At 58.8% G+C, this 184,001-nt stretch carries 177 protein-coding genes, 5 tRNA genes, 8 pseudogenes and 1 riboswitch; of the genes and pseudogenes, 83 read left to right on the top strand and 107 right to left on the bottom strand.

Going from position 1 to position 184,001, the window contains the following annotated elements:
- From ACSAMP_RS16620 to ACSAMP_RS16610, 3 genes and pseudogenes are all read right to left on the bottom strand, one after another.
- Positions 1-88: pseudogene (locus ACSAMP_RS16620) on the bottom strand (DUF3847 domain-containing protein); the annotation flags it as partial.
- Positions 81-422, bottom strand: a complete 342-nt coding sequence (locus tag ACSAMP_RS16615) for a replication initiator protein A (protein WP_118300501.1) — start codon at positions 420-422, stop codon at positions 81-83. The gene ACSAMP_RS16615 and the pseudogene ACSAMP_RS16620, both read right to left, overlap by 8 nt.
- A complete protein-coding gene (locus ACSAMP_RS16610; protein WP_457801087.1) occupies positions 419-607 on the bottom strand; it encodes a hypothetical protein in 189 nt (62 codons plus the stop codon). The genes ACSAMP_RS16615 and ACSAMP_RS16610 overlap by 4 nt, the downstream gene beginning before the upstream one ends.
- Positions 608-1,090: 483 nt before the next feature.
- On the opposite strand from ACSAMP_RS16610, the gene ACSAMP_RS16605 reads away from it, so the two are divergent.
- Complete coding sequence (locus tag ACSAMP_RS16605; RefSeq protein WP_009296084.1) at positions 1,091-1,897, top strand: helix-turn-helix domain-containing protein; 807 nt, start codon at positions 1,091-1,093, stop codon at positions 1,895-1,897.
- A 61-nt stretch (positions 1,898-1,958) separates the two neighbouring features.
- On the opposite strand, the gene ACSAMP_RS16600 is transcribed toward ACSAMP_RS16605, so the two are convergent.
- From ACSAMP_RS16600 to ACSAMP_RS16500, 21 genes and pseudogenes are all read right to left on the bottom strand, one after another.
- Positions 1,959-2,921, bottom strand: coding sequence for a DUF3658 domain-containing protein (locus ACSAMP_RS16600; RefSeq protein WP_014078537.1), 963 nt, complete (start codon positions 2,919-2,921; stop codon positions 1,959-1,961).
- 16 nt (positions 2,922-2,937) lie between these two features.
- Positions 2,938-3,327, bottom strand: a complete 390-nt coding sequence (locus ACSAMP_RS16595) for a TnpV protein (protein WP_009296082.1) — start codon at positions 3,325-3,327, stop codon at positions 2,938-2,940.
- Positions 3,287-3,649 carry a helix-turn-helix domain-containing protein gene (locus ACSAMP_RS16590; protein ID WP_022742028.1) on the bottom strand — a complete coding sequence of 121 codons (363 nt, stop codon included), beginning with the start codon at positions 3,647-3,649 and terminating at the stop codon, positions 3,287-3,289. The genes ACSAMP_RS16595 and ACSAMP_RS16590 overlap by 41 nt, the downstream gene beginning before the upstream one ends.
- 70 nt (positions 3,650-3,719) lie before the next feature.
- A pseudogene (locus ACSAMP_RS16585) lies at positions 3,720-3,872 on the bottom strand (Maff2 family mobile element protein); the annotation flags it as partial.
- Positions 3,873-3,874: 2 nt separating this feature from the next.
- The gene (locus ACSAMP_RS16580; protein ID WP_118235786.1) at positions 3,875-5,737 is read right to left on the bottom strand and encodes a VirD4-like conjugal transfer protein, CD1115 family; all 1,863 of its coding nucleotides are present in this window, start codon (positions 5,735-5,737) and stop codon (positions 3,875-3,877) included.
- Complete coding sequence (locus tag ACSAMP_RS16575; protein WP_117515955.1) at positions 5,734-6,222, bottom strand: PcfB family protein; 489 nt, start codon at positions 6,220-6,222, stop codon at positions 5,734-5,736. Before ACSAMP_RS16575 ends, ACSAMP_RS16580 begins: the two co-directional genes overlap by 4 nt.
- 6 nt (positions 6,223-6,228) lie before the next feature.
- Positions 6,229-7,128, bottom strand: coding sequence for a DUF6017 domain-containing protein (locus tag ACSAMP_RS16570; protein WP_117515954.1), 900 nt, complete (start codon positions 7,126-7,128; stop codon positions 6,229-6,231).
- Positions 7,129-7,642: 514 nt separating this feature from the next.
- Positions 7,643-9,031, bottom strand: coding sequence for a recombinase family protein (locus ACSAMP_RS16565; protein WP_370816525.1), 1,389 nt, complete (start codon positions 9,029-9,031; stop codon positions 7,643-7,645).
- Between the two features lie 18 nt (positions 9,032-9,049).
- Positions 9,050-9,850, bottom strand: a pseudogene (locus ACSAMP_RS16560) (recombinase family protein); the annotation flags it as partial.
- Positions 9,847-10,347: a PcfB family protein gene (locus ACSAMP_RS16555; RefSeq protein WP_015527532.1), complete on the bottom strand. Its 501-nt coding sequence runs from the start codon at positions 10,345-10,347 to the stop codon at positions 9,847-9,849. The gene ACSAMP_RS16555 and the pseudogene ACSAMP_RS16560, both read right to left, overlap by 4 nt.
- 86 nt (positions 10,348-10,433) lie before the next feature.
- Positions 10,434-10,853: a DUF4313 domain-containing protein gene (locus ACSAMP_RS16550; protein WP_002576240.1), complete on the bottom strand. Its 420-nt coding sequence runs from the start codon at positions 10,851-10,853 to the stop codon at positions 10,434-10,436.
- Between the two features lie 12 nt (positions 10,854-10,865).
- Positions 10,866-11,177 carry a DUF5720 family protein gene (locus ACSAMP_RS16545; RefSeq protein ID WP_457801086.1) on the bottom strand — a complete coding sequence of 104 codons (312 nt, stop codon included), beginning with the start codon at positions 11,175-11,177 and terminating at the stop codon, positions 10,866-10,868.
- Between the two features lie 22 nt (positions 11,178-11,199).
- The gene (locus ACSAMP_RS16540) at positions 11,200-11,946 is read right to left on the bottom strand and encodes a BRO family protein (protein ID WP_009004944.1); all 747 of its coding nucleotides are present in this window, start codon (positions 11,944-11,946) and stop codon (positions 11,200-11,202) included.
- Between the two features lie 34 nt (positions 11,947-11,980).
- Complete coding sequence (locus ACSAMP_RS16535; RefSeq protein WP_117529581.1) at positions 11,981-12,844, bottom strand: DUF6017 domain-containing protein; 864 nt, start codon at positions 12,842-12,844, stop codon at positions 11,981-11,983.
- Positions 12,845-12,911: 67 nt separating this feature from the next.
- Positions 12,912-13,097 carry a hypothetical protein gene (locus tag ACSAMP_RS16530; RefSeq protein WP_015527914.1) on the bottom strand — a complete coding sequence of 62 codons (186 nt, stop codon included), beginning with the start codon at positions 13,095-13,097 and terminating at the stop codon, positions 12,912-12,914.
- 29 nt (positions 13,098-13,126) lie between these two features.
- Complete coding sequence (locus ACSAMP_RS16525) at positions 13,127-13,402, bottom strand: DUF5720 family protein (protein WP_002592134.1); 276 nt, start codon at positions 13,400-13,402, stop codon at positions 13,127-13,129.
- A gap of 12 nt (positions 13,403-13,414) precedes the next feature.
- Positions 13,415-14,341 carry a ParB/RepB/Spo0J family partition protein gene (locus ACSAMP_RS16520; RefSeq protein ID WP_055290218.1) on the bottom strand — a complete coding sequence of 309 codons (927 nt, stop codon included), beginning with the start codon at positions 14,339-14,341 and terminating at the stop codon, positions 13,415-13,417.
- Positions 14,298-15,119: a ParA family protein gene (locus ACSAMP_RS16515; RefSeq protein ID WP_055228680.1), complete on the bottom strand. Its 822-nt coding sequence runs from the start codon at positions 15,117-15,119 to the stop codon at positions 14,298-14,300. Before ACSAMP_RS16515 ends, ACSAMP_RS16520 begins: the two co-directional genes overlap by 44 nt.
- A 119-nt stretch (positions 15,120-15,238) precedes the next feature.
- Positions 15,239-16,906 carry a 23S rRNA (uracil(1939)-C(5))-methyltransferase RlmD gene (rlmD, locus tag ACSAMP_RS16510; protein WP_457801085.1) on the bottom strand — a complete coding sequence of 556 codons (1,668 nt, stop codon included), beginning with the start codon at positions 16,904-16,906 and terminating at the stop codon, positions 15,239-15,241.
- A 118-nt stretch (positions 16,907-17,024) separates the two neighbouring features.
- Positions 17,025-18,683 (bottom strand): hypothetical protein, encoded by a 1,659-nt coding sequence (locus ACSAMP_RS16505; RefSeq protein WP_457801084.1) that lies wholly within the window; start codon positions 18,681-18,683, stop codon positions 17,025-17,027.
- Positions 18,684-18,814: 131 nt separating this feature from the next.
- Positions 18,815-20,239 (bottom strand): alanine/glycine:cation symporter family protein, encoded by a 1,425-nt coding sequence (locus ACSAMP_RS16500; RefSeq protein ID WP_457801083.1) that lies wholly within the window; start codon positions 20,237-20,239, stop codon positions 18,815-18,817.
- A 150-nt stretch (positions 20,240-20,389) separates the two neighbouring features.
- A riboswitch (glycine riboswitch) is annotated at positions 20,390-20,486 on the bottom strand.
- Between the two features lie 340 nt (positions 20,487-20,826).
- On the opposite strand from ACSAMP_RS16500, the gene secA reads away from it, so the two are divergent.
- Entirely contained in the window at positions 20,827-23,589 is a 2,763-nt protein-coding gene (secA, locus tag ACSAMP_RS16495) for a preprotein translocase subunit SecA (RefSeq protein ID WP_457801082.1), read from the top strand.
- 64 nt (positions 23,590-23,653) lie between these two features.
- On the opposite strand, the gene ACSAMP_RS16490 is transcribed toward secA, so the two are convergent.
- Complete coding sequence (locus ACSAMP_RS16490; RefSeq protein ID WP_457801081.1) at positions 23,654-24,694, bottom strand: hypothetical protein; 1,041 nt, start codon at positions 24,692-24,694, stop codon at positions 23,654-23,656.
- 166 nt (positions 24,695-24,860) lie between these two features.
- Between ACSAMP_RS16490 and ACSAMP_RS16485 the strand changes: the two genes are divergently transcribed.
- From ACSAMP_RS16485 to ACSAMP_RS16450, 8 genes are all read left to right on the top strand, one after another.
- Complete coding sequence (locus tag ACSAMP_RS16485; RefSeq protein ID WP_457801080.1) at positions 24,861-27,347, top strand: winged helix-turn-helix domain-containing protein; 2,487 nt, start codon at positions 24,861-24,863, stop codon at positions 27,345-27,347.
- Positions 27,348-27,434: 87 nt separating this feature from the next.
- Positions 27,435-27,674 (top strand): hypothetical protein, encoded by a 240-nt coding sequence (locus ACSAMP_RS16480; protein ID WP_238045174.1) that lies wholly within the window; start codon positions 27,435-27,437, stop codon positions 27,672-27,674.
- A 22-nt stretch (positions 27,675-27,696) separates the two neighbouring features.
- Positions 27,697-28,323, top strand: a complete 627-nt coding sequence (locus tag ACSAMP_RS16475) for a hypothetical protein (protein WP_457801079.1) — start codon at positions 27,697-27,699, stop codon at positions 28,321-28,323.
- A 29-nt stretch (positions 28,324-28,352) separates the two neighbouring features.
- Complete coding sequence (locus ACSAMP_RS16470; RefSeq protein WP_457801078.1) at positions 28,353-29,177, top strand: hypothetical protein; 825 nt, start codon at positions 28,353-28,355, stop codon at positions 29,175-29,177.
- A 25-nt stretch (positions 29,178-29,202) separates the two neighbouring features.
- The gene (locus tag ACSAMP_RS16465; RefSeq protein ID WP_441796064.1) at positions 29,203-30,519 is read left to right on the top strand and encodes a hypothetical protein; all 1,317 of its coding nucleotides are present in this window, start codon (positions 29,203-29,205) and stop codon (positions 30,517-30,519) included.
- 20 nt (positions 30,520-30,539) lie between these two features.
- Positions 30,540-31,457, top strand: a complete 918-nt coding sequence (locus ACSAMP_RS16460; RefSeq protein ID WP_457801077.1) for a hypothetical protein — start codon at positions 30,540-30,542, stop codon at positions 31,455-31,457.
- 4 nt (positions 31,458-31,461) lie between these two features.
- Positions 31,462-32,262 carry a hypothetical protein gene (locus tag ACSAMP_RS16455; RefSeq protein WP_457801076.1) on the top strand — a complete coding sequence of 267 codons (801 nt, stop codon included), beginning with the start codon at positions 31,462-31,464 and terminating at the stop codon, positions 32,260-32,262.
- Entirely contained in the window at positions 32,259-32,459 is a 201-nt protein-coding gene (locus tag ACSAMP_RS16450; protein WP_457801075.1) for a hypothetical protein, read from the top strand. The genes ACSAMP_RS16455 and ACSAMP_RS16450 overlap by 4 nt, the downstream gene beginning before the upstream one ends.
- Positions 32,460-32,544: 85 nt before the next feature.
- Here the strand turns inward: ACSAMP_RS16450 and rpoC are convergent, their stop codons facing one another.
- The 14 genes and pseudogenes from rpoC to ACSAMP_RS16380 all read right to left on the bottom strand — a co-directional run bounded on the left by rpoC (position 32,545) and on the right by ACSAMP_RS16380 (position 52,620).
- The gene (gene rpoC, locus ACSAMP_RS16445; protein ID WP_441796068.1) at positions 32,545-36,237 is read right to left on the bottom strand and encodes a DNA-directed RNA polymerase subunit beta'; all 3,693 of its coding nucleotides are present in this window, start codon (positions 36,235-36,237) and stop codon (positions 32,545-32,547) included.
- 20 nt (positions 36,238-36,257) lie between these two features.
- A pseudogene (rpoB, locus tag ACSAMP_RS16440) lies at positions 36,258-40,150 on the bottom strand (DNA-directed RNA polymerase subunit beta).
- Between the two features lie 881 nt (positions 40,151-41,031).
- Positions 41,032-42,444, bottom strand: a complete 1,413-nt coding sequence (locus ACSAMP_RS16435) for an aminopeptidase (protein ID WP_441796070.1) — start codon at positions 42,442-42,444, stop codon at positions 41,032-41,034.
- Positions 42,445-42,490: 46 nt separating this feature from the next.
- Positions 42,491-43,099 carry a dephospho-CoA kinase gene (gene coaE, locus ACSAMP_RS16430; protein ID WP_457801074.1) on the bottom strand — a complete coding sequence of 203 codons (609 nt, stop codon included), beginning with the start codon at positions 43,097-43,099 and terminating at the stop codon, positions 42,491-42,493.
- Positions 43,100-43,153: 54 nt separating this feature from the next.
- Positions 43,154-44,179 (bottom strand): L-threonylcarbamoyladenylate synthase, encoded by a 1,026-nt coding sequence (locus tag ACSAMP_RS16425; RefSeq protein ID WP_457801073.1) that lies wholly within the window; start codon positions 44,177-44,179, stop codon positions 43,154-43,156.
- 43 nt (positions 44,180-44,222) lie between these two features.
- Entirely contained in the window at positions 44,223-44,876 is a 654-nt protein-coding gene (locus ACSAMP_RS16420; RefSeq protein ID WP_441796073.1) for an HAD family hydrolase, read from the bottom strand.
- Between the two features lie 13 nt (positions 44,877-44,889).
- The gene (locus tag ACSAMP_RS16415) at positions 44,890-45,147 is read right to left on the bottom strand and encodes a hypothetical protein (protein ID WP_441796074.1); all 258 of its coding nucleotides are present in this window, start codon (positions 45,145-45,147) and stop codon (positions 44,890-44,892) included.
- Positions 45,148-45,174: 27 nt separating this feature from the next.
- Positions 45,175-46,233, bottom strand: coding sequence for a peptide chain release factor 1 (gene prfA, locus ACSAMP_RS16410; protein ID WP_441796075.1), 1,059 nt, complete (start codon positions 46,231-46,233; stop codon positions 45,175-45,177).
- A gap of 88 nt (positions 46,234-46,321) precedes the next feature.
- Positions 46,322-46,954, bottom strand: coding sequence for a YdcF family protein (locus ACSAMP_RS16405; protein WP_457801072.1), 633 nt, complete (start codon positions 46,952-46,954; stop codon positions 46,322-46,324).
- A complete protein-coding gene (gene abc-f, locus ACSAMP_RS16400) occupies positions 46,951-48,858 on the bottom strand; it encodes a ribosomal protection-like ABC-F family protein (protein WP_441796077.1) in 1,908 nt (635 codons plus the stop codon). The genes ACSAMP_RS16405 and abc-f overlap by 4 nt, the downstream gene beginning before the upstream one ends.
- Positions 48,859-48,921: 63 nt before the next feature.
- Positions 48,922-50,319 (bottom strand): UDP-N-acetylmuramoyl-tripeptide--D-alanyl-D-alanine ligase, encoded by a 1,398-nt coding sequence (locus tag ACSAMP_RS16395; RefSeq protein WP_441796078.1) that lies wholly within the window; start codon positions 50,317-50,319, stop codon positions 48,922-48,924.
- Between the two features lie 5 nt (positions 50,320-50,324).
- Entirely contained in the window at positions 50,325-51,377 is a 1,053-nt protein-coding gene (locus ACSAMP_RS16390) for a D-alanine--D-alanine ligase (RefSeq protein ID WP_457801071.1), read from the bottom strand.
- A gap of 203 nt (positions 51,378-51,580) precedes the next feature.
- Positions 51,581-52,417: a DUF7687 domain-containing protein gene (locus tag ACSAMP_RS16385; RefSeq protein ID WP_457801070.1), complete on the bottom strand. Its 837-nt coding sequence runs from the start codon at positions 52,415-52,417 to the stop codon at positions 51,581-51,583.
- Positions 52,414-52,620 (bottom strand): helix-turn-helix domain-containing protein, encoded by a 207-nt coding sequence (locus tag ACSAMP_RS16380; protein WP_457801089.1) that lies wholly within the window; start codon positions 52,618-52,620, stop codon positions 52,414-52,416. Before ACSAMP_RS16380 ends, ACSAMP_RS16385 begins: the two co-directional genes overlap by 4 nt.
- A gap of 103 nt (positions 52,621-52,723) precedes the next feature.
- Here ACSAMP_RS16380 and ACSAMP_RS16375 point away from each other — a divergent pair, with 103 nt between their 5' ends.
- On the top strand, positions 52,724-53,581 hold the full coding sequence (locus ACSAMP_RS16375) for a Dam family site-specific DNA-(adenine-N6)-methyltransferase (RefSeq protein ID WP_457801069.1): 858 nt from the start codon (positions 52,724-52,726) through the stop codon (positions 53,579-53,581).
- Between the two features lie 156 nt (positions 53,582-53,737).
- Here the strand turns inward: ACSAMP_RS16375 and tnpA are convergent, their stop codons facing one another.
- The 18 genes from tnpA to ACSAMP_RS16285 form a co-directional block, all read right to left on the bottom strand.
- A complete protein-coding gene (gene tnpA, locus ACSAMP_RS16370) occupies positions 53,738-54,199 on the bottom strand; it encodes an IS200/IS605 family transposase (RefSeq protein WP_457801068.1) in 462 nt (153 codons plus the stop codon).
- A 214-nt stretch (positions 54,200-54,413) separates the two neighbouring features.
- Entirely contained in the window at positions 54,414-55,790 is a 1,377-nt protein-coding gene (locus tag ACSAMP_RS16365; RefSeq protein WP_457801067.1) for an MATE family efflux transporter, read from the bottom strand.
- A 179-nt stretch (positions 55,791-55,969) separates the two neighbouring features.
- Positions 55,970-56,404: a type II 3-dehydroquinate dehydratase gene (gene aroQ, locus ACSAMP_RS16360; RefSeq protein ID WP_457801066.1), complete on the bottom strand. Its 435-nt coding sequence runs from the start codon at positions 56,402-56,404 to the stop codon at positions 55,970-55,972.
- Positions 56,401-57,630, bottom strand: a complete 1,230-nt coding sequence (locus tag ACSAMP_RS16355; RefSeq protein WP_457801065.1) for a shikimate kinase — start codon at positions 57,628-57,630, stop codon at positions 56,401-56,403. Before ACSAMP_RS16355 ends, aroQ begins: the two co-directional genes overlap by 4 nt.
- Positions 57,630-58,778 (bottom strand): prephenate dehydratase, encoded by a 1,149-nt coding sequence (pheA, locus tag ACSAMP_RS16350; RefSeq protein WP_457801064.1) that lies wholly within the window; start codon positions 58,776-58,778, stop codon positions 57,630-57,632. Before pheA ends, ACSAMP_RS16355 begins: the two co-directional genes overlap by 1 nt.
- Positions 58,779-58,830: 52 nt before the next feature.
- Positions 58,831-59,925: a chorismate synthase gene (gene aroC, locus ACSAMP_RS16345; RefSeq protein WP_457801063.1), complete on the bottom strand. Its 1,095-nt coding sequence runs from the start codon at positions 59,923-59,925 to the stop codon at positions 58,831-58,833.
- The gene (aroA, locus tag ACSAMP_RS16340; RefSeq protein WP_457801062.1) at positions 59,906-61,144 is read right to left on the bottom strand and encodes a 3-phosphoshikimate 1-carboxyvinyltransferase; all 1,239 of its coding nucleotides are present in this window, start codon (positions 61,142-61,144) and stop codon (positions 59,906-59,908) included. Before aroA ends, aroC begins: the two co-directional genes overlap by 20 nt.
- The gene (aroB, locus tag ACSAMP_RS16335) at positions 61,141-62,199 is read right to left on the bottom strand and encodes a 3-dehydroquinate synthase (protein WP_441796086.1); all 1,059 of its coding nucleotides are present in this window, start codon (positions 62,197-62,199) and stop codon (positions 61,141-61,143) included. The genes aroA and aroB overlap by 4 nt, the downstream gene beginning before the upstream one ends.
- A 34-nt stretch (positions 62,200-62,233) precedes the next feature.
- Positions 62,234-63,256 (bottom strand): 3-deoxy-7-phosphoheptulonate synthase, encoded by a 1,023-nt coding sequence (gene aroF, locus ACSAMP_RS16330; RefSeq protein ID WP_457801061.1) that lies wholly within the window; start codon positions 63,254-63,256, stop codon positions 62,234-62,236.
- A gap of 428 nt (positions 63,257-63,684) precedes the next feature.
- Positions 63,685-64,845 carry a sodium ion-translocating decarboxylase subunit beta gene (locus tag ACSAMP_RS16325; RefSeq protein WP_457801060.1) on the bottom strand — a complete coding sequence of 387 codons (1,161 nt, stop codon included), beginning with the start codon at positions 64,843-64,845 and terminating at the stop codon, positions 63,685-63,687.
- 15 nt (positions 64,846-64,860) lie between these two features.
- Complete coding sequence (locus tag ACSAMP_RS16320; RefSeq protein WP_457801059.1) at positions 64,861-65,529, bottom strand: OadG family protein; 669 nt, start codon at positions 65,527-65,529, stop codon at positions 64,861-64,863.
- 15 nt (positions 65,530-65,544) lie between these two features.
- Positions 65,545-65,964 (bottom strand): biotin/lipoyl-containing protein, encoded by a 420-nt coding sequence (locus tag ACSAMP_RS16315; protein ID WP_457801058.1) that lies wholly within the window; start codon positions 65,962-65,964, stop codon positions 65,545-65,547.
- 205 nt (positions 65,965-66,169) lie between these two features.
- Positions 66,170-67,306, bottom strand: a complete 1,137-nt coding sequence (gene hgdB, locus ACSAMP_RS16310) for a (R)-2-hydroxyglutaryl-CoA dehydratase subunit beta (RefSeq protein WP_441796091.1) — start codon at positions 67,304-67,306, stop codon at positions 66,170-66,172.
- Entirely contained in the window at positions 67,303-68,766 is a 1,464-nt protein-coding gene (hgdA, locus tag ACSAMP_RS16305) for a (R)-2-hydroxyglutaryl-CoA dehydratase subunit alpha (RefSeq protein ID WP_457801057.1), read from the bottom strand. The genes hgdB and hgdA overlap by 4 nt, the downstream gene beginning before the upstream one ends.
- A gap of 49 nt (positions 68,767-68,815) precedes the next feature.
- On the bottom strand, positions 68,816-69,613 hold the full coding sequence (gene hgdC / locus ACSAMP_RS16300; protein ID WP_441796093.1) for a (R)-2-hydroxyglutaryl-CoA dehydratase activase HgdC: 798 nt from the start codon (positions 69,611-69,613) through the stop codon (positions 68,816-68,818).
- Between the two features lie 120 nt (positions 69,614-69,733).
- A complete protein-coding gene (locus tag ACSAMP_RS16295) occupies positions 69,734-71,497 on the bottom strand; it encodes an acyl-CoA carboxylase subunit beta (RefSeq protein WP_441796094.1) in 1,764 nt (587 codons plus the stop codon).
- Between the two features lie 199 nt (positions 71,498-71,696).
- Positions 71,697-72,500 carry a glutaconate CoA-transferase subunit B gene (gene gctB, locus ACSAMP_RS16290; RefSeq protein WP_441796095.1) on the bottom strand — a complete coding sequence of 268 codons (804 nt, stop codon included), beginning with the start codon at positions 72,498-72,500 and terminating at the stop codon, positions 71,697-71,699.
- A gap of 21 nt (positions 72,501-72,521) precedes the next feature.
- Positions 72,522-73,619: a CoA transferase subunit A gene (locus tag ACSAMP_RS16285; protein WP_441796096.1), complete on the bottom strand. Its 1,098-nt coding sequence runs from the start codon at positions 73,617-73,619 to the stop codon at positions 72,522-72,524.
- Between the two features lie 275 nt (positions 73,620-73,894).
- On the opposite strand from ACSAMP_RS16285, the gene ACSAMP_RS16280 reads away from it, so the two are divergent.
- Complete coding sequence (locus tag ACSAMP_RS16280; protein ID WP_441796097.1) at positions 73,895-74,731, top strand: helix-turn-helix transcriptional regulator; 837 nt, start codon at positions 73,895-73,897, stop codon at positions 74,729-74,731.
- Positions 74,732-74,938: 207 nt separating this feature from the next.
- Here the strand turns inward: ACSAMP_RS16280 and ACSAMP_RS16275 are convergent, their stop codons facing one another.
- The 17 genes from ACSAMP_RS16275 to ACSAMP_RS16195 form a co-directional block, all read right to left on the bottom strand.
- Positions 74,939-76,252: a 5-methylcytosine restriction system specificity protein McrC gene (locus ACSAMP_RS16275; protein WP_457801056.1), complete on the bottom strand. Its 1,314-nt coding sequence runs from the start codon at positions 76,250-76,252 to the stop codon at positions 74,939-74,941.
- The gene (locus tag ACSAMP_RS16270; RefSeq protein ID WP_457801055.1) at positions 76,227-78,317 is read right to left on the bottom strand and encodes an McrB family protein; all 2,091 of its coding nucleotides are present in this window, start codon (positions 78,315-78,317) and stop codon (positions 76,227-76,229) included. The genes ACSAMP_RS16275 and ACSAMP_RS16270 overlap by 26 nt, the downstream gene beginning before the upstream one ends.
- 25 nt (positions 78,318-78,342) lie before the next feature.
- Complete coding sequence (locus ACSAMP_RS16265) at positions 78,343-79,221, bottom strand: YitT family protein (protein ID WP_457801054.1); 879 nt, start codon at positions 79,219-79,221, stop codon at positions 78,343-78,345.
- Positions 79,222-79,317: 96 nt separating this feature from the next.
- Positions 79,318-79,842 (bottom strand): CDP-diacylglycerol--glycerol-3-phosphate 3-phosphatidyltransferase, encoded by a 525-nt coding sequence (pgsA, locus tag ACSAMP_RS16260; protein ID WP_441796101.1) that lies wholly within the window; start codon positions 79,840-79,842, stop codon positions 79,318-79,320.
- A 49-nt stretch (positions 79,843-79,891) separates the two neighbouring features.
- Positions 79,892-81,217 carry a 30S ribosomal protein S12 methylthiotransferase RimO gene (gene rimO, locus ACSAMP_RS16255; RefSeq protein ID WP_457801053.1) on the bottom strand — a complete coding sequence of 442 codons (1,326 nt, stop codon included), beginning with the start codon at positions 81,215-81,217 and terminating at the stop codon, positions 79,892-79,894.
- Positions 81,218-81,240: 23 nt separating this feature from the next.
- Positions 81,241-81,867: a regulatory protein RecX gene (locus ACSAMP_RS16250; RefSeq protein WP_441796103.1), complete on the bottom strand. Its 627-nt coding sequence runs from the start codon at positions 81,865-81,867 to the stop codon at positions 81,241-81,243.
- Between the two features lie 3 nt (positions 81,868-81,870).
- Positions 81,871-83,001 (bottom strand): recombinase RecA, encoded by a 1,131-nt coding sequence (recA, locus tag ACSAMP_RS16245; protein WP_441796104.1) that lies wholly within the window; start codon positions 82,999-83,001, stop codon positions 81,871-81,873.
- A 136-nt stretch (positions 83,002-83,137) separates the two neighbouring features.
- A complete protein-coding gene (gene prmC / locus ACSAMP_RS16240) occupies positions 83,138-84,001 on the bottom strand; it encodes a peptide chain release factor N(5)-glutamine methyltransferase (protein ID WP_457801052.1) in 864 nt (287 codons plus the stop codon).
- A 39-nt stretch (positions 84,002-84,040) separates the two neighbouring features.
- The gene (locus ACSAMP_RS16235; RefSeq protein WP_457801051.1) at positions 84,041-85,042 is read right to left on the bottom strand and encodes a DUF1385 domain-containing protein; all 1,002 of its coding nucleotides are present in this window, start codon (positions 85,040-85,042) and stop codon (positions 84,041-84,043) included.
- A 41-nt stretch (positions 85,043-85,083) separates the two neighbouring features.
- A complete protein-coding gene (locus ACSAMP_RS16230) occupies positions 85,084-86,511 on the bottom strand; it encodes a sensor histidine kinase (RefSeq protein WP_441796107.1) in 1,428 nt (475 codons plus the stop codon).
- 54 nt (positions 86,512-86,565) lie between these two features.
- A complete protein-coding gene (locus ACSAMP_RS16225) occupies positions 86,566-87,255 on the bottom strand; it encodes a response regulator transcription factor (protein ID WP_441796108.1) in 690 nt (229 codons plus the stop codon).
- 42 nt (positions 87,256-87,297) lie between these two features.
- Complete coding sequence (locus ACSAMP_RS16220; protein ID WP_457801050.1) at positions 87,298-88,773, bottom strand: hypothetical protein; 1,476 nt, start codon at positions 88,771-88,773, stop codon at positions 87,298-87,300.
- A 182-nt stretch (positions 88,774-88,955) separates the two neighbouring features.
- Positions 88,956-90,260, bottom strand: a complete 1,305-nt coding sequence (eno, locus tag ACSAMP_RS16215; RefSeq protein ID WP_441796110.1) for a phosphopyruvate hydratase — start codon at positions 90,258-90,260, stop codon at positions 88,956-88,958.
- Positions 90,261-90,366: 106 nt separating this feature from the next.
- Positions 90,367-91,881: a 2,3-bisphosphoglycerate-independent phosphoglycerate mutase gene (gpmI, locus tag ACSAMP_RS16210; RefSeq protein WP_457801049.1), complete on the bottom strand. Its 1,515-nt coding sequence runs from the start codon at positions 91,879-91,881 to the stop codon at positions 90,367-90,369.
- A 55-nt stretch (positions 91,882-91,936) separates the two neighbouring features.
- Positions 91,937-92,710 (bottom strand): triose-phosphate isomerase, encoded by a 774-nt coding sequence (gene tpiA / locus ACSAMP_RS16205; RefSeq protein WP_457801048.1) that lies wholly within the window; start codon positions 92,708-92,710, stop codon positions 91,937-91,939.
- Between the two features lie 109 nt (positions 92,711-92,819).
- A complete protein-coding gene (locus tag ACSAMP_RS16200; RefSeq protein WP_457801047.1) occupies positions 92,820-94,016 on the bottom strand; it encodes a phosphoglycerate kinase in 1,197 nt (398 codons plus the stop codon).
- Positions 94,017-94,087: 71 nt separating this feature from the next.
- The gene (locus ACSAMP_RS16195) at positions 94,088-94,576 is read right to left on the bottom strand and encodes a tRNA (cytidine(34)-2'-O)-methyltransferase (protein ID WP_457801046.1); all 489 of its coding nucleotides are present in this window, start codon (positions 94,574-94,576) and stop codon (positions 94,088-94,090) included.
- Positions 94,577-95,041: 465 nt separating this feature from the next.
- Between ACSAMP_RS16195 and ACSAMP_RS16190 the strand changes: the two genes are divergently transcribed.
- Entirely contained in the window at positions 95,042-96,307 is a 1,266-nt protein-coding gene (locus ACSAMP_RS16190) for a competence/damage-inducible protein A (protein WP_457801045.1), read from the top strand.
- Between the two features lie 97 nt (positions 96,308-96,404).
- Here the strand turns inward: ACSAMP_RS16190 and ACSAMP_RS16185 are convergent, their stop codons facing one another.
- Both ACSAMP_RS16185 and ACSAMP_RS16180 read right to left on the bottom strand, forming a co-directional pair.
- Complete coding sequence (locus ACSAMP_RS16185) at positions 96,405-96,959, bottom strand: biotin transporter BioY (RefSeq protein ID WP_457801044.1); 555 nt, start codon at positions 96,957-96,959, stop codon at positions 96,405-96,407.
- 111 nt (positions 96,960-97,070) lie between these two features.
- Positions 97,071-98,525 (bottom strand): PstS family phosphate ABC transporter substrate-binding protein, encoded by a 1,455-nt coding sequence (locus tag ACSAMP_RS16180; RefSeq protein WP_457801043.1) that lies wholly within the window; start codon positions 98,523-98,525, stop codon positions 97,071-97,073.
- Between the two features lie 169 nt (positions 98,526-98,694).
- On the opposite strand from ACSAMP_RS16180, the gene ACSAMP_RS16175 reads away from it, so the two are divergent.
- The gene (locus tag ACSAMP_RS16175) at positions 98,695-99,900 is read left to right on the top strand and encodes an S-layer homology domain-containing protein (RefSeq protein ID WP_457801042.1); all 1,206 of its coding nucleotides are present in this window, start codon (positions 98,695-98,697) and stop codon (positions 99,898-99,900) included.
- Between the two features lie 58 nt (positions 99,901-99,958).
- Here the strand turns inward: ACSAMP_RS16175 and ACSAMP_RS16170 are convergent, their stop codons facing one another.
- Positions 99,959-100,816, bottom strand: a complete 858-nt coding sequence (locus ACSAMP_RS16170; RefSeq protein ID WP_457801041.1) for a hypothetical protein — start codon at positions 100,814-100,816, stop codon at positions 99,959-99,961.
- 213 nt (positions 100,817-101,029) lie between these two features.
- On the opposite strand from ACSAMP_RS16170, the gene ACSAMP_RS16165 reads away from it, so the two are divergent.
- From ACSAMP_RS16165 to ACSAMP_RS16155, 3 genes are all read left to right on the top strand, one after another.
- Positions 101,030-101,605 (top strand): DUF4364 family protein, encoded by a 576-nt coding sequence (locus tag ACSAMP_RS16165; RefSeq protein WP_457801040.1) that lies wholly within the window; start codon positions 101,030-101,032, stop codon positions 101,603-101,605.
- A complete protein-coding gene (locus tag ACSAMP_RS16160) occupies positions 101,592-102,065 on the top strand; it encodes a pyridoxamine 5'-phosphate oxidase family protein (protein WP_457801039.1) in 474 nt (157 codons plus the stop codon). Before ACSAMP_RS16165 ends, ACSAMP_RS16160 begins: the two co-directional genes overlap by 14 nt.
- Before the next feature lie 364 nt (positions 102,066-102,429).
- Positions 102,430-103,074: a hypothetical protein gene (locus ACSAMP_RS16155; protein ID WP_457801038.1), complete on the top strand. Its 645-nt coding sequence runs from the start codon at positions 102,430-102,432 to the stop codon at positions 103,072-103,074.
- Positions 103,075-103,159: 85 nt separating this feature from the next.
- Here the strand turns inward: ACSAMP_RS16155 and ACSAMP_RS16150 are convergent, their stop codons facing one another.
- The 3 genes from ACSAMP_RS16150 to ACSAMP_RS16140 are packed head-to-tail and all read right to left on the bottom strand — an operon-like array spanning position 103,160 to position 105,838.
- Positions 103,160-103,915: an ABC transporter ATP-binding protein gene (locus ACSAMP_RS16150; RefSeq protein ID WP_457801037.1), complete on the bottom strand. Its 756-nt coding sequence runs from the start codon at positions 103,913-103,915 to the stop codon at positions 103,160-103,162.
- The gene (locus tag ACSAMP_RS16145) at positions 103,912-104,931 is read right to left on the bottom strand and encodes a FecCD family ABC transporter permease (RefSeq protein ID WP_457801036.1); all 1,020 of its coding nucleotides are present in this window, start codon (positions 104,929-104,931) and stop codon (positions 103,912-103,914) included. Before ACSAMP_RS16145 ends, ACSAMP_RS16150 begins: the two co-directional genes overlap by 4 nt.
- Entirely contained in the window at positions 104,885-105,838 is a 954-nt protein-coding gene (locus ACSAMP_RS16140) for an ABC transporter substrate-binding protein (RefSeq protein WP_457801035.1), read from the bottom strand. The genes ACSAMP_RS16145 and ACSAMP_RS16140 overlap by 47 nt, the downstream gene beginning before the upstream one ends.
- Before the next feature lie 168 nt (positions 105,839-106,006).
- On the opposite strand from ACSAMP_RS16140, the gene deoC reads away from it, so the two are divergent.
- Entirely contained in the window at positions 106,007-106,654 is a 648-nt protein-coding gene (gene deoC / locus ACSAMP_RS16135) for a deoxyribose-phosphate aldolase (RefSeq protein ID WP_457801034.1), read from the top strand.
- Positions 106,655-106,846: 192 nt separating this feature from the next.
- On the opposite strand, the gene ACSAMP_RS16130 is transcribed toward deoC, so the two are convergent.
- On the bottom strand, positions 106,847-107,476 hold the full coding sequence (locus tag ACSAMP_RS16130) for an HAD family hydrolase (protein WP_457801033.1): 630 nt from the start codon (positions 107,474-107,476) through the stop codon (positions 106,847-106,849).
- A 1-nt stretch (position 107,477) separates the two neighbouring features.
- Positions 107,478-108,074 carry a DNA-3-methyladenine glycosylase gene (locus ACSAMP_RS16125; protein ID WP_457801032.1) on the bottom strand — a complete coding sequence of 199 codons (597 nt, stop codon included), beginning with the start codon at positions 108,072-108,074 and terminating at the stop codon, positions 107,478-107,480.
- Positions 108,075-108,151: 77 nt separating this feature from the next.
- On the opposite strand from ACSAMP_RS16125, the gene ACSAMP_RS16120 reads away from it, so the two are divergent.
- The 5 genes from ACSAMP_RS16120 (at position 108,152) to ACSAMP_RS16100 (ending at position 113,041) form a co-directional block, all read left to right on the top strand.
- Positions 108,152-109,066, top strand: a complete 915-nt coding sequence (locus tag ACSAMP_RS16120; protein WP_457801031.1) for a DMT family transporter — start codon at positions 108,152-108,154, stop codon at positions 109,064-109,066.
- Between the two features lie 6 nt (positions 109,067-109,072).
- Positions 109,073-110,509: an MATE family efflux transporter gene (locus ACSAMP_RS16115; protein ID WP_457801030.1), complete on the top strand. Its 1,437-nt coding sequence runs from the start codon at positions 109,073-109,075 to the stop codon at positions 110,507-110,509.
- Positions 110,493-110,897, top strand: a complete 405-nt coding sequence (locus tag ACSAMP_RS16110; RefSeq protein WP_441796131.1) for a PaaI family thioesterase — start codon at positions 110,493-110,495, stop codon at positions 110,895-110,897. The genes ACSAMP_RS16115 and ACSAMP_RS16110 overlap by 17 nt, the downstream gene beginning before the upstream one ends.
- Before the next feature lie 252 nt (positions 110,898-111,149).
- On the top strand, positions 111,150-111,710 hold the full coding sequence (locus ACSAMP_RS16105; RefSeq protein WP_457801029.1) for a manganese efflux pump MntP: 561 nt from the start codon (positions 111,150-111,152) through the stop codon (positions 111,708-111,710).
- 116 nt (positions 111,711-111,826) lie between these two features.
- The gene (locus tag ACSAMP_RS16100) at positions 111,827-113,041 is read left to right on the top strand and encodes a dicarboxylate/amino acid:cation symporter (protein WP_457801028.1); all 1,215 of its coding nucleotides are present in this window, start codon (positions 111,827-111,829) and stop codon (positions 113,039-113,041) included.
- Positions 113,042-113,108: 67 nt separating this feature from the next.
- Here ACSAMP_RS16100 and ACSAMP_RS16095 read toward each other — a convergent pair whose 3' ends face one another.
- The 8 genes from ACSAMP_RS16095 to murB all read right to left on the bottom strand — a co-directional run bounded on the left by ACSAMP_RS16095 (position 113,109) and on the right by murB (position 119,910).
- Positions 113,109-113,537, bottom strand: coding sequence for a hypothetical protein (locus ACSAMP_RS16095; protein WP_457801027.1), 429 nt, complete (start codon positions 113,535-113,537; stop codon positions 113,109-113,111).
- Positions 113,538-113,550: 13 nt separating this feature from the next.
- Complete coding sequence (locus ACSAMP_RS16090; RefSeq protein WP_457801026.1) at positions 113,551-113,871, bottom strand: DUF2089 family protein; 321 nt, start codon at positions 113,869-113,871, stop codon at positions 113,551-113,553.
- Between the two features lie 122 nt (positions 113,872-113,993).
- Positions 113,994-115,463, bottom strand: coding sequence for a uroporphyrinogen-III C-methyltransferase (cobA, locus tag ACSAMP_RS16085; RefSeq protein ID WP_457801025.1), 1,470 nt, complete (start codon positions 115,461-115,463; stop codon positions 113,994-113,996).
- Positions 115,456-116,049, bottom strand: coding sequence for a precorrin-2 dehydrogenase/sirohydrochlorin ferrochelatase family protein (locus ACSAMP_RS16080; RefSeq protein ID WP_457801024.1), 594 nt, complete (start codon positions 116,047-116,049; stop codon positions 115,456-115,458). The genes cobA and ACSAMP_RS16080 overlap by 8 nt, the downstream gene beginning before the upstream one ends.
- Before the next feature lie 60 nt (positions 116,050-116,109).
- On the bottom strand, positions 116,110-117,009 hold the full coding sequence (whiA, locus tag ACSAMP_RS16075) for a DNA-binding protein WhiA (protein ID WP_441796137.1): 900 nt from the start codon (positions 117,007-117,009) through the stop codon (positions 116,110-116,112).
- Between the two features lie 3 nt (positions 117,010-117,012).
- On the bottom strand, positions 117,013-118,053 hold the full coding sequence (locus tag ACSAMP_RS16070) for a gluconeogenesis factor YvcK family protein (protein WP_457801023.1): 1,041 nt from the start codon (positions 118,051-118,053) through the stop codon (positions 117,013-117,015).
- Between the two features lie 24 nt (positions 118,054-118,077).
- Positions 118,078-118,941 carry an RNase adapter RapZ gene (gene rapZ, locus ACSAMP_RS16065; RefSeq protein ID WP_441796139.1) on the bottom strand — a complete coding sequence of 288 codons (864 nt, stop codon included), beginning with the start codon at positions 118,939-118,941 and terminating at the stop codon, positions 118,078-118,080.
- A 42-nt stretch (positions 118,942-118,983) separates the two neighbouring features.
- Positions 118,984-119,910 carry a UDP-N-acetylmuramate dehydrogenase gene (gene murB, locus ACSAMP_RS16060; protein ID WP_441796140.1) on the bottom strand — a complete coding sequence of 309 codons (927 nt, stop codon included), beginning with the start codon at positions 119,908-119,910 and terminating at the stop codon, positions 118,984-118,986.
- A 171-nt stretch (positions 119,911-120,081) separates the two neighbouring features.
- Here murB and ACSAMP_RS16055 point away from each other — a divergent pair, with 171 nt between their 5' ends.
- Both ACSAMP_RS16055 and ACSAMP_RS16050 read left to right on the top strand, forming a co-directional pair.
- Positions 120,082-120,522, top strand: a complete 441-nt coding sequence (locus ACSAMP_RS16055; RefSeq protein ID WP_441796141.1) for a hypothetical protein — start codon at positions 120,082-120,084, stop codon at positions 120,520-120,522.
- The gene (locus tag ACSAMP_RS16050) at positions 120,498-121,856 is read left to right on the top strand and encodes a hypothetical protein (RefSeq protein ID WP_457801022.1); all 1,359 of its coding nucleotides are present in this window, start codon (positions 120,498-120,500) and stop codon (positions 121,854-121,856) included. Before ACSAMP_RS16055 ends, ACSAMP_RS16050 begins: the two co-directional genes overlap by 25 nt.
- A gap of 71 nt (positions 121,857-121,927) precedes the next feature.
- On the opposite strand, the gene ACSAMP_RS16045 is transcribed toward ACSAMP_RS16050, so the two are convergent.
- The 5 genes from ACSAMP_RS16045 to ACSAMP_RS16025 form a co-directional block, all read right to left on the bottom strand.
- The gene (locus ACSAMP_RS16045) at positions 121,928-122,344 is read right to left on the bottom strand and encodes a CD1247 N-terminal domain-containing protein (RefSeq protein WP_441796143.1); all 417 of its coding nucleotides are present in this window, start codon (positions 122,342-122,344) and stop codon (positions 121,928-121,930) included.
- A gap of 70 nt (positions 122,345-122,414) precedes the next feature.
- A complete protein-coding gene (gene efp, locus ACSAMP_RS16040; RefSeq protein ID WP_147562198.1) occupies positions 122,415-122,987 on the bottom strand; it encodes an elongation factor P in 573 nt (190 codons plus the stop codon).
- Between the two features lie 158 nt (positions 122,988-123,145).
- Complete coding sequence (locus tag ACSAMP_RS16035; protein ID WP_457801021.1) at positions 123,146-124,210, bottom strand: aminopeptidase P family protein; 1,065 nt, start codon at positions 124,208-124,210, stop codon at positions 123,146-123,148.
- A complete protein-coding gene (locus ACSAMP_RS16030; protein ID WP_457801088.1) occupies positions 124,207-125,097 on the bottom strand; it encodes a TIM barrel protein in 891 nt (296 codons plus the stop codon). Before ACSAMP_RS16030 ends, ACSAMP_RS16035 begins: the two co-directional genes overlap by 4 nt.
- A 14-nt stretch (positions 125,098-125,111) precedes the next feature.
- Positions 125,112-125,618 carry a YqeG family HAD IIIA-type phosphatase gene (locus ACSAMP_RS16025; protein WP_441796145.1) on the bottom strand — a complete coding sequence of 169 codons (507 nt, stop codon included), beginning with the start codon at positions 125,616-125,618 and terminating at the stop codon, positions 125,112-125,114.
- Positions 125,619-125,782: 164 nt separating this feature from the next.
- Here ACSAMP_RS16025 and ACSAMP_RS16020 point away from each other — a divergent pair, with 164 nt between their 5' ends.
- From ACSAMP_RS16020 to ACSAMP_RS16010, 3 genes are all read left to right on the top strand, one after another.
- Entirely contained in the window at positions 125,783-126,628 is an 846-nt protein-coding gene (locus ACSAMP_RS16020; protein ID WP_457801020.1) for a hypothetical protein, read from the top strand.
- Positions 126,629-126,654: 26 nt separating this feature from the next.
- Positions 126,655-126,954 carry a Dabb family protein gene (locus ACSAMP_RS16015; protein WP_441796147.1) on the top strand — a complete coding sequence of 100 codons (300 nt, stop codon included), beginning with the start codon at positions 126,655-126,657 and terminating at the stop codon, positions 126,952-126,954.
- Between the two features lie 179 nt (positions 126,955-127,133).
- Positions 127,134-127,207: transfer RNA gene (locus tag ACSAMP_RS16010), tRNA-Gln, on the top strand.
- Positions 127,208-127,317: 110 nt separating this feature from the next.
- On the opposite strand, the gene ACSAMP_RS16005 is transcribed toward ACSAMP_RS16010, so the two are convergent.
- Positions 127,318-128,499, bottom strand: a complete 1,182-nt coding sequence (locus ACSAMP_RS16005) for a MalY/PatB family protein (RefSeq protein ID WP_457801019.1) — start codon at positions 128,497-128,499, stop codon at positions 127,318-127,320.
- 123 nt (positions 128,500-128,622) lie between these two features.
- On the opposite strand from ACSAMP_RS16005, the gene ACSAMP_RS16000 reads away from it, so the two are divergent.
- The 11 genes from ACSAMP_RS16000 to ACSAMP_RS15950 all read left to right on the top strand — a co-directional run bounded on the left by ACSAMP_RS16000 (position 128,623) and on the right by ACSAMP_RS15950 (position 140,771).
- Positions 128,623-129,174 carry a helix-turn-helix domain-containing protein gene (locus tag ACSAMP_RS16000; protein WP_457801018.1) on the top strand — a complete coding sequence of 184 codons (552 nt, stop codon included), beginning with the start codon at positions 128,623-128,625 and terminating at the stop codon, positions 129,172-129,174.
- Between the two features lie 112 nt (positions 129,175-129,286).
- Positions 129,287-130,612, top strand: coding sequence for an MATE family efflux transporter (locus ACSAMP_RS15995; RefSeq protein WP_457801017.1), 1,326 nt, complete (start codon positions 129,287-129,289; stop codon positions 130,610-130,612).
- A 155-nt stretch (positions 130,613-130,767) separates the two neighbouring features.
- Positions 130,768-132,537 carry an FtsW/RodA/SpoVE family cell cycle protein gene (locus tag ACSAMP_RS15990; protein ID WP_441796160.1) on the top strand — a complete coding sequence of 590 codons (1,770 nt, stop codon included), beginning with the start codon at positions 130,768-130,770 and terminating at the stop codon, positions 132,535-132,537.
- Entirely contained in the window at positions 132,534-133,898 is a 1,365-nt protein-coding gene (locus ACSAMP_RS15985) for a penicillin-binding transpeptidase domain-containing protein (protein ID WP_457801016.1), read from the top strand. Before ACSAMP_RS15990 ends, ACSAMP_RS15985 begins: the two co-directional genes overlap by 4 nt.
- A gap of 98 nt (positions 133,899-133,996) precedes the next feature.
- On the top strand, positions 133,997-134,815 hold the full coding sequence (pgeF, locus tag ACSAMP_RS15980; protein WP_457801015.1) for a peptidoglycan editing factor PgeF: 819 nt from the start codon (positions 133,997-133,999) through the stop codon (positions 134,813-134,815).
- A 16-nt stretch (positions 134,816-134,831) separates the two neighbouring features.
- On the top strand, positions 134,832-136,355 hold the full coding sequence (locus ACSAMP_RS15975) for an ABC transporter substrate-binding protein (RefSeq protein ID WP_457801014.1): 1,524 nt from the start codon (positions 134,832-134,834) through the stop codon (positions 136,353-136,355).
- A 65-nt stretch (positions 136,356-136,420) separates the two neighbouring features.
- Complete coding sequence (locus ACSAMP_RS15970; RefSeq protein ID WP_457801013.1) at positions 136,421-140,101, top strand: phosphoribosylformylglycinamidine synthase; 3,681 nt, start codon at positions 136,421-136,423, stop codon at positions 140,099-140,101.
- 165 nt (positions 140,102-140,266) lie between these two features.
- Positions 140,267-140,343: transfer RNA gene (locus ACSAMP_RS15965), tRNA-Met, on the top strand.
- 40 nt (positions 140,344-140,383) lie between these two features.
- Positions 140,384-140,458: transfer RNA gene (locus ACSAMP_RS15960), tRNA-Glu, on the top strand.
- A gap of 27 nt (positions 140,459-140,485) precedes the next feature.
- Positions 140,486-140,561 (top strand) — tRNA-Val (locus ACSAMP_RS15955).
- Positions 140,562-140,609: 48 nt separating this feature from the next.
- Positions 140,610-140,771 carry a GIY-YIG nuclease family protein gene (locus ACSAMP_RS15950; RefSeq protein WP_457801012.1) on the top strand — a complete coding sequence of 54 codons (162 nt, stop codon included), beginning with the start codon at positions 140,610-140,612 and terminating at the stop codon, positions 140,769-140,771.
- An 84-nt stretch (positions 140,772-140,855) separates the two neighbouring features.
- Here ACSAMP_RS15950 and ACSAMP_RS15945 read toward each other — a convergent pair whose 3' ends face one another.
- From ACSAMP_RS15945 to ACSAMP_RS15935, 3 genes are all read right to left on the bottom strand, one after another.
- Positions 140,856-142,025 carry an ISL3 family transposase gene (locus tag ACSAMP_RS15945; RefSeq protein ID WP_457799313.1) on the bottom strand — a complete coding sequence of 390 codons (1,170 nt, stop codon included), beginning with the start codon at positions 142,023-142,025 and terminating at the stop codon, positions 140,856-140,858.
- Between the two features lie 215 nt (positions 142,026-142,240).
- Positions 142,241-143,065 (bottom strand): 4Fe-4S binding protein, encoded by an 825-nt coding sequence (locus tag ACSAMP_RS15940; RefSeq protein WP_457801011.1) that lies wholly within the window; start codon positions 143,063-143,065, stop codon positions 142,241-142,243.
- A gap of 204 nt (positions 143,066-143,269) precedes the next feature.
- Positions 143,270-144,046 carry an enoyl-CoA hydratase-related protein gene (locus ACSAMP_RS15935; protein ID WP_457801010.1) on the bottom strand — a complete coding sequence of 259 codons (777 nt, stop codon included), beginning with the start codon at positions 144,044-144,046 and terminating at the stop codon, positions 143,270-143,272.
- A gap of 197 nt (positions 144,047-144,243) precedes the next feature.
- Here ACSAMP_RS15935 and ACSAMP_RS15930 point away from each other — a divergent pair, with 197 nt between their 5' ends.
- Positions 144,244-145,773 carry an oligosaccharide flippase family protein gene (locus tag ACSAMP_RS15930; RefSeq protein ID WP_457801009.1) on the top strand — a complete coding sequence of 510 codons (1,530 nt, stop codon included), beginning with the start codon at positions 144,244-144,246 and terminating at the stop codon, positions 145,771-145,773.
- Between the two features lie 3 nt (positions 145,774-145,776).
- On the opposite strand, the gene trmB is transcribed toward ACSAMP_RS15930, so the two are convergent.
- Positions 145,777-146,535: a tRNA (guanosine(46)-N7)-methyltransferase TrmB gene (gene trmB / locus ACSAMP_RS15925; protein WP_457801008.1), complete on the bottom strand. Its 759-nt coding sequence runs from the start codon at positions 146,533-146,535 to the stop codon at positions 145,777-145,779.
- 359 nt (positions 146,536-146,894) lie between these two features.
- On the opposite strand from trmB, the gene ACSAMP_RS15920 reads away from it, so the two are divergent.
- The 4 genes from ACSAMP_RS15920 (at position 146,895) to ACSAMP_RS15905 (ending at position 150,023) form a co-directional block, all read left to right on the top strand.
- A tRNA-Pro gene (locus ACSAMP_RS15920) sits at positions 146,895-146,970 on the top strand.
- A gap of 278 nt (positions 146,971-147,248) precedes the next feature.
- Positions 147,249-148,544 (top strand): AAA family ATPase, encoded by a 1,296-nt coding sequence (locus ACSAMP_RS15915; RefSeq protein WP_457801007.1) that lies wholly within the window; start codon positions 147,249-147,251, stop codon positions 148,542-148,544.
- A gap of 330 nt (positions 148,545-148,874) precedes the next feature.
- Positions 148,875-149,099 (top strand): DUF2188 domain-containing protein, encoded by a 225-nt coding sequence (locus tag ACSAMP_RS15910; protein WP_457801006.1) that lies wholly within the window; start codon positions 148,875-148,877, stop codon positions 149,097-149,099.
- Positions 149,100-149,165: 66 nt separating this feature from the next.
- On the top strand, positions 149,166-150,023 hold the full coding sequence (locus tag ACSAMP_RS15905; protein ID WP_457801005.1) for a toll/interleukin-1 receptor domain-containing protein: 858 nt from the start codon (positions 149,166-149,168) through the stop codon (positions 150,021-150,023).
- Between the two features lie 81 nt (positions 150,024-150,104).
- On the opposite strand, the pseudogene ACSAMP_RS15900 reads toward ACSAMP_RS15905, so the two are convergent.
- Positions 150,105-150,608 (bottom strand): annotated as a pseudogene (locus ACSAMP_RS15900) (tyrosine-type recombinase/integrase); the annotation flags it as partial.
- Between the two features lie 261 nt (positions 150,609-150,869).
- On the opposite strand from ACSAMP_RS15900, the gene ACSAMP_RS15895 reads away from it, so the two are divergent.
- The 16 genes and pseudogenes from ACSAMP_RS15895 (at position 150,870) to mobQ (ending at position 162,556) form a co-directional block, all read left to right on the top strand.
- Positions 150,870-151,784, top strand: a complete 915-nt coding sequence (locus tag ACSAMP_RS15895; RefSeq protein WP_457801004.1) for a ParB/RepB/Spo0J family partition protein — start codon at positions 150,870-150,872, stop codon at positions 151,782-151,784.
- Between the two features lie 51 nt (positions 151,785-151,835).
- Complete coding sequence (locus tag ACSAMP_RS15890) at positions 151,836-152,450, top strand: hypothetical protein (RefSeq protein WP_457801003.1); 615 nt, start codon at positions 151,836-151,838, stop codon at positions 152,448-152,450.
- A complete protein-coding gene (locus ACSAMP_RS15885; protein ID WP_007883217.1) occupies positions 152,440-152,703 on the top strand; it encodes a DUF5720 family protein in 264 nt (87 codons plus the stop codon). Before ACSAMP_RS15890 ends, ACSAMP_RS15885 begins: the two co-directional genes overlap by 11 nt.
- A gap of 19 nt (positions 152,704-152,722) precedes the next feature.
- Complete coding sequence (locus tag ACSAMP_RS15880) at positions 152,723-153,226, top strand: hypothetical protein (protein ID WP_457801002.1); 504 nt, start codon at positions 152,723-152,725, stop codon at positions 153,224-153,226.
- A gap of 34 nt (positions 153,227-153,260) precedes the next feature.
- Positions 153,261-154,043 carry a phosphoadenosine phosphosulfate reductase domain-containing protein gene (locus ACSAMP_RS15875; RefSeq protein ID WP_457801001.1) on the top strand — a complete coding sequence of 261 codons (783 nt, stop codon included), beginning with the start codon at positions 153,261-153,263 and terminating at the stop codon, positions 154,041-154,043.
- 27 nt (positions 154,044-154,070) lie between these two features.
- The gene (locus ACSAMP_RS15870; protein WP_457801000.1) at positions 154,071-154,907 is read left to right on the top strand and encodes a DUF6017 domain-containing protein; all 837 of its coding nucleotides are present in this window, start codon (positions 154,071-154,073) and stop codon (positions 154,905-154,907) included.
- 48 nt (positions 154,908-154,955) lie between these two features.
- Positions 154,956-155,303 (top strand): DUF7768 domain-containing protein, encoded by a 348-nt coding sequence (locus tag ACSAMP_RS15865; RefSeq protein WP_116705172.1) that lies wholly within the window; start codon positions 154,956-154,958, stop codon positions 155,301-155,303.
- 82 nt (positions 155,304-155,385) lie between these two features.
- Entirely contained in the window at positions 155,386-155,862 is a 477-nt protein-coding gene (locus ACSAMP_RS15860) for a PcfB family protein (RefSeq protein ID WP_055270781.1), read from the top strand.
- Positions 155,859-156,158 (top strand): annotated as a pseudogene (locus tag ACSAMP_RS15855) (VirD4-like conjugal transfer protein, CD1115 family); the annotation flags it as partial. The gene ACSAMP_RS15860 and the pseudogene ACSAMP_RS15855, both read left to right, overlap by 4 nt.
- Positions 156,159-156,190: 32 nt before the next feature.
- On the top strand, positions 156,191-158,065 hold the full coding sequence (locus ACSAMP_RS15850; protein WP_457800999.1) for a recombinase family protein: 1,875 nt from the start codon (positions 156,191-156,193) through the stop codon (positions 158,063-158,065).
- Positions 158,066-158,144: 79 nt separating this feature from the next.
- Positions 158,145-158,336 carry a transposon-encoded TnpW family protein gene (locus tag ACSAMP_RS15845; protein WP_457800998.1) on the top strand — a complete coding sequence of 64 codons (192 nt, stop codon included), beginning with the start codon at positions 158,145-158,147 and terminating at the stop codon, positions 158,334-158,336.
- A 133-nt stretch (positions 158,337-158,469) separates the two neighbouring features.
- Positions 158,470-158,784, top strand: coding sequence for a hypothetical protein (locus ACSAMP_RS15840; RefSeq protein ID WP_457800997.1), 315 nt, complete (start codon positions 158,470-158,472; stop codon positions 158,782-158,784).
- A gap of 83 nt (positions 158,785-158,867) precedes the next feature.
- Positions 158,868-159,428 carry an RNA polymerase sigma factor gene (locus tag ACSAMP_RS15835; RefSeq protein ID WP_457800996.1) on the top strand — a complete coding sequence of 187 codons (561 nt, stop codon included), beginning with the start codon at positions 158,868-158,870 and terminating at the stop codon, positions 159,426-159,428.
- Complete coding sequence (locus ACSAMP_RS15830; RefSeq protein ID WP_457800995.1) at positions 159,425-160,429, top strand: hypothetical protein; 1,005 nt, start codon at positions 159,425-159,427, stop codon at positions 160,427-160,429. The genes ACSAMP_RS15835 and ACSAMP_RS15830 overlap by 4 nt, the downstream gene beginning before the upstream one ends.
- A gap of 80 nt (positions 160,430-160,509) precedes the next feature.
- Positions 160,510-160,803: a DUF3847 domain-containing protein gene (locus tag ACSAMP_RS15825; RefSeq protein WP_457800994.1), complete on the top strand. Its 294-nt coding sequence runs from the start codon at positions 160,510-160,512 to the stop codon at positions 160,801-160,803.
- A 244-nt stretch (positions 160,804-161,047) separates the two neighbouring features.
- A complete protein-coding gene (gene mobQ, locus ACSAMP_RS15820) occupies positions 161,048-162,556 on the top strand; it encodes a MobQ family relaxase (protein ID WP_457800993.1) in 1,509 nt (502 codons plus the stop codon).
- A 63-nt stretch (positions 162,557-162,619) separates the two neighbouring features.
- Here the strand turns inward: mobQ and ACSAMP_RS15815 are convergent, their stop codons facing one another.
- The 3 genes from ACSAMP_RS15815 to ACSAMP_RS15805 form a co-directional block, all read right to left on the bottom strand.
- Entirely contained in the window at positions 162,620-163,465 is an 846-nt protein-coding gene (locus ACSAMP_RS15815; RefSeq protein WP_457799222.1) for an IS3 family transposase, read from the bottom strand.
- Positions 163,459-163,812: a transposase gene (locus tag ACSAMP_RS15810; RefSeq protein WP_457799214.1), complete on the bottom strand. Its 354-nt coding sequence runs from the start codon at positions 163,810-163,812 to the stop codon at positions 163,459-163,461. The genes ACSAMP_RS15815 and ACSAMP_RS15810 overlap by 7 nt, the downstream gene beginning before the upstream one ends.
- A gap of 124 nt (positions 163,813-163,936) precedes the next feature.
- Positions 163,937-164,356, bottom strand: coding sequence for a nuclear transport factor 2 family protein (locus ACSAMP_RS15805; RefSeq protein ID WP_055059684.1), 420 nt, complete (start codon positions 164,354-164,356; stop codon positions 163,937-163,939).
- Between the two features lie 89 nt (positions 164,357-164,445).
- Between ACSAMP_RS15805 and ACSAMP_RS15800 the strand changes: the two genes are divergently transcribed.
- From ACSAMP_RS15800 to ACSAMP_RS15765, 8 genes and pseudogenes are all read left to right on the top strand, one after another.
- Positions 164,446-166,347, top strand: coding sequence for an AAA family ATPase (locus tag ACSAMP_RS15800; protein ID WP_457800992.1), 1,902 nt, complete (start codon positions 164,446-164,448; stop codon positions 166,345-166,347).
- An 85-nt stretch (positions 166,348-166,432) separates the two neighbouring features.
- Positions 166,433-167,932, top strand: a pseudogene (locus ACSAMP_RS15795) (VirD4-like conjugal transfer protein, CD1115 family); the annotation flags it as partial.
- Positions 167,933-168,025: 93 nt separating this feature from the next.
- A pseudogene (locus ACSAMP_RS15790) lies at positions 168,026-168,154 on the top strand (Maff2 family mobile element protein); the annotation flags it as partial.
- Positions 168,155-168,406: 252 nt separating this feature from the next.
- Positions 168,407-168,919, top strand: a complete 513-nt coding sequence (locus ACSAMP_RS15785) for an RNA polymerase sigma factor (protein WP_055185245.1) — start codon at positions 168,407-168,409, stop codon at positions 168,917-168,919.
- The gene (locus tag ACSAMP_RS15780; protein ID WP_015537033.1) at positions 168,912-169,616 is read left to right on the top strand and encodes a zf-HC2 domain-containing protein; all 705 of its coding nucleotides are present in this window, start codon (positions 168,912-168,914) and stop codon (positions 169,614-169,616) included. The genes ACSAMP_RS15785 and ACSAMP_RS15780 overlap by 8 nt, the downstream gene beginning before the upstream one ends.
- Positions 169,617-169,774: 158 nt before the next feature.
- The gene (locus tag ACSAMP_RS15775) at positions 169,775-170,233 is read left to right on the top strand and encodes an RNA polymerase sigma factor (RefSeq protein WP_055185428.1); all 459 of its coding nucleotides are present in this window, start codon (positions 169,775-169,777) and stop codon (positions 170,231-170,233) included.
- Positions 170,211-170,408: a helix-turn-helix domain-containing protein gene (locus ACSAMP_RS15770; RefSeq protein ID WP_055185243.1), complete on the top strand. Its 198-nt coding sequence runs from the start codon at positions 170,211-170,213 to the stop codon at positions 170,406-170,408. The genes ACSAMP_RS15775 and ACSAMP_RS15770 overlap by 23 nt, the downstream gene beginning before the upstream one ends.
- 42 nt (positions 170,409-170,450) lie before the next feature.
- The gene (locus tag ACSAMP_RS15765) at positions 170,451-170,876 is read left to right on the top strand and encodes a hypothetical protein (RefSeq protein WP_117751523.1); all 426 of its coding nucleotides are present in this window, start codon (positions 170,451-170,453) and stop codon (positions 170,874-170,876) included.
- A 42-nt stretch (positions 170,877-170,918) separates the two neighbouring features.
- On the opposite strand, the gene ACSAMP_RS15760 is transcribed toward ACSAMP_RS15765, so the two are convergent.
- The gene (locus ACSAMP_RS15760; protein WP_243281675.1) at positions 170,919-171,206 is read right to left on the bottom strand and encodes a hypothetical protein; all 288 of its coding nucleotides are present in this window, start codon (positions 171,204-171,206) and stop codon (positions 170,919-170,921) included.
- A 205-nt stretch (positions 171,207-171,411) separates the two neighbouring features.
- Here ACSAMP_RS15760 and ACSAMP_RS15755 point away from each other — a divergent pair, with 205 nt between their 5' ends.
- From ACSAMP_RS15755 to ACSAMP_RS15730, 6 genes are all read left to right on the top strand, one after another.
- The gene (locus ACSAMP_RS15755) at positions 171,412-171,807 is read left to right on the top strand and encodes a plasmid mobilization protein (RefSeq protein ID WP_097786374.1); all 396 of its coding nucleotides are present in this window, start codon (positions 171,412-171,414) and stop codon (positions 171,805-171,807) included.
- Positions 171,779-173,401, top strand: coding sequence for a relaxase/mobilization nuclease domain-containing protein (locus tag ACSAMP_RS15750; protein WP_457800991.1), 1,623 nt, complete (start codon positions 171,779-171,781; stop codon positions 173,399-173,401). Before ACSAMP_RS15755 ends, ACSAMP_RS15750 begins: the two co-directional genes overlap by 29 nt.
- A gap of 187 nt (positions 173,402-173,588) precedes the next feature.
- The gene (locus ACSAMP_RS15745) at positions 173,589-173,795 is read left to right on the top strand and encodes a hypothetical protein (RefSeq protein ID WP_015544131.1); all 207 of its coding nucleotides are present in this window, start codon (positions 173,589-173,591) and stop codon (positions 173,793-173,795) included.
- Positions 173,785-174,531: a phage replisome organizer N-terminal domain-containing protein gene (locus ACSAMP_RS15740; protein WP_044929250.1), complete on the top strand. Its 747-nt coding sequence runs from the start codon at positions 173,785-173,787 to the stop codon at positions 174,529-174,531. The genes ACSAMP_RS15745 and ACSAMP_RS15740 overlap by 11 nt, the downstream gene beginning before the upstream one ends.
- On the top strand, positions 174,528-175,370 hold the full coding sequence (locus tag ACSAMP_RS15735) for an ATP-binding protein (protein ID WP_141267509.1): 843 nt from the start codon (positions 174,528-174,530) through the stop codon (positions 175,368-175,370). The genes ACSAMP_RS15740 and ACSAMP_RS15735 overlap by 4 nt, the downstream gene beginning before the upstream one ends.
- A gap of 46 nt (positions 175,371-175,416) precedes the next feature.
- Entirely contained in the window at positions 175,417-175,566 is a 150-nt protein-coding gene (locus ACSAMP_RS15730) for a transposon-encoded TnpW family protein (protein WP_347045252.1), read from the top strand.
- Between the two features lie 57 nt (positions 175,567-175,623).
- Here the strand turns inward: ACSAMP_RS15730 and ACSAMP_RS15725 are convergent, their stop codons facing one another.
- The gene (locus ACSAMP_RS15725) at positions 175,624-176,013 is read right to left on the bottom strand and encodes a DUF5301 domain-containing protein (RefSeq protein WP_006859726.1); all 390 of its coding nucleotides are present in this window, start codon (positions 176,011-176,013) and stop codon (positions 175,624-175,626) included.
- A 241-nt stretch (positions 176,014-176,254) separates the two neighbouring features.
- On the opposite strand from ACSAMP_RS15725, the gene ACSAMP_RS15720 reads away from it, so the two are divergent.
- From ACSAMP_RS15720 to ACSAMP_RS15700, 5 genes are all read left to right on the top strand, one after another.
- Positions 176,255-177,868, top strand: a complete 1,614-nt coding sequence (locus ACSAMP_RS15720; protein ID WP_003533408.1) for a recombinase family protein — start codon at positions 176,255-176,257, stop codon at positions 177,866-177,868.
- 189 nt (positions 177,869-178,057) lie between these two features.
- Positions 178,058-178,420, top strand: a complete 363-nt coding sequence (locus tag ACSAMP_RS15715; RefSeq protein ID WP_307862865.1) for a helix-turn-helix domain-containing protein — start codon at positions 178,058-178,060, stop codon at positions 178,418-178,420.
- Positions 178,380-178,757: a TnpV protein gene (locus tag ACSAMP_RS15710; protein ID WP_002595212.1), complete on the top strand. Its 378-nt coding sequence runs from the start codon at positions 178,380-178,382 to the stop codon at positions 178,755-178,757. The genes ACSAMP_RS15715 and ACSAMP_RS15710 overlap by 41 nt, the downstream gene beginning before the upstream one ends.
- 515 nt (positions 178,758-179,272) lie before the next feature.
- Positions 179,273-180,571, top strand: a complete 1,299-nt coding sequence (gene ltrA, locus ACSAMP_RS15705; RefSeq protein ID WP_173866412.1) for a group II intron reverse transcriptase/maturase — start codon at positions 179,273-179,275, stop codon at positions 180,569-180,571.
- A 108-nt stretch (positions 180,572-180,679) separates the two neighbouring features.
- Positions 180,680-181,180, top strand: a complete 501-nt coding sequence (locus ACSAMP_RS15700; RefSeq protein WP_002594812.1) for a hypothetical protein — start codon at positions 180,680-180,682, stop codon at positions 181,178-181,180.
- 94 nt (positions 181,181-181,274) lie between these two features.
- On the opposite strand, the gene ACSAMP_RS15695 is transcribed toward ACSAMP_RS15700, so the two are convergent.
- Positions 181,275-182,081: a helix-turn-helix domain-containing protein gene (locus ACSAMP_RS15695; RefSeq protein WP_002594811.1), complete on the bottom strand. Its 807-nt coding sequence runs from the start codon at positions 182,079-182,081 to the stop codon at positions 181,275-181,277.
- 482 nt (positions 182,082-182,563) lie between these two features.
- On the opposite strand from ACSAMP_RS15695, the gene ACSAMP_RS15690 reads away from it, so the two are divergent.
- The 4 genes from ACSAMP_RS15690 to ACSAMP_RS15675 form a co-directional block, all read left to right on the top strand.
- Complete coding sequence (locus ACSAMP_RS15690) at positions 182,564-182,752, top strand: hypothetical protein (RefSeq protein ID WP_002594810.1); 189 nt, start codon at positions 182,564-182,566, stop codon at positions 182,750-182,752.
- Positions 182,749-183,090: a replication initiator protein A gene (locus ACSAMP_RS15685; RefSeq protein ID WP_002594809.1), complete on the top strand. Its 342-nt coding sequence runs from the start codon at positions 182,749-182,751 to the stop codon at positions 183,088-183,090. The genes ACSAMP_RS15690 and ACSAMP_RS15685 overlap by 4 nt, the downstream gene beginning before the upstream one ends.
- A complete protein-coding gene (locus tag ACSAMP_RS15680; protein WP_002594808.1) occupies positions 183,083-183,379 on the top strand; it encodes a DUF3847 domain-containing protein in 297 nt (98 codons plus the stop codon). The genes ACSAMP_RS15685 and ACSAMP_RS15680 overlap by 8 nt, the downstream gene beginning before the upstream one ends.
- Before the next feature lie 298 nt (positions 183,380-183,677).
- The coding region (locus ACSAMP_RS15675) for a DUF6960 family protein (RefSeq protein WP_457800990.1) at positions 183,678-184,001 on the top strand (324 nt) is incomplete at its 3' end.

Below are 184,001 nucleotides of genomic sequence, written 5' to 3'. Positions count from 1 at the left end.
CCTTTTCATCATTGATGGCTTTTCGCAGCTTCTTTTCACACTTTTCCAACTCCCGGTTGAGATTTTCCAGCTTTGAGGTATCAGGCAAGGGCAGCGTCCTCCTTTCCCGGTATCAGCACATAAATCCTGTTTGGTTCTCCAACGCCCTGACGCACCCGCATGATAAGTCCGGCGGTTTCCAGTTCATTCAGAGAACGCTTGACCGTCATGGGACTGCGGGACAGGACTGCGGCAATGGCTGTGACAGGGAAGCAGACAAACAGGATTCCGTTCTCGTCCTCTTGCCCTTTGGATAGCATAGCGTCCAGCATCCGGCAGTACATGACCTTTGCGGTGCTGCTGACTGGAAATCCTGTCAACGCTCTGGGAAATGGCATACATGGCGGCAATGGTGTGTCTATCATCATAAATTCAAAATTCATTCTGTGTGTTCCTCCTTTTTCTTTGCTCGTTTGGATAAGTAACGGGGGCAGTCAACCACAACCGCCCGGAAGCTCTGCCTGCACCCATGCTGGCATTTCCGGCACAATTCGTTGTAAGTGACACGCCCCCGGCCATTGAGGTAAAAGGAAAGCTCATGCTTCCTCTTTTTGCTCATTCTCGACATATTGCGCTTCCTCCCGTTTTAGTGTATGGTTTCGGGGCGATTTTCGGCAAAATTACGGCCATAGAGCCGCTTAAAATCTCCCGAAGTATCAGCGATAGGGTAGACTATCCCCCTATCAGATTGTCGTGTTTCGGTATCATTTCGGTGTCAGTTCGCCAGTTCTCCCCGGTGTCGTTCCTCCCCTGAATCTCACAGCGGCGTATCGCTCCCTTTGGTACGCTCGTTTCGGTCAGGGTTCCTCCACATCCCTGCCAAAAGTCATGGCACTACATCGCCGGGGAAGCATATCCCACACAGGCTGGTCATTCGATTGGAATAATCCATCGATGAACTACCTGTATCATAGAACATTTTTGTGCCCTGTGCCGTATGTCCACAAAGTAGGAATTAGGGGTAAAAAGCGGAAATTTCCACGATTGCGGAAAGTATGATATAATCCAATTAAGCGGCAGCAATCAAACCGCCGGAAAGGAGCGTGCGCCCATGAAAGGAGCAACAAGCATACAGGAACGCCTTTGGGAACTCCGCAAGGACAAAGGCTTAAATCTGGAAGAACTATCAAAGCTGACAGGCATTTCCAAATCAGCTCTTGGAAGTTATGAAAAAGAGGATTTTAAGGAAATCAATCATGGCAACCTTATCACGCTGGCAGACTTCTATGGGGTCTCTGTTGATTATCTACTGTGCCGGACAGAGAACAGGGAGCAGATCAACACACCATTGACGGAGCTGCATTTGAATGATGAGATGGTGGCACTGCTGAAAAGCGGTCGGATTAACAACCGTCTGCTCTGTGAGCTTGCTACACATAAAGATTTCATCAAGTTTCTTGCAGACATTGAGATTTATGTGGACGGGATTGCTACCATGCAGATTCAAAACCTCAATGCACTTGTCGATACCGTCCGGCATGAAATCATTGAACGGTATCGCCCAGGCGAAGATGACCCGCATTTGAAAGTGCTGCAAGCCGCCCATATCAGTGATGATGAGTATTTCAGTCACATGGTTCTGGATGACCTCAACCTGATTATCCGGGATATTCGGGAAGCCCACAAAAAGGACAGTGAGAGTGCGCCCCAGACCACCGTTGCCGATGAATTGAAAGAAAATCTCGAAGCAGTCGAAAATTTCAAGGGCAGCCGGGATGAAAAGCTGGTTGTCCTTTACTGCAAGCAGCTCGGTATCAACTATAAAAATCTGTCAGACGAAGAATTTCGCTGGCTGATTCGGATTCTCAAAAAATCAAAGAAAATGGGAACGCCTATCAGCCAGAGGAAAAAACGGTAAAAAAAACCGCTGTTGCATGGTTGGGGTGCCTTCCATGTAGCAGCGGTTCTTGCTGTGGTTATTATTTCATTCGTTTTCTTAATATCCGGCGATAATTTGTTTCTCCCTTTGGTGCGTCCTGTATAATTTCCAACACACCATCTTCAAGCATTTTATCAATGCGATTAGAAATCCATACATCACTAATTCCAAGTTGATATTTTCCTAAAACATTACCTATAACAATAGCCATTTTGAATTGCTCTGGCTGTTCCGCAATTTCACGAAGAATGAAACTATCATATATATCTTCTGAAACACTTTGCAATTTACCATTTAGCATTGCACGCAAAGGTGCATTTTCATTTTGAAGTTGATTCCATTTCATAGCACAAGCTGAAAGAAATACAGGCTTAGCTTTTTCTTGTAGAGTTATATATTTTCCCCATTCGCCAGGAGAAACCTCACCCCATGCTATTTTGGATGTCATAGTATTTTCTTTTCCATATTCCCAGGCAGGTAACTTAACCAAATAAATTGTTGTCTGACAGTTTAATGGTCGAAGTTGTTTCATAAGCCAGTACATACCGCAAAGTTCATCCGGATTATAGCTATACCAAATACGAACTTCTTCCCCAGCTACATATCGTTCAATAACCGAAGACAATGTAGTTTTAATTTTCTGTATTTTTTCTTCAACCTGATAGTCTAAATCCTCTACAAACCAGACAGACAGCATTTTCTTGAGAACATTTTTCCGCTGTTCGCCAATTCCATTATCAGAAATATCTCCCACACTAAGAGCCATATCAAAACAATAAACATCACTGCTCTTGCCTCCCAATGGAATAGCATTCTCCCAAGCAATATGTTCTTGTTCCTGTGCTTGAATTTGTGCTTCTTTCATTTCATCTGAAGATGGAACACTCCCATCTTCGTGCCTCATAAAGACCGAAACTGCACTTCCTCTATACTTTCCCTTACCGTAAGTTTGGGCAATTTTCAAACTTCCACAGGCACTTTCACCAAATACAATTTCAATCATCTTATATACCTCCGATTTAATTACTCCCGTATGAATAAATTATATCATGCAAAACAATTTCTTCTGCCCGGTTGTGAATGTTATTACAACGCTGCACCCATTCCATTTGTTGAGTTCGCTTCAATTCCTCTGTCACGCCCTCGGTGGCTTTCATCTGCTCCATGATAGTGTCTAACCGTTCCTGTGCCTGTTCGTTCAGGTCTGCAAGATATGTCCACAATTCTCCGGTCAGTATCAATGTATTCAATCTGGCTGGGTGGACTTCCCTTAAATATTCCCGGTGCATCCGTCCGTACTTTCCGATAGGGCGGTGTTCCTCCGGCAGTTTCAAGTCCGGGATGTAGTAATCTCCGACAAGGATATAATCAATTCCGTTTTCCGTTATTCTTGGTTTCAATTCTCTCATGTTCCTTACCTCCTGTGGAAGCAGGCTCGTCTGGTACTAACTCAATCACATCGGTAATCTCACAATTCAGCGTTTCGCAGATACGGGCTAATGTATCCATGCTGATGTGCTTTCCCTCTTTGCTCATGTTGGCAATCATATTTGTTGTCATACCAGCAGCAAGCCTTAAATCCTCTTTCCTCATATCACGCTCTAACAGTGTGTGCCAGAGTGGTTTATAGCTGATGTGCATATTGTTTTCCTGCCTTTCTATCCATACCACCGGGGCGGCTGCCCCGGCAGGAACTTTTCTCTTATTATAGCACCAATCTTGTGAAATCACAATTTATTCTTGTATCCTGCCGCTGATACCGTCTGGATTGGTTTTCCTTTCTTTTTTGTTCCCTTTAATTAGCCATGAACTGCTTGATGCCCTGGCTTTTGGAGGCAGGGTTGTCCTGGCCGTAACCTTCCAGAAGGTTGATGCCGCCCCACACGCACAGGCCGCCGCCCAGGGCGATGACCAGAGTCTGCAAAACGTCGATAGCGTTAGTAAAAAAGCTCATATTCACATTTCCTTTCGTTCAGTTGAATTGTTGGGTTGAAGGTCGGTGGCTTTCAATTCGTACAGATCGAAAGGCTCGTCCGGCTTCACAATGGCCGGTCTGCGTTTCATGTACCGTTCAATGTCAAAGGTATTTTTCTTGTCGGCGTCGGCAAGGTACTTGTAGCGGGGATGCTTCGTTATATCAAACTTGTCGCTGAAAAACGGCCGCACCCCTCGAAGCTGCAAGATACACTTGCCTCCGTCCATCACCGCAATCTCGTCCTGGGTCATCAGCTCCTTTCCTAATTTCTGATAGTTGAGGCCGTGGGAAACCTGACTGCCCCGGTTCTCGGATTGATTGAAGCTGTCGATGGTCTCCTTGCCCAGCAGCTCCGAGATTTCTTTCAGGGTGGATTTCTCCTTGCCTCCCAAAAACAAGGTGGTGTCGCAGTTGCCCACAATGGTATCCGCGGCGTCCTTGTAGATGGTCTTTAACTGGCTTTGGGACTGCAAAATAATAGAAGCCGAGATTTCCCGGCTCCGGATGGTGGCGATCAACTTGTCGAAGTTGGGTATCTGCCCGATATTGGCGAACTCGTCCAGGAGGCACCGCACATGGACGGGCAGCCTGCCGCCGTACACGTCGTCCGCCTTGTCGCAAAGGAGATTGAATAGCTGGCTTTGCAGCATGGCGATAACGAAGTTGAAGGTGGTATCCGTATCGCTCATAATGAGAAACAGCGCCGTTTTTCGGTCGCCCAGGGTGTCCAGTTCCAGTTCGTCGTCCGACATGATCTCCCGCAGCTCCGCAATATCGAAGGGGGCAAGGCGGGCGCCGCAGCTAATCAGGATGGATTTCAAGGTCTTGCCGGCAGCCAATTTGAATTTGCGGTACTGCTTCACAGCGAAGTGGTCCGGGTGCTCCTTCTCCAGCTTGGCGAACAGAATATCCACGGGCGACTGAAATTCCTCGTCGTCCTCTCTGGCCTCCGATGCGTTGATGAGCTCCAGCAGCGTGAGGAAGTTCTTTTCTTCCGGCTCCGCCTCGTACCAGATGTACCCGATCAGGGCGCAGTACAAAAGCCGCTCGGCCTTCACCCAAAAATCTTCCGAGGATTTTTCTCCGTCGCCTTTGGTGTTGGCAATGATGACATTGACCAATTTGAGGATGTCTTTCTCCGACCGAATATAGGCGAAGGGGTTGTATTTCATGCTCTTTTTGAAGTTGATGGTGTTGAGGACTTTAATGCGGTACGGCTCATAGATGACCTTCCCGCGGGCATCCCGCAGGGGTTTTCCGTTCTCGTCCAGCTTGGGGGCGCCCCGCCGCAGCATGGTCCCCACCTCGGACAAAAGCTGTCCTTTGGGATCGGTGACCACATAGCTGCTGTGCATCTGCATGAGTGAGGGCTTGACGAAGAACCGGGTCTTGCCGCTGCCGCTGCCGCCGATGACCAGAATGTTCTTGTTTCGGGCGTACTTGGGATTTTTCGGGCGGCTGGACATGGTGAGCTTTTCCGTCTGGGTCAAAGGAATGTTCCAGTCGGGAACCGGATCGACATAGGGGGCAATATCGGCCGCCGTGCCCCATCGTGCGCTGCCGTACTCAATGCCCTTGCGATATTTCTTTGTATTCTTGCTCTTGGCATACACCGCCAGCCGAACAATGACCGCCCCGGCGATACCCGCCAGCAGGTCCAGCGGATGCAGACTTGGCAGCCCAGAAGAAAACGCCTCCGTAAAGCCCTGGCTCAAATGCAGGAACTTTTCAGAGGCGTCAAGGCCGGGCGCAAGGCGCACCGCCTGGCAGAGCTTGTCAAAGAGATACACGAACAGCAGATACGGGAGGTTGGGGATCAGCTTTTTCTTCCAGTCAACCGTCATAATTCCACACCCCGGTCTTTGGTCTTGACCTTCTCCCGCTGGCGGTGCTGGGCTTTGGACTGCTGTTTCGCCTGCTCCAGCTCCTTGCGGATGGAGGGCTTTTTCTCTTTCTCCAGGTTCTTTGCGGAGAACTCCCGAAAGGCTGCCGTGATAACGTCGGCATCCCGGCCCTTGAAGAACACCAGGTAGCGGGGTATCTCGCCGCTGGTATCCTTTTTCAGAGCAAAGTCAATGCCGTACTTCTTGGCGGTGGCGGAAAAGGCCCGGATGTTCCGGTCGGTGATCTCGATGTTGGAAACGCCGGTGTTGTGCTTCATCAGCTGCCGGAGGGTCTGCTTTCCGTGGTGCAGCTTGGTCTTATGGCCGGTCACTCCTTTCTGCATCTCGTCCAGCACTTTTTTCATGGCCTGCTGCAGCATCCCGGCGGAGAGTTTGGTGGCCTCCACACAGAGGGCAATGGTGCGCTGGGTGACTTCTTCCTGCATGACCTATCATCTCCTTTCTCCGCTGCCGTACAGGTCATGGTTCACCAGGGACGCATAGTAGCTGTCGATGGTGGCCGGGGCGTTATACAGGGCAGCCAGCAGATATTTCTTGATGTTGCGGACATAGGTGGTGTTCTCCCGCATACGGTCCAACACATACTCAATGTGAGAACTGTTCAGCTTCAGGAACCGGGATTTGACCACCTCCGCCGGATAGTCGTCCCCGGCAATGCGGATCGTTTCCCTGCGGGAACAGACGGTATCCACCATGAGTTCCACCAGTTCATTCAGCATATCCCGATCCAGCCGGTCATCCCGGCATAGATAGTCATACTCGATATTCTCCAAAATCAGTTCCCGATAGCTCTCTCGCTCCCGCATCCAGTCCCGTCCGGTTCGTTTGGTCTCTGCGGGGGTTTGGGGACTTGATTGGATAGGATTTGATCCTTCCGTACTTGATGAATCAGTATTTGATATTTGGTTACTTGATCCTTTAGTATTTAATTGTGCGGGTTTTTCCTGTTCAGGTTTTCCCAAGACAGGAGAATCCAAGACTGGTTTTACCTGAACTGGATTTTCCCGTTCAGGTTTTCCCGGTTTAGGTTCCGGCGGCCTGGGCTGCTCCAAAATCGTGTACTCGATGCTGCCGAGCCGCCCGTTGGCGTTGCGGACTCTTTCACGGATAATGTATCCCGCATCCTCCAGCTCCCGGACCGTAGCACAAATGCTGTCCACTCCATCCCGGCATATCCGCGCAAGACCTTTGGTGGTGTAGTCCCAATCCTCCGGCAAGGATAGCATGAGGGACAGCAGCCCCTTCGCTTTCAGCGACAGTGCCGTGTTCCGCAGATGATGGTTTGCCATCACCGTGTAGTCGCGGGTTTTCTCAATGCGAAATACCGCCATAATCTCACCTCCCTCCGGCGGTCTGGAAAAGTGTTCGTTTTCGGAAAAAATTCAATTCTGTGCCCACTTGCTTCTCCATGTGGGAAAACCTATGGACACTTGATTTGCATTTCCTACATGAAGAAATACCTTCGATTTCTCACCCCTTTCAATACAGTTTTCCGTGTACTTGATGGAAAGTAAAAACGCCATAGGATTCCCTATGGCGTTTGGGACAGGAAAAGGGTGCTGATATTTCACATCAGCACCCTTTATCCTGCCAGTATTTGATTTTTTGACTTCACATCGTGTTCCTTGCCTCTGAAAACATTGATTTTACTGGACTATCTCATGTTTTCTTATTAGGAGGCGGGGAATGGTCTGCCCGTTTCTCTGTGTCGTGATAACTCCGTCCGGTTTGGTCGGCGGGGTGGGTGTTCCTTTCTTTTCTGTCAATAGGTTACTCCTTTCTCCGGGCGTAAAAAAGGGACTTCCCGTAGTTCGGAAAATCCCTCTATGATGTTGCTATTCTGTTTTATGGTGCGGACAGTGCGGCGGCAGCCTGCGCCTTTTTCTTCGCCCGATATTCCCGCGCTTTGATACGGTCGTACTCCCGCCTCTTTTCAAGATTTCTCGCCCGGTATTCTCTTGAATAGTTGCGGTGGTAGGCGCGGCTCTTTTCCTTTCTTGCTTCTTCGATTTCCTCACGCATTTGCCGGATTTCCTGCTCTGTCGGCTCTGCAAGCTGTGTCAGTTCATTTTCAAATCTGCCGATATGGTTAAAATATATCCCGATATGCTGAATAGCCTGTTTCGCCCTTTTCTTGTCACGCTCATGCACTTCAATCCGGCTGATAAACTCGTTGAGGATAGTCGGGGTAAGGTCGGTAAAGTCAGCGTAACGGTCTATCAGCTTTACAAACTTCTGCGCCCGTCCTCCCGCGTTCTCAAAAGCGGATAGCTGTTCCCTAAGCTGTTCAAGCTCGGCTTTCAGTGAGTAGTATTCTTCGGAATACTTCTGCGACATCTGCTCATAGCGGTCTTGTGGGATAGTACCCAGCGCGTTGTCCTCATAAAGTTTATTCAGCACCTTGTCAATCTGTTCAAGGCGCGTCGTGATTTGCGGGATACGCTTCTGCTGTTTCTTTGTCTTGTCGGTCTGCTGCATGGCAAGGCTCTTTTTCACTAAGGCTTCAAACTCTGCCCGGTTGCTGATAGAGTATTCCGCGATTTTTTTCAGCACATCTGCGACGGTCTGCATAAGCAGATCCGCGTCCATGATGTGCGGGGAGCTGCACTTGGGATTTTTGGCTTTTCCCTTGTGGTACTCGCTGCAATAGGCAACATGGCGCTTGCCGCCGTTTCGGTAATCTATGCGAATGTGCATTTTTGCACCGCAGTCTTTACAGAAAAGCAAGCCGGACAGAGGGTGGATTTCTCCGTCCCCGTTGGGGCGTTTGACAGGTGCGTTTTCCAAAATCCGCTGCACATTTTCAAAGTCGGTGCGGTCAATAATCGGCTCATGCACATTTTCTGTGATGTGCCACTGGCTTCTGTCTACATAGTGGTTTCGCTTATCCCGGAAATGCTTTGTGGTCTTGAAGTTGACTACATCGCCGCAATACTCCTGCCGCGTGAGGATATGGGTCAGCGTGGCTTTGTTCCACTTGTAACGGTTATCCTCGTTGAGCGTCTTATTTTTACAAGTTCCCCGCCCGCGGTCTTTCATGTAGAAAGTGGGGGTTGGGATTTGCTCCTGTGTCAGATATACGGCGATTTGGTTTCGGTTTTTCCCGTCCAAAAACAGACGGAAAATAAGGCGTACAACCTCGGCGGCTTCCTCGTCGATTATCCAAAAATCCTTGTTGTCCGGGGCTTTGATATAGCCGTAAGGGGCTTCGGTGGCAATCGGCTTTCCACTCATGCCTTTGGTCTTAATGCCCGTTTTCACTTTCTTGCTGATGTCCTTTGCGTACCACTCCGACATGATATTGATAAAGGGGGCAAACTCTAATGTGTCGGGGTTTTCGCTGTCTATACCGTTGTTGACTGCGATAAAGCGTACATTGTTCCGTCTGAAAATCTCCATAGCGTTGCCAACTTGGAGATAGTCGCGCCCCCAGCGGGTAAGGTCTTTCATAATGCAGACACCGATTTTGCCGCTTTCCACATCTTCAATCATGCGGGAATAAGCGGAACGGTCAAAGAACCTGCCGCTTTCGTCGTCGTCAATGTAGTGGCGGATATTGGTTAGGTGCTGTCCTTTGGCGTAGTTCTCTAAAAAGATTTTTTGGTTCTGTATGCTGTTGCTCTCGCCGCCGTCCCTGTCTTCGTCGCCTACGGAAAGGCGGGAGTAAAGGGCTGTGATTTTATTGTAATTGCTCATGTGCATATCCTCCTGCGTCCATAAAGTCGTTGTTTACAGTTAAGATTATGCACTCCAGCGGGCCGAACCATATTCCAAACCATGTCGATATTTCTTGGCGTTCTTGCTTTTAAGATACACCGCCAGCCTCAGACCAACACCGCAGCACAGCCCTACCAACAAGTCCAATGGATGCAGGCTTGGCCAGAAACTTTGCAACGCCCCAGGCAGAACCGCAACCAGCGAAAGAAACTTTTCTGAAGCATCTGCCCCTTGTGCCATTCGCCATGCCTCTCCAAAATTGGTAGCAAACAGCCCCAGCAGGATATACGGCATATTCAGCAAAATGAGCTTTTTGATGTCCAATGTCTTTTTCATCGTTCCAGCTCCTTTCGCTTGGTGCGATCCACCACAGCATTTTTAACCATCTCTTTGAACTGGTTAAGTTTTGCCAGTACGGACGGGCGCTCTGTTTTCGTTGCCTTTTTGACCTTTTTGTTGGTGTACTCTGTAAAAGCTGCTGTCAGAGCATCTGCATCACGGCCTTTGAAAAAAATCAGGTACTTTGGCGGAGAACTGCTGCGGTCCTTTTTCACCGCATAATCCACACCATATTTCCGGGCGATCTTCTCAAACTCCTTGATAGATGGGTCTGTGATCTCAATATTGGAGATCCCCTGATTCTGACCAATGATCTGCTTGACGGTCTGTTTGCCGTGGGGTGTCACAGGAGCGTCACGGCTTCTCTGCTTTTGCAGCTTCTTTTCCTTGCAGTGGGCCATGTACTTGCTGATGGCGGCTTTGAGCAGCCTGCCGGTGAACTTTGTTCCACTGACAACCAGTGTTAAAGTCCTGTTTTCCACTTCTTCCTGCATTTTCATCGCCTCCTTTCCACAAAATGTGCAGGGGTGGTGCACTTCTTTCTAAGGCGGGACCACCAGCCGCCGGAGAAAATATTTCTTCATCGCTCCATCCCGCGGTTCTTTTTCTTTACCGGCTTCTTATCCGGCAGATTCCACTCTTCCCGAAACTCTGCCACACCTTTGGGGTCAAATGCCTTCAACTTCTCCAGATCAAAGGCAACGGCAGAATATTTTCCATAACCGGACTGAACCTGATAGGGAAGCACCTTCCCCAATTTGTTCTCTTTGATGAATCGCAGCAAATCCTTGCTGATGTCACCGGAAATAAACGCCTCTCCGGGGTCCAGGGAATATCCTGGTAGGTTCACCGTCATATCTGCAAACGCCTCTGCTCCATCTTCTGTATGGGTAATCATGCCGATATAAAGCCGCTGATTATTCGCATACATTCCAAGTTGCAGCGATATGGTTTCTTCCCCATATTCCCACTTAAAGGGTACTTTCTTTTCCTCATTCATATCGGATTCCTCCTATCGTATCTGTTCTTTGTGGTCATAAAACAAATCTCCATTTCTGACCTTTGCATGGCTGAGAATCTTGATCTGCCCATTTGTCTGACTGTCCAGAGCTTTTTCATAGCCTATATCTGACAAAAACAGGCGGGTGCGTTCTCCTTTCCAGCCAACCGGGGAGTCATGCGTCAGTACATCAAAAATAATCATGTGCCGGGTGTTCTCCGCAAATCGCTGGAGATCCATGTAGTCATGACCGTGATAGTTCTGCGCCCCGGCTTTCTGGCGCATTTCCTCCATCAGCTGCCCGATTGTTTTGCCTTCCTGCATAAAACCCACTTCCTTTCCGTTCTTATGAGACCAGCAAGATCATCTCCCGCAGCTGAGCAAAGTAGAGCTTTCCCTTTGGCGTAACCAGCGTGTAGGAGCCGGTATGCCCGTGATTGCAGTAGTCTTTCACACAGAACAGCCCCGTATTTTTCACATTGGCATAGGGCAGCACATTGCCGGATGCTGTGCGGTACACAAACCGTCGTTCTATCAGAAACCGAACAAACCGGCGCTCCGGGACATCCAACTCTTTGGCGGTTGTCCTGAGATTGGTGCTGTGCTTTAAGTCGATGAACAGGTCATAGAAAGCGGCTTTGCCCTCCAGCTGTGCATTTTCCTTACGCAGAGAAATATTTGCTTCACGCTCAGCCAACAAGTCTGAGCAGAGCTTCATCAGAGCCTCCGGGGAAGTAGCTACCTCCCAAAGCTTCTCTCTTGTGAGATAGGCCCCGTGCTTGCGAATGGTAGGCAGAACCTCATCGAATACCCACTGTTCAAACTGTTCTGCCGATGGCAATTTGCTGTGAACAATCAGGCGGTACAAATCTCCTTCGGGGATAAAAGTCATACTGATTTTGCGGTCGGGGCTTTGTGGGTGAGGTGCGTCGCGTTTCACGACATACCTACAATGGCGGATAATTGCATCGCGGGAATTGCTGTACCCCAGCGCAGCGGCCACATCCGTTCCGCAGAACAGGTATTTGCCGTTTTCTTCGATGACCCGGATACTGCCAAACTCCGGGTTTTTGAAAATTTCCATCTGGTTCATGTCGTGCCTCCTTTGGCATGATAAAAGGCGGCCTTTACCAGCCGCCTGCGTGCATATCGTGGTTGACCAATGAAGTGAAGTGATTATTCATGGTGGTAGGCGCATTGAACAGCACCGCAAGCAGGTACTGCTTCATGTTGCGTACCTGGGTGGTGTTCTTTTGCAGACAGTCCATGACAAACTCGATGTGGGAGCTGTCCAGTTTCAAAAAACGGGAACGCACGATCTCGTGAGGAAAGTCTGCCCCAGAGATCCGGGTGGTCTTTCGTCTGGCACAGACCGTTTCTACCAACAGCTCTACGATCTCATTCAGGTCATCCAGGTAGAGAGGATAACGCTGCTTCAGACAGTCATACTCGATATTCTCCAAAATCAATTCCCGATAATTTTCTATCTCTGTGACAGACATCGCATCTCTTCCTTTCCGTTCCAGCGGTCTTGCCGCCGCTGTTTCCCGGAAGGGAATGGAATCGGTACTTGATCCATAAGTAATTGATTTTTCTGTATTTGATTTCTCTATATTTAATTCTGCGGGCTTTTCCGTATCCGGTTTATCCATATACGGGTTTTCCGTATCTGGTGAATCCGTATCCGGTTTTCTAAGCTGTGGCTGCTCGTATATGACATACTCTGTATCGCTGATGCGTCCCTGCCGGTCACGCAGCTTGTGCCGCACAATGTAACCGGCAGCCTCCAATTCCCGCAACGCAGCGCCTATGGCATCCACGCCCTCCTTACAGATCTTTGCAAGACCACGGGTGGTGTAATTCCAGTCTTCTGGCAAAGACAGCATCATGGAAAGCAGCCCCTTGGCTTTTAACGACAGGTTTGCATTTCGTAAATGATGATTGCTCATCACGGTATAATCACGGGTCCGTTCAATACGAAAAACGGCCATCGACCTCACTCCTTCCGAATTTTGGGTACAAAAAAACCGCAATCCTCATTCCAAAGAATTGCGGTGTTCAACACTTTTCAAATTTTCTTGCATAGAACCAAAACAGCGGCTTTCGAGGACGCGCCTCTGTAAATGGCTCCTCCTGGGCGAAAGGAAGTGTTTGCATCACTCGGTCAATATCCGTTGAATCCATGTCATGCTGAGATTTGCAATCTTCCCGGATTGCTTCTTGAATTTCCTTTACCGTACACATAGTCATTCCTTTCCTTTCGTTGTATGGGTTTATGAGCGGCGGCGTTTTCCCGGTTTGAAATCGAGGATATGTCCCTCAATCACACGAGCGTAACGCTTGATCTTAATCTCCCGGCGCTGCTGGCTTTGCAGGGCAGCCTGATACCCGTCCTCGGTCAAAAACAGCCGCATTTCCTCTCCGGGGCTGCCGTAAGCTGTGCTGGGACGCAGGACGGAAAACTCAATCATCCAGCGGGTGTTATCCCAAAACCTCTCTACGGCGAGAATGTTGTGTCCTTTCAGCTCACGGGCTGAAATATCCCTCATAGGCGGCTCCTTTCATCGTTCCTGATCTCTCTGACGCTTTTTCTGCCATGCCTCCAGCAGCTTGATGATGGTTTCCTGCATCCGCTGGGGCGTATAGCTTTTAGGGAAATACTTTCGCAAGGTGTCAGAGGTAAATGTCACTCGGTCCAGATCGCTTTTCTTTTCCTCACCCATGATGACACGCATCATATCGAGGGTCAGATGCCCCTCCTGACTGTATTTTTTGAGCCGCTGAGCTTGAGAAAGAGAAGGGGTAGCCTGTTCGCTGTCCATGGCATCCAGCAGGTCTACCTGTTCCTCCTTTTTGAGAAAGGACAGCTCATAGGCAGGGTTCAGGGCAATCTTCTTTTCATCCACCATATCCATCAATTCAGGAATCAGCTCTGTCAGACGGATATAGCGCTGAACTTGATTTCTGCTTGAACCAGCCTGCTGAGCCAATATTTCATCGGCTCTCAACTTCGTCCCAACTTGGGACGAAGTTAAATCAACTCGCTCTCCCTGATGTTTCATGGCATCCAGCTTCATCTTGTAGGCAAATGCTCTTTCACTGGGGAGCAGACTTTCTCGTTGCAGGTTGCTGTCAACCATAATGATCGTGGCGGCATCATCATCCAAATCCCGAACAATGACCGGCATGGTCTCCTTTTCTGCCAGCTCACTGGCTCTGTGCCGCCTGTGTCCGGCTACCAGCTCATAACCGCCCTCCGGGTCCGGTCGAGCAATCGCCGGAACCAGAACGCCATACTGCTTGATACTGTCTGCGGTCTCCATCATGGCTTCGTCATCCTTGACTTTGAATGGATGCCCTTTGAACGGGTGCAGTTCCGACAGCGGGATTTCTACTACTTTTTCTCTCTGAGCATCGGCACGGCTCTCCTCCGTAGAAAACAGATCATCTACCGATGCCAGTTCTACTTTTTTCGCGCTGCTTTTCAAGTTTCAACACCTCCTTCGTCAGATTTCGATACCCCTCTGCCACCTTACCGCCAGGGTCATGGACGAAAATGCTTTTTCCCTCTGCGCTAATTTCCTTTGCACGGACAGAGTGTGGAATCTCCGTTCCAAAGACTTTGATTTTACTTCCATAGGTGTCCCGCAGCAAAGCAGCAATCTCTTTGGCAAAGTTGGTGCGGTTATCCACCATCGTCAGCAGTATACCGTCAATCTGGAGCTTTGGATTGATCTGCCGTTTTACCTTGCTGACCGTAGATAAAAGCTGTTCCAGTCCTTTGGCGGGCAGATACTCTGCCTGAACGGGAATTATGATCCTGTTCGCAGCCGCCAGCGCATTGACCGTAAGCATCCCCAACGAGGGCTGACAGTCAATCAGGATATGGGAATATTGTCCCTTCAGTGTGTCCAGATATTGCCGTAAAACCGTTTCACGGCTCATGGCGTTTACCAGAGAAACCTCCATACCGGAAAGCTGAATATCCGCAGGCATCAGGTCAACGCCTTCTGCATGATGCAGAATACCTTCTCCGGGGCGTATAGGCTGATCCATCAGAATTTTGCCCATTGCATCCGACAGTGTAAATGGCAGCTTGTCCGGTTGCGGATTTCCCAAGCTGATTGTCAGACTTCCTTGTGGGTCCCCGTCGATCAGAAGCACTTTCTTTCCGGCCTGTGCCAGACCTATTCCCAAGTTCGCACAGGTTGTTGTTTTGCCAACGCCGCCTTTCTGGTTGGCGATGGCGATGATTTGCGTGTTCAAATAAACCTCCTCCTTCTACAAAAAATATCCCTATTCCGAAAAATAGGGATGAAAAAAGCCGCTTACTCAAATAAATGAATAAACGGCTATGTAAGAAATATTCGATTGTAAGTAAAGTTTTATATCACTGCAAAATAACGAAGTGCATCTTTGATTGCTTCTACCTTTTCTGGTGTCGGATGTTTCCTCGGCTGTTTCAATTCTTCTACCGCATTAGGAGCATCATACATCGGCAATCCCAAATTTCGCTTTACCTCTGCGATATATGCGGTATGTACCTTGAAGCCGTATTTCGCTTCTATGTACTCCTTAATCATTTTGTAGGTCACTTTTTCTTTGGGCTTATACGCTTCGGCTCTTTTAGCAATACTATCTACCGGAATCTTGCCCTCGCCCTCTCCAAACTCCACATCAATGTGGATGTAACTGTCGGCTTTTTTGTGGGATAAAAGAACTACCGTCTCCACGTGGGCAGTCCTCGGGAACAGATCCACCGCCTGGCCTTTTTTCACCTGGTAGCCCAGGTCGGACAGGCGTTTGACGTCCCGGGCCAGGGTGGCGGGGTCGCAGGAGACGTAGACGATGCGCTCCGGGGCCATGGAGGCTAGGATGGCGGGGACCTCCGGTCCCAGGCCCTTTCGGGGCGGGTCCACGCAGATGACCCTGGGGCGCACGCCCTCATCGGCCAGCTTTTGGGCCACCGCTCCGGCGTCGCCGCAGAAGAACTCCGCGTTGCGGACGCCCGCCCGGGCGGCGTTCTGTTTGGCGTCTTCAATGGCCTGGGGCACCACCTCCGCCCCGATGACCTGCCCCGCCTGCCGGGCCAGGGCCAGGGAGATGGTGCCGATGCCGCAGTACAGGTCCAGCACCGTCTCGTCCCCACGCAGTCCGGCAAAATCCAGGGCCACCTGATACAGCCGCTGGGTCTGGGCCCGGTTGATCTGGAAAAACGACGGCACCGACAGCCGGAAGGTCAGGCCGCACAGCTTCTCCTCCAGATAGTCCCGGCCCCACAGGGTGCGGTATTCCTCTCCCAGGATCACGTTGGTGTCCCGGGTGTTGAAATTCAGCACAACCCCCACCAGGCCGGGACAGGCCCGGCGGAGGGAATCAACAAGCTCCTGCTGGAAGGGCAGGCCGGTGCCGTTGACCACCAGACAGCACAGGGCCTGGTCACGGCTGTTGGTGCGCACATACAGGTGCCGGACCAGTCCGGCGCCGTCCTCCTCCCCATAGGCGGGGACCTGATATCGCTCCATCCATTCTTTCACGGCCCCCCGCAGGGCGGTGACGGTCAGGGGCTGGAGCAGGCAGTCCGGCGCATCCAGCACGTCGTGGCTGCGGGGGCGGTAATAGCCGATGGCCAGGCCCCGCTTCTCCTCCGCCACGGGGAACTGCACCTTGTTCCGATAGCGCTCGGGCCGCTCCGCCCCCAGCACCGGGGGCCAGTCCAGCTTTACGCCGCCCACCCGCTCTAACGCGTCGGCCACCCGCTGGCCTTTGGCCCGCAGCTCCTCGGCATAGGTCATGTGCCGGAACTGGCAGCCGCCGCACCGGCCCGCCAGGGGACAGTCGGGCTCCAGCCGCTCCGGGGAGGCCTCCAGCAGCTCCACCCCCCGGGCCCAGGCCACGTTCTTTGTCACCTTTTCCAGGCGGACGGTCCAGCGCTCCCCCCGGATGGTCCCGGGGACAAAGACCACCCGGCCCTCCAGCCGGGCCACCCCCATGCCCTCGGCGGTGTAGCCGGTGATCTTGGCGGTGTGGACAGCGTTTTTCTTCCAGTTCATGCGGTACATCCTCTCTCCCCCGCCCTCACCGGCCGGGGTCTCTTCTCTGTCCCCCTATCATAACACGGTCCGGAACATGGAACAAGGAAAAGATACTCCGTGGTCATGCAAAACCGGATCACGTCTGGTCCGTCTCCTCGCGCCCCTCCCCGCCGCCCCTGCCGCGCATCAAATTTTTGTCATGGCGATGGATGTACAAAAAGGCGTCCAGCAGTGAGAGGAACAGCCTGGGCTGGCGGTGATAGTAGTTCTCGTTGTCCGGTGTGCGGACCAGATTGATGTGATAGATGACATAGGGGCTGGTGCTGGTGTCAATTTTCCATCGCCCCACCGGCGTGGAGAAGCAGAAAAAGGGCCGTTTTATGTGAATCGGATACCCCTGCTCCTGGCACAGGCCGCGCAGATCGTCCACAGACTCCCCCTTTCGCTTCTGGTTGGTGATGGGGATGGGGCAGGCAATGTCCAGCTTGGCGGTGGGCTTGCAGAGTTTGCAGGGGGTGTGCCCCGTGCGCAGGGCATCTTTATAGCGGGAAAACCCGGTGATGTTGTGCATACCCTGGAGTTTCCGACAGTTTCTCCGGTGAAAATTCTGATACCCGGCGGCAGCGAAAAAGGCAAATCGCGGCTGGGTCAGGGTATAGAAATCCCTCTTTTCCGTCTCTGAGGCAAAGCGTTCTCTTTCTCCGGCCAGTCGTTCGCCCCGGGCCTGCACATAGCGCTGATAGGCCTGCCGCTCCTGGGCGGTCATCCCCCGGTCTGAATCGCTGCTTGTCTGCTGCGCCGCAGGCTTTTTCTTCCGTTCCTTCCACTTTCGCTGTGCCGCATTGCGCCATTTCCCCGGTACGGGATGACAGAGCTTGCAGGGGCGACGCCCCGTGTTGGCGCAGCCGTCATAATAGACCGATCCCAGTATCTGTCCCGTCGTACCGAGAACAACCCCGCAGTCCCGCCGGTGGAACACTTGGGAATGCTCGGTGTACACAAACTGATACTGCATACGGGAAATGATATCCCGGTTGTGCTGACGGATGGCCGCAGACAGTTCCTGTTTCATGCAGCGGGGGCAGGGGACCATCTTTCTTTTGAAAAACGACTTCATGGTGGTGTATCCCTGCAGATCGGCTCCGGCTGGGATATAGGCACACCCCGTCTTGTGGAACAGGCCGCTCTCCTTCTCCCGCTGATAGGGGGCGTCATCTGCCGGCTTCTGGACCGCCGCCGCTTTTTTTCCCCCTTCATCCGGCGGCGGACCATACAGCAGGGCCGCAGGATATTGGATAGCCAGCAGCGCCTGCCGTATGGCCGCCGCGTCGTGTTCCGACTGGTGCTTCGGGCCGGGTGCCTGCATTCCAAAATCATCGCATATGGCATAGGCGCTGCCGCTTCTTCTGCCGCGCTCCTTTAAATAGAGGAACACATATCTGCCCAGGATAACAATCCGCTGTGAGACGGTCTGTCCAAAGGTGAGGTGATACATGGATTTAAGCATGTTTTTGCCCGACTTGTGCCAGAAGCAGATGATATCCTCCTGCCGCAGCCAGCTTCTGAGTTCAGACAGCACGGCATACAGCCCCTGGGCGCATAAGAAGTCCATCGCCCCTCCGCCGGTATAGGCCATGTGCTCCCAATGGTAAAAAGAGTTGTCCCTGGGGCGAATGCGGGAATAAAACCGATCAAGACAATTCCACTGCTCGTCCACCCGCATGGCGGCCAGCTGCGTGGGATAGAGCTGATTCTCCGCATTTTTGACCCACTCAATATCCATCAGCACGAACATAAACGCGCCCCTCTCTGTCTATATTATTTTTATTATGGCAGTTTAGGTGTCCCATAGAACGGACAGCAGACCTACAGACGCAAAAAAGAGCCGACAAAAGTCGACTCTTTTCCGCGTCTGCGCCAGGCAGATCATTTCTGAACCTTTTCTTTGCCCGCCTTACCCGCCGCCTTGTGGACGGAGGACAGGACCATGCCGGTGAGGGCAAACAGGGCGATGGCGTTGGGCAGGACCATCAGGTTGTTGAACATGTCGGTCAGCTCCCACACCAAATCGTTGGACATCACGGTGCCCAGGTACAGGAAGACCAGGGCGATAACGGCATAGACCTTGGCGGCCTTTTTGCCAAAGAGATAGATGACGTTGATCTTGCCGAACAGATTCCAGCTAAGCACGGTGGAAAAGGCAAAGAAGAACAGGCACACGGCCACAAAGGCAGAGCCCACGCTGTCGCCCAGCACGCTGCCGAAGGCCAGCTGGGCCAGGTTGGTCTTGTTCACGCCCTCGGGGATAACGCCGTCAGCCAGCATACCGCCGTCGGTGTACAGGGTGCAGATGATGACCAGGGCATTCAGGGTCAGGACGATGAAGGTGTCGATGAACACGCCCACCATGGCTACCACGCCCTGATCGTGGGGATCCTTCACATTGGCCTGGGCGTGGGCGTGGGGGGTGGAGCCCATACCGGCCTCGTTGGAGAACAAGCCGCGCTTGGCGCCCTGGCTGATGGCGGTCTTGATGGCATAGCCGAAGGAACCGCCGATGATGGCCTGGGGCTGGAAGGCATACTTGAAGATGAGGGCAAAGGTGGCGGGGACATCCTGGATGCGCACCACCAGGATACCCACAGCGCCCACCAGGAAGATGACGGCCATCACAGGCACCACCTTCTCGGTGACAGCGGCCAGACGATTCACGCCGCCCAGGAAGATGAAGCCGCAGAAGATGACCAGCACCACGCCCACAAACTGAGAGGGCACGCCAAAGGCGGTCTGGAAGGCGGAGCCGATGGAGTTGGACTGGACCATGCAGCCCATAAAGCCCAGGGCCAGCGTGATGGCCACGGCGAAGAAGCTGGCCAGGAACTTGCCGAAGCCGCCCTTAAAGGCGGTGGTGATGTAGTACGCGGGGCCGCCGTGGATGGTGCCGTCCTTGTCCACCCGGCGGGTCTTGATGGCCAGGGTGGCCTCAGCATAGATGGTAGCCATGCCGAAGAAGGCGATGACCCACATCCAGAAGATGGCACCGGGACCACCGGTGAGAATGGCGCCGGAGGCGCCCACGATGTTGCCGGTGCCCACCTGGGCGGCGATGGCGGTGGCCAGGGCCTGGAAAGACGTCATGCCGCTGGACTGCTTGCCGCCGTTGAGGGACAGGTTGCCGAACACCTTGCGCATACCCTCGCCGAAGAAGCGGATCTGCACAAACTTGGTGCGGATGGTGTACCACAGACCCACGCCGATGAGCAGGATCACCAGAATGTAATTGGACAGATACTCGTTGATCTGGCAGACCACGGGATAGAGCACTGCCTCTAAGGATGCGAACATGGACATTTGCGATCTCTCCTTTTGCGCCCTTGGCGCGCACACAGATTTTCCCCCTGAAGCAAAACATGGACCGGGGAGTTTTCGCTCCACGGTCCATGAGAAAAGCAACGGTAACGACTTCCCTGTGTGCGAAAAACATGCACACCGGCCAGCCGGTCGTTTTCCTCTGTCCTTTTGCCTGAGAGATTAGCGGCTTTGCCGCATTGCACCTTCGGCACTCGTTCGTGGGGCGAGCTTCTCCAGAGTCACATCCGCGCACAGTCCTCGTCCCCCATTCGGGACACCTGAGAGTGTTACTCCTTCGGCAAGCGGGACCCCGCTGTTTTCCTGCACACTTCGTCTGTCTGATTCAGTTGTGCTGTTAAGATAGCACATGCAGGACCGTTTGTCAACCCACGAAAAACATTTATACGTCTGTGACGGATTTTCGCCGTCCTCGCCGCTGGTTTCTGTAGGAAAGTTTACAATTTGGTCTTTCTTCCACCGGGGAATTGTGATATACTAAGTCAATATTGTTAAAGTGCGGAATTATGGTCACCTGCACCGGACAAAAATAGAGACAACAAATCACGACCAAGAGGTGTTTTGCGAATATGAGTTTGTTTACCAAGATCTTCGGCACGGCCTCTCAGCGGGAGCTGAAGTCCATCTATCCCATCGCGGACAAGGTGGACGCCCTGGAGGAGGAGTATAAGGCCCTGACCGACGCCCAGCTCCAGGCCAAGACCCCCGAGTTCAAGGCCCGTCTGGCCAACGGCGAGACCCTGGACGACATCCTGCCCGAGGCCTTTGCCGCCTGCCGCGAGGCCGCGTGGCGCGTGCTGGGGCTGCGCCCCTATCGGGTCCAGGTGGTGGGCGGCATCGTGCTGCACCAGGGCCGCATCGCCGAGATGCGCACCGGCGAGGGCAAGACCCTGGTGGCCACCCTGCCCGCCTATCTGAACGCCCTGGCCGGAAAGGGCGTCCACGTCATCACCGTGAACGACTATCTGGCCAAGCGTGACTCCGAGTGGATGGGCAAGGTCTATCGCTTCATGGGCCTGACCGTGGGTCTGGTGGTCCACGGGGTCATGGGCCCGGAGAAGAAGGCCGCCTATGACGCCGACATCACCTATGGCACCAACAACGAGTTTGGCTTTGACTATCTGCGGGACAACATGGCCATCTACTCCCAGGAGCTGGTCCAGCGGGGCCACTCCTTCGCCATCGTGGACGAGGTGGACTCCATCTTGATCGACGAGGCCCGCACCCCCCTGATCATCTCCGGCCAGGGCGAGGAGTCCACCCAGCTTTATACCATCGTGGACCAGTTCGTCTCCCGCCTGAAGTGCAAGCGCATCGCCAAGGTGGACGAGAAGGAGGAGGAGGACGTCAACATCGACGCCGACTATGTGGTGGACGAGAAGGCCCGCACCGCCACCCTCACCGCCCCCGGCATCAAAAAGGCGGAGGAGTTCTTCCACCTGGACAACCTGGCCGACCCGGAGAACACCACCCTGTCCCACCACATCAACCAGGCCATCAAGGCCCGGGGCGTGATGAAGCGGGACATCGACTATGTGGTCAAGGACGGCGAGGTCATCATCGTGGACGAGTTCACGGGCCGACTGATGTTTGGCCGCCGGTATAACGAGGGCCTGCACCAGGCCATCGAGGCCAAGGAGGGCGTTCAGGTGGCCAACGAGTCCAAGACCCTGGCCACCATCACCTTCCAGAACTATTTCCGCCTGTATGACAAGCTGTCCGGCATGACGGGCACCGCCATGACCGAGCAGGAGGAGTTCGGCACCATCTACGAGCTGGACATCGTTGAAATTCCCACCAACAAGCCCATCGCCCGTATCGACCACCCCGACGTGGTGTATAAGAACACCGCCGGAAAGCTCCGGGCCATCCTCAACCAGATTGAGGAGTGCCACAAGAAGGGCCAGCCCGTTCTGGTTGGCACCGTGTCCATCGAGAAGTCCGAGGAGCTGTCTGACCTGCTCCGCCGCCGGGGCATCCCCCACAACGTTCTGAACGCCAAGAACCACGAGAAGGAAGCCGAGATCGTGGCCCAGGCCGGCAAGTTCGGGGCCGTCACCGTGGCCACCAACATGGCCGGCCGCGGTACCGATATCATGCTGGGCGGCAACGCCGAGTATCTGGCCAAGTCCGACCTGAGAAAGGCCGGTCTGTCCGACGCCCTCATCGCTGAGGCCACCGGCTTTGCCGAGACCGAGGACGAGGACATCCTCAACGCCCGGAAGATGTTCACCGAAGCCGAGGCCAAGTATAAGGAGAATATCAAGGCCGAGGCCGCCAAGGCCCGTGAGGTGGGCGGCCTGTTCATCCTGGGCACCGAGCGCCACGAGTCCCGGCGCATCGACAACCAGCTGCGCGGCCGTGCCGGCCGTCAGGGCGACCCCGGCGAGACCCGGTTCTTCCTGTCTCTGGAGGACGATATCATGCGCCTGTTCGGCTCTGAGCGGGTGATGGGCATGATGGAGAAGCTGGGCGTGGACGAGGACACCCCCATCGACGCCAAGATCCTGTCCGGCGCCATCGAGAACGCTCAGAAGAGCGTGGAGTCCCGGAACTTCCAGACCCGGAAAAACGTGCTGCAATATGACGACGTGATGAACACCCAGCGTGAGGTCATCTATAAGCAGCGCCGCCAGGTGCTGGACGGCGAGGACCTTCAGGCCTCCATCCAGACCATGCTCCACTCCATGGTGGAGAACGCCATCCACGGCCACATGGGCGAGCAGAAGCACATGGACGCCGAGGCCTTCCGGGAGGCCGTGGCCCCCTTCCGCGCCATGTTCCTTAAGCCCGGTGAGCTGGAGCTCACCGACGAGGAGCTTCAGCAGTACGACGCCGAGGGCCTGGTGGACCTGGTCAGCGGCAAGGCCCACGAGGTCTATGCCCAGAAGGAGCAGGAGATCGGCGCGCCCCTCATGCGGGAGCTGGAGCGGGTGCTCATGCTCCGGGTGGTGGACGAATACTGGATGGACCAGATCGACGCCATGAACGAGCTGAAGCAGGGCATCGGTCTGCGGGCCTATGCCCAGACCGACCCCGTAGTCGCCTATAAGAAGGAGGGCTACGAGATGTTCGAGAACATGGTGGCCGCCATCCAGGAGGAGACCCTGCGCCGCCTGTTCCTGGTCCGCCTGCGCAAGAACGAGGAGGTCAAGCGGGAGCGCGTGGCCAAGGTCACCTCCGAGTCCGGCGGCGGCGAGGACGTCATCCGCAAGGAGCCCGTGAAGCGGGTCATCAAGATCGGCCGCAACGACCCCTGCCCCTGCGGCAGCGGCCTGAAGTGGAAGAAGTGCACCTGCGCCCAGTATCACCCCCAGGGCACTCAGGAATAATTTAAACTGAAAGCGATAAAAAGCTGCGGAGAACGCCAAATTGGCAGGTTCTCCGCAGCTTTTCTTATTTTTTCATTTTCACACAGGGTATCTCATACCGCTCCGCCATCTGGAACAGCTCCGTCATAAAGCCGTCCCTCCCGCGGCTGAGCCGGGACAGGTCCAGCCGATACACCCTGCCCTGGGCATACAGCCGCAGGGTCTTCCAGCCCCTGACCTGCCCCTTGACCGGGACCATCTCCACCCGCTCTATCTCCCGCCAATAAAGCTCCCGCTTTTTTCTCAGGGGATACCGGAGGACCAGCTTCTCCCGGGAATAGCGGATGCTGGTGGTGACGCAGATGAACAGGCCCACCACACTCACCAGGCCGCACACCGGGGCAAACCAGATGGCAAACCACTGGGAGGGTTCCCGCTCCAACGTCAGCTCCATCACCTGGCCGACCCCCAGCTGGGCCAGCATGGCCACATAGACCGTCAGGATCAAAATGCCCATGCCAGCCATCAGGAAATACTCCCCGCCATAGCCCAGGGCGTGTGTCTTGGGCCTGTCCTGGGTCTGCTCCCGGTAGTAGTCCGCCACCGCCCCGGGGCACGCCTTTTTCAGCACCAGGAAGAAGACGTCATAGTTCAGCATCCCCACGTCCACCGACAGGATCTTTGTTCCGTCCAAGCGATACAGGTGAATGATGCGGTCAAAGCTGCCCGATATCCTCCGCACGTCGCTCCAGCGATAGACCTGGGTCTTTCGAAAGGCCCGGTGCAGCTGAAACTCCTCCCCGTTAAAATACACGCACTCCCGGGCCATCATGTTGCCCCCCAGGGTGGTGACGATCATGGTCAGGATGGCCACGGCGATGCACAGGGCCCACATGGGCCGCGCCTTCTCCGGCGCTCCGTCCAGGATGTACAAAACGCTGAAAAAGCCGACCACCGCCACCACCACGACCCCCAGGGCATAGAGCACATAGCGCTTTCCCGGCGGCTGGCACAGGATGCCCATCCCCTCCGGGATCTTTGCCACCTGCCGCCGTCCGCCGCCGGTAATTAGTGAGATGACCCAGGCCACCACGGCCAGGGCCAGCGTAAATAACAGTCTGTTCATCCTTCGCCCCCGCTGTCTGAAAATTTTGTCCTATCGCTACTATCCTACCACACTCCCCCGCCGGTGACAAGGATGTCGGTTTAAGGCGGTTTTCTTTTCCGGCATCTTCCAAAATCCCTTCTGATATGTTACAATATGGGCAAATCAAAAAACGGAGGACGCTGCTATGCCTAAGCGGAAGGGCGATCTGAATACCATCTACATCTCGGAGCGATTGCAGGAGTGCCTGCGGCCCATCGCCCGCTGCGGGCTGACCATAGTGGTGGCCCCCATGGGCTATGGCAAGACCACGGCGGTGAACTGGTATCTGTCCCAGCGCGCCCAGGAGGGGCCGGTCCATATCGTCCGGGTCAGCGTCTATTCCGACAACCTGGCCATCTTCTGGAAGAGCGTGCAGGACGCCTTTGTCCACGCCGGGCTGAGCTTTCTGGCCGACTGCCCCTGCCCCACCGACGACGCCGGGGCCAGTCTGCTGTCTGACGACCTGTGCCGGGCCTTTGCCGGGGAGGTCCCCTGGTACATCTTCATCGACGACTTCCATCTGCTCACCGATGGCCGAGCCGCCGCCTTTTTGTGTACCCTGGCCAACCGGCTGCCCCAGTCCGTCCACCTGATCGTGGCCAGCCGGGACCGCTTCCTCCCCCCGGAGGAGACCGTCCGCCTGGGGCGGCGGCTGTGTCTCATCGGCACGGACCAACTGCGGCTGAACCACACGGAGCTGGCCGTCTATGCCCACCGATGCGGGGCCCAGCTCTCTGAGGCGCAGATCGAGACCCTGCTCTATTCCAGCGAGGGGTGGTTCTCCGCCATCTATCTGAACCTGCGCACTCTGGCCGAGCGGGGGGCCCTGCCCGACAGCCGCTCGGACATTTATGCCATGTTCTCCGCCGCCATGATCGACCCCCTGGCCCCCCGCCAGCGGGAATTCCTGGCGGTGATGGGCCTGGCTGATGAGTTCACCGTGGATATGGCCCGAGAAATCACCGGGTACGAGGACGCAGAGGAGGTCCTGGCCGCCCTCACCGGGCAGAACGCTTTCGTCTCCCACCTGCCCGACGGCTGCGCCTATCGCTTCCACCATATGATGAAGGAGTGCGCCCAGCGTGCCTTTCTCACCCTGCCCCAAAGCCGGCAGACCGACTATCACCGCCGCTATGGCCGGTGGTACGAGACCCGGCGGCAATATCTCCACGCCATGGCCGCCTATCGCCGGGGCGGGGATGACCACGCCCTGCTGCGGGTGGTCCGGGACGACGCAGGCATTTTCCTCTCCTCCCTGAAACCGGAGACGGTGCTGAACTTTTTGGACCGCTGCCCGCCGGAGACGCTGAAGGCCCACCCCCTGGCCCTGCTGGTGCTCATGCGCAGCATGTTCAACTGGCGGCGCATCCCCAAAATGCTGGAGCTGAAGGAGCTGCTTCTGTCCGCCATAGCCGAAAACCCGGACATGGACCCAGAGGAGCGGGGGAACCTGCTGGGGGAGTGCGACCTGATCACCAGCTTTTTGATGTACAACGACATCAGCGCCATGAGCCGCCTGCACCGCAGCGCCAGCGCCCAGATGTCCCGCCCGGCCATCAGCATCCAGAACAGCGGCGGTTGGACCTTCGGCTCCCCCTCAGTGCTGATGATGTTCCACCGCCAGAACGGGGCTCTGGACCGGGAGCTGGCCGAGATGGACGAGTGTATGCCCCACTACTATAAGATCACCCGGGGCCACGGCCAGGGGGCGGAGACCATCATGGCCGGGGAGGCCGCCCTGATGCGGGGCCGCTTTGCCGACGCCCACATCGCCCTGGAGCGCTCCTATGCCCAGATCGAGGGCAACGGCCAGGAGAACATGGCCCTGTGCGCCGACTTTCTGGCCCTGCGCCTGTCCCTGTGTGCCGACACGCCCCTGCGGTATGCCCCGGAGCAGCGCCGCGCCGCCCTGCTGGGGCAGCACAACATCTCCTGGGTGAACATCTTCACCGCCGCCTGCGCCTATTACTATGCCCTGCTGGAGGACACAGCGCAGATACCGGAGCTTTTCGCCGGGCACCGGCTGGCCTCGGTGAACTTTCTGGCCCCCGGACGGCCCATGATGGACCTGATCGAAAACCAGGTCTATCTGGCCCAGGGGGCCTGGGCCAAGGTCATTGGCCGCGCCCCCGGCCTGCTGGCGGCCTGCGGCGGGCTGCACTATGCCCTGGTGGCCCTGCATATCAACTTGCAGACGGCGGCGGCCTATGCCATGCTGGGCAAAGAGACGGACGCCCTGGCGCTCCTGCACGCCGCCCTGGCGGACGCCCAGCCCGACGGGCTGGTCCTGCCCTTTGTGGAGAACTTCCGCTATCTGAAAAATCTCCTGCCCCTGTGTCCCCCCTCCCCCCTGACAGAGCAGATCGCCCAGTTAGGACCCCAGTGGCTGGCCCGGTGCCGCCGCCTGACGGAGCAGGACGCCTGCCCCGCCGCCTTCGCCCCTCTCACCCAGCGGGAGCGCGAGGTGGCCGCCCTGGCCGTCCAGCGCCTGAGCAACCGTGAAATCGCCCAGCAGCTGTTCCTGTCCGAGGGCAGCGTGAAGCAGTATGTCAATCAGATCTACTCCAAGCTGCACATCGAGGGGGACGCCCGCACCAAGCGCATCCAGCTCATCCGGCTGGCAAATTCCTAACCATTGGTTAATACCCCAATATCCGCATCCACCGTACAATAAAGCTGTACGGTGGATGTTTATTTTTTCGGGAAAGGAGGAGGGCGCTTGTACCGGAGGTATATCTCGTCAGTCGCGCCCCTGGCCGACTATATCCTTCAGGTGGACTTTGTCTCCGGCAGCCGTCTGCTGCTGGACATGAAGCCCTATCGGGACAAATTCCGCTTTCAGTCCATCTTTCAGCCCCAGGTTTGGAACAGCGCCGTGACCAACGGCATCTTTGTCCGCTTCGGCGGCGTGGAGCTCAGCCACGACGAGATTTTAGCCATGGCAGAGCGGGAGCACTGACACAATGCAAGGAGGAATACACATGAAACGACTCAGCCGATCCCTGGCGGCGGCCCTGATGCTCGCCCTGCTGGCCGGATGCGGCCAGGCCCAGCCCGGCACAGACGTGAATGGCAGCAGTTCGTCTGTCGGCCAGTCCAACCAGTCTGTGTCCGGCAGCAGCGACGGCAGCACAGGCGGCCAGACCGTCCCCGTGCTCATGGGCGGCGCCCTGCCCTTTACGGGGATGGAATCCGTTACTGCGGAGAACTATCCCGACGGCACCTACTTCTATCAGGATGTGACCCAGGACGGGCAGATGGACGTCTTCAACGTCTGCCAACCCAACCGCATCACCGACGGGGTGGACGAGGACGACTATCTCTGTGCCGCCGCCCGGGCCCTGGACCCGGAATCGTCCACTGTCTATCAGTTCGGCGATGTGGTGCAGGACCCGGACTATTCCCAGGCCCTCTCCTACCCCGTGTACCGCATCACCTTCACCACCGGAGCGAATGAGGACCAGCGGGACTGGACCGTGTTTGCCCTGAACACCGACAGCCACACCTACTTCTATGCTTTCCGCGCCACGCCCCAGGCTGCGGAGGACCTGTCTGATCTCTATGCCGACGTATTTTCCCAGCTTACGCTTGCCGACCCCGCCCAATAAGGCAACAATGCCATCAGGAGGAATAAAACATGAAAAAACAGAACTATCTTGCCCCCGCTCTGGGCCTGGGCCTGGCCCTGGCCCTGACCTTGCTGTGCTCCGGCTGCGGCAGCAGCGACACCACAGACGGAAGCCCGGACCTCACGCCCCCGGACTCCATGTCCATGGTCAAGGACTATGACATCCAGACGGATGCCGACGCCTTTGTGGGCACCTGGCTCCCCGAGGGGGACAGCGCCTATGCCTATCTGGAGATCACCTCCGGCGACGGCGAATATCTGTGGGGTCTGTACAGCCAGGAGGACCTGGCGGCCAGCGGCTATCTCCAGTATGAGGCGGACTATGACTGCATCTATGCCCACAACGACCACGACGGCGTGGGCCACCCCATCACCCTGAACGACGACGGCAGCCTGACCCTGGCCACCTTCGGCACCTTTGTCCCCGGCCATATCGACTTTGGAGACGACAGCGGCGACGGCAGCTGGATCTACATCAGCGGCACTGACCCCACAGACAGCGACACCAGCACCAACTACGACACGAATGAGAGCGGCTGGTCTGCCGCCGAGGCCGACCCCACCGCCTTCGCCGGCATCTGGTACCGCAGCGGCGATTTAGACGCGGACAGCTTTATCGTCATCGACTCCGACGGCAGCTGGCACCTCTACCAGCGGGCCCCCGGAGCGGAGAATGCCGAGATGGACTACGGCTCCATCATCCCCTCTGACACCGAGCCCTACACCTATTACGCCGTCTCCGACCCCTACGGCCTGTCCTATCGCATATTCGACTATGACACCGACGAGATCACCTGGGGCGAGGACAACGAGTACTACGATCGCCTGGAGTGACCGTCTTTCAGAAAGGAGCAGTGACATGGACATCCGCAGTAAATACCTCGCCCTGATCCTGTGCGCTGGAACGGTCCTCTCCCTGGCCGCCTGCGGCGGAGATGGGGATGTGGCCGGGGACGATTGGCGCACCACCGGCCTTGTGGCAGCCAGCGGTACCATTACCCACGACGGACAGAGCGTGGACGTGGTGGTCACGGTGGACGAGGAGAGCGCCGCCTTCTATTGGGACCGGCCGGAGCAGCTGCTGTATGACAGCGTGAAATTTCCCATGACCGTGCCCAACGCCCGGGACAACTTTGACAGTATCTCCTTCGACGATCTCAACGGCGACGGGGAGACCGACGTGACCGTGGACTTCTCCACCGCCGACGGGGGCGAGACCCATCTGGTCTGGCTGTGGGAGCCTGAGACGCGCTATGTGTTCCAGCCTGACCAGTCCTATGACACCATTGGCGGGGACGAGGACCCGGTGGCCGCCTATGTGGGCTTGTGGGAATATCAGGACGAAAACCTGTGGCTGCGCATCCACGAGGATGCCTCCTGGGAGTTTGTCAACTCGGCGGACGAGGTACTCTATGACGGCGTGGTCCTGGCTGACAGCTCCGGGGTGGAGCTCCACTTCGACGGCAACGGGGATACCCTGCGCCTGGACGCTTCCCCCGACGGGACCCTGCTGGACAACGTGAACGGCGGGGTGCTGGTCCCCACGGATACCATTCAGTCCTCCGTCCCCTTCTTTGAACAGAAGGGGCTGGAGCTCACCGCCCAGACCGACGGCGGCAGCTATCTGCTGAAAAACGGCCTGGCCTGCTACACCGCCGGCGGGAACGACTACACTCTGCGGGACTGCTATTGGTCGGTGGACATCATCCGGGATCAAATCAGCGGCGGCCAGCGGCAGCTGGAATTCAACGCCGTCTGCTATCTGCCCGACCTGCCCATCTTCAACAGCACCTTTGCCACCACCGTGACCAGCGGCCTGTACGACTATAACACCGGCACCTGGCTCACCGACACCGCCTCCTACACCCCCACTGCCTCCGGCGGCGCACCGGATACCCAGACCATCCAGTGGAGGGGCAGCAGCTATGACATCGAATTTCGCACCACGGTGAATTGGTCGGGTACCACCGGGGATGTCTACGACGTGATGACCAAGACCTATGTGGTCACCATGCCGGAGGACTATCACGGTCTGGTCCTGGCGGTGGAGGCCCAGCCGGGCACCTATGCCGAGCTGAGTAAGCGGGAAAATCTGGACAGCATCTGTCCCGGGGGCAACCTCATGGACCTGCCCACCATCGACCCCTACACCAGTCTGTATTTTGACTTAGGGTAAGCCGAAAGGAGGCCGACGAGATGAAACGCGCCAACCTGCTCCCCCTGTTTGCCCTGTCCACCCTGCTGCTGGGCCTGACCGCCTGCGGCGACGGGGCAGAGCCCTCCCCTCCCCCGTCCATGACGGCGGAGGAGCTGGCCGGGGTGTGGACCGACGGGCTGCAGAACTTCCTCCTGCTGGACCCGGACAACAGCCGCTATCTCTACCTCACCTACTATGGCCGCCTGGGCTCCGGGGACATGGACCTGGAGGACCGGCCCATGCTGTCTTATGACGATTTTCTCTATGACTTTCTGCCCCAGGATGAGGGCTTCGTCCTGGACCAGAACGGCTCCTCTGACCGGGAGAATTTAGACGGCATGGTCTTCACCCGCTATGACCAGGAGGAGACCATGTGGGACCAGCTCCTCCAGGCCGACGAGGGGCAGCTTGCCGCCCTGGACGGCGTGTGGCAGGACCCCCTGGACGAGCTGCTGGTCATCGACACGGACCGGATGGAGTACATGGCCTACAGCAGTCAGTCCAGAGGGGTGGCCACCGGCACCCTGGCCGACGCCCACGATGGCCGGGGGCCCTATCTGTTTCTCAACGGCAGGGCATACCCCAAGTTCAGCCTAGGCAACGACATTCTGATGCTCTATTTCTACCCCAGCCAGACCCAGGAGCCGGACGGCACCTTCTCCGGCGTCTTTTACCAGCAGGGCACGGCCCAGGAGATTGCCCTGTACCACCTGGATCAGGCCAAGTTCACCTATTTTGAGGGGCATCTGGTCTATTTCGACGGGCTGCGCATGTTCTATATGCCCGAAAACTATTCCGTCGGCGAGGACGGCCTGGCCTATGACCAGGACGGAAACCTCTTCGCCGCAGGCTTTGACTTTACGCCCCTGGACCCCGCGGAGCTCTGGGGCCCGGACTGGGCGGACAACTGGGGGTAACACCATGAACGAAAAATCAAACGACGAAATTTTGTCCCAAAAGCTGATGAAGCTCCAGCGAAACAGCCGCCGGGGCCTGCTCCTATTCCTGCTGGGTTTTATCGGGGTGGTCTGCACACTGGTAGGCTGGCTCTTCGGTCAGGGGGAGGAAAACAAGCTGCCCATCCTCCTCTTCACCGCGGTCCTGCTGGCGGGCATCGCCACCACCCTGCTCTGCGACAAAAAGCGCAATGTCCTCATCCAGTCTCAGATGGGGGAGGAGCTTCAAGCCATGACGGAGGGGGCCTTCGGCCCCGACTCCCCCCGCTCGGGCCTGACGCTGGAGGAGAGCTTGCTCCGCCAGGTGTGGCCCCAGGGGCAAAACTGGGAGCGCTGCAAACTGGAGCAGACCCATACCGGACGCTGGCGGGAGGTGCGCTTTTCGGCGGCCAACGGGACCCTGGAGCACGTGTACCAGGTCAAGCGGGACCAGACTTATTCCGACGCGACGGAGGAGGTCTTCGCTGGTCTGTTCCTCACCGTCCAGATCAAAAACGCCCCGGCGGCCCTCTCCCAGCGCACTGAGGAGGCCCTCACCCGGGCCGCCGGGACCCTGCCCGAGGTGGTCCATCTGGAGCCAGGGCGGCTCTTCCTGGCCATCCACACCCCGGTGCGCTTTGCCCAGGTGCCCTTCGACGCTGACCCCCGGAACATCGACAACCTGCGCTGGGGCTTTCAGCGCTCCTTGGAATATGTCCAGGGCATTCTGGACGTGCTCCTTCAGGACCGGGACCTGTTCCCCGCCGGGAAAGGCGGGCAAGCATGACCCTGGGTGGGGCGGCGGTCCTGCTCCTTCTGGCCGCCGCCGGGATACCCCTCTCCCGAGCGCTCCTCTGGGACCGGCCCCGCCTGCGGCTGGTCTGCACCCTGGTCTGTGTTCTGGTGATTTTAGCCTGCGGGGCCTATCTGGGGGCGGGACTGCTGCTCCTCTCCGCCGTTCAGAATCAGCCCCCCGCCCCATGAGACACATGAGACACAAAAAACTGCCGCACTTCCGTTTGGTTGGAAGTGCGGCAGCTTTATTTTTTGTTATGGGAAACGCTAGGCGTCAGGCCTGGGGCTGCTCGCTGTCGGCGGGCTTCTCCAGCTCCATGGAACCGACCTCGAAGAACAGGTCGTCGTCCTTGTCGGCGCCGTCAGCGCCCTCCTGGGCGGGCTCTGCCAGAGGCTCGGCCACCACAGAGGGGGAGGTGACGTTCATCCCGGGCAGGTTGCCCTCGTCGTCGATGGGGTCGTCCTTGCGGTACTGAGCCAGGCCGGAACCGGCGGGGATCAGCTTACCGATGATGACGTTCTCCTTCAGACCCAGCAGGTGGTCCACCTTGCCCTTGATGGCGGCCTCGGTCAGGACCTTGGTGGTCTCCTGGAAGGAGGCGGCGGACAGGAAGGACTCGGTGGCCAGAGAGGCCTTGGTGATACCCATGAGCAGGCGGGTGCAGGTGGGCAGACGCAGCTCCTCGCCCATCTCGTTCTTCTCCCCGGCGGCGATGCGGGCCTTCACGGCCTCCTCGGCGTCGCGGAACTCGGTGATCTCGATGGTGGAACCGGACAGCAGGTCGGAGTCCCCGGCCTCTTCCACGCGCACCTTGCGCATCATCTGGCGGACGATGACCTCGATGTGCTTGTCGTTGGTGTCAACGCCCTGCTGACGGTACACCTTCTGCACCTCGCGGATCAGATAGTTGTGGCAGTCAGACAGGCCGCGGATGCGCAGCACCTCGTGGGGAGACAGCGCGCCCTCGGTGAGCTCCAGGCCCTTGGGCACTACGTCGCCGTCCTTCACCTTGATCCCGGCGGAGTAAGGCAGGGCATAGGTCACCACCTCGCCGTCGTCGGCGGTGATGGTCAGGTTGCACATGACGTTGCGCTTGGTCTCCTCAATGGAAACTCTGCCGCCGATCTCGGCCAGCTGGGCCATCTTCTTGGGCTTGCGGGCCTCGAACAGCTCCTCCACTCGGGGCAGACCCTGGGTGATGTCGCCGCCGGCCACGCCGCCGGTGTGGAAGGTACGCATGGTCAGCTGGGTACCGGGCTCGCCGATGGACTGGGCGGCGATGATACCCACGGCCTCGCCCGCGCCAACGGGCTCGCCGATGGCCAGGTTGATGCCATAGCACTTAGAACACACGCCGCTTCTGGACCGGCAGGTCAGCACGGAGCGGATCTTCACAGAGTGGATGCCGTGGGCCTCCAGCTTCTCGGCGTCGTCCTTGCGCATCATGGTGTCCCGGGTGATGAGCACCTCGCCGGTGGCGGGGTCCACAATGTCCACAGAGGGATAACGGCCATGGATACGCTCGGCAAAGGTCTCGATGACCTGGCCATACTCCTCGATCTCGGCCACGTCGATACCGTCGGTGGTGCCGCAGTCCTCCTCGCGGATGATGACCTCCTGAGACACGTCCACCAGACGACGGGTCAGGTAACCAGAGTCGGCGGTACGCAGAGCCGTATCGGCCATGCCCTTACGGGCGCCTCTGGCGGAGATGAAGTACTCCAGCACGGACAGGCCCTCACGGAAGTTGGCCTTGATGGGGATCTCGATGGTACGTCCGGCGGTATCGGCCATCAGACCGCGCATACCGGCCAGCTGACGGATCTGAGCCATAGAACCACGGGCGCCGGAATCGGCCATCATGAAGATGGGGTTATAGCGGTCCATGTTCTCCTGCAGGGCCACGGTGACGTCGGCGGTGGTCTTCTCCCAGGCGGCCACGGACAGGCGATAGCGCTCCTCGTTGGTGATCAGACCGCGGCGATACTGGCGGTCGATCTTGATGATCTCCTTCTCGGTCTCGTGGATCAGCTCATACTTCTTGGCGGGCACGGTCATATCCGCGATGGCAACGGTCAGGGAGCCCACGGTGGAGTAGTGATAGCCCAGGTCCTTGATGGCGTCCAGCATACCGGCGGACTTGGTGAAGCCGTGCTTGTTGATGCACTTGTCGATGATCTTGCCCAGCTGCTTCTTGCCCACCACAAAGTTGATCTCCGGGTCGAACATGTGCTCGGGATCGGTACGGTCCACAAAGCCCAGGTCCTGGGGGATGGCCTCGTTATAGATCAGGCGGCCCACGGTGGTCTCCACCAGCTTGTGGCGCATCTCGCCGTCGATCTCCTTGTAAATGCGGACCTTGATGGGGGAGTGCAGGGTGACCACACCGGCGTCGTAGGCCAGCATGGCCTCGTTCTTGTCGGCAAAGACGTGGCCGGTGCCCTCCTCGTCCCGGGTGAAGGTCAGGTAATAGGCGCCCAGGATCATATCCTGAGAGGGGATGGTGACGGGGCCGCCGTCCTGGGGACGCAGCAGGTTGTTGGCGGAGAGCATCAGCACCCGGGCCTCGGTCTGGGCCTCGGCGGACAGGGGGACGTGAACGGCCATCTGGTCACCGTCGAAGTCGGCGTTAAAGGCGGTACACACCAGGGGGTGCAGCTTGATGGCGCGGCCCTCTACCAGCACGGGCTCGAACGCCTGGATGCCCAGACGGTGCAGCGTAGGCGCACGGTTGAGCATGACGGGGTGCTCCTTGATGACGAACTCCAGGGCGTCCCAAACGGCGCCCTCGCCCTTCTCCACCATCTTCTTGGCGGCCTTGATGTTGTTGGCCAGGCCGTCCTCCACCAGCTTCTTCATGACGAAGGGGCGGAACAGCTCGATGGCCATCTCCTTGGGCAGGCCGCACTGATAGATCTTCAGGCTGGGGCCAACCACGATAACGGAACGGCCGGAATAGTCCACGCGCTTGCCCAGCAGGTTCTGGCGGAAACGGCCCTGCTTGCCCTTGAGCATGTCGGACAGGGACTTCAGCGCCCGGTTGTTGGCGCCGGTGACGGCGCGGCCCCGGCGGCCGTTGTCGATCAGGGCGTCCACGGCCTCCTGCAGCATCCGCTTCTCGTTGCGGACGATGATGTCGGGGGCGTTGAGCTGGATCAGGCGCTTCAAGCGGTTGTTGCGGTTGATGACCCGGCGATACAGGTCGTTCAGGTCAGAGGAGGCGTACCGTCCGCCGTCCAGGGGGACCATGGGGCGGATCTCGGGGGGCAGCACGGGCAGCACATCGATGATCATCCACTCGGGCTTGTTGTGGGACAGCCGGAAGGCGTCCACCACCTCAAGCCGCTTGACGATGCGGGCCTTCTTCTGGCCGGAGGCGTCCTTCAGCTCGGCCCGGAGCTGCTGAGACAGCTCCTCCAGGTCAATCTGCTGAAGCAGCTTCTTCACGGCCTCGGCGCCCATGCCGGCGTCAAAGTCGTCCTCATACTTCTCCCGCATGTCCCGGTATTCCTTCTCAGACAGGATCTGATTCTTGGACAGGGGGGCAAAGCCGGGGTCGATGACGATATAGGCGGCGAAGTACAGCACCTTCTCCAGGATGCGGGGGCTGATGTCCAGCAGCAGACCCATGCGGGAGGGGATGCCCTTGAAATACCAGATGTGGGACACGGGGGCGGCCAGCTCGATGTGGCCCATGCGCTCGCGGCGGACCTTGGCCTTGGTGATCTCCACGCCGCAGCGGTCACAGATCTTGCCCTTGTAGCGGATCTTCTTATACTTGCCGCAGTTACACTCCCAGTCCTTGGTCGGCCCAAAGATCTTCTCGCAGAACAGGCCGTCCCGCTCGGGCTTCAGGGTGCGGTAGTTGATGGTCTCGGGACGCTTGACCTCGCCATAGGACCACTCGCGGATCTGCTCGGGGGAGGCGATGCCGATGCGGATGGCGTCAAACTCAGCGTAACTCATTTTTCAATCTCCTCCCGTTCTCAGATATCCTCGTCAGAGCTCAGCCCGTCGTCAGAGCTGTCTCCGCCCTGGAGCTCCAGGGTCAGGTCGTCGTCGTCGTTGTCGCCCTTGAAGGTGAAGCCACCGGCGGCGGCAAAATCGGCATCGTCCTTCTGATAGGTGAACTCCTCGTCCCGGTCATAATAGTCATCCCGGGCGGGCTTGTAATCGTCCTCGTCATCGTCCTTCAGCTCGATCTCGTTGCCGTCGGCGTCCAGAACGCGGCATGTCCAGACACAGAGACTGAAGCTCCTTCATCAGGACCTTGAAGGACTCGGGCACGCCGGGCTTGGGCACGTTCAGGCCCTTCACAATGGCCTCATAGGTCTTCACACGGCCGGTCACGTCGTCGGACTTGACGGTCAGGATCTCCTGCAGGGTATAGGCGGCACCATAGGCCTCCAGAGCCCACACCTCCATCTCGCCGAAGCGCTGGCCGCCGAACTGGGCCTTGCCGCCCAGAGGCTGCTGGGTGACCAGGGAGTAGGGGCCGGTGGCGCGGGCGTGGATCTTATCGTCCACCAGGTGGTGCAGCTTCAGGAAGTAGACATAGCCCACGGTGACGGGGTTGTCGAACCGGCGGCCCGTGCGGCCATCATACAGCCAGTTCTTGCCGTCCACCAGGCGCAGGCGGCCCTCATGCTGCCAGATGTCGATCTGCTTGGTGTCGGCCATCTCCTCCTGGCTGAGCATCTGCATCCCGTCGCCCTCTTCGTCGGCCAGATACAGCTGCTTGCCGATGAGGGGCTCGTCCCGGCCCACCTCGCGGGCCAGACCGGCCAGCTTCAGGCACTCCTGGATGTCCGCCTCGTTGGCGCCGTTGAAGATGGGGGTGGCCACCTTCCAGCCCAGGGTCTTGGCGGCATAGCCCAGGTGGACCTCCAGCACCTGACCGATGTTCATACGGGAAGGCACGCCCAGGGGGTTCAGCACGATGTCCAGGGGGGTGCCGTCGGGCAGGAAGGGCATATCCTCCTGGGGCAGGATGCGGGAGACAACGCCCTTGTTGCCGTGACGGCCGGCCATCTTGTCGCCCACAGAGATCTTACGCTTCTGGGCGATGTAGACACGGACCACCTGGTTGACGCCGGGGCCCAGCTCGTCGCCGTTCTCACGGGTGAAGATCTTCACGTCCACCACGATACCGGCCTCGCCGTGGGGCACCTTCAAAGAGGTGTCACGGACCTCACGGGCCTTCTCGCCGAAGATGGCCCGCAGCAGCTTCTCCTCGGCGGTGGCCTCGGCCTCGCCCTTGGGGGTGACCTTGCCCACCAGATAGTCACCGGCGTGAATCTCAGCGCCCACGCGGATGATGCCGTGCTCGTCCAGGTCCTTCAGGGCGTCCTCGCCCACGTTGGGGATGTCGCGGGTGATGGTCTCGGGGCCCAGCTTGGTGTCACGGGACTCGGTCTCATACTCCTCGATGTGGATGGAGGTGAACACGTCGTCCTTCACCATGCGCTCGTTGAGCAGGATGGCGTCCTCGTAGTTATAGCCTTCCCAGGTCATAAAGCCCATGAGGATATTCCGGCCCAGGGCGATCTCGCCGTGGTCGGTGGAGGGGCCGTCGGCCAGCACGTCGTGATACTCCACCCGCTGACCGGCCTCCACGATGGGGCGCTGGTTGATACAGGTGGTGTGGTTGGAGCGCAGGTACTTGGTCAGGCGATACTCCTTGGTCTCGCCGTTGTCATAGGCCACGGTGATATACCGGGCAGAGACCTTGGTGACCACGCCGGGACCCTCGGCCAGAATGACGATCTCAGAGTCAATGCAGTTCTTGTGCTCCTGGCCGGTGGCCACGATGGGGGCCTCGGGCCGCAGCAGAGGCACGGCCTGACGCTGCATGTTGGCGCCCATCAGAGCGCGGTTGGCGTCGTCGTTCTGCAGGAAGGGGATCATGGCGGTAGCCACGGACACCATCATCTTGGGGGACACGTCCACATAGTCCACCTGGTGCTTATCCACGGAGATGGTCTCGTTGCGGCGGCGGCAGGTGATACGCTCGTTGACAAAGCAGCCGTTCTCGTCCAGGGGCTCGGTGGCCTGGCCCACGGTGAACTGGTCCTCCACGTCGGCGGTCATATACTCGATCTGGTCGGTGACCCGGCCGGTCTCCTTGTCCACCTTGCAGTAGGGGGCCTCGATAAAGCCGAAGCGGTTGATGCGGGCGTAGGAGGCCAGATAGGAGATCAGGCCGATGTTGGGACCTTCGGGGGTCTCGATGGGGCACAGACGGCCATAGTGGCTGTAGTGGATATCACGCACATCGAAGGAGGCGCGGTCACGGGACAGACCGCCGGGGCCCAGGGCGGACAGACGGCGCTTGTGAGTCAGCTCGGCCAGGGGGTTGGTCTGGTCCATGAACTGGGACAGGGGGCTGGAACCGAAGAATTCCTTGATGGCGGCGGTGACGGGCCGGATGTTGATCAGGCTCTGGGGGGTGACCACATCCAGGTCCTGGGTGGTCATGCGCTCGCGGATGACGCGCTCCATGCGGGAGAAGCCGATGCGGAACTGGTTCTGGATCAGCTCACCCACGCAGCGCAGGCGGCGGTTGCCCAGGTGGTCGATGTCGTCGGGGGTGCCCACGTGATGGGCCAGGCAGTTGAGATAGTTGATGGAGGCCATGATGTCAGGCACGGTGATGTGCTTGGGGATCAGGTCGTCGATGCGGTCCCGGATGGCGTCCTTCAGCTCCTCGCCGCTGAACTCGTCCAGCAGCTGGCTGAGCACGGGGAAATAGACCATCTCGTCCACGCCCACTTCGGCGGGGTCAAAGTCCACAAAGTCCTTCAGGTGGACCATGTTGTTGGAGAAGACGCGGATGGTCTTGCCGTCCATGTCCAGCAGGGCCTCGTTCACGCCGCAGTCGTCCAGCTGGTGGGCCCGCTCGGTAGTCAGGACCTCACCGGCCTCGGCGATGATCTCGCCGGTGCGGGGGTCGGCGATGGGCATGGCCAGCTTCTGGCCACGAATGCGGGCCCACAGGCCCATCTTTTTGTTGAACTTATAGCGGCCCACGGCGGACAGGTCATAGCGCCGGGGATCGAAGAAGGTGGCCTTCAGCAGAGACTCGGCGGAGCTCCACCGTGGGGGGCTCGCCGGGGCGCAGCTTGCGGTAGATCTCCAGCAGGGCCTCCTCATAGGTCTTGCAGGCGTCCTTCTCCAGGGTGGCCACGATGCGCTCGTCCTCGCCGAACATCCCGATGATCTCGGCGTCGGTGCGGGGGCCCAGGGCACGGATCAGGCAGGTGATGGGCAGCTTGCGGTTCTTGTCGATGCGGACATAGAAGATGTCGCTCAGGTCGGTCTCATACTCCAGCCAGGCGCCGCGATAGGGGATGACGGTGGTGGCATAGGTGTGGTTGTCGGCCTTGTCCTTGTTGTCGGCATAGTACATGCCGGGGGAACGGACGATCTGAGAGACGATAACGCGCTCGGCGCCGTTGATGACGAAGGTACCGGCCTGGGTCATGATGGGGAAATCTCCCATGAAGATCTCCTGCTCATTGATCTGGCCGTTCTGCTTGTTGCGCAGCTGCACCTTCACCTTGATGGGGGCGGCATAGGTGCAGTCCCGGGCCTTGCACTCCTCCACATCGTACTTGGGCTTCTCATCCATGGAGAAATCAATGAAGGACAGCTCCAGATTACCGGCATAGTCGGTGATGGAGCCCACGTCCTTGAACACGTCGCGCAGGCCGGTGTCCAGGAACCACTGATAGGAGGTCTTCTGCACCTCCAGCAGATTGGGCATCTCCAGGATCTCCTGGTACCGGGCAAAGCTCTTGCGCAGGGTCTTGCCATAGTACACGTCCTTGGCCCGCTGTTCCACCTTCTGGCGAACTTCGTCCATGTTTACCTTGACCATTTCTAAAAATCAACTCGCTTTCTGTTTGATCCACGGTTGGTTCTGTCGGGTTTCTCTCCCGGGTGCAGGGAAAAACGTCCGTGCCGCTTGTGATTTTGCACAATTCCGGTGGGGGATCGCTTTTCCGCACACCCGGCCAAGTGGTTTGTTTCCCTGTGTTTGCTCTTGTCATTTTTCCTCTGCCATGTTAAACTACGTTCACGGTCTAAGAGAGGAAGTTTCGCCCTGTTAGGCCATAAGAGCATTTTATTGTACCATGCCCACGCACGGCTGTCAAGGCCATGCGCTTTATTTTTGCCTATTTTTCCACATTTGTGGAAAACTCCCCGCTCCCCCGCCCTGCTCCGGCGGCGGATGGGGAAATTTTTTTGCCCTGGGGGCGTTTCTCTCTTCCAGGCAAACATCAGCGGCCCCGGGATTTTTTCCTCCCGGAGCCGCTGACAAATTTTCAGTATCTGCATTTTAAAGCCTTCTCCTGGGAGAAGGTGCCCCAGTGGGCACACTGGGGCGGATGAGGGGAACGCCAAAGGGCCTTGATCTCTGACGCCAGGACGGCTATAGCCTTCGCCCCGCAGGGGAGAAGGTGGCATGGCGCAGCCATGACGGATGAGGGGGACCCCGGAGGTACATACGCTGTCGCGGGCGGACACAGAGGTCCGCCCCTACGGCAAATCACGATGGCTCCTGTAGGGGCCGACCTCTGTGTCGGCCCGTCGATGACCACCGCACCAACGACACTCACCCTCATCCGACGCTGCGCGACACCTTCCCCCTGGGAGGGGGAAGGCTATACTCGTTTTATCGGGCACGCTCACTTATCGTGACCCGTCCCCTCATCCGGTCCCTTCGGGACCACCTTCCCCCAGGGGAAGGCTATTTTTTTACTTCGCCTCGAAGACCGCCTTCATGCCCTTGAAGGTCATATAGCAGTCCAGCTTGCCCACCGTCTCGAAGGGGGCGTGCATGGACAGCACGGGCACGCCGGCGTCCAGGGTGTCGATGTTCCGCTCGGCCATATAGACGGCCACGGTGCCGCCGCCGCCGGCGTCCACCTTGCCAAGCTCGGCCATCTGCCACACCACACCGGCGTTATCCAGGGTGGCCCGGATATAGGCCACCAGCTCGGCGGAGGCGTCGCTGGCCCCGGACTTGCCCCGGGCCCCGGTGTACTTGCACAGGCCCATGCCATAGTTCACCATGGCGCTGTTGCGCTTTTCATACACCTCGGCAAAGTTGGGGTCATAGGCCGCCGTCACGTCGGCGGACAGACAGAAGGACTTCTCATAGCAGGCCCGCAGGGGCACGTTCTGCCCGGCGCACAGGTCCTCCATAAAGGTGTCGAAGGCGGCGGACTTCATGCCGGACACGCCCTCAGAGCCGATCTCCTCCTTGTCGGCCAGCATACACACGGCGGTGCGCTCCGGGGTGCCCAGCTGGAGCAGGGCAGCCAGGGCGGCATAGGCGCACACCCGGTCATCGTGGCCATAGGAGCCGATGAGGGAGCGGTCAAAGCCGATGTCCACAGCGGAGAAGGCGGGCACGGCGCACAGCTCGGCGGAGATGAAGTCCTCCTCCACGATGCCATACTTCCGGTTCAGCAGCTCCAGAACGGCGATCTTCACCCGGTCGCTGCCCTCGTCGTCGGCCAGGGGGCGGCTGCCCACCAGCAGATTCAGGCTCTCAGCGGGGATGGCCTCCCCCAGGGGCTTGCGGGACTGCTCGGCCCCCAGGTGGGGCAGCAGGTCGTCGATGGTGAACTGGGGGTCCCCCTCCCCGTTGCCGATGGACACCCGGATGGTCTGGCCGCTCTTCAGGGCCACCACGCCGTGGAGCTCCAGGGGGATGGTCACCCACTGATACTTGCGGATGCCGCCATAGTAGTGGGTCTTCAGGAACGCCAGCTCGTCGCTCTCATAGAGGGGGTTCTGCTTTAAGTCCAGGCGGGGGGAGTCGATGTGGGCCGCGCCGATGTTCACGCCCTCGGCCAAACCCCGGCGGCCAATGACCGCCAGCATGATGGCCTTGCCCCGGTTCACCTGATAGAACTTGTCCCCGGGCTTTACCGCCATGCCCCGGACAAAGGGCTTGAAGCCCGCGGCCTGGGCCATGGACACGGTGCGCTCCACGCACTCCCGCTCCGTCTTTCCGTTGTCCAAAAACTGCTTATAGCCCTCGCAATAGGCGTCCATGGCCTCCAGCTCGCCGGGGGCCAGACGGTCATAGCCGTTCTTCTTCTGATAGGCCAGGGTCTTGCGCAGGGCCTCGCCCCGGCTGGTCTCCTTGTTCTCGTCCATAATGAAACTCCTCCTTGTTCAAGTTTCGTTTCTGTTCCCGGGCCGCTTACCGGCCCTTGTGTTCCTGTAAGATGCGCTCCAGCAGGGCCCGGGCCTTGGCCCCGAACTCCTCCGCCGTGGCGCAGTCGTTGACTAAAGTATACCCGCAGGCGTCCCGATAAAATGCGTCGCTATGCTGGGCGGCCACCCGGGCACGGGCGTACTCCTCCGGGATGCCCTCCCGGGCCATGATGCGGCCCACCCGCACCTCCGCCGGAGCGGTGACAGCCAGGGTGGCGTCGCACAGGTCGGCCAGGCCGTTTTCGATCAGGCGGATGGCGTCGATGGCCGCTGCCGGGCGGCCCTCTTGCTCCGCCGCCGCCAGCCGGGTCTTCAGCGCCCGGTCAATATAGGGGGCGGCGATGGCGTTCAAATCGGCCATGGCGGCCTGGTCGTGAAAGACCACCCCGCCCAGCTTCTTCCGGTCAAAGCGCCCGTCCGCCCCGGTGAGGGGGCCGAACCGGCTCTCTAACGCATGGCGCAGGCCGTCGTCCTCCTCCAAAAGCTGATGATACACCGCGTCCGCGTCCAGCACGCAGCCCCCCAGGGCCTCCAGCTGGTTCAGCGCCGTGGTCTTTCCCGCCCCTGTGGGGCCGGTGATGCCGATGACGATCATGATAAATCCTCCGTTTTCATCCCCAATGCCTTTCCCGTCAGGGAAAGGCATTTTTCATACCCGGATGATGTGAAAGCCCGCCGCCTTGTTCAGGCGGTTGGCGATGGCCAGACCGATGCCGCCGGTGTCGGGGCACTGGGCCCAGATGGCGGTGACGGCGGTGTGGTCAAAGGCCCGCAGGGCGTCGAAGATGTGCCGGGCCTGCTCCCCCTTGTCCCCGGCGGGGCCCAGGTCCATGACGGGCCGGGTCTGGTGCCCCTTCGTGAACAGGTCCTTGAACTCGTCAAAGCAGATGACCCCGTCCTCCGGGGCGGCGTGGGCGGCGATGTACTCTGCCGCTTTTTTGGGCTCCCCGGCCACCACGGTCACGGGGGCCTTGGGGGCATAGTGGCGGTATTTCATGCCGGGGGCCTTGGGCTGCTCCCCCGCCCCCATCAACCGGGTGACGGCGGGGTCCACCTCTACTTCACCCAGGGCGTCCCGCAGCTGCTCCAGGGTCACCCCGCCGGGGCGGAGGAGGCGCGGGGGCGTGCAGGTCAGGTCGATGATGGTGGACTCCACCCCCACGGCGCAGGGGCCGCCGTCCACGATGGCGTCGATCTTCCCGTCCATGTCCTCCAGCATGTGCCCCGCCGTGGTGGGGCTGGGCCGGCCGGAGGTGTTCCCCGAGGGGGCCGCGATGGGCACGTCCGCCGCCGCGATGATCGCCCGGCACAGGGGGTGGGCCGGGCAGCGCATCCCCACCGTGTCCAGCCCCGCCGTGACCACGTCGGGCACCAGGGGTCTGCGGGGCAGGATCATGGTCATGGGGCCGGGCCAGAACCGCTCTGCCAGGGTCCAGGCCGCCGCCGGGATGTCCTGACAGCAGCGCTCCAGCCAGCCCGGCTCCGGGATGTGGAGAATGAGGGGGTTATCCTGGGGGCGGCCCTTGGCCTGGAAAATGTGGGCCACCGCCTCCGGGTCAAACCCGTTGGCCCCCAGACCGTACACCGTCTCCGTGGGGATACCCACCAGGCCGCCTTTTTGAAGGATCTCCGCCGCTCTGGGGACATCCTGTTCCGTTAAAAGCTCTGTTTTCAATGTGAGGACCTCGTTTTCTTATGGAAAGGACTACGCTTTTTGCTCATTGCCCTAAAATGACCCGCTCCAGCTCCTCCGGGGTCTGGACCAGCACGTCCGCCCCCTCGGTCTCCAGCTCCTGGCGGGAGCGGAAGCCCCACAGCACGCCGCAGCCGGTAAGACCGCCGTTTTTGGCGGTGCGGATGTCCACGTTGCTGTCCCCCACGAACAGGGTGTTCTCCCTGGTGGCGTTCATGCGCTCCATCAGCTTATGCAGCAGAGTGGGGTCGGGCTTGGTGGGCATTCCGGGCAGGGCCCCCTGCACTGTGGGGAACAGCCCCGGATAATAGGCATTTACCACCGGGCGGGCCATGGGGTCTGCTTTGTTGGTCAGCACAGCCATGTTCACCCCCGCAGCCTTCAGCCGGGCGATGAGATCCACCATACCGGGATAGGCGGCGGTCTTGTCCTCCTTATGGGCGTCGTACCGGGCAGAGAACTGGGCCAGGGCCTCTTTCAGGGTGGCCTGGTCCCGGGCCTGCTCCGGGGCAAAGCGCTCCACCAGCTTGGGGATGCCGTTGCCCACCATGCGCTTATATTCCTCCACGGTGTGCTCCGGCCAGCCCCGCTGGGCGCACACCCAGTTGCCCGCGTCGGCCAGGTCGTCAATGGTGTTCAGCAGAGTGCCGTCCAGATCAAAGATCACATTCTGATACATGCCGCGCCTCCGCTTATTCGTAGATGCCGATCTCCATGCCGCCGATCTCGATCTTGGTGGTGGGGTCAAAGGCGGCGCGCTGGAGATAGGCCTTCACGGCGATCTGGGCGAACTTGGGGTTCACCTTTTCGTCCTCCAGGTCCAGGTCGATGCGGCCCTGCTCGCCGCCGCACACGCGTCCACCCTCCTCCAGCACTTCGTTCAGTTCGCCGACGATATCGGCCAGTTCCTTGTCCTGGGGCAGCTGCGTGTAGTGAATATAGATGTCCATGGGTTCCAACTCCTTTGGTTTTTTTGCTCAAGTCTGTTCGTTCAGCCGCTGGGCCTGATCGGCGGCGGCCAGGGCATCCATCAGCTCGTTCAGGTCGCCGTTCATGATGCTGTCTATTTTATATAGCGTCAGGCCGATGCGGTGGTCCGTCACCCGGCCCTGGGGAAAGTTATAGGTGCGGATGCGCTCGTTTCGCATCCCGGAGCCGATCTGGCTGCGGCGCTGGGCGGTGTACTCCGAGGATATCTTCTCCTGCTCCGCCTCGTATAGGCGAGAGGCCAAGATGCGCATGGCCTTGTCCCGGTTCTGGAACTGGCTGCGCTCCTGCTGGCACTCCACCACCGTGCCCGTGGGCCGGTGGATCAGCCGCACGGCGGAGGAGGTCTTGTTCACGTGCTGGCCCCCCGCGCCGCTGGAGCGGAACACCTGCATCTCGATATCCGCCATGTCCAATCGCACGTCCGCCGTCTCCATCTCGGGCAGCACGGCCACGGTGACGGTGGAGGTGTGGACCCGCCCGCCGGACTCGGTCTCGGGCACCCGCTGCACCCGGTGGACGCCGCTCTCATATTTCAGCCGGGAGAAAGCCCCCTCCCCCTCGATGGTGAAGGAGATCTCTTTCACGCCCCCAAGCTCGGTCTCGCTGACGGAGTCCACCTCCGCCCGCCAGCCCCGGCGCTCGGCGTACATGGCATACATGCGATAGAGGGAGTGGGCGAACAGGGCCGCCTCCTCCCCCCCTACCCCGGCCCGGATCTCCACAATGACGTTCTTGTGGTCGTTGGGGTCCTTGGGCAGCAGCAGAATTTGAATTTCCCGCTCCAGCCGGGGGATGTCCTTCAGGGCCTGGTCATATTCCTCCTGGGCCAGCTCCCGCATCTCCGGGTCGCCCAGCAGCGCATGGGCCTGGTCCCGGGCCTCCAGCGCCTGCTGATAGGTGCGGAAGGTCTCCACCAGGGGGGCAAGCTCCGCCTGCTCCTTGTTCAGCCGGGCCACCTGGGCCGGGTCGTCATAGGTCTCCGGCGCGGCCAGCCGGGCCTCGATCTGGCTGTATTTCGCCTCGATGGCAATGAGTTTGTCCAGCATAGCTGCGCCTCCTTTAGTCAGTATGGGTCGGGCCGATGGGGACATCGGCCCCTACTAAGCCTTCTCCTGGGAGAAGGCTTTCTATCCCTCACCGGTCCACCATAAACGACTTCACCAGCGCCAACGGCTCCCGCAGGTACATTTTCAGGCGGGAGGGCAGGTGGCTCTCCGGGGCGGCCAGGGTGGACACCTCGTCAAACCCGCACCGCTGGGCCAGCATTCTGGCCCGGGTGAGGTGGAAGCCGTTGGACACCACCACCACCTGGGTCTGGGCCGGGTCCATATTCTCCTCTGAGAGCAGCTTAGCGGCGTTCTCTAAATTCTGATGGGTGTTGTGGGAGTCCTCGTCCAACAAAATATTCCGTTTGCTCACGCCGTTCTCCGTGAGATAGTCGGCGATGGCCTGGGCCTCGCTCTCCGGCTCGTCGGCCCCCTGGCCGCCGCAGGCCACCACCGTCATGTCCGGGTGGTCCTGTAAATAGGCCAGGGCCGTGTCCAGCCGGTCCTGGAGCAGCACCGACGGGCCCCAGGGCTTGACCTGGCAGCCCAGGACGATCATCACCTGGGGATCGCCGCTGACCGAAGCGTGTGCCCCGGAGAGCACCACCCCCAGCAGCGCGGCAAAGACCATCGCCCCTGCCAAGATCAAGGTCAGCAGGGCGTTCAGCCAACGGGGTCGGCGGCCCTTATAGCTGGCCACCTCGATCTTGGGTCTGCTCATCCTCTCGCCTCCTCCAGCTGGGCGGACAGGTCCTCCCACTTGCCATAGAGCTTCAGAATTTCCTCCTCCAGGGCCTCCTTCTGTTCATACAGGTCCTGGAGCTTTAGATAATCGGCGGCGGCGGCCTCCATCTCCTGGGTCAGGTCGAACATCCGCTCCTCCGCCTTGGCCACGGCCCGCTCGGCGGCGGCCACCTCCTTCTCCAGATTCTTAGTGCCGCCGGGGCGTTTTGGCTTCTCTTTCTTTTCCTTGGGAGCCTGAGCCTGGACCTGGGCGGCGGGCTGGGGCTGGTTCTTCTGCCGCTGGCGCATGGCCAGATACTCCTGATAGGTGCCCTTAAAGTCGGTAATGTGTCCGCCCTCCAGCATCCAGATGCGGGTGGCGAAGCGGTCGATGAAATAGCGGTCATGGGAGACGAAGAGCAGGTTGCCCTCATACTCCTCCACCGCCTCCTCGATCCACTCCCGGCTCTGGATGTCCAGGTGGTTGGTGGGCTCGTCCAAAATCAACAGATTGATCTTGGCGTCCATGAGCATGCACAGCCGCAGGCGGGACTGCTCCCCGCCGGACAGGGCGGACACGGGCTTGAACACGTCCTCCCCCTTGAACTGAAAGGCGGCCAGGCGGTTCCGGGCGGTCTGTGCCGTGCAGTCCAGGTCATAGATCATGGTGTCCACCAGACTGCGCTCCGGGTGGTCAAAGTGGATGATCTGGGGCAGATAGCCGATCTTCACCGTGGGACCCAGGCGCAGCTTGCCCTCATCGGGGCTCTCCTCCCCCATCAGGATCTTGATGAGGGTGGACTTGCCCGTGCCGTTGTCCCCCAGCAGGGCGATGCGCTCGCCCCCGGCCACCTCTAAATTCACGTCGTCAAACAGGGTGCGGCTGCCGAAGGATTTTTTCAGGTGCTTGATGGTCAGCACCTCGTCCCCCCGGAACTCCCGCTCCCCAAAGCGGACCTCCATCTTCCGGGCCTTCTTGGGCCGGTCGGTCACCCGCATCCGCTCGATGCGCTTTTCCATGGACTGGGCCCGTTTGAACGTCTTGTCCATGCCGGAATAGGCCCAGGTGCGCAGCTGCTCGGCGGCCTTCTCCAGCTGCTGGATCTTGGCCTGCTCCTTCTCATACTGGCGCTGGCGCTCCTCAAAGCGGCGCTCCTTCTCCACGGCGTAAAAGCTGTAGTTGCCGGAATAGAACTCCGCCTTGCCCTCCTGGATCTCGATGACCCGGTCCACCACCTTGTCCAGGAAGTAGCGGTCATGGGACACGGTGAGCACGGTGCCCTTGAACTTCTCCAGATACTCCTCCAGCCACTCGGTGGCCCGCAGGTCCAGGTGGTTCGTCGGCTCGTCCAGCAGCAGGATGTCCGTGTCCTCTAAGATCAGGCGGCCCAGGTTCACCCGGGTCTTCTCCCCGCCGGACAGCTTGTCAAAGGGCCGCTGGCGCATCTGGGCGGAGATGGACAGGCCGTTGCACACCTTGTTCTTGTTGGTGTCCATCTCATAGCCGCCCCCGGCCTGGAATGCGGCGGTGAGCTTGTCATACCGGGCCATGGCGGCCTGGTCCTCCCCCTGGCCCATGGTCTCGGCCAGCTGGGTCATCTCCCGCTCCATGGCGTGGAGATCGGCAAAGGCGTCGTCCAGCACGTCCTCCACGGTATAGCCCGCGGGATAGACGGGAATTTGAGAGATCAGGCCCACCCGCTTGCCCGGGGCGATGACCACCTCTCCCTCGTCATAGTCCATCACGCCGGTGAGAATGCGCAGCAGGGTCGTCTTGCCGCAGCCATTCGGCCCCAGCAATCCGACCCGTTCCCCTGAGTCCACCTGAAAGGTGAGCCCGTCTAAAATTTTACTGCCAACCTCGAATTCCTTCACCAGGTTGGTCACGGAAATGTCGATCATAGCGTCCTCGCATCATAACCATCGTAAGGGCCGATGCGGACATCGGCCCCTACGCGGCAGTCTTTAATTCTTGGCCGGGGTGGTGTGCTCCATCAGGAAGGCGGTCAGTTCCTCCATCTGCATCCCCCGGGAGGCCTTTACCAGGATGGTGCTGTCCGGGCGGATGATCTGCTCCAGCAGGGCCTTGGCCCCCTCCTTGTCCGGGCAGTGGTGGACCTGGGGCACGCCGGAGTCCTGGGCGCCCTGGGCGATATAGGCGGACATCTCCCCCACGGCGATGAGACAGTCGATCTTCTCCCGGCCCAGGCACTCGCCCACCTCGGTGTGCAGGGCGGGGGCGAAGGGCCCCAGCTCCAGCATGTCGCCCAGCACGGCGGCCTTCCAGGTGCTGTGACTGTCGGCCAGCACGCTGATGGCCGCCCGCATGGACTGGGGATTGGCGTTATAGGTGTCATCCAGAATGGTGATCTGCCCGTCCCGGCGGAGGATGTTCATGCGCATCCGGGTGGGGACGAACCGGGTCAGCCCCTGCTGGATCTCGTCGGCGGTCAGGCCGAAGAACTCCCCGATGGCCGAGGCGGTAAGGGCGGGATAGATCATGTGCTCCCCCAGGGCGGGAATGCGCACCTGGCGGTCCATGTTGGGGGTGGTCAGGCGGCAGAGGATGTGGCTCTCCCCGTCGCCGCCCACGGTCTGGGCGCGGTAGTCCAGGCCCTCCCCCTGGCCGCAGAACACGGTCTTCACGGGGGTGTGGCCCCGCAGAGAAGCCAGCATGGGGTCGTCCCCGTTGAGCACCAGCAGACCGTCCTTCTGAATATGGGGCAGCAGCTCGCACTTGGCCTTGAAGATGTTCTCCCGGCTGCCCAGCCGCTCGATGTGGGCGTCGCCGATGTTGGTGATCACGCCCACGTTGGGCCGAACGATGTCGGCCAGATAGTCGATCTCGCCCGGGCGGTCCATGCCCATCTCCAGCACGCACACCTGCACGGTGCGGTCCAGGCGCAGGATGGTCAGGGGCAGACCGATGTTGTTGTTGAAGTTCCCCTCGGTCTTCAGCACCCGGAACCGGGTGCCCAGCACGGCGGCGATCATGTCCTTGGCCGTGGTCTTGCCCACGCTGCCGGTGACGGCCACAAAGGGGATGTCGAACCGGGATTTATACCAGGCGGCCAGGTCCCGCAGCGCCCGCTGGGTGTTGGCCACCTTTACATAGAACTTATCCTCCCGATAGCTCTCCCGCTCCCGGGCGGTAAGACAGCCCACCGCGCCGCTCTCCAGGGCGGCGTTGATATAGGCGTGGCCGTCGAACCGGTCCCCCACCAGGGGGATGAACAGGGAGCCGGGGTGCATGTTCCGGCTATCTGTATCTACCTTTTGGATGATGGCAGATGTATTCTGAAAGGGGCCAAGCAGGGTGCCGTTCACGGCCTGAAGCAGCTGGCCCAGGGTGATCTCTTCCACAGGCTTCAGACCCCCTCTCTTCTGGCTTCCAGGGACTTCTGGATGATGATCTCGCACAGCTGGCCATAGTCGATGCCCACCACAGCGGCCTCCTGAGGCACCAGACTGGTGGGGGTCATACCGGGCAGGGTGTTGATCTCCAGGAAATAGGGGGTTCCGTCCTCCGTAACGATAAAGTCCGCCCGGGAATACACCGCCAGCCCCACCGTCTGGAACACGGTGAGAGCCGCCTGGCCCACTTTTTCCTCCCACTCCTGGGGGATATCAGCGGGGCAGACATCCAGGGCCGCACCGGGCTGATACTTGTTCTCATAGTCATAAAAGCCCTGCTTGGGGATGATCTCGATGGAGGGCAGGGCCTTGCCGTCCAGCACGGCCACCTGGATCTCCCGGCCCTGGATATACTGCTCCAGCACCGTGCGGCCGCCCAGGCGGATGCTCTCCGTCAGGGCGTGGCGCAGCTCTTGGCGGGTCTTGGCGATGAACACGCCGATGGAGGAGCCGCTGGCGATGGGCTTTACCACCACGGGCAGCTGGGTTTCAGCCGTCAGGGCGTCCACATTCTCCTCCGTCACCGTCACGGTCTGCCACTTGGGGGTGGTCACTTTTCCGGCCACCAGCTGCTTGGTCATGTCCTTGTCCATGGCGATGGCCGAGCCCAGATAGCCCGAGCCGGTGTAGGGCACGCCTAGCAGGTCCAGGGCAGCCTGGATGCGGCCATCCTCGCCGCAGGCCCCGTGGAGGGCCAGATAGACCACGTCCGCCCCGGCGCACAGGTCCAGCACCCCGGGCCCGATGGCGGAGGGGCTTTGGGTCTTGCGGCTGGCGCGCACCTGGTCCAGGTCGGGGGCCTGGCGGCTCACATGGAGAAATTCCTCCGGGATGGGAGCGCCATACAGGGCCTCCGGCTCCTTGTCCCAGTCATCCAATCCAAAAAACAGATCGACCAGCGCCACCTGGTGGCCCCGGTCCCGCAGCGCCTGGCACACCAGCGCGCCGGAGGACAGGGATACATTGCGTTCCGGGCTGAGTCCCCCGGCCAGTACCACGATCTTCATATTCAACAGCACCTCGTTTTTCCTTTTCGGCACACTTATCGCATGATACACTATATGCTAGCTGAACATTTTAGCACATCCCCCGTCAATACGCAAGCCGGGGAAGGATTTTTCCATATAACACAAAACAAATATCCCTAGCAATATATTCGCAAAATAATACCTCACGGTCATGCGCCCCGTGAGGTATCATTGCTATCGCTTTACAGCATAGATTTTAATAATTCAGGCCATCTGTCAAAAACTTCTCTGCCAACAATCACTTCGTCCACCAACCCCATATTCAGTGCGTCAATAATACGGCAGAGATACGATTTTCCTTTCGTCCACCACGTTTGATAAGCATCTACAAACAACACATGGTAAATCTTTTCTCCCGTTCTTTCATATAATTCTTTAAACTCATACCCATCGAGTTGTGTTTCATAAACTCCGTCTGCTACACGGCTTCCAAATGTCGTTGCGTAATAATATTCTTTTATCTCCCACACCATCTTCGGATTCTTGATACTAGGATATGCACCATCGAACCTACGCGAAGAAACTCCGAGTAGCGCTCCGTTATCGTTATGCATACGTGTCAAGCCTTTAGGATCATCGTCAAATCCAAGGCCAGACACATTTGGCAATGCTTCACGAATTGTTTTCTCTGCAAGTATGTTAACAGCTGCCGTAAAATAAGAAATCTGTTTTTTGTCACCTTTTTGCTTATTTTGCGGGATTTTACAGAGAAAATCTTCTCGGTCATGTAATTGCAGAAGTGGACAGCATTCGGTGCGGGCTTGTTCTGCATTCATAAGCATGGACTCTACGAAATTATTCAAAATATCTGCACGCATATTCAAATAATTGATTACGGGTTCAAGCATTTCATCTGGTATATTAATATTTTCTTTTTTGCATAGCCCTTTGATTTGCTTTTCAGAATAGTTACGAACAATACCTTTTCCTCGTTTTGTATAGCCTAGTTTCTCTGAAATAAACTTGACAAATGCCCAAAATTCTATTGACATATTTTGAAATTCAGAAAACGCCCTCATTCTCTCTCTGCCTCCTCAAACAACTCCGTTATAGAAACATTTAATGCACATGCGATTCTAGAAATGTTCTCTAATGATACGTTTCTCTTCCCTAATTCCACATCGCTAATGTATGTACGATGCAGGGTACACAGATCAGCGAGCTTCTCTTGAGAAATGTTCCGTTCTCGACGAAGTTTCCTAATCGCTCTTCCAAAACGCATTAGAATTGTCTCAGACATCACTTGACACCCCCGCATATGTAAATTATAATTAGATTGTCTATTATAAGTCTACAGACTATAAGTTACGAAACGGAGCCGTTTTATGATTCCTGCATTGCTAAAATGGATCGGAAACAAACAGCGCTTTGCTGAAACCATTGTTTCATATATGCCAGATGAATTTGTAAATTACTACGAGCCCTTTTTAGGTAGTGGTGCCGTAATGGCTGAACTACTCCATGCGGACAGCAATAAGATATATCCTCATCTGATACACGCCTACGGCAGTGATATACTCCCTTTTCTTATTGATGTATTTAATTATACAAAAGATTCCCCAAATCAATTAATCGATTACTACACCAAACAAATCGATGAATATTACCTCTCCCCAGTTGAAAAATACAACGAAATTAAAGACAGATTCAACTCTAATCATAACGGATTGGATTTCTGTGTGCTCTCTCGGACTTGCTATTCTGGAATCATCCGCTTCAGAAAAGCTGATGGATACATGAGTACCCCAAAAGGTCCTCATTCTCCAATAAAACCAACCACATTTAAAAATCGTGTTCTTCAGTGGCATGAATTGCTTGACAAGGCAAGTTTTCAAACCGAAAGTTTTATAACCGCAATGGATAAACCCACAGCAGGCGATGTTGTATATTGCGACCCTCCTTATACTCATTCTCAAAGCATTATCTATGGGGCTCAGAGTTTTAATATCAACGACTTATGGATTAAGATTGACGAATGTAAGCGTCGCGGTGCCAAAGTAATGCTTTCTATCAACGGAATGCGAGAGTCCAGAAAAAAGAACATCTCTGTTGAAATTCCACAGGGGCTTTTTGCGCGGAAGATTATAATTGATTGCGGGACATCTATGATTGATCGGCTACAGAGTTCCGGCAAAGAAATGATTGGTGAAAAAGTTGACGATCTGCTCTTACTAACCTGGTAATCATATATACCCATTCTGATTATATTTTCTTTGCAATTTTAGATATAATAAATATCCCCCGGCAAAGCCGGGGGTATTTCATATGCGGGCAAAGCCCTTTGTTCCTCGCATAACGCGTTAACGCGTAAGTACGGTCTGCCAGCCGCGTCAGGCTTGTTACTTGCGACCCGTAAACGGGCTGCTTCCGCCTATCGTCAGCTGCTCACCCATCTCGTCTTCCTTCAGCTGATTCTTAGTGTACTCTTTGATTCGGTTCGCATTCTTCCCTGCCGTGTCCACATAGTACCCACGGCACCAAAATTCACGGCTCCGATACTTGTACTTCAATTCTCCGAACTGCTCGTACAACATCGTACTGCTCTTCCCTTTCAAGTATCCCATAAAGCTCGACACCGAATACTTCGGCGGAATCTCTACCAGCATATGCACATGGTCCGGGCACACTTCTACCTCTATGATCTTCACATGCTTCCACTCACACAGCTGCCACAGAATCTTTCCCACCGCCAGCCGCTTTTCTTTATAAAATACCTTTCTCCTATATTTCGGGGCAAATACTATGTGATACTTGCAGTTCCACTTCGTATGCGATAAACTGTTTATGTCATTCAGTCCCATCCTGAATGTCCTCCTTTTGCTTTCGATTGCAGTTGGCAGACCGCAATCTTACTTTAGCAAAAGGAGTTTTTTTCGTCTACTCTCCGCTTAAGCTTTTTGGAACCACTCGCCTAGCGAGTGGTTTTCGGGCTACAAAAATGGCGTGACCGCAAAAGTCACGCCATTTTTATTGTCTTCAACCTCAAACGATTGAACCTATTACATCTTACGTCATTTACAGATGGACTGGCAGGGCTTCCCCGTCTTTCAGCCGTCCCAGGGGGCGGTAGAGGGTGAAGTACATGGTGGCGAAGCAGGCCAGGCCGCCGATGAGCTGCGAGGCCGCCTCGGCATAGAACACGCCCATGGTGTCCATCCAGATGGGCAGGATCACGGTGAGGGGGGCGTTGATGATGGCCTTGCGCAGCAGGGAGAAGAACACCGCCTGCTTGGACCGGCCCAGGGCCACGAACACCGACTGCCCCGCCGATTGCAGGGACATGGGGATGAACAGGGCGAAATAGACCCGCAGGGCGGGCACACCGGCGGCGATGACCTCCGGCTCGCTGTTGAACACCCGGATCATCAGCTCAGGCAGGAGCATGGCCGCAGCCCAGAAGGCGGCGGCATAGGCCACCGTCAGCCCGCAGCTGAACCGGATGGACTTGCGCACCCGGCTGTACAGCCCCGCGCCGTAGTTAAAGCCCATCACCGGCTGGGCGCCGTTGCTCAGACCGTGGACAGGCATGAAGAACACCTCCCGCAGGGAGTTGATGATGGTCATCACGCCCACGTACAGGTCCCCGCCATAGCTCTGGAGGGTGGCGTTGCACACGATCTGCACCAGACTGTTGGTCATGTTCATAAAGAAGCCGGACAGGCCAAGGGCCACGATGCGCTTTACCCGCCGGGCCTGGAGGGGCAGACAGCTGAGCTTCAGCGTGAGCAGGGCCCGCCGCCCGGTGAGGAATTTCAGCACCCAGGCCGCCGAGATGGCCTGGGAGATGACGGTGGCCAGGGCCGCCCCCTTCACCCCCATGTTCAGCAGGAAGATGAAGATGGGGTCCAGGACGATGTTCACCGCCGCCCCCAGCACCACCGTCATCATACCCACCGAGCCAAATCCCTGGGCGTTGACGAAGGGGTTCATGCCGAGGCTTATCATCACAAACAGGGTGCCCATGAGATAGATGGTCATGTAGTCATCGGCATAGGGGAAGGTAGCGTCGCTGGCTCCGAACAAATAGAGAATGGGCCGCTTAAAGGCCAGGAAAAAGGCGGTGCAGGCCGCCCCTAAAATGAGCAGCAGGGAGAAGGAGTTGCCCATCACCCGCTCGGCCTCCTCCTGGTCCCCCTGGCCCCGGCAGATGGAGAAGATGGGCCCGCCCCCGGTGCCGCACAGGTTGGCAAAGCCCATGATGATGGACACGATGGGGATGGTCACCCCCAGACCGGTGAGCGCCAGGTGGCTGCTCCCCGGCAGGCGGCCCAGATAGATGCGGTCCACCACGCTGTACAGCACGTTCACCAGCTGGGCCGCCGTCATGGGCAGGGCCAGGGACAAAATATTTTTGGAGATGCTCCCCTTGGAAAAATCGCTTCTGCTGCCCACCCGGGCCGCCTCCTTCGTACAATACTTGAACGCTTGGTTTAGATGGCATCTAGTTTAACACGCATTTTACAAAAAGAAAATGGCGCATTACACGATTTACGCCCCGTTATCGCTTCGTTTTTCCACAAAAAGCAGCAGAGGGTGGAAAATCTCCCGCCCTCTGCTGTGGGTTCTGTATGTTACTTCTGATATTTGTCCACCAGATACCGGATGGCCTCCACATAGCCCTGAAAGCCCAGGCCCATGATGGTCTTCTCGCAGGCCAGGCGGGCATAGGAGATCTGGCGGAAGTCGTCCCGGCTCTTCACGTCGGACAGGTGGACCTCCACCGCAGGCAAAGCCACCGCCTTCAGCGCGTCTAGAATGGCCACGCTGGTGTGGGTATAGGCGGCGGGGTTGATGACGATGGCGTCCTTGGCCCCATAGGCCGCCTGGATCTTGTCCACCAGGTCCCCCTCGTGGTTGGACTGATAGACCTCCACCTCCACGCCAAGTTGTCGGCAGGTGTCCTCCACCAGCTTCACCAGCTGGGGATAGCTCTCTTTGCCATAGATGTTCGGCTCCCGAATGCCCAGCATGTTCAGGTTGGGTCCGTTCAGCACCAGCAGCTTCATAGCTTCAGCCTCCTTATGATCTCGTCCACTGCCCGGTCCACCTGGTCGTTGTCCACCGTCAGGTCGGCGGCCTTTTCGTACAGGGGCAGGCGCTTTTCATACAACTCCTCCAGGGGATTGGCCTGGGACACGGGCCGCCCGTCCAGGGGCAGCTGGTCCAGGGGCCGCCGCAGGAAGATGACGGTGGAGTTCTCCCGCATGGGGGCCCAGTTCTCCCGCCGGGTGACGATGCCGCCCCCGGTGGCGATGACGGTGCCGGAGGCCCGGCCCGCCTGGCACAGGGCCTGGTGTTCCAGGGCGCGGAAGGCCTCCTCCCCCTCCCGGGCGAACAGCTCTGGGATGGGGCAGCCCGCCGCCTGGACCACCAGGGCGTCGGTGTCCACCAGGGTGCGGCCCAGCCGCTGGGCCAGGACCCGGCCCACGGTGGTCTTGCCGCAGCCGGGCATCCCGATCAGCAGCAGGTTCTGGGTCTCCCGCTCCATCTGGGCGGTGATCTCCTCCACCTGGCCGTCGGGGATGGGGGCGTCCAAAAAGCGCTCCGCCGCCGCCTTGGCCTGGGCCACCAGCATCCCCAGGCCGTTGGCCCGGCACAGGCCCCGCTCCTCCGCCTGGAGGAGCAGCCGGGTGCGGGCGGGGTTATAGATGAGGTCAAAGACCCCCTCTAAATTGGGCAGGCGGTCTAAGTCCACCGGCGAGACCTCCGTGTTGGGATACATGCCCACGGGGGTGGCGTTCACCAGGACCTGGGCGGCGGCGTGGCGCTCCAGATTTTCATAGTTGTCCGGGCCGGACCGGGAGATGAACACGATCTCCCCCGCCCCCAGGTCCTCCAGCACCGTCTTCACCGTGGGGGACACGCCGCCGGTGCCCAGGATCAGGGCCTTTTTGCCCCGGATCTGTGCCCCGGCGGACCGGAGCATATAGGCAAAGCCGTCGTAGTCCGTGTTGTGGCCCAAAAGAGTTCCGTCCTTCTGCCGGACGATGGTGTTCACGCTGCCGATGCGCCGGGCCTGGTCGGTGAGGGTCTGACAGAAGGGGATCACCGCCTTTTTATAGGGGATGGTCACGTTCAGCCCCTTAAAAGTCCCGTGGGTGAGGAAGTCAGCCAGCTCCTCCGGCTTCTTTTCCACCAGCCGGTAGTCATATCCGGCCAGCTTCTTGTGAATGGCGGGAGAAAAGCTGTGGCCCAGCTTCTCCCCCAGCAGGCCATATTCCAGATCGCTCATCAGCAGATGACCTCGTGATAGGTGCCCAGATAGCGCAGCTGCTCGCTCTCGGCCTCCAGATCCCGGAACAGCTTCTCCATCTCGGGGGCATAGACCGAAGCCTCCACGTCGAAATAGAACATGAACTCAAACTCCCGGCTGGGCAGGGGGCGGCTCTCCAGCTTCTGCAGGTTGATGTTCAGGGCATAGAACTTGGCCAGCACGTTATACAGGGTGCCGGGCTTGTGGGGCAGGGTCATCATCAGAGAGGTGCGGTCCGCCCCGGGATAGATCTCCGGCTTTTTGGAGATGCAGATGAACCGGGTGTAGTTGTTATCCTGGTCCTGCACGTTGTCCTGGACGATCTCCAGGTCATACTGCTCGGCGCAGAAGCGGGAGGATAGGGCGGCCACGTCGCTGCGGTCCGACTGGGCCACCATGCGGGCGGCCACGGCGGTGTTCTCCACCACGTGGACGGCCACATTCTTCAGCCCAGCCAGATAATCGGCGCACTGGTGGAGGGCCTGCTCGTGGGAATAGACGTCCCGGATGTCCTCCAGCTTGGTGCCGGGTTTGGCCAGCAGGTTGTGGCTCACCTTCAGCCGGGCGGAGCGGACGATGGAGAAGTTGTGGCGGATCATCAGGTCATACACCGCGTTCACCGAACCGGCGGTGCTGTTTTCGATTGGCAGGATGCCATACTGGCACATGCCGCTCTCCACCGCCTTGAACACGTGGTCAAAGCTCTGGAAATACATGATGGAGGGGGCCTTGAACAGGCGGTCACAGGCGATCTGAGAGTAAGCGCCCTCGATGCCCTGGCAGGCCACGGTGGGCCGCTGGGGGAACAGCTGGGGGGTCTCCTCCATGGCCTTTTTGATGCCGTCATAGACCTTGGAGCCCCGGCCCAGCTTGCCGTTCTCATAGGAGCGGCTGGCGGCCATGATGGTGCGGTACATGGACTGGACGTAGTCGGCCAGCTCCTCCCCAGCCTCCTGGCCCACCTTGCTCAGCAGGGCCCGCTCCCGGCTGGTGTCCAGCACGGGCATATTGTTGGCCTTTTTATACTCGGCCACCTGGGCCACCGTCTCCATCCGCCGCTTCATCAGGTCCACGATCTGCCGGTCAATGGCGTCGATGTCCCCCCGAAGCTGCTCTAACTCGCTCATATTGTCTCCTCCTTGTTGTATCTCTCTTTAAATATACAAATTGTTGTCGAATTTACTTTAAAATCGCCGGGGCGTCCAGCAGGGCGTCCAGCAGGACCAGGGCGGCGGCGGCCTCCACCACCGGCACGGCCCGGGGCACGATGCAGGGGTCGTGGCGGCCCACGATGGACAGCTTCTCCTCCGTCCCCCGGCTGAGGGACACGCTGTCCTGCTCCCGGGCGATGGACGGGGTGGGCTTAAAGGCCGCCCGGAAGATGAGGGGCATCCCATTGGTGATGCCGCCCAGAATGCCCCCGGCGTGGTTGCTCCTGGCGGTGACGCGGCCGTCCTTCATGGCGAAGGGGTCGTTGTGCTCCGAGCCCCGCATCCGGGCGGCCCGGAAGCCGGCGCCGAACTCCAGGCCCTTCACCGCGGGTACGCCGAACATGGCATAGGCCAGGCGGCCCTCCATGCCCCCGAACATGGGGTCCCCCAGTCCGGCGGGCAGGCCGGTGGCCATGCACTCCACGATGCCGCCCACCGAGTCCTGCTCCTCCCGGGCCAGCAGAATGACATGGCGCATCTCTTCCCCCGCCTTGGGGTCCAGGGTGGGGAAAGGGGCGGTCTTCAGCTGTTCAAAGGTCTCCCGGCGCTCCCCCATGGGGTCAAAGGGCCGGTCCTCCACCTGGGATACCGCCTGAATGTGGGCGGCGATCTCAATGCCCCGGCGGGCCAGGATCTGAAGGGCGATGCCCCCGGCGATGCACAGGGGGGCGGTCAGCCGCCCGGAGAAGTGCCCTCCCCCCGCCACATCCTGAAAGCCGCCATACCGCACCTGGGCGGTGTAGTCGGCGTGGCCGGGGCGGGGCACATCGTGGAGGGAGGAATAGTCCTTTGACCGGGTGTTGGTGTTCTCGATGACGGCGGCCAGGGGCGCGCCGCAGGTGACATTGTCCACCAGGCCGCACAAAAACCGGGGCTTGTCCGCCTCCTTCCGGGGGGTGGCGGTGGCGTCCCGGCCCGGGGCCCGGCGCTGGAGAAAGCGGTCCAGCTCCTCCAGATCCACCCGCTCCCCGGCGGGCAGGCCGTCCACCGTCACGCCGATGGCCGGGGCGTGGGACTGGCCGAAGATGGACACATGCAGATTTTTACCCAGATATGAGGACATCCAGATCCCCTCCTAACTGACGATAGTCCTCCCAAAAGCCGGGATAGGACTTGTTCACGCACTCCGCCCCCAGCAGCGTTATCGGGCGGCGGCAGGCGCAGGCCGCCACGGCGGCCATCATGGCGATGCGGTGGTCGTTGCAGCAGTCCACTGTCACGCCACCCTCTAATATAGGCAATCCGTGGAAGGTCAGGCTGTCCGGCCCCTCCTCCACCGCCGCCCCCAGGGCCCGCAGGGTCTGGGTCACGGTAGCCAGCCGGTCGCTCTCCTTCAGACGCAGCCGGGCGGCGTTGGTCAGGCGGCACTCCCCCGTCCGCACCGCCGCCATGGCGGCCAGAGGGGGCACCAGATCGGGACACTGGGACACGTCCAATTCCACGTCCCCCGGCCGGGAGAGCTGCTGAGAATAGGGCACCACCCGCATGTCCCCCTGGGCGGAGGACCGGTTCAGGTTCAGAATATCCACCTGACTGCCCAGCAGGTTAGCCCCATACCAGAAGGCGGCCTGGGACCAGTCGGTCTCCACCGCCCCGTCCGTCCCCGCATAGGTCTGGGGGCCGGACAGGCGATAGCCCTTCTCTGTCTCCTGAACGGACACGCCGAACTGGTCCAGCGCCTGGAGGGTCATGGACACATAGTCCCGGCTCTCCAGGGGGGTGGTCAGGGTGACGGCGCTCTCCCCCTCCACCAGGGGCAGGGCATACAGCAGTCCGGTGATGAACTGGCTGGACACGTCCCCGGGCAGGGCGTACTCCCCGGGGGTCAGGCGGCTCCGCACCGTGAGCACCCCGTCCTTCTGCTCATAGAAGATGCCCTTCTGGTCGAACAGGTCAAAATAGGGCTTTTGGGGCCGCTGCATCAGCCGCCCGTGGCCGGTGAACACGCCGCCCCCCGCCGCCGCCAGGGCGATGGGGATGAGAAAGCGCAGGGTGGAGCCGCTCTCCCCGCAGTCAAAGTGGGGCAGCTGGCCGTCCAGCTGCGCCTCTCCCCCAAATCCCTGGACGGTGAGGGTACGGTCCTCCAGGCTCCAATCGGCCCCCAGGGCCTCCATGCAGCCTAACGTCGCCCGGATGTCCTGGGACAGGTCCACGTTCTCCAGGCGGCTCTCTCCCTGGGCCAGGGCGGCGGCGATGATCAGCCGGTGGGCCTGGCTCTTGCTGGGGGGCGGAGTCACGGCCCCGGTCAGCTTGCCGGGCCGGATGACAACGGTGGTGCTCATAGCGGCATCCCCAGCTCCAGCACCCGCCGCAGCTCGTCATAGTTGGTGGGATAGAGGACGCAGTTGCCCAGCACCTCGGGCTGGATCAGGGTGATGGCGTCCCCACGGCGCTTCTTGTCCGCGTGGGCGGCCTCCAGCAGCTCGTCGATGGACTTGTCCGTGGTCTTGGGCAGGTGATACTTGTCCAGCAGGGTCTCCAGCACCGTCCAGCAGGCGGGGGGGCACTTCTTCTGGCGCACGCAGGCCCGGGTCATGATGGCCATGCCCATGGCCACCCCCTCCCCGTGATAGATGGAGTAGCCGCCGCAGCGCTCGATGGCATGGCCGATGGTGTGGCCAAAGTTCAGCACCTGACGCACGGCGTTGTCCTGCTCGTCCTGGGCCACCACGTCCCGCTTGATGGACACGCAGTGGGCGATGACCCACTCGATGTCCGTGCCGGGGGTGTTCTCCAGCAGGAAGTTGATCAGCTCCTGGCTGCGAATCATACCATATTTAATGATCTCCGCCCAGCCCTCGGCCTCCACCTGGGGGGACAGGGTGGCCAGCACATTGGTGTCGCACAGGACCAGATGGGGCTGGGTGAAGGTGCCCACCAGGTTCTTGCCCTCGGGCAGGTCCACGGCGGTCTTGCCGCCCACGGAGGAGTCCACCACCGACAGCAGGGAGGTGGGCAGCTGCACACAGGGGATGCCCCGCAGATACAGGGATGCCGCCAGCCCCGCCATGTCCCCGGTGACGCCGCCGCCCAGGGCGAACACCCCGTCGGACCGGGTCATGCCCTTCTGGGCCAGACAGGTCAGCAGCTGGACCAGGGTGTCGGTGTTCTTGGACTGCTCCCCGGCGGGGAATATGAAGTGGTCCACCTGAAAGCCCGCGTCCTCCAGACTGGCCTGGACCATGGACCCGTAGAGGGGCCACACGTTGCTGTCAGAGACGATCATGGCGTGCCGCCCCTTGATGAGGGGGGCGGACAGCTCGCCGGTGCGGGTCAACAGACCGGAGCCGATGCGGACCTCGTAGTCCCGGGATGCGTGTACAGAAATGGTCTCCATGGAAAAAAGCGCCTACCTTTCTAAATTCCGCTGCTTACTGCTCGTCCAGTCCGGCCACGGTGTCCCGGATGGCGTTCACCGCCTTGGCCACCTCCACAAACTGCTCCGGCCGCAGGGACTGGGCGCCGTCACACAGGGCGTGGGGCGGATCGTTGTGGACCTCGATGATCAGGCCGTCGGCCCCGCAGGCGGCGGCGGCCATGGCCATGGGCTTGACATAGCGGGCCACGCCGGTGGCGTGGCTGGGGTCCACGATGACAGGCAGATGGGTCATCTCGTGGAGGGCGGCCACGGCGGACAGGTCCAGGGTGTTCCGGGTGGCCGTCTCAAAGGTGCGGATGCCCCGCTCGCACAGGATTACATTCTCGTTGCCCCCGGCCATGATATACTCAGCACTCATCAGCAGCTCCTGCAGGGTATTGGCCAGGCCCCGCTTGAGGAGGATGGGCTTGCGGGTGTGACCCAGCTCCTTCAGCAATTCAAAGTTCTGCATGTTCCGGGCGCCCACCTGGATCACATCCACGTCCTCGAACAGGGGCAGGTGGTTGGCGTTCATGATCTCGGTGACGATGGGCAGGCCGGTGGCCTGTTTGGCCTTCACCAACAGCTCGATGCCGTCGGCCTTCAGACCCTGGAAGGCGTAGGGGGAGGTGCGGGGCTTGAATGCGCCGCCCCGGAGCATGGTGGCTCCGGCGGCCTTCACGCTCTGAGCCACAGAGATGATCTGCTCCTCGCTCTCCACGGAACAGGGGCCGGCGATCATGGCGAAGTGGCCCCCGCCCACCAGGCGCTTGTCCGCGCCCACCTGAATGACGGAGTCCTGGGGGTGAAACTTGCGGTTGGCATTTTTATAGGGCTCAGACACCCGCTTCACATTCTCCACGATATCCAGTCCACGGATGAGGTCGCTGTCCAGCTTGCTGGTGTCGCCGATGACGCCGATGATGGTGGAGTAGTCGCCGGTGGACAGGTGGGTGCGCAGATTCTGGCTCTCGATCCAGTGGATCAGATCGTTTACCCGCTCTTGCTTGACTTCCGGTTTGACAATGATGATCATAACAGTTCGTTCCTTTCTTGTGCGCTGTGCGGCGCTTCCCCCAGGCCCGAAAAAAAGCCTGCGGTGAAGTGTTTTTCACCGCAGGCCCTGTAACGTCCTTTGATTTCTTACGCAAAGGTGGTCACGCCATTGTTTGCAGCAAAAAGCACTTTTACTTTGTCGGTCCAAAAGCCGTAAAAGTAAAAGTAGCCAAAAAAGAAAGCGGCAAACAGATTCAGCATGACGGTTCTCCTTTCCGCAGATCTCAGAAATTCTGTGGGTATCATAGCACCGGGACTTTGCTCTGTCAATAGGTTTTTTTCTTGTTTGTGAACTTTTTTATCCCGGCGTTCTCCCCCCCGCCTGCGCGGCAGCCGGGAAAGACGCAAAAAAGCGCACCGGCGAAAACTCGTCGATGCGCTTTTGTTGGCATAGGATCGTAAGTTCGATCAGCCGCCGAACACCTTGATCATGAAGCCAGCGGCAACAGCGGAGCCGATAACACCGGCCACGTTGGGACCCATGGCGTGCATGAGCAGGAAGTTGGAGGGGTTCTCCTTCTGACCGACGCTCTGGGCCACACGGGCGGCCATAGGCACGGCGGACACGCCGGCAGAGCCGATCAGGGGGTTGATCTTGCCCTTGGTCACGATATACATGATATCGCCGAAGAGCAGACCACCGGCGGTGGACAGCATGAAGGCGCACAGACCCAGGACGATGATGGACAGGGTCTGACCGGTCAGGAAGGTGCTGGCAGTGGCCTTAAAGCCCACGGACAGGCCCAGGGGGATGGTGACGATGTTCATCAGACCGTTCTGGGCGATGTCGGACAGACGCTCGGTCACGCCGCACTCACGGAACAGGTTGCCCAGCATCAGCATACCCAGCAGGGGGGCGGTGTCGGGGATCAGCAGGACCACGAAAATGGTCACGGCGATGGGGAAGATGATCTTCTCCGTCTTGGACACGGTGCGCAGCTGGGTCATCTTGACCTTGCGCATCTCCTTGGTGGTCAGGGCCTTCATCAGAGGAGGCTGGATCATGGGGATCAGAGCCATGTAGGAGTAAGCCGCGATGGCGATGGCGGGCAGCAGCTCAACAGCCAGCTTAGACGAAGTCAGGATGGCGGTGGGGCCGTCAGCGCCGCCGATGACGCCGATGGCAGCGGCCTGCGCAGGGGTAAAGCCCAGGCACAGCACGGCCAGCAGGAAAGCGGTGAAGATGCCCAGCTGAGCGGCAGCGCCCAGCAGCAGGGAGATGGGGTTGGCCAGCAGAGGACCAAAGTCGGTCATGGCGCCGATGCCCATAAAGATAATGGACGGATAAATGGCGTATTGGACGCCCTGATAGAGCACCCACATGAAACCGACGGTGCCGCTGTGGGTGGCCGCGTCGTACACAGGCTCGTTAAACAGGCCGGTGACGGGCAGGTTGGCCAGCAGCATACCAAAGGCGATGGGGACCAGCAGCAGGGGCTCGAAGCCCTTGCCGATGCCCATGTACAGCAGAAGGCAGGCGATCAGCAGCATGATAACGGTGCGCCAATCCAGAGCGGCAAAGCCGGAACCCTGCATAATTTTAGTTAAAACTTCAACCAGAAAATTCATACTTTACCCCTCCTTTCAACCCAGAGTGACCAGCAGGTCATCGGTGTTGACAGCGGTGCCCACCACGGCGGACACGGACTTGACGGTGCCATCCACAGGCGCGGAGACCTCGATCTCCATCTTCATGGCCTCCAGGACCACCAGGGTGTCGCCGGCCTTGACGGTGTCGCCGACCTTGCACTCCACCTTGAAGATGTTGCCGGGCATGGGGCTGTTCACGGCAGTCTCACCGGCGGCCACAGCTGCGGGAGCAGCGGCGGGGGCGGGAGCCGCAGCGGGAGCAGCAGGGGCAGGGGCCGCCACAGGGGCGGGAGCCGCAGCGGGAGCAGCCACAGGGGCGGCGGGGGCGGCGGCAATGTTGGTGATCTGGAAGGAGCCCATGGGCATGCCGGACTCCTCGGCCACGGCGGCCATCATCACGGCCACCAGCTCACCCTCGTCCACGGCGGGCGCCGCAGGGGCGGCAGCCGGTTTGGGGGCGGCAGCGGCCTTCTTGGCGGGGGCGGGGGCAGCCTTGCCCTTGCCCTCCATAGAACCCACGACCTTGGAGATGACCATGATGACCACGGCCAGGATGGCCAGCATCATGAACACCACCAGCAGGCCGCAGACGGCGACCATCAGGGCGTCGCCCACGGAGAGCGAGGTATTGGGGTTCAGAATTGCTTTTTCAACACTAGGCATAGACTATGCTCCCCCTTAACCCAGGGTGACCAGCAGGTCGTCGGTGTTGACAGTGGTGCCAACCACAGCGGAGATGGCCTTCACGGTGCCGTCCACGGGAGCGGAGACCTCGATCTCCATCTTCATGGCCTCCAGCACCACCAGGGTGTCGCCAGCCTTCACGGCGTCGCCCACCTTGCACTCGACCTTGAAGACGTTGCCGGGCATGGGGCTGTTCACGGCAGTCTCACCGGCGGCCACAGCGGCCTTGGGGGCAGCGGGAGCAGCGGCGGGGGCGGGAGCGGCGGCAGGAGCGGGGGCGGCGGCGGGGGCAGGAGCGGCCACGGGAGCGGCAGCCACGGGGGCGGCGGCCACAGGAGCGGCAGCGGGGGCGGCGCCGGTCTTTTCCACAGTCACGCTGTAAACCTTGCCATTGACGGTAACATTGTAGTTCATAGCTTGTTTTCCCCTTTACATTTATTGATCTGACACGTCGTTTTGGGCCTGACATCCACGTCCGGCCCGTTTTTGCTTCGGACCGCATTTCTCCCGCACTGGTGTGTGCGGGAGAAATGGCTCCGAATACGAGAAATTATAACATTTTTGCCTGACGGGTGTCAAGCGGTTCGCCGCTGCTTCCAGTTACTTCTTAACGAAAGTCTTACAGCACGTCGGCGAAAGCCTGGATGGCGGTGCTGGCCTGGCCGAAGTCCCGCATCTGCTGGTCCACGCCCAGCTTGATGTGGGGGATGTCGGCGGCGTCCAGAGCCTTCTTCAGATAGGGATACTCCATCTCCTCGGGGTCGCAGAACTGCTGCATAAACAGCACCAGACCCTGCGCGCCGCTGTCCTTGACCAGCTTGGCCACGAACTCGCCGCGGCGGTTCTGGTTGGACTCCTCATCATACAGCAGGTCGTCGTAATCCTGATCGGCAAACTGCTGGGCCAGAGCCATCATGGGGTCGCCCTCCTCGCTGGCGTCCACGCGGAAGGAGCGGCTCTCCTGGGCCACGTCGTCGGCGGCGATGGCGATCTTGTTGTCGTCGAAGATCTGCAGCAGCTTGGGGTTGTCGCAGATGATGCCGGAGGTGACGATCTTCTTGCCGGTCCAGTTGGCGGCGGGCAGCTTGGCCAGCTCGGCATTCAGGGCCTCCAGCTTCTCGGCGAAGACGGCGGGCTCCATGAACCAGGCGGCGCGCAGCACGGCGGAGCGCTTCACGGCGGTGATGACATCACAGTGCTCGCTGGCCAGCTTGACAAACTCACGGCGGGCGGCGCGGCTGCGGTTCATGACCTTGATGGCCTGGCGCAGGGCGTCGTCGGTGATGGCGGCGCCGGAGATCTTCTCCAGCTCCTTCTTCACGTGCATATACTGGTCAACAGTGAACTGCAGGCCGAAGGAGGGGCGGCGATACTGGGGGTGAGCCAGGAAGATGCAGGGCAGCTTGCCCTCCATGGCCACGCGGAAGTTCTGGCTCATGGGGCGCAGGGTGTCGCAGATGGTGGGGGTGATGATGCCGTCCAACTGATCCATGGTGCCGTCCAGCAGCATCTCCAGCGCCAGCTGGGCGATGGTGCAATAGAAGGTGGCGCAATACTCCTTGGCCTGGGAGATGGTCTTCTTGTTGCTGCCCCAGATGCCCATGGGGACCATACCGGCAGCCACGACCAGCTCCACGGGAGCAAAGTAGGGCAGGATACCGATGACCTTCTTGCCCTCGTTCTTATAAGCGGTCAGCACGCGGTGGGGGTGCTCAGCCACCTCCGCAAACTCTTTCAGCATAACCTCGGTGCTCATTTCTCAGCGCCCTCCTTCGCAGCTTTGTTAGCCTCCATGGCCTCGACCAGGCCCTGGACGCGGGTCTCATACTGGGCCTCGTTGAAGTTTCTGGGATCGGCCTGGTCGCCGTCGAAGCCGGCACAGGGCACGCCCAGGTCCTTGGTGAAGCGGCGCTGCATCTCGGCCATATAGCCGGACCAGGGCTTACAGGAACGGTTGTAGTGGACCAGCACGCCGTCCACCTTGTTGTTCCGGCAGATGCCCTCACGCCAATCCACGCCCTGCTCGATACACACGGAGTTGGGGGCCTTGTAATAGGCGCGGGCCATCTCGTCGATGTTGTTGTACACGAAGCCGAAGGCGGGGGCGTACACCACGGCGGTGACGTTGACGCCGTTGGCCTTCAGGGGCTTGAACAGGTTGGGCAGCTTGGGCCAGCAGGGGATGCCCTCGAACATGACGCGGTACTGCTCGGGGAAGGGAGTGGTGGACTTGCCTTCCTTCACGGCAGCCTCCAGGTCCTTGTCCAGCAGCTCGAAAGCCTCGGCAGCCTGGACCTTGCCGCGGGCGGTGACCACGTCGGCCATGTGGTTGAACAGGTCAAAGCCGCTGTAGGGGGCGGGCTTGTACTGGAGGTAATCGCACACCTTCAGCCAGGCCTTGGCGGTGCGGTTGGCGTGGGCACAGGCGTCCTCGAACTTCTTCTGGTCGAACTTCTTGCCGGTCAGCTTCTCCAGCTGGTGGATGGCGTTGTCGAACTGAGCGCGGACATAGGCCACGTTGGTGTCGGCCACATCGACGGTGTTGTTATAGGGGATGTCGATCATGATCAGGGGGATGTTGCACATACGGGCGATGTTCTCATACCACTTGGTCATGCAGTTGCAGATGTTGTTGCAGCACAGCACGAAGTCGGGCTGGGGGATGCGCATCTGCTTATAGGGCTTGATGGCCTCACGGCGGAAGTTCTTATAGGCGATCTCCTTCTCGGTGGTCTCGGGCAGAGCCTCGATCTCGTGGATATCGTCCAGAACGGTGTAAGGCTGCATGGTCTTGGGGTCCTTCTTGGGCTTGCCGGTCTCGGGGTCGATGATGACCTTGCCGTTCTCGTCCTTCATGGGCTTGCCGCTCTTGGGGTCGATGATGAACTCCAGGGTCTCGGGGTCGAACTTGCGGGCGGCACGCTTGCCGGCGGCATAGGCCAGGCTGATGCGGGCGTAGCCGCAGATGTCGTTGTCAAAGCCCAGCTCCTCGGCGGCCTTGCACATGATCTCGCCGTCACGCTGAGCGGCGATACCGGCGGCCTGGTTCTCGGGGTACATGACGTTCAGGTCGAAAGCCTCGGCCAGCTCACAGGGGAACTTGGAGCTGGACCAGCCCACCAGCTTGCCCTCGGCCTTGGCCTTGCGGGCGTCGGCATAGACGTCATCGACGACCTTGCGCAGCGCCAGGACGCCGGGACTGACTGTTTTAGCCATAGTAAATTTCCTCCCTACTTATTCTAAGAAAAACTTGCGTCGGGCCTTTTCAGGCCTTCTGCGCCTTTTGGTACTTTTGATAAGCGAACAGAGCGGCGCCCAGCGCGCCGTTATACTGGGTCAGGGGCGAGATGTGGACCTCGTGTCCCAAAGACTCCTCCAGGGCCTTGACCACGCCGGAGTTCTGGGCCACGCCGCCGGTCATCACCACCTGGTCCCGAATGCCCACCCGGTGGGCCAGCCCGGTGACACGGGCGGCCACGGAGTGGTGGATACCGTTGATGATATCCCGCTTATCCGTGCCCATGGACAGCTGGCTGATGACCTCGCTCTCGGCGAACACGGTGCAGGTGGAGCTGATCTCCACCGTCTTGGTGGACTGGGCGCCCAGGGTGCCCAGGTCCTCCACCTTCACCTCCAGCACCCGGGCCATCACGTCCAGGAAGCGGCCGGTTCCGGCGGCGCACTTGTCGTTCATCACAAAGTTGGTCATCACACCGTTTTCCACCTGCAGGATCTTCACATCCTGGCCGCCGATGTCGATGACCGTGTGGACCTGGGGGAACAGGAACGTCGCGCCCTTGGCGTGGCAGCTCAGCTCGCTCATCTGCGTGTCTGCGATGCCCTCCAGAGAGTTGCGCCCGTAGCCGGTGGCCAGCACAAAGGCCATCTCTTCCTTGGTCTTTCCAGCCTGCTCCAGCACCTCGCTGATGGCCCGCTGGGGGCCGCTGGTGCCGGCGCCCACAGAGATCAGGGACTTTGCCACGATCTCCTTGCCGTCGGCCAGCATGATGCACTTGGAAGCCGTGGAACCGATGTCAATTCCTAAGGTATAGATATGATCCATGGTAACGCTCCAAATATTCAAAATTTCGTCCGCTGGAGAACATACAGGCCATTTCTCCGGCATTCGTGGGTGCTCCGGGGTCTTTTCTCAAGACCCCGGAGCCGGGAACTGCCCGAAAAATCACTTCTTCAGGGAGTCGTAATCCTTGATGGTTCTGGGCAGCAGCATCTGGTGGAAGGGGCAGATGGACTCGGGGTTCTGATAGCAGGAGTCGGTGAAGGCCACCAGATAGTTGCGCATCATGGGCAGATCCACGATCTCGTCCACCAGGCCGGCCTGAGCACAGAACAGAGGCTTGGACTTGCGGTCGTAATCGTCGATCATCTCGTTCATCTTGTCGATGGTGGGCTGCAGATCCTTGCCCGCCTTCTGATCCTTGGCCAGACGGCCGGTGTACATGGCGTTGGCAGCGGTCTTGCCGTTCATAACGTTGATCTCGGTGGCAGCGGTGCCCAGAGAGAAGGCGTTGTTGTCGTTGCCCTGAGGGCCGCCCAGCACGTAGTGAGCGGCGGCGGTGCCGCGGCGCAGAGTGATCTCCATCATGGGCAGCTTGCTGCTCTGGATGGAATAGATCAGGGACTGGCCCAGGCCCAGCAGCTCGGCGACCTCGGCGTCATCGCCCACGTCGATGCCGGTGGTATCCTGGATCCAGATCATGGGCAGGCGGTCACGGGCGCACAGGGTGACGAACTCGTTCATCTTGATCAGGCCCTGGCGATACAGCTTGCCGCCCACGCCCATGGACTGGCCGTACTTGGCGACTTTGTACTCGGGGTAGTTGGGGATGATGCCCTGGTTGTTGGCGACCACGCCTACCAGCAGGCCGTCCACCTTGGCGATGCCGGTGATCATCTCGGGACCATAGCCCTTCTTATACTCCATGAACTGGCTGCCGTCGAACAGGCGGGCAATGACGGAGTACATGTCATAGGCGCGGTTCTTGTTGTTCAGCACCAGGTCATACAGCTCCACGTCAGAAGCGGCGGGAGACTGGGGAGCGTCCACGCGGAAGAACTCCAGGTCATAGCTGGGCAGCATGTCCACATACTTCTTGATGGTGGCGATGACGCCCTCCTGGGTGGGGCACACCTCGCGGAAGAAGCCGGTCTGACCATAGTGGACGGACACAGATCCGGGAGGATCGGCACGCAGGCCCTTGGTGGCCTCGATCTGGGCCAGAGCGGCCTCCATGTCAACGTGGGGCTTGGGGTTCATGCCGCCCACGATACCGGCGCCGCCCACGGCCATGTTGGCCTTCTCGTGGGCGATCAGCACGGTGGGAGAAATGGAGTGATAGCCGCCGCCGGCGGGGTTGGTGCCGTGGATGCCCACGATGACGGGCACGCCCATCTGGTTCAGCTCGGAGTTGCGATAGAAGGGGGTGCCGCCGCCGCGACGGTTGGGGTACACCTTCTCCTGCTGGTCCAGCTCAACGCCGGCGCACTCCAGCAGATAGATCAGGGGGATGCGCAGCCGCTTGGCGGTGTCGCTGCCCCGCAGCAGGTTGTCGGCCTGGCCGGGGACCCAGGTACCGGCGTGCTTCTTGTTATCGGAAGCGATGATGCAGCACCACTTGCCGTTGACGCGGCCCAGGCCCTTCACGATGGAGGTGGAGCCGGTCTTGTTCTCCTGGGGGTTATACAGGCTGTTCAGGGGGCACCAGGTGCCAGCGTCCACCAGGAGGGAGACGCGCTGCATAGCGGTGAGCTGGCCCTTGGCGTTCATGGCCTCGTCGGGCTTGCCGGCCTCCAGGGCCTTCACCACGTGGGCGTGGATGTCGTCCTCGATGGCGCGCAGCTCGGTGGCGTTCTCGGCGTTGGCCTTAACGGGCTTGCCGACCACGGGCATGTTCTGGAAATAGCGGGGCATAGAATAATTACCCATGTTAATTCCTCCTTAATATTGTTCTGGCGGGCGGCCCCCGAAAAGCGGGGGCCGCGGCGGGAGCGTCAGATATCACATCTCGTCACGTTGTCCGACGGCAGCAGTATGCCGATCAGGATCAGGGCGAGGAGAAGAACGAGAAGAATGAGCATATCTCTATTGTTCTTATTCTCCATATCTTTACTCCGAAAAAGCCAAATTAGTCCTTGGGGACCTTGATGAAGGCCTGGCCGGGGTCGATCTCCTCACGGATCAGCTTAATGATCTCGGGGCCGGGACCCTCCATCAGCTGGGCGCGGGACACGTCGATGTCGAAACCGGTGTTCTCCTGGACCATCTCGGGGGTGGAGAACGGATAGTAATAAGCCAGATACATCCGCTTGGTCTGCTCATCGAACTTCATGATGCCCAGGTCGGTGACGACCATCTGGGGGCCGCGGTTGCCGGGCAGACCGGCGCGCTCACGGCCGCCGGGGCCGTCCATCCAGCCGCAGGAGGTGATGTAGTCGATCTTCTCCATGAAGCGGCGCTTCTGGTGCTGCATCATGATGATGGTGTTGCAGTAACCGGCAATGCCGTTGGCGCCGCCGGAGCCGGTGAACCGGGTCTGGGGCTTGACATAGTCGCCCTTGCCATAGATGCAGGTGGAGTTCACGTTGCCATAGGGGTCGATCTGGGCGCCGCCGATGAAGGCCACCATACGGTCCACATCGTGCAGCCACTCGTTGGCCTCAAAGCCGATGAAGCGGATGTTGGGCCACTGCACGGCGCAGTGAGCCATGAAGCGGTTGTCGCCCACGGAACGGGGCACCTCAACGGGGTCGCAGTCCATCAGGCCGCTCTCCACGATGGGGTGGCAGGAGGGGCACACGGCCCGCTTGGCCAGAGAAGCGCCGATCAGGGGCAGGCCGGTGCCCACGATGACGATCTGGTTCTCCTTGATGTTCTTAGCAATGGCATAAGCCTGCATTTCCTGCTTGGTATACTTGGTATAATCAGACATTTTCAATATCCTCCCTGCTTCTCAGTGTCTGGTGGAGTAGCCCAGGTGGGGCTCGTTCTTCAGGCGCAGCAGACGGGCGCCGCCGATCTTATCCAGCAGCTCGTCCTGGTCCTTGATGGAATAGACCCACTTGTCCAGGAAATCCTTAAAGGTCTCGGGGAAGGCCACACCGGCGGCGGCGTCATCAGCGGCCTTCTTGGCGCGGGCAGCGGCGTCGGCCAGCTTGGCGTCCTCGGGCTTGGCGGCAGCGGCCTTCTCGGCCTTGGCAGCGGCCTTGGCCAGCTGGGCCTTGGCGTCCTCGGCGTCCTGATACTTAGAGGCCTTGTCATACTCCTTCAGGGCGTGAGAGTCGTTGTCATAGTAGTTGTAGCACTGGGCGGGCCAAGCGCCATAGGGGCAGTGGACCACGGCGTCCACGCACTGGCCGAAGATGCGGGTCAGGGTGGGATCGCGGCGGATGTACTCGTCGCTGACCAGGTCCTCGCAGGTCACGATGACCTTGCGGGCGGCCACGGCGATGTCGATGTCGTGGAACTCATCGCCCTCGATGATGCAGGTGCCGTCGGGGCTGGCCTTCTGCACGTGGATGATCGCGGTGTCCAGCTTGGGCACGGGGACAGCGATGACCTGCTCGCCGGGGTTGAAGGGGTTCTCCACCCGGACCAGCTTCTTGTCGTCCACCTTGTCCAGGGTCTTGCGGACCTCCTCGCTGATGCCCCAATACTGCTCCAGACCGGAGCCCTGCATCAGGCGCACAGGCAGGAAGGGCAGGCCCAGAGAGGCGGCGTGCAGCTGGAGCATCAGGACGTCCTGAGAGTAGTCCTCATAGGTCAGCTGGCCCTTCTCGATGGCAGCACGGAACCGGCGGGACACGTTGGTGTAGCCGGAGTTGGCGGTGTAGCAGTTGATATAAGCCTTCACACGGCCCTCGCCGATCATCATGTCCCAATCGCCGCCGGCAGGACCGGCCCAGACGGTAAAGTCCTTCTGGCCCTGACGCAGGATCTCATACACCGCAGCATAGGGCTTGCGGTTGGTGGTGAACCCGCCGAAGGAGATGCAGTCGCCGCTCTCGACGAACTTCTCCACCGCGTCGTGCAAGGAATACACTTTGTTCATGGTAAAACCTCCGTTGCAAAATGTTTTTTGGTTTTTCTTGCTTGTTTGCTTCCTCTGGTTTTCAAGGTACGAAAAACTGCGCATATGCGCTATTTATCGGCTACTTATTGTAGCACAGGTCGTCCAGTGGGTCTAGCTTTAATTTAGCAAAAAGTTTGCATATCTTCTCCTTCCATGATATAATAGCAAAACAGCGGGGGCAACGCCCATTTTTTCGCCCCCTTCTCCCCGGCCAGCCGCTGCCCGCCCGCCGGACCCTTACGGAGGTTCTGTCTATGACCAATGTGGAATTCCACTTACAACTCAACCACAATGACACCTGGAACATGAGTCGGCTGCACTTTCACGACCATTTCGAGTTTCTGCTGCCCCTGACCAGTCCGGGCAACATCTTTGTGAACGACCAGGTCTATCCCCTTCAGCGGGGCACGCTGTACCTCATCGGGGAGAACACCCTCCACCGCACCATGGCCACCGGCTTTCACGCCCGGTATATCCTGCACATCAGCCGCAAGGCCCTGGACCAGCTGTCCACCCCCCAGACCGACTTCACCCAGCTGACCCACGACTCCTTCCGCCGGGCCAACCTGAACGCGGAGGAGATGACCGACCTCATCGAGCTGTTTCAGGCCCTGGAGCGCAACAAAAACGACGGCTCCTTCGGCAGCGACATCCACCAGATGACCGCCCTGCTGAACCTGCTGGTCTATGTGGCCCCCGCCCTGAACGCCGCCACCGCGGGCGAGGCCATCCGAAACAAGGACTTTCTGCGGGTGGCCCCCATCCTGGACTACATCCGGGACAACCTGGCCGACCCCCTCACCCTGGACCAGATCGCCAGCCAGTTCTATATCAGCAAGCACTATCTCTGCCGCATCTTCAAGGCGGCCACCGGCTTCTCCGTCATGGAGTATATCATCTACAGCCGGGTGCTGCGGGCCCGGCAGCTGCTTCAGGAGGGCGTCAGCGTGCAGCAGGCGGGAGAGCGCTCCGGCTTTTCCGACAACTCCCACTTCATCCGCACCTTCGGCCACCTCACCGGCATCACCCCCGGCCGCTATGCCAAGGAGTACCAGTCCAGCGACCAAATCCTGCTGCGGGAGAACATTTAAGCCGGTTTTCCACCGGGTTTTCCCCATTTTATGAAAGTCCGTTGGTCAACATCTGCAAATCCCCCTCCCCTTCACAGGGCTGCCGCTTTCGCGCGGGAGCATTCTAAAAATTTCAAGACCCAGGGAAACCGCAAGTGCGCGCGTTCCCTGGGTCATTTTGTCCTCTATGCAAGAACAGAGCGGCCAAATCGCCGCCCTGTTCTTCATTCATGCAAACACACGGACGAACCGCTCTTCCTGGTCTCTCATACGCGCGGCAAACTCTGAATAGCTCCCCGCGTCCACCGGGATCTGCAAGCCGTGCTTGGTGACGCTGACGTCATCCCGGGGGACAACATTCTTCTCATAGGTGGAGCCGCGATTCATCCACAGCTTCAGATCCTCCGCGCCTTTCGCCTCGGGATAGAGATAGTAGCCGATTTTGGCATCAAACCGGAACATATAGGCCAGCAGCTGCAAATAGTCCCGGCCATCGATGTTGCCCATGGGCTTATATTTGGCGTCGGCGACGATCCTCTGCGCCCCGTCCCTGCCGATAAAATCGGGATAGATTTTCCCCACGTTTCCGTGGAACAGTCTCTGGGCACCTTCGCCGCTCTTGTTTCTCGGATGGTAGAAGATATCCCCGACGAGCAAGGCGATGTACTCCTCCCACAGCCACGCGCCGTCAAATAAGATCCCGTATATCTGCCTGGACCCCGAACCGATCTGGTGTTTCTGGTGCTGAAGGATCAGCAGGCACAGCCGCTGTAAGGCCAGATACTCCCGGAAATAGGCGTGGCGGACGGGGCTTTGTTTATTCTGCTCTATGATCCTCTGCCGGTCACCGGGCGCATACCCCGGCGTGGCGTCGATCACCTGCGTTACCTCGTCCTTTGCTTTGGCAAGCAGACGGTTTCCATAGGGCTTTCTCTTGATAAATTCTATCGTGTGCCGCACCAGCTCCATCAGGCCGTTGTCAAAAGAAAACTCCCGCTGGTGATAGGCGATCTTCCCCACAAAGGGCGTGTTCCGCCCGATATGCCTGGCCACGTCGATGACGCCCTTCACGTTCCCGTCGTTATACCGGCGGCGGATATACTGCTTGAACGGGCCCTTCCGCATGGCGGCCTTGAGATAGTGGGGAAACAGGAACAGCAAAAACTGAAACAGCCGGTTCTCCTGTTCGGCGTCGGCCTCCAAATCGACCAGGTTGGGAAAGCCCAGAACCTTGTCCAGCAGATACTGAAAAAAGTGGTCCTCCCCGCCGCCGCAGAAGCGGGACTGGATGATGAGCCGCTCATCGCCCCAGCCGAGAAAGCCCATCACATTGCCGGAGCGATAGGCATCGTTGACGCTTTGCAGGACCATCTGCTCCCGGGTCATGTCCTCCATGTCCGTTACGGTCTCGGGAAACAGGAACACCCCCTCCCGCTCCAGCTGCTCCAGGTTCTTGTCCGCCAGCTTGCCCGTCAGCCCTTCCACGGAAGAAAAGGCGCTTTTTTTCTGCCGGGAATTATCCCGGATCTTCAGCAGCTTCATTGGTGTCACCCCGGACGGGTCTCTGATAGCCGTATGCCTTTGCAAAGCGGTCCATCAGCCTCTCCTCGTCGTACATGCCCCGAACATATTCCTGCAAAAGCGGCTGCAAATAGTCGGTCCACAGCTGGTCAAAGCTCAGGGTCTTCAGCTTCAGGAAGTAGGCCGCGCCGATCTGATAGTTCTCGTTCAGGTCCTCCACCCCGGCGATTGCTTTGTTGAGATCGCCCATCCGCCTGATTGCCTCGTTCTTCAGCTCCTCGTTTTCCAGGGACGCCAGCATCTCCAGGCGCTCGTCCGCTTTCAGCTCTACGAATCGGAACCGGCGGCGCATGGCAAAATCAAAGCTGTCCACCGAGCGGTCAATGTCGTTCATGGTGCCGATGATGTAGAGATTTTCGGGGATATAGAACTTCTCGTCCGGGTCAGAATGCAGATTGGAATACTGGGTGGAAATTTCCCCGGCCCTGCCGCGATACCCGGGGTCTATGGAAAAGAACAGCTCTCCGAAAATTTTCGATATCTCGCCCCGGTTGATCTCGTCGATGATAAAGATGTACTTTTTCAGCTTTTCCTGTTTTACCTGTGCCTTTGAAGCTGTAATTTTCTTTGCCTGAATGGCCTTATAGATGGCAAAGTCATAGGAGTATCCCTGTGTAGCGAATGTCTTTCCGAAAAAAGCTGTAACATCCTTTATCTTTTCGAACTTCTGCCCGGACTCCAGCATCTTTCTCACTTCGTCCAAATGCAAAGTGAGCTTGTTCGATGTCTCATTTCCAGGAATGGAAATATTGATAAGCCCATCATCTACGCTCGTTATAGTAAATTTGTTCCCATTGATGGTCTTAAACGTGTCAACGCCGAATTCAATGTCGGAGAAAAATTCTGTCATAGCCTCCTGGGCAGAGAGTTCTTTTTCCACCACTTCTTTGGTTTTTTTGGAATCCTCGTAATTTTTTCTGGCGCAGTCCACAAATTTTTTGAAAATGCCGTCCCGCAGCGCAAAGCCCATGCTCCCATCGGCGTTGAGCTTTGGTCTCAGCCCCTCCACAAAGTCGGAGTAGTCATAGCTGGGGTGGAACTGGACGAACTCCACCTGCTTTTTCTGCTCGTCCGTGAGGAGGGTGTAATCGTCAAAGTAGCCGTCGCTGACGATATCCGCCGCGATCTCCCTGGCCAGATAGGACTTGCCGGTGCCGGGAGCGCCCCTGAAAATCAGATTTTTGGCTTCGAGCAGCATGTGCGAGAACCCGTTCCGACACCCTTCAGGCTGGGGAGCCGCATCCGGCGCTGCTTCCGTCTTCTCCGCCGCAGTCTCCTTTTCATCCTTGTCCCGATAGGTCAAAACGAACCGGTCCCCCGGCTGGCCAAACCGCTTCAGGCACTCCTGAACGAAGCGGATCGTGGAGAAGATATTCCAGCTGTAGATCACGAACCGACGCCCGTTGTCATAACTGTAGGTCAGATATTCGATGGAATTTTTATATCTTTTGAATTCCTCTACACTGGTATAAATGCCGCAGATCATCTGGCTGCTCGGCTTGTATTTGCAAACAGGAAAGTTCTCCTTCTCCTCCACCGACAGGGCGGCAAGCTGCTTTTCGAATATCTGACAAGCAAGGCGCGGCAGGGTCATGTTGGATATCTTCTTCTCACCCTTTCTGTGGGCCCGCTTGATGATATCCCCGTTCGCCCGCTGAAAACAGACGCCCAGGGGCACATAGTTATCCCCGAGGCTCAAGTCATCCATGGTAAAGCGCTCATCCGTGGACACCACGCCCTGGGCCGTGACGGTCAGCTCAAACTTCTCCTGCCGCTTGGTCTCAATGGCAAAGCCCAGACGCTCCAGACAGTTCCTTGCATCCTCGCTGCCGAAGGACTCCGTGGAAATATCCGTCCCGTTTGCCAGATGGTCCGCCACGGCCACCACATACTTGGGCGGATAGGTCTTCCCGTTTTCAGACACAAGCACGTATTTCATGCTCACGTTGTGCTCGGGGACGCCCTTCTCGTCGATGAACTTCAGGGCGTTTACGATCTCCTGTTTGCTCAGCTTTGGTACAGCCATGCCGCGCCTCCTGTCTTTCTGCGGTTTAATCCCTCGGGTCCCGATAGAAGTTGCCCATCAGCTTCTCTGTGCGGATGACGTTTACAAAGGCCTGGGGGTCGGCCTGTTTGACCTTGCGGGTCAGGCGGCGGAGCTGGTTGCTGCCCACCACGGAATAGATCATCACGCAGGGCTCCCCGTTGTAAAGGCCAACGCCCTCGATGAGGGTGGCGGTGTGGCGGGTGTCCTGGATCTGGGCGCACACGCCCCCGGCCTTCTCCCGCCCGGTGACGATGAACAGCGTCACCCGCCGCCCGTCCGGGTCCATCATGCGGATGACCTGGGTGCTGGCAAACTGGAAGATGATGGAGTACAGCGCCCGGTCCCAGCCGAACAGGGCGCCGGCCACCATGAGCATGATCACGTTGCCGCAGAAGATATAGTTCCAGGCGTTCACGTTCTTCCGCTCGGCCAGGGCGATGGCGATAAAGTCGGTGCCGCCGCTGGTGATGCGCGCCTGAAGGCACAGGCTGATGGAAAAGCCGTTGATCAGGCCGCCGAACACGCAGATGAGCAGGATGTCCTCCGTCACCGGCACCGAGGGAACCAGGTCGGTGAAAATACTGCTGACCACAATGGCCAGGCAGGAGTACATGGTGAACCGCTTGCCGATGAGCTTAAAGCTCACCGCCGCCGGGATGGCGTTGAGCACCAGGTTGATGGGGGCAAAGGGCAGCGTCACGCCCCAGAATTCCTGGGCGCAGCGCTGGGCCAGACGGGTCAGGCCGGTAAAGCCGCCGGGGAACAGGTCGCCCGCCTGGACAAAGCTCTTATAGTTCAGGGCCATGATAATAGAATAGATGGTGATGACCAGCAGGCGTTTTCCAACCTCCCGCCAGGGGCCGATCTTTTTTGTGATGTCCATGCTCCGCTCCTTTTGTTGGTTTGTTGGTCTAAAATTGGTCCAAATGTTCTTCTCCCCGCCCTGGGATACCGGCAGGGCGGGGAAATAAGATCAGGTTTACTTTACGTCGGACAGCACGTCCAGATTCTTGGTGAAATACTCCACGCCGGAATAGATGGTGGTCAGCACGATCACCGCCACGCAGATGCTGTTCACCCAATAGGCGATGGGCAGCAGCATCAGCACGATGCACACCATGGTGCTGGCCGTTTTCACCTTGCCGGACCACCCGGCGGCGATGACCCGGCCCTTGTCCGCGGCGATCATCCGCAGGCCGGACACGGCAAACTCCCGCACGATGACGATGAGCAGGGCCCAGGCGGGCATCTGGCCGATCTCCACGAACCACAGCATAGCCGCCGTCACCAGGCACTTGTCCGCCAGGGGGTCCATAAACTTGCCGAAGTCGGTGATCTGGTTATAGTGCCGGGCGATATAGCCGTCCAGGGTGTCGGTGATGCTGGCCAGCGCAAAGATGGCCAGCGCCCAGTAGTTGGCCCCGGGCACATGCAGATACAGCACCAGCAAAAAGGCCGGGATCATCACGACCCGCAGCAAGGTCAGCTTATTGGCGGTATTCATGGGTTTGAAATCTCCTTTATGCGCTTCAATATGCGCTGTGTATTCTGATTTATTCGTCGATCTCGCCGGTCAGGTCCCCGTCCATGGTGCCGGTGATGCGCACGTTCACAAAGCTCCCGGCGGGCACCAGTCCGGCGGCGGTGAAATAGACGTGGCCGTCGATCTCCACCGAGTCGGCATAGGTCCGGCCCACATAGCACCCGGCCTGGCTGTCAAAGCCCTCGCACAGGACTTCCATCACCGTGCCCAGGCGCTGCTCGTTATATTCGTCCATCACCCGGGACTGGAGGTCCACCACCAACTCCACCCGGCGCTGGGCGGTGTCCGGGTCCACCTGGCCGTCCATGGCGGCGGCCAGGGTGCCCTCCTCCGGGGAGAACTGGAACACCCCCGCCCGCTGGAGCTTCTCCTCCCGCAGGAACTGGCACAGCTCTTCAAACTCCGCCTCGCCCTCCCCGGGCAGGCCGCAGATGAGGGAGGTGCGCAGCACCACGTCGGGCATGGCTTTCCGCAGCTTGGCAAACAGGGCCTGGATGTCCGCCTTTGTCGTGTGGCGGCGCATGGCCTTTAGAATTTTGTCGTTGCAGTGCTGGATGGGGATGTCCAGATAGTGGACGATCTTGGGGTTTTTCGCCATGGTCTCGATCAAATTGTCGGTGATGACCTCGGGATAGAGATAGTGCAGGCGGACCCAGTGGAAGTCCAGCTTGCACAGCTCCCCCAGCAGCCCGGCCAGGCTGGAGCCGTCCTTCCGGTCCATGCCATAGCGGGTGATGTCCTGGGCGATGACAATCAGCTCCTTCACCCCGGCCTGAGACAGCTCTCTGGCCTCGGCCAGCACCGCGTCCATAGACCGGCTGCGGTAGCGGCCCCGCAGCTTGGGGATGATGCAGAAGGCGCAGCCGTTGCTGCACCCCTCGGCGATCTTCAGATAGGCGGTGTAGCCCGGGGTGGTGACCATCCGCTCCCCGTCCTCATAGGTGGTGTTGATCCCGGCGAAGTGCTCGGCCTTCTCCCCGGCCATCAGCTCCTCCACGGCGGTGACCACGTCGGTATAGCTCCCCGTGCCCAGCATTCCGTCCACCTCGGGCAGTTCCTGGCGGATGTCGTCGGCATAGCGCTGGGTCAGGCAGCCGGCCACCAGCAGCTTTTTCAGCTTGCCCTCCTCTTTCAGATGGGCCAGCTGTAAAATATTATCAATGGCCTCGCTCTTGGCCGACTCGATAAAGCCACAGGTGTTCAGCACCGCCACGTCGGCCCCCTCCGGCTCGCCGGTGATGGTGTGGCCCGCCTGGCGGCACAGGGCCATCATCTGTTCGGTGTTCACCAGATTTTTGGCGCAGCCCAATGAGACAAAGGCAATTTTATAAGGCATCGTTTTTTCGCTCCTAGTTTACTTTAATCATATTCTATGTCGATCCCGGTCTCATACCGGGCCAGGGCGTCCCGGATGTCTGACCAGGAGAAGCCCCGGCGGGCCAGGGCGGCGGTGACCTTTTGCAGCTGCTTCCGGTCCCCCGTCCACCCCGCCAGCTTCTTTTGCAGAAAGGCGTCGATGGCCTCGGTGGAGTCCTCCACCTGGGCCAGGGCGTCATCCCAATAGTCCCGGGGGACACCCCGGCGATACAGCTCGTCCCGCAGCTTCTTTTCCCCAAAGCCCCGGGCGGAGTACACCCGCACGATCTGGGCGGCATAGTCCGCCTCGTTGAGATAGCCCAGCTCCTCCATGCGGTCGCACACGGCGTCCGCCTCCTCCGGCTGGGCCCCCCACTCGTTCAGCTTCCGCGTCAGCTCCCGCCGGGACTGGGGCTTGCGGGAAAGCAGCTCTAAGGCCCGCTCCCGGAGCTGGCGGCGGCGGAGCCCGGCGGTCAGGGCTTCTGTCTCCTCCTCCGTCAGCTCTCTGCCAGAGTACAGGGCGAAGTCGGCGATCTCCTGCTGGCCCACCCGCAAAATAGAGCCGTCCTCCAGCATGGCCAGCCAGCGGCCCTGCACCCGCTGAGAGGGCTTCAGCTCCTGAATGACCACGGCTTAGTCCTCGTCCACGGGGCCGTCCACAAAGTCATCGGCGGACACATCCACCGCCTGGCCCGCGGACTTCTTCTCCGGCTTGTCCGCCTTGCCGTTCTTCATGCCCATCAGCTTATAGGCGTTGGCCCGGACCTCGGCCTCCACTTTCTCGGCCACGTCGGGGTTGTCCTTTAAATACTGCCGGGCGGCGTCCCGGCCCTGGCCGATGCGCAGATCGCCCATGGAGAACCAGGAGCCGGACTTCTGGATGATGTCCAGCTTCACCGCCAGGTCCACCATCTCGCCCCACTTGGAGATGCCCTGGCCATAGAGGATCTCAAACTCCGCCTCCCGGAAGGGGGGCGCCACCTTGTTCTTCACGATCTTGGCCCGGGTGCGGTTGCCGATGATCTCGCCGCCCACTTTGATGCCCTCGATGCGGCGCACGTCGATGCGCACGGAGGCATAGAACTTCAGGGCACGTCCGCCGGTGGTCACCTCCGGGTTGCCGTACATCACGCCTACCTTTTCACGCAGCTGGTTGATGAAGATGACGATGCAGTTGGTCTTGGCGATGGAGCCGGCCAGCTTCCGCAGGGCCTGGCTCATCAGGCGGGCCAGCAGGCCCACGTGGGCGTCGCCCATGTCGCCCTCGATCTCCGCCCGGGGGGTCAGGGCGGCCACCGAGTCCACCACCACCACGTCCAGGGCGCCGGAGCGCACCAGGGCCTCGCAGATCTCCAGGCCCTGCTCGCCGGTGTCCGGCTGAGAGATGAGCATGGAGTCGATGTCCACGCCCAAGGCACGGGCATAGGATGGGTCCAGGGCGTGCTCGGCGTCGATGAAGGCCACCTCGCCCCCCCGCTTCTGGGCCTCGGCCACAATGTGCAGGGCCAGGGTGGTCTTGCCGGAGGATTCCGGCCCGTATATCTCGATGATGCGGCCCTTGGGCACGCCGCCGATGCCTAATGCGATGTCCAGCGACAGGGAACCGGTGGGGATGGACTCCACCACGATGCCCGTGTTCTCGCCCAGGCGCATGATGGAGCCCTTGCCATAATTGCGCTCGATCTGGGCCATGCAGGTCTCCAGTGCTTTCTTCTTATCCTCAGCGGGGCTGGGGGACTCTAAAGGCGGTTTTTTGGTTGCCATATCCTCTCTTCTCCTTTCTGGCCGGAATTTGATCCGGCCCGCAGAGCCGGGGCGCTTGCCGCCCCTTCTGGTGTATATATATATCTTTCGCAGCTTACTCTAATGGAAATGCTGTCCTATAAACCGGACAGTGGTCTTAATCCCGGGCGGTGCCCTCCACCACCCGCCAGATGCCCTGGGTGTCCTGGGCGCTCTGGATGTCCTGATAGCCGTTCTGGGCCAGGATCTCCTCCACCGCCGGGGCCTGGCCGATGCCGACCTCGAACAGCAGGGCGCCGCCCAGGCGCAGGGCGGCCTTCCACTTGGGGGCAATGGCCCGGTAATAGTCCAGGCCGTCCTCTCCCCCGTCCAGAGCCATCCGGGGCTCATAGTCCCGCACAGAGGCGTCCAGCCCGGCGATGTCCCCGGAGGGGATATAGGGCGGGTTGCACACGATGACGTCAAAGTCCCACAGGGCGGGGCTGGGGTTGTCCATGGCGTCCACAGAGAGACAGGTGACCCGGGCGTTCAGGCCGTTGCGCCGCACGTTCTGCTTGCAGGTACGCAGCGCCCCCTCGGACAGATCGCCCAGCACCACCCGGCAGGTGGGTACCTGGGACGCGATGGCCAGTCCCACACAGCCGCTTCCGGCGCACAGGTCCAGCACCCGTGCCCCCTCCCCGGCCTCCTGCGCCCGGGCGATGCCCCGTTCGGCCAGCAGCTCGGTGTCGGCCCGGGGGATGAGCACATCCCGGCTGATGTCCAGGGGCAGGCCATAGAACTCCCACTCCCCGATGATATAGGCCACCGGCTCCCCCGCCAGCCGCCGCTGCACCAGCTCCTCCACCCGCTTTTCCAGCTGGGCGGAGGCGTACAGGGACATGTCCCGATACAGCTGCTCCCGGCTCTTGTCGGCGGCGTAGCACACGATCTCCCGGGCCTCCAGCTGGGCGGCCTCTACCCCAGCCTTTTTCAGCCTGGCCCGGGCGTCCAGATACAGATTGTTATAGGTCGTCGCCATGACTTCCCACCTCGCCTTTCCTCTCTCGCTCCGCCTTGTTTACCACGCGTCCGCGCCCTTCTCCTCGGGCAGGACCAGCTCCAGGGCGTGGATGCCCACCTCGATCATGGAGTCATCCGGCTCGAAGGTGGTGAAATTTTGCAGCCACAGGCCGGGGGCCGTTAAAACCCGGGTAATGGGCCCGTCGTGGCGGCCCGCCCAGCGGTTGAACTCATAGCTGATGCCCACGATCACCGGCAGCATGGCCAGGTGGGCCAGAAAACGCAGAATGACGTTGTGTACGGGCCAGACGGCAAACACCGCCGTGGACACCAGAATGGAAATGGCAATGACCATGAACAAAAAGCTGGTGCCGCACCGGGGATGGTGCCGGGGCTGGATGCGCACGTTCTCCACCGTCAGGGGCAGCCCTGCCTCATAGCAGAAGATGGTCTTGTGCTCGGCCCCGTGATAGGAGAAGACCCGTTTCATCTCCTTCATCCGGGAGCACAGGGCCAGATAGCCCACAAAGATGATGATCTTCAGCAGGCTCTCCGCCAGGTTCCGGGCCAGCATAGAATCGGTAAACAGGGTGATGAAGGTGCCCAGCAGGGTGGGCAGCAGGAAGAACAGTCCGATGGACATGCCCGCCCCCAGCAGCACCGCCAGGGTGGTGATCACCGAGGTGGCCTTTTCGCTGCCCAGGTGCTTTTCCAGCCACTGCTCCAGCTTAGAGTCCTCCTCTTCCGCCCCGCTCTCCCCGTCCTCGGGGAAGAACTCCGCCGAGTACATCAGGGCGGTGACGCCGTTATACATGGAGTCGGCAAAGTTCACGATGCCCCGGATGAAGGGCAGGCCCAACACGGGGTAGCGGTCCTTGATGAAGCGCAGGTCCTTCACCTGGGTCTCCAGCTGGCCGTCGGGCTTGCGCACCACCACGGCCTGCTTCTTGGGACCGCGCATCATAATGCCCTCGATGAGGGCCTGGCCGCCGCACATGGTCTTGAACTTGGTGCTGCGGCCCTGGGTATTTGCTTTGGTTTGGGTTTGGTTTTCCAGCATGAATGGTCTCCTTCTGTGTTCCGGCGCGCCGCCGGGATGGGTCACGCCTCGATGGGCAGGCGGATGGTGACGACGCAGCCGCCGCCCTGGGCGTTGCCGATGTCCAGAACGCCCTCGTGGCGGGTGACGATCTCCTCGCACACCGCCAGGCCGATGCCGGAGCCTCGGGCCTTGGACGTTCCCTTATAGAACTTGTTTTTGATGAAGGGCAGCTCCTCCTCGGGCACGCCGGGGCCATAGTCCCGGATGCGCACCACCGCCTCCGCCCCCTCCTGGGCCACGGACACGTCGATGCGCTTGCCCGAGCCGCCGTGCTTGGCAGCGTTGTCCAGCAGATTGCAGAACACCTGGCGCAGCCGCTCCGGGTCGCCGGAGATGGGCAGCACCTCCTCCGGGCAGTCCTGATAGCTCAGCTCGATGCCCTCCCGGCGGAAGAACTTCTGATAGGTATAGACCGCGTCCTCCACCTCGGCCTTCAGGTCCAGGGGCTCCACCGACAGGGTGAAGCGCCCGTCCTCGATGCGGGAGAACTCCAGCAGCTCCTCCACCATGTTGGTCAGACGGTGGGCTTCGGACACGATGATGTCCATGCCCTTCTGCACGTCCCGGGGGTCGGTGAGCTCGCCGCTCTGCAGGGTCTCCGCCCAGCCGTTGATGGCGGTGAGGGGGGTGCGCAGCTCGTGAGAGACGGAGGAGATAAACTCCGACTGGGTCTTCTCCGACTGCTTGATCTTCATGGACATGTCGTTGATGGTGTCTGTCAGGTCGCCGATCTCGTCGTCGAATTTTTTCTCGATCTGCACCCCATAGCTGCCGTCGGCGATGAGCCGTGCCGTCTCTGTGATGCTGGCCAACGGCTCTACGATGGAGCGGACGAAGTACAGATTGGAGAAATAGACCATGGCGAAGATGGCCATGGCGATGGCGGTGATCACCGCCATGGAGAAGATGAACTGCCGGTCAATGGCAGACAGAGAGGTCACATACCGGACCACGCCCACCGTCACTCCCTGATAGACCACGGGGCTGGAGGCGGCCAGTATCCGCTCCTTGGTGGAGGGGTCCCGGCCCATCCAGTGGGTGGTGATCTGGTTTTCCAGGGCGCCCCGGATGTCCTCGGTGTCCGGGGTGGCGCCGGTGGTCAGGTCGTTGCCTGAGTAGACCACCGCTCCGGTGGCGTCCAGAAATTGCAGCTCCAGATTGTTCTTCTCCTCATAGCTGCTCACGGCCTGCTGGGCCGCCGCCCAATACTGGGTGCGGGTATAGCTGCGAAAGCTCCCCGCCGCCGAGCTGGCCCGGCCTGTCAGGTCGTTGGCCGTGCTGGAGTAGTAATAGTTCCACAGGGCGGCAAAGAAGGAACCCAGGGCCAGGGCCAAGATCAGCAGCACCACGCCGATGCTGTTGAGCAGCCACCGCTTGCGGATGCCCCGTATCTTTACCTGGTCGTTCAAATCGGTCTTTTTGGCCACCGCGCTCCCTCCTTCTCTAAAAAGTTTTCCACATTTTCAGACGAGGCTGTGGACTTATCCCCGCCACTTATAGCCATAGCCCCACACGGTGTTGATATAGATGGGCTTTTGGGTGTTGTCCTCGATCTTGATGCGCAGGCGGCGGATGTTCACGTCCACGATCTTCAGTTCGCCAAAGTAATCCTTGCCCCACACCGCGTCCAGGATCTCCTCCCGGGCCAGGGCCTTGCCGGGGTTCTCCATGAACAGCTTGATGATGGAATACTCCACCTGGGTCAGCTTCACCCGCTGGCCGTTTTTCTCCAGGGTGCGGTTGCGGGTGTTCAGCAGGAAGGGCGGGTCGCTGATCTCGTCGGCGGACAGGCTCTCTGTGTCCCCGCCGGTGCGGCGGTAGAGGGCATCCACCCGGGCGGTGAGCTCCGCCGGAGAGAAGGGCTTTGTCACATAGTCGTCCGCCCCGGTCATCAGGCCGGTCACCTTGTCCATCTCCTGGGTGCGGGCGGTGAGCATGATGATGCCGATCTTGTTGTCCATGGCCCGGATGCGGCGGCATACCTCAAAGCCGTCGATGCCGGGCAGCATGATGTCCAGCAGGGCAACTTTTACGTCCGGGTTCTCCTTCAGGGCCACCAGGGCGTCCTCCCCGGTGCCCGCCTCGATGGTGGTATAGCCCGCCCGCTTCAGGTTGATGACCACAAAGCTGCGGATATTCTCCTCGTCCTCCAGGACCAGAACCTTTCTCATTTGGAGTCTACTCCTCTCTCAACGCCACCCAGCGCTCTATGCTCAGCTGTACCAGCTGGTCTGAATGGTCTGGAAATTTTTCATCAGCAGGTCGTTTTCCGTCAGGCCGCAGTCCCAGCCGCAGTCATAGAACTGGGCGGCGTAGATCACGTCCTCCTCCTCCCGCAGGGTGATGACCCCCTCCGCCTGGGCGCGGGTGGTGCGGTTGCTGCCGGTGAGCTTATAGATGCTCAAAAAGGGCACGGGCGTCTCGTCCTCCCCCTGCCATAGGGAGAACACCACCTGCCGCTGGCCGGACACCACGTCGCTGCGAGAGACGGATATCTTGTCCTCCCAGCTGTCCGGGGTCTCCAAGAACCAGCCGTCGGTCACGTTGTAATAGGTGCCCATCACCCGGCTGCGCTGGCCGCTCTGGTCATATTGATACCAGTCCACCAGCCAGGCGCTGGCCCCGCCGGGGTCCCGGTCCTGGGGCAGCATGCGCACCTGGGGCAGTTCCAGCACCACGTCGTTGTTCACGTCGCTGGGGCCCAGTTCCGCCGTGCCCCGCAGGCGCTCCCGGCTGACCCCGTGGTCGTTCAGGGCCAGGTTCACCAGGTGCATCTCCCCCTCGTGGCCGCCGGGCTGATAGGCCACCACGTCGGTGGTGCGGCTGCCGTCGGACTGGGCGCAGGTGACATACAGGGCGGGGGGATAGTACGTCCCGGCCAGATAGCCCGCCGTCACCCGGTTCAGTCCGGTGATCCCGGCGGACAGGGCGGTGGTGCTCAGGCTCTCCATCCGCCCGTTGCGCCAGCCGTACAACTCCACCTGGCCGCTGAGGGCGGCGGCGTCCAGCCGGACCACGGCCACCTCGGTGCGGGTGTCCTGGTCGATGTCCAGCAGACGATAGCCGCTGGAATAGGCCCCGCCCTCCATGGCGGTGCTGCAGCTGGTCAGCAGCAGCTCTGTGGCCCGGAGGGAGGCCCGGTCCGCCAGCTGGTTCTGGGGGAGCGCGGCGGCGTCTGCCGCAGGCTCCAGCTCCAGCTCGTCCAGGGTATAGGCCCCCAGCTGATAGACGCCGGTGTTCACCTGCCAGTTCACCACCAGCTCTTTGCTGCCCGCGCCGTTTAAGTCCACATAGTCCACGGAATAGATGGCGGAGCCGTCCCCCTCCACCAGACCCCGGACCTGATAGTCCCCGTCGGTGGCGGTGAAGATATAAATTTTCAGCGATTTTTCCACGCCGGGCACCCGGATAAAGGCCACGGCGCTCTCCCGCTGGCCGTCCCCGTCCAGGTCCTGGAGCTGAATCGATGCGGTGTTGTCCCCGGCGACGATCACCGCGTCCTCGCAGCTGACGCCGAACTGGCCCTCCAGCCCGGTCTTCACCGAGCGGATGGCCGCCGCCAGCTGGTCATAGCCCGCCGAGCGCTCCGGGCGGCGGTATAGCTCGTCCGGCGGACGGAACAGGCAGCCCGTCAGCAGCAGCGCCATGGCCGCCCACAAAAGCAGGGCCAGTGCCCCTCTTTTTTTCACGCCGCCCACTCCTCTCATTTCAATACACGCTGTTTGCGCATTCGATAAAAATCCTGTTTATCATCATATCACAAATCCCGAAACTTGCCTACTGGTTTCACAAAAAGTTTTTATTTGGGGACAGCAAGACCCGCCGGGCCGCAAATGCGGACCGGCGGGTCAAAGAATTTATGAGGCTTGTCTTACTTCTTCAGGTTGAAGAAGGCCTTCAGGCCGGGGTACTCGGCCACGTCGCCCAGCTCCTCCTCGATGCGCAGCAGCTGGTTATACTTGGCCACGCGGTCGGTGCGGCTGGGGGCGCCGGTCTTGATCTGGCCGGCGTTCAGGGCCACGGCGATGTCGGCGATGGTGGCGTCCTCGGTCTCGCCGGAGCGGTGGGACACGATGGCGGTGTAACCGGCCCGGTTGGCCATCTGAATGGCGTCCAGGGTCTCGGTCAGGGTGCCGATCTGGTTGACCTTGATCAGAATGGCGTTGGCCACCTTCTTCTCAATGCCGGTGGACAGGCGCTGCACGTTGGTGACGAACAGGTCATCGCCCACCAGCTGCACCCGGTCACCGATAGCCTTGGTGAGCATAGCCCAGCCCTCCCAATCGGTCTCGGCCATGCCGTCCTCCAGGGAGATGATGGGATAGTTATCGGCGAACTTCTTCCACATGTTCACCAGCTGCTGCTGGGTCAGCTTCTTGCCGGACTTGGGCTGGACATAGATCTTCTGCTCCTCGTCCCACCACTCGGAGGAGGCGGCGTCGATGGCGATCATAAAGTCCTCGCCGGGCTTGTAGCCGGCCTCTTCAATGGCCTGGACAATGACCTTCAGGGCGTCCTCGTCCTTCTTCAGGTTGGGGGCATAGCCGCCCTCGTCGCCCACACCGGCGGCGGGGGTGCCGTTCTCCTTCAGCACGGTCTTCAGGGTGTGGAACACCTCGGCGCAGCGGCGCAGGGCCTCCCGGAAGGAGGGGGCGGAGACGGGCATGATCATGAACTCCTGGATCTCCACGTTGTTGGTGGCGTGGGCGCCGCCGTTGAGGATGTTCATCATGGGCACGGGCAGCTGCTTGGCGTTCACGCCGCCGATGTAGTTATACAGGCTGGTGCCCAGGCTCTCGGCAGCGGCCTTGGCGCAGGCCAGAGAAGCGCCCAGGATGGCGTTGGCGCCCAGGCGGGTCTTGTTGGGGGTGCCGTCCAGGTCGATGAGCATCTTGTCGATGGCCACCTGGTCCAGCACGTTGGTGCCGATCAGGGCCTCGGCGATCTCGGTGTTCACGTTCTTCACGGCAGTCTCAACGCCCTTGCCGTTATAGCGGCTCTTGTCGCCGTCCCGCAGCTCGCAGGCCTCGTAGATACCGGTGGAAGCGCCGGAGGGGACCGCAGCGCGGCCCATGGTGCCGTCCTCCAGATAGACCTCCACCTCAACGGTGGGGTTGCCGCGGCTGTCCAGGATCTCGCGGCCCAGAACGTCAACGATCTCGATCATCTGCTTCATGGGAATTAACTCCTTTCGTTTTTCGGCGGACTTATGCCGCCGTGCGCAAAAACTTATCCATCAGCGCGGTCTCCCGCGCAGAAACGGTGTGAAAAAATGCTTGTTTTCAGGGGACGATCAGGGTCTTGCCGTCCATCTCGGCGGGCTTTTCCAGACCCATCAGGTCCAGCATGGTGGGGGCGATGTCCGCCAGGCGGCCATCCCGCAGCTTCACGCTGGCCCCCACGATATAGAAGGGCACCAGGTTGGTGGTGTGGGCGGTGAAGGGTTCGCCCTTCTCGTCCACCATCTTCTCCGCGTTGCCGTGGTCGGCGGTGATGAGGGACACGCCGCCCATCTTGCTGGTGGCCTCTACCACCTTGCCCACGCACTCGTCCACGGTGGCCACGGCCTTGCAGGCGGCGTCGTACACGCCGGTGTGGCCCACCATGTCGCAGTTGGCAAAGTTCAGGATGATGACGTCATAGGCCCCGCTGAGGATGCGCTGAGAGGCCTCCTCCGCCACCTGATAGGCGGACATCTCGGGCTGGAGGTCGTAAGTGGCAACTTTCGGGGAGGGAATCAGGCACCGGTCCTCCCCGGGGAAGACGGTCTCCACGCCGCCGTTGAAGAAGAAGGTCACGTGGGCATACTTCTCCGTCTCGGCGATGCGCAGCTGGGTCAGACCCAGCTTGGAGATATACTCGCCGAAGATGTTCTCCAGCTTCTGCCGGGGATAGGCCACGCTCACGTTGGGCATGGTGGCGTCATACTCGGTGGTGCAGACAAAGTCCACGGGGACAAAGCCCGTCTTGCGCTCTACGTCCGTAAAGTCCTCGTCCACCAGGCAGCGGGTGATCTCACGGGCCCGGTCGGGGCGGAAGTTGAAGAAGATCACCGAGTCGTTGTCCTGGATCTGTACGTCCTTCAGGCAGACCACGGGCTTGACGAACTCGTCGGTGACGCCCGCGTCATAGGACTTCTGCACGGCCTCGGCGGCGTCGGCCTCATAGGGGGCCTGGCCGCAGACGATGGCGTCGTAGGCCTGCTGCACCCGGTCCCAGCGCTTGTCCCGGTCCATGGCGTAATAGCGGCCCATCACCGAGGCGATCTTGCCCACGCCCAGCTGCTGCATCTTGGCCTGGAGCAGCTCCACATAGTGCTTGCCGGAGCTGGGGGGCACGTCCCGCCCGTCCAGGAAGCAGTGGACATAGACCTTTTCGATGCCCTGCTCCCCCGCCATCTTCAGCAGGGCGAACAGGTGGTTGATGTGGCTGTGGACGCCGCCGTCAGACAGCAGGCCCATGAGATGCAGGGCGCTGCCCCACTCCCGGCAGTTGGACATGGCGTCTAAGAAGGCGGGGTTCTGGAAGAAGGCCCCGGTGTCGATGTCCCGGCTGATGCGGGGCAGGTCCTGGAACACCACCCGGCCCGCGCCCATGTTGGTGTGGCCCACCTCGCTGTTGCCCATCTGCCCCTCGGGCAGACCCACGTCCAGGCCGGAGGCCGCCAGGCGGCAGCCGGGGCACTGGGCGAAGATGCGGTCCAGATTGGGCTTGGGCGTGTCAGCCACGGCGTTGCCCGGACCCTTGGGGGCGATGCCAAAGCCATCCATGATGATTAAAGTAGTCGGTGTTTTCATAAAGTCCTCAATACCTCTTGATCTGGAAAAGTTTGTCCCCCCTCCGGGACGCCCCTTACTCCTGATTGGCGGAGTTGATGATTTCCACAAAGTCGGCGGGCTTCAGGGACGCACCGCCGATCAGGCCGCCATCCACGTCGGGCTGAGCCAGCAGCTCGGCGGCGTTCTTGGCGTTCATAGAGCCGCCGTACTGGATGGTGACGGAGCGGGCCACGTGAGCGCCATACAGCTTGCGGATGACGGCGCGGATGGCCTGGCAGACCTCGCCGGCCTGCTCGGCAGTGGCGGTCTTGCCGGTGCCGATGGCCCACAGGGGCTCATAGGCGATGATGACGTGGCGCATCTTGTCGGCGGGCACGTTGGCCAGGGCGCACTTGACCTGATAGGAGATGAGCTCCATGGTCACGCCCAGCTCCCGCTGCTCCAGGCTCTCGCCCACGCAGACGATGGGGATGAGGCCGGCGTTGATGGCGGCGTGGACCTTCTTGTTCACGGTGAAGTCGGTCTCGTTGTAATACTGGCGGCGCTCGGAGTGGCCGATGATGACATACTTGGCCCCGGCCTCCTTGATCATCTTGGCGGTGATCTCGCCGGTGTAAGCGCCGTGGTCCTCGTAGTGGCAGGTCTCAGCGCCGATGGCGATGTGACAGTCCTTGAACAGGCGGACGGCACTGGTGATATTCACCGCCGGGACGCAGAGCACCACATTGCACCACTTGCCCTTGGGGATGATGGGCTTGATCTGCTCGGCAAAGGCCTTCATCTGAGACAGGGTATTGTTCATCTTCCAGTTTCCAGCAATGATAGTCTTACGATAACGACGATTCATGGTGTTCTCTCCCTAACTTGTAAATTTATTTGCAAAAGAAGCTCGTCCGCCTCTCCGGGCCCCGGGTTGGAGCTGGGTGCCCGGAGAGGATGTTTTCAATATTAAGCGCTCAGGCGTCCAGCAGGCAGGCCACGCCGGGCAGCTCCTTGCCCTCCATGAACTCCAGGGAGGCGCCGCCGCCGGTGGAGATGTGGGTCATCTTGTCGGCATAGCCCAGCTGCTGCACCGCAGCCGCGCTGTCGCCGCCGCCGATGATGGTGATGGCGGAGGTCTGACTCAGGGCCTCGGCCACGGCCTGGGTGCCCTTGGCAAAGGCGGGGAACTCGAACACGCCCATAGGGCCGTTCCAGATGACGGTGCCCGCGTCGGCCACGGCGTCGCAATAGAGCTTCACGGTCTCGGGGCCGATGTCCAGGCCCTCCCAGCCGTCGGGGATCTCGCCGGACTTCACCACCTGGCTGTTGGCGTCGGGGGCAAACTTGTCGGCGCACACGGTGTCCACAGGCAGGAGGAGCTTGACGCCCTTCTCCTTGGCCTTGTCCATCATCTTCAGGGCGTACTCCTCCCAGTCGGCCTCCAGCAGGCTGTTGCCGATCTTGCCGCCCATGGCGGCGGAGAAGGTATAGGCCATGCCGCCGCCGATGATGACGGTGTCGGCGATCTCCAGCAGGTTGTTGATGACGCCGATCTTGGAGGAGACCTTAGAGCCGCCCAGGATGGCCACCAGGGGGCGCTTGGGGCTGGCCAGAGCGCCGCCGATGATCTCCAGCTCCTTCTGAATGAGGAAGCCGGACACGGCGGGCAGATACTGGGCCACTCCGGCGGTGGAGGCGTGGGCGCGGTGGACGGCGCCGAAGGCGTCGGACACATACACCTGGGCCATGTCGGCCATGGCCTTGGCCAGGGCGGGATCATTTTTCGTCTCGCCGGGCTCGAAACGGGTGTTCTCCAGCAGCATGATCTGGCCGGGCTGGAGGGCGGCGGCCTTGGCCTGGGCGTCGGGACCCACCACGTCATCGGCCATGATGACCGGCTTGCCCAGCAGCTGGCTCAGGCGGGCGGCCACGGGCTTTAAGCTCAGCTCGGGCTTTACCTCACCCTTGGGCTTGCCCATGTGGGAGCAGGCGATCACCGCGGCCCCCTGGTCCAGCAGATACTGGATGGTGGGCAGGGCGGCGCGGATGCGCTTGTCATCGGTGATGACGCCGCTGCCGTCCTTGGCCATGGGCACGTTGAAATCGCAGCGCAGCAGGACCTTTTTGCCCTTCACGTCCACGTCCTTCACGGTCTTTTTGTTGTAATTCATGTTTGGGAACCCCTTTCCGTAGTACAAGATGAAAAGTCCATATGTAATATGTAAGGAATCGAGATCGGGTGTTATTCCTCCGCCGCCATGCTGCCCACGCCGGACAGACCGGGGAACCCGTTCTGCTTCAGCGCTTCATAGGTCAGGATGGCCACAGAGTTTGCCAGGTTCAGACTTCTGGCATCCTCCCGCATGGGGATGCGGATGCAGCGGCTGCGGTATTTTTCCCGCAGCCACTCGGGCAGTCCGGCGGTCTCCTTGCCGAACATCAGCCAGCAGTCGGGGGAAAAGCGTGCCTGGGAATAGTCTCTTGGGGCTTTGGTCGTGGCCAGCCACACATCGGGCTGGGGATGCAGGGAGAAAAAGTGCTCGATGTTGTCATACACCGTCAGGTCCACCATGTGCCAGTAGTCCAGTCCCGCCCGGCGCACCGCCTTTTCGCTGATGTCAAAGCCCAGGGGGCGGATGAGATGCAGCCGGCTTCGGGTGGCGGCGCAGGTGCGGGCGATGTTGCCGCAATTCTGGGGAATTTCCGGTTCCACTAAGACGATGTTCAGCACAGGTGGCTCCTCCTCTTTCTTGCGCGTATCATTGTATTCCAAAATTCCGAGAATTTCAACTGTAAATTGGTCGAAAAATCGCAAAAAATTCAAATTTCCCGCCCAAACTGGTGCTTGGGCTTCCGTTTCGCCCGGTTTTGACCTTTAGTTGCCTTTTAAACCGCCCTCCGGCGGTCTTGCGCCGGACTTAATCAGCTTGGTTTTTCCTCTAGCGGCCATTTATTTCTCATAAAAGGTTCCCCTTTCCCGGGAAATTTGTCTCCCCGCCGCCTTTTCTTCCCGCCGGGGCCGTGTTATAATGGCGGCGGTAGAATCCCCCCGCCGCTTTGCGGCCCTCCCCCCTTTGACAAGGGGGGCTGTTTGTGCGTTTTATCAGGCCCCCTTGTGAAAGGGGGCTGGCATCGTCGCAGACGATGACTGAGGGATTCCACACCTCACCTTTAAGTTAGAAAGGTCTTGTTTATTATGTCTCATACCGTGGAGATCCTGTCGGTGGGCACCGAGCTTCTGCTGGGCAACATCGCCAACACCGACGCCCAGACCCTCTCCCAGGGGCTGAGCGCCCTGGGGCTGAACGTCTATTACCACACCGTGGTGGGGGACAACCCCCAGCGGGTCCGCCAGGCGGTGGACGTGGCCAAGGGGCGGGCGGACGTCATCATCACCACCGGCGGCCTGGGCCCCACCTGCGACGATCTGACCAAAAACGTCCTGGCTGAGGCCTTCGGCAAGCAGCTGGTGTTTGACGAGACTTCGGCCCAGCGCATCCGCACCCACTTTGCCCGCATTGGCCGGACCATGACGGAGAACAACATGCAGCAGGCCATGCTGCCCGAGGGCTGCACCATTTTCGCCAACGACTGGGGCACCGCCCCGGGCTGCGCCTTTCAGGCCGACGGGGTCCACGTCATCATGCTCCCCGGCCCCCCCAGCGAGTGCGGCCCCATGTTCCAATATCGGGCCGTGCCCTATCTCCAGCAGCTGTCTGAGGGGGTCATCACCTCCCACACCATCAAGCTCTTCGGCATCGGGGAGTCCAGCGTAGAGGCCCAGCTGCGGCAGCAGATGAACGCCATGACCAACCCCACCCTGGCCCCCTATGCCAAGGAGGGGGAGTGCGAGCTGCGGGTCACCGCCAAGGCGGCCACGGCAGAGGAGGCCCAGGCCCTGCTCCAGCCCACGGTGGACCAGATCAAAGCCCTGTTCGGCAGCAAGGTCTATGGCGTGGACGTGCCCTCGCTGGAGGTGGTGGTGGAGGACCTGCTGCGGCAGAAGGGCATGACCCTGGGCACCGCCGAGAGCTGCACCGGCGGCCTGATGGCCAAGCGGCTCACCGATGTGCCCGGGGCCTCTCAGGTATTCAAGGGCGGCGTGGTCTCCTATACCAATGAAGTGAAGCACGGCGTGCTGGGGGTGCCCCAGGACATGCTGGACCGGTTCGGCGCGGTGTCCGCCCCCGTGGCCGCCGCCATGGCTGAAGGGGCCCGCCGGGCGCTGGGCTGCGACGTGGCCCTGTCCTCCACCGGCGTGGCCGGACCGGACCGGGATGACCGGGGCAACGAGGTGGGCACCATGTTCGTGGCCATCGCCACCGCCGAGGGCACCCACGTAAAGGAGCTGCATCTGGGCGCCCGCCCGGTGCGGGCCCGTCTGCGCACCCAGACGGCCTCCCACGCCTTCGACCTGGCCCGGCGATATCTGTCCGGCCTGCCCTACGAAGAAACCGTTTGACCCCATAAACGCAAAAAGGACCGTCCGGGCTGGACGGTCCTTTTTGCTGGGGAAAATCGTATATGTGTCAGCGTGTCAGTATCAAACGAAAGAAAACTCAGCCCTGAGGATACAGCCCGGCCTTCTCCAGGCCGGTGCGGATCATGGGGCCTACGCCGGCGGCCACGATCATCTTGATGAAGTCGCCGGGGAGGAAGGGGATGACGCAGTAGCCCATGGCAACGCCCAGAGGGTTGCCGGACTGGACGCAGTACCAGGCGGTGCCCAGAGCGTACAGCACCGCCGTGCCCAGGATCATGCCGATAAACTGCCCTACCCGGTTCTTGGGGGCGGCGGCCACCGCCAGTCCGCAGATGAGGGCCAGGGGCAGATAGCCCACGATATAGCCGCCGGTGGGCCCGGCCACCACGCCCAGGCCGCCGGAGAAGCTGTTGAATACGGGCATCCCCACTGCACCCAACAGAATGTACACCAGGGTGGCCACGGTGCCCCGCTTCCAGCCCAGAATATAGGCGTTCATATAGATGACCAAGGTACACAGGGACAGGGGAATGGGGCCAATGGAGATGGAGAACGGGGCCACCACCGCCATGACAGCGGCCATCACTGCCGTCATCGCCAGAGGCACCGCCGGGTGCTTAGAGGTCTGCATTGCGTGCGCTTCCTTTCATGGCCCGGCAAAAGCCGGACTGTAAACGTATTTTTTCAAAAGTATACATTCTCACGCAGCATTTGTCAACCTGTCCCCGTTTTGGTTGTCGATTTAGCCTGCAAGACCACCATAGCCCGTCTCCCGGACCAAGGTCTGGCCGTCCGGGGATAGAAAGAAGTCGATCATCTTCCCCACGTTGGGATTCGGGTCGTCCTTCCGGGTGACCAGACACAGAGGGACGGTGAGGGGATAGCTGCCGTCCTCGATGTGGGCCAGGTCAGGGGTCACCCCGTCCACCGCCAGCAGCTTGACCCCCTTCTCCTGGCTGAGGCCCTGGATAAAATACCGGAAGGAGTAGCCCAATGCCCCCCGCTGGTTGGCATACTGGGCCACGTGGCGGATGACCCCCTCCATGGAGCCCACCGTCTCATAGGTCTGGGGTTCCTTCAGGCTGACCTCCCCCATGAAGTATTCCATCATAGTCTGGGAGCCGGAGCCCGCCGGACGCTGAAAGGCGGCGATTTCCCCAGCGCGCCCGCCCACCTGGCTCCAGTCGGTCACGTCCCCGTGATAGATGGCCCGCAGCTGGTCCTGGGTCAGGCCGTCCACCGGCTCGTCCTCCTCCACAAAGAAGACAAAGGCCTCCCGGCCAATGGGGGTGATCTCCAGCTCCACCCCCTGCTCCGCCGCATATGCCAGCTGATCTGCCGACGGTCTGGCCCCGAAGAACAGGTCCACATTTCCCTCTATCAGCCGCTCAAAGCCCACGACGGTGTTGGTAAAGGTGACGATCTTGCCGTTGGTCCAGGCGCGCTCCCCGCTGTCGGCCCAGTTGGATTCGATGTGGGCGATGTCCTGATACACCGCCTTGGCCGCCGCGGCATACAGGGGATAGCAGGCCTCCGCCCCGTCCATCACGGGCATGTCCGCCTCGTCCTGTATCTGGAACGCCGCCGGGTGGTCCAGGGCAGCCAACTTGCCGGGCTGGCTGTACACCATGTACTGGCTGAAGTCAGTGCTGGAGAAGCCGTGCATATAGGCAAAGCCGTGGCCCCCATAGCGCACCTCCGGTCTGTTGCAATACAGCCCCGTACACAGGGCAGCGCACAGGGCCAGCCCCACCCCGGGGAGGACCAGCCGCCGCCACCGGGGGCGCTCCCCCTTCCGGCAGGTGCAGAAGAGATATCCGGCGGCATAGGTCAAAAAGATGGTCAGAACCAGGATCAGCCGCTCCCCCATAAGGGACAAGATCAGCCACAGCGGGCAGAAGGGAAGGGTCAGCCACAGCAGCTGCCCCACCGCCGTGCTGTCCACACTGCCCTTTCCCAGGACCATCAGCACCGTGAAGCAGAGGGCCAGGAGCAGCAGGGAGATGCCGTTGATCCGGGCTCCCCGCCGCCGGTCCACCCGTCCACCAAGGGAGAAATATATCAGCCAGGTCAGAAGCGGGACTGTGACCAGACAGGTCCACGAGGGGGCCCCGAAGAACAGGGGCAGCGCACCCAGAAAAGACGCCCCCAGAGGGATCAGACCATAGCACGGCAAAATGTTGAAAATCCATCCCATATCGTCACCTCGTTTGTTTATTTTGCTATTATATCACAGCCGAACGGGGCCTGTCCACCGGGGAAAACGGTTTTCGTGCCGGAGAAAGCGCCCCTCTTTCTTGTCAAACCCGGCATTTTTGGTTATAATGGGCTTTGTATCCAAACCACCAAACCGAAAGGAGACCTTTATGTTCAAGTGTAAACGCTGGCTTGGCCTGGTGCTCTGCCTGGTCATGGCCGTCTCTATGATGCTGCCTGTGTCCGCTGTGGACCCCCTGTCCACCAGCTTTGCGTCTTTTCTCATCCACGCCAACACCACCGACTCCCCGGAGGTGAATCTGCACATCAAGCTCTATCGCCGGGGCAGTTCCGGCCTGTTCCTGGCCGATGACGCCGTGCGGTATGACTGCCGGGTGAACCGGGCCGCGGGGGACCCCGTCTTCTATATCCAGCCCAAGACCGACGGGGTGTGGGTAGAGGTGGACTATCTCACCGACCTGAACGGCGACGGCATCTATGAGATGCTGGACGGCGAGGACCGCCCAGTGTGCGATACCATGACTGCCACCGGCGAGCTGACGGCCTGGACGGGGACCAACGCCACCCTGAAGGCCGGGCAGACCTATCTGCTCACCGCCAAGACCCTGGCCCAGCGGGGCCAGGAGGTGCTGAAGGCCCGGAACACCGCCGGCAGCGGCCAGACCCTGCCCGAGGCAGGCGCGGCCAGCCCCAACGCCGAGGGCATCCTCTATTTCGTGTCCCTCCACTATAACTCCCCCACGGACAAGCAGGAATATGTCCTGTCCTACTATGTCCGCCTGTACGACTCGGTGATCGTCCCCTCTGACGTGCCCGCCACCGCCTGGTACTACGGCGCGGTGGAGTATGCCCTGGAGCAGGGCTTCTTCTCCGGCACGGGCAGCGACGCCTTTCTGCCCAACGGCTCCGTCACCCGGGCCCAGCTGGCCCAGATCCTGTGGCGCATGGGCGGTTCTGTCCAGGCGGACAAGTCCGCCCACTTTGCCGACGTGTCCTCCGGCGACTGGTGCTATCAGGCGGTGAACTGGTGCAGTCAGGAGGGGCTGATGAGCGGCTCGGGCAACAAGTTCCTGCCCAACACCCCCCTCACCCGGGAGCAGCTGGCCCTGGTGCTCCAGCAGTATGCCAAGCGCCAGGGGCTGGACGTGACCGAGGGCAAATCCCTGTCCACCTTTGCCGACGGGAGCAGCGTGTCCGAGTGGGGCCGGACGGCCATGGAGTGGGCCGTGTCCACCGGGCTGCTGTCCGGCTATGAGAACAACACCCTGCGGCCCATCAACGGCATCAAGCGCTGCGAGCTGGCCGCCGTGCTGCGCACCTTCTGCCAGACCATGCTGGACCCCGCCCAGGGCTAATATATCCTGAATACAGACGACAAAAAGGACCGCCGAGGCGGTCCTTTTTGCTTATGGTTTAACTGCACGAGCAGCCGCAGCCGCCGGACTTGATGTCCTGATAGCTGCTGCCCCGGGGGGCGATGGAGTTGGGCGGGAAGAACTCGCCCACGGGGAACTGCACCTTGCGGAACAGCTCGCAGGGGTCCTCCTGGCAGCTGCCGCCGTCGCAGGGGCACTCCTTCTCGGGCACGCAGTAGTCATACACGGGGGTCAGCAGCTGGGTGTCCCGCTCCAGGCGGATGATGGAGAACTGCCCCAGGGTGACGTACATCCGGTGGGCCTCGCCGGTAAAGGCCAGCTCCTCCGGGAAGGCGGCGGCCACCGCCGGGGGGACGTCGGTCCACTGGCACTCGCAGGGGCAGGGGCGGCAGTCGCACACGTCCAGCAGCTTCATCCCCAGGATCAGCGGGTCCACCGCCTCCACCACGGCCACGGGGGCGGTGGTGTTGGGCAGACGCTGGCCGTCGGGCCCGCACCCGGCCTGGGAGGAGAAGATCTTGGCGTTCCCCTCGCTGCCGAACAGGATGACCCGCTTGTCAAACACCGCCAGCCCCGTCACCTCCACCGGGCGGACCGTGCCCACAAAGGCGTCGGCGGAGATGCGGTAGTAATACCGCACGTCCACGGTGTAAAAGCCCCGGTTGAAGGTGACCGGCTCCACATCGATGTAGGCGTACAGCAGCTGGGCGCAGCCCGCCTTTACCGAGACGGCCCGGTCCACCGCCTCCTGAGAGCTCCGGGTGAGATAGACCCGCAGGTCCTCGATGCAGTCCTTATCCCGGCAGGAATCGAAGATCTTCTTCGTGTGTACGCACACCGCCTCCCGGATGCGGCGCTCCTCGGTCACGGGACCGGGCACGACCACTTCTGGCATAGGGTTCCCTCCTAACAAAAAGATGACACGGGCGGCCATTTCCTGTGCCCGCCCTGGGCCTTGAGCCGATACATCCTATGTTCCGCCCCGGGATCGGTGCTTCCGGGCAAATTTGGGGCTTGCGGCTTTCCCCGGGCCGGGCTATAATAATATTTAATAGTTTCATAAGCATCGAACGTCAGTCCGTGCCCCCAGGGGAAAGGAGCGGTCATCATGCCCATGGGATTCATCCAAAGTGAACTAGACCTGAAGCTGCTGGTGCTTTATATCATGTCCCGGGTGGCCGGGCCGGTCACCTTCCTCCAGCTGCTGGAGCTGGCCCTGTGTGACGAGGGCGTGGACTACTTCTCCCTCACCGAGGCCGTGGGCCACATGGTGGAGACGGGCCAGTTGGAACGGGACGAGGAGCAGCGCTATTCCATCACGGAAAAGGGCCGCCGGAACAGCGAGATCTGCGAGAGCAGCCTGCCCTATTCCGTGCGGATGCACTGCGACGAGAATCTGGTCCGGGTGAACGACGCCATCCGCCGCCAGGCCCAGGTCCAGGCGGACGTGAGCGACAACGAGGACGGCACCTGCACCCTCCATCTGCGCCTGGATGACGTGGGCACCCCCCTGCTCCAGCTGGAGCTGCTCACCCCCAGCCGCCCCCAGGCCGCCGCCATGGCCCACCGCTTTCAGTCTGACCCCACCGCCCTCTATTACCACATCGTCACCTTGCTGACCAAGCCCGCCGAGCCAAAGCCCGGCGACGACATGAAAAAGGAGCCTGACCATGAGAAGAAGTGACCGGGAACAGAGTTTAGAATTCGCGCTGGAACTCATCGACCGCTGCCAGCACGGCACGGTGGCCTTTGCCACGGAAGACGGTGCCCCCTACTGCATCCCCCTGTCACTGGTGCGGGTGGGCGACAAGCTCTATTTCCACTGCGCCAAAGAGGGACACAAGACCGACCTGCTCCGCCATGACAGCCGGGTATGCATCACTTTCGTGGGCGCGGACGAACCCGCTTTCGTGGCCCCCGCCATGTACACCACCTATTTTCAGTCCGCCGTGGTCATAGGCCTGGCCAGCGAAGTGACCGAGCCGGAGGAGAAGGCCGAGGCCCTGCGGGCCCTGTGCCGAAAGCTCACTCCCCACGATCTGGGGGAGAGCCTGGAGAGGGCCATCGAAAAAAGTATGTCCGCCACCGCCGTGTGGCGTGTCTCCATGGACCAGGTCACCGGAAAGGCCAAGCTGAAAAAGTAACTTTGATGTTTGAGCGCCCCGAGGCAAAAACAGCCCCGGGGCGCTTTTCGCGCCTATTCCTGGCCAAATCTGGAAAACAACTGCGTATTTGTTCAGTAAACACCCCACTTTTGCTTTCGGAATAAAACGCAAAAAGAGGGAGACGGCGATGCAAGACCGTCTCTCTCTTTTTGCGTCCGTGAGGAATATGTCTGGTCCGCCCGGCATAAAATACCAGGGGTATTTGGTGAAAACGGAAACAAATCTGTAACCATTTTGCTACCGTCTCGTAACGCTTCCGATAAGAAGGTAACACAGCTGGCGTGCTATACTGTGGTCAAGATGAAAGAATATCACCCGATCCCTTGCGGAAGGAGGTCCCCACATGAAACTGAGAAAAATGCTGCTGACCCTGACTGCCGCCGCTGTGCTGGCTCTGTCCATCCCCTTCGCGGCCCTGGCCGTAAACGGCGGGGAGACCGCCCTGCCCGCCGGGGACGTGACCGCCGAGACCGGCTTTGTGCCCGGCTCCATCCCCGCCGAGACGGGGGCTGTGGAGTCCATGACCCCCGCCCTCCACGCCGGGCTGCTCACCCTGCTCCACCTGGGGGACGATGCCCTGACCGGCGACGCGGGCCGGTGGGAGACGGTCTATAACATGCTCTCCCTCTATGGCCAGCTGGACGAGCGGGCCGACAGCGGCGACGGCCTGCTCACCGTTCCCGCCGAGACCGTGCTGGACTTCTCCGCCGCTCTCCCCGGCGGCCCGGTGTATCTGAACACCCTGCCGGAGGACCTGGCGGACCGGATGACCTATCTGGCCGACCAGGACAGCTTCCAGGTGGTGTGCGGCGACGATAACCTGGCCGAGATCCAGCTGAGCGGCTCCACCGTGGAGCAGGGCAGACTGGTCCTGTCCGGCAGACTGGTCTACTCCGTGGACGGCAGCGTTCTCACCGGCTTCCAGGCCGTCCTCCAGCCCACCGACAGCCTGTTCGGCTATCAGATCGAGACGCTGGCTTTGGCCTGACGGCAAACTAAACAGCGCAAATCCCCAGAGTTCCCAAGACGGCGGCCCCACCACAGGGCCGCCGTACATTTTTGCTCTTTTATTCCTATAAGTAATAATACCGCCAGCCCCGGTCCGTCATCACCCGGCCCAGCTCGACGCCGAACACCCGGTTTAACATGCCGCTGGCGTAGATATTTTCCGGCCCGTCCACAGCCAGCAGGCGGCCTCCATCCAGCACAGCCAGCCGGTCCGCCGTGGTCAGGGCCAGGGGCAGGTCGTGGAGGACCAGGGCCACCGCCCGGCCCTGTTGGGCCAGCCCCCGGGCCAGCTGGCCCACCTGGTGCTGATGGCCCACGTCCAGAAAGGCGGTGGGCTCGTCCAGAAAGACGGTCTGGGCGTCCTGGGCCAGGGCCATGGCCAGATAGACCCGCTGGCGCTGGCCGCCGGACAGCTCCGGCATGGGCCGCTGGGCCAATTGCGCCGCGTCCGCCCGCTCCAGGGCGTCCATGGCCGCGGCGTAGTCCTCCTGCCGGAAGCGCCGGGGGTAGGTCAGGTGGGGAAAGCGCCCGTGGAGCACCATGCGCAGGGCGGTGATGTTGGGCACGGGCCGGGTCTGGGGCAGATAGGCGGCCTTCTGCGCCCGCTGCCGGGGCGTAAGCGTCGCGGCGTCCACCCCATCAATGACCACCTGTCCTCCCGCCAGGGGGATCAGCCCCAGGGCCGCCCGGATCAGGGTGCTCTTGCCGCTGCCGTTGGGGCCGATCAGGGCCAGCACCTCCCCGGGGCGCAGGGCCAGGTCGACGCCATTCAAGACGAGCCGCTCCCCATAGCCCGCCCGCAGCTGACGCAGCTCCATCATGGGGTCCGCCCCCCTCTCTGCTTCAGCAGCAGCCACAGGAAGAAGGGCCCGCCCCCCAGGGACAGGACCACCCCCACGGGCAGCTCGTATGGGGCGAAGAGCAGCCGGGACAGCAGGTCGCAAAATGTGAGCAGGGCAGCGCCGCCCAGGGCCGAGGCCGTCAGCAGGGGGCGGCTGTCCTCGCCCACCAGACGGCGGGCCATGTGGGGGATGATAAGGCCCACAAAGCCCAGCAGACCCGCAAAGCTCACCGCCGCCCCGGCCAGGGCCGCCGCCACCGCCAGCAGGACCATCCGGCTGCGCCCGGCGTTCAGGCCGAGAGAGCGGGCCACGTCCTCCCCCAGCAGCAGCACGTCCATCTCCCCGGCCAGGGTCAGGGCTAAGATCAGGGCGATGACGATCAGCGCCCCCGCCGGGAGGATGCGGTCCAGGGTCAGATTGGCCAGACTGCCCACCCGAAAGTCGGCGTAGCTGTTCAGCGTATCCGGGACAAAGGTGACCACCGCATCTATTCCGGCGTTGAACACGCTGGACACCGCCACCCCGGCCAGGGCCACCGTCAGCCGGGAAGCCCCGGTGCGCCGGGCGATGGCCAGCACCAGCAGCACCCCCGCCATGGCTCCCAAAAAGGCCAGCACCGGGGTGAGGGCCAGGGCCGTGGGAGCCAGGGCACAGGCCAGAGCCACCATCAGCCCCGCCCCGGCATTTACCCCGATGATGTTGGGAGCGGCCAGGGGGTTGGCCAGCACACTTTGAATGATAGCTCCCGAGGCGGCCAGGGCTGCCCCCGCCAGCAGACAGGCGCAGGTGCGGGGCAGGCGAATATGGAGAAGGATGGTCCCCGCCGTTCCGCAGCTGCGTCCGATAAGGGCCGCCCACAGCTCTCCGGGGGACAGGACCACCGGCCCCGCCGCCAGACTGAGTGCCGCCGCCAGCACCGTCAGCCCCGCCAGAAGCAGCAGCGTCCGCTTATGCCTGGCCGGCATCTGGATATAGGATATCTGCCAAGTGCTCATAGGCCTCTCCCCACCGGGCGTTGGGCTTTAGGTTGTAAAGCCGGTCGTCCATCACATAATAGCGTCCCTGCTGCACCGCCGTCAGGCTCTGCCAGGCGGGGTTTGCCAGCAGCGTGTGGTCCAAAGCACGCTGGGCCTCGGACTTGTCCGCTCCCTGCATCACCACAAAAATGAAGTCCGGGTCCAGCTGCAGAATGCGCTCTAAGCTCAGCTGCTCCAGCAGGGTCTGGTCGCTGTCGGCGATGTTCACGCAGCCCAGGTCCCGGAGCATCTCCCCCAGGACGCTGTCCCGGCTGTTTTTCACCTTGCACCCCGCCCCGGTGGCCCGGATGTACAGGGCGGTGGGGGCGGAGCCGTCCGCCCGGTCCCGGGCCGCCTGAACCTGACGCTCCACCCCAAGGCCATACTGGGCAAACCGGTCCGTATCCCCGGTGAGCTGGGTGCACAGGTCCAGCATGTGGAGATAGTCCCGAAACTCCGCCACCTTGAAATAGGCCACCTTCAGCCCCAGCTGTTCCAGGGCGGGCAGCAGTTCCACCTGGGCGGCGGTGTTGCTGCTGGCCAGGACCAGGTCGGGCTGGGCGGCGGCCAGCTGCTCTAAATTGATCTGCTTTACGCCGCCCAGACGGACTACGTCCTCGCCCAAATTCAGGTCAAAGCTGGTCCAGGCGTCGTCTGCCGCGGCCACCAACGTGTCTCCCCCACCGGCTAGCTGCCAGATGTCAGCAAAGCTGCCGATGAGGGCGGCCACCCGGCGGGGCGGCTCCACGGTGACGGTGCGGTCCAAATCGTCGGTGAAGGAGATGGACTGGACCTGGGCCGGTTCGCTCTCCGCCGGAGCGGCGGGAGCGCAGGCGGACAGGGCCAGACACAGGACAGTCAAGATACAAAATACGCGTCGTTTCACGGCTGGGTACTCGTTCCTTTCCACGTTCAAATCTATCCCATCATACCACACCGGGTGGGGAATTGGTATCCCGTCTTTCGCCGGGGCTGGACAAGGGCGGGGGAACGCGATACAATGGGGTATCAAAAACCGTCTGCCCGGGCAGACGGCGCAAGGAGTGTATCAGGGATGGACAAACAAGCCATTTTGAACCGGGTGGACCACACCCTGCTGACCACCACCGCCACCTGGGAGCAGGTGAAGAGTTTGTGCGATGAGGGGCTGAAGTATCACACCGCCTCGGTGTGTATCCCGCCCCGATTTGTGAAGCGGGCGGGGGACTATGTTGGCAACGACCTGAAGATCTGTACCGTCATCGGCTTTCCCAACGGCTATAACAGCACCGAGACCAAGGTCTTTGAGACAGAGGACGCCATCCGCAGCGGCGCCGACGAGATCGACATGGTCATTTCTCTGGGCCTGGTGAAGGCCGGGGACTGGGATGGGGTACTGGCGGAGATAAAAGCCGTGAAGGCCTCCTGCCAGGGCCGCATCTTAAAGGTCATCGTGGAGGCCTGTCAGCTGACCCAGGAGGAGAAGGTGAAGGTCTGCCAGATCGTCACCCTGGCCGGGGCGGACTTTATCAAGACCTCCACCGGCTTTTCCACCGGCGGGGCCACCGTGGAGGACGTGGCCCTGTTCCGGGCCAACATCGGCCCCGACGTGCGCATCAAGGCCGCCGGGGGCATCCGCACCTTTGAACAGGCCCAGGCCATGCTGGACGCAGGCGCGGACCGGATCGGGGCCAGCGCGCTGGTGGGGTTGATGGAGGAGTAACGCAAAAGCCTTCCCCCCCTCCCAGGGGGAAGGTGGCATGGCGCAGCCATGACGGATGAGGGTGACCCACGAGGGTGCATCCGTTGTCGCGGGCGGACACAGAGGTCCGCCCCTACATTGCCTATCGGTACTCTGGCGTAGGGGCGGATGTCCCCATCCGCCCGAACGAGGGGCCGCTGAGGACAGCGGCCCCTACAATTCGCCTTCAAATTTAAACGGATACACATGACAGACTTTCCCCATTTCCGCCCCTTGATGTGCAAAGATGGGGTCGGCTACGCCGTATACCTGCCAGCCCGCTTTCCGGGCGGCGGCGCAGGCCAGGGGGGAGTCGTCGAAGAGCACACAGTCCCCGTTCGGGACCCCGCATTGCTCTGCCGCATGGCGGTAGAGGGCGGGGTCCCGTTTTTCCAGCCCAAGCTCCGCCGCCGTCAGGATGTGAGAGAAGCAGTCTGTCAGGCCGTGGTGGGCCAGGGCGGCCCGGCACAGCTCCGGCATACAGGAGGACAGCAGGGCGCACCGCTCCCCCCGCTGGACCGCCCGGCGGACATATTCCCCCGCCCCCGGCTTCAGGGGCAGCTGGTGGGAATAGGCCTCCAGGGCCATGTCCAGCCACGCCCGGCAGATCTCCTCCTCCGGCATGTCCAGGCCGAACCGCCGCCGGGTGTAGGCCGCCGCGTCGGGGAAGGAGTGGTGGGTCACATATTCCGTATAGTCCTCGGGCACGGGGGATATCCCGTGCCGGGCCAGAAAGTCCCGGTCGATGTCCAGCCAGATGCCGTTGGAATCCAGCAGGGTGCCGTCCAAGTCAAAAAAGTACATGTTATTCCTCCGTCCAGAATCGCCAGGGGAAGCGGGCCGCCTCCTGGGCGTAGTCGATGCCGATGCGCTCCCCGGTAAAAATCTGCTGGGGCGGGGGGCCGGCGCATACGGTAAGCGGGCCGGCCGGGTCGGTGAGGTCCAGGCCGTTCTGCTCCCGGGTGAGCATTAACCCCCGGCACAGCTTGCCCGGGCCGTTTAAAAAATTTTTTCGCTGATAAGCGGTAAGCCGGTCCGCCTTGCGCCCAAAGCGGTTTTCTGCTATAATGTTCTCGTTTTTCACTGCTTTCGCTCCCCGGATGAGCACCGCACAGGGGGTGCCCTCCGGCTCGGTGACGAAGTTCAGGCAGTGGTACATGCCGTAGATCAAATAGAGATAGGCCGTCCCCGGCCGGGCATACAGCGTCTGGGTGCGGGCGGTGCGCCGCCCGCCATAGGCGTGGCAGGCCTTGTCGATGGGGCCGATATAGGCCTCCGTCTCTGTGATGCGGCAGACCAGCCGCGCCCCGTCCGGCATGGTGCGGACGATGTGCTGTCCCAGCAGCGCCCGGGCCACCGTCAGGGTGTCCCGGGCGTAAAAATCCCGTGTGAGCAGTTCCAAGTGTTCCGCCTCCCCCCTGTATATTCCCTGTTATGATATCACGTCCCCCGCCTATTTTGCAATTCGGAGTTGATCTTATGTCTTCCAAGACCATGAAACTGCTGGCAAAGCCCATGCTGTTTGCCACCGCCATCATCTGGGGCACCTCCTTCTTCATTATGAAGAACGCCCTGGACATCATCCCTGTATTTCGTCTGCTGGCCGTCCGTTTTACGGTGGGGGGAATCCTGCTGGCGGCCCTATGCGGCGGACGATGGAAAAAATTCACCCCGGACTATCTGTGGCGGGGGGCCATTGTGGGCGGGATGCTGTTCATCGCCTATTCCATCCAGACTTTTGGCCTGTCCATGACCACCCCGTCGAAAAACGCCTTTCTCACGGCGGTGTACTGTGTGCTGGTGCCCTTTTTCACCTGGGCGGTGGTCCGCAAGCGTCCTGACCGATATAATATTGCCGCCGCCCTTTTGTGCGTGGCGGGGGTGGGGCTGGTATCTTTGAACGACCAGCTGTCCATCAACGCCGGGGACCTGATCACCCTGCTGTGCGCCGTGTTCTATGCCGCCCACATCGTGTCGGTGGAGAAGCTGGCCCCCGGGAAGGACATCACCCTGCTCACCGTATTTCAGTTTGCCTTTGCTGGGCTGTACAGCTGGCTGTTCAGCCTGCCCACGGAGCGCTTTGACATGGGCCTTCTTCTGCAGCGGGAGCTGCTGTGGCCCATGGTCTATCTGTGTGTGATGGCCACCACGGTGGCGCTGCTGTTCCAAAATGTGGGCCAGCGATGGTCCGACCCCGCCTCCGCCTCAGTTATCCTGTCGTTGGAGTCGGTGTTCGGCGTGCTGTCCTCCGTGCTGTTTTACGGCGATCCGGTGACTGGGCGGCTGCTGGCGGGCTTTGGTCTGATTTTTGTGGCGGTGCTCTGTTCGGAGACAAAGTTCAGTTTTTTGAGAAAAAAACCGAACCAACGTAAGACCGGTGAAGAAGGAGGATGATCTGTTGTGGCCCGGACCTTTCAAAATGAGCAGGCGCTGGCCAGCGCGCCCATCGGCCCGCTGATGCTCCGCCTGGCCGCCCCCGCTGTGGCCGCCCAGCTTATCAACGTGTTGTATAACATCGTGGACCGGATCTATATCGGCCATATCGCCGTGGTGGGAAAAACGGCCCTCACCGGCGTGGGGGTGACCTTTCCCATCCTCACCCTGATCTCCGCCTTTTCCGCCTTTGCGGGCATGGGGGGCGCCCCTCTGGCATCCATCCGCCTGGGAGCGGGGGACCGGAAGGGGGCAGAGGCCATTCTGGGCAGCGCCGTGTCCATGCTGGTGACCATGGCTCTGGTTTTGACGGTGGGGTTCTCCCTGTTCCAGCGGCCCCTGCTGCTGGCCTTCGGCGCATCGGCGGACACCATCGGCTATGCCACCGACTATCTGACCATCTATCTGCTGGGGACGATCTTTGTACAGCTTTCCCTGGGCCTGAACACCTTTATCAGCGCCCAGGGAAAGGCCATGCCGGCCATGTGCTCGGTACTCATCGGGGCGGTGCTGAATATCCTGCTGGACCCGCTGTTCATCTTTGTATTCCGCATGGGGGTGAAGGGTGCGGCCCTGGCCACCATTTTGTCCCAGGCCGTCAGCGCCGTGTGGGTGGTGGGCTTTTTGTGCTCGGACCGGTCCGGCCTGCACATCTGCCGGGAACACCTGGGTTTCCGCCCCCGTGTAATGGGCAAGATCGCCGCCCTGGGCGTGGCCCCCTTCATCATGCAGTCCACCGAGAGCTTGGTGACGGTGGTGCTGAACGTGGGGGCGCAGAAATACGGCGGGGACCTGTATGTGGCCAGCATCACCATTCTGCAGAGCGTGATGCAGATCATTGTGATGCCCAGCCACGGCATCACCACCGGGGTGCAGCCCATTATGAGCTATAACTACGGAGCCAAGAACTATGCCCGGGTGCGGGCGGTGTTCCACCGTCTGCTGGCGGTGACCATGACGGTGACCACGGCGGCCTTCCTGCTGGTGGCTCTGTTCCCCGCCGCTGTGGCGCTGATGTTCAACGACGACCCGGAGCTGGTCGCCCTGGTGGGCCGGGTAATGCCCCTGTTCTTCGGGGGCGTGTGGGCCTTTGGGGCCCAGGTGGCCTGTCAGTCCACCTTTATGGCTTTGGGCCAGGCCAAGACCAGCCTGTTTCTGGCCCTGCTGCGCAAGATCATCCTGCTGGTGCCCCTGGCCGTCCTGCTGCCCTGGCTCAGCGGCAGCGTGATGGGGCTGTATGCCGCCGAGCCGGTGGCCGACTTTTTCGGCCTCCGCCACCACATTGACCCTGTTTTTAAAGCGGCGGAAAAAGCTGCTGCCGGTATCGCCCCAGGAGCAGGCCCGCTGATTAACACCAACACGTTCAGAAGAGAAAGGAGGGCGCGCTATGCGTCCCGAAGATAGTTCCGTCGCCATCATCCAGGGGGTCAACGCCCCCCACCAGTTCTCCTATGAAAACGGCATCGTCCTCACCGACGTGGGGCCGGGCTATGCCAAGGGGGAGCTTATTATAGGCCCGGACAGCATCAATCCCCACGGCAACGTCCACGGCGGGGCCCTGTCCACCCTGGCGGACACGGTGGGCGGCTGCTGCGCCTGCTCCAAGGGGGGCAGCTGCGTCACCTCCGGCTGCTCCATCGAATACCTCCGCCCGGCCAACGGCAGCAAAATTTATTGCACCGCCACCCCCAAAAAGCTGGGCCGCACCCTGTCGGTGGTGGCCCTGGAGATGACCAACGACCAGGGGGCCGTGGTGGCCACCGCCACCTATACCTTCTTCATGATGCACTGACCCCCGCTGTCCCGGCGGAAACGAAAAATTTTCCCCGCATATTTTCTTTTCTGCCGGGATAGAGTTGACAGGGGCGGTCTGATTGTGGTAAACTGGTCAGACTTTAAGGGAGTAGTCGGCGCACTGCGTGGCCCGGTCAACATACTGGAGAAGATGCCTCTCCTGGCCGGGTCTGAAACGATGAGACTTATCTGTCCCAGGGACAGGTAGGTCTTTTTTTGTGCCCCGACCCATGTGTAGGAGGAAATGAATATGGATCTTTGGGAGTTGTTCGTCATTGCGGTGGGCCTCTCCATGGACGCCTTTGCCGTGTCCATCTGCAAGGGGCTGTCCACGCCCCGGCTCCGTCTGCGCCACAGTCTGATCTGCGGGGGCTATTTCGGCCTGTTCCAGGCCCTGATGCCCACTCTGGGCTGGCTGCTGGGCGTGCAGTTTCAGGCCATGATCGCCAGCCTGGACCACTGGATCGCCTTTATCCTGCTGGGGATCATCGGCGTGAACATGATCCGGGAGTCCCGGGAGAACGAGGAGGAGTCGGTGGACAGCTCCTTTGCTTTCCGCACCATGCTCCCCCTGGCCGTAGCCACCAGCATCGACGCCCTGGCCGTGGGCGTCACCTTCGCCTTTTTGCAGGTGGACATCGTCCCCGCCGTGCTGTTTATCGGCTGCACCACCTTTGTCATCTCCGCCGTGGGCGTAAAAGTGGGCGCGGTGTTCGGCGCCCGGTTCCAGCACCAGGCGGAGCTGCTGGGCGGCGTGGTGCTGGTGCTGATGGGCGTGAAGATCCTGGCAGAGCACCTGACGGCGGGCTAAAACCCCTATTTTCAGCCGGGTTTTTCTTGCGCTTCTCTTTTCCCTGTGATACAATGGGCAGCGTGTCCCGAAAACAGGGACCCGAGAGAAGAGAAGAAAAAAGGTTGTGTATCATTATGAAAAAGTTGCTGGGCAGTCTGCCTGCCCGCCTGGTGCTGGGCGTTTTGGCCGGTATCCTGGTGGGGCTTTGGGCGGGCAGCGAGATGGCCGGTGGCCTGGGGGAGACGGTGATGCAGGTCATCCTCACCCTCAAGAATCTGCTGGGCTCCCTCATCACCTTCTGCGTGCCCCTCATCGTCATCGGCTTCATCGCCCCCTCCATCACCCGGCTGAAGAGCAACGCCTCCCGGATGCTGGGGCTGTCCCTGGTCCTGGCCTACACCTCGTCGGTGTGCGCCGCCCTGCTGTCCGCCGGAGCGGGCTTCGTCCTCATCCCAGGCATGTCCATCCAGTCCTCTGCTGAAGGGCTGCGCACTGCGCCGGAGCTGCTGTTCCAGCTGGAGATCTCCCCCATCATGCCGGTGATCTCTGCCCTGGTGTTCTCCGTGCTCATCGGTCTGGCCGCCACCTGGACCCAGGCGGGCACCATCATCCGCCTGCTGGAGGAGTTCCAGCATATCGTGCTGGAGGTGGTCACCCGGATCATCATCCCCATCCTGCCCTTCTTCATCGCCGGCACCTTCTGCGGCCTGGCCTACGAGGGCTCCATCACCCGGCAGCTGCCCGTGTTCCTGCTGGTCATTTTGATCGTGCTGGTGGGGCACTATCTGTGGCTGGCGGTGCTGTATGGTCTGGCGGCGGTCTATTCCGGTGAAAACCCCTGGCAGGTGCTGCGCCACTATGGCCCGGCCTATCTCACCGCCGTTGGCACCATGTCCTCCGCCGCCACCCTGGCTGTGGCCCTGGACGGGGCAAGAAAATCCTCCGTCCTCCGCCGGGACCTGGTGGACTTCGGCATCCCCCTGTTCGCCAACATCCACCTGTGCGGCTCCGTCCTCACGGAGGTCTTCTTCGTCATGACCGTGTCCAAGGTGCTCTATGGCGTGCTGCCCGCCCCGGGAACCATGATCTTGTTCTGTCTGCTGCTGGGCGTGTTCGCCGTGGGCGCTCCCGGCGTGCCCGGGGGCACGGTGATGGCCTCTCTGGGCCTGATCACCAGCGTGCTGGGCTTTGACAACAACGGCACCGCCCTGATGCTGACCATCTTCGCCCTTCAGGACAGCTTTGGCACCGCCTGCAACATCACCGGCGACGGGGCCCTGACCCTGATCCTCACCGGCTACGCGAAAAAGCACAACATCCAGCAGGTGCCCGATGCCGAGATCTTATAACAGATCACAACAAAAACGCTCCCGTTTCCGGCTGCTACACCGGAAGCGGGAGCGTTTTTTACTTGATTCACTCTAAGTCCTGAATGTTCATCCGCCGCAGGCCGTCCTGAAAGTCGTGGCGGTTCTTGTAATAGAGCCAGATGCCGCCAAAGGCCGCCGTGGGGATGTTGCAGGTGAGAAACAGGGCCACCAGGGCGGCGATCTCGCCCCCGGTGGGGGGATAGAAGTCAGGCTGGGGGATGACCTCCTCCACCATCTGGCCGTTTTCGTCCACTGTGGTCATGGTGGCCGCCGCCGCCGGGGTAACGCAGTTGATCAGGGCCACGCTGGTGAGCACAAAGGACAGCACCAGGGACAGCACGGGCAGGATCAGCCCCAGCTTTCTGCTCTTTCGGCACAGGAATACCTGCAGCACCACCAACAGGGCGATGGGCAGCAGGGCCAGACACATGGTGAATACCAGCACGGGCAGGGTCACGATAGAAGCCATCATCATAATCTCGTCCTCCTCACTTGTCCCGGCCCGGGCCATGCTCCGGGGGCCGGGTCTTTTTATACTCCGCAATAAGCAGCTTGGCCGTGTCCAGGTCCAGCCGCTCGTTGATGGCCAGCCGCTTTACGGTGGCGATAAAGGGGTCGGCGGCCACATCCTCCGCCATGCGGATCTTCTGGATGACCCGGTCCAGCCGCAGCCGCACCGTGGGATAGGTCACGCCGTATTCCCCCGCCACCTCCTTTAACGAGCCGGAGGCCAGCACAAACTTTTTCAGAAAGACTGCGTCCTCCTCCTCCAGGCCGGTCATCCACTCCGGCAGCGTCTCCAACGCCATCTGTTCCCCTCCTCTCTGTGTGGCTTTAGTATAATCTTTAACATTATTAAAGTCAAGGTTTAATTTTATTTTTCTGATTTAAAATTTATCCCGCTGCGCCGCACAAGCACAGCGGGATATTGTCATTTCTCTTCCGCCCACTTCCCCACGGCCTGGGCCAGCCCCTGGGCGGAGATCTCCGGGGCCATCTGCACAGGCATCCCGGCCCGTTCCAGTGCCCGGGCGGTGACGGGGCCGATGGCTATGGCGGGGATGGCCACAGGGCCGTACTGTTCTATGAAAGCCCTCACGCCCCCGGCGCTGCCGAAGGTGAGCACGTCCAGTTCCGGCAATGGCTCCGGTCCCGGCAGGGCCTTCGCGGTGTACAGCGCCAGGTCCCGCACCTCCAGCCCCGCCTCTTCCAGCGCCTGGGCCAGCTTTGGGGAACCCTGGGCGGAGCGGAGCAGCAGTACCCGCTCCCCCGGACGGACCGTCTCCGTCAACGCCCGGGCCAACGCTTCCCCCGTGCGGCCCGCCGGGCACACTTCGGGATAGAGCCCCCGGTCCTCCAGTGCCCGGTCGGTGGCGGGGCCGATGGCGGCCAGCTTACACTTGCCCAGCCGCCGCAGGTCCAGGCGATACTGCCCCAGCAGACAGAAGAACCGTTCCACTCCCCGGGCGCTGGTGAACACCAGCCACTGGGGGCGGTCCTCCTCCAGCAGGGGGCGCAGCTCCGGCGGCTCCAGGGGTTCTAACCCCAGCCGGGTCGTCCAGACCACCTGGGCACCCAGGGGCTCCAGCAGTTCCCGCTGGGCCTGGACCAGCTCCCCCGTCCCGGCGCAGCCCACCCGCAGGCCCGCCAGGGGGCGGCGCTCCCCCTGGGTGAGGCGCAGGGCGGCCACCTCCCCCACCACAATGACGGCGGGGGCCTGCACGTCCCGTGCAAGCCGGGCGATGTCCGCCAGGGTGCCCCGCACGTCGGCGGGGTGGGCGCTGTTCCCCCCGGACACCACGGCCACGGGGGTGTCCGGGGCCCGGCCCTCCTCCATCAGGCGGCGGGCAATGACCTCCAGATGCCCCAGGCCCATGAGGAACACCAGCGTCCCCCCGCACCGGGCCAGGGCAGCAAAGTTCTCGGGTAGGCCGTCGGGGGTGTGGGCGGTATGGCCGGTGATGACATGGAAGCTGCGGCTTAAGCCCCGGTGGGTCACGGGGATGCCCGCCCCGGCGGGGATGGCCACGGCAGAGGTGATCCCCGGAACCTCCTCACAGGGGACCCCCGCCCGGTTCAGGGCCAGCAACTCCTCCCCGCCCCGGCCAAAGACGAAGGGGTCGCCCCCCTTCAGCCGGACCACCGTCTTGCCCGCCTGGGCCAGGGCGATGAGGGCGGCGGAGATATCCCCCTGGGGGGCGGAGTGCTTGCCGCACCGCTTGCCCAGATAGCGCCGCTCCGCCCCGATGGGGGCCAGGTCCAGTAGACTCGGGTCGATGAGGTCGTCATACACCACCGCGTCGCATTGTTCCAAAAGCCGCTTTCCCCGCAGGGTGATCAGGTCGGCGCTGCCGCACCCGGCCCCCACCAGATAGACCCGGCCCAACTTCTGTTCAGACATTGTCCCGCTCCTCCTCCGTCAATGGCCGCCCCCGCTCCAGGCAGGCGGCGAACAGCCGGGCAAAGCAGGCCGCCCGCGCCCGCTGATTCGGCAGGCGCTCCTTTAAAAGGGGCCGCTGCTCCTCCAGCCAGGTCAAAATTTCTTCTGTCTGCTCGGGCAGCAGCCCTTCGATCTGCTCTTTCAGCCAGATGGCGGCAGTGGGGCTGCTGCCCCCGGTGGAGACACCCACGGACAGGTTCCCTCGCCGCACCAGGGCGGGGAAGAGAAAGCTGCACGCCTCTTTATCGTCCACCACATTCACCGGAATTTTTCGTCCCTGGCACAGGGCGGAGATCCGGTGGTTCTCCTCCTCATTGTCGGTGGCGGCGATGACGAAATCGGCCCTGTCCAGGTCCTCCGGCTGGAACTCCCGGCGGGTCAATTCTACGGGCAGGGCGGCCAGCTCCGAAACAGGCTCCGGGGCCACCACCGTCAGGGCGGGGCCATAGGGCAGCAGCTTCTCCGCCTTCCGCAGGGCCACCGTCCCCCCGCCCACGATCAGCCCCCTTTGGCCTTCCAGGTCCACAAAAAAGGGAAAATAGGCCATCTATCAACACCTGCTTTCATAAAAACGGCGGCTGCCAGCCCCGGCAGCCGCCTGGTATGTTCATTTCTCCGGCTCCGCCTTGGCCAGCTCCACCAGCTTGCGCAGGCGATGGTTCAGGGCGGACTTGGTGATGGGCGGGTCATACCGCTGGGCCAGCTGGGACAGGGTGTCCTCCGGGTGGGCCAGGCGGAGGGAGGCCGTCTCCTGCAATTTCTCCGGCAGCAGGGCCAGGCGGCCCTGGTCTTCTAACCGGCGGATGGACTCCACCTGGGTCATGGCCGCCTCCACCGCCTTGTCCAGGTTGGCGGCATCACAGTTCACCCGGCGGTTCACGCTGCCCCGCAGGTCCTTCTCCAGCTTGGCATTCATCACCTCCATGGCGGACAGGGGCGCCCCGATGGAGGTGAGCAGGTCCTCGATGCGGTCGCTCTGCTTGAAATAGACCACGGAGTTGCCCTTCCGCTGGGCGGCCTTGGGTTCTAAACCCATCTCCCGCATGAGGGCCAGCATCTCCCGGCCCACGCTCAGGTGAGAGGTGGTCAGCTCCAGATGATAGCCCTTTCGCGGGTCGGTGACGGACCCCCCGGCCAGGAATGCCCCCCGGAGGAAGGCCGCCCGGCAGCAGGGCTCCTCCAGCACGCCGAAGTTGATGTGCAGGGCCGGGGCCCGGTCGTCTCCTCCCAGCAGCTGCTGCACGGCGGACAGCTTGCGCGGGTCCTCCACGGCGAAGATGTGCTTGCCCTCCCCGTCGGGCAGGCGGTCAAAGGAGAAGCGGAAGGCCCGGCGCAGCAGCTGGGGCAGGCGCTGGGCAAAGGGGTCGCTCTCGGTGATGACCCGGATCTCTCTGGGGGAGAAGGTATTGCAATAGAGCAGCACCCCATAGCACTCGGCCTGGGCGCAGCATTTTCGGCTCAGCGGGACGCGGCAAAGCTCCTGCTTCACCTCTGATGAAAAGGACATGGGTCACTCCTCCAAAATATAGCGCCGCGCCCCCCGGAAGATGCGCACCGCACGGCGGCGGTAGATCTCCAGCAGGGCCTCGGCCAGCTTGTCCGGGTCGTGGCGGGCAAAGTCACCATGATGGGCGGCCACGGGCCGCTCCACCAGCTCCAGCCCTAAGGCGGCGATGCGCTCCCGGTCAATGACCAGGGGGGCGGCCCCCTCTGCCTGATATTTCTCCACCAGACCGGGCTGCATGGGGGTGGAGTTGGCCAGACACAGGTCTACTAAACCGGGACAGCCGTGGGCCAGCAGGGCCTCCAGATGGTCGGCGGCGGTATAGCCCTCCGACTCCCCCTCCTGGGTCATGATGTTGCACACATAAATTTTCGGCGCGTCCGACTGGGCGATGGCCTGGGCCACCCCGTCCACCAGCAGATTGGGGATGACGCTGGTATAGAGGCTCCCCGGCCCCAGCAGGATCAGGTCCGCCTCCCGGATGGCCGCCAGGGCGGCGGGCAGGGGGGCGGGGTGCTTCGGGATCAGGGCCACGTGGGCGATGCGGCAGTCCTGCTCCTTTTTCACGTGGTAAATTTTCGACTCCCCCACCACCCGGACGCCGTTTTCAAACACGGCCTCCAGCTGCACGTTGGCACTGGTGACAGGGATGACCTGGCCGGTGATGGCCAGCACCTGGCTCATCTGGCTCACCGCCTCCTCAAAGGAGCCGGTGACCCCGTTCAGAGCGGCCAAGATCAGGTTGCCGAAGGACTGTCCGGCCAACGACCCCTCGGTAAAGCGATAGGTCAGCAGCTTCTGCATGATGGGCTCGGTGTTGGCCAGGGCCTCCATGCAATGGCGGATATCCCCCGGGGGCGGCATGCCCATGTCCCGGCGCAGCATCCCGGACCCGCCGCCGTCGTCGGCCACCGTCACCACGGCGGTGAGATTTTTTGTGTATTTTTTCAGGCCCCGCAGCATAGTAGACAGACCCGTGCCGCCGCCCACGGCGACGATCTTGGGCCCCCGCTCCCACTGCTGGGGGTTCACGGACAGTTCAGCCATAGCTCGGCTCCTCTCCCAGTGTGTTCAGTTCCGGCCCAGGTCCCGGTGGCTCTCCGACACAGGGAAGCCCGCCCGGCGGACCAGATCGGCCAGGGCGTGGGCCACGGCCACGGAGCGGTGGTGCCCCCCGGTACAGCCCACGGCCACCACCAGGGCGGTCTTGCCCTCCTCCTCATACCGGGGCAGCAGCCAGCCCACAAAGTCCCCCAGCCGGGACAAGAATTCGTCGGTCACCGGGCTTTGGAACACATAGTCCCGCACCGGGGCGTCCAGGCCGGTCATGGGCCGCAGCTCGGCCACGTAATAGGGGTTGGGGAGAAAGCGCACGTCAAAGACCAGGTCGGCCTCCATGGGGATGCCGTATTTAAAGCCGAAGGAGCTGACCCGCACGTCCATCCGGCCCTGGGCCGAGCCGCTCTTGGCAAACAGGCGGCGCAGCTCCCCCTTCAGCTTGGCGGTGGACAGGTTAGAGGTGTCGATGACATAGTCCGCCCGCTCCCGCAGGGGGGCGAGCATCTTCCGCTCCAGCTCGATGGCCTGCTCCAGACTGTCGCACTCCTCGGCCAGGGGGTGGCTGCGGCGGGTCTCTTTATACCGCTTGATGATGACCTCGGTGGCCGCCTCCATGAACAGGATGTGATACTCACACTGCATGTCCGTCAGGTCCTGAAGGGCCTGGAACAGACTGCCAAAGTTGGTGCCCCCCCGGATGTCCGTCACCAGCACCACCCGGTCATATTCCCCCGACCCGGCCATGCCCAGCTCGGCAAACTTGGGGATGAGGGGGGCAGGTAGATTGTCCACACAGAAGAAGTCCATGTCCTCCATAAAGGAGGCCGCCTTGCTCTTCCCCGCCCCGGACAGGCCGGAAATGATCACAAATTCCATGATTTTTCTCCCCTTTTATACGCTCTGGATAGGATTTTCCCTTTAGCGCAGCACTTTCACTTCCATCTTCAAGGTCACCCCGGTCTGCTCCAGCACCCGGGCCTGCACCTGGCGCACCAGCTCCAGCACGTCGGCGCAGGTGGCACCCCCCCGGTTGACCACAAAGCCTGCGTGCTTTTCCGACACCTGGGCCCCGCCCACTGTAAAGCCCTTCAGGCCGCACTGGTCGATGAGGGCGGCGGCAAAATAGCCCTCGGGCCGCTTGAACATGGACCCGGCGCTGGGATACTCCAGGGGCTGCTTTTCCTTCCGCTTGGCAGCCAACTCGTCCATCCGGGCGCGGATGGCGTCCGGGTCGCCGCTCTCCAGCTGAAAGCGGGCCTCCAGCACCAGGCGCTGCCCGTCGGAGAAGATGCTTTTCCGATAGCCCAGGCCGCAGTGTTCGGCGGGGATGGTCTGGATGTTCCCATCCAGATCCAGGGCGGTGACGGAGACCAGCACCTGGGCCATCTCCCCGCCATAGGCCCCGGCGTTCATCACCACCGCGCCCCCCACCGAGCCGGGGATGCCGGAGGCAAACTCCAGCCCCGTCAAATTCCGTCCCAGGGCGGCACTGGCCAGCATGGCCAGGGACACGCCGCCCCCGGCGCACAGCTGGCCGTTCTCCTCCCAAACCCGGTTCAGCGGGTCGGCGGCGTACCGCCCGGCGGGCTGGATGAGAAAACGCTCCACTCCCTCGTCGGGCACCAGCAGGTTAGAGCCGTTGCCCAGGAAGAAGGGGACGATGTCCGCCTCCCGGGCGGCCAGAACAGCGGCCTTGGCCTGGGCGGGCGACTTGGGCAGGGCCATCAGCCGGGCCGGGCCGCCGATGCGGAAGGACGTGTGCCGGGACATAGGCTCGCCTGCGCGCACCTCTAAGTCAGGGCACCGCCGGGCCAGCTCCTGTTGCAAGCATTCAAAACGATCCATAGGGACCTCCAAAATACAATTCTTGAACCATTATTATACCAGACTTGCCGGAAAATTTGAAGGGGTCGGCGGCAGAAAAACGCCGGGGCATTTTGAAGCACCGCTTCATTTACAGCCGGGGCAAAAGGGGCTATACTGGCCTCAACGAACAAAAGAATGGGGGAGTTTACCGTGGAAGACGCCCTGCGGCGCAGGGAGCGCACACTCTATTTCTATGGCGATCAGGGGGAGGACGTCCGGGTCTATTGCTCTGGGCTGATGGAAAACGGCGCAGCCATGGTCCTGTTCGTCCAAGGCGGGCGGGAGGCCCTGGCCCTTATCCCCGGCGTGTGGTGGGAGGAGTATGACGGCTTTTCCGAGCCGGAGCGCCAGGCCATGGCGGCCTATCTCAAGGAGCATCAGCGCTCCCTGTGTCACTTTGCCCTGGACCGCTTTCTGGACCACACCGTGTCCACCGACCTGGAGCTGGAGGAGGAGACCCTTCAGCTTATCCGCCAGGGCTGCGCCAAGCTGGGGATATCCCCCCAGCACTATGTGACGCGGCTCATCCGCGGCTTTATCAAATCGTATCAGGAGGATGCAAGCGCATGGGAACCTTTTCATATTTCTTAGGAGAGATGGACATCCCGGAGGAGCGCCGGGAGGAGTTTGCCCAGGGGGCCTTAAAGCTGCTGCGGGCCGGAGGGATGCTGATCGCTGAGCCCACATCTATGTTCGGGCACCAGATCTATCTGCTCCATCCCCCCGAGCTGGACGAGGAGGGCCGGGCCTACGGCTGCTATAACTACTTTGAGGACGACTGCTGGGAGAGCTGGTCCCTGGACGCCAAAAATGGCCGCTTCGCCTGCGGCAAGATCGGCTACCGGCAGTTTCATGCGGTGGCGCTGGCCATGGGGGTGTATACCTCTCTATACTGCAAGAGCTTCAGCGCCGCCACCCTGGAGAGCCGGCTGCTGTATGAGGGCCGCTTCATCGGCTGGATCAACTATGTGCTGGGCACCCAGTTCACCAACTGGCGGGACACCCAGATGTGGAAGTTTTATAAGCTGCTGATGGAGGAGGACCGTGAGTCTCTCCTGCGCGACAACAAAAACCTGACCGCTCTGATCTGGGACCAGGGGCTGGAGAAAAACGTTGACATCAACGACCTCGTCTTTTATGGCATCGTGTCCAGCGCCCCTGACATGAAAAAGCGGTTAAAGGAAAACGAGGCGCTGGCCCGTGACCCGGAGACCCGCCGGAAGATCCTCGCCTCCGGCAAGCACGACATGCAGCACTGCCTGGATCACAACTATCTCTACGACGCCCTGGTGGACTTCCGCGCCAAGGGCGGGACGCTGAAGCAGGCCGAGCGCTATCTCCTCATGCCCGAGGAGGACCTGCGCGCCTTGGCCAAAGAGACGGGGGACGAACTGCCCCTGCTGTTCGCCCTCCCCAACCGGGCCTATGCCGCCGTCTTTGTGGCCATGGTCTTCGATCTGGAGGTCTTCCCCTATCTGGACAAGCTGCATGACATTCTCCCCCTCCGCGACGTCACTGACCGCACACCCGTCCCCTGTCCCCCGGTGCCGCCCATCTCCACCCAGGAGTGGCTGAAGCTGGACCCGGACGACATGGCCTATTACTGGACGCCCGACGGCGACATCCACTTCTCCGACGAGATGAATGCCTGGATGGCCGGCCTGGCCCAGGAGCTGGATGGCATCCACGTCACCCTCTCCCCCCAGGAATTTTTGAAGACTCTGTTCCAGAACATCGCCGGATGCGACAAAAAGTCCTTCTTCCGGGAGGCCTTTTACGACTTCATCGCCCACCAGACCGACCCCCGGTTCCAGGCGGCGCTGGTCCTGCTGGGCCGCCTGGTCCAGCGGGAGGAGCCGAACCTCCGCCGGTATGTGGCCATTCTGGGCAACCCCGCCCTGCGAAAAAAAGTGTTCGATTTTTAAGCATAAAACAGCCGCGCAGACGAAAATCTGCGCGGCTGTTGACGTTATGATGTCTGTATCCGGCGGGGAAATTACTCCTCGTCGTCGGCCTCCACGGTGTCGTCGCTCAGATCCAGAGCGAACTTGTCGTGGCAGTTTGGGCACTGGATCATGCCGTCGGCCAGGGCCTTGTCGTCGATGACCAGAGGCTCCTCGCAGGTGGGGCACTCCACCTCGAACCAGTCGTCGTCATAATCCTCGTCGTCCTCGTCTTCGTCCTCATCCTCGTCAAAGACCACGTCTTCCACGTCGGACAGGTCGTCAGACAGCACGTCGATCTCCTCGCCCAGGGCCTGGGTGTTCTCCTCCAGGTCCTCGATGGACAGGCCGATCTCCTCCAGGATGCCGATCATCACGGAGATGAGCTTGCCCTCCTTGGACTTCTCGGTGTCCAGGTTCAGGCCCTCGGCCAGCCCCTTCAGGTAAGCAACTTTTTCAGAAATCGTCATAGCTATCTCCCTTTCTGAGGCTGTGCCTCACGGAATTGCATTCGCCGCTCACGCGGCTTGGACGCTTAGTTTAGCCCTTACAACGCTCCAGATACTCGCCGCCATTGCGGGTGTCGATCTTGATGCGGTCGCCGGGGTTGATGAACAGGGGCACCTTGATCTCGGCTCCGGTCTCCACGATGGCGGGCTTGGTCACGTTGGTGGCGGTGTTGCCCTTGAAGCCGGGATCGGTCTGGGTGACCTCCAGCTCCACAAAGTTGGGGGCCTCCACGCCCACGACCTTCTCCTTATAGAACATGAGCTTGCAGATGGTCTCCTCCTTGACGAAGTCGAAGCTGCTGGGCAGATCGGCCTTGGCCACGGGGATCATGTCGAAGGTCTCCTGGTCCATGAAGTAGTACAGGTCGCCGTCGTTATAGCTGTACTGGGCGTCCTTGCGCTCGATAAAGGCGGTCTCGAACTTGGCGGTGGGGTTGAAAGAGGTCTCGGTCACGCCGCCGCTGAGAACGTTCTTCATCTTGGTGCGGACAAAAGCCGCGCCCTTGCCGGGCTTAACATGCTGGAATTCCACGACCTGCATGACCTGGCCATCCATCTCGAAGGTCACGCCGTTGCGGAAATCGCCTGCGGTAATCGTTGCCATTGGAATCATCCTCCACTGTTTTTATAGATTAAGCTAATTTATTCTACCCTATTTTTTTCTCTTTGACAAGAGGGTATCCTTAGGAATCGGGGCCGTTCGGGCAAAGTTTTCTGTCTGTTTTTGACAGAATCGGCCCTCCGCCCTGCTCCGGGGACCCTTTACAGGACGATCAGGTCCTTGGGGGAGCGGGTGATGTCCTCGCAGCCGCCCTCCTTCAGCACCAGCACGTCCTCGATGCGCACGCCGAAGCGGCCCGGGATGTAGATGCCAGGCTCGGCGGAGATGACCGCCCCGGCGGGCAGGGGCCGGGTCTCGCTGGGGCTGGCGTTGGGGGACTCGTGGATGTCGATGCCAAGGGAGTGGCCAAAGCTGTGGGTGAAATACTCCCCATAGCCCGCCTCGGCGATGACCTGCCGTCCGGCGGCGTCCACCTCCCGGCCGGTGGCCCCGGCCCGGGCGGCGTTGATCCCCGCCCGCTGGGCGGCCAGAACCGTGGCATAGACCTGCTCCATCTCGTCGGTGGGCTCTCCCATGGCCACGGTGCGGGTCATGTCGGAGCAATAGCCGTCCACCTTACAGCCAAAGTCCATGGTGATGAACATGCCCGTATCCACCACCTGGTCCCCGGGGACGGCGTGGGGCCGGGAGCCGTTGGGTCCGGCGGCCACGATGGGGTCGAAGGAGACCTTCTCGCCCCCCCGGCGCATCATCTCATACACCAGACGGGCGGCGATCTCCCGCTCCGTCATGCCCGGGCGGATAAAGTCCAGCACCGCCTTAAAGGCCCCGTCGGTGATCTCCTGGGCATGGCGCATCACCGCCAGCTCCTCCTCGTCCTTGCTGGCGCGCAGGTCGTCCAGCAGCTGCTGGGCGGGGGTGAGGATGCAGGGCAGCTCCTGGCTATAGCGCCGGTGGGCGTCCACCGTCATATTCCCGCTCTCAAAGCCCACGTTGTGCAGTCCCCGCTCCTCCAGAAAGGCCCGGGCCTGGGCCAGGTGGCTGCTGTCCCGGGTGACCAGCTTTACGTCCGCCCCCTGGACCTGCTCCTGGGCGGCCTCGATATACCGCCCGTCGGTGGTGTAGTGGGTCTCCGTCCGGGTGATGAGCAGCAGCCCCTCTCCGTGGAAGCCGATGGCATAGCGCTCCCCGGCCTCGCTGGTGATGAGCATGGCGTCCAGGCCATACTCGGGCAGCTTCTCCGCGATCTGTTTCAAATGATTCATGTGGTCTCTTCCTCTCCTTGGCCGGTGTACAGGGCCCGCTGGGCCCGATAGATGTCTTTCATGGTGCGGGCGTCCTCGGCCTGGGTGCCGGCGCTCTCGCAGATAAAGGTGGGACTCCAGCCCCGGCGGGCGATCTCCGCCGCCAGCGGCTCCCAGTCCGGCCCAAAGCCCCCATGGTCGGCAAAGGTCCGGTGGCACTTCTCGCCCCCCTTGGGGGTGAACTCGATGCGGGAGAAGTGGCTGTGGAATCGCCCGGCCCGCTCAGGCCCCAGGGCCGAGGCCACCTTGTCCAGCATCCGGGCAAAGACCTCCGCCCCGTCATCCGCCCCCAGGGAGCGGGCGTATAAATGTCCGAAGTCGATGCAGGGGAGCAGCCGCCCGTCCAGCTGGCACAGCTCCAGCACCTCGTCCAGGTCGCCCAGCTGATTGATCTTGCCCATGGTCTCCGGGCACAGGGTGATGTCCCCAAAGCCCTGGTCGTCACAGGCGGCGATGGACTGGCGCAGCGTCTCCTTGGCGATGTCCAGGGCCTGCCGCCGGGTGCGCTTGAGCAGGGCCCCGGTGTGGATTACCACCCGGGTGGCCCCCATCCACCGGGCGGCCAGGCAGCTGGTGGTGATATAGCCCACCGTCTTGCGCCGCATCTCCGGGTCCGGGTTGGACAGGCTGATGAAATAGGGGGCGTGGAGGGACAGGGCTATCCCCGCCTGACGGGCCCGCTCCCCCAGCTTCTCCGCCGTGACCTGGCCCACGTGGACGCCCTTGCCGCACTGATACTCATAGCAGTCCAGGCCAAGCCCGGCGATCCAGGCCGGGGCGTCTAAAGAGGACTTATACTGCCGGGAAAAGGCGATGGCGTTGCCCGCCGGGCCGAATCTGGCCTCCATGCGATCCTCCCCGCTCATACAAAGGGCCTCCACCGGCCCAGCAGGCGGAAGGGGGTCTCCACGGCGTATCGAATGTAGCGCCCCGGGTTGCCCGCCAGCCGGATGGGCTTGACCAGCAGGGGGGTCACGCCGGAGCGGTTGGCCCCCAGCACGTCGGTAAAGATCTGGTCGCCCACCATCACCGTCTGGTCCGGGGTGACGCCCATGCGCTCCATGGCCCGGAAAAAGCCCTCCCGCTTGGGCTTGCCCGCGTGGCCGATGCAGGGGATGTCCAGCTTTTGGGCAAAGCCGTGGGGCCGCCCCGGCTTGCGGCTGTTGGACAGCAGGAACAGGGTGATGCCCTCCGCCGCCAGGGCGTCTTTCCAGGTCCTAACGGCCCGGGTGGGCTCGGTCTCTTTATAGGGGACCAGGGTGTTGTCCAGGTCGGCCAGCACCAGGCGCACGCCCTTTTCGGCCAGGGCCTTGGGGGATATTTGGGTCACGGCGGGATACACCCCCCGGGGGATGAGAGAAAAGGGCACAGGCGGTCCCTCCTTATAGAATAGAATGTCTTTCGGTTCTGGCGATTCTAATTTTGGGCGGACGGGCATAGGATACTCTTGTAAAACGCCCGGCTGCCGCAGGCCGGTTTTAACAGGTGGATAGTATATCACATCCGCCCAATTTGGACAAGGGGGAGCCGCCCATGGCAAAAGACATCTTTCTCATTCCCATCCCGCCCCAGCAGCTGCGGAGCATCCAAGGCTGGAACGCCCAGCCCGCCCACCTGGCCTATCGGGTGGGCCAGGGGCCCCATCTGTTCCGGGCCGGAGGCTCCGTCCCCCTCCGGGGCGGGGTGATGGTGGTGGACGGCCAGGGGTACGACGGCACTGGCCCCATCGGCCCCTTCTGCCAGGAGGTGGTCAGTGAGTGCTCCGTCCGGGGCTTTTCCGGGGCGGTGCTGGACTTTGACCGCCGCCTGCCCCCTCTGGAGCAGCTGGCGGGGCAGCTGGACCGGCTGTTTGCCCAGCGGGGGTTGCAGCTCTATGTGCCGGAGACCTTTGGCCACTGCGTCGCCCATGGCCGGGTGATCCTCTCCTCCGCCCTGTCCGGGGGCAGCCTGGCCCAGCGGCTGGAGGAGGCCGCCGAGCGCTTTGGCCGGGACCGCATCGTCCTGTCGTTGGAGCGCAGCGCGGAGGACTTCCCCCTCCCCTCCCCCACGGGCAGCGGCGCCCCCCTCACCCGGCAGCAGCTGCGCCAGCAGATGGACACCCTGCGCCCCGCCGTCTTCTTCTCCCGGGAGCTGTGCGCCCGGTACTATACCTATATGAACCGGGACACCGGGGCCCACTTCGTCCTCTTTGACGACGGGGACACCATGCTCCGCAAGGTGGAGGTGGCCCGCCAGGCGGGGGTGTCCGTCTTCCTGGCCCCCTATGAGGATATCCGGGACTGCGCCGGGCCCTTAGGGCTGCTGCCCCACCCGGCGCAAAAAAGAGGGCCCCGGGCGGTTGACGCTGTCTCCGCCGGGGAGTACAATAAACCCTGCTGAACATTATACTAAGGAGGGTCCCATTTATGGTCCGTCATATCGTATCCTGGAACTTCAAGCCCGAGCTCACCCCCCAGCAGCGCCAGGCCATTGGCCAGGAGGTAGTGGAGAAGCTCACCGCCCTGAAGGGCAAGGTCCCTGTGCTGAAAGACATCAGCGTCTTCTGTCCCCCCATGGACAGCAGCAGCTGTGACCTGGTCCTCTATTCCGAGGTGGAGCAGGAGTCTGATCTGCCCCTGTATCAGAACCACCCGGAGCACCAGGCCATTCTGCCCCTGATCCGGGACAACTTCTGCGACCGCCGCTGCTGCGACATCCAGGGTTAAGCCCATCTGTCCCCCTCCCCGCCGGGTCCTGTTTCCCGGTGGGGAGAGCGGGGCGTTTGGCCCCGAGTTTCACGCCGTGAAAAATTTTTTGAGAAATTTGAAAATAACGCTTGACATTTCTCAAATCCCTGCTATAATCAGTCATGTTCCTGCGGCGAACCACTTCGCCAGACGGACATAGCGGGATTGTGTAAGGGTAGCACGACAGACTCTGACTCTGTTTGTGAGGGTTCGAATCCTTCTCCCGCTGCCAGAAAATCACCACTCATCCGAGTGGTGATTTTTCTTTTCTCTCATCAAATATTTAAGCTGCCGCCCCGGTATCCGCATCAGGACGCCGGGGCGGCGGTCTGTTATTTTCTATCACAGTTGGTCCAGAGCTTGGGCGATGCGCTCCAGAGCCTGGGTCAGCTGCTGCCTGGGGCAGGCGAAGTTCAGCCGCTGGAAGCCGTCCCCCTCGCCGTTGGGGCCGAACTTGGCCCCGTCGTCCGTGGCCACCCGGGCCTTATGGCACATAAAGTCCCACAGCTGCGCCCGGTCCATGCCATAGTCCCGAAAGTCCAGCCAGGCCAGATAGGTGGCCTCCGGCGGACGATACTTCACCCGGGGCATTCTTTGGGCGATAAATTCCCCAATGTATTGGGCGTTGCCCCGGAGATAGACCAGCAGCTGCTCCAGCCAGTCCTCCCCCTGGTCATAGGCGGCGATCTGGGCCGCCGCCCCAAAGTTGCCCGGCCACAGGTAATAAGGGGCCAGCTTCTCCTGAAAGGCCGCCCGGATCTGGTCGTTGGGGATGATGATGTCAGACACCAGCAGCCCCGCCAGGTTGAACGTCTTGGAGGGGGAGGTGCAGATGATGCACCGCTGGACCAGCTCCTCCTCCAGGGTGCCATAGGCCACGAACTGCCCATCCAGGATCAGGTCCCCGTGGATCTCGTCCACGGCCAGCATCACGCCGTGTTCCAGACAGATGCGGCCCACCCGCTCCAGCTCTTCCCGGGTCCAGCAGCGACCCACCGGGTTGTGGGGGCTGCACAGGATCATGAACTTGGTCCTGGGGTCCCGGGCCAGGCGCTCCAGAGCGCCAAAGTCCATCTCATACCGGCCCTCCCGCTCCACCAGGGGGTCAAAAGCGATCTCCCGCCCGGTGCGGCGGATGTAGTCGTAATAGGGATAGTACACCGGGGACTGGACGATCACCCGGTCCCCAGGCTGGGTATACAGCTCGATGCCGCACACCAGGGCCATGTTCACCCCGGGGGTATAGAGGACCCAGTCGGGCCGGATGTCCCAGCCGTTGCGGCGCTTCTGCCAGTCCACGCAGGCCTGAAGATAGTCCGGGGAGGGATAGGCATAGCCATAGGTCCCGTGCTCCGCCCGGCGCCGGACGGCCTGGGCCACGGCGGGGGCCGTTTCAAAGTCCATGTCCGCGATGCCCATGGGGATGACGTCGTCTGCGCCGAACATCTGCCGCCGCAGCTTGGGGGACCACTTGATGGAGATCTCCCGGGTGCGGTCAATGGGCCGGTCAAAGTTGTATTCCATGGTGACACATCCTTCCCTTTTCTCTTGTTGTGTGATATAATGCAGTTAAGCGTTCAATATATCGCTCTGTTCGATATAATAATATGACTTGTTTATTAAAATGTCAATAGTGGAGGAATGATTTTGGACCCGGTAAATTTTGCGGTGGCGCAGAACATCAAGCGTCTGCGGGAAAAACAGAAGCTGAGCATGGACGAGCTGTCCCGGCTGAGCGGGGTGAGCAAGAGTATGCTGGCCCAGATCGAGCGGGGGGATGGCAACCCCACCCTGTCCTCCCTGTGGAAGATCGCCAACGGGATGCGCGTCCCCTTCGACGCCCTCACCGCCCGGCCCAAGCCGGACTATCAGATCATCCGCCTGCCCGACATCCAGCCCATTTTAGAGGACGAGGGCCGGGTGAAGAACTATTCCGTCTTCCCCGATGACGAGGGCCGCCGCTTCTCCGTCTATTACATGGAGCTGGACCCGGGCAGCTTTTGGCGCTCTGACCCCCACATCGTGGGCACCATCGAATTCATCACCCTGATCCGGGGGACGCTGGAGATCGTGGCCGGGGAACAGACCTTTACCATCCGCCCCGGGGAGAGCATCCGCTTCCCCGGCGACACCGTCCACTCCTATCGGAATCTGGACCCCGACTCCACCGCCCTGCATTTGATCATGTACACCCCCTGACCGGCCTTGACTTTATCACAGCGCTGTGTTATGTTGAACACACGGGTGAGCACCTACCGTCCAAGCAGTCAGGCTGAACAGTCTGGCTGCTTTTTTACCAGGAGGTCATGTTGTGACACAGACAGATACGCGGGGCGGCGTGGCCGCCGTACTGATCCGATTCAGCCTGCCGCTGATCATCAGCGGTATATTACAGCAGCTTTATAACTGGGCGGACGCCTTTATCGTGGGCCACGCCGTGGGGGAGAGCGCCCTGGCGGCAGTGGGGGCCACCACGGCGGTGAGCGTATTTTTCACCATGGCCATCACCGGCTTTACCCAGGGGCTGTCTATTCTGGCCGCCCAGCGCTTTGGCAGCGGGGACCGGGCGGGGCTGCGGCCCATCCTGTCCACCTTTTTAGTGGTGCTGCTGCCCCTGGCTGTTCTGTGCGCCGCCCTTGGGGTGTGGGCCAGCGGCTCCCTGCTGCACCTGCTCCACACGCCGGAGAACATTCTGGCCTTTGCCGGGGACTATCTGCGCATCATCTTCATCGGCGTGCCCTTCCTGGCGGCGTATAACCTCTATTCCGCCCTGCTCCGGGCCATGGGGGACAGCCGGGCACCCTTCTACGCGGTGGTGGTGTCCTCCCTGGCCAATGTGGCATTGGACCTGTGGTTCGTGGCGGGCCTTGGCTGGCAGGTGGCGGGTGCGGCAGCGGCCACCGTTTTGTCCCAGGGGGCCATGGCCCTCTTCATCCTGGTCTATGCCCACCGGCGCTATCCCCTGCTGCGCCTGTCCTTGAAAGAGCCCCTGTTCCGCCGGGAGAACTTTGCCCAGGGGCTGCGGTTCGGTCTGCCCCCCGCCCTGCAATTCAGCGTCACCGCCGGGGGCAACATCGCCCTGCAAAACTTTATGAACGGCTTCGGCTCTCACACCGTGGCCGCCATCACCACCGCCTATCGAGTGGACACCATTATGCTGCTGCCCATCATCAATCTGGGGTCGGCCATCTCCACCATGGTGGCCCAGAGCAAGGGGGCGGGGGAGCCGCAGCGGGCCCGGCACTTCTGGCGCACGGGCGCTGTGATGAATCTGGTGGTCTCTCTGCTGCTCATGGCCGTCATGCTGCTGTTCGGCGGCAAGCTGGTGGCCCTGTTCGGCGTGGAGGCGGAGGCCGCCGCCATTGGCCGCCGGTTCTTCCAGCGCATCTCCCTGTTCTATGTGTTCTTCGGGCTGGCCTGCTCCATGCGGGGGACCATCGAGGGCACGGGCCGGGTGGTCTATTCCAGCGCCGTGAGCATCGCCGCCCTGCTGCTGCGCATCGCCCTGTCCTATCTGCTGGCCGGTGCCTTCCTGAACATGGCCATCGCCTATGCCGAGGGCCTGCACTGGATCTTCATGGTCCTGTGCTTTCTGCCCTTCTTCCTGCGCCGGGACCGCTGGGCGCAAAACTCCTAACTCCTCGCTCATCACTCCTAACTCCGGGAGGGGCTTCGGCCCTTCCCGGTTTTTCTCCCTCTTGTGCTCTTTGTCGTTTCGTGATATCCTGTTCTATCATTCCCTGTTCTACGATCTTCTGTTTTTCCCTGTCCTTTTGAAAGGAGGTCCTTTCTTTGTCCGAAAAGCTCCACGCCCTGGGAGACGCCATTGTCCGGGCCTTTCCCCAGGCCGACGTTCTGCGCACCCAGGTCCCCCAGTGGGTCCAGGCCCACGGGGAACTCATCTGGCTGTACACCGGGATCACCCGGCTGCTCTTCCCCCTGCTAGCCCTGCTCATCCTCGTCCGGGCCATCCGGGGGCTGCTGCGCATCCCCACCGCCGGGGAGGTCTGGGGTCAGCTGGCCCTGCCCGGGGGCGGCTCCCTGCCCATCCGGCACTGGGAAAATATTCTGGGCCGGGCTCCCCTGGCCGACCTGCGGCTAGATCTGCCCACCGTGTCCCGGCAGCACGCCGCCCTGGTCCGGGAGGAGAACGGCCAGTGGCGCATCCACGACCTGGGCTCTAAGGCCGGGACACTGGTGAATGACAAGCCCGTGGAGGGCTCCGCCCCCCTGAAAGTGGGGGACGCCCTCAGCGTGGGCGGGGTGAAGCTGCTGTTTCTGCCCCTGTCCCGGGCCGAGGAGGAGCAGCTGCTCCAGCGCCGGAGGGCGGAGGCCCCCCTGTCCATGGTCCCCTCCCTGCTGTGGCTGACCCTGTTTCAGATTTTGGCCGCCGTGCAGCTGTTCCTGGCCAGCGGCGGGGAGCACCGCACCGCCCCCCTGACCCTGCTGGTGCTCACCCTGGTCATGTGGGTCTATTACGGCTCCGCCCGCCGCCGTCTGCGGGGGTTCGAGCTGGAGACCATCGCCTTTTTCCTGTCCACCCTCTCCCTGGCCGTCACCGCCTCCTCCGCCCCGGAGTCCACGGTGAAGCAGCTCATCGCCATCATCCTGGGGCTGATCTTCCTGTCCGCCCTCACCGCCTGGATGGCCGACCCGGCCCGGCTGCAAAAGCTGCGCTGGCTCATGGCCGCCCTGGCCATCGGCCTGCTGTCCGTCACATTGGTGCTGGGCCGGAGCAAATTCGGCGCGGCCAACTGGATCATTCTGGGGCCGTTTTCCTTCCAGCCCTCAGAGATCGCAAAGATCTTCTATATCTTCGCCGGTTCCGCCACCCTGGAGCGGCTGTTCCGCAGGCGGAACCTGGGGCTGTTCATGGTCCTCACCGGGGTATGCCTGCTGTGTCTGGCCCTGATGAGCGACTTTGGCACCGCCTGCATCTTCTTCGCCACGTTCCTGGTCATCGCCTATCTCCGCTCCGGCGACTTTGCCACATTGTCCCTGCTGTGCGGCGGGGCGGCCTTTGCCGGGCTGCTGGTGCTGCGGTTCAAGCCCTATATCTTCCGGCGCTTTGCCTCCTGGGGCCACGCCTGGCAGGCGGCCTCCACCACCGGCTATCAGCAGACCCGGGCCATGTCCGCCGCCGCCTCCGGCGGTCTGGTGGGCATGGGGGCGGGCAACGGCTGGCTGCAAAACATCCCCGCGGCGGACACCGACCTGGTGTTCGGGATGCTGTGCGAGGAGTGGGGCCTGCTCATCGCCGTGCTGGCGGTGCTGTCCATTTTGACGCTCACGGTGTTTGCCGCCCGGGCCTGCCGGGTGGGCCGCTCCGCCTTCCCCACCATCGCCGCCTGCGCCGCCGGGTCCCTGCTGGCGGCCCAGACCGCCCTGAACGTGTTCGGCGCCATGGACCTGCTGCCTCTCACCGGAGTGACGCTGCCCTTTGTGTCCAACGGCGGCTCAGCCATGATCGCCTCCTGGGGCCTGCTGGCCTTTCTCCGGGGGGCGGACACCCGGGAGCGGAGCCGCCGTGCTCCCGCGAAAAAGGAGGTCTCTTCCCAATGAAAAAACTGGAACGCCGGGCCCGGCTGTGTCTCATTCTGGCCGGACTGCTGCTGGCGGGACTGGGGCTGTTTCTGGTCCGCTTCGGCTTCAGCGGCAGCCGCTGGGCCTCCTCCCCCTTCAACCGCCACCTCTATAACCGGGACGGGGCCCTGATCAGCGGAACAGTGCTGGACCGGAACGGGACGGTCCTGTCCTATGTGGACGACAACGGGGACCGCCGCTGCGCCGACGGCAAGACCCTGCGGAAGGCCACCCTCCACGCCGTGGGCGACCCCCAGGGGAACATCGGCACCGGGGCTCTCACCGCCTTCGCCCGAAAGCTCACGGGATACTCCCTGCTGTTTGGGGCCTATAACGCCCGGGAGGGCAACGACCTGTATCTCACCATCGACGCCGACCTGAACGAGACGGCCTATCAGGCCCTGGACGGCCGGAAGGGCACCGTGGCCGTGTACAACTATAAGACGGGAGAGGTGCTGTGCATGGTCTCCTCCCCCTCCTACGACCCGAAGAACGTCCCCGACGACTTAGAGACCAACGACAAATATCAGGGGGTATACCTCAATCGGTTTCTCTCCTCCTCTTTCACCCCCGGCTCAGTGTTCAAGACCGTGACCCTGGCCGCCGCGTTGGAGAAGATCCCCGATTTGTACAGCCGCACCTTCTATTGCGAGGGCTCGGCGGAGATCGGCGGGGAGACGGTGACCTGCACCGCCGCCCACGGGGAGCAGACCATTCAGGACGCCCTGGCCAACTCCTGCAACGTCGCCTTTGGCCAGCTGGCGGTGGAGTTGGGGGCCAACACCCTGGAGAAATACGCCGGAAAGGCCGGGCTTACCAAATCCTATGACGTGAGCGGCATCCCCACCGCCGCCGGGTCGGTGGACCTGTCCGGGGCGTCGGATAACGACCTGGCCTGGGCCGGGGTGGGCCAGTATCACGACAGCGTGAACCCCTGCGCCCTGATGATCTATATGGGGGCCATCGCCAACGGGGGCAAGGCCGTGCAGCCCACCCTGATCCAGAAGGTGGTCTCCCCCGGTCTGCCCACCCTGCCCCAGTTCACCCACACCACCCGGCGGATGATCCAGGCGGACACCGCCCAGGCCATCGCCGACATGATGGCCAACAACGTCTCCGCCACTTACGGCACCAAGCGCTTTTCCGGCATGGACCTGTGCGCCAAGTCGGGCACGGCGGAGGTGGGGGCCGACCAAAAGCCCCACGCCTGGTTCACCGGCTTCCTCCGCAATGAGGAGGCCCCCTATGCCTTTGTGGTCCTGGTGGAAAACGGCGGCGGCGGGTCAGAGGTGGCCGGGACGGTGGCGGCAAAAGTGCTGAAAGCCGCCCTGGCTTCCTGAATCGGTTTGCACGTTTTTTCCCCCGGTTTGGGGTTGTCATATAGGCCATTTTAGGATAAAATAAGATATCTATTCACCATCTATTAGGGGGGACCGCCGTGGACATCGTTTTTCAGGAACGCCATGGGGTCCCCTTTTATGCCTGCACGGACCCACGCTGGTCCGGCGCGCCCCACGGCTTTTCCACCCGCCTGGGCGGCGTGTCTCCCGCTCCCTGGGACAGTCTGAACCTGGGGGCCGGACGGGGGGACGACCCCGCCCGGGTGGGGGAGAACTTCCGCCGCTTCTGCCGGGCCGTGGGCACCGACGCCCATGCTCTGGTGAAAAACCACCAGGTACACGGCACAGATATCCGCTCCGTCACCCGGGCAGACGTGCTGTCTGACCCCGCTCTGCCTGGGGAGTTCCCCGCCGACGGCCTGGTGACCGACCAGCCGGGGGTGTGCCTGACCATCTTCTCCGGGGACTGCATCCCCATTTTGCTCTATGACCCCCATCGAAACGTGATCGCCGCCGTCCACGCCGGGTGGCGGGGCACCGCCGCCGGGGCGGCGTTTCAGGGCGCCCTGGCCATGACCGGGCGCTACGGCTGCCGCCCGGAAAATATCCTGGCCGCCATCGGCCCGGGCATCGCCCCCTGCTGCTTCGAGACCCATATCGACGTCCCTGACGGTCTGCGGGCCGGGCTGGGAAAAGACGTCCAGGACTTTATCGCCCCCATCCCCGGCACGGACAAGTTCCACGTGGATCTGAAGGGGGCCAACGCCCGCTGGCTGGAGCGGGCCGGATTAGACCCGGCCCACATCGCCCTGTGCCCCGCCTGCACCGCCTGCCGCCTGGACCGCTTCTGGTCCCACCGCATCCAGGGCGCCCGCCGGGGCAGCATGGCCGCCATGATCCAGCTGTCTGAAACCTGATTTTTAAGGAATGACTATGAAACATCTCCGTTTTCTCCTCTGCCTGGCCCTGGTGGCAGCCCTGCTCACCGCCTGCGGGCCGAAGGGGGACGGCTCCGCCTCTTCCTCCGGCAGCGGCGGCTCCTCTGTCTCCTCCTCGGGCAGCGTCTCCGACCCGGAGCCTGCCCCCGTCCCCGCCAGTCTCACCCTGGCGGCCTATCCCTCTGATTCCTTTCACCCCGTTCTGGGGACAAACCGCTCTAACCTGACCCTGGCCCCCCTGCTGTACGAGCCCCTGTTTCAACTGGACGAGACCTTTCAGCCCGTGCCTGTGCTGTGCAGCCAGGCTGACAGCGCCGACGGCCTCACCTGGACCCTCACCCTGCGGGAGGGTGTCACCTTCTCCGACGGCTCCCCCCTCACCGGCGCTGTGGTGGCCGACGCTCTGAACACCGCCCGCCAGTCCGCCCGCTATGCCCAGCGGCTGCGGGACGTGTCCTCTGTTTCCGGCCAGGGGAATGTCATCACCGTCACCCTGGTCCGGGCCAACGGCAACCTGCCCGCCCTGCTGGATATCCCCATTTCCTCCGGCACCGGGGACCGCCCGGTGGGCACGGGCCCCTATGTGCTGTCTGAGACAGACGGAGCTTTGACCCTGTCCGCCCGCTCCGGCTGGTGGCAGGGAAAAGCCCTGCCGGTGCAGAGCATCCAGCTCACCGCCGCCTCCCGGTCAGAGGACCTGGTGTCCTCCTTCGCCGCGGGGGACGTGAGTCTGGTGGACGTGGACCTGATGGGCACCAACGCCCTGGGCTACTCCGGCAGCTATCAGACCTGGGACTATGCCACCACGGATTTTCTCTATCTGGGCTTTAACACCCAAAGCGGCCTGTGCCGCGCCCCGGAGATCCGCCAGGCCATCACCCGGGCCATTGACCGCACCCCGGTGGTGCAGGTGGACTTTGCCCGCCACGCCGTGGCCGCCGCCCTGCCCGTCCACCCCAGCAGCCCCCTGTACAACGCCGCCCAGGCCCAGACCCTGAGCTATGACCCGGAGCAGGCCGCCGCCAATCTGGAGGCCCTGCGGGCCGCTGGCAGGACGGTCACCCTGGTGGCCAACAGCGAGAACACCGCCAAGGCCGCCGCCGCCCAGCGCATCGCCGCCCAACTGGAGGCCGTCGGCCTGTCCGTGCGTCTGTCTCTGCTGTCCTATGACAACTATGTCAGCGCCCTGTCCGCCGGGAACTTCGACCTGTATCTGGGCCAGGTGACCCTCACCGGCGACTTTGACCTGGCCCCCCTGCTGTCCTCCTCGGGCAGCCTGAACTATGGCCGCTGGCAGGACGCCCTGGGGGACGCCCTCCTCTCTGCGCTGCAAGGCGCTCAGGGGGACGCCAGGACCCAAGCCGCCGCCGACCTGTTCGCCTATCTCAATCAACAGGCCCCCATCGTGCCTGTCTGCTTTAAAAACGGCTCCGTCCTCACCCAGTGGAGCAGGCTGTCTGGCCTGTCCCCCGTCCGTGGGAACGTGTTCTATCAACTGGAAAACTGGAACCTTTCTTAAATCACTTTGTTAATTTATGCAGGCGAGCCGCCATTTGTATGTGGCCGCCGGGAGGAGAGATAGAAATGAGTGTTTACCGCTGTTATTCCCAGAAGAAGCCCGGCTTCGACGTGGAGGCCCAGGGGCTGTGCAAGGCCCTGCGGGAGCAGCTCGGCGTGGCCGGACTGACCTCCGTGGCCATCCTGAACCGCTACGACGCCGACCAGATCGACCCCGCCGTCTATCAGCAGGCCAAGGGCATCGTGTTCTCCGAGCCCCAGGTGGACGTGGTCTATGACGAGACCTTCCCCCAGCCCGCCCAGCCCTGCGCCCTGCTGGCGGTGGAGGCCCTGCCCGGCCAGTTCGACCAGCGGGCCGACTCCTGCGCCCAGTGCATCCAGCTGATGGCCGGGGTGGAGCGCCCCCTCATCGCCTATGCCAAGGTATATGTGCTCCAGGGCCAGCTGTCTCAGGAGGACCTGAGCAAGATCCGCCACTACCTCATCAACCCCGTGGAGAGCCGTGAGGCCTCTATGGACAAGCCCGAGACCCTGGTCCGCACCCACGAGACCCCCGACCACGTGCCCACCATCGACGGCTTCATCTCCATGGACGAGAAGGCCCTGGCCGCCCTGCTGGACGAGCTGGGTCTGGCCATGGACCTGGACGACCTGAAGTTCCTCCAGACCTATTTCCGGGACGAGGAGCACCGTGACCCCACCATGACTGAGGTCCGCGTTGTCGATACTTACTGGTCTGACCACTGCCGCCACACCACCTTCTCCACCCACCTGGACCAGGTGGACGTGGACGACCCCCAGGTGAAGGCCGCCTATCAGCGGTATCTGGACGCCCGGGTGGAGGTCTATGGCCAGGAGAAGGCCGCCCAGCGGCCCCAGACCCTGATGGACGTGGCCACCATCGGCGCCAAGACCCTGAAGAAGCGTGGCCTGCTGCCCGAGCTGGACGAGAGCGAGGAGATCAACGCCTGCTCCATCCACGTCCCCGCCCAGGTGGACGGCAAGGAGCAGGACTGGCTGCTCATGTTCAAGAACGAGACCCACAACCACCCCACCGAGATCGAGCCCTTCGGCGGCGCGGCCACCTGCATCGGCGGCTGCATCCGGGACCCCCTGTCTGGCCGGGTGTATGTCCACCAGGCCATGCGCTTCACCGGCGGCGGCGATCCCCGCGTGCCCTTCTCTCAGACTTTAGAGGGCAAGCTGCCCCAGCGGAAGCTGGCCACCACCGCCGCCGCGGGCTACTCCTCCTACGGCAACCAGATCGGTCTGGCCACCGGCCACGTGGCCGAGGTGTATCACGAGGGCTACATCGCCAAGCGCCTGGAGTGCGGCGCAGTGGTGGGCGCGGCCCCCGCTGAGAACGTGGTCCGGGAGCGCCCCGCCCCCGGCGACGTGGTCATCCTGCTGGGCGGCCGCACGGGCCGCGACGGCATCGGCGGCGCCACCGGCTCCTCCAAGAGCCACAACAAGAAATCCCTGACGACGATGGCCAGCGAGGTGCAGAAGGGCAACGCCCCCGAGGAGCGGAAGATCCAGCGCCTGTTCCGCAACGGCGACGTGACCCGCCTCATCAAGCGCTGCAACGACTTTGGCGCCGGCGGCGTGTCCGTGGCCATCGGCGAGCTGGCCGACGGTCTGGAGATCGAGCTGGACGCCGTGCGCAAGAAGTATGACGGTCTGGACGGCACCGAGCTGGCCATCTCCGAGAGCCAGGAGCGCATGGCCGTTGTCGTCGCCCCCCAGGACGAGGAGAAGCTCATCGCCGCCGCCCAGGCGGAGAACCTGGAGGCCTATCGGGTGGCCGTGGTCACCGCCAGCCCCCGGATGGTCATGCACTGGAAGGGCCAGACCATCGCCGACCTGTCCCGGGCCTTCCTGGACACCAACGGCGCAGTGAAGCACGCCGCCGTCTCCGTGGCCAAGGCGGACCGCTCCGCCATGGGCAAAGAGAGCTTCCACTCTCTGAAGGAGATGGCCGCCAGCCTGAAGTGCGGCTCCCGCCGGGGCCTGACCGAGCGGTTTGACGGGTCCATCGGCTCCGCTTCCGTCCTCATGCCCTTCGGCGGCAAGACCCAGCGCACCCCCGCCCAGGCCATGTCCGCCCTGTTCCCCGTGCTGCCCGGCCAGGAGACCGACCAGGCCAGTGTGATGGCCTGGGGCTTTGACCCCGACCAGTCCGTGGTGGACCCCTATGCCGCCGCCCACGCCGCCGTGTACACCTCCATGGCCAAGCTGGTGGCCGCCGGCGCCGACTATCACAGGGCCTATCTCACTTTCCAGGAGTTCTTCGAAAAGCTGCGCACCGAGCCTCAGCGCTGGGGCAAGCCCTTCTCCGCCCTGCTGGGCGCTCTGGACGCGCAGCTGGAGCTGGGGGCCGCCGCCATCGGCGGCAAGGACTCCATGTCCGGCTCCTTCCTGGACAAGGACGTCCCCCCCACCCTCATCTCCTTCGCCATCGCCCCGGTGAAGGCCGATAAAGTGCTCTCCCCCGAGTTCAAGGCGGCGGATCACCCCGTGTATCTGTTCTCTTCCGAGGACAGCAAGTCCGCCTGGGAGGCCCTCTACGATCTGCACCAGGCCGGTAAGGTCAAGGCCGCCTGGGCCGTGGAGCACGGTCTGGCCCAGGCCGTGATGAACATGTCCTTCGGCAACCAGATCGGCTTCCAGGCCGGGATGGAGCCGGTGGACTGGTACGCCGACATGCCCGGCGCTATCGTGGCCGAGCTGACCGAGGAGGTCAATCTGCCCTGCGCCAAGCGCCTGGGCGAGACCACCCAGCCCGCCATCATTGCCCTGCCCGGCGAGGCCGTCTCTGTGGACGAGCTGCTGAAGCTGAACGACGGCGTTCTGGAGCAGGTCTATCCCACCCGCGCCGGTTCCAGCGAGGCGGTGGAGCCCATCACCTGGGACAAGCGCTCTGTGGTCGTGTGCAAGCACAAGGTGGCCCGCCCCCGTGCGGTCATCCCCGTCTTCCCCGGCACCAACTGCGAGTACGACACCGCCCAGGCCTGTCTGCGAGCGGGCATCGACCCCCAGATCGTGGTCATCCGCAACCTGACCCGGGATGCCCTGGCCCAGTCCGCCCAGGCCTTGGAGGCCGCCATCCGCGGCAGCCAGATGGTGGTGTTGCCCGGCGGCTTCTCCGGCGGCGACGAGCCCGACGGTTCCGGCAAGTTCATCGCCTCCTTCCTCCGCTCCCCCGCCCTGTCCGACGCCATCATGGAGCTGCTGAAAAACCGGGACGGCCTGATGCTTGGCATCTGCAACGGCTTCCAGGCCCTGGTGAAGCTGGGCCTGGTACCCTACGGCGAGATCCGTCCCATGGACGACCAGTGCCCCACCCTGACCTATAACCTGATCGGCCGCCACCAGAGCCGCTATGTCACCACCCGGGTGGCCAGCGTCCAGTCCCCCTGGATGCTCCGCTCCAACGTGGGCGACCTGCACACCGTGCCCATCTCCCACGGCGAGGGCCGCTTTGTGGGCCCCCAGGCGGTGATCGACCAGCTCATCGCCAACGGCCAGGTGGCCACCCAGTATGTGGACCTGGCGGGCCGGCCCTCCATGGACATCGACGTGAACCCCAACGGCTCTGTCCAGGCCATCGAGGGCGTGTTCTCCCCCGACGGCCGCGTCTTCGGTAAGATGGGCCACCTGGAGCGCCGGGGCCAATACGTCGGCCTGAACATCCCCGGCAACAAGCACCAGCCCCTGTTCGAGTCCGGCGCGGAGTATTTCAAATAATCACACAAGCCACTGCATGGCCCCAGACCCCCTGATTTTCAGCGGGTCCGGGGCCGGTTTCATCTCGTGAAAACTTTTTAAAAAACTTTTGAATTTCCTATTGACAATCTGCCTGTTCTCAGGTATACTAATGCCTGTCCTCCGCGAGAGGGCGACAAAAAATTCGGCGGCATAGCTCAGTTGGCTAGAGCACTCGGTTCATACCCGGGGTGTCACTGGTTCAAGTCCAGTTGCCGCTACCATTTAAGAATTACGGAGTCATCCGTTTCCATATAGCAAAACGGCCCGGTGGTCAAGCGGTTAAGACTCCGCCCTTTCACGGCGGCAACACGGGTTCGATTCCCGTCCGGGTCACCACTTCCCCATCGCCGTTTTCTCCAATATGGAGGCATAGCTCAGCCGGTAGAGCGTCCGCCTCACACGCGGAAGGTCACAGATTCGAGTTCTGTTGTCTCCACCATCTAAGAACACCACACAGAACTGTGTGGTGTTCTTGCTTTTTAGGCGGATGCGCCAGCTTCTCTGCGACCACCCGGATCGGTATCAGTTCTTCCAGTTCTCTATTTTGCAGCTTCTCCCCAAAACTGCCACCGATGAGGAAGTTATCCACACGGAAAGCCTGTGGAAGAAAAAGCTACTGTCCATCCCCTTCGGCATGAACGACAACTGAATCGTTTTGGTTCTACGTCAATAGTTGGGGTAGAGAAAAAGGAAATCGTCTCAAGCGGTGCCGGGAGTACTCTCGGCACTGCTTTTATGTGTGGCAAAACAGGATACGTCTTCTGAAATTATGGAAATTACGCATGCCGAAGCATACACGTTTCAGGACTTTCGTTTTGTTGTTGCAGCCTTCGATGAAGCCGTTTGACCAGGGTACATCCATAGAGTTCAAAATCTCGCGGAACCAGTTGCGATATGCTTTGATACAATCAGAAAATTCTGGTAGGCCCATTGTCTCAGCAGACCGCAGCCAATCGATCAGTTTCGGTTTTCCTGCCGCAGATGATTTGGCGCGTATCACGTCAAGAAACTCATTTTTTAGTCGATATGCGTCCGCAAGTCTGGGCGCGATCTCAAACATAAGAGCCAGCCGCTCCATTTCTTCGTTCGAGAGTTTTGCCATTGGTTTCATCAGAAGACATCTGGATCTCTTGAAGTATTTTCGGAATCTGGCGGAGGGTTTCTTCTGCTCCTTCTTTCTGACACGTTCCATCGCCCAATAGACCTGGCGGATCACATGATACCTGTCCGCGACAATGGCAGCGCCGGGAAAACAGGTTTTGGATACCGCTCGAAAATGAGGACTCATGTCACAGACAAAGTATTTTACACCGGTTTTGGATGGGAATTGTGAGAAATATTTGATAAGATCGTTCTCAAAGCGATTTGGTAAAATATCGACCACTTTGTGCTTTTCAGCATCCACGATAATGCTGTTGTACTTTTCTCCCCCGGAGTTGCCCTTGAATTCGTCGATGGAGAGCACTTCCGGCAATTGGGTCGGCTTAAAGGCGACGTATTTGAAATATCGCGCTGCGGTCGCCCCAGAGACGTTGTAGCGTGCGCCAATTTCTGAAGCGGGTACCAATTCATGAAACGCACCGATGATCGCAGCGACCAGCCGGCTGGTGACTCGGTGGTATCTTGGGAGAAAGAAATTTTTCTCAAAGAAGCGCTTGCCGCACATGCAGCGATAACGCCGCTTACGCAGGTGCAGCAGCGTTTTTCTGCCAAAGGGAACATCCTTGACCGTCTGCATTCGGTAGTCGTGTACACGGTCAGTGAGCGCGCCGCAGGCTGGGCACGGGTGCTTTGTTCTGGGTAATTCGAGGAAAATGTGTACCTCTCCAGAAATGTTTTCAACATTTGTAATAATCGCGTCTTCCAAGTTCAGCAGTTTTGCGGTATAATCTTTGTTGAGCATAGAGATCTTTCCTTTGTTGTGATTGGTGGTACTTTTATGATAAGGGATTTTTCCTCTATGCTCAACTTTTTTCATAATTAAGGGGTCAGGTTCTTCACCTGACCCCAACATTTATTATAGAACCATCGTTTTTTATAAGAAACCGCCGCCCCGCTCCCGTTCTGTTTGACGGGACGAGGCGGCAGTTTTTACTTTATTTCACTTTTCTTGCAAGCTCACAGGAACCACTCCGCCTGGGTGGGGCGGGTGTAATTCTGCTCCAGCATGGCCACGTGGGACAGGAAGGCGGGGTCATCCAGATACTTGGCCCCGGTGGGACAGATCTTAATGCAGGCGTGGCACTTGATGCAGATGCCGGCGCAGGTGTCCGGGGCATTGGCGGGGATAGAGCCCACGGGGCACACAGTGGCGCACAGGCCGCACTTGCTGCACTTGTCCGGGTCGGTCTTGGGGGTGGCCTTTAAGAACTTGGCGGGTTTTCCGTCGGTTCCCAGGGGGGTGTAGTAGGGGCCCACCGGGTCCTCACCCTTCACGGCGATGGGTGTGGGAATGTCCGCCAGCCGGGCCACTTTTTCCCCGATCTTGCGCCCGAACCCGGCCAGCTCCGCCAGGTCGTCCGCATTGGGACGGCCGGGGGCCAGCTTGTCGCTGAACACGTGCTCGGTGGGGACGCCCGCTCCGGCCACGGTGTGGAAGCCGTGGGCCTCCAGCTCGTTGCGCAGCTCCATCAGGGCGTTGTCATAGCTCCGGTTGCCGAACACCGCCACGGGGACGGCCAGAGCCCCGTTGCCCTGAAAACCGCTCTGCACAAAGGGCAGCAGCTTGTTGGGGATGCGTCCGGCATAGGTGGGTGTGCCGAAGATCACCAGGTCGCCGGGGCCATAGCTCCGGGTCTCCTGTCGAGCCTGGGGCAGGGTAAAATCGTCATAGGCCACGGGGACACCCAGCGCTGTCCCCACAGCGTCGGCCACGGTACAGATCACCTTTTTGGCATTGCCCGTGGGACTGAAAAACACGGCGTGTACTTTAGAGATCTCCATTGTTCTCGCTCCTCCATCTTCCTACGGATGAATTTCTGTGCAAGGCAAGTCAGCACAATAAAATAATTTTACAACCGCCACAAAAGAAAGTCAATTCCAAAGGAGCATTTTCGCCGCTTCCAACAACTTTCGGGCAAAAAGCACCGCTCCCGGCCCGTGCTCAGGTCGGGAGCGGCGCTGTGTTCTGTACCCTTATTTGTTCTTTTACTTGTTCTTGAATCCGGGCAGCTTCTCCTTTTTCAGGAAGGCGGCCATGGCGTCCTTCTGGTCCTCGGTGGCAAAGCACAGACCAAAGGCCTCGCTCTCATAGGCCACGCCGGTGGCCATGTCGGTCTGGAGACCACGGCGCACGGCGGCCTTAGACTGGCGGACGGCCACCTGGGCGTTGGCGGCGATGGCATCGGCCAGCTCCAGCGCCCGGTCCAGCATCTCCTCGGCGGGATAGACGTGGCTCACCAGGCCGATCTCCAGGGCCCGCTGGGCGTTGATGTTCTGGGCGGTGAGGATCAGCTCCATGGCGTTGGCAGAGCCCACCAGGCGGGGCAGACGCTGGGTGCCGCCAAAGCCGGGGGTGATGCCCAGGCCCACCTCGGGCTGGCCGAACTTGGCCTTCTCGCTGGCCACACGGATGTCACAGGCCATGGACAGCTCGCAGCCGCCGCCCAGGGCAAAGCCGTTCACCGCAGCGATGGTGGGCTTGGTCAGATTCTCCAGCTTCAAAAACACCCGGTTGCCCAGCACGCCGAAGGCCTTGGCCTCCGCCGCCGTCAGGGTGGACATCTGGCCGATGTCGGCCCCGGCCACAAAGGAGCGGCCCGCACCGGTGATCACGGCCACCAGAATGCTGTCGTCCGCCTCCACCTGGTCCAGCACGGCGTCCAGCTCCCGCAGCACCTGGTCGTTCAGGGCGTTCAGGGCTTTGGGCCGGTTCATGGTGATAAGGCCCACAGGCCCCCGGTGTTCTAACGTTACAAAAGACATATCAAATAACCTCCTGCATTCTCATTCGTTTCATCATTCCATCCAAAAACAGCGGGTCTGCCGGGAAAGCCGCAGCCCCATTCTGCAGGACCATTATATCCTATCCCGCCGCCCAGGGCAAGGGAAAAACCAGAGCCGAGGAAAAAGCATACCCCTCCCCCGCCCGGCATATGTTGACCGGGAGAGGAGGGGAAGCCATGGGCAAGGAGACCACGTCCGCCGGACAGGGGGCGGTGCTGCTGACGGTGCTGGGCGCGGCGTCCCAGCTGCTGGGCTTTGGCTATCGGGTGGCCCTGGCCCGTATGGTGGGGGCCCAGGTCATGGGGCTGTATCAGCTGCTCATGCCCGTTTACGCCGTGCTGCTGTCCCTCACGGCCATCGGCCTGACGGCGGCGGTGTCCAACCTGACGGCCCAGTATCTGGCCCGGGGAAACGCCCGTGGGGCGGACCAGGCCCTGGGGACCTGCCTGAAGCTGTTTGCCCTGATGCTGCTCCCCGTGGGCGGGTGGCTGATCTTCGCCTCGGACTTCGTGTCGGTGTCCCTGCTGGGGGACGCCCGCACCCAGCTGGGGCTTATTTTGCTGGTGCCCTGCGTGGCCCTCACGGGGGTAGAAAATTTTCACAAGCATTGGTTCTATGGGGCGGGCCTGGTGCGCCCTCCCGCCGTCACCGAGCTGTGTGAGCAGCTGGTGCGGGCTGCGGCGGTGCTGGGTCTGCTGTGGCTATTCCTGCCCCAATACCCGGAGCGGGCGGTGGGCCTGGTGGTGGCGGGGATGGTCCTGTGCGAGGTGTTCTCCGCCGTCACGCTGGCGGTGCTCTACCGCCGTCGCCGCCGGGGCGTTCTGTCCGGGCCCGGAGAGCCGGGGGCCGTCCGCCGCCGACGCATCGCCGCCATCGCCCTGCCCGTGGGCCTGAACGCCCTGCTGGGCAATCTGCTGGGGGCGGCCAACGCCGCTCTCATCCCCCAAAAGCTGGTGGAGGGGGGCATGGCCCGGGAGGATGCCATCGCCCAGCTTGGGGTGGTGTGCGGCATGACGCTGCCCATGCTGGCCCTGCCCACGGTGTTTCTGGGGGCGCTGAATCTGGTGCTGCTGCCCCGGCTGGCCCGGGCCAGGGCCCTGGACCGGTGGGACCGGGTCCGTCAGCTGGCCCAGCGGGCCCTGTCCGTGGTGGGGGTGCTGGCCCTGCCCGCTATGGCCTGGATGGCGGTGGTGGGGCCAACTCTGGGGCGGCTGCTCTTTGGCCGCCCGGTGGACGGCTATCTGCTGCCCCTGGCCGTCGTTATGGCTCTGAGCTGTTTCTGCTCGGTCCTGGGGGCCATTTTAAACGGGGTGGGCCGCCAGGGGACGGTGGCCTCCGTCTCCCTGCTGGGGGGCGGGGTGCAGCTGGCCCTGACGCTGGTGCTGGTCCCCCTGCCCGGGGTGGGTATGGGGGGCTATGTGGTCGGGGCCCTGGTCTCCGCTGGGCTGGAGGCCCTGCTGTGCCTGGTCCTCACCCTGCGGCACACCGGCCTGGCCCTGCGGCCCCTCCCTTGGCTCATCGCCCCCGGCCTGGCCGCCCTGTTATCAGCCCTGACCATGGCCCTGCTCCAGCGCAGATTACTGGCCTGCGGCCTGGGGGCCCTGCCCAGCGCCGGGGCCTGTCTGGTCTTCGGAGTGGTGCTCTATCTGGCCGCCCTCAGTGCCCAGGGGGTGGAGCTCCGGCGCATCTTCCGGCTGCGGGGATAGGCGTCAGTCCGCCTGCTCCTCCTCGGGCGCCTGGCCGTCAGCTTCTTCCCGCTCCGAATCGGGACGCACCCCGGGGTGGGCGTCTCCCCAGCCGGGGATGGGGTGGAACTCCGGCTCCGGGTCTACGGCCAGCTTGGTGCCCACGCAGCGGTTGATGGGCACGCCCTGGTCGTGGAACTTGGCCTCGTAGTCGGTCATCACGCCGCAGATGCCCTGGCTGTGCAGGTCCCGGGTGACCTCTGACAGGTCATAGCCCGCCTTGGGGAACTGGAACAGGGAGAACTCGAACAGGTCCCGGTTGTCCGTCTTAAAGCACAGCTTGCCGCCGGTCTTCAGAATGCCCCGGTACAGCACCAGGAAGTTCTCGTGGGTCAGGCGGCGCTTGGCGTGGCGGTTGGAGGGCCAGGGGTCGCAGAAATTGATGTACATCTGGTCCACCTCGTCGGGGGCGAAGTAGTCCCGCAGGCGGGCGGCGTCCCCGTCGATGAAGAACACGTTGGTCAGACCCTTGTCCATGCAGCGCTCCATGGCCACGATCATGGCGTCGGGGACCCGCTCCAGAGCGATGTAGAGGGTATCCGGGTGCTGCTGGGCGGTCTCGGCGGTAAAGCGGCCCTTGCCGCAGCCCAGCTCCAGCCGCAGGTCGGCGGCATCAGGCTTCAGATCCCGCCAGTGTCCCCGATAGGCGGCGGGGTCATCGATCAAAAACCGGCCGCACCGCTCCATCCGGGGGCTCAGGTTGGGCTTTTTTCTCATTCTCATGGAATTCACCTCGTCATTTTCTTGGATTTTTATCTTATCACAGATACGTAAGACTTGCAATTATTTCAAAAGTATACTATACTAAAAAAGCCTATATCGCCTGTCCACAATTCGGACAGACGGTGTGGAAAATATCCGGGTATAGCGGAGTTGGTACCGCGCCTGCTTTGGGAGTGCCGTGGCGGTATCCGGGGTTGGGCAAGGTAAAACGCCGCAAAGCCTTGTGACGCCTGTGTTTGCGGGATTTCCCCCGGCTGCCGAAAACGGCACAAAAGCGGCTTTGACCACAGGAATGACCACAGACAGAAAAATCTTTATTTTTACCCCTCGCCGTGGTATCATGGCAGAAAAGTGAATATCCGGGTATAGCGAAGTTGGTATCGCGCCTGGTTTGGGACCAGGAGACCGTGCGTTCGAGCCGCACTACTCGGACCAAAATTCCTCTGAAATCGTTGATTTCAGAGGGATTTTTCTTATTCTCTGTCTATTGCGGCGCAGGCGGTGATGCAATGCGTAAATATCTAAAACAGTTGCTTTTCACACACTAAAGTATACTTTCACGCCATTAGATTATGTTAATGTGCAAATATCTGCTCCTTCGTTGATAAAATGTATTGTTCTGCGTTTTTCATCATGATTGTCGAAAAATATAAATTAAGCATTGACATTTGGAATGCTATATGATAGATTATACTTAGAAAGGAGCGAAAGAGATGGAAAATCTCATTTTGAAGTCGATCTCTGTTGAGAACTTCGCTTCATTTGCTGAACCGATTATCTTCACAACAGAATCGGATTTCAGTAAAAAAGAGCACCTTGACAACACATTCGCCTGCGGAGGCAGTCGATTTAATAAGGTTTCATTCCTGTATGGAGCCAACGGATCAGGCAAAACATTTTTCTGTAAAATCCTCCGGGAGATTCAGCGCCTTCTTCTCGTTTCTCCGTTAGCTGCGACTGATGCTGCACAGTTGCTTTCCATTCCTCAACTAAAAGAAATGGACACTCCTGTGAAAACTTTTGCATTTGATACCAGCTTTCAAGAAAAACCGACAAAATTTGCAATCGAGCTTATCATAGACGGTACAACCTATCGGTATGCTTTCTCTGTCAAAGGAAAAGAGGTCGTTTACGAACTTCTCACAAAAAAACATCGAAGGACAGAAAAGTTGCTTGAACGCACCTCGTCTTCTTTTAAGGACATTACACTTCGTTCAGATTTAAAAGGATTTGATGCCGCAAAACATACCGTTAAGGCAGAAGCGCTATGTCTTCCGGTTGCCGGGATGTTAAACACCCCACTTGCATCTAAGATTGTTGCTGCGATAAGCGGAATCAATGTTGTCAATATGGCGGCTGGCAGGTTGGATCCTGTTAATCCCAAGGAGACCTTTTCGGAAGAACGGCTCAGAAAGTACATCAGCATAATAAAAAAAGCCGATCCGACCCTTCGAGATATTAAAGTTTCTTTTGAAGAAGAGGAGGTTGCCCGCCAAAGGGTTTCTTCGGACGATTTCGAAAACCGAGAACTTATTGCCAAGAGGACAAAGGTCGGCGTAGATTCACGGCACGCAGTGTATGAAAACGGCGAAGAGACAACCAGCGCACCACTTTCTTTTTTTGTAGATGAATCTTTAGGAACTGTAAAACTTTTTACAGCGTTGCCCTATCTCTTTGATGTTTTGGAGAAGGGTGGTATCCTTATCATTGATGAACTTGAAAACGGTCTTCACCTCTCGTTAGCTAAAGAGATTATCGAACTGTTCACCAGCGAAGTCAGCAACCCGCATCATGCACAACTAATCTGCACTTCACATCAGCCACTTTTGGTTGATGGCAACTATCGTCGAGATCAAGTGTGGATAACTGCAAAAGATAGTTGCGGGAAAAGCGTTTTACATAGGATGAGTGATCTTAAAACTTCTCGGGCAAAAGTTAATCTGGCTAATCGCATACTGGAAGGCGCCTTCGGGTGCAATCCAGACCTGTTCTTTGACAACAACACATAAAAGAGAAAAGAAAAAGACACCGAGCGGCAACTCGGTGTCCTGCGGGACGACAGAAGCACGGAACATGGTACTTTGTCATAATGCGTTATTATTTTACCATGTTTGGTTTCCGATTGCAATACGAAATCTGTGTCTGGAAAGGTAAAAAAACGCAGTCTTTTCCCAATAGTGTGATTATATAGATGAAATTCACTTTTTGGGAGGTCATAAAATGACTATCAAGTATAAGTATTACATTTGCCGCTGTGGCAAGCGCATTATCCCTATTACGAATCCATCCAAGTGTCCTCATTGTGGACGCGTGACCCGTTTGAAATGAGGTGAGCGGCTATGGGTAAAAATCAACATGTGACACCTCATCCCAATGGCGGTTGGCAGGTAAAAGGCGAGGGTAATACCCGTGCTACCGTGCGTACCACAACGCAAAAAGATGCGATTGATATCGCACGCGAAATTTCGCGTAACCAAGGTTCTGAACTGGTCATTCATCGACCTGACGGACGGATTAGAGATAAGGATTCTCACGGAAAGGATTCCTTCCCTCCAAGAGGATAACACCAGGGGGTATGTCCGCAGGGCATACCCCTTTTCCATCGATATTATGAGAAACTGGAGGCACCTATGTCAATCGAACAATACCAAAGAACTGTGAATGCACTTGATAAAGATATTGCGGATTTAGAAAAAAAGAAAGCTGCTCTGGATAAGAAAGCTGCTGAGGAGCAAAGAAAAGCCGCGAACATTACTATTAATAAAAATGCATCTACTGCAACAGTAAGAAGTAAATTGCAGCAACGAGACAATTACCTGGCCGCAGCAAATAAGGCCTCTGGCGAGAGCGCAACCTTAGCTAATAAGATTGCAGATAAACGAAAAAAGCGCAACGATGCCGCAGTCCATCTGCAAAAAGAAGAAGCTAAAGCTCGGAAAAAGCAGGATATGGCAGCTAAACAGATGCAACAGTCCTACGAACGAAGGATTGAAGAACTACAGGCGCTCTCAGTGCCCTCTGTCATGCCAGCAAGTAGAATGGAGGAAAGCACTTTGCCAGAGTATGATGTGTTTGTTTCCCACGCATGGGAAGATAAAGAGGAATTCGTTGATGAGTTTGTAGACGAGCTTCGCAAGTTAGGAGTCAAGGTATGGTATGATACCAGCGAAATCAAATGGGGAGATTCGATGAGAGCCAGAATTGATGACGGCCTCAAGAAGTCCAGATTTGGTGTCGCTGTTCTTTCACCTGACTACATCAAAGACGGTAAGTACTGGACGAAAGCTGAACTGGACGGGCTTTTTCAGCTGGAAAGCATCAATGGAAAAATGCTTTTACCCGTGTGGCACAACTTAACTAAGAAGGATGTTATGGCGTATAGTCCTATTATCGGGAGCAAGTTAGCAATGACCACTGCAACGATGACCGCAGCCGAAATCGCTGCAGAGCTATTGCCACTGCTGCCGCAGTCAGAAGCAGGCCAGTAACCATTGTTTTCAAGAGTGTCAGCATTAATAAGCCACTGGTATCGGTATGCACAATTGGCACCGATACCAGCGCTTTTTTATTTACTTTTCTGTGCCTTCTGCCATTTTCTTCTGGACTTTCTTCCTCTCCGGAATCTGAGGCGGAAGTGCCCCTTCCGCTTTCAGTCGCTGCGCCTCCGCAATCTCCGCTTTCATCTCCACGATCAACACCTTCAGCTTTTCCTCGCACTCCTCGCGGGTGCGGGCGTAGATGTTGCGGGAATGCTGTGTCCCGTCCGGCCATATGGGAGAATAGCGTCCCTCAAACAGGTGGTCATTGAGTTCGCTGACGCAGCCGGTGCCCGGTTTCCTTTTCTTCCCCACATAGGGCTGGAAGTCCACGATGCCTTTCTGCTCCGGCTCCGTTTCTTCCTGCGGTTCTGCCTTGCCGATGCTCCGGTCAATGCTGGCGGCAGCAGCGCGCTGCATATCGCCGGTGATGTGGGTGTAGATGTCCAGCGTTGTCACCGCCGACACATGGCCCAGCATGGCGGAGAGCGTCTTCACATCCATACCATTCTCCAGCGCCAGCGTCGCGAATGTATGCCCTTACGGTATAATTACGACAAACCGGAAAAGCCCCGTATATCAAGGGTTTTCGGTTATCTGGCAAGGTTTTTCATCCTTTTCCAAACCGAAAAATCGAGCCGCGAAGTAGTTATTTCGTAGGGGGTGTTATAGTAACGACAAAAATAAAATACCGTTTGGGCGGGCTGTCGGCCCGTCCAAAAAATCAGGACATTTCCTCTGCAAAGAAGAAATGTCCTTTTTTTGTACCCAAAATCAGATGCCGACAGGAGGAACACAATGCCTGAAAAAACAGTGCAGAAGGAACCGGGCAAAAAGCCCGCGTCATCCAAAAAGCCGAAACCGCAGCAGGAAGTAGTTGTTCAGATTTCGCTCTCTGAGCTGCATCCGTTCCCGGATCACCCCTTTCAGGTGCGAGAGGATGCGTCCATGCAGGAAACCGCCGAAAGCGTCAAGGAATACGGCGTCCTCGTCCCCGCGCTGGCACGGCCACGGGAGGACGGCGGTTATGAGCTGATCGCAGGCCACCGACGCAAACACGCCTGCGAGCTGGCAGGACTGGCCACCATGCCGGTTATTGTCCGTGACATTGACCGGGACGCTGCCACCATCATCGTGGTGGACAGCAACCTTCAGCGGGAGAACATTCTCCCCTCCGAACGCGCCAAAGCCTACAAGATGAAGATGGAGGCCATCAAGCGGCAGGGCGCACGGACGGATCTGACTTCGCCGAAAATTTCGGCGAAGTTCCGCAGCGATGATGAAGTTGGTCAGGATGCCGGTGTGAGCGGCGATACCATCCGCAACTACATCGCCCTGACGCAGTTAGTCCCGGAGCTTCAGCAGATGGTGGACGAAAAGAAAATCGCCCTCAGTCCGGCGTATCAGATCGCGGCACTGACACCCAAGGAGCAGGGCTTGCTTCTGGAAACTATCGACAGTGAACAGGCCACCCCCTCACTCTCTCAGGCGCAGCGGATGAAAAAGCTCAGTCAAAGCGGTGAGCTGAATGAGGACACCATGCTCTCCATTATGATGGAGCAGAAGAAACCGGAGAAGAACGACATCACCCTTTCCGGTGAAAAGCTGCGGAAATACTTTCCGCGTTCCTATACCCCGTTCCAGATTGAGAACACCATTTTCAAATTACTGGACGCATGGCAGAAAAAGCGCCAGCGCGACCAGAGCCGTTGAGCGGACAAGCAGTTTGTTTGTCCGCTATTTTCATGCCAAAAGGAGGACGCCATGTATATTAACACATTCAAATATACCCCCAAAGATGTGAGCTGCCAGCTCTGTACCGAGTATGTGAAAAAGCTGGGCTGTACCGCCCTGCGCTGCCCGTGGCTGGCCGAGCGCATCGAGGCCGGTGTGGTCGGCTACCGCGAGGCAGTCTTAGAGACATTTCCCCATGAACGCCGCCTGTTCCAGCGCCTGAACCTGCTGATCAAGCACTATCCCGGAAGCCTTTGGCGCAACGAGCAGCATGAGCGCCGAATGCAGTATCAATGTGCCGTGCAGGGCTACCGCCGCCGCAGAGATACCAACGCCTATTATGCGGCCATGTACCTGCTGACCTCTAATGACGACATTTACCGCCGCACGGCAAATTGCTTCTGCAAGGACGGGATTGAGTTCGGCTATGCGGTGTTGAAAAACACCTCGCCGCACAACTACGCACTGTTCATGGCAGCGCGCGACCTCTGCGACAAGACGGAGGCCGTCACGATGGCGGACTTGGCGGAACCGGAGGTCATTGACCCGGAGGCGCTGCGCCTGATCGTCAATGCCACCCTGATTGCCCGCTATGGGCTTGCCGCCTTTCAGATCAGAGCGCGAGGTGCCGAATATGAACGCTGATGATTTTGTCGGCGGTCACAGCATCCTTGCGCTGGAGCGCTTTATGGACGAAACCCGCCACATGATTATTTTTGATGTCCTGTCGTGGAAATCCCCAGTGGGTGAAAAGGGCGAACGGCTGCGGCTGTTCCTCTCCGACGTGGGATATGCCAAGGCGCAGGCATCCGAGAAACGCGGAGAAATCAAAATTCGCAAACACGCCGCCGTCATTGAGGGGCATATCCTTCCTGACCGGAAAAAGCGGCGTCACTAAAGTGATTGGAGGAATTACTATGAGCAGAGTAACAGAGCTGGAAAAAGCGCTGACCACGCTGTTCCGCAAGGGTACGGAGGTCGGCTACACGGAAACGGAGATCGACGAGTTTCTGGAAAACATTGACTATCACGCCCTGCTGCAAGCCGTTTGGAACAAGGCTGAAACGGTCTATGCCTACCGCGCAGACGGCAAAAATGCGCTGAGCTTGGACTATCGCAGCTCGGAGCTGTTCAAGCAGCGAGCGACGCTTCTCTATGAGGACGTAAGCGACAGCTATATCGGCGCGGTGTTTGCTGCCCGGTCGATGGAGCTGTGGCTGCTGGAGGATATGGGCTTTGCCGTCGTTGCCAAATTCAGCGTGAACGCCGGAGAAGGCGAATACGTCACCGAGTATCGCGTCTACAAGGGCAGCGATTGGGCGGACAGCGAGATTTCTCTGGATTTGGAGGACTTGGTGGCTGAGCTTGCCGCCCTGTGCGATCCCTACTACGAACACGAGCAGCCCATCTATGAGCTGTGATGTGGGAAAGGAGTGAAAACGGAGCGGCTTCCCCATGCAGGGAACCATTCAAAACACAAACGGCAAGCAGTTTCACGCCGTCAGTCTGTCCGGGGGTAAGGACAGTACCGCCATGCTGCTTTTGATGATCGAGCGCGGTATGCCCATCGACATGGTGCTGTCAGCGGACACCGGCATGGAGTTCCCGGAAATGTACGAACACCTTGCCAAACTGGACGAGCATCTTTTCCGGGAGCGCGGCATCCATATTACCACGCTGCGGCATCCCAAGGGCTTTGAATACCTGATGTTCGACGAACCCAAGCAGAAGCCCCGCAGTCTGGAAAACCGTGCAAAGCTGGGCATCCCGCCCTACGGCAACGGCTGGCCGGGAATCCGCGTCCGCTGGTGTACCGGGCAGCTCAAAACGCACCTCATCACCAAGGAGGTCAACCGGCTCAAAGGCGAGCTGGGCGCGATCCACTATGTCGGTATCGCCGCCGATGAAGCGTGGCGCTGCAAGGATGAGCGGTATCCCCTCGTGGAATGGGGCATCACGGAGGCGCAGGCGCTCCAAGCCTGTTACGACCGTGGCTTTGACTTCGGCGGGCTGTATGAGATTTACCACCGTGCGTCCTGCTGGTGCTGCCCGTTCCAGCGTATCGACGAGCTGCGGAAGCTGCGAAAACATCACCCGGAGCTGTGGGAAAAGCTGCTGGAGCTGGATCGCCGTGCGCTGGCGCAGTTCGGCACCGGCCCGCTGGGACAGTTCAAGCAGAACTGGAGCGTAAAGCGGCTGGATACGCGGTTTGCCGAGGAGGACGGCCAAACAGGTTGACTGCCCTGCGGAAAGGATTGAAGCAATATGGCTGTATTTCGCGTTGAACGGACGCGGGATTACACGGTGATGTGCAACCATCACCTGAAAGACAGCAATCTTTCCCTGAAAGCCAAGGGGCTGCTCTCCATGATGCTCTCCCTCCCCGACGAGTGGAACTACACCACGCGGGGGCTGGCTGCGATCTGCAAGGAGGGCGTGGACGCCATCGGGAAAACGCTCAAGGAGCTGGAGCTGGCGGGCTACATCATCCGCCGTCAGCTTCGCGGCAAGGATGGGCGCATTTCCGACACGGAGTACACCATCTTCGAGAAGCCCCGAAAGCCCGCTCCACCGGATACGACTTTACCAGATACGGAAAACCCGTATCTGGATAACCCGGATACGGAGGCACCGGATACGGATAATCCCGCGCAATTAAATACTAAGAAATCTAATACTCAAAAATCAAATACTGATCTATCAAGCACTCATTCATTCTTTCTGCCTGCGGCGGACGGAATGACGGACGGGCTTGAGAAAAAAGCGGAGATCAGAGAGCAAATCGAATACGACATTCTCTGTCAGCAGTATGACCGGATGCAGCTTGATGAGCTGGTGGAGATCATGCTGGAGGTGGCTATGAACCGCAGCCCCACAGTCAAGATCGGGCGGGATGCGGAGTATCCCACCGGCTTCGTGCAACAGCGCTTTGAAAAGATCACCTCCATGCACATCGAAAAGGTCATGGACGGTATCCGCGAGAACACCACTCGCGTTTGGAATACGAAAGCCTATCTTATGGCGGCGCTGTTCAATTCCGTTTCCACCATCGACAACCACTATGCCATGCTGGTCAATCACGATTTTCACGGCGGCCCCTAAAGGCCGTCATTTTTCATGCCCGATTCCGGGAGAAAGGATTTGATACCGATGAAACGCCCCCTTGCCTACATCACCGCTCCGTGGAGCGAGAACGAGTTTGAGAACACTGAAAATGCCGCCAAGTATTGCAGGGCGGTCTATGACGCGGGCTTTTCGCCCGTCTGCCCCACGCTGTTTCTGCCGCTGTTCCTACGCGATGAGATTCCGCAGGAGCACAAGGACTGCATCGACATGGCGCGGGAGTATCTGCGCCGCGCTCGTGTACTGGTGGTTTGCGGCGGCACCGTGAATGAAAGCGTGAAAAACGACATCGCCGTGGCCGAGCGCCTGCGGATCACCGCCACCACGCTGGACGGCATCCTGACCGTCAAGGGACAGGGGCGCAGAAATGAATGAGCATCTTCTGCACCGGCTGGTGGTACCGCCTTAGTGTCCCGGCGTTCTCCCTGCAAATCGGAGGAAAGGAGCGTGATAAGTCATGCAGGAAGAAGTTGAACAGAGAATCGTATCCTTGATGATCTCCTGCGGAAAGCTGGGTGAACAGGAATTTCGCAAAGCCATTGCCAAGCTGCTGGAGCAACTGAAAAACGACCGCCAGAAGCATCAGTACAGCAAGGCCAATCCCCACGGAAAAATGACCGTCAAGCAGCTTGCCGCCAAGGATAAGGGGTTGCAGAGCATTGAAGTCACCGATCAGAATATCGGCTCATTCAACCGGATCGCCCGGAAGTATGGCATTGACTTCGCTCCATTCAAGGTCAAGGGCGAAAAGCGGTACATGGTGTTCTTCAAAGCGCCGGACGCCGACGCCATGACCGCCGCGTTCAAGGAATACACTGCCAAACAGGTCAGGAAGGCGGAACGCCCCTCGGTGCTGGAAAAGCTGCAACACTTCAAGTCGCTCATTCAGGCGGCTGTGGTGGACAGGACAAAGCGGAAGGAGCTGGAACGATGAAGCAAGTCAACGTCAAAAAGCTCATCCTTCCCAATATTCCGTATGTGTTCATCGCGCTGCTGGCCACCAAGGTCAGCGAGGCGGTGCGGCTGGCTCCCGGTTCGGACGCTTCCGCGAAGCTCCTGAACATTATGACCGGTCTGAACACAGCGTTTCACTCCCTTGTCCCCAGCTTTCATCCCATTGACCTGTGCGTGGGCGTTGCCGCCGACATCGCTATTCGGCTGGCGGTCTATATCAAGGGCAAAAATGCCAAGAAATTCCGCAAAAATCTTGAGTACGGCAGCGCCCGTTGGAGTGCATAATTTTAAGTGTAAATGACACATACATGGACGCACAGGAGGTTATGCACATGACTGATTATAGCAAAATTACAGCCCTTTACTCCCGCCTTTCCGTAGGCGACGAGGACAGGGACGGCGGCGAGAGCAACAGCATACAGAACCAAAAAATATTTTTGGAGAACTATGCCAGAGGGCAGCACCTAACCAATATCCGGCACTACATCGACGATGACGAAAGCGGCAGGTTTTTTGACCGCTCCTCCTACTCCCGCATGATGGACGATGTGGAAAACGGGAAAATCGGTGTCTGCATTATGAAAGACCTTACCCGCTGGGGGCGTGATTATCTCCAAGTCGGCAACGCGATGGAGATATTCAGACGGAACAATGTGCGTTTTATCGCGGTCAACAACGGCATTGACAGCGAGAAGCCCGACACATTGGAGTTTGCGCCCTTTATCAATATCATGTCGGAGTGGTACGCAAAGGACATCAGCAAGAAAGTGAAAACAGGCATTAAGACCAAAGGCATGAGTGGAAAGCCGATTGTCACCGAAGCCCCTTACGGCTATGTCAAAGACCCGGACAACAAGGATTTTTGGATAATCGACGAGGAAGCCGCCGAGGTTGTCCGTTTGATTTTCCGTCTGTTTATCGGTGGGAAAAACCGCAACCAAATCGCCGTGCATCTGAAAAACGAGCAAATCCCTACCCCCACTTTCTACATGAAAGACCGCGGGCGGGGAACCTGTAAAAATAAGACGCTCAACGAGGATAACCGCTGCAAGTGGAACAAAGCCACCTTGACCAATATCCTCACACGGCAGGAGTATTGCGGCGATGTGGTCAACTTCAAGACTACAAAGCATTTCCGGGATAAGCATAACCACTATGTAGACCGGAGCCAGTGGCACATCACAGAAAATGTGCATGAGCCGATTATCAGCCGCAGCGATTTTGAAACCGTACAGCGGATTTTGGAAAACGCACCCGTCAAACGCCCCAACGGGGACGGGGAAATCCACCCTCTGTCCGGCTTGCTTTTCTGTAAAGACTGCGGCGCAAAAATGCACATTCGTATAGATTATCGGAATGGTGGCAAGCGTCATGTTGCCTATTGCAGCGAGTACCACAAGGGAAAAGCCAAGAACCCCAAATGCCACTCCCCGCACATCATGGACGCGGACTTGCTCATGCAGACCGTCGCGGAAGTGCTGAAGAAAATCGAGGACTATTCTATCAGCAATCGGGCGGAGTTTGAAGCCTTAGTGAAAAAGAACCTTGTCATGCAGCAGACCGACCAGACCAAAAAGCAGCAGAAGCGTATTCCGCAAATCACGACGCGCCTTGAACAGATTGACAAGGTGCTGAATAAGCTCTATGAGGACAACGCCCTCGGCACGATCCCGCAAGACCGTTATGAGCAGATGTCGCAGAAGTATTCGGAAGAATACTATGCGCTGAAAGCGGAGCTTGCCAAGCTACAAGACCAACTATCCGCTTATGAGAACGCGGGAGGACGGGCGCAGAAGTTTTTGAAGCTGACGGAACGCCATGCCGCCTTTACCGACCTTACACCCGCCATTCTCAACGAGTTTATCAGCCGAATTGAAGTGCATGAGCGCGACCAGAAAAGGGCGAGATACGCAATCCAACACATCAGCATATATTTCAATTATATCGGCAAGTTTGAGAATGAAGTGACACAGCTTGCAGAACCGACCGAGCAGGAAATCCAGCAAATGCGGGAGGAAATCGAAGAAGCCAAAAAGGAAAAGAGCCGCGCCTACCACCGGCAGTATTCAAGGGAGTACCGGGCGCGAAACCTTGAAAAGCAGCGAGAGTATGACCGAATGAAAGCGCGGGAATACCGGGCAAGGAGAAAGGCGCAGGCTGCCGCCGCACAGCCCACACAGTAAAACAGAATAACCGTCAACCAAGAGGGATTTTCCGAACTACGGGAAATCCCTCTTTTGCGCCCAAAGAAAGGAGCCGCCTATGGCAGAACAGACCCCCGACAGTATCATCACGACCCGGAGGAACGGGCAGACCATTGTTGCAGAGTTGTTTTTCAATCACAGCAGCACAGAAACCTTCCGCGACAAGCTGCTCAAACTGGCACTTGCCGACAGCTCGCGTTTATCCGCGTCTGACGGTCAAGAGCCGGAAAAAACAGAAATCTTGCGATAACAGCCGCCCTGACGATACACTCCCCGTCCGGGCAGTTTCTATTTGAAAATCCTCATTTTCCCCAAGTCAAGAGCCGAGGAAAACACCCGAAAAATGCCCCTACTGCGTAACAGGGGCGCAGAAAGGAGAGTTTATGAGAACAGGGCTTACGAAGCAGGAAAAGACCACCGATATTTGGTTTGACGAGAAAGACCCCCTTATCCATATCCGCACCCACAACACCGACTTAAAGAAGCGGCTTGCCGCCTACTCCGGACAGTACCCCGACCAGTGCCGCCAGACCGACGCAGACCCCGAAACGGGTTGCATGGAGTTTGAGATTGTAAAGGGGCGTTTCTCTTTCCGTCTGACCGCCCCATACAGTGAGGAACGGAGGAACGCCGCCAGCAAAGCGGCAAAGAAACATTCCGGCAACTTGACACCCCCTATTCAAAAAGATGTGCTATAATTTTTTTGAAAACTTCTCTCTTTCATTTAGTGTTTGCAGCTAAAACCGTAGTATATGAGTGAAGCCGGAAAGGAGGTGGCGCGATGATCGATGATGAAAAAATTATCGAGTTATTTTTTGAGCGTTCCGAACAAGGCATACGGGAGCTGGACATGAAATACGGAAAAATCTGTCACAACCTTTCGTACAACATTGTGAACAGCAGACGGGACGCGGAGGAATGTGTAAACGACGCTTATTTAGGCGCATGGAACGCTATTCCCCCGGTACACCCAAATCCCTTGTTGTCCTACATTGTGAAAATCGTGCGGAACATTTCCCTTAAAACCTATTGGAGAAAGGAAGCGGCAAAACGAAGCGGACACTATACGGTTGCCTTAGAGGAAATCGAGGGCTGCATCGCAGACCAGAAAACCGTGGAAGATGAAATTGAAGCCAGAGAGTTAGCCCGTATCATCGAGGCATTTTTGGATACGCTGACCGTTAAAGAACGCGTTATCTTTATGCGCCGCTACGCGTATGCAGATACCTATGCAGACATAGCAAAGTGCGTAGGAATATCTGAAAAAAATGTATCCGTCCGGCTCACTCTGATCCGTCAGAAGATGAAACAATACTTGATAGAACGGGAGGTTTTTATATGAACGCTAAATTGTTTTCCGAAGCCATGAGCGAAGTCAAAGACGAGTATTATGAGGAAGCCGCAAACTACCACTGCCAAAAACACAGGTGGATAAAGTTCACTTCTTTAGCTGCTTGCGCCGCCATCGTGTTAGCAGTATCATTTGCGACATTGTGGAAACAGTTCCCAGGACAAACTTTGCCACAGCCAGATAATAATCCCCCAATCACTACAAACCCAGATGAACAATCGGACAATACTGAGCAGGTCATAAGTCTTAACATCAATGAAATTGCCGCTCCTGATGCCGTAATTAGCAACATTAATCTTTCCGGAGACGATTTTACCGCAATATCTTATGAAGAACTGCTCACTTATTTTGATGTTTCCCTTCCAATTACAGAAACGCTCCCCTATCTTACACTCCAGAGCAAAGATTTTGGCATCTTCCAGTCAGAAAATCGTGATGCTTATTATGATGGAAATTCTGTTGTGTTCCAAAATTCCGATGGAACGCAGAGCGTCAATATCGTCCTGTCAAAAGTGTTTAAGCACACTTATGATATTTTTGATTTAAGTGATGACGAACTCAAGTTTACAGATATCAATGGTAGGGAGTTGGCTGTTTTCCACTACAAAAATGAAAACGGAGCAGAATGTTATTATGCTGAATTCTTGCAAGATGATGTTGCTTTCATAATCAGTTCGGAAAATATATCTGCGGAGGATTATGCGAAATGCCTGCAAGCATTGGTCAATAAAACACAGCAAAGCAGTAACTCTGTCCACACTATCACAGGTGAAATTATGGCAATCGACCCATACGCAAATCATATAGGAATTCGTTTAGACGAGGATAAGGCCCCGGAATACAGCCGCGGGTACGGGATTGATCTACCAGACGGACAATCTGCTGACGGATATTCGCTTGGTGACCGTGTAGAGGTAACATATACAGGGGAGCCAGCAACAATTCTAACAATATGGGCAGAGCAATTTGTGGATATAACTTTACTTCCATAAAGGCAAAAAATATAACAAGGGGCAGCCGAGAAATCGACTGCCCCTTTTCTATATCCATGAGCAGAAAGGAGCGACCAACCATGACAAAGCCAAGAGAGAAAACCCGCGAGGAGCTGCAAGCCGAGATTGAGGACGGAAAGAAGAAAATCCGGCAGTTTGAGAACCGGGAAAAGATGTTGCGTCAAAAGCTATCCAAAGAGGAACGCAGAACGCGCAGCCACCGCCTTATCGTCCGGGGCGCGGTCTTTGAAAGCATTGTGCCGGAAGCAAAGAACATGACCGACGAGGAAGCCACAGCACTTCTCCGGCTTGCCTTGACGAGTGAACCAGCGCGGAAATATCTGAAAAAACGAGCCGAGGGAGCGACAAGCTGAAAATCCCTTAGGAACTAAGGGCGCACTTATACACCCTTGCGGGCGTGTGCGCTCTGCCGAGGGCTTGTCGGCACAGAGAGAAAGCCGCTTGCTTCCCTCTCTGACCGACATTGGCGGCTTTGCCGCAACAAGGGGCTGCACCCCTTGCGCCGCTTACGCGGCTATCCCTGCACACCCACAAAAACGGTACACCCGCCGTTGGCGCCTGTACCATTTTTGCGGGTTTTATTATCCTATCCGGGAGGTGATACCCATAGCCATTTACCATTGGAACATCGGCATTGTGAGCCGAGGAAAAGGCAAATCAGCCGTTGCCGCAGCCGCCTACCGAAGCGGCGAAAAGCTGACAAACGAGTGGGACGGAATGACCCACGACTACACCCGCAAAGGCGGTGTTGTCCATACAGAAATCATGCTGCCGTCCCACGCCCCGCCCTCTTTCTCTGACCGTTCAACCTTGTGGAACAGCGTGGAGCTTTACGAGAAAGCCGGGAACGCCCAGCTTGCCAGAGAGATTGACGCAGCACTCCCCATTGAGTTATCCAGAGAGGAACAGATCCGGCTTGTCCGGGAATACTGTTCCTCTCAATTTGTTTCCAGAGGAATGTGCGTTGATTATGCCATTCACGACACCGACAGCGGCAACCCCCATTGTCACATCATGCTTACCATGCGCCCCCTTGACGAGCGCGGCACATGGGCAGCGAAATCCAAAAAGGAATATGACCTTGACGAGAACGGCGAGCGTATTCGCTTGCCAAGCGGCAGATACAAGACCCACAAAGTTGACCTTACAGGCTGGAACGACAAGGACAACACCCTCTTGTGGCGCAAGGCATGGGCTGACTTTACCAACGACTTTTTGGAGAGGAACGGAAGCCCGGAGCGCATCGACCACCGCAGCAACGCCGAGAGAGGAATTGACGAGCTGCCCACCGTCCACATGGGCGTGGCGGCTTGCCAGATGGAGAAGAAAGGCATCGCCACCGAGAAAGGCGAACTGAACCGCAGTATCCAAAAGACAAACCGCCTTATCCGGGAAATCCGGGTGCAGATTGGGAAGCTCAAGGAATGGATTGCCGACCTGTTCAAAGCGCGGGAAACCGCCCCGGAACAGCCGCCGCAATCTCCCAACCTTGCAAATCTGCTGATGAAGTATTTGAGCGTTCAGAGAGAAAAGAGCCGGAAGTATTCGCAGCGTTGGCAACAACAGCACACAGCCGATGAACTGAAAACCATAGCGGCGGCGGTCAACTATCTCTCCGAGCATGGTATCTCTAATCTTGACGAGCTGGACGCTTCTCTTTCCTCTGTCAGCGATAAAGCCTATTCGATCCGGGAGGGAATGAAAACCGCCGAGCAGCGCATGAAAGAACTGCAAAAACTCATGGAGTACGGCAGAAATTATCAGACCTACAAGCCCATACAGGACGAGTACCGGCAAATCCGCTGGAAAGGAAAACAGGAGAAGTTTGCGGAAGCCCGCCGCGCCGAGCTTACCCTATGGGACGCAGCAAACCGCTATCTCCATGCCCATTTGCCGGAGGGCGTGAAAACCCTGCCGATCTCCGCGTGGGAGAAAGAATATACCGCCCTCAAAGCACAGCGAGAAGTGGAATATGACACGCTGAAAGATACCCGCGCCGAGGTTGCCGAGCTTCAAAAAATCCGCAAATGCGTGGATATTGCACTCCGCGCCGACCAGCCGGAACAGACGCAGAGCCGCACCAAGCGGCAGGAACAGGAGCGATAAAGAAAAGGACGGGCAAGTGAAGTGACCCCCAAAAGTTAGACAATATTTTGAAGTAAAAATTGTTCAAGCAGCCGAAAGGGCTTGCTGTCTGTGAATTGCAGGCGGCAAGCCCTTTAGCTTTGCCTTGATGCGGCGGTTGTTGTAGTAATCCAGATATTCGATCAGTTCCAGTTTGAAGTGTTCCATGGAGCGGAACTCCTGCAAATACAGCAGTTCACTTTTGAGTAAGCCGAAGAAATTCTCTATCACGGCGTTGTCCAGACAGTTTCCTTTCCGGCTCATGCTCTGGCGAACACCTTTCTCCCGGAGCATCTGTTGGTATTGTTTGTGTTGGTACTGCCAGCCCTGGTCAGAATGGAGAATCAGGTTTGTTCCGGCCGGGATCTTTGCAAACGCCTCGTCCAGCATGGTGGTTACCATGCTGAGTACAGGACGATCCGATATGGTGTAACTGACCAGATCGCTGCTGCACAGATCGAGAATCGGGGACAGATAGAGCTTCTCTCCAAACAGGCTGAACTCCGTCACATCCGTGACCCATTTCTGATTCGGCTTTTCGACATGAAAATCCCGATTTAGCAAATTTGGTGCAATTTTGCCTACTTCTCCCTTGTAGGAACGATATTTTTTCATCCTGACACGACAAACTAAGCCCAGCTTCTTCATGAGCCGCTGGACAGTCTTGTGGTTCACAGAGAATTTACGCTTGCGAAGTTCTGCCGTGATCCGGCGATAGCCGTACCGGCCCCTGTTTTCGTGGTAAATTGCTGCGATTTCTTCCTTAACAGATGCATATTTGTCTTCTCTCTGCATCTGCTTCAAATGATAGTAGAAAGTTGCACGGGGCAGCTGAGCGATTGAGAGCAGAATACTGAGTGCGTGTTTTTGCCTTAGCTTCTGAACTACCAGCGTTTTCTGCGCTGGCGTCGCTCGTCTTCCAAAACCAAGGCTTGCAAGTTTTTTAGGTAATCGTTCTCCGCACGCAGTCGCTGCACTTCGGCCAGCAGATCTTCTTCCACCTGCTTCGGCAGCTGCTTTGGCGGACGACCCTTACTGCTGCGGCCACGCCGTTCGATGGCTAACCCTTCCGGCCCTTCTTCCAGGTAGATTCGCTCCCATGATTTGATTCGATCTCTACTGTTTACCTCAAATCTACGGCAGGTTTCGCTGTAACTCAATTTCTCTTTCTGCATGGTTTCAATCACCAGTTTTTTGAATTCCGGCGTATATCGTTTGTTTGGTACTCCTTTTGGCATAGCAAAACACCCCACTTGTTAGATAGTATACCATACTGTCTAACAAATGGGGTGCAGTTCAAAGCTACTTTGCCTGTCCGTCCTAAATGTTTTCCGATAAAATGGACGCTATTGATTCCTAATATTAAAACCAACTTGCTCTTTCGTCCCTAAATTCGGGCAGGTCACTATGCTCATAAGGATTATAATTATTCAAATTGCAGCCAAACTCTTTCAATGATTTTATTTTATTATCCTTTGTCCATTCAACCAGGGAAATTCCATCAAATTCCTCTATGCTCCCATTGTTCATTTCATTTTTGAAATACCACTCCACAATCGTCTGATTTCCTTTGTGGAAAAATTGTTTGATTTCCCAAGCAACGACTTTGCCACGAGTATTCCATTCCTGAAACCAGTGTTTTACGATTTGACGGTTATTATATTTTGGACCCCAACTTTCAGTATAAATTACATCTTCTGCAAAAATATTATCAATACCTAAATCCTGTTTTGTAAGCCACATTTCAAACCATAAGTGAATATTTTTTTCTCTTTCATTCACAATCCAGCACCTCACTAACTTCCGATTTTTCGGTTTCATTCTACATCAAAACTATGAACAATTCAACCACAGAAAGAGAGGTATCAGCCATGTATTACACCCAAGAACAGATAGACCGCGCCAACCAAGCCGACCTTGTTTCTTTTCTGCAAGGACGGGGCGAGCAGCTTACCCGCGCCGGACAGGAATACCGTTGGAAACGGCACGACAGCCTGACCGTCTGGGGCAACAAGTGGTATCGCCACAGCCAGAGCAAGGGCGGCGCACCCATTGATTTTGTCATGGAGTTTTTCGGCAAGAGCTTTACCGAAGCCGTTGAAATGCTGACAGGAGAAAAAGGCGCAGCCCCGCCGCCGGACAGACCAAGCCCCGCGTCCTTTTCTGACTTTCGACTGCCGCCCCGCAGTACCGACAACAGCATAGCGAGGAACTACCTCACAGCCGCCCGCCGCATTGATGAAGATGTGACGGGCTTTTTCTTTGCCACCGGGGATATTTACGAGGAAGCCGCCCACCACAACGCCGTATTCGTAGGGCGGGACGAGGACGGAGTACCACGCTACGCCCACCAGCGCGGCACAGCCGGGAGCTTCCGGCTTGATGTGAAAGGCAGCGACAAAGCCTTTAACTTCTGCTACCGGGGCGAGGGCGAAAGATTGTTTGTCTTTGAAGCCCCGATAGACCTCTTATCTTTCCTCTGTCTGTTCAAAAAAGACTGGCAAAAGCAAAGCTATCTGGCGTTGGGCGGCGTGGGGGAAAAAGCCCTTTTGCGTTTCCTTTCTGACCGTCTGAACATCAAGACCGTTTACCTCTGCCTTGACAGCGACCAAGCCGGAAGCGGCGCTTGCAGCCGCCTTGCGGAGCTTGTGCCGGAGGGCTTGACCGTTCACCGCCTTGTGCCGCTTTACAAGGACTGGAACGAGGTATTGCAGCACCGGGCAGAAATCGCGGACGGGAAGTATATCCGGGAAGCGATTTACGGCTTGAAAGAACCGCCACAGGAAGAAACCGTTGAGATTATCCGCATGAGCGAGGTTGATACACAGACCGTTGAATGGCTATGGGAGCCGTATATCCCCTTTGGGAAAGTAACCATTGTGCAAGGCAATCCCGGCGAAGGTAAGACCACTTTTGCCCTACGCCTTGCCGCCGCCTGCACCACCGGGGGAACGCTGCCGGGAATGAAATCCTTGCCGCCATTCCAAGTGATTTACCAGACCGCCGAGGACGGGTTGGGCGATACCGTCAAGCCCCGCTTGATGGAAGCAGAAGCCGACCTTGACCGGGTGCTTGTGATTGATGAAGCCAAGCGGGAGCTTACCCTGTCCGATGAGCGCATAGAAAAGGCAATCACGCAGAACGGGGCGCGGCTGATTATCCTTGACCCCATACAGGCGTACATGGGCGAAAAAACCGACATGAACCGGGCAAACGAAGTGCGCCCCATGTTCCGCCGCCTTGCCGATGTTGCCGAGCGTACCGGGTGCGCCGTTATCCTTATCGGACATCTCAACAAAGCTGCCGGAGGGCAGAGCGCATACCGGGGCTTAGGTTCTATCGACTTCCGCGCCGCAGCAAGGAGCGTCCTGCTGATCGGGCGCGTGAAGCGAGAACCGAATGTGCGCGTTATCGTCCATGACAAATCTTCCCTTGCGCCGGAGGGCAAGCCCGTTGCCTTTTGCCTTGACCCGGAAACGGGCTTTTCGTGGATAGGCGAATATGATATAACCGCCGACGAGCTGCTGTCCGGCGCGGGCGGGAACACCGCCACCAAGACCGAACAGGCGGAACGGCTGATACTGGATTTACTGGCAGACGGGAAAGAGCTTGCCAGCGAGGACATTGTAAAAGCCGCAGCCGAAGCCGGAATATCCGAAAGGACGGTACAGAACGCCAAGCGCAACATGGGCGGCATTTTAGGCGCAAGGCGTGTCGGCGGTCAATGGTACAACTTCATCAAGAAGAAGCAGCCACCCGAACCCGCAAGCTGAAAGTGCAAAACGCAGACCCTTTGCGCTTTGCACTTTCGCACTTTCACGATAATTTGCGTCAATAACTCAAAAAAGCACTTGACAAAACGCTTCATGGGGAACCGCCGAGGACATCAAGCCCTACGTCGATCCCGCGTTTGAAAACAACATCATTCTCACGCAGACGGAGCGGCTGACGATGAATAGCCGCCCCAAAGACCCGAAAACGGCGCGGAACAAAAATGTCCTGATCGTCGGCGGCAGCGGTTCGGGCAAGACCCGCTTTTGGTTGAAGCCCAATCTGCTACAATGCACCTCAAAAACCTATCCCACCAGCTTCGTCGTCACCGATCCCAAAGGGGACATCGTGGTTTCCTGCGGCCATGCGCTGCAAAAGAACGGGTATCAGATCAAGATACTAAATTCGCTGAACTTCAAGAAGTCCATGCACTACAACCCGTTCGCCTACATCCACTCGGAAAAGGACATTTTGAAGCTGGTCACGACGCTGATCGCCAACACCAAGGGCGAGGGCAAAGCCGGTGACGATTTCTGGGTGAAAGCGGAAACGCTGCTCTACACCGCCCTTATCGGGTACATCCACTATGAAGCGCCGGTGGAGGAACAGAATTTCTCTACGCTCATTGAGTTTATCAATGCGATGGAGGTGCGCGAGGACGATGAGGACTTCAAAAATCCGGTGGATTTGATGTTCGAGGAACTGAAAAAGCGCAAGCCAGACCACTTCGCCGTCCGTCAATATGCCAAATTCAAGCTAAGTGCCGGCAAGACCGCTAAGAGCATCTTGATTTCCTGCGGCGCACGGCTTGCTCCCTTTGACATTCAGGAGCTGCGGGAATTGACGGCCTATGACGAGCTGCAACTGGACACGCTGGGCGACCGAAAAACCGCCCTGTTCATTATCATGTCCGACACGGATGATACCTTTAACTTTCTCATTTCCATGTGCTATACCCAGCTTTTCAATCTGCTGTGCGAAAAGGCAGATGATGTGTACGGCGGGCGCTTGCCGGTTCACGTCCGCTGCCTGATCGATGAGGCCGCGAATATCGGGCAGATACCGAGGCTTGAGAAGCTGGTAGCGACAATCCGTTCCAGAGAAATCTCCTGCTGCCTTGTCTTACAGGCTCAGAGCCAGCTCAAAGCCCTGTATAAAGACAGCGCAGATACGATCATCGGCAACATGGACTGCTCCATCTTTTTGGGTGGAAAGGAACCCGGTACGCTGAAAGAGCTGGCGGCGGCGCTGGGCAAGGAAACCATCGACAGCTATAACACCGGCGAGAGCCGTGGCCGCGAGGTTTCCCATTCGCTGAACTATCAGAAGCTGGGCAAGGAACTGATGAGTGTGGATGAGCTTGCCGTGCTGGATGGCGGCAAGTGCATCTTGCAGCTTCGCGGCGTCCGCCCGTTTCTGTCCAACAAATATGATCTCACCAAGCATCCCCTCTACCGCTACACAGCGGATTATGACAAGAAATACGCCTTTGACATAGAGCGTTTTCTGTCCCATCGCCTCAAGCTCAAGCCGGATGATGCAGTTGAGGTGTATCAGGCAGACCTTTCCGGTGAACCTGTCGCCTGACGGCGGCAGCCTAATTTGACAACGGCTCGATGAAACTTCGTGGAAGAAATGTACCCTCCAAAATCTAAAACATATTTTTCGGAGGTACTATTTATGGCTTTCTTTAATTCTGCTGTTGGTGTTCTTCAGACCCTCGTTGTGGCACTGGGCGCTGGCCTCGGCATCTGGGGCGCGATCAATCTGCTGGAGGGCTATGGCAACGACAACCCCGGTGCCAATGCTCATGTACGGTAGAGAAGCACAAGACATGGATAGCCAGCCCTGCCACTATTCCGAAGTCAGGGGAACGCAATAGAAAAATTCATAGCTGTATGCTATACTTAATTAGCATTTGAACATATCAAGCTGACACAGCAATCTCTTTGCTTGCCGTTAATGCGCGTCTACCAATAGTCCGCAGAAAGCAAGAGTAGCGTAAAGGTATAAAAATTTCAAACTTCTTTGTAACGAAATTCCGATTTCTCCGTCTAACCTATGAAGCTGAAGGAGGTGATGACAAGTATGGACTATGAAAAGCTCTATAAAGCCTACTATTTACAGGTATACTCGTATACTATTTCTCTTGCTAAAAATCGTGAGATAGCAGAGGAAATCACGCAGAACACATTCTATAAGGCTGTTTCTACAACATCACAATTCAAAGGTAAGTCAGATGAATTGACATGGCTCTGCTCCATAGCAAAAAATCTTTACCATGATGAAATGCGAAGCCGTCAGCGAGTAGCTGATGTGAGTGAAATCAATGACTTGCCATCAAATGAAAATGTTGAGAACTCAGTTACAGATTCTGACATGGCGTTCCGCATACACCTCGTTCTTCACCGTTTGGAAGAACCATACAAAGAAGTCTTTCAGCTTCGCGTATTCGGGGAACTATCTTTTTCACAAATCGCTGCAATTTTTGGAAAAACAGAATCATGGGCGAGAGTTACTTATCATCGTGCAAAGCTAAAAATTCAAGAAAGGATGGATGAAAAGCATGAGTAAACAATGCGATATTGTTCGAGATATTCTTCCGCTGTATGTTGACGGTGCTTGCAGCGAAGCAAGCGCAGAGATGGTAAAAGAGCATTTGAACGCCTGTGCTGACTGTAACGCAATTTATCAGAAATTGCTTTCTCACACGAGCGAAGATGTTCTTCACGAAGAAAGCGAAAGCGTTATTATGCGCCATGAGGCAAAAGAAAAGCAGAGGGGCAGAAAAAAGATAACTATTGCTGTTCTCGTTTCCATCACTCTTTGTATCATTGCAATTTTTACAGCTCTCTTTCTGTTACCTATAAACATTGCTTATGAGCCTGTCAAAATCGACTTCCCATTTGAGGTTGAAGATGTCGAAAGCGTTGAAATGTACCACTATGACGGAGTGCCTGCATCAGCAGAAAAGAAAGTAGTTGTTGCTGAAAATGATATAAAGACCCTGTATGATAAGTTCAAGGGCTTATCCCTAAAAGACAAAACAACTGAGGAAACTGCTGGAGCAGATGTGACCAGCTTTAGATTTAACCTCTCAGATGGAACAAGCTACGATTTGATTTACGCCTGCTATGGAGTTAAAAACGGCGAATTGAAGTCAGAAGCAGGCGGTTTTAAGTATTTCACAAGTGCGGATATTGGCTCTTATTGGAACAATTTGAATACGGAACTTGAAGCAATTCCTATCAATGAGAGTGAATTGCCGTGAGCAGATAGCAAACCCAGCCGAGCCTGTCAACAGTCAAGATGAACGGCGCAAATGCGCCGCCGTTGACAGCCCCGCCCGTCTTTGCTGTTCGGTAACCAAGAGGGCGACAGCATAAAATGCTGCCGCCCTCTGCCATTATTCAGAAAGGGGGATTTTCCATGACCGAACACGAAAAGTATCAAGAACATATTCGGCATACACACGATGCCTTTTGCAAGACTGTTATTCGCCACGCTGCCATAGACGCAGCCCGAAGCATACGCAGCCGCCGCAAGCGGGAAATCTCGCTTGAATATCTGATAGAAGAAAAACACTATCCATTCAGCACCACAGATAAATACTTTACAGAGCAATCCGGCATGAACAGCTATCCGCTTTTCGTCTGCGGTCAGATGGTGCTTTTGGAAAGTCCAGAGCTTGCCGCAGCCCTGTCCGCACTATCACAGATGGAACAGGAAATCATTTTCCTATACTACTTCCAACGATTGACGCATAGGGAGATTGGACGGAGATATGGACGGGCAGGCAACACAACCGGGCGGCGTATTCAGATGATTTTGCGGCGGCTACGGGCAGAGTTGGAGGGCTTGTCCTATGAGCCAGCTACTTTCCTATGAAACAATCGTTAAGGCAAGCGAGGGCGACCCGGAAGCTGTTGCCGCCGTCCTATCCCATTATGCCGGATATATCCGCTCTTGTGCGAAAATGGACGGACAGATCAACACAGATATGCAGGAACATATCGTCGGGCGGCTGATAGAAAGCCTGTTGAAGTTCCGCTTTGACCGCTAAGCAGAAAAGTTGTATAATTAGAGCCTGACAAATTAAACTTTAATGGGGGTGGAGCAAATGGAACAGATTATCAATTATAGAGACATACCCACAGATAAAAGGCTTGACATATTAAATGCTCTTGAGCGAATAGGTTTTTTTCCTGCATACGGCGGTGTGAAAACCATGCAACAAATTATGGAAAAGTCAGTTCCGGGTTCAGGTCCACAATTCTATTTCGTTTTCCGTGAAAATGAGTTGATAGGGTACAATTTTCTCATTGGTGACACTAAGAAATATAAAGCGTTCCCATGGCTTGCTGTTAGCAATATGGATGAGCAGAAGTTGGCTGTTTGCGAAGAACTGATGAAAATACAAATTGCTTTTTTTGAAGAACTCGGAATGCAAAAGATAGCAGATCATTGCGTTAGGATTATGGAAGATTACAGAAAAGGGATTGGAAAGCGAAAAGAAAGCGATTGCAGATAAATTCCATTTGAAAAACGGCTGACAATTTAATACCGCCGCCCATCACAGCGGCATATAAGCAGTAAATCTTGAAAAAGGTTTGCTGCTTTTTTTGCGCCTATTTTCAAAAATCTTTGGCAAACCACACCGCCGGATTGTTGTAGGGAGCAGGACGGGGAAATCAAAAAAATTTCCGCTGCATTTGCCAAAACGCACCTTTTTCACCGTTGTAGTGGTGAACAGCGGGCAGAACACGCCGCCGCAATCGCTATATTGGTGGAGCAAGCCAGTATATCCGCAAACCAGAGCCGCCGAGGAAAGCGGCAGTTTTTTAGAGCAAGATTCTACCACGGTGCCAAAATTCGCTTATCGCTCCTTTTGCCCCGGTGGGAATCTTGTTGGGGAGTGCCTTCCCCAAACCCTGCTTATGCGGCTTACGCCGCTTGAAAATCTCCGCAAATTCTTTTCGGATTTTTTCAAAAACAGTTCCGCTGCACACCCCGTTTTTCTCCTATTAGTGAGCGGACACCACGCACAGAAAGGAGGTCAACCACCTATGAAACGATATAACACGCCCCACCGCAGCCGGGTAGTCAAGACCCGGCTGACCGATGAAGAATACGCCGACTTTACCGCCCGGCTTGCCCCTTATGGTATGAGCCAGTCTGAATTTATCCGGCAAGCCATTACACGGGCAACCATACGCCCCATTGTTACCGTTTCCCCGGTCAATGATGAATTGCTTGCCGCTGTCGGGAAGCTGACCGCCGAATATGGCAGGATCGGCGGCATCCTCAATCAGATTGCCCGGTATCTGAACGAATACGGCGTACCGTATAACGCCCTGTCCGGCGAAGTCAGAGTCGCCATTTCCGACCTTGCCGCCTTGAAGTTTGAAGTCTTGCAGAAAGTAGGTGAAGCTGTTGGCAACATTCAAACATATCAGCTCTAAAAATGCCGACTACGGAGCAGCCGAGCAGTACCTCACTTTTGAGCATGACGAGTTTACCATGAAGCCCACCCTTGATGAAAACGGGCGGCTTGTCCCCCGTGAGGACTACCGCCTTGCCACTCTGAACTGCGGCGGGGAAGATTTTGCCGTTGCCTGTATGCGCTCCAATCTCCGCTATGGCAAGAACCAAAAGCGGGAAGATGTGAAGTCCCACCACTACATCATCAGCTTTGACCCACGGGACGGAACGGACAACGGTCTGACCGTTGATAAGGCACAATCGCTGGGCGAGGAATTTTGCAAAACACAATTCCCCGGACACCAAGCCATTGTCTGTACCCACCCGGACGGGCACAATCACTCTGGCAACATTCATGTGCATATCGTCATAAACAGCTTGCGGATTGAAGCTGTCCCGCTTCTGCCCTACATGGACAGACCAGCGGACACAAAATGCGGCATGAAGCACCGCTGCACAGACGCAGCTATGGAATATTTCAAGTCCGAAGTCATGGAGATGTGCCACCGGGAAAATCTGTATCAGATTGACCTCTTGCATGGCAGTAAGAACCGAGTGACCGAGCGTGAATACTGGGCGCAGAAGAAAGGGCAGCTTGCCCTTGATAAAGCCAATGCCCCGATGATAGCGGACGGTATCACGCCCCGGCAAACCAAGTTTGAAACCGACAAGGCGAAGCTGCGGCAGACCATACGCAACACCCTTGACCGGGCAAGCACCTTTGACGAATTTTCAGCTTTGCTTTTGCAGTCGGGAATCTCCGTCAAGGAGAGCCGGGGGCGGCTGTCCTATCTCACGCCGGACAGAACCAAGCCCATTACCGCCCGGAAGCTGGGGGATGATTTTGACCGTACCGCCGTCCTTGCCCTTTTGGAGCAGAACGCCCACAGAGCCGCCGAACAGACCACACCCATACCCGAATACCCCGGTAGCATGACGGGGCATTTGCAGAGGGAAAAATCCGCCAAAATCGCCCCGAAACAGGACGGTTTACAGCGCATGGTTGACCGGGAAACGAAACGAGCCGAGGGCAAGGGCGTAGGCTATGACCGCTGGGCTTCCCTGCACAATCTCAAACAGATGGCGGCTACCCACAACTTTCTCATGGAAAACGAACTACTTGACCTTGACAATCTGGACGCAGCCGTGGAGAGCAGCCGGAAAGCCCTTTCCGAAGCAAGGGAAAGTCTGCGGGGCATTGAGCAGACCATAGCCGACAAGAAAAATCTGCGAAAGGTTGTCAGCGATTACCGCCGAACCCGCCCGACTATTGAGGAACACAAGAAGCTGAAAGGCAAAAAGACAGAAACCTACTACCGGGCAAATGAAGCAGATTTCATCATCTATGAAGCCACCCTGCGCCAGCTAAAGGTGCTTGCACCGGGAAAGAAGCTGCCTGCCATTTCCAAGCTGAATACGGAGATTGAAGCCCTCATTTCCGAGAAAAACGCAGCTTACAACACCTACCGCACCGCCAAAGCCGAGCATGAGCAGCTTGCCACCGCCAAGCGGAACACCGAGCAGATACTACACGGCACACCGAGCCGTCAGAAAAAGCACGAACAGGAGCGTTAAAAACCGACCCGAAATGATACCGAAACCATACAAAAGGCTGGGGGTATAGCTTACCCTACCCGCAACACACCCACCCTTGCAAACGGGGCTTACAGGGCAGATTTTTCCCGAAAATGACACCGGGAACATACAGATTTTGCCCCTGTCCCCTCATACCCGACCAAACCGAAGAAAGGAGCGTTTTTTCATGCCGAGAATGAGCAAGAAGCGGCGGCTGGAATGGGCGTTCTTTCTCAATGAGCGAAACCGCATTACTTTCAATGCCCTTTGCCGGGGCTGTACCCATGACTGCAAGCAGAGTTTTAGGGCTATCGTGGTACTCTGCCCCCGGTATTACTCAAAGAGATGGAAAGCCCGCCCCGCAGATAAGGAGAACCAAGATTATGTCAGATAACCGCAAATATTATTACCTCAAACTGAAAGAAAGCTATTTTGACGATGACGCTATCGTGTTGCTGGAAAGTATGCAGGACGGTATGCTGTATTCCAATATCCTCTTGAAGCTGTACTTAAAATCGCTGAAATACGGCGGCACTTTGCAGCTTGACGAGAATATCCCCTACACCGCCCAAATGATAGCCACCATTACCCGCCAGCAGGTCGGCACAGTTGAACGGGCTTTGCAAATCTTTATGAAGCTGGGGCTTGTCGAACCGCTGGACAACGGGGCTTTGTATATGAGCAATATCGAGCTTTTCATCGGTCAGTCCTCTACCGAGGGGGAGCGCAAGCGCAGGGCAAGAATGAAGATTTCAGAGCAAAAACGGCTTAGTGGACAAGTGTCCGAAGCAAAAGCGGACATTTGTCCACCAGAGATAGAGATAAAGAAAGAGATAGATATAGAGATAGAAAAAGAGAGAGAGTCAGAACCAGGACGAGCCGCTCCCGCTGCTTACGGCAGATACAAAAATGTGATTTTGACAGATACGGAGCTTTCCGAACTGCAAGCAGAACTGCCCGACAAGTGGGAGTATTACATTGACCGGCTATCCGGCTATATCGCTTCCACTGGGAGGAAATACAAGAACCATGCAGCCACTATCCGCAGATGGGTGGCTGACGATACCGCTAAAGCTGCCCCGAAAAGGGGCATACCCGATTACAGCTACAAGGAGGGAGAAAGTCTATGAAACCAGCTTTTGAAGATATGAATTTACAGATACCAGCAGTCACCGCCGAGCCGGAGGACTACACAGGTGAGGACGGTCTGCTCTACTGCGGCAAGTGCCGGACACCGAAAGAAGCCTATTTCCCGGCTGATAAGGCTACCCTGTTTGGGCGTGACCGACATCCGGCTGAATGTGACTGCCAGCGGGCGCAGCGCATGGAGCGTGAAGCCGCCGAACAGCAGCGAAAGCACCGGGACAAGGTGGAAGAACTGAAACGCTGGGGCTTTACCGACCCGGCTATGCGGGAATGGACTTTTGCCAATGACAACGGCAGAAACCCGCAGATGAAAACCGCCCATTTCTATGTGGAACATTGGGAGGACATGAAAGCCGGGAACATCGGCTATCTGCTTTGGGGCAGCGTCGGCACAGGCAAAAGCTACCTTGCCGGATGTATCGCAAACGCCCTCATGGAGAAAGAAATCTCCGTCCGCATGACGAACTTTGCCCTTATTCTTAATGACCTTGCAGCCACTTTTGAGGGCAAGAACGAATATATTTCCAACCTCTGCCGCTATCCGCTGCTTATCCTTGATGATTTTGGAATGGAGCGTGGCACAGAGTATGGCTTAGAGCAGGTCTACAATGTGATTGACAGCCGATACCGAAGCGGCAAGCCGCTGATCGTCACGACCAACCTCACGCTTACCGAGTTGCAGAACCCGCAGGACACGCCCCACGCCCGGATTTATGACCGACTGCTTGAAATGTGCGCCCCTGTCTGCTTCTCCGGCGAGAACTTCCGCAGGGAGAGCGCACAAAACAAGCTGAACCGCTTAAAGCAACTGATGAACGATTGAAAGGAGTTCGCCTATGACCGATAAAAAAGAGCATATCAGACACAGCATGAAAAGCACCGCACCCGCCGATTGCGTGACGGAAATCCGTATAGGGAACTCTGTTCTTGTCGTGTCCGGCTTTTTCAAGCAGGGCGCAAAGGAAACCGCCGCCGACAAAATGGCTAAGGTGCTGGAAGCGGAAGCTGCTACAAAATGAGGGCATGGAAAAGCGGTCATGCCCGGAAACATGACCGCTGAATGGATAAGTTAAATTTTAGTTTGTTTCTTGCAGCCGTTCGTACAGCTGACTGTCAATTTTATAAATTCCCTGATAAGGCTGTTCGATATAGTGTTTTCCGTTTTCCTCATAGGCAAAAATGGTACTTGTTCCTGTTTCAAACTGAAAATCAATCTTGATATAACTTTCAGTCTGCGGAAAATCTTGAACACTTTGCTTACTGGTTGGTTCAGAACTGGAAATGTCAGAAATTATTTCACTTATCCAAGCTGTGTCTGAATGATTTGTGGTGTTTTCCCCAACAGTTACATCAACAGATGTAATGTCGCTTGTTTGGGGCAACTGAATGGGAGCAGCTTTTTTCCCACACGCAACTAAAGTTAAAATGCAAGTCAGACATAAAAACAAAGAAATATATTTTTTCATAAGCCTTTTACCTCGCTAATTCAATTTTTGCCATTATAACACAGCAGAATGAAATGGACTATCAAATAAAAGTAAAATATTTATGAAGTTGAATCTGCGTGATAACCCTAACACAAAAAAACGTCATTTTGACGGGCGGTAAAGAAGCCCTTTTACACTTTGCCGCTATACAAGCCGCCCCGCTGTATGGTACAATCGAAGTACGGAATAGTGGGGCTGGCTGTCGGAAACGGAGGAAACCATGTTAAGACAGACAACCCAAAACCTTATTACCGCCCTTTATCCGAGATTATCCCATGAAGATGAACTGCAAGGGGAAAGCAACTCTATATCCAACCAAAAGCGCATTTTGGAAACCTACGCCAAGCAGAACGGCTTTACCAATCTCTGCTGGTACACAGATGACGGTTATAGTGGTGCGAACTTCCAAAGACCCGGATTTCAAGCCATGCTTGCAGACATTGAAGCCGGGAAAGTCGGCACAGTCATCGTCAAGGATATGTCCCGTTTAGGGCGAAATTATCTTCAAGTGGGAATGTATACAGAAATGCTTTTCCCGCAGAAAGGCGTCCGCTTTATCGCTATCAATGACGGAGTGGACAGCGCAATGGGCGACAACGATTTTACCCCGCTGCGTAATCTTTTCAACGAATGGATGGTGAGAGATACGAGCAAAAAAATCAAGGCAGTTAAGAAAGCAAAAGGCATGAGCGGTAAGCCTGTTACCAGCAAGCCCGTGTACGGCTACCTCATGGACGAGGACGAAAATTTCATCATTGACGAGGAAGCCGCCCCGGTAGTCAAGCAGATTTACCAGCTTTGCCTTGCCGGGAACGGTCCGACCAAGATAGCCCGTATGCTGACCGAGCAGGAAATCCCCACGCCGGGAACGCTGGAATACCAGCGCACAGGCAGCATACGCCGCTACCACCCCGGCTATGAATGTAAGTGGGCGACCAATACCGTTGTTCATCTGTTGGAAAACCGGGAATACACAGGCTGTCTTGTGAACTTCAAGACGGAAAAACCGTCCTACAAGATGAAGCACAGCATAGACAACCCCATTGAGAAACAGGCGATTTTCGAGAACCACCATGAGCCAATCATCGACTTGCAGACATGGGAACGGGTGCAGGAGTTACGCAAGCAGCGCAAACGCCCCAACCGCTACGATGATGTGGGCTTGTTCTCCGGCTTGCTGTTCTGCGCCGACTGCGGTCATGTGATGTACCAGCAGCGGTATCAGACCGACAAGAGAAAGCAGGATTGCTACATCTGCGGCAGCTATAAGAAGCGCACCGCCGACTGTACGGCGCACTTCATCCGAACCGACCTTTTGACGGCGGGTGTGCTGGACAATCTGCGGAAAGTGACCGCCTATGCACAGAAGCATGAAGCCCGGTTCGTGAAGCTGCTTATCCAGCAGAATGAAATGGGCGGCAAGCGGAAACAGGCGGCAGCCACGAAGCAGCTTGAACAGGTGCAGAGCCGCATTGCAGAACTTTCCCGCTATATCAAACGTCTGTATGAGGACAATGTAAACGGGAAAATCAATGACGAGCGTTTTATGGAAATGTCCGCAGACTACGAAGCCGAGCAGCGGGAACTGAAGGAGAAAGCCGCCGCATTGCAGGGCGAACTGGACAAGGCACAGGAAGCCACGGTAAACGCTGAAAAGTTTATGAACGTTGTCCGCAAGTACCTTTCTATCGAGGAACTGACACACACCCTCTTGCGTGAAATGGTGGAGAAAATCGTTGTCTATGAATGTGAGTATGACGAGAACGAAGTACGCCACCAGCGCATTGATATTTATTATAGCTTTGTCGGCAAGATTGACTTGCCCGAAGAATAAGCCCGACCTATCCGACACCCTGCGCAAGTGCCGGATAGGAACGGCAAAATTTTTTACACTTCTATTACTTCTTTATCACACATAAGCAAAATCTCAGGGCATGAAGCAGTTTATGGCTAATTAAAGGGAACAAAAAGAAAGGAAAAGCACAATCCAGACGGTATCAGCGGCAGGATACAAGAATAAATTGTGATTACACAAGATTGGTGCTATAATAAGAGAAAAGTTCCTGCCGGGGCAGCCGCCCCGGTGGTATGGGTAGAAAGGCAGGAAAACAATATGCACATCAGCTATAAACCACTCTGGCACACACTGTTAGAGCGTGATATGAGGAAAGAGGATTTAAGGCTTGCCGCTGGTATGACAACGAATATGATTGCCAACATGAGCAAAGAGGGAAAGCACATCAGCATGGACACATTAGCCCGTATCTGTGAAACGCTGAATTGTGAGATTACCGATGTGATTGAGTTAGTACCAGACGAGCCTGCTTCCACAGGAGGTAAGGAACATGAGCGAATTGAAACCAAGAATAACGGAAAACGGAATTGATTATATCCTTGTCGGAGATTACTACATCCCGGACTTGAAACTGTCGGAAGAACGCCGCCCCATCGGAAAGTATGGACGGATGCACCGGGAATATTTAAGAGAAGTCCACCCAGCCAGATTGAACACATTGATACTGACCGGAGAATTGTGGACATATCTTGCAGACCTGAACGAACAGGCACAGGAACGGTTAGACACTATCATGGAGCAGATGAAAGCTGCCGAGGGCGTGACCGAGGACTTGAAGCGTACCCGTCAAATGGAATGGGTGCAGCGGTGCAATAATATCCACAACCGGGCAGAAGAAATTGTTTTGCATGAGATGATTTATTCATAACGGTATGATAGAATGATTATGACAAATCGGAATTGTGCGCCCAGATAAGGGCGAGTAGTCTAGCAGGTGGAATGCCTGTCTGGTAAGGTCTAACCAACCGCCAGTAGCGAGTCTTGGGTGATTGTCAGTAATGATAGTTGCTAAGCGTAGACAGCGAGAAAATAGAGAGTGTGATTGAGCCTCGAAATTTTGACATTTAGAAGGCTGACGTTCTAATTTCGACGGAAAGCAATACAAATCAATTCGCATTGGTGAGAAATGGTTTGCTTCTGCGGGGTCAAAGAGCACTTTATGTTTTACATTGTGATTATTCAGTCAACTGGGGAGAGCCTATTGTTTCTTGCCATTGCAAGTATGGCAAACAACTGCAAAACAGGAGAATGTCAAAAGAACAGTAGGCAGTCGGATAGCTTCATAGTACTGAAGAAGTTGGGTAATGCCAACGGAGGAAAGGGAGCTACATAATAATGGTCTTTCTGAGGACACATCAACCGTACTCAGGGACGGAGGTATTGATGGAAACGAAATTAGAAAGAATAGCAGAAATATCGGCAAATTCGCCGAGACCAGAGTTCACATCGTTGTATCATCTAATCAATAAAGAAATGCTTTTGCAATGTCACAAAGAATTAGACGGAAACAAAGCAGTCGGTGTTGATGAGATTACTAAGAAAGAGTACGGGAGAAATCTGGAGCAAAACATAGATGACTTGGTAGAAAGACTGAAAAGAAAATCATACAAACCACAGCCATCAATTAGGGTATATATCCCTAAAAGCAATGGAAAACTTCGACCATTAGGAATTGCGTGCTATGAGGACAAAATAGTTCAATTAGCATTAAAGAAGATATTAGAAGCTATCTATGAACCGAGATTTCTGAACTGCATGTATGGATTCAGACCAAATCGAGGATGTCATAACGCAATAAAAGAACTGTATAAGAGATTAAACAACACGAAAATCTGCTATATTGCGGATGCTGACATCAAAGGATTCTTCGACCATATGAAGCATGAATGGATTATCAAGTTTCTCAAACTTTATATTAAAGACCCCAACATAATTGGTCTTGTCAAGAAGTATCTTAAAGTGGGAGTGCTGGATAATGGTGAACTTATGGTGAATGAAGAAGGTTCAGCTCAAGGCAATATTATAAGTCCAATCCTAGCAAACATATATATGCACAATGTATTGACACTATGGTATAAGTTTATTATTACCAAAGAATGCAAGGGAGATAACTTTCTAATTGTATATGCAGATGATTTTGTTGCAGGATTTCAATATAAATGGGAAGCAGAGAATTACTACAAGCTTCTTAAAGAACGAATGGAAAAGTTCGGTTTGCAATTAGAAGATAGTAAAAGTCGTCTCTTACAAAGCGGTGCTTATATTGCAAGGGCAAAGCAAAAGAGCGGTGAGTGTATCAGATTACAAACATTTGATTTTCTGGGATTCACATTCTATTGTGGGCGTTCACGCAAAGGCATGCCATATATAATGCCAAAGACAAGCTCTAAGAAATTCAGACAGAAAATTCGAGACATCAAGGTATGGTTATATGCGAATAGAGACCAACCGCTAAAGAAACTAATGGGTATGCTAAATCTGAAACTAATAGGTCATTATAGGTACTATGGCATAAGTTTTAATGGCAGAATGATTTCAAACTACAAACAACAAGTGAGAGAACTTCTGTTTAAGGTGCTGAATAGACGAAGTGACAGAAAGAGTTATACAAGAGAAGGATTCATTGAAATGCTGAAATATTATCCATTGGCAATGCCAAAGATTTATGTCAGCTTGTTTTGAGAATGTAAATATTATTATGAAGAGCCGTATGCGGGAAAGCCGCACGTACGGTTCTGTGAGGGGCTTACATTGTGAGGTGTAAGTCTACTCGACTGAGGAGGTGTTCATATGAAGAGAGCATTGCTTTTTATTTTCATGACGGTTTGTGTATTAGGAATGTCCGCCTGCAGCAGCAAAGACGCCATGCCAGAAACATCAGATTCTGCCAGCAATCCGGTTCAGAATACAGATATCAGTAATCTGAATGGAGGAAAAATCTGGTCTGAACAAGATATTGTGTCGATGTTCTCTCTTGTGCAAGAAACAGATTGGGAATACATAGACTGTGTTTTAATTCCAGATCATGCTAGTGACCGTGTTGGTGCAGTACTCTTCCGGAACGATAAGGAGCAAACAAGCAATGTTGCGTTCTTTGATGCAGACGGATACTTTCAACAGTATGGCACATATGCAAGAATGTCTGACGAACCTGATTTTCAGTATCTCGGAGGTGGTGCGGTAACATTTAAGCTGGAAACAGAAGATGGTATAATCTATAACTACACGATCACAATCTCGATCGATGACAGTAATGTGAATTTTAAAGCGGAAGATGATTTGCCAAAATAAATTCAAGTTTGTCGTTCTAAAAATTCAACTGAATAATCCCAGCAAAAACCGCTGCTACATGGAAGCCAACAAACCATGCAACAGCGGTTTTTCTTTACCGTTTTTTCCTCTGGCTGATAGGCGTTCCCATTTTCTTTGACTTTTTGAGAATACGAATGAGCCAGCGAAATTCTTCGTCTGACAGATTTTTGTAGTTGATACCAAGCTGCTTGCAGTAAAGGACAACCAGCTTTTCATCCCGGCTGCCCTTGAAATTTTCGACCGCTTCCAGATTTTCTTTCAGTTCATTGGCAACAGTGGTCTGGGGTGCACTCTCACTGTCCTTTTTATGGGCTTCCCGAATATCCCGGATAATGAGGTTGAGGTCATCCAGAACCATGTGGCTGAAATATTCATCATCGCTGATATGGGCGGCTTGCAACACTTTCAAATGGGGGTCATCTTCGCCGGGGCGATACCGTTCAATGATTTCATGCCGGACGGTATCGACAAGGGCGTTGAGGTTCTGAATCTGCATGGTGGCAATCCCATCCACATAAATCTCAATGTCCGCAAGAAACTTGATAAAGTCCTTATGGGTGGCAAGTTCGCAGAGCAGACGGTTGTTAATCCGACCGCTTTTCAGAAGTGCTACCATCTCATCACTCAAATGCAGCTCCCTTAATGGCGTGTTGATCTCCGCCCGGTTCTCTGTCCGGCAAAAGAGATAATCGAGGGACACCCCATAAAAATCTGCCAGCAGGATAAGGTTACCATGATTGATTTCCTTATAGTCATCTTTTTCATAACTGCCAAGAGCCGATTTTGAAATACCCGTTTGCTCTGCCAGTTCTTCCAGTTTTAATCCTTTGTTTAATCGTAAATCTTTTAGCCGTTCCTGTATTGTAGTAGCTCCGTTCATTGAAGCAGTTCCTCCTTCTGACGACATTTATAACCGTTGAATTGATTATACCATATCAATTCCGCAATCGTGGAAATTTCTGATTTTTCCCCGAATTCCTACTTTGTGGACATACGGCACAGGGCACAAAAATGTTCTATGATACAGGTAGTTCATCGATGGATTATTCCAATCGAATGACCAGCCTGTGTGGGATATGCTTCCCCGGCGATGTAGTGCCATGACTTTTGGCAGGGATGTGGAGGAACCCTTACCAAAACGAGCATACCAAAGGGAGCGATACGCCGCTGTGAGATTCAGGGGAGGAACGACACCGGGGAGAACTGGCGAACTGACACCGAAATGATACCGAAACACGACAATCTGATAGGGGGACAGTCTACCCTATCGCTGATACTTCGGGAGATTTTAAGCGGCTCTATGGCTGTAATTTTGCCGAAAATCGCCCCGAAACCATACACGAAAACGGGAGGAAGCGCAATATGCCGAGAATGAGCAAAAAGAGGAAGCATGAGCTTTCCTTTTACCTCAATGACCGGGGGCGTGTCACTTACAACGAATTATGCCGGAAATGCCAGCATGGGTGCAGGCAGAGCTTCCGGGCGGTTGTGATTCACTGCCCCCGTTATTTATCCAAACGAGCAAAGAAAAAGGAGGAACACACCGAATGAATTTTGAATTTATGACGATAGACACACCATTGCCGCCCTGTATGGCTTTTCCAAGAGCGTTGACAGGGTTTCCAGTCAGCAGCACCGCAAAGGTCATGTACTGCCGGATGTTGGACGCTATGCTCTCCAATGGGCAGGAGGACGAGAACGGAATCCTGTTTGTCTGCTTCCCTGTCACAGCCATTGCCGCAGTCCTGTCCCGCAGCCCCATGACGGTCAAGCGTTCTTTGAATGAACTGGAAACCGCCGGACTTATCATGCGGGTGCGTCAGGGAGTTGGAGAACCAAACCGAATTTATGTGCTGATACCGGGAAAGGAGGATGCTGCCCTTGCCTGATACCTCAAAGCTGGAAAAGCTCAACCGGGAGCTGGAAAAAAGCGAAAAGAAGCTGCGGAAAGCCATCAATGATGAAAAGGCGTTGCAGCACCAGTTAAAGCAGCTTACCCGAAAGGAACGGACGCACCGGCTCTGCACTCGTGGCGGTATGCTGGAAAGTTTTCTGCAAGAACCGGAACGCCTGACAGACGATGATGTCATGCTGTTGTTGAAACTCATTTTTCACAGACAGGACACGCAGGAACTATTGAAAAAACTGCTGGAACGGGAGAAGCCGGAAACCCCTTAGTTTACTAAGGGCGCAATTATACACCACCCAGAGGTTGGTGCATTGCGTTCTCCGAAGGCTCCTCGCCGGAGGGCTGTGATTTTCCGCAGTCAAGGTCTGCTCCAAATCATACAGGGGACGCTACGCTTCCCCTGCGCTGGCTGCCGCCAGCTACCCTTTTGTGGACTTGCCATCTGGGGACATCTTGCGTTGCAAGCTGTTCCCAGCCGACAAGTTTCATAAAATATGCTATCTTTTTGATAGGCAGTGAAGTATAATAAAGTCAGTGACAAATTAGAAGTTGCGAAAGGAGAACAAAATGTGGGGAGTATGTCTTGATAGTAACGCCATACAAGATGGATTATTTCAGACCGTTATTCAATACAAAAGAAAAGAGAATGGTGAAGTGGTGATTATATCCCCAAAAACTACATACAAACTGGATATTAAGCATGTTAAAGAATTGTCAGCACCTCCCCAATATATTTATGGAGAATGTGTTTCCCCTTGTAATCATCCCGATATGATAGGTATAGTTTGTGATATTGCTTGGCATTTCAAGTTAAACTGCTATTTCTATATAATTAAAGTCAATGGTAGACCGAAAAGCAAACGATACTACGATGGTGATTTGAACCCTATT

Source organism: Flintibacter sp. SJQ-8 (assembly GCF_054108085.1).
Note: the sequence above shows the minus strand (reverse complement) of the source record. Positions and strands in the feature narration are given on the sequence as shown.

Excerpts from the sequence above, each read along its gene's own strand:
- ACSAMP_RS16615 (WP_118300501.1), bottom strand. The coding sequence starts at position 422 with ATGAATTTTGAATTTATGATGATAGACACACCATTGCCGCCATGTATG.
- ACSAMP_RS16610 (WP_457801087.1), bottom strand. The coding sequence starts at position 607 with ATGTCGAGAATGAGCAAAAAGAGGAAGCATGAGCTTTCCTTTTACCTC.
- ACSAMP_RS16605 (WP_009296084.1), top strand. The coding sequence starts at position 1,091 with ATGAAAGGAGCAACAAGCATACAGGAACGCCTTTGGGAACTCCGCAAG.
- ACSAMP_RS16600 (WP_014078537.1), bottom strand. The coding sequence starts at position 2,921 with ATGATTGAAATTGTATTTGGTGAAAGTGCCTGTGGAAGTTTGAAAATT.
- ACSAMP_RS16595 (WP_009296082.1), bottom strand. The coding sequence starts at position 3,327 with ATGAGAGAATTGAAACCAAGAATAACGGAAAACGGAATTGATTATATC.
- ACSAMP_RS16580 (WP_118235786.1), bottom strand. The coding sequence starts at position 5,737 with ATGACGGTTGACTGGAAGAAAAAGCTGATCCCCAACCTCCCGTATCTG.
- ACSAMP_RS16575 (WP_117515955.1), bottom strand. The coding sequence starts at position 6,222 with ATGCAGGAAGAAGTCACCCAGCGCACCATTGCCCTCTGTGTGGAGGCC.
- ACSAMP_RS16570 (WP_117515954.1), bottom strand. The coding sequence starts at position 7,128 with ATGGCGGTATTTCGCATTGAGAAAACCCGCGACTACACGGTGATGGCA.
- ACSAMP_RS16565 (WP_370816525.1), bottom strand. The coding sequence starts at position 9,031 with ATGAGTGGAAAGCCGATTGCCACCGAAGCCCCTTACGGCTATATCAAA.
- ACSAMP_RS16555 (WP_015527532.1), bottom strand. The coding sequence starts at position 10,347 with ATGCAGGAAGAAGTGGAAAACAGGACTTTAACACTGGTTGTCAGTGGA.
- ACSAMP_RS16550 (WP_002576240.1), bottom strand. The coding sequence starts at position 10,853 with ATGAATGAGGAAAAGAAAGTACCCTTTAAGTGGGAATATGGGGAAGAA.
- ACSAMP_RS16545 (WP_457801086.1), bottom strand. The coding sequence starts at position 11,177 with ATGCAGGAAGGCAAAACAATCGGGCAGCTGATGGAGGAAATGCGCCAG.
- ACSAMP_RS16540 (WP_009004944.1), bottom strand. The coding sequence starts at position 11,946 with ATGAACCAGATGGAAATTTTCAAAAACCCGGAGTTTGGCAGTATCCGG.
- ACSAMP_RS16535 (WP_117529581.1), bottom strand. The coding sequence starts at position 12,844 with ATGGCCGTTTTTCGTATTGAACGGACCCGTGATTATACCGTGATGAGC.
- ACSAMP_RS16530 (WP_015527914.1), bottom strand. The coding sequence starts at position 13,097 with ATGTGTACGGTAAAGGAAATTCAAGAAGCAATCCGGGAAGATTGCAAA.
- ACSAMP_RS16525 (WP_002592134.1), bottom strand. The coding sequence starts at position 13,402 with ATGAGGGATATTTCAGCCCGTGAGCTGAAAGGACACAACATTCTCGCC.
- rlmD (WP_457801085.1), bottom strand. The coding sequence starts at position 16,906 with ATGAACTGGAAGAAAAACGCTGTCCACACCGCCAAGATCACCGGCTAC.
- ACSAMP_RS16505 (WP_457801084.1), bottom strand. The coding sequence starts at position 18,683 with ATGTTCGTGCTGATGGATATTGAGTGGGTCAAAAATGCGGAGAATCAG.
- ACSAMP_RS16500 (WP_457801083.1), bottom strand. The coding sequence starts at position 20,239 with ATGTCCATGTTCGCATCCTTAGAGGCAGTGCTCTATCCCGTGGTCTGC.
- secA (WP_457801082.1), top strand. The coding sequence starts at position 20,827 with ATGAGTTTGTTTACCAAGATCTTCGGCACGGCCTCTCAGCGGGAGCTG.
- ACSAMP_RS16490 (WP_457801081.1), bottom strand. The coding sequence starts at position 24,694 with ATGAACAGACTGTTATTTACGCTGGCCCTGGCCGTGGTGGCCTGGGTC.
- ACSAMP_RS16485 (WP_457801080.1), top strand. The coding sequence starts at position 24,861 with ATGCCTAAGCGGAAGGGCGATCTGAATACCATCTACATCTCGGAGCGA.
- ACSAMP_RS16475 (WP_457801079.1), top strand. The coding sequence starts at position 27,697 with ATGAAACGACTCAGCCGATCCCTGGCGGCGGCCCTGATGCTCGCCCTG.
- ACSAMP_RS16470 (WP_457801078.1), top strand. The coding sequence starts at position 28,353 with ATGAAAAAACAGAACTATCTTGCCCCCGCTCTGGGCCTGGGCCTGGCC.
- ACSAMP_RS16465 (WP_441796064.1), top strand. The coding sequence starts at position 29,203 with ATGGACATCCGCAGTAAATACCTCGCCCTGATCCTGTGCGCTGGAACG.
- ACSAMP_RS16460 (WP_457801077.1), top strand. The coding sequence starts at position 30,540 with ATGAAACGCGCCAACCTGCTCCCCCTGTTTGCCCTGTCCACCCTGCTG.
- ACSAMP_RS16455 (WP_457801076.1), top strand. The coding sequence starts at position 31,462 with ATGAACGAAAAATCAAACGACGAAATTTTGTCCCAAAAGCTGATGAAG.
- ACSAMP_RS16450 (WP_457801075.1), top strand. The coding sequence starts at position 32,259 with ATGACCCTGGGTGGGGCGGCGGTCCTGCTCCTTCTGGCCGCCGCCGGG.
- rpoC (WP_441796068.1), bottom strand. The coding sequence starts at position 36,237 with ATGAGTTACGCTGAGTTTGACGCCATCCGCATCGGCATCGCCTCCCCC.
- ACSAMP_RS16435 (WP_441796070.1), bottom strand. The coding sequence starts at position 42,444 with ATGGACGAGAACAAGGAGACCAGCCGGGGCGAGGCCCTGCGCAAGACC.
- coaE (WP_457801074.1), bottom strand. The coding sequence starts at position 43,099 with ATGATCGTCATCGGCATCACCGGCCCCACAGGGGCGGGAAAGACCACG.
- ACSAMP_RS16420 (WP_441796073.1), bottom strand. The coding sequence starts at position 44,876 with ATGTATCAGAATGTGATCTTTGATCTGGACGGCACTCTGCTGAACACC.
- ACSAMP_RS16415 (WP_441796074.1), bottom strand. The coding sequence starts at position 45,147 with ATGGACATCTATATTCACTACACGCAGCTGCCCCAGGACAAGGAACTG.
- prfA (WP_441796075.1), bottom strand. The coding sequence starts at position 46,233 with ATGCTGGACAAACTCATTGCCATCGAGGCGAAATACAGCCAGATCGAG.
- ACSAMP_RS16405 (WP_457801072.1), bottom strand. The coding sequence starts at position 46,954 with ATGAGCAGACCCAAGATCGAGGTGGCCAGCTATAAGGGCCGCCGACCC.
- abc-f (WP_441796077.1), bottom strand. The coding sequence starts at position 48,858 with ATGATCGACATTTCCGTGACCAACCTGGTGAAGGAATTCGAGGTTGGC.
- ACSAMP_RS16390 (WP_457801071.1), bottom strand. The coding sequence starts at position 51,377 with ATGAAGATCGTGGTACTGGCCGGGGGACTCAGCCCGGAACGCAATGTA.
- ACSAMP_RS16385 (WP_457801070.1), bottom strand. The coding sequence starts at position 52,417 with ATGAGGGCGTTTTCTGAATTTCAAAATATGTCAATAGAATTTTGGGCA.
- ACSAMP_RS16380 (WP_457801089.1), bottom strand. The coding sequence starts at position 52,620 with ATGCGTTTTGGAAGAGCGATTAGGAAACTTCGTCGAGAACGGAACATT.
- ACSAMP_RS16375 (WP_457801069.1), top strand. The coding sequence starts at position 52,724 with ATGATTCCTGCATTGCTAAAATGGATCGGAAACAAACAGCGCTTTGCT.
- tnpA (WP_457801068.1), bottom strand. The coding sequence starts at position 54,199 with ATGGGACTGAATGACATAAACAGTTTATCGCATACGAAGTGGAACTGC.
- aroQ (WP_457801066.1), bottom strand. The coding sequence starts at position 56,404 with ATGAAGCTGCTGGTGCTGAACGGACCCAACCTGAACATGCTGGGCATT.
- ACSAMP_RS16355 (WP_457801065.1), bottom strand. The coding sequence starts at position 57,630 with ATGAGCGATCTGGAATATGGCCTGCTGGGGGAGAAGCTGGGCCACAGC.
- pheA (WP_457801064.1), bottom strand. The coding sequence starts at position 58,778 with ATGAGCGAGTTAGAGCAGCTTCGGGGGGACATCGACGCCATTGACCGG.
- aroC (WP_457801063.1), bottom strand. The coding sequence starts at position 59,925 with ATGTCCTCATATCTGGGTAAAAATCTGCATGTGTCCATCTTCGGCCAG.
- aroA (WP_457801062.1), bottom strand. The coding sequence starts at position 61,144 with ATGAGCACCACCGTTGTCATCCGGCCCGGCAAGCTGACCGGGGCCGTG.
- aroB (WP_441796086.1), bottom strand. The coding sequence starts at position 62,199 with ATGGAGACCATTTCTGTACACGCATCCCGGGACTACGAGGTCCGCATC.
- aroF (WP_457801061.1), bottom strand. The coding sequence starts at position 63,256 with ATGATCATCATTGTCAAACCGGAAGTCAAGCAAGAGCGGGTAAACGAT.
- ACSAMP_RS16325 (WP_457801060.1), bottom strand. The coding sequence starts at position 64,845 with ATGAATTTTCTGGTTGAAGTTTTAACTAAAATTATGCAGGGTTCCGGC.
- ACSAMP_RS16320 (WP_457801059.1), bottom strand. The coding sequence starts at position 65,529 with ATGCCTAGTGTTGAAAAAGCAATTCTGAACCCCAATACCTCGCTCTCC.
- ACSAMP_RS16315 (WP_457801058.1), bottom strand. The coding sequence starts at position 65,964 with ATGAACTACAATGTTACCGTCAATGGCAAGGTTTACAGCGTGACTGTG.
- hgdB (WP_441796091.1), bottom strand. The coding sequence starts at position 67,306 with ATGAGCACCGAGGTTATGCTGAAAGAGTTTGCGGAGGTGGCTGAGCAC.
- hgdA (WP_457801057.1), bottom strand. The coding sequence starts at position 68,766 with ATGGCTAAAACAGTCAGTCCCGGCGTCCTGGCGCTGCGCAAGGTCGTC.
- hgdC (WP_441796093.1), bottom strand. The coding sequence starts at position 69,613 with ATGGATCATATCTATACCTTAGGAATTGACATCGGTTCCACGGCTTCC.
- ACSAMP_RS16295 (WP_441796094.1), bottom strand. The coding sequence starts at position 71,497 with ATGGGTAATTATTCTATGCCCCGCTATTTCCAGAACATGCCCGTGGTC.
- gctB (WP_441796095.1), bottom strand. The coding sequence starts at position 72,500 with ATGTCTGATTATACCAAGTATACCAAGCAGGAAATGCAGGCTTATGCC.
- ACSAMP_RS16285 (WP_441796096.1), bottom strand. The coding sequence starts at position 73,619 with ATGAACAAAGTGTATTCCTTGCACGACGCGGTGGAGAAGTTCGTCGAG.
- ACSAMP_RS16280 (WP_441796097.1), top strand. The coding sequence starts at position 73,895 with ATGACCAATGTGGAATTCCACTTACAACTCAACCACAATGACACCTGG.
- ACSAMP_RS16275 (WP_457801056.1), bottom strand. The coding sequence starts at position 76,252 with ATGAAGCTGCTGAAGATCCGGGATAATTCCCGGCAGAAAAAAAGCGCC.
- ACSAMP_RS16270 (WP_457801055.1), bottom strand. The coding sequence starts at position 78,317 with ATGGCTGTACCAAAGCTGAGCAAACAGGAGATCGTAAACGCCCTGAAG.
- ACSAMP_RS16265 (WP_457801054.1), bottom strand. The coding sequence starts at position 79,221 with ATGGACATCACAAAAAAGATCGGCCCCTGGCGGGAGGTTGGAAAACGC.
- pgsA (WP_441796101.1), bottom strand. The coding sequence starts at position 79,842 with ATGAATACCGCCAATAAGCTGACCTTGCTGCGGGTCGTGATGATCCCG.
- rimO (WP_457801053.1), bottom strand. The coding sequence starts at position 81,217 with ATGCCTTATAAAATTGCCTTTGTCTCATTGGGCTGCGCCAAAAATCTG.
- recA (WP_441796104.1), bottom strand. The coding sequence starts at position 83,001 with ATGGCAACCAAAAAACCGCCTTTAGAGTCCCCCAGCCCCGCTGAGGAT.
- prmC (WP_457801052.1), bottom strand. The coding sequence starts at position 84,001 with ATGGCGACGACCTATAACAATCTGTATCTGGACGCCCGGGCCAGGCTG.
- ACSAMP_RS16235 (WP_457801051.1), bottom strand. The coding sequence starts at position 85,042 with ATGCTGGAAAACCAAACCCAAACCAAAGCAAATACCCAGGGCCGCAGC.
- ACSAMP_RS16225 (WP_441796108.1), bottom strand. The coding sequence starts at position 87,255 with ATGAGAAAGGTTCTGGTCCTGGAGGACGAGGAGAATATCCGCAGCTTT.
- eno (WP_441796110.1), bottom strand. The coding sequence starts at position 90,260 with ATGAAGCAGATGATCGAGATCGTTGACGTTCTGGGCCGCGAGATCCTG.
- gpmI (WP_457801049.1), bottom strand. The coding sequence starts at position 91,881 with ATGAAAACACCGACTACTTTAATCATCATGGATGGCTTTGGCATCGCC.
- tpiA (WP_457801048.1), bottom strand. The coding sequence starts at position 92,710 with ATGAATCGTCGTTATCGTAAGACTATCATTGCTGGAAACTGGAAGATG.
- ACSAMP_RS16200 (WP_457801047.1), bottom strand. The coding sequence starts at position 94,016 with ATGAATTACAACAAAAAGACCGTGAAGGACGTGGACGTGAAGGGCAAA.
- ACSAMP_RS16190 (WP_457801045.1), top strand. The coding sequence starts at position 95,042 with ATGTCTCATACCGTGGAGATCCTGTCGGTGGGCACCGAGCTTCTGCTG.
- ACSAMP_RS16185 (WP_457801044.1), bottom strand. The coding sequence starts at position 96,959 with ATGCAGACCTCTAAGCACCCGGCGGTGCCTCTGGCGATGACGGCAGTG.
- ACSAMP_RS16180 (WP_457801043.1), bottom strand. The coding sequence starts at position 98,525 with ATGGGATGGATTTTCAACATTTTGCCGTGCTATGGTCTGATCCCTCTG.
- ACSAMP_RS16175 (WP_457801042.1), top strand. The coding sequence starts at position 98,695 with ATGTTCAAGTGTAAACGCTGGCTTGGCCTGGTGCTCTGCCTGGTCATG.
- ACSAMP_RS16170 (WP_457801041.1), bottom strand. The coding sequence starts at position 100,816 with ATGCCAGAAGTGGTCGTGCCCGGTCCCGTGACCGAGGAGCGCCGCATC.
- ACSAMP_RS16165 (WP_457801040.1), top strand. The coding sequence starts at position 101,030 with ATGCCCATGGGATTCATCCAAAGTGAACTAGACCTGAAGCTGCTGGTG.
- ACSAMP_RS16160 (WP_457801039.1), top strand. The coding sequence starts at position 101,592 with ATGAGAAGAAGTGACCGGGAACAGAGTTTAGAATTCGCGCTGGAACTC.
- ACSAMP_RS16155 (WP_457801038.1), top strand. The coding sequence starts at position 102,430 with ATGAAACTGAGAAAAATGCTGCTGACCCTGACTGCCGCCGCTGTGCTG.
- ACSAMP_RS16150 (WP_457801037.1), bottom strand. The coding sequence starts at position 103,915 with ATGATGGAGCTGCGTCAGCTGCGGGCGGGCTATGGGGAGCGGCTCGTC.
- ACSAMP_RS16145 (WP_457801036.1), bottom strand. The coding sequence starts at position 104,931 with ATGAGCACTTGGCAGATATCCTATATCCAGATGCCGGCCAGGCATAAG.
- deoC (WP_457801034.1), top strand. The coding sequence starts at position 106,007 with ATGGACAAACAAGCCATTTTGAACCGGGTGGACCACACCCTGCTGACC.
- ACSAMP_RS16130 (WP_457801033.1), bottom strand. The coding sequence starts at position 107,476 with ATGTACTTTTTTGACTTGGACGGCACCCTGCTGGATTCCAACGGCATC.
- ACSAMP_RS16120 (WP_457801031.1), top strand. The coding sequence starts at position 108,152 with ATGTCTTCCAAGACCATGAAACTGCTGGCAAAGCCCATGCTGTTTGCC.
- ACSAMP_RS16110 (WP_441796131.1), top strand. The coding sequence starts at position 110,493 with ATGCGTCCCGAAGATAGTTCCGTCGCCATCATCCAGGGGGTCAACGCC.
- ACSAMP_RS16105 (WP_457801029.1), top strand. The coding sequence starts at position 111,150 with ATGGATCTTTGGGAGTTGTTCGTCATTGCGGTGGGCCTCTCCATGGAC.
- ACSAMP_RS16100 (WP_457801028.1), top strand. The coding sequence starts at position 111,827 with ATGAAAAAGTTGCTGGGCAGTCTGCCTGCCCGCCTGGTGCTGGGCGTT.
- ACSAMP_RS16095 (WP_457801027.1), bottom strand. The coding sequence starts at position 113,537 with ATGATGATGGCTTCTATCGTGACCCTGCCCGTGCTGGTATTCACCATG.
- ACSAMP_RS16090 (WP_457801026.1), bottom strand. The coding sequence starts at position 113,871 with ATGGCGTTGGAGACGCTGCCGGAGTGGATGACCGGCCTGGAGGAGGAG.
- cobA (WP_457801025.1), bottom strand. The coding sequence starts at position 115,463 with ATGTCTGAACAGAAGTTGGGCCGGGTCTATCTGGTGGGGGCCGGGTGC.
- ACSAMP_RS16080 (WP_457801024.1), bottom strand. The coding sequence starts at position 116,049 with ATGGCCTATTTTCCCTTTTTTGTGGACCTGGAAGGCCAAAGGGGGCTG.
- whiA (WP_441796137.1), bottom strand. The coding sequence starts at position 117,009 with ATGTCCTTTTCATCAGAGGTGAAGCAGGAGCTTTGCCGCGTCCCGCTG.
- ACSAMP_RS16070 (WP_457801023.1), bottom strand. The coding sequence starts at position 118,053 with ATGGCTGAACTGTCCGTGAACCCCCAGCAGTGGGAGCGGGGGCCCAAG.
- rapZ (WP_441796139.1), bottom strand. The coding sequence starts at position 118,941 with ATGGAATTTGTGATCATTTCCGGCCTGTCCGGGGCGGGGAAGAGCAAG.
- murB (WP_441796140.1), bottom strand. The coding sequence starts at position 119,910 with ATGGATCGTTTTGAATGCTTGCAACAGGAGCTGGCCCGGCGGTGCCCT.
- ACSAMP_RS16050 (WP_457801022.1), top strand. The coding sequence starts at position 120,498 with ATGGGAACCTTTTCATATTTCTTAGGAGAGATGGACATCCCGGAGGAG.
- ACSAMP_RS16045 (WP_441796143.1), bottom strand. The coding sequence starts at position 122,344 with ATGACGATTTCTGAAAAAGTTGCTTACCTGAAGGGGCTGGCCGAGGGC.
- efp (WP_147562198.1), bottom strand. The coding sequence starts at position 122,987 with ATGGCAACGATTACCGCAGGCGATTTCCGCAACGGCGTGACCTTCGAG.
- ACSAMP_RS16035 (WP_457801021.1), bottom strand. The coding sequence starts at position 124,210 with ATGAATCATTTGAAACAGATCGCGGAGAAGCTGCCCGAGTATGGCCTG.
- ACSAMP_RS16030 (WP_457801088.1), bottom strand. The coding sequence starts at position 125,097 with ATGGAGGCCAGATTCGGCCCGGCGGGCAACGCCATCGCCTTTTCCCGG.
- ACSAMP_RS16020 (WP_457801020.1), top strand. The coding sequence starts at position 125,783 with ATGGCAAAAGACATCTTTCTCATTCCCATCCCGCCCCAGCAGCTGCGG.
- ACSAMP_RS16015 (WP_441796147.1), top strand. The coding sequence starts at position 126,655 with ATGGTCCGTCATATCGTATCCTGGAACTTCAAGCCCGAGCTCACCCCC.
- ACSAMP_RS16005 (WP_457801019.1), bottom strand. The coding sequence starts at position 128,499 with ATGGAATACAACTTTGACCGGCCCATTGACCGCACCCGGGAGATCTCC.
- ACSAMP_RS15985 (WP_457801016.1), top strand. The coding sequence starts at position 132,534 with ATGAAAAAACTGGAACGCCGGGCCCGGCTGTGTCTCATTCTGGCCGGA.
- ACSAMP_RS15975 (WP_457801014.1), top strand. The coding sequence starts at position 134,832 with ATGAAACATCTCCGTTTTCTCCTCTGCCTGGCCCTGGTGGCAGCCCTG.
- ACSAMP_RS15970 (WP_457801013.1), top strand. The coding sequence starts at position 136,421 with ATGAGTGTTTACCGCTGTTATTCCCAGAAGAAGCCCGGCTTCGACGTG.
- ACSAMP_RS15950 (WP_457801012.1), top strand. The coding sequence starts at position 140,610 with ATGCGCCAGCTTCTCTGCGACCACCCGGATCGGTATCAGTTCTTCCAG.
- ACSAMP_RS15945 (WP_457799313.1), bottom strand. The coding sequence starts at position 142,025 with ATGCTCAACAAAGATTATACCGCAAAACTGCTGAACTTGGAAGACGCG.
- ACSAMP_RS15940 (WP_457801011.1), bottom strand. The coding sequence starts at position 143,065 with ATGGAGATCTCTAAAGTACACGCCGTGTTTTTCAGTCCCACGGGCAAT.
- ACSAMP_RS15935 (WP_457801010.1), bottom strand. The coding sequence starts at position 144,046 with ATGTCTTTTGTAACGTTAGAACACCGGGGGCCTGTGGGCCTTATCACC.
- ACSAMP_RS15930 (WP_457801009.1), top strand. The coding sequence starts at position 144,244 with ATGGGCAAGGAGACCACGTCCGCCGGACAGGGGGCGGTGCTGCTGACG.
- trmB (WP_457801008.1), bottom strand. The coding sequence starts at position 146,535 with ATGAGAATGAGAAAAAAGCCCAACCTGAGCCCCCGGATGGAGCGGTGC.
- ACSAMP_RS15915 (WP_457801007.1), top strand. The coding sequence starts at position 147,249 with ATGGAAAATCTCATTTTGAAGTCGATCTCTGTTGAGAACTTCGCTTCA.
- ACSAMP_RS15910 (WP_457801006.1), top strand. The coding sequence starts at position 148,875 with ATGGGTAAAAATCAACATGTGACACCTCATCCCAATGGCGGTTGGCAG.
- ACSAMP_RS15905 (WP_457801005.1), top strand. The coding sequence starts at position 149,166 with ATGTCAATCGAACAATACCAAAGAACTGTGAATGCACTTGATAAAGAT.
- ACSAMP_RS15895 (WP_457801004.1), top strand. The coding sequence starts at position 150,870 with ATGCCTGAAAAAACAGTGCAGAAGGAACCGGGCAAAAAGCCCGCGTCA.
- ACSAMP_RS15890 (WP_457801003.1), top strand. The coding sequence starts at position 151,836 with ATGTATATTAACACATTCAAATATACCCCCAAAGATGTGAGCTGCCAG.
- ACSAMP_RS15885 (WP_007883217.1), top strand. The coding sequence starts at position 152,440 with ATGAACGCTGATGATTTTGTCGGCGGTCACAGCATCCTTGCGCTGGAG.
- ACSAMP_RS15880 (WP_457801002.1), top strand. The coding sequence starts at position 152,723 with ATGAGCAGAGTAACAGAGCTGGAAAAAGCGCTGACCACGCTGTTCCGC.
- ACSAMP_RS15875 (WP_457801001.1), top strand. The coding sequence starts at position 153,261 with ATGCAGGGAACCATTCAAAACACAAACGGCAAGCAGTTTCACGCCGTC.
- ACSAMP_RS15870 (WP_457801000.1), top strand. The coding sequence starts at position 154,071 with ATGGCTGTATTTCGCGTTGAACGGACGCGGGATTACACGGTGATGTGC.
- ACSAMP_RS15865 (WP_116705172.1), top strand. The coding sequence starts at position 154,956 with ATGAAACGCCCCCTTGCCTACATCACCGCTCCGTGGAGCGAGAACGAG.
- ACSAMP_RS15860 (WP_055270781.1), top strand. The coding sequence starts at position 155,386 with ATGCAGGAAGAAGTTGAACAGAGAATCGTATCCTTGATGATCTCCTGC.
- ACSAMP_RS15850 (WP_457800999.1), top strand. The coding sequence starts at position 156,191 with ATGGACGCACAGGAGGTTATGCACATGACTGATTATAGCAAAATTACA.
- ACSAMP_RS15845 (WP_457800998.1), top strand. The coding sequence starts at position 158,145 with ATGGCAGAACAGACCCCCGACAGTATCATCACGACCCGGAGGAACGGG.
- ACSAMP_RS15840 (WP_457800997.1), top strand. The coding sequence starts at position 158,470 with ATGAGAACAGGGCTTACGAAGCAGGAAAAGACCACCGATATTTGGTTT.
- ACSAMP_RS15835 (WP_457800996.1), top strand. The coding sequence starts at position 158,868 with ATGATCGATGATGAAAAAATTATCGAGTTATTTTTTGAGCGTTCCGAA.
- ACSAMP_RS15830 (WP_457800995.1), top strand. The coding sequence starts at position 159,425 with ATGAACGCTAAATTGTTTTCCGAAGCCATGAGCGAAGTCAAAGACGAG.
- ACSAMP_RS15825 (WP_457800994.1), top strand. The coding sequence starts at position 160,510 with ATGACAAAGCCAAGAGAGAAAACCCGCGAGGAGCTGCAAGCCGAGATT.
- ACSAMP_RS15810 (WP_457799214.1), bottom strand. The coding sequence starts at position 163,812 with ATGCCAAAAGGAGTACCAAACAAACGATATACGCCGGAATTCAAAAAA.
- ACSAMP_RS15800 (WP_457800992.1), top strand. The coding sequence starts at position 164,446 with ATGTATTACACCCAAGAACAGATAGACCGCGCCAACCAAGCCGACCTT.
- ACSAMP_RS15785 (WP_055185245.1), top strand. The coding sequence starts at position 168,407 with ATGAAGCTGAAGGAGGTGATGACAAGTATGGACTATGAAAAGCTCTAT.
- ACSAMP_RS15780 (WP_015537033.1), top strand. The coding sequence starts at position 168,912 with ATGAGTAAACAATGCGATATTGTTCGAGATATTCTTCCGCTGTATGTT.
- ACSAMP_RS15775 (WP_055185428.1), top strand. The coding sequence starts at position 169,775 with ATGACCGAACACGAAAAGTATCAAGAACATATTCGGCATACACACGAT.
- ACSAMP_RS15770 (WP_055185243.1), top strand. The coding sequence starts at position 170,211 with ATGAGCCAGCTACTTTCCTATGAAACAATCGTTAAGGCAAGCGAGGGC.
- ACSAMP_RS15765 (WP_117751523.1), top strand. The coding sequence starts at position 170,451 with ATGGGGGTGGAGCAAATGGAACAGATTATCAATTATAGAGACATACCC.
- ACSAMP_RS15755 (WP_097786374.1), top strand. The coding sequence starts at position 171,412 with ATGAAACGATATAACACGCCCCACCGCAGCCGGGTAGTCAAGACCCGG.
- ACSAMP_RS15745 (WP_015544131.1), top strand. The coding sequence starts at position 173,589 with ATGCCGAGAATGAGCAAGAAGCGGCGGCTGGAATGGGCGTTCTTTCTC.
- ACSAMP_RS15740 (WP_044929250.1), top strand. The coding sequence starts at position 173,785 with ATGTCAGATAACCGCAAATATTATTACCTCAAACTGAAAGAAAGCTAT.
- ACSAMP_RS15735 (WP_141267509.1), top strand. The coding sequence starts at position 174,528 with ATGAAACCAGCTTTTGAAGATATGAATTTACAGATACCAGCAGTCACC.
- ACSAMP_RS15730 (WP_347045252.1), top strand. The coding sequence starts at position 175,417 with ATGAAAAGCACCGCACCCGCCGATTGCGTGACGGAAATCCGTATAGGG.
- ACSAMP_RS15725 (WP_006859726.1), bottom strand. The coding sequence starts at position 176,013 with ATGAAAAAATATATTTCTTTGTTTTTATGTCTGACTTGCATTTTAACT.
- ACSAMP_RS15720 (WP_003533408.1), top strand. The coding sequence starts at position 176,255 with ATGTTAAGACAGACAACCCAAAACCTTATTACCGCCCTTTATCCGAGA.
- ACSAMP_RS15710 (WP_002595212.1), top strand. The coding sequence starts at position 178,380 with ATGAGCGAATTGAAACCAAGAATAACGGAAAACGGAATTGATTATATC.
- ltrA (WP_173866412.1), top strand. The coding sequence starts at position 179,273 with ATGGAAACGAAATTAGAAAGAATAGCAGAAATATCGGCAAATTCGCCG.
- ACSAMP_RS15700 (WP_002594812.1), top strand. The coding sequence starts at position 180,680 with ATGAAGAGAGCATTGCTTTTTATTTTCATGACGGTTTGTGTATTAGGA.
- ACSAMP_RS15695 (WP_002594811.1), bottom strand. The coding sequence starts at position 182,081 with ATGAACGGAGCTACTACAATACAGGAACGGCTAAAAGATTTACGATTA.
- ACSAMP_RS15690 (WP_002594810.1), top strand. The coding sequence starts at position 182,564 with ATGCCGAGAATGAGCAAAAAGAGGAAGCATGAGCTTTCCTTTTACCTC.
- ACSAMP_RS15685 (WP_002594809.1), top strand. The coding sequence starts at position 182,749 with ATGAATTTTGAATTTATGACGATAGACACACCATTGCCGCCCTGTATG.